Annotated in this window: 221 protein-coding genes and 1 tRNA gene (2 of these 222 only partly in view); 110 read left to right on the top strand and 112 right to left on the bottom strand. The window is 69.2% G+C overall.

Annotated features, from left to right (window positions below):
- From ACZ48X_RS17825 to ACZ48X_RS17815, 3 genes are all read right to left on the bottom strand, one after another.
- Positions 1-3, bottom strand: partial view of a hypothetical protein gene (locus ACZ48X_RS17825; protein WP_336348414.1) — the start only. It extends 840 nt beyond the left edge of the window; the window shows 3 of its 843 coding nt (coding positions 1-3); its start codon is at positions 1-3; its stop codon lies beyond the left edge, outside the window.
- 395 nt (positions 4-398) lie between these two features.
- Positions 399-471 (bottom strand) — tRNA-Gln (locus ACZ48X_RS17820).
- A gap of 47 nt (positions 472-518) precedes the next feature.
- Positions 519-1,661, bottom strand: coding sequence for an acyl-CoA dehydrogenase (locus ACZ48X_RS17815; protein WP_336348415.1), 1,143 nt, complete (start codon positions 1,659-1,661; stop codon positions 519-521).
- 176 nt (positions 1,662-1,837) lie between these two features.
- Here ACZ48X_RS17815 and ACZ48X_RS17810 point away from each other — a divergent pair, with 176 nt between their 5' ends.
- On the top strand, positions 1,838-2,458 hold the full coding sequence (locus ACZ48X_RS17810; RefSeq protein WP_336348416.1) for a GNAT family N-acetyltransferase: 621 nt from the start codon (positions 1,838-1,840) through the stop codon (positions 2,456-2,458).
- Between the two features lie 27 nt (positions 2,459-2,485).
- Here ACZ48X_RS17810 and ACZ48X_RS17805 read toward each other — a convergent pair whose 3' ends face one another.
- On the bottom strand, positions 2,486-2,758 hold the full coding sequence (locus tag ACZ48X_RS17805) for a hypothetical protein (protein ID WP_336348417.1): 273 nt from the start codon (positions 2,756-2,758) through the stop codon (positions 2,486-2,488).
- 170 nt (positions 2,759-2,928) lie between these two features.
- Between ACZ48X_RS17805 and ACZ48X_RS17800 the strand changes: the two genes are divergently transcribed.
- Complete coding sequence (locus ACZ48X_RS17800) at positions 2,929-4,611, top strand: acyl-CoA mutase large subunit family protein (protein ID WP_336348418.1); 1,683 nt, start codon at positions 2,929-2,931, stop codon at positions 4,609-4,611.
- Positions 4,612-4,903: 292 nt separating this feature from the next.
- Here the strand turns inward: ACZ48X_RS17800 and ACZ48X_RS17795 are convergent, their stop codons facing one another.
- The 3 genes from ACZ48X_RS17795 to ACZ48X_RS17785 form a co-directional block, all read right to left on the bottom strand.
- Positions 4,904-5,884, bottom strand: a complete 981-nt coding sequence (locus tag ACZ48X_RS17795) for a hypothetical protein (RefSeq protein WP_336348419.1) — start codon at positions 5,882-5,884, stop codon at positions 4,904-4,906.
- A gap of 2 nt (positions 5,885-5,886) precedes the next feature.
- Entirely contained in the window at positions 5,887-6,864 is a 978-nt protein-coding gene (locus ACZ48X_RS17790) for a hypothetical protein (protein WP_336348420.1), read from the bottom strand.
- Between the two features lie 90 nt (positions 6,865-6,954).
- Complete coding sequence (locus ACZ48X_RS17785) at positions 6,955-8,061, bottom strand: aminotransferase class V-fold PLP-dependent enzyme (protein WP_336348421.1); 1,107 nt, start codon at positions 8,059-8,061, stop codon at positions 6,955-6,957.
- A gap of 131 nt (positions 8,062-8,192) precedes the next feature.
- Between ACZ48X_RS17785 and mce the strand changes: the two genes are divergently transcribed.
- Positions 8,193-8,579, top strand: coding sequence for a methylmalonyl-CoA epimerase (gene mce, locus ACZ48X_RS17780; RefSeq protein ID WP_336348422.1), 387 nt, complete (start codon positions 8,193-8,195; stop codon positions 8,577-8,579).
- Positions 8,580-8,636: 57 nt separating this feature from the next.
- Here mce and ACZ48X_RS17775 read toward each other — a convergent pair whose 3' ends face one another.
- The 3 genes from ACZ48X_RS17775 to ACZ48X_RS17765 form a co-directional block, all read right to left on the bottom strand.
- Positions 8,637-9,116: a hypothetical protein gene (locus ACZ48X_RS17775; RefSeq protein WP_336348423.1), complete on the bottom strand. Its 480-nt coding sequence runs from the start codon at positions 9,114-9,116 to the stop codon at positions 8,637-8,639.
- A 93-nt stretch (positions 9,117-9,209) separates the two neighbouring features.
- On the bottom strand, positions 9,210-9,758 hold the full coding sequence (locus tag ACZ48X_RS17770; protein ID WP_336348424.1) for an NUDIX hydrolase: 549 nt from the start codon (positions 9,756-9,758) through the stop codon (positions 9,210-9,212).
- On the bottom strand, positions 9,751-10,434 hold the full coding sequence (locus ACZ48X_RS17765; RefSeq protein WP_336348425.1) for an NUDIX hydrolase: 684 nt from the start codon (positions 10,432-10,434) through the stop codon (positions 9,751-9,753). The genes ACZ48X_RS17770 and ACZ48X_RS17765 overlap by 8 nt, the downstream gene beginning before the upstream one ends.
- A 177-nt stretch (positions 10,435-10,611) precedes the next feature.
- Between ACZ48X_RS17765 and ACZ48X_RS17760 the strand changes: the two genes are divergently transcribed.
- Positions 10,612-11,064, top strand: coding sequence for a VOC family protein (locus ACZ48X_RS17760; RefSeq protein ID WP_336348426.1), 453 nt, complete (start codon positions 10,612-10,614; stop codon positions 11,062-11,064).
- A gap of 25 nt (positions 11,065-11,089) precedes the next feature.
- Here the strand turns inward: ACZ48X_RS17760 and ACZ48X_RS17755 are convergent, their stop codons facing one another.
- On the bottom strand, positions 11,090-11,737 hold the full coding sequence (locus ACZ48X_RS17755; protein ID WP_336348427.1) for an FAD-dependent oxidoreductase: 648 nt from the start codon (positions 11,735-11,737) through the stop codon (positions 11,090-11,092).
- Between the two features lie 180 nt (positions 11,738-11,917).
- Between ACZ48X_RS17755 and ACZ48X_RS17750 the strand changes: the two genes are divergently transcribed.
- From ACZ48X_RS17750 to ACZ48X_RS17675, 16 genes are all read left to right on the top strand, one after another.
- Complete coding sequence (locus ACZ48X_RS17750) at positions 11,918-13,672, top strand: 2-oxoacid:acceptor oxidoreductase subunit alpha (RefSeq protein WP_336348428.1); 1,755 nt, start codon at positions 11,918-11,920, stop codon at positions 13,670-13,672.
- Complete coding sequence (locus ACZ48X_RS17745; protein WP_336348429.1) at positions 13,669-14,532, top strand: 2-oxoacid:ferredoxin oxidoreductase subunit beta; 864 nt, start codon at positions 13,669-13,671, stop codon at positions 14,530-14,532. Before ACZ48X_RS17750 ends, ACZ48X_RS17745 begins: the two co-directional genes overlap by 4 nt.
- Before the next feature lie 438 nt (positions 14,533-14,970).
- Positions 14,971-16,455 (top strand): Asp-tRNA(Asn)/Glu-tRNA(Gln) amidotransferase subunit GatB, encoded by a 1,485-nt coding sequence (gatB, locus tag ACZ48X_RS17740; RefSeq protein ID WP_336348430.1) that lies wholly within the window; start codon positions 14,971-14,973, stop codon positions 16,453-16,455.
- Between the two features lie 96 nt (positions 16,456-16,551).
- Positions 16,552-18,180: a receiver/sensor box histidine kinase gene (locus tag ACZ48X_RS17735; RefSeq protein WP_336348431.1), complete on the top strand. Its 1,629-nt coding sequence runs from the start codon at positions 16,552-16,554 to the stop codon at positions 18,178-18,180.
- Positions 18,181-18,436: 256 nt separating this feature from the next.
- Positions 18,437-20,929, top strand: a complete 2,493-nt coding sequence (locus tag ACZ48X_RS17730) for a DNA topoisomerase I (RefSeq protein WP_336348432.1) — start codon at positions 18,437-18,439, stop codon at positions 20,927-20,929.
- Positions 20,930-20,995: 66 nt separating this feature from the next.
- Positions 20,996-21,697 (top strand): phosphoglycerol geranylgeranyltransferase, encoded by a 702-nt coding sequence (locus tag ACZ48X_RS17725; protein WP_336348433.1) that lies wholly within the window; start codon positions 20,996-20,998, stop codon positions 21,695-21,697.
- A 164-nt stretch (positions 21,698-21,861) separates the two neighbouring features.
- The gene (locus ACZ48X_RS17720; protein ID WP_336348434.1) at positions 21,862-23,202 is read left to right on the top strand and encodes a hemolysin family protein; all 1,341 of its coding nucleotides are present in this window, start codon (positions 21,862-21,864) and stop codon (positions 23,200-23,202) included.
- Positions 23,203-23,301: 99 nt separating this feature from the next.
- The gene (gene aspS / locus ACZ48X_RS17715; protein WP_336348435.1) at positions 23,302-24,612 is read left to right on the top strand and encodes an aspartate--tRNA(Asn) ligase; all 1,311 of its coding nucleotides are present in this window, start codon (positions 23,302-23,304) and stop codon (positions 24,610-24,612) included.
- Positions 24,613-25,128: 516 nt separating this feature from the next.
- Positions 25,129-25,332, top strand: a complete 204-nt coding sequence (locus tag ACZ48X_RS17710; RefSeq protein WP_336348436.1) for a hypothetical protein — start codon at positions 25,129-25,131, stop codon at positions 25,330-25,332.
- A gap of 31 nt (positions 25,333-25,363) precedes the next feature.
- Complete coding sequence (locus tag ACZ48X_RS17705) at positions 25,364-26,191, top strand: pantoate kinase (protein WP_336348437.1); 828 nt, start codon at positions 25,364-25,366, stop codon at positions 26,189-26,191.
- A gap of 131 nt (positions 26,192-26,322) precedes the next feature.
- Positions 26,323-29,148, top strand: a complete 2,826-nt coding sequence (locus ACZ48X_RS17700; RefSeq protein ID WP_336348438.1) for a DUF1508 domain-containing protein — start codon at positions 26,323-26,325, stop codon at positions 29,146-29,148.
- A gap of 73 nt (positions 29,149-29,221) precedes the next feature.
- Positions 29,222-29,980, top strand: a complete 759-nt coding sequence (locus tag ACZ48X_RS17695) for a 4-phosphopantoate--beta-alanine ligase (RefSeq protein ID WP_336348439.1) — start codon at positions 29,222-29,224, stop codon at positions 29,978-29,980.
- A gap of 159 nt (positions 29,981-30,139) precedes the next feature.
- On the top strand, positions 30,140-32,686 hold the full coding sequence (locus tag ACZ48X_RS17690; protein ID WP_336348440.1) for an ATP-binding protein: 2,547 nt from the start codon (positions 30,140-30,142) through the stop codon (positions 32,684-32,686).
- 114 nt (positions 32,687-32,800) lie between these two features.
- A complete protein-coding gene (locus tag ACZ48X_RS17685; RefSeq protein WP_336348441.1) occupies positions 32,801-33,364 on the top strand; it encodes a DUF6517 family protein in 564 nt (187 codons plus the stop codon).
- A 227-nt stretch (positions 33,365-33,591) separates the two neighbouring features.
- Positions 33,592-34,536, top strand: a complete 945-nt coding sequence (locus ACZ48X_RS17680) for a sulfide-dependent adenosine diphosphate thiazole synthase (RefSeq protein WP_336348442.1) — start codon at positions 33,592-33,594, stop codon at positions 34,534-34,536.
- 466 nt (positions 34,537-35,002) lie between these two features.
- Positions 35,003-36,313 (top strand): aminoacyl--tRNA ligase-related protein, encoded by a 1,311-nt coding sequence (locus ACZ48X_RS17675; RefSeq protein ID WP_336348443.1) that lies wholly within the window; start codon positions 35,003-35,005, stop codon positions 36,311-36,313.
- 9 nt (positions 36,314-36,322) lie between these two features.
- Here ACZ48X_RS17675 and ACZ48X_RS17670 read toward each other — a convergent pair whose 3' ends face one another.
- Genes ACZ48X_RS17670 through dcd form a run of 5 tightly spaced genes read right to left on the bottom strand, consistent with a single transcriptional unit; the run spans position 36,323 to position 40,756 of the window.
- Complete coding sequence (locus ACZ48X_RS17670; protein ID WP_336348444.1) at positions 36,323-36,916, bottom strand: hypothetical protein; 594 nt, start codon at positions 36,914-36,916, stop codon at positions 36,323-36,325.
- 24 nt (positions 36,917-36,940) lie between these two features.
- Positions 36,941-38,242 (bottom strand): hypothetical protein, encoded by a 1,302-nt coding sequence (locus ACZ48X_RS17665; protein ID WP_336348445.1) that lies wholly within the window; start codon positions 38,240-38,242, stop codon positions 36,941-36,943.
- A gap of 50 nt (positions 38,243-38,292) precedes the next feature.
- Positions 38,293-39,192: a class I SAM-dependent methyltransferase gene (locus ACZ48X_RS17660; protein ID WP_336348446.1), complete on the bottom strand. Its 900-nt coding sequence runs from the start codon at positions 39,190-39,192 to the stop codon at positions 38,293-38,295.
- Positions 39,189-40,088 (bottom strand): thiamine-phosphate synthase family protein, encoded by a 900-nt coding sequence (locus ACZ48X_RS17655; protein WP_336348447.1) that lies wholly within the window; start codon positions 40,086-40,088, stop codon positions 39,189-39,191. The genes ACZ48X_RS17660 and ACZ48X_RS17655 overlap by 4 nt, the downstream gene beginning before the upstream one ends.
- Entirely contained in the window at positions 40,085-40,756 is a 672-nt protein-coding gene (gene dcd, locus ACZ48X_RS17650) for a dCTP deaminase (protein WP_336348448.1), read from the bottom strand. The genes ACZ48X_RS17655 and dcd overlap by 4 nt, the downstream gene beginning before the upstream one ends.
- Positions 40,757-40,863: 107 nt before the next feature.
- Between dcd and ACZ48X_RS17645 the strand changes: the two genes are divergently transcribed.
- From ACZ48X_RS17645 to truD, 4 genes are all read left to right on the top strand, one after another.
- The gene (locus tag ACZ48X_RS17645; protein ID WP_336348449.1) at positions 40,864-41,334 is read left to right on the top strand and encodes a hypothetical protein; all 471 of its coding nucleotides are present in this window, start codon (positions 40,864-40,866) and stop codon (positions 41,332-41,334) included.
- A 223-nt stretch (positions 41,335-41,557) separates the two neighbouring features.
- A complete protein-coding gene (gene pth2, locus ACZ48X_RS17640) occupies positions 41,558-41,896 on the top strand; it encodes a peptidyl-tRNA hydrolase Pth2 (RefSeq protein WP_336348450.1) in 339 nt (112 codons plus the stop codon).
- Positions 41,896-43,044 carry a carbohydrate kinase family protein gene (locus tag ACZ48X_RS17635; RefSeq protein ID WP_336348451.1) on the top strand — a complete coding sequence of 383 codons (1,149 nt, stop codon included), beginning with the start codon at positions 41,896-41,898 and terminating at the stop codon, positions 43,042-43,044. The genes pth2 and ACZ48X_RS17635 overlap by 1 nt, the downstream gene beginning before the upstream one ends.
- On the top strand, positions 43,041-44,405 hold the full coding sequence (gene truD, locus ACZ48X_RS17630; RefSeq protein ID WP_336348452.1) for a tRNA pseudouridine(13) synthase TruD: 1,365 nt from the start codon (positions 43,041-43,043) through the stop codon (positions 44,403-44,405). The genes ACZ48X_RS17635 and truD overlap by 4 nt, the downstream gene beginning before the upstream one ends.
- A gap of 98 nt (positions 44,406-44,503) precedes the next feature.
- Here the strand turns inward: truD and ACZ48X_RS17625 are convergent, their stop codons facing one another.
- The 3 genes from ACZ48X_RS17625 to ACZ48X_RS17615 form a co-directional block, all read right to left on the bottom strand.
- Positions 44,504-44,782 (bottom strand): amphi-Trp domain-containing protein, encoded by a 279-nt coding sequence (locus tag ACZ48X_RS17625; RefSeq protein ID WP_336348453.1) that lies wholly within the window; start codon positions 44,780-44,782, stop codon positions 44,504-44,506.
- Between the two features lie 98 nt (positions 44,783-44,880).
- Positions 44,881-45,321, bottom strand: coding sequence for a hypothetical protein (locus tag ACZ48X_RS17620; protein ID WP_336348454.1), 441 nt, complete (start codon positions 45,319-45,321; stop codon positions 44,881-44,883).
- 9 nt (positions 45,322-45,330) lie between these two features.
- Positions 45,331-46,512 carry a redox-regulated ATPase YchF gene (locus ACZ48X_RS17615; RefSeq protein WP_336348455.1) on the bottom strand — a complete coding sequence of 394 codons (1,182 nt, stop codon included), beginning with the start codon at positions 46,510-46,512 and terminating at the stop codon, positions 45,331-45,333.
- 59 nt (positions 46,513-46,571) lie between these two features.
- Between ACZ48X_RS17615 and ACZ48X_RS17610 the strand changes: the two genes are divergently transcribed.
- A complete protein-coding gene (locus tag ACZ48X_RS17610; RefSeq protein ID WP_336348456.1) occupies positions 46,572-47,168 on the top strand; it encodes a cupin domain-containing protein in 597 nt (198 codons plus the stop codon).
- Positions 47,169-47,245: 77 nt separating this feature from the next.
- Positions 47,246-47,611: a carboxymuconolactone decarboxylase family protein gene (locus ACZ48X_RS17605; RefSeq protein WP_336348457.1), complete on the top strand. Its 366-nt coding sequence runs from the start codon at positions 47,246-47,248 to the stop codon at positions 47,609-47,611.
- 31 nt (positions 47,612-47,642) lie between these two features.
- Here the strand turns inward: ACZ48X_RS17605 and ACZ48X_RS17600 are convergent, their stop codons facing one another.
- Positions 47,643-48,497, bottom strand: coding sequence for a polymer-forming cytoskeletal protein (locus tag ACZ48X_RS17600; RefSeq protein ID WP_379761776.1), 855 nt, complete (start codon positions 48,495-48,497; stop codon positions 47,643-47,645).
- 158 nt (positions 48,498-48,655) lie between these two features.
- Between ACZ48X_RS17600 and ACZ48X_RS17595 the strand changes: the two genes are divergently transcribed.
- Positions 48,656-48,856 (top strand): DUF5800 family protein, encoded by a 201-nt coding sequence (locus ACZ48X_RS17595; protein ID WP_336348458.1) that lies wholly within the window; start codon positions 48,656-48,658, stop codon positions 48,854-48,856.
- Positions 48,857-48,893: 37 nt separating this feature from the next.
- On the opposite strand, the gene ACZ48X_RS17590 is transcribed toward ACZ48X_RS17595, so the two are convergent.
- From ACZ48X_RS17590 to ACZ48X_RS17570, 5 genes are all read right to left on the bottom strand, one after another.
- Entirely contained in the window at positions 48,894-49,361 is a 468-nt protein-coding gene (locus tag ACZ48X_RS17590) for a VOC family protein (protein ID WP_336348459.1), read from the bottom strand.
- Between the two features lie 101 nt (positions 49,362-49,462).
- Positions 49,463-50,098 (bottom strand): DUF7097 family protein, encoded by a 636-nt coding sequence (locus ACZ48X_RS17585; protein WP_336348460.1) that lies wholly within the window; start codon positions 50,096-50,098, stop codon positions 49,463-49,465.
- Positions 50,099-50,140: 42 nt separating this feature from the next.
- On the bottom strand, positions 50,141-51,262 hold the full coding sequence (locus tag ACZ48X_RS17580; RefSeq protein WP_336348461.1) for a pyridoxal phosphate-dependent aminotransferase: 1,122 nt from the start codon (positions 51,260-51,262) through the stop codon (positions 50,141-50,143).
- An 87-nt stretch (positions 51,263-51,349) separates the two neighbouring features.
- On the bottom strand, positions 51,350-52,090 hold the full coding sequence (locus tag ACZ48X_RS17575) for a proteasome assembly chaperone family protein (protein ID WP_336348462.1): 741 nt from the start codon (positions 52,088-52,090) through the stop codon (positions 51,350-51,352).
- A gap of 88 nt (positions 52,091-52,178) precedes the next feature.
- Positions 52,179-53,159: a LamG-like jellyroll fold domain-containing protein gene (locus ACZ48X_RS17570; RefSeq protein ID WP_336348463.1), complete on the bottom strand. Its 981-nt coding sequence runs from the start codon at positions 53,157-53,159 to the stop codon at positions 52,179-52,181.
- 146 nt (positions 53,160-53,305) lie between these two features.
- On the opposite strand from ACZ48X_RS17570, the gene ACZ48X_RS17565 reads away from it, so the two are divergent.
- From ACZ48X_RS17565 to ACZ48X_RS17555, 3 genes are all read left to right on the top strand, one after another.
- The gene (locus tag ACZ48X_RS17565; protein WP_336348464.1) at positions 53,306-54,238 is read left to right on the top strand and encodes an RsmB/NOP family class I SAM-dependent RNA methyltransferase; all 933 of its coding nucleotides are present in this window, start codon (positions 53,306-53,308) and stop codon (positions 54,236-54,238) included.
- Positions 54,235-54,813, top strand: coding sequence for a DUF7122 family protein (locus ACZ48X_RS17560; RefSeq protein ID WP_336348465.1), 579 nt, complete (start codon positions 54,235-54,237; stop codon positions 54,811-54,813). The genes ACZ48X_RS17565 and ACZ48X_RS17560 overlap by 4 nt, the downstream gene beginning before the upstream one ends.
- A 107-nt stretch (positions 54,814-54,920) precedes the next feature.
- Positions 54,921-55,349: a CBS domain-containing protein gene (locus ACZ48X_RS17555; RefSeq protein WP_336348466.1), complete on the top strand. Its 429-nt coding sequence runs from the start codon at positions 54,921-54,923 to the stop codon at positions 55,347-55,349.
- A 240-nt stretch (positions 55,350-55,589) separates the two neighbouring features.
- Here ACZ48X_RS17555 and ACZ48X_RS17550 read toward each other — a convergent pair whose 3' ends face one another.
- On the bottom strand, positions 55,590-57,143 hold the full coding sequence (locus ACZ48X_RS17550) for a DUF790 family protein (protein WP_336348467.1): 1,554 nt from the start codon (positions 57,141-57,143) through the stop codon (positions 55,590-55,592).
- Positions 57,144-57,280: 137 nt separating this feature from the next.
- On the opposite strand from ACZ48X_RS17550, the gene ACZ48X_RS17545 reads away from it, so the two are divergent.
- Positions 57,281-57,688: a hypothetical protein gene (locus tag ACZ48X_RS17545; protein ID WP_336348468.1), complete on the top strand. Its 408-nt coding sequence runs from the start codon at positions 57,281-57,283 to the stop codon at positions 57,686-57,688.
- A 50-nt stretch (positions 57,689-57,738) separates the two neighbouring features.
- Here the strand turns inward: ACZ48X_RS17545 and ACZ48X_RS17540 are convergent, their stop codons facing one another.
- Entirely contained in the window at positions 57,739-59,088 is a 1,350-nt protein-coding gene (locus tag ACZ48X_RS17540) for a DEAD/DEAH box helicase family protein (RefSeq protein ID WP_336348469.1), read from the bottom strand.
- 175 nt (positions 59,089-59,263) lie between these two features.
- Between ACZ48X_RS17540 and ACZ48X_RS17535 the strand changes: the two genes are divergently transcribed.
- The 3 genes from ACZ48X_RS17535 to dnaJ all read left to right on the top strand — a co-directional run bounded on the left by ACZ48X_RS17535 (position 59,264) and on the right by dnaJ (position 63,796).
- Positions 59,264-60,292: a nucleotide exchange factor GrpE gene (locus tag ACZ48X_RS17535; protein ID WP_379761777.1), complete on the top strand. Its 1,029-nt coding sequence runs from the start codon at positions 59,264-59,266 to the stop codon at positions 60,290-60,292.
- A gap of 122 nt (positions 60,293-60,414) precedes the next feature.
- Positions 60,415-62,307 (top strand): molecular chaperone DnaK, encoded by a 1,893-nt coding sequence (dnaK, locus tag ACZ48X_RS17530; protein ID WP_336348470.1) that lies wholly within the window; start codon positions 60,415-60,417, stop codon positions 62,305-62,307.
- Between the two features lie 301 nt (positions 62,308-62,608).
- Positions 62,609-63,796 carry a molecular chaperone DnaJ gene (dnaJ, locus tag ACZ48X_RS17525; protein ID WP_336348471.1) on the top strand — a complete coding sequence of 396 codons (1,188 nt, stop codon included), beginning with the start codon at positions 62,609-62,611 and terminating at the stop codon, positions 63,794-63,796.
- A 139-nt stretch (positions 63,797-63,935) separates the two neighbouring features.
- Here dnaJ and ACZ48X_RS17520 read toward each other — a convergent pair whose 3' ends face one another.
- Together ACZ48X_RS17520 and ACZ48X_RS17515 are read right to left on the bottom strand one after the other, a co-directional pair.
- Complete coding sequence (locus ACZ48X_RS17520; RefSeq protein WP_336348472.1) at positions 63,936-64,748, bottom strand: PH domain-containing protein; 813 nt, start codon at positions 64,746-64,748, stop codon at positions 63,936-63,938.
- Positions 64,749-64,751: 3 nt separating this feature from the next.
- Entirely contained in the window at positions 64,752-65,549 is a 798-nt protein-coding gene (locus ACZ48X_RS17515; RefSeq protein ID WP_336348473.1) for a hypothetical protein, read from the bottom strand.
- Between the two features lie 212 nt (positions 65,550-65,761).
- Here ACZ48X_RS17515 and ACZ48X_RS17510 point away from each other — a divergent pair, with 212 nt between their 5' ends.
- Entirely contained in the window at positions 65,762-66,487 is a 726-nt protein-coding gene (locus ACZ48X_RS17510; RefSeq protein ID WP_336348474.1) for a hypothetical protein, read from the top strand.
- A gap of 24 nt (positions 66,488-66,511) precedes the next feature.
- On the opposite strand, the gene ACZ48X_RS17505 is transcribed toward ACZ48X_RS17510, so the two are convergent.
- On the bottom strand, positions 66,512-67,381 hold the full coding sequence (locus ACZ48X_RS17505; protein WP_336348475.1) for an SDR family oxidoreductase: 870 nt from the start codon (positions 67,379-67,381) through the stop codon (positions 66,512-66,514).
- A gap of 162 nt (positions 67,382-67,543) precedes the next feature.
- On the opposite strand from ACZ48X_RS17505, the gene ACZ48X_RS17500 reads away from it, so the two are divergent.
- Positions 67,544-68,257: a helix-turn-helix domain-containing protein gene (locus ACZ48X_RS17500; protein WP_336348476.1), complete on the top strand. Its 714-nt coding sequence runs from the start codon at positions 67,544-67,546 to the stop codon at positions 68,255-68,257.
- 41 nt (positions 68,258-68,298) lie between these two features.
- Here the strand turns inward: ACZ48X_RS17500 and ACZ48X_RS17495 are convergent, their stop codons facing one another.
- The 8 genes from ACZ48X_RS17495 to ACZ48X_RS17460 all read right to left on the bottom strand — a co-directional run bounded on the left by ACZ48X_RS17495 (position 68,299) and on the right by ACZ48X_RS17460 (position 76,246).
- A complete protein-coding gene (locus ACZ48X_RS17495) occupies positions 68,299-69,036 on the bottom strand; it encodes an ABC transporter ATP-binding protein (RefSeq protein WP_336348477.1) in 738 nt (245 codons plus the stop codon).
- Positions 69,033-69,809 (bottom strand): ABC transporter ATP-binding protein, encoded by a 777-nt coding sequence (locus ACZ48X_RS17490; RefSeq protein ID WP_379761971.1) that lies wholly within the window; start codon positions 69,807-69,809, stop codon positions 69,033-69,035. The genes ACZ48X_RS17495 and ACZ48X_RS17490 overlap by 4 nt, the downstream gene beginning before the upstream one ends.
- Positions 69,809-71,026, bottom strand: coding sequence for a branched-chain amino acid ABC transporter permease (locus ACZ48X_RS17485; RefSeq protein WP_336348479.1), 1,218 nt, complete (start codon positions 71,024-71,026; stop codon positions 69,809-69,811). The genes ACZ48X_RS17490 and ACZ48X_RS17485 overlap by 1 nt, the downstream gene beginning before the upstream one ends.
- Entirely contained in the window at positions 71,023-71,964 is a 942-nt protein-coding gene (locus ACZ48X_RS17480; protein ID WP_336348480.1) for a branched-chain amino acid ABC transporter permease, read from the bottom strand. Before ACZ48X_RS17480 ends, ACZ48X_RS17485 begins: the two co-directional genes overlap by 4 nt.
- 57 nt (positions 71,965-72,021) lie before the next feature.
- Positions 72,022-73,353, bottom strand: coding sequence for an ABC transporter substrate-binding protein (locus ACZ48X_RS17475; protein ID WP_336348481.1), 1,332 nt, complete (start codon positions 73,351-73,353; stop codon positions 72,022-72,024).
- Between the two features lie 155 nt (positions 73,354-73,508).
- Positions 73,509-75,512 carry an AMP-binding protein gene (locus tag ACZ48X_RS17470; RefSeq protein WP_336348482.1) on the bottom strand — a complete coding sequence of 668 codons (2,004 nt, stop codon included), beginning with the start codon at positions 75,510-75,512 and terminating at the stop codon, positions 73,509-73,511.
- Positions 75,513-75,596: 84 nt separating this feature from the next.
- Complete coding sequence (locus ACZ48X_RS17465; protein WP_336348483.1) at positions 75,597-75,917, bottom strand: transcription factor S; 321 nt, start codon at positions 75,915-75,917, stop codon at positions 75,597-75,599.
- Between the two features lie 95 nt (positions 75,918-76,012).
- On the bottom strand, positions 76,013-76,246 hold the full coding sequence (locus tag ACZ48X_RS17460; protein WP_336348484.1) for a DUF5789 family protein: 234 nt from the start codon (positions 76,244-76,246) through the stop codon (positions 76,013-76,015).
- A 131-nt stretch (positions 76,247-76,377) separates the two neighbouring features.
- Between ACZ48X_RS17460 and ACZ48X_RS17455 the strand changes: the two genes are divergently transcribed.
- The gene (locus tag ACZ48X_RS17455) at positions 76,378-76,878 is read left to right on the top strand and encodes a DUF5797 family protein (protein WP_227131527.1); all 501 of its coding nucleotides are present in this window, start codon (positions 76,378-76,380) and stop codon (positions 76,876-76,878) included.
- Positions 76,879-76,911: 33 nt separating this feature from the next.
- Here the strand turns inward: ACZ48X_RS17455 and ACZ48X_RS17450 are convergent, their stop codons facing one another.
- Positions 76,912-78,000 carry a DUF5787 family protein gene (locus ACZ48X_RS17450; protein WP_336348485.1) on the bottom strand — a complete coding sequence of 363 codons (1,089 nt, stop codon included), beginning with the start codon at positions 77,998-78,000 and terminating at the stop codon, positions 76,912-76,914.
- A 72-nt stretch (positions 78,001-78,072) separates the two neighbouring features.
- Here ACZ48X_RS17450 and ACZ48X_RS17445 point away from each other — a divergent pair, with 72 nt between their 5' ends.
- Positions 78,073-78,357 carry a hypothetical protein gene (locus ACZ48X_RS17445; protein WP_336348486.1) on the top strand — a complete coding sequence of 95 codons (285 nt, stop codon included), beginning with the start codon at positions 78,073-78,075 and terminating at the stop codon, positions 78,355-78,357.
- Between the two features lie 43 nt (positions 78,358-78,400).
- Here ACZ48X_RS17445 and ACZ48X_RS17440 read toward each other — a convergent pair whose 3' ends face one another.
- The gene (locus tag ACZ48X_RS17440) at positions 78,401-78,838 is read right to left on the bottom strand and encodes a bis(5'-nucleosyl)-tetraphosphatase (RefSeq protein WP_336348487.1); all 438 of its coding nucleotides are present in this window, start codon (positions 78,836-78,838) and stop codon (positions 78,401-78,403) included.
- Between the two features lie 89 nt (positions 78,839-78,927).
- Here ACZ48X_RS17440 and ACZ48X_RS17435 point away from each other — a divergent pair, with 89 nt between their 5' ends.
- Complete coding sequence (locus ACZ48X_RS17435) at positions 78,928-79,260, top strand: uS10/mL48 family ribosomal protein (protein ID WP_336348488.1); 333 nt, start codon at positions 78,928-78,930, stop codon at positions 79,258-79,260.
- A gap of 66 nt (positions 79,261-79,326) precedes the next feature.
- Here the strand turns inward: ACZ48X_RS17435 and ACZ48X_RS17430 are convergent, their stop codons facing one another.
- The 3 genes from ACZ48X_RS17430 to ACZ48X_RS17420 form a co-directional block, all read right to left on the bottom strand.
- Positions 79,327-80,514 (bottom strand): YihY/virulence factor BrkB family protein, encoded by a 1,188-nt coding sequence (locus ACZ48X_RS17430; RefSeq protein WP_336348489.1) that lies wholly within the window; start codon positions 80,512-80,514, stop codon positions 79,327-79,329.
- A gap of 99 nt (positions 80,515-80,613) precedes the next feature.
- On the bottom strand, positions 80,614-81,735 hold the full coding sequence (locus tag ACZ48X_RS17425; protein ID WP_336348490.1) for a YihY/virulence factor BrkB family protein: 1,122 nt from the start codon (positions 81,733-81,735) through the stop codon (positions 80,614-80,616).
- A gap of 78 nt (positions 81,736-81,813) precedes the next feature.
- Entirely contained in the window at positions 81,814-82,293 is a 480-nt protein-coding gene (locus ACZ48X_RS17420; RefSeq protein ID WP_336348491.1) for a pyridoxamine 5'-phosphate oxidase family protein, read from the bottom strand.
- Positions 82,294-82,469: 176 nt separating this feature from the next.
- Here ACZ48X_RS17420 and ACZ48X_RS17415 point away from each other — a divergent pair, with 176 nt between their 5' ends.
- The 3 genes from ACZ48X_RS17415 (at position 82,470) to ACZ48X_RS17405 (ending at position 84,874) form a co-directional block, all read left to right on the top strand.
- A complete protein-coding gene (locus ACZ48X_RS17415; protein ID WP_336348492.1) occupies positions 82,470-83,747 on the top strand; it encodes an amidohydrolase in 1,278 nt (425 codons plus the stop codon).
- Between the two features lie 152 nt (positions 83,748-83,899).
- A complete protein-coding gene (locus ACZ48X_RS17410; protein WP_336348493.1) occupies positions 83,900-84,334 on the top strand; it encodes a hypothetical protein in 435 nt (144 codons plus the stop codon).
- 141 nt (positions 84,335-84,475) lie between these two features.
- Positions 84,476-84,874 (top strand): hypothetical protein, encoded by a 399-nt coding sequence (locus tag ACZ48X_RS17405; protein ID WP_336348494.1) that lies wholly within the window; start codon positions 84,476-84,478, stop codon positions 84,872-84,874.
- 48 nt (positions 84,875-84,922) lie between these two features.
- Here ACZ48X_RS17405 and ACZ48X_RS17400 read toward each other — a convergent pair whose 3' ends face one another.
- Entirely contained in the window at positions 84,923-86,293 is a 1,371-nt protein-coding gene (locus ACZ48X_RS17400) for a geranylgeranyl reductase family protein (RefSeq protein ID WP_336348495.1), read from the bottom strand.
- Between the two features lie 110 nt (positions 86,294-86,403).
- Here ACZ48X_RS17400 and ACZ48X_RS17395 point away from each other — a divergent pair, with 110 nt between their 5' ends.
- Together ACZ48X_RS17395 and ACZ48X_RS17390 are read left to right on the top strand one after the other, a co-directional pair.
- Entirely contained in the window at positions 86,404-86,736 is a 333-nt protein-coding gene (locus tag ACZ48X_RS17395) for a 2Fe-2S iron-sulfur cluster-binding protein (protein ID WP_336348496.1), read from the top strand.
- 89 nt (positions 86,737-86,825) lie between these two features.
- A complete protein-coding gene (locus ACZ48X_RS17390; protein ID WP_336348497.1) occupies positions 86,826-87,065 on the top strand; it encodes a hypothetical protein in 240 nt (79 codons plus the stop codon).
- 97 nt (positions 87,066-87,162) lie between these two features.
- Here ACZ48X_RS17390 and ACZ48X_RS17385 read toward each other — a convergent pair whose 3' ends face one another.
- Positions 87,163-88,326, bottom strand: coding sequence for an MBL fold metallo-hydrolase (locus ACZ48X_RS17385; RefSeq protein WP_336348498.1), 1,164 nt, complete (start codon positions 88,324-88,326; stop codon positions 87,163-87,165).
- Positions 88,327-88,387: 61 nt separating this feature from the next.
- Here ACZ48X_RS17385 and ACZ48X_RS17380 point away from each other — a divergent pair, with 61 nt between their 5' ends.
- On the top strand, positions 88,388-89,020 hold the full coding sequence (locus ACZ48X_RS17380) for a rubrerythrin family protein (protein ID WP_336348499.1): 633 nt from the start codon (positions 88,388-88,390) through the stop codon (positions 89,018-89,020).
- A 93-nt stretch (positions 89,021-89,113) separates the two neighbouring features.
- The gene (locus ACZ48X_RS17375; RefSeq protein ID WP_336348500.1) at positions 89,114-89,317 is read left to right on the top strand and encodes a hypothetical protein; all 204 of its coding nucleotides are present in this window, start codon (positions 89,114-89,116) and stop codon (positions 89,315-89,317) included.
- 40 nt (positions 89,318-89,357) lie between these two features.
- On the opposite strand, the gene ACZ48X_RS17370 is transcribed toward ACZ48X_RS17375, so the two are convergent.
- The 3 genes from ACZ48X_RS17370 to ACZ48X_RS17360 all read right to left on the bottom strand — a co-directional run bounded on the left by ACZ48X_RS17370 (position 89,358) and on the right by ACZ48X_RS17360 (position 92,466).
- On the bottom strand, positions 89,358-90,707 hold the full coding sequence (locus ACZ48X_RS17370; RefSeq protein WP_336348501.1) for an AI-2E family transporter: 1,350 nt from the start codon (positions 90,705-90,707) through the stop codon (positions 89,358-89,360).
- 178 nt (positions 90,708-90,885) lie between these two features.
- Positions 90,886-92,145 carry a mandelate racemase/muconate lactonizing enzyme family protein gene (locus ACZ48X_RS17365; protein ID WP_336348502.1) on the bottom strand — a complete coding sequence of 420 codons (1,260 nt, stop codon included), beginning with the start codon at positions 92,143-92,145 and terminating at the stop codon, positions 90,886-90,888.
- A gap of 60 nt (positions 92,146-92,205) precedes the next feature.
- Positions 92,206-92,466 carry a hypothetical protein gene (locus tag ACZ48X_RS17360; protein WP_336348503.1) on the bottom strand — a complete coding sequence of 87 codons (261 nt, stop codon included), beginning with the start codon at positions 92,464-92,466 and terminating at the stop codon, positions 92,206-92,208.
- Positions 92,467-92,568: 102 nt separating this feature from the next.
- Between ACZ48X_RS17360 and ACZ48X_RS17355 the strand changes: the two genes are divergently transcribed.
- The 3 genes from ACZ48X_RS17355 to ACZ48X_RS17345 all read left to right on the top strand — a co-directional run bounded on the left by ACZ48X_RS17355 (position 92,569) and on the right by ACZ48X_RS17345 (position 94,157).
- Positions 92,569-93,003, top strand: a complete 435-nt coding sequence (locus ACZ48X_RS17355; protein WP_336348504.1) for a hypothetical protein — start codon at positions 92,569-92,571, stop codon at positions 93,001-93,003.
- A 93-nt stretch (positions 93,004-93,096) separates the two neighbouring features.
- Positions 93,097-93,735 (top strand): bifunctional 4-hydroxy-2-oxoglutarate aldolase/2-dehydro-3-deoxy-phosphogluconate aldolase, encoded by a 639-nt coding sequence (locus ACZ48X_RS17350; RefSeq protein ID WP_336348505.1) that lies wholly within the window; start codon positions 93,097-93,099, stop codon positions 93,733-93,735.
- Positions 93,736-93,743: 8 nt separating this feature from the next.
- Positions 93,744-94,157 (top strand): EamA family transporter, encoded by a 414-nt coding sequence (locus tag ACZ48X_RS17345; RefSeq protein ID WP_336348506.1) that lies wholly within the window; start codon positions 93,744-93,746, stop codon positions 94,155-94,157.
- Positions 94,158-94,196: 39 nt separating this feature from the next.
- On the opposite strand, the gene ACZ48X_RS17340 is transcribed toward ACZ48X_RS17345, so the two are convergent.
- Both ACZ48X_RS17340 and ACZ48X_RS17335 read right to left on the bottom strand, forming a co-directional pair.
- The gene (locus tag ACZ48X_RS17340) at positions 94,197-96,113 is read right to left on the bottom strand and encodes a PAS domain-containing protein (RefSeq protein ID WP_336348507.1); all 1,917 of its coding nucleotides are present in this window, start codon (positions 96,111-96,113) and stop codon (positions 94,197-94,199) included.
- Between the two features lie 128 nt (positions 96,114-96,241).
- Complete coding sequence (locus ACZ48X_RS17335; RefSeq protein ID WP_336348508.1) at positions 96,242-97,048, bottom strand: endonuclease III domain-containing protein; 807 nt, start codon at positions 97,046-97,048, stop codon at positions 96,242-96,244.
- 111 nt (positions 97,049-97,159) lie between these two features.
- Between ACZ48X_RS17335 and ACZ48X_RS17330 the strand changes: the two genes are divergently transcribed.
- Positions 97,160-97,750 (top strand): DUF2391 family protein, encoded by a 591-nt coding sequence (locus ACZ48X_RS17330; RefSeq protein ID WP_336348509.1) that lies wholly within the window; start codon positions 97,160-97,162, stop codon positions 97,748-97,750.
- 35 nt (positions 97,751-97,785) lie between these two features.
- Here the strand turns inward: ACZ48X_RS17330 and ACZ48X_RS17325 are convergent, their stop codons facing one another.
- Positions 97,786-98,226, bottom strand: coding sequence for a DUF371 domain-containing protein (locus ACZ48X_RS17325; RefSeq protein ID WP_336348510.1), 441 nt, complete (start codon positions 98,224-98,226; stop codon positions 97,786-97,788).
- 94 nt (positions 98,227-98,320) lie between these two features.
- A complete protein-coding gene (locus ACZ48X_RS17320; RefSeq protein ID WP_336348511.1) occupies positions 98,321-98,473 on the bottom strand; it encodes a hypothetical protein in 153 nt (50 codons plus the stop codon).
- A 110-nt stretch (positions 98,474-98,583) separates the two neighbouring features.
- Here ACZ48X_RS17320 and ACZ48X_RS17315 point away from each other — a divergent pair, with 110 nt between their 5' ends.
- The 5 genes from ACZ48X_RS17315 to ACZ48X_RS17295 all read left to right on the top strand — a co-directional run bounded on the left by ACZ48X_RS17315 (position 98,584) and on the right by ACZ48X_RS17295 (position 104,932).
- On the top strand, positions 98,584-100,569 hold the full coding sequence (locus ACZ48X_RS17315) for a glycoside hydrolase family 2 protein (RefSeq protein WP_336348512.1): 1,986 nt from the start codon (positions 98,584-98,586) through the stop codon (positions 100,567-100,569).
- Between the two features lie 251 nt (positions 100,570-100,820).
- Positions 100,821-101,711 carry a coiled-coil protein gene (locus ACZ48X_RS17310; protein ID WP_336348513.1) on the top strand — a complete coding sequence of 297 codons (891 nt, stop codon included), beginning with the start codon at positions 100,821-100,823 and terminating at the stop codon, positions 101,709-101,711.
- A 140-nt stretch (positions 101,712-101,851) separates the two neighbouring features.
- Positions 101,852-102,841, top strand: a complete 990-nt coding sequence (gene sppA, locus ACZ48X_RS17305) for a signal peptide peptidase SppA (protein WP_336348514.1) — start codon at positions 101,852-101,854, stop codon at positions 102,839-102,841.
- Positions 102,842-102,958: 117 nt separating this feature from the next.
- Complete coding sequence (locus ACZ48X_RS17300; RefSeq protein WP_336348515.1) at positions 102,959-104,131, top strand: DUF373 family protein; 1,173 nt, start codon at positions 102,959-102,961, stop codon at positions 104,129-104,131.
- Positions 104,132-104,209: 78 nt separating this feature from the next.
- A complete protein-coding gene (locus ACZ48X_RS17295; protein WP_336348516.1) occupies positions 104,210-104,932 on the top strand; it encodes a diphthine--ammonia ligase in 723 nt (240 codons plus the stop codon).
- Positions 104,933-105,068: 136 nt separating this feature from the next.
- On the opposite strand, the gene ACZ48X_RS17290 is transcribed toward ACZ48X_RS17295, so the two are convergent.
- Positions 105,069-106,037: an NDP-sugar synthase gene (locus ACZ48X_RS17290; RefSeq protein ID WP_336348517.1), complete on the bottom strand. Its 969-nt coding sequence runs from the start codon at positions 106,035-106,037 to the stop codon at positions 105,069-105,071.
- Positions 106,038-106,119: 82 nt separating this feature from the next.
- The gene (locus ACZ48X_RS17285) at positions 106,120-107,400 is read right to left on the bottom strand and encodes a hypothetical protein (protein WP_336348518.1); all 1,281 of its coding nucleotides are present in this window, start codon (positions 107,398-107,400) and stop codon (positions 106,120-106,122) included.
- Between the two features lie 58 nt (positions 107,401-107,458).
- On the opposite strand from ACZ48X_RS17285, the gene ACZ48X_RS17280 reads away from it, so the two are divergent.
- Positions 107,459-107,764, top strand: a complete 306-nt coding sequence (locus tag ACZ48X_RS17280; RefSeq protein WP_336348519.1) for a transcriptional regulator — start codon at positions 107,459-107,461, stop codon at positions 107,762-107,764.
- 88 nt (positions 107,765-107,852) lie between these two features.
- Entirely contained in the window at positions 107,853-108,272 is a 420-nt protein-coding gene (locus tag ACZ48X_RS17275; RefSeq protein ID WP_336348520.1) for a Rieske (2Fe-2S) protein, read from the top strand.
- Positions 108,273-108,305: 33 nt separating this feature from the next.
- Here ACZ48X_RS17275 and ACZ48X_RS17270 read toward each other — a convergent pair whose 3' ends face one another.
- Positions 108,306-108,743, bottom strand: a complete 438-nt coding sequence (locus tag ACZ48X_RS17270) for a UPF0146 family protein (RefSeq protein ID WP_336348521.1) — start codon at positions 108,741-108,743, stop codon at positions 108,306-108,308.
- A 39-nt stretch (positions 108,744-108,782) separates the two neighbouring features.
- Between ACZ48X_RS17270 and ACZ48X_RS17265 the strand changes: the two genes are divergently transcribed.
- Complete coding sequence (locus tag ACZ48X_RS17265; protein WP_336348522.1) at positions 108,783-109,304, top strand: archaemetzincin family Zn-dependent metalloprotease; 522 nt, start codon at positions 108,783-108,785, stop codon at positions 109,302-109,304.
- 1 nt (position 109,305) lies between these two features.
- Positions 109,306-109,986 (top strand): hypothetical protein, encoded by a 681-nt coding sequence (locus ACZ48X_RS17260; protein ID WP_336348523.1) that lies wholly within the window; start codon positions 109,306-109,308, stop codon positions 109,984-109,986.
- Positions 109,987-110,075: 89 nt separating this feature from the next.
- On the opposite strand, the gene ACZ48X_RS17255 is transcribed toward ACZ48X_RS17260, so the two are convergent.
- Both ACZ48X_RS17255 and ACZ48X_RS17250 read right to left on the bottom strand, forming a co-directional pair.
- Positions 110,076-111,890 (bottom strand): ribosome biogenesis/translation initiation ATPase RLI, encoded by a 1,815-nt coding sequence (locus ACZ48X_RS17255; protein WP_336348524.1) that lies wholly within the window; start codon positions 111,888-111,890, stop codon positions 110,076-110,078.
- A 1-nt stretch (position 111,891) separates the two neighbouring features.
- Positions 111,892-112,275 (bottom strand): EMC6-like membrane protein, encoded by a 384-nt coding sequence (locus ACZ48X_RS17250; RefSeq protein ID WP_336348525.1) that lies wholly within the window; start codon positions 112,273-112,275, stop codon positions 111,892-111,894.
- A gap of 142 nt (positions 112,276-112,417) precedes the next feature.
- Between ACZ48X_RS17250 and ACZ48X_RS17245 the strand changes: the two genes are divergently transcribed.
- Positions 112,418-112,708: a winged helix-turn-helix transcriptional regulator gene (locus ACZ48X_RS17245; RefSeq protein WP_379761778.1), complete on the top strand. Its 291-nt coding sequence runs from the start codon at positions 112,418-112,420 to the stop codon at positions 112,706-112,708.
- Positions 112,709-112,735: 27 nt separating this feature from the next.
- Here ACZ48X_RS17245 and ACZ48X_RS17240 read toward each other — a convergent pair whose 3' ends face one another.
- Complete coding sequence (locus tag ACZ48X_RS17240) at positions 112,736-114,610, bottom strand: PINc/VapC family ATPase (protein WP_336348527.1); 1,875 nt, start codon at positions 114,608-114,610, stop codon at positions 112,736-112,738.
- A gap of 147 nt (positions 114,611-114,757) precedes the next feature.
- Between ACZ48X_RS17240 and ACZ48X_RS17235 the strand changes: the two genes are divergently transcribed.
- A complete protein-coding gene (locus ACZ48X_RS17235) occupies positions 114,758-116,386 on the top strand; it encodes a protoglobin domain-containing protein (RefSeq protein WP_379761974.1) in 1,629 nt (542 codons plus the stop codon).
- A gap of 107 nt (positions 116,387-116,493) precedes the next feature.
- Here the strand turns inward: ACZ48X_RS17235 and ACZ48X_RS17230 are convergent, their stop codons facing one another.
- Positions 116,494-117,480 (bottom strand): DUF368 domain-containing protein, encoded by a 987-nt coding sequence (locus ACZ48X_RS17230; protein ID WP_336348529.1) that lies wholly within the window; start codon positions 117,478-117,480, stop codon positions 116,494-116,496.
- Positions 117,481-117,541: 61 nt separating this feature from the next.
- Here ACZ48X_RS17230 and ACZ48X_RS17225 point away from each other — a divergent pair, with 61 nt between their 5' ends.
- Positions 117,542-118,747, top strand: a complete 1,206-nt coding sequence (locus tag ACZ48X_RS17225; RefSeq protein ID WP_336348530.1) for a M20 family metallopeptidase — start codon at positions 117,542-117,544, stop codon at positions 118,745-118,747.
- On the opposite strand, the gene ACZ48X_RS17220 is transcribed toward ACZ48X_RS17225, so the two are convergent.
- Positions 118,744-119,673 carry a carotenoid biosynthesis protein gene (locus tag ACZ48X_RS17220; RefSeq protein ID WP_336348531.1) on the bottom strand — a complete coding sequence of 310 codons (930 nt, stop codon included), beginning with the start codon at positions 119,671-119,673 and terminating at the stop codon, positions 118,744-118,746. The genes ACZ48X_RS17225 and ACZ48X_RS17220 overlap by 4 nt on opposite strands.
- A 130-nt stretch (positions 119,674-119,803) precedes the next feature.
- Here ACZ48X_RS17220 and ACZ48X_RS17215 point away from each other — a divergent pair, with 130 nt between their 5' ends.
- A complete protein-coding gene (locus tag ACZ48X_RS17215; protein WP_336348532.1) occupies positions 119,804-121,327 on the top strand; it encodes a carboxypeptidase M32 in 1,524 nt (507 codons plus the stop codon).
- Between the two features lie 104 nt (positions 121,328-121,431).
- Here ACZ48X_RS17215 and katG read toward each other — a convergent pair whose 3' ends face one another.
- The gene (gene katG / locus ACZ48X_RS17210; RefSeq protein ID WP_336348533.1) at positions 121,432-123,570 is read right to left on the bottom strand and encodes a catalase/peroxidase HPI; all 2,139 of its coding nucleotides are present in this window, start codon (positions 123,568-123,570) and stop codon (positions 121,432-121,434) included.
- A 236-nt stretch (positions 123,571-123,806) separates the two neighbouring features.
- On the opposite strand from katG, the gene ACZ48X_RS17205 reads away from it, so the two are divergent.
- From ACZ48X_RS17205 to ACZ48X_RS17170, 8 genes are all read left to right on the top strand, one after another.
- Positions 123,807-124,859 carry a saccharopine dehydrogenase family protein gene (locus ACZ48X_RS17205; RefSeq protein WP_336348534.1) on the top strand — a complete coding sequence of 351 codons (1,053 nt, stop codon included), beginning with the start codon at positions 123,807-123,809 and terminating at the stop codon, positions 124,857-124,859.
- A gap of 143 nt (positions 124,860-125,002) precedes the next feature.
- Entirely contained in the window at positions 125,003-125,323 is a 321-nt protein-coding gene (locus ACZ48X_RS17200) for a hypothetical protein (protein ID WP_336348535.1), read from the top strand.
- Positions 125,324-125,576: 253 nt separating this feature from the next.
- Positions 125,577-127,019 (top strand): bifunctional metallophosphatase/5'-nucleotidase, encoded by a 1,443-nt coding sequence (locus ACZ48X_RS17195; RefSeq protein ID WP_336348536.1) that lies wholly within the window; start codon positions 125,577-125,579, stop codon positions 127,017-127,019.
- A gap of 37 nt (positions 127,020-127,056) precedes the next feature.
- Positions 127,057-127,614 carry a hypothetical protein gene (locus ACZ48X_RS17190; RefSeq protein ID WP_336348537.1) on the top strand — a complete coding sequence of 186 codons (558 nt, stop codon included), beginning with the start codon at positions 127,057-127,059 and terminating at the stop codon, positions 127,612-127,614.
- Positions 127,615-127,672: 58 nt separating this feature from the next.
- Positions 127,673-128,554, top strand: a complete 882-nt coding sequence (locus ACZ48X_RS17185) for a hypothetical protein (protein ID WP_336348538.1) — start codon at positions 127,673-127,675, stop codon at positions 128,552-128,554.
- A gap of 77 nt (positions 128,555-128,631) precedes the next feature.
- Complete coding sequence (locus tag ACZ48X_RS17180; protein WP_336348539.1) at positions 128,632-129,186, top strand: hypothetical protein; 555 nt, start codon at positions 128,632-128,634, stop codon at positions 129,184-129,186.
- Positions 129,183-129,959 carry an MFS transporter gene (locus ACZ48X_RS17175; protein WP_336348540.1) on the top strand — a complete coding sequence of 259 codons (777 nt, stop codon included), beginning with the start codon at positions 129,183-129,185 and terminating at the stop codon, positions 129,957-129,959. Before ACZ48X_RS17180 ends, ACZ48X_RS17175 begins: the two co-directional genes overlap by 4 nt.
- Positions 129,960-130,064: 105 nt before the next feature.
- Positions 130,065-131,291, top strand: coding sequence for a 3-dehydroquinate synthase II (locus ACZ48X_RS17170; RefSeq protein WP_336348541.1), 1,227 nt, complete (start codon positions 130,065-130,067; stop codon positions 131,289-131,291).
- A 193-nt stretch (positions 131,292-131,484) separates the two neighbouring features.
- On the opposite strand, the gene ACZ48X_RS17165 is transcribed toward ACZ48X_RS17170, so the two are convergent.
- Together ACZ48X_RS17165 and ACZ48X_RS17160 are read right to left on the bottom strand one after the other, a co-directional pair.
- Positions 131,485-131,892, bottom strand: coding sequence for a DUF7575 domain-containing protein (locus ACZ48X_RS17165; RefSeq protein WP_336348542.1), 408 nt, complete (start codon positions 131,890-131,892; stop codon positions 131,485-131,487).
- A 163-nt stretch (positions 131,893-132,055) separates the two neighbouring features.
- Entirely contained in the window at positions 132,056-132,808 is a 753-nt protein-coding gene (locus tag ACZ48X_RS17160; protein ID WP_336348543.1) for a type I 3-dehydroquinate dehydratase, read from the bottom strand.
- 135 nt (positions 132,809-132,943) lie between these two features.
- Here ACZ48X_RS17160 and ACZ48X_RS17155 point away from each other — a divergent pair, with 135 nt between their 5' ends.
- The gene (locus ACZ48X_RS17155; RefSeq protein WP_336348544.1) at positions 132,944-133,474 is read left to right on the top strand and encodes a GNAT family N-acetyltransferase; all 531 of its coding nucleotides are present in this window, start codon (positions 132,944-132,946) and stop codon (positions 133,472-133,474) included.
- Positions 133,475-133,759: 285 nt separating this feature from the next.
- On the opposite strand, the gene ACZ48X_RS17150 is transcribed toward ACZ48X_RS17155, so the two are convergent.
- Entirely contained in the window at positions 133,760-134,722 is a 963-nt protein-coding gene (locus ACZ48X_RS17150; RefSeq protein ID WP_336348545.1) for a transcription initiation factor IIB, read from the bottom strand.
- Between the two features lie 315 nt (positions 134,723-135,037).
- Here ACZ48X_RS17150 and yjjX point away from each other — a divergent pair, with 315 nt between their 5' ends.
- Complete coding sequence (gene yjjX, locus ACZ48X_RS17145; RefSeq protein ID WP_336348546.1) at positions 135,038-135,553, top strand: inosine/xanthosine triphosphatase; 516 nt, start codon at positions 135,038-135,040, stop codon at positions 135,551-135,553.
- 49 nt (positions 135,554-135,602) lie between these two features.
- Here yjjX and ACZ48X_RS17140 read toward each other — a convergent pair whose 3' ends face one another.
- On the bottom strand, positions 135,603-137,453 hold the full coding sequence (locus ACZ48X_RS17140; RefSeq protein WP_336348547.1) for a flippase-like domain-containing protein: 1,851 nt from the start codon (positions 137,451-137,453) through the stop codon (positions 135,603-135,605).
- Between the two features lie 447 nt (positions 137,454-137,900).
- On the opposite strand from ACZ48X_RS17140, the gene ACZ48X_RS17135 reads away from it, so the two are divergent.
- On the top strand, positions 137,901-138,140 hold the full coding sequence (locus tag ACZ48X_RS17135; RefSeq protein ID WP_227131592.1) for a DUF7123 family protein: 240 nt from the start codon (positions 137,901-137,903) through the stop codon (positions 138,138-138,140).
- 260 nt (positions 138,141-138,400) lie between these two features.
- Positions 138,401-138,850 carry an HTH domain-containing protein gene (locus ACZ48X_RS17130; protein WP_336348548.1) on the top strand — a complete coding sequence of 150 codons (450 nt, stop codon included), beginning with the start codon at positions 138,401-138,403 and terminating at the stop codon, positions 138,848-138,850.
- 59 nt (positions 138,851-138,909) lie between these two features.
- Here the strand turns inward: ACZ48X_RS17130 and ACZ48X_RS17125 are convergent, their stop codons facing one another.
- The 5 genes from ACZ48X_RS17125 to pyk all read right to left on the bottom strand — a co-directional run bounded on the left by ACZ48X_RS17125 (position 138,910) and on the right by pyk (position 143,786).
- Complete coding sequence (locus ACZ48X_RS17125) at positions 138,910-139,530, bottom strand: winged helix-turn-helix transcriptional regulator (protein WP_336348549.1); 621 nt, start codon at positions 139,528-139,530, stop codon at positions 138,910-138,912.
- 76 nt (positions 139,531-139,606) lie between these two features.
- Positions 139,607-140,767: an SPFH domain-containing protein gene (locus ACZ48X_RS17120; protein ID WP_336348550.1), complete on the bottom strand. Its 1,161-nt coding sequence runs from the start codon at positions 140,765-140,767 to the stop codon at positions 139,607-139,609.
- A gap of 69 nt (positions 140,768-140,836) precedes the next feature.
- Complete coding sequence (locus ACZ48X_RS17115) at positions 140,837-141,517, bottom strand: NfeD family protein (protein ID WP_336348551.1); 681 nt, start codon at positions 141,515-141,517, stop codon at positions 140,837-140,839.
- A 64-nt stretch (positions 141,518-141,581) separates the two neighbouring features.
- On the bottom strand, positions 141,582-141,905 hold the full coding sequence (locus ACZ48X_RS17110; protein WP_336348552.1) for a DUF7312 domain-containing protein: 324 nt from the start codon (positions 141,903-141,905) through the stop codon (positions 141,582-141,584).
- Positions 141,906-142,025: 120 nt separating this feature from the next.
- Positions 142,026-143,786 (bottom strand): pyruvate kinase, encoded by a 1,761-nt coding sequence (gene pyk / locus ACZ48X_RS17105; RefSeq protein ID WP_336348553.1) that lies wholly within the window; start codon positions 143,784-143,786, stop codon positions 142,026-142,028.
- Positions 143,787-143,903: 117 nt separating this feature from the next.
- Between pyk and ACZ48X_RS17100 the strand changes: the two genes are divergently transcribed.
- Positions 143,904-145,130: an FAD-dependent oxidoreductase gene (locus ACZ48X_RS17100; RefSeq protein ID WP_336348554.1), complete on the top strand. Its 1,227-nt coding sequence runs from the start codon at positions 143,904-143,906 to the stop codon at positions 145,128-145,130.
- Between the two features lie 31 nt (positions 145,131-145,161).
- On the opposite strand, the gene ACZ48X_RS17095 is transcribed toward ACZ48X_RS17100, so the two are convergent.
- The 6 genes from ACZ48X_RS17095 to ACZ48X_RS17070 all read right to left on the bottom strand — a co-directional run bounded on the left by ACZ48X_RS17095 (position 145,162) and on the right by ACZ48X_RS17070 (position 152,341).
- Entirely contained in the window at positions 145,162-145,593 is a 432-nt protein-coding gene (locus ACZ48X_RS17095) for a universal stress protein (protein ID WP_336348555.1), read from the bottom strand.
- 85 nt (positions 145,594-145,678) lie between these two features.
- Positions 145,679-147,844 (bottom strand): methionine--tRNA ligase, encoded by a 2,166-nt coding sequence (gene metG / locus ACZ48X_RS17090; RefSeq protein ID WP_336348556.1) that lies wholly within the window; start codon positions 147,842-147,844, stop codon positions 145,679-145,681.
- A gap of 352 nt (positions 147,845-148,196) precedes the next feature.
- Positions 148,197-148,871 (bottom strand): LiaF transmembrane domain-containing protein, encoded by a 675-nt coding sequence (locus ACZ48X_RS17085; RefSeq protein ID WP_336348557.1) that lies wholly within the window; start codon positions 148,869-148,871, stop codon positions 148,197-148,199.
- A gap of 138 nt (positions 148,872-149,009) precedes the next feature.
- A complete protein-coding gene (locus tag ACZ48X_RS17080) occupies positions 149,010-149,528 on the bottom strand; it encodes a YqaA family protein (protein ID WP_336349651.1) in 519 nt (172 codons plus the stop codon).
- A 387-nt stretch (positions 149,529-149,915) separates the two neighbouring features.
- Complete coding sequence (mfnA, locus tag ACZ48X_RS17075) at positions 149,916-150,992, bottom strand: tyrosine decarboxylase MfnA (protein WP_336348558.1); 1,077 nt, start codon at positions 150,990-150,992, stop codon at positions 149,916-149,918.
- Positions 150,993-151,147: 155 nt separating this feature from the next.
- Entirely contained in the window at positions 151,148-152,341 is a 1,194-nt protein-coding gene (locus ACZ48X_RS17070) for a DUF7537 family lipoprotein (protein ID WP_336348559.1), read from the bottom strand.
- Positions 152,342-152,537: 196 nt separating this feature from the next.
- Between ACZ48X_RS17070 and ACZ48X_RS17065 the strand changes: the two genes are divergently transcribed.
- Positions 152,538-153,455: a site-2 protease family protein gene (locus ACZ48X_RS17065; protein WP_336348560.1), complete on the top strand. Its 918-nt coding sequence runs from the start codon at positions 152,538-152,540 to the stop codon at positions 153,453-153,455.
- Positions 153,456-153,521: 66 nt separating this feature from the next.
- On the opposite strand, the gene ppsA is transcribed toward ACZ48X_RS17065, so the two are convergent.
- Positions 153,522-155,837 carry a phosphoenolpyruvate synthase gene (ppsA, locus tag ACZ48X_RS17060; RefSeq protein WP_336348561.1) on the bottom strand — a complete coding sequence of 772 codons (2,316 nt, stop codon included), beginning with the start codon at positions 155,835-155,837 and terminating at the stop codon, positions 153,522-153,524.
- 167 nt (positions 155,838-156,004) lie between these two features.
- On the opposite strand from ppsA, the gene ACZ48X_RS17055 reads away from it, so the two are divergent.
- Positions 156,005-156,664, top strand: coding sequence for a hypothetical protein (locus tag ACZ48X_RS17055; RefSeq protein ID WP_336348562.1), 660 nt, complete (start codon positions 156,005-156,007; stop codon positions 156,662-156,664).
- Between the two features lie 75 nt (positions 156,665-156,739).
- On the opposite strand, the gene ACZ48X_RS17050 is transcribed toward ACZ48X_RS17055, so the two are convergent.
- The gene (locus ACZ48X_RS17050; RefSeq protein WP_336348563.1) at positions 156,740-157,666 is read right to left on the bottom strand and encodes a PhzF family phenazine biosynthesis protein; all 927 of its coding nucleotides are present in this window, start codon (positions 157,664-157,666) and stop codon (positions 156,740-156,742) included.
- A gap of 93 nt (positions 157,667-157,759) precedes the next feature.
- Entirely contained in the window at positions 157,760-159,202 is a 1,443-nt protein-coding gene (locus ACZ48X_RS17045; RefSeq protein ID WP_336348564.1) for an alpha/beta hydrolase, read from the bottom strand.
- Positions 159,203-159,345: 143 nt separating this feature from the next.
- Between ACZ48X_RS17045 and ACZ48X_RS17040 the strand changes: the two genes are divergently transcribed.
- Complete coding sequence (locus ACZ48X_RS17040) at positions 159,346-159,930, top strand: NUDIX hydrolase (protein WP_336349652.1); 585 nt, start codon at positions 159,346-159,348, stop codon at positions 159,928-159,930.
- Between the two features lie 64 nt (positions 159,931-159,994).
- Here ACZ48X_RS17040 and ACZ48X_RS17035 read toward each other — a convergent pair whose 3' ends face one another.
- From ACZ48X_RS17035 to ACZ48X_RS17020, 4 genes are all read right to left on the bottom strand, one after another.
- Positions 159,995-162,172 (bottom strand): amino acid permease, encoded by a 2,178-nt coding sequence (locus ACZ48X_RS17035; protein WP_336348565.1) that lies wholly within the window; start codon positions 162,170-162,172, stop codon positions 159,995-159,997.
- Entirely contained in the window at positions 162,169-162,597 is a 429-nt protein-coding gene (locus ACZ48X_RS17030; protein WP_336348566.1) for an NAD(P)-binding protein, read from the bottom strand. The genes ACZ48X_RS17035 and ACZ48X_RS17030 overlap by 4 nt, the downstream gene beginning before the upstream one ends.
- Before the next feature lie 483 nt (positions 162,598-163,080).
- Positions 163,081-163,212: a hypothetical protein gene (locus ACZ48X_RS17025; RefSeq protein ID WP_336348567.1), complete on the bottom strand. Its 132-nt coding sequence runs from the start codon at positions 163,210-163,212 to the stop codon at positions 163,081-163,083.
- Positions 163,213-163,362: 150 nt separating this feature from the next.
- Positions 163,363-164,607 carry an ArsA family ATPase gene (locus ACZ48X_RS17020; protein WP_336348568.1) on the bottom strand — a complete coding sequence of 415 codons (1,245 nt, stop codon included), beginning with the start codon at positions 164,605-164,607 and terminating at the stop codon, positions 163,363-163,365.
- A gap of 119 nt (positions 164,608-164,726) precedes the next feature.
- On the opposite strand from ACZ48X_RS17020, the gene ACZ48X_RS17015 reads away from it, so the two are divergent.
- Positions 164,727-165,353, top strand: coding sequence for a hypothetical protein (locus ACZ48X_RS17015; protein ID WP_336348569.1), 627 nt, complete (start codon positions 164,727-164,729; stop codon positions 165,351-165,353).
- 209 nt (positions 165,354-165,562) lie between these two features.
- The gene (locus ACZ48X_RS17010) at positions 165,563-166,558 is read left to right on the top strand and encodes a hypothetical protein (protein WP_336348570.1); all 996 of its coding nucleotides are present in this window, start codon (positions 165,563-165,565) and stop codon (positions 166,556-166,558) included.
- Positions 166,559-166,626: 68 nt separating this feature from the next.
- Here ACZ48X_RS17010 and ACZ48X_RS17005 read toward each other — a convergent pair whose 3' ends face one another.
- Both ACZ48X_RS17005 and ACZ48X_RS17000 read right to left on the bottom strand, forming a co-directional pair.
- On the bottom strand, positions 166,627-167,883 hold the full coding sequence (locus ACZ48X_RS17005; RefSeq protein WP_336348571.1) for an LVIVD repeat-containing protein: 1,257 nt from the start codon (positions 167,881-167,883) through the stop codon (positions 166,627-166,629).
- Positions 167,884-168,114: 231 nt separating this feature from the next.
- Entirely contained in the window at positions 168,115-169,215 is a 1,101-nt protein-coding gene (locus ACZ48X_RS17000; protein WP_336348572.1) for a pyridoxal phosphate-dependent aminotransferase, read from the bottom strand.
- 147 nt (positions 169,216-169,362) lie between these two features.
- On the opposite strand from ACZ48X_RS17000, the gene ACZ48X_RS16995 reads away from it, so the two are divergent.
- Positions 169,363-169,902 (top strand): CinA family protein, encoded by a 540-nt coding sequence (locus ACZ48X_RS16995; RefSeq protein ID WP_336348573.1) that lies wholly within the window; start codon positions 169,363-169,365, stop codon positions 169,900-169,902.
- A gap of 108 nt (positions 169,903-170,010) precedes the next feature.
- On the top strand, positions 170,011-170,535 hold the full coding sequence (locus ACZ48X_RS16990) for a metal-dependent hydrolase (protein WP_336348574.1): 525 nt from the start codon (positions 170,011-170,013) through the stop codon (positions 170,533-170,535).
- Between the two features lie 31 nt (positions 170,536-170,566).
- On the opposite strand, the gene ACZ48X_RS16985 is transcribed toward ACZ48X_RS16990, so the two are convergent.
- Positions 170,567-171,328, bottom strand: coding sequence for a PHP-associated domain-containing protein (locus ACZ48X_RS16985; RefSeq protein ID WP_336348575.1), 762 nt, complete (start codon positions 171,326-171,328; stop codon positions 170,567-170,569).
- Between the two features lie 96 nt (positions 171,329-171,424).
- Between ACZ48X_RS16985 and ACZ48X_RS16980 the strand changes: the two genes are divergently transcribed.
- Together ACZ48X_RS16980 and ACZ48X_RS16975 are read left to right on the top strand one after the other, a co-directional pair.
- Complete coding sequence (locus ACZ48X_RS16980; protein WP_336348576.1) at positions 171,425-171,844, top strand: hypothetical protein; 420 nt, start codon at positions 171,425-171,427, stop codon at positions 171,842-171,844.
- A gap of 54 nt (positions 171,845-171,898) precedes the next feature.
- The gene (locus ACZ48X_RS16975; RefSeq protein ID WP_336348577.1) at positions 171,899-172,201 is read left to right on the top strand and encodes a DUF7565 family protein; all 303 of its coding nucleotides are present in this window, start codon (positions 171,899-171,901) and stop codon (positions 172,199-172,201) included.
- Between the two features lie 111 nt (positions 172,202-172,312).
- Here the strand turns inward: ACZ48X_RS16975 and ACZ48X_RS16970 are convergent, their stop codons facing one another.
- The 5 genes from ACZ48X_RS16970 to ACZ48X_RS16950 form a co-directional block, all read right to left on the bottom strand.
- On the bottom strand, positions 172,313-172,750 hold the full coding sequence (locus tag ACZ48X_RS16970) for a transcription elongation factor Spt5 (protein ID WP_336348578.1): 438 nt from the start codon (positions 172,748-172,750) through the stop codon (positions 172,313-172,315).
- Between the two features lie 6 nt (positions 172,751-172,756).
- Positions 172,757-172,969, bottom strand: a complete 213-nt coding sequence (locus tag ACZ48X_RS16965; protein ID WP_336348579.1) for a protein translocase SEC61 complex subunit gamma — start codon at positions 172,967-172,969, stop codon at positions 172,757-172,759.
- 202 nt (positions 172,970-173,171) lie between these two features.
- Entirely contained in the window at positions 173,172-174,353 is a 1,182-nt protein-coding gene (gene ftsZ / locus ACZ48X_RS16960; RefSeq protein WP_336348580.1) for a cell division protein FtsZ, read from the bottom strand.
- A gap of 118 nt (positions 174,354-174,471) precedes the next feature.
- The gene (locus ACZ48X_RS16955; RefSeq protein ID WP_336348581.1) at positions 174,472-175,854 is read right to left on the bottom strand and encodes a D-aminoacyl-tRNA deacylase; all 1,383 of its coding nucleotides are present in this window, start codon (positions 175,852-175,854) and stop codon (positions 174,472-174,474) included.
- A gap of 152 nt (positions 175,855-176,006) precedes the next feature.
- On the bottom strand, positions 176,007-177,419 hold the full coding sequence (locus tag ACZ48X_RS16950; protein WP_336348582.1) for a sodium:calcium antiporter: 1,413 nt from the start codon (positions 177,417-177,419) through the stop codon (positions 176,007-176,009).
- A 137-nt stretch (positions 177,420-177,556) separates the two neighbouring features.
- On the opposite strand from ACZ48X_RS16950, the gene ACZ48X_RS16945 reads away from it, so the two are divergent.
- The 8 genes from ACZ48X_RS16945 to ACZ48X_RS16910 all read left to right on the top strand — a co-directional run bounded on the left by ACZ48X_RS16945 (position 177,557) and on the right by ACZ48X_RS16910 (position 184,954).
- The gene (locus ACZ48X_RS16945; RefSeq protein ID WP_336348583.1) at positions 177,557-178,402 is read left to right on the top strand and encodes a universal stress protein; all 846 of its coding nucleotides are present in this window, start codon (positions 177,557-177,559) and stop codon (positions 178,400-178,402) included.
- Positions 178,403-178,499: 97 nt separating this feature from the next.
- On the top strand, positions 178,500-179,333 hold the full coding sequence (locus tag ACZ48X_RS16940; protein ID WP_336348584.1) for a shikimate dehydrogenase: 834 nt from the start codon (positions 178,500-178,502) through the stop codon (positions 179,331-179,333).
- A gap of 62 nt (positions 179,334-179,395) precedes the next feature.
- Positions 179,396-180,271 (top strand): helix-hairpin-helix domain-containing protein, encoded by an 876-nt coding sequence (locus ACZ48X_RS16935; protein ID WP_464379822.1) that lies wholly within the window; start codon positions 179,396-179,398, stop codon positions 180,269-180,271.
- A gap of 58 nt (positions 180,272-180,329) precedes the next feature.
- On the top strand, positions 180,330-181,988 hold the full coding sequence (pabB, locus tag ACZ48X_RS16930) for an aminodeoxychorismate synthase, component I (RefSeq protein WP_336348586.1): 1,659 nt from the start codon (positions 180,330-180,332) through the stop codon (positions 181,986-181,988).
- A complete protein-coding gene (locus ACZ48X_RS16925; protein WP_336348587.1) occupies positions 181,985-182,674 on the top strand; it encodes an anthranilate synthase component II in 690 nt (229 codons plus the stop codon). The genes pabB and ACZ48X_RS16925 overlap by 4 nt, the downstream gene beginning before the upstream one ends.
- On the top strand, positions 182,659-183,615 hold the full coding sequence (locus tag ACZ48X_RS16920) for an aminotransferase class IV (RefSeq protein ID WP_336348588.1): 957 nt from the start codon (positions 182,659-182,661) through the stop codon (positions 183,613-183,615). Before ACZ48X_RS16925 ends, ACZ48X_RS16920 begins: the two co-directional genes overlap by 16 nt.
- Before the next feature lie 23 nt (positions 183,616-183,638).
- Positions 183,639-184,328, top strand: a complete 690-nt coding sequence (locus tag ACZ48X_RS16915; protein WP_336348589.1) for an HAD family hydrolase — start codon at positions 183,639-183,641, stop codon at positions 184,326-184,328.
- Positions 184,329-184,369: 41 nt separating this feature from the next.
- Positions 184,370-184,954 carry a hypothetical protein gene (locus ACZ48X_RS16910; RefSeq protein ID WP_336348590.1) on the top strand — a complete coding sequence of 195 codons (585 nt, stop codon included), beginning with the start codon at positions 184,370-184,372 and terminating at the stop codon, positions 184,952-184,954.
- Positions 184,955-184,981: 27 nt separating this feature from the next.
- Here ACZ48X_RS16910 and ACZ48X_RS16905 read toward each other — a convergent pair whose 3' ends face one another.
- The 6 genes from ACZ48X_RS16905 to trpC all read right to left on the bottom strand — a co-directional run bounded on the left by ACZ48X_RS16905 (position 184,982) and on the right by trpC (position 190,382).
- The gene (locus tag ACZ48X_RS16905; protein WP_336348591.1) at positions 184,982-185,539 is read right to left on the bottom strand and encodes a SprT-like domain-containing protein; all 558 of its coding nucleotides are present in this window, start codon (positions 185,537-185,539) and stop codon (positions 184,982-184,984) included.
- 88 nt (positions 185,540-185,627) lie between these two features.
- The gene (locus ACZ48X_RS16900; RefSeq protein WP_336348592.1) at positions 185,628-186,314 is read right to left on the bottom strand and encodes a LiaF transmembrane domain-containing protein; all 687 of its coding nucleotides are present in this window, start codon (positions 186,312-186,314) and stop codon (positions 185,628-185,630) included.
- Positions 186,315-186,509: 195 nt separating this feature from the next.
- Entirely contained in the window at positions 186,510-187,325 is an 816-nt protein-coding gene (locus tag ACZ48X_RS16895; RefSeq protein WP_336348593.1) for a 2-amino-3,7-dideoxy-D-threo-hept-6-ulosonate synthase, read from the bottom strand.
- A 47-nt stretch (positions 187,326-187,372) separates the two neighbouring features.
- Positions 187,373-188,272 carry a tryptophan synthase subunit alpha gene (trpA, locus tag ACZ48X_RS16890; protein WP_379761779.1) on the bottom strand — a complete coding sequence of 300 codons (900 nt, stop codon included), beginning with the start codon at positions 188,270-188,272 and terminating at the stop codon, positions 187,373-187,375.
- Positions 188,272-189,525 (bottom strand): tryptophan synthase subunit beta, encoded by a 1,254-nt coding sequence (gene trpB / locus ACZ48X_RS16885; RefSeq protein WP_336348594.1) that lies wholly within the window; start codon positions 189,523-189,525, stop codon positions 188,272-188,274. The genes trpA and trpB overlap by 1 nt, the downstream gene beginning before the upstream one ends.
- A complete protein-coding gene (gene trpC / locus ACZ48X_RS16880) occupies positions 189,522-190,382 on the bottom strand; it encodes an indole-3-glycerol phosphate synthase (protein ID WP_336348595.1) in 861 nt (286 codons plus the stop codon). Before trpC ends, trpB begins: the two co-directional genes overlap by 4 nt.
- Before the next feature lie 123 nt (positions 190,383-190,505).
- On the opposite strand from trpC, the gene ACZ48X_RS16875 reads away from it, so the two are divergent.
- A complete protein-coding gene (locus ACZ48X_RS16875) occupies positions 190,506-191,426 on the top strand; it encodes an esterase/lipase family protein (RefSeq protein ID WP_336348596.1) in 921 nt (306 codons plus the stop codon).
- A gap of 112 nt (positions 191,427-191,538) precedes the next feature.
- Complete coding sequence (locus ACZ48X_RS16870) at positions 191,539-192,510, top strand: alpha/beta fold hydrolase (protein WP_336348597.1); 972 nt, start codon at positions 191,539-191,541, stop codon at positions 192,508-192,510.
- Positions 192,511-192,538: 28 nt separating this feature from the next.
- On the opposite strand, the gene ACZ48X_RS16865 is transcribed toward ACZ48X_RS16870, so the two are convergent.
- Complete coding sequence (locus tag ACZ48X_RS16865; protein ID WP_336348598.1) at positions 192,539-193,837, bottom strand: MFS transporter; 1,299 nt, start codon at positions 193,835-193,837, stop codon at positions 192,539-192,541.
- Positions 193,838-193,944: 107 nt separating this feature from the next.
- Here ACZ48X_RS16865 and ACZ48X_RS16860 point away from each other — a divergent pair, with 107 nt between their 5' ends.
- The 3 genes from ACZ48X_RS16860 to ACZ48X_RS16850 all read left to right on the top strand — a co-directional run bounded on the left by ACZ48X_RS16860 (position 193,945) and on the right by ACZ48X_RS16850 (position 196,315).
- A complete protein-coding gene (locus ACZ48X_RS16860) occupies positions 193,945-194,406 on the top strand; it encodes a DUF7347 domain-containing protein (protein WP_336348599.1) in 462 nt (153 codons plus the stop codon).
- Positions 194,407-194,495: 89 nt separating this feature from the next.
- Positions 194,496-194,966 carry an MGMT family protein gene (locus ACZ48X_RS16855; RefSeq protein ID WP_336348600.1) on the top strand — a complete coding sequence of 157 codons (471 nt, stop codon included), beginning with the start codon at positions 194,496-194,498 and terminating at the stop codon, positions 194,964-194,966.
- A gap of 131 nt (positions 194,967-195,097) precedes the next feature.
- A complete protein-coding gene (locus ACZ48X_RS16850) occupies positions 195,098-196,315 on the top strand; it encodes an MFS transporter (protein WP_336348601.1) in 1,218 nt (405 codons plus the stop codon).
- Between the two features lie 55 nt (positions 196,316-196,370).
- Here ACZ48X_RS16850 and ACZ48X_RS16845 read toward each other — a convergent pair whose 3' ends face one another.
- The 3 genes from ACZ48X_RS16845 to lonB all read right to left on the bottom strand — a co-directional run bounded on the left by ACZ48X_RS16845 (position 196,371) and on the right by lonB (position 199,988).
- Positions 196,371-196,781, bottom strand: a complete 411-nt coding sequence (locus ACZ48X_RS16845) for a hypothetical protein (RefSeq protein ID WP_336348602.1) — start codon at positions 196,779-196,781, stop codon at positions 196,371-196,373.
- 84 nt (positions 196,782-196,865) lie between these two features.
- Entirely contained in the window at positions 196,866-197,843 is a 978-nt protein-coding gene (locus ACZ48X_RS16840) for a CPBP family intramembrane glutamic endopeptidase (protein WP_336348603.1), read from the bottom strand.
- Between the two features lie 6 nt (positions 197,844-197,849).
- Positions 197,850-199,988 (bottom strand): ATP-dependent protease LonB, encoded by a 2,139-nt coding sequence (gene lonB, locus ACZ48X_RS16835; protein ID WP_336348604.1) that lies wholly within the window; start codon positions 199,986-199,988, stop codon positions 197,850-197,852.
- Positions 199,989-200,154: 166 nt separating this feature from the next.
- On the opposite strand from lonB, the gene ACZ48X_RS16830 reads away from it, so the two are divergent.
- The 3 genes from ACZ48X_RS16830 (at position 200,155) to ACZ48X_RS16820 (ending at position 202,203) form a co-directional block, all read left to right on the top strand.
- Complete coding sequence (locus tag ACZ48X_RS16830; RefSeq protein ID WP_336348605.1) at positions 200,155-200,697, top strand: nicotinamide-nucleotide adenylyltransferase; 543 nt, start codon at positions 200,155-200,157, stop codon at positions 200,695-200,697.
- Between the two features lie 109 nt (positions 200,698-200,806).
- Positions 200,807-201,574 carry an SAM hydrolase/SAM-dependent halogenase family protein gene (locus tag ACZ48X_RS16825; RefSeq protein WP_336348606.1) on the top strand — a complete coding sequence of 256 codons (768 nt, stop codon included), beginning with the start codon at positions 200,807-200,809 and terminating at the stop codon, positions 201,572-201,574.
- Positions 201,571-202,203: a trimeric intracellular cation channel family protein gene (locus ACZ48X_RS16820; protein WP_336348607.1), complete on the top strand. Its 633-nt coding sequence runs from the start codon at positions 201,571-201,573 to the stop codon at positions 202,201-202,203. Before ACZ48X_RS16825 ends, ACZ48X_RS16820 begins: the two co-directional genes overlap by 4 nt.
- Positions 202,204-202,252: 49 nt before the next feature.
- Here ACZ48X_RS16820 and ACZ48X_RS16815 read toward each other — a convergent pair whose 3' ends face one another.
- Both ACZ48X_RS16815 and ACZ48X_RS16810 read right to left on the bottom strand, forming a co-directional pair.
- The gene (locus ACZ48X_RS16815; protein WP_336348608.1) at positions 202,253-203,641 is read right to left on the bottom strand and encodes an APC family permease; all 1,389 of its coding nucleotides are present in this window, start codon (positions 203,639-203,641) and stop codon (positions 202,253-202,255) included.
- Positions 203,642-203,722: 81 nt separating this feature from the next.
- The gene (locus ACZ48X_RS16810) at positions 203,723-206,116 is read right to left on the bottom strand and encodes a GAF domain-containing protein (protein ID WP_336348609.1); all 2,394 of its coding nucleotides are present in this window, start codon (positions 206,114-206,116) and stop codon (positions 203,723-203,725) included.
- 235 nt (positions 206,117-206,351) lie between these two features.
- Between ACZ48X_RS16810 and ACZ48X_RS16805 the strand changes: the two genes are divergently transcribed.
- Positions 206,352-206,684, top strand: a complete 333-nt coding sequence (locus tag ACZ48X_RS16805; RefSeq protein ID WP_336348610.1) for a DUF7344 domain-containing protein — start codon at positions 206,352-206,354, stop codon at positions 206,682-206,684.
- Between the two features lie 139 nt (positions 206,685-206,823).
- Here ACZ48X_RS16805 and thsA read toward each other — a convergent pair whose 3' ends face one another.
- The gene (gene thsA / locus ACZ48X_RS16800) at positions 206,824-208,416 is read right to left on the bottom strand and encodes a thermosome subunit alpha (RefSeq protein ID WP_336348611.1); all 1,593 of its coding nucleotides are present in this window, start codon (positions 208,414-208,416) and stop codon (positions 206,824-206,826) included.
- Between the two features lie 167 nt (positions 208,417-208,583).
- Between thsA and ACZ48X_RS16795 the strand changes: the two genes are divergently transcribed.
- Positions 208,584-209,408: an amidohydrolase family protein gene (locus ACZ48X_RS16795; protein WP_336348612.1), complete on the top strand. Its 825-nt coding sequence runs from the start codon at positions 208,584-208,586 to the stop codon at positions 209,406-209,408.
- Positions 209,409-209,453: 45 nt separating this feature from the next.
- Here ACZ48X_RS16795 and ACZ48X_RS16790 read toward each other — a convergent pair whose 3' ends face one another.
- Together ACZ48X_RS16790 and ACZ48X_RS16785 are read right to left on the bottom strand one after the other, a co-directional pair.
- Complete coding sequence (locus tag ACZ48X_RS16790; protein ID WP_336348613.1) at positions 209,454-210,356, bottom strand: glycosyltransferase family 2 protein; 903 nt, start codon at positions 210,354-210,356, stop codon at positions 209,454-209,456.
- A 229-nt stretch (positions 210,357-210,585) separates the two neighbouring features.
- The gene (locus ACZ48X_RS16785) at positions 210,586-211,290 is read right to left on the bottom strand and encodes a class I SAM-dependent methyltransferase (RefSeq protein ID WP_336348614.1); all 705 of its coding nucleotides are present in this window, start codon (positions 211,288-211,290) and stop codon (positions 210,586-210,588) included.
- 88 nt (positions 211,291-211,378) lie between these two features.
- Here ACZ48X_RS16785 and ACZ48X_RS16780 point away from each other — a divergent pair, with 88 nt between their 5' ends.
- Positions 211,379-211,525: a hypothetical protein gene (locus ACZ48X_RS16780; protein WP_336348615.1), complete on the top strand. Its 147-nt coding sequence runs from the start codon at positions 211,379-211,381 to the stop codon at positions 211,523-211,525.
- Between the two features lie 40 nt (positions 211,526-211,565).
- Here ACZ48X_RS16780 and ACZ48X_RS16775 read toward each other — a convergent pair whose 3' ends face one another.
- Positions 211,566-211,970, bottom strand: coding sequence for a PPOX class F420-dependent oxidoreductase (locus ACZ48X_RS16775; RefSeq protein WP_336348616.1), 405 nt, complete (start codon positions 211,968-211,970; stop codon positions 211,566-211,568).
- 229 nt (positions 211,971-212,199) lie between these two features.
- On the opposite strand from ACZ48X_RS16775, the gene ACZ48X_RS16770 reads away from it, so the two are divergent.
- The 4 genes from ACZ48X_RS16770 (at position 212,200) to ACZ48X_RS16755 (ending at position 214,564) form a co-directional block, all read left to right on the top strand.
- The gene (locus ACZ48X_RS16770; RefSeq protein ID WP_379761780.1) at positions 212,200-212,478 is read left to right on the top strand and encodes a helix-turn-helix domain-containing protein; all 279 of its coding nucleotides are present in this window, start codon (positions 212,200-212,202) and stop codon (positions 212,476-212,478) included.
- 166 nt (positions 212,479-212,644) lie between these two features.
- Positions 212,645-213,412, top strand: coding sequence for an MBL fold metallo-hydrolase (locus ACZ48X_RS16765; protein WP_336348617.1), 768 nt, complete (start codon positions 212,645-212,647; stop codon positions 213,410-213,412).
- A gap of 216 nt (positions 213,413-213,628) precedes the next feature.
- On the top strand, positions 213,629-214,336 hold the full coding sequence (locus ACZ48X_RS16760) for a YkgJ family cysteine cluster protein (RefSeq protein WP_336348618.1): 708 nt from the start codon (positions 213,629-213,631) through the stop codon (positions 214,334-214,336).
- A gap of 84 nt (positions 214,337-214,420) precedes the next feature.
- Positions 214,421-214,564 carry a DUF7560 family zinc ribbon protein gene (locus tag ACZ48X_RS16755; RefSeq protein WP_227131716.1) on the top strand — a complete coding sequence of 48 codons (144 nt, stop codon included), beginning with the start codon at positions 214,421-214,423 and terminating at the stop codon, positions 214,562-214,564.
- A gap of 45 nt (positions 214,565-214,609) precedes the next feature.
- Here the strand turns inward: ACZ48X_RS16755 and ACZ48X_RS16750 are convergent, their stop codons facing one another.
- Both ACZ48X_RS16750 and ACZ48X_RS16745 read right to left on the bottom strand, forming a co-directional pair.
- The gene (locus ACZ48X_RS16750) at positions 214,610-215,068 is read right to left on the bottom strand and encodes a pyridoxamine 5'-phosphate oxidase family protein (protein WP_336348619.1); all 459 of its coding nucleotides are present in this window, start codon (positions 215,066-215,068) and stop codon (positions 214,610-214,612) included.
- A gap of 63 nt (positions 215,069-215,131) precedes the next feature.
- Positions 215,132-215,878: a helix-turn-helix domain-containing protein gene (locus tag ACZ48X_RS16745; protein ID WP_379761977.1), complete on the bottom strand. Its 747-nt coding sequence runs from the start codon at positions 215,876-215,878 to the stop codon at positions 215,132-215,134.
- A 118-nt stretch (positions 215,879-215,996) separates the two neighbouring features.
- Here ACZ48X_RS16745 and ACZ48X_RS16740 point away from each other — a divergent pair, with 118 nt between their 5' ends.
- Entirely contained in the window at positions 215,997-216,374 is a 378-nt protein-coding gene (locus ACZ48X_RS16740; RefSeq protein ID WP_336348621.1) for a helix-turn-helix domain-containing protein, read from the top strand.
- Positions 216,375-216,435: 61 nt separating this feature from the next.
- Here the strand turns inward: ACZ48X_RS16740 and ACZ48X_RS16735 are convergent, their stop codons facing one another.
- A complete protein-coding gene (locus tag ACZ48X_RS16735) occupies positions 216,436-217,629 on the bottom strand; it encodes a threonine synthase (RefSeq protein ID WP_336348622.1) in 1,194 nt (397 codons plus the stop codon).
- 152 nt (positions 217,630-217,781) lie between these two features.
- Here ACZ48X_RS16735 and ACZ48X_RS16730 point away from each other — a divergent pair, with 152 nt between their 5' ends.
- Complete coding sequence (locus ACZ48X_RS16730; RefSeq protein ID WP_336348623.1) at positions 217,782-219,047, top strand: NAD(P)/FAD-dependent oxidoreductase; 1,266 nt, start codon at positions 217,782-217,784, stop codon at positions 219,045-219,047.
- A gap of 31 nt (positions 219,048-219,078) precedes the next feature.
- Here ACZ48X_RS16730 and ACZ48X_RS16725 read toward each other — a convergent pair whose 3' ends face one another.
- Both ACZ48X_RS16725 and artA read right to left on the bottom strand, forming a co-directional pair.
- Positions 219,079-219,837: a metallophosphoesterase gene (locus ACZ48X_RS16725; protein WP_336348624.1), complete on the bottom strand. Its 759-nt coding sequence runs from the start codon at positions 219,835-219,837 to the stop codon at positions 219,079-219,081.
- A gap of 34 nt (positions 219,838-219,871) precedes the next feature.
- Positions 219,872-220,494, bottom strand: the 3' portion of a protein-coding gene (artA, locus tag ACZ48X_RS16720; protein ID WP_336348625.1) for an archaeosortase A. The gene runs 322 nt beyond the window's last position; 623 of the gene's 945 nt are visible here — the last part of the coding sequence; its start codon lies beyond the right edge, outside the window; its stop codon occupies positions 219,872-219,874.

Below are 220,494 nucleotides of genomic sequence, written 5' to 3'. Positions count from 1 at the left end.
CATAGTAAATTACCAGTGGTCGCTAAATAAAAACCTGTTGTATTGTAAGTTTTTACTATTTCCCATACATACTTAAAACATTTAATGCTGTATTCTGATTCGGAGGGGTCCGAAAGCTAGAAACTGTGATTCCTATCCATTGATGACATTGTAGGCTCTTGGGGTGTCATCACAGCTGTACAAGAAAAAACATCAAAATGCGAGTAGTCCCGAGCGGATACCGAACCACGGTCGCAGCAAGCTGCTCCCTGCTTCGAATCCGCCTGTGGACTATCCGCTGCTCACGTTCGCTCCAGGTGGCAACCTCCCGAGCGGATCCGAACCACGGTCGCAGCAAGCTGCTCCCTGCTTCGAATCACGCGATGGGCGACTCGCTCGTCACCTACGTTCCTCGCGAGTAGTCCCGGGCGGATTCGAACCGCCGTCAATGGCTCCAAAGGCCATTATGATTGGCCACTACACCACGGGACTGCAGTCGGACGTTCCGCGTGGAGTGTAAAGAGGGTTACCTTCCGTCGCTACTGCTGGAGGTGGTCGCCGATGGTGTTCCGGAGGATCTCGCTCGTCCCCTCGTAGATCTCGTTGAGCTTCGCGTCCCGGTAGAAGCGCTCCGCGGGGAAGTCCTTCGTGTACCCGTAGCCGCCGTGAATCTGGATGCCTTCGTTCGCGACCTCGCGGCTGATCTCGCTCCCGTAGAGCTTCGCTTGCGCGGCGTCCTTGATGTAGTCCTCGCCGCGGATCTTCTTGTCCGCGGCCTTGTGCATGAGCATCTTCGCGGCCTGGACCTTCGTGTCCATGTCCGCGAGCTTGTGCTTGATGCTCTGGAACTCGCCGATGGGCTGCTCGAACTGCTCGCGTTCCTGCGCGTAGTCGAGCGCCTCGTCGAGCGCTGCGCGAGCGATACCGACCGAGCGCGCAGCGATCGTGATGCGGCCACCGTTCAGCGTCTTCAGCGCCTGCACGAACCCGCGACCTTCCTCGCCGAGCATGCGGTCCTCGGGCACGTAGCAGTCGTCGAAGCGGAGTTCCGCGGTCGGACAGCCCTTGTCGCCGAGCTTGTCCTCCGTGCCCTCGACGATGAACCCGTCGTCCTCCTCGGGGCGCACGACGAAACTCGAGATGCCCTTGTTCCCCGCGTCGGGGTCGGTCTTCGCGAACACCGTGATGGTGTCCGCGACCGAACCGTTCGAGATCCAGAGTTTCCCGCCGTCGATGACGTACCCGTCACCGTCCTTCTCCGCGGTAGTGTCCATCGCGGGGACGTCACTCCCGGCCTGCGGTTCGCTGAGCGCGAACGCGCCGATGTCGTCGCCTTCCGCGAGCGGCGTCAGGTACTCCTCCTTCTGGGCTTCGTCGCCGAACTCGTAGAGCATGTTCCCGGCGAGACTGATGTGCGCGGCGACGACCGTCCCGAGTCCGCCGCTCCCTCGCGAGATCTCCTCGATACCGATCGCGTAACTGTGGTAGTCGAGGCCGGCCCCGCCGTACTCCTCGGGGAACGGCATCCCCATCAGGCCGAGGTCGCCCATCTCGTCGACGAGGTCGCGCGGGAACTCGTCGCGCTCGTCGATCTCGGCGGCCTGGGGCACGACCTCCTCGTCGACGAACTCCGAGACCATGTCCCGGATCTGTTTCTGTTCCGCGGAGAGACTGAAGTCCATACGCGAACGGTAGGAGGGGCGTTCCTTTACTTTTCCCTTCGCGGACCGCGGAACGCGCGGTCGCCGGAATCGCGCACCAGGATAGGCCTCGCGGCGGACGCGGCGGCGCGTGGGTCGTCGGGGGACGTGCCACGCGTGGGACAACTTCTATTGTCGCCGACAGCGTAGGGACGGGCATGTACGTCCGGGACGCGAAGAACAGGGACGAGGTCTGGTTGCTCGACCGCATCGAGGAGATGGGGCTCGACGACACGGCGTTCCGGTCGCGGGATTACGTCATCGCGGTCGACGAGGGGTCGAACGCGAAGGCGGGGTTCGGTCGCATCCGCGTGCACAAGGCCGCGGAGCGCGAGCGCACGCAGAGCGGGCGGACCGACCGGGCGCCCGAGGACGTCTGCGAGATGACGAGCATCGGCGTGCTCGATGGCTGGCGCGAACAGGGCGTCGGCGCGCACGTCGTGGAGCGTCTCGTGGAGTACGCGAGCGACGAGGGGTTCGAGGTCGTGTACGCGTTGACGGACGAGGCGAGCTACCTCGCGCAGTTCGGGTTCGAGACGATGGCCGCCGAGGAGTTACCGGAGGCGCTCGCGGAGCGTCTCGAGGAGAAGCGCGAGGCGGTGGCGCCGGGCGCGACGCCGATGCGGCTCGCGGTCGAGTCGTTCTCGGTGCCGCCGCGGTTCCGCGAGCGGTTCAAGACCGCGAACGAGGACGAGGAACCACCGGACGCGGAGGATTCCGCGGAGGACTTCGGTATCGACGAGGAGACGGCGACGTACAAGTACGACACGGGCCGGTAGCGGTCGTGGACGGCCGTCGGCATGCGTTCAGAATTGGGTGTCTCTCCGCGGGTCGTCGTCCTCGTCGTCGTAGCGGTCCTCGCCGATGTCGCGGATGAACCCGTGCTTGAAGCCGATGTACCCGAGGAGCGAGATGGCGAGGATCGGGGGCAGGATCAGGAAGCCCCAGAGCGGGTCGAGCCCCCAGAAGAGGAGGAGAACGACGTCGGCGACGCCGATCGCGATGAACGGCGAGATGTAGAGCGCGGCTCGCGCGCGACTGGTGCCGGCGTGGTTCTCGCTCGTCGGGAGCGCGTCCATACTCGACCCTCGGGGGTGGAGTTCCAAAAGTACGCTGGTCGACGCGTCGAACCGCGACGCGGCCGCCGTCGCGGCGACGCGACTGCGCTGCCGTGGGCGTGAACGGTCGGGAACTCGTCGACGTTGCGTTATCGCGGTGATTTATGGCGTGGGTGACCGACGGTTCTGGTATGTTCGACCAGGACGACCTCGAAGCGATACGGGAGGGACGCGAGGACTGGGAAGAGTCCGAAGTTGACCCCGTCCTGGACCGCTTCGGTGAACGAGAGGACGAGTTCACGACGGACACGGGCGGCCACGAGGTGAAACGGCTGTACACGCCGAACGACGTCGCGGACCTCGACTACGACGACGACCTCGGGTTCCCGGGCGAGGAGCCGTACACGCGCGGCGTGTACTCGACGGGGTACCGCGGGCGCCTGTGGACGATGCGCCAGTACGCGGGGATGGGGACCCCGGAGGAGACGAACGAGCGCTTCAACTACCTGATGGACGAGGGCCAGACGGGGCTGTCGATGGCGTTCGACCTGCCGACGCAGATGGGTCGGGACAGCGACCACGCGATGTCCGCGGGCGAGGTCGGGAAGTCCGGGGTCGCTATCGACACGCTCGCGGACATGGAGACGGTGTTCGAGGGCATCCCGCTCGACGAGGTGTCGACGTCGATGACGATCAACGCTCCCGCGAGCGTGCTGCTGGCGATGTACATCGCGGTCGGCGACCAGCAGGGCGTGGATCGCGAGGAGTTGCGGGGCACCATCCAGAACGACGTGCTGAAGGAGTACATCGCGCGCAACACGTACATCTATCCGCCTGAGCCGTCGATGCGCATCATCACGGACATCTTCGAGTTCTGCGCGGAGGAGACGCCGAAGTTCAACACGATATCCATCTCGGGGTACCACATCCGCGAGGCCGGGTCGACGGCGGCCCAGGAGCTCGCGTTCACGCTCGGTGACGGCATCGAGTACGTGAAGGCGGCGCTCGACGCTGGCCTGGACGTCGACGAGTTCGCGCCCCAGCTCTCGTTCTTCTTCAACGGGCACAACAACATCTTCGAGGAGGTCGCGAAGTTCCGCGCCGCGCGTCGGATGTGGGCGACGATCATGGAGGAGCGCTTCGACGCAGAGAGCGAGAAGTCGAAGCAACTGAAGTTCCACACGCAGACGGCGGGGTCGATGCTGACCGCGCAGCAGGTGGAGAACAACGTCGTCCGCGTCGCCTACCAGGCGCTCGCGGCGGTGCTGGGTGGCACGCAGAGCCTGCACACGAACGGGAAGGACGAGGCGCTGTCGCTCCCGACGGAGAAGTCGGTGCGAACCGCCTTGCGGACCCAGCAGATTCTCGCGCACGAGTCGGGTGCGGCGGACACCATCGACCCGCTCGCGGGCAGTTACTACGTCGAGAGCCTGACGGACGAGGTCGAGGCGGACGCGTTCGAGATACTCGACGAGGTCGACGAGCGCGGCGGGATGCGGGAGGCCATCGAGTCCCAGTGGGTGCAGCGCCAGATCCAGGACGTCGCGTTCGACCGCCAGGAGGAGATCGAGGAGAAGGAACGCATCATCGTCGGCGTGAACGAGTTCCAGGTGGACGAGGAGCCCGAGATGGACATCGAGGAGGTCGCGCCCGAGGAGGAGGAGAAGCAGGTCCGGAACCTCGAAGCCGTGAAGGAAGAGCGCGACGACGAGGCCGTCGACGCGGCGCTCGCCGCGCTCGAGGACGCGGCGGCGGGCGACGAGAACGTGATGCCGTACATCGTCGACGCCGTGAAAGCGTACGCGACCGTCGGCGAGATCTGCGACGTCATGCGCGACGTCTTCGGCGAATACCAGCCCGGGAGTGCGCTGTGAACTGACTCCACGAGCATACGGCGACCGCCAGGTCGCCGTTTCCATCACTGACTCCACGAGCATACGGCGACCGCCAGGTCGCCGTTTCCATCACTGACTCCACGAGCATACGGCGACCGCCAGGTCGCCGTTTCCATCACTGACTCCACGAGCATACGGCGACCGCCAGGTCGCCGTTTCCATCACTGACTCCACGAGCATACGGCGACCGCCAGGTCGCCGTTTCCATCACTGACTCCACGAGCATACGGCGACCGCCAGGTCGCCGTTTCTGTGTTCGGGTCTCTGCTTCTCAGCGGCGGTCGTTCCGTGTGGCGGATGCGACGTGTTCGGCGTTGCCGTCGGCGTCGCGGTGGTGGATGGTGACGTGGTCGGGGAGGTCGCGTTCGAAGTCGACGGTTGCGCGGTAGTAGATTGCGCCGACGCAGTCTTGGCACGCTTCCTCGGGGTGGGTGGCGTCTAGGACGACGTGTGTCGTGTTCGTCTCGTCGACGTACGACGCCTCTGCTATCGAGAGTTCGTGGCAGGGGTTGGATGCGACGAACGTGCCGTGCACGCGGACGCGCTCGCCGTCGTACTCGATGGTCGCGTCGCCCCCGGCGTCGTTCGCGCACTCGCGGTCGTCGACGTCGACGCTGGTGCTCGCTATCTTGGGGTCGGTGCACGCGACGAGCGTGCTCGCGGTCCCGTAGTCGACGATATCGGTCTCGCCGAGTGCGTAACTCGTCCCGGAGTGGTTGCAGTCGAACCACTCGCGGCCGACCGCGACGGTGCCGAACGAGTCGCCGTCGACGAACGCGGTGAGCGCGTACCGCGTCGGCACCTGCAGTTCGATCTGGATGGTGTGGTCGGCGGGGACCGTGACGGGCCCGACGAACTCCGCCTCCTCGGTCGCGCCGTCGACGTGCGTGAATCTGACCTCGCGGTCGCGGTCGACGCGATTCCAGAACGTCAGCGAATGCGGCCGGTTCGCGTTCGGGAACGCGACGGATTCGCGGTCGCCGACACGGAACGTCTCGACTGGGTCGCCAGACGGGTCCCACTTCGGGTCCGTCGCGCGCTTGTCGCGTGCGTCGTCGTCGTGCGTCGTCTCCGTGATGGTCGTTCCCGGGGGGTCGTCGGGTTCGTGCGTGGTCAGTCCCGTTTCCGACCCGGTTCCCCGACCGGTCTCGAGGCCCTGGAGACAGCCAGCGGCGGCCGCTGCACCACCGGACGCGGCGAGTGCGGCGAGGAGCGTGCGGCGTTTCGTGCGTTTCTCGGTCATGCGGCTCATTGTTAGATGTCGTCGTTCCAGGCGGCGGCCGCGACGCGGCGGTCCTCGTCCCAGCTGCGGTGGTACACTTCGACGTGGTCGGGGAAGTCGTGCTCGTACCTGATGGTGGCCTCGTAGTCGATGGCGCCGACGCACTGCACGCAGCCGTCGTCGCTCGGGGTCGCCGCGACGACGACGCGCGCGGTCCGGGTCTTCTCGTCGTAGCTGAGGCTGGCGATGGCGAGGTCGTGACAGGGGTCGGGGGCCGGGACGGTGCCTTCGACGCTGACGACCTCTTCGCCGTAGCCTGCGACCGCTTGTTCGTCGTCGCGGTTCCCGCACGCGCCGTCGCCGGCGGTCAGCGACGCCTCGACGACGCTGGGTGCGGGACAGCCGGCGGCCGTGCTGACGACGCCGTAGTCCTCGATGGCGGACTCCCGGAGCGCGTATCGGCCCGCGGACTCGTTGCAGTCGAACGCGTCGCGACCGACGCGTATCTCGCCGAGCCGGCCGTCGTCGACGCTGACGAACACGTCGTACCGCGTCGGCACCTGGAGGTCGACCTGGAGCAGGCCGTCTTCGGGCACGCTCACGGGATGGATGCCTTGGAGCTCTTCGGTGCGGCCGTCCCCCCACTCGATGCGAACGCTGCGCTCGCGGTCGACCGCGTTCCAGAAGACGAGCGAGTGCGGCCGGTTGTTGTCGGGGAACGACAGGCCCTCGCGGTCGTTGATCGCGAGCGTCTCGACGGGCTCGCGCGCCGACGGCCAGTCCTCGCGGTCGTCGGTCGACCCCTGTTCGGTGGTCCGCTCGTCGTCGGTGGTCGCATCCGTGGTGGTGTCGCGGGTGGTCGTGGCGTCGTCGCGGGTCGTCGCAGCGGTCGTCGTCGCGCGAGTGGTCGTCCTCTCGTCGCCGGGCGTCCCGGTGCCCTGGAGGCAGCCGGCGGTGCCGACCGCGCCACCGGCCGCGCCGAGCGAGGCGAGGAGCGTGCGTCGCTTCATGCACGGAACGTCGACGGCCACGGGTGACTTTCTTCGGGTAGCTGAAACCCGCGTTTCACCGGAATCAGGGCGAGAGGCGTCGACGTGCGGCTACAGGACGGCGAGGAGTTCGTCGACGTCCTCGCGGGTGTTGTAGACGTGGAGGCTGGCGCGGACGACGCCGGCGGTCGGGATCGAGCGAATCTGGACGTTCGCGTCGGCGGCGCGTTCGACGGTCGCCTCCGGGTCGGGGTCGCTGAAGGAGACGAGCCCGGAGTGGTACTCGCGGGGCGAGACGAGCCGGTCGTCGCCGAGGTGCTCCTTGAGGTAGTCGGTGAGGTCGGCGTTGTGGGATTCGACGGTGTCCAGGCCGACGGATTCCATCATCTCGATGGCTTCTCGGAGGCCCGCGTAGGGCGCCGGGGCGACGGTCCCGAACTCGAAGCGCTTCGCGCCGCGCTCGTACTCGTAGGGGTCGGCGTAGGGGTCGACGAGGTTCCGGTACCCGAGCTGAGCGGGTTCGAGCGTCTCCGCGAACGCTTCGTCGACGTACATGTAGCCGGCGCCCCACGGGCCGAGGAGCCACTTGTGCGCGCTCCCGGCGACGACGTCCGCGCCCCAGTCGTGGACGGAGAACGCGTGCTGGCCCGTCGATTGAACGGCGTCGACGAGTACCCGTGCGCCGGCGTCCTGTGCGATCTCGGTGAGTTCGCGGACTGGGGCGAGCGCGCCGGTCGTCCAGCAGATGGAGGAGAACGTCGCGAGCGTCGCACCCTGGACGGCGTCGGCCCACTCGTCGGGGTCGATGCGGCCGCGGTCGGTCTCGACGACCCTGACTTCGACGCCGTACTCGTCGCGGAGTCGCCGCCACGGGAGGATGCCGGCGGCGTGCTCGGCGTCGGTGCGGACGACGACGTCGTCGCTATCCCAGTCCATCGCGAGCGGGAGGCGACTGATGCCGTCGGTCGTGCTCCCGGTGAGTGCGACCTCGACGGGGGCCGCGTCGACGTGCCCGGCGACGGTCTCGCGGACGTCCTCGAACAGGCCGAACGCGGGCTCGTACATCCCGGTGGTCGCGGGCGTCTCGTACTCGTGGTGCTCGTACCAGCCCTCGACGGCGTCGACGACGCGTCGCGGGCTGGGGCCGCTCGCGCCCGTGTTGAGGTACGTCGTCTCCCGGAGCACTGGCGTGTCCGCGCGGATGTCGGCGGGGTCCATGCCCGCAGTGTTGCACGCTTCGTACAAATCCCTGTGGGTCGGTTCCCGGGCGCAGGGATTCGGTCTGGACCAGACCCACCCCCGCTCGCGGACCACCCGGACTTAATTCGTCGCCGACCGCACGCTCTCGCATGCACTTCGACCACGCCGGCATCGCCACGACCGACGCGAACGACCTCGCGAGCCTCTACGTCGACCTCCTCGACGCCGAACGCGTCCACCGCGAGGAGTTCGACGGGATGCTCGTCGTCTTCCTCGAAACGGGCGACGGCTACCTCGAACTCCTCGAACCGCTCGACGAGGAGGGCGCCATCGCGCGCTACCTCCAGGACAGAGAGGGCGGCATCCACCACGTCGCGTACGCCACCGACGACGTCGAGGGCGCGCTCGCGAACGCCCGCGACCTCGGCGTCGACCTCATCGACGAGGACCCACGCCCCGGCGCGTGGGGCCACGACGTCGCGTTCTGCCACCCGAAGTCCACTGGCGGTATCCTCGTCGAGTTCGTCGAGCACTGACCGCGAACGAGAACCAGACCGCCGGCCGTCGCTCGACCGGTGACGACCGCGACCCGCTCAGCGCTTGCCGTTGCGCTTCGGGTTCGCCGGGCGCGTATCGAGCGCGTAGTCGTCGGGGTCGACGGGAACGAGACCCGTGTCGCGGTGGAAGTCGGCGTCCTCGGGGTCGACGAGCACGAAATCGGTGGTCTCCGCGTCGTCGGATTCGACGAGCACGAAGTCCGTCTCGACGTCCTCGATGACGGCCGGATAGTTCCGCGTCGGATCACCCGCCGGGACGAGGTCGGTGTCGCGGACGATGACGAACCCCGTCTCCTCGGTCTCGGGGTCCCGGACCACGAACCCCGTCTCGTCGCCGTTGACGACCGCGGGCCGGTCCGCATCGGACTCATCGACCGGCACGAGGTCGGTGTCGCGAACGATGACGAACCCCGTCTCCGCGCTCTCGTCCTCGTCCTCGTCGTCGCCCTCCCGCGTTTCGTCCGGTTCGACGAGCACGAAGTCCACGTCCCGCTCGTCGTCTGCTGCGTCAGGCATACGATAGATTACACCGGGACGGAACTTGAATCGTTCCCCGCTGGTGTTCGACCGCGACCCGCGGGTTCAGTGGTCGGCGACCGACGGCGTCGGTCAGTGCTCGTCGAGTTCGTCGAGCGCGAGCGCGAGCAGGTCGTCGACGTCCGCGGGGCGCTCGGTCCGCCACGCGGTCCGCGCGAGCTCCTCGTGCTGGACGTCGAGGGCGCCGGGGTCGGCGACCGTCGCGAGGAACCTGACCCAGACGCCGGTCGGCGCGCGCTCGCCGTCGTCGAACGTCAGCCGGTAGGCCGCGAGCGCGTCCACGGGGTCGACGGCGAGTCCGACCTCCTCGTGGACCTCGCGGACAGCGGTTGCCTCCGGCGTCTCACCGGGTTCGCGCCCGCCGCCGGGAACGTCCCACTCGGCGACGTCGTGGTCGGCGTCGTCCTCGCGGACGTCCGCGTACAGGACCGCGCCGTCGCGCTCGCGGCGGACGACCACGGCCGCACCGCCGAGCGCGTCCCGCTGCTTCGCCTCGACGAACGCGTTCGCGTCCGCCTGCTCGTACGTCCGGTCGTACACCGACAGTGGGCCGTACGCCGCCCGGAGTGCGTCGAGGTCGTACGCCGACTCCCGCGACGGCGACGGCGAGCCCTCAGGCATCGTCGTGCGTCGGTTCCTCGCGGCTGACGCTCGAATCGTCGCCGAGCGCGTCGGGTGTTCGTCCCTCGGCCGCGCCCTCTTCGGTCACGTCCGCACCGTCGAGCGTCTCCCGGACCCAGTCGCGGCAGTGGTCGTGGAGGTCGTCGGGGTCGGGCGGGGTCTCGAACCAGCGCGCTTCGAGTATCTCGTCGTCGCCGACGTCGAGCGCGGGTTCGGCCGCGTCGATGACGCCCTCGAAGTGGACGGTGAGCATCGTGAACGTCCGCTCGCGGTCGCCCTCGCGGTGGACCTCCGTCCGAACCGCCTCGTGGACGCCCGTCAGTGCGGGGTCGACGCCGGTCTCCTCGCGGACCTCGCGGCGCGCCGTCTCCGCGAAGTCCTCTCCGGCCTCGTGGCCGCCGCCGGGCGTCCCCCAGCGGTCGGGAGCGTCCGCGTGCCGGATGAGGAGCACGCGGTCGTCGACGTCCGTGACGAGCGCGCCCGCGTCGCCGCGCCACCCCGAGAGCGCGCGGTCGACACCCTCCGTGAAGTAGTCGGGCGCGTTCTCGCGGCTCGCCTCCCGGACCGGGAACTCGCCGAAGCGCTCGTGGAGCGCGGCGAGGCGCGTCGCCACGTCCGCCGCAGACACGACGCCGCCGAGGAGTTCGTCGCCACCGACGCCCGTCAACCCGACCACCTCCGCCTCACGCGCTCGCGGACTGCCTCGCGGTTCACGTACTCGGGCGGCATGGGCTTCGAACGGACACGAGGACGGGCCTAAGCCGCTTCGATTTCCGCCGGACGAGCCACGGAACGTCCCGCTCGGAGCGAGCCGACCGGCATCGAGAAGCCACCCGGACGCGTTCCGAGCGGCATGACCGAACCAGCAAGCGGTGGCGTGCGCGGACTCGGCGAGCTCGCGCTCCGCGTCGACGACCTCGACGCGATGACAGCGTTCTACCGCGACGTCGTCGGCCTGTCGGTCCTCCGCGAGTTCGACCACGCGACGTTCTTCGACGTCAGCGAGGGCTACGGCGGGCACACGACCATCGTCGCGCTCTTCGACCGCGCAGGCGAGGAGAGCGCGCTCGACGACCCCGACACCTCGTACACGCCGCCGGACGCCGCGGCGACGACCGTCGACCACTTCGCGTTCACCGTCGCGCGCGAGGACTTCGACGCCGAACGCGAGCGCCTCGAATCTCTCGGCGTCGCCCTCGAGTTCGCCACCCACGAGTGGGTGTCCTGGCGGTCCCTGTACTTCTCGGACCCCGAAGGAAACAGCGTCGAGTTCGTCTGCTACGACCCCGCGGTCGCGGACGACTGAAGCGGGCCGTCCGCTCGCGGCGTCGCTACCCGAAGCTCTCGACGTGGATGCCGTCGTCGTCGAGGCCCGCGTCGCGGAGCGCGTCCCGGACCGTCCCGCAGAAGTCGTTGAACCCGAAGACGAACGCGTCCCCGAGGTCGACGTGTTCGGCGGCCGCGTCCGCGAGCGCGCTCTCGCGGTCCTCGGCCGTCTCGTCGAGAAGTTCGACCGTCGCGCCCGCGTCGGCGAGCGCGTCGAGGCGGTCCTCGTGCGCGAACCCGTCGTCCTCGTAGACGAGCGCGACCTCGTGGCCGTGCTCGACCGCGCGCTCCGCGATGGCGACCGCCGGCCCGATACCCGGGCCGCCCGCGACCGCGAGCACGTCGCCGTCGTCGTCGTAGCACGTCTCCCCGAGCGGCCCCTTCATCGAGAGCTCGTCACCAGCCGCCAGGTCAGCGAGCCACGGCGACACGTCACCGTCCGGGTCGATCTCGACCGTCATCTCGAACGAGCCGTCAGTATTCGGCGACGAGATCGTGTAGTAGCGGTCCACCAGCTCGCCGTCGACCGGCGCCTGCACGACCACGAACTGCCCCGGGAGCGCCGAGAATCCCGCCGGTGTCTCCACGTCTATCGCGATCGTATCCTGCCCGACGTCGCGGACGCCCGCGACGACGACCTCGTACTCGTCCATACCCGAACGTTCCATGGTCGGACCAAAGGCCTTCTCACTCGCGCCCGAACGCCCCCGCTGGCCGCCGTCCCGACGACCTCCCGAGACCACCGACCATCACCGCCAGGCACCGGATTATCCAGCGGGTTGCCGGGTGTTTCAGAAGCCTTTTGCCAACTCCCACGGTAGCCCCACCACAACATGGCTGAGGACTTCAACTGGGCTATCGGAGGCGAGGCCGGCGACGGCATCAACTCCACAGGCAAAATCTTCGCCCAGGCGCTCTCCCGAGCAGGGCGCCACGTATTCACCTCGAAGGACTTCGCGTCGCGCATCCGCGGCGGGTACACCGCGTACAAGGTACGGACGAGCGTCGACGACGTGCAGAGCGTCGTCGACCGACTCGACCTGCTCGTGGCGCTCACGCAGCGGACCATCGACGAGAACCTCGACGAACTGCACGACAGCTCCGCGATCATCTACGACGGCGAACGCTCCTGGGAGGCCGACATCCCCGAGGAGATGTTCGCCATCGACGTTCCCCTGAAGAGCCTCGCCGAAGAGGCCGGCGGCGCCATCATGCGGAACATCGTCGCGCTCGGCGCGGCGTGCGAGCTCGCGGACTTCCCGATCGAGAACCTCGACGAAGCGCTCGAGAAGCGCTTCGGGGGGAAAGGCGAGAAGATCGTCGAGAACAACAAGCAGGCGGCTCGACTCGGCCAGGAGTACGTCCAGGAGGAGTACGGGAACGTCTCCACGGACGACTTCGACTTCTCGCTCGAGACGACGGACGCGGACTACGTCCTCCTGAACGGCGACGAGGCCATCGGGATGGGCGCCATCGCCGCCGGCTGCCGGTTCTACGCCGGGTACCCGATCACGCCCGCGACGGACGTGATGGAGTACCTGAAGGGCCGCATCGAGCACTTCGGCGGGCAGGTCGTGCAGGCCGAGGACGAACTCTCCGCGATCAACATGGCGCTCGGTGCCGCACGCGCCGGTGCGCGGTCGATGACCGCGACGTCCGGTCCCGGTATCGACCTGATGACGGAGACGTTCGGACTGGTCGCGACGAGCGAGACGCCGCTGGTCATCGCGGACGTGATGCGCTCCGGTCCCTCGACGGGGATGCCGACGAAGCAGGAACAGGGCGACCTCAACATGGCGCTGTACGGCGGGCACGGCGAGATCCCGCGGTTCGTCGTCGCGCCGACGACGATCGACGAGTGCTTCTGGAAGACCGTCGAGGCGTTCAACCTCGCGGAGAAGTACCAGGTTCCCGTCTACCTGCTCGCGGACCTCGCGCTCGCGGTCACCGAGCAGACGTTCTCCCCGGAGGCGTTCGACATGGACGCGGTCGAGGTCGACCGCGGTCGGGTCGTCGACGAGGACGACATCGACGAGTGGCTCGACGAGGAAGGCCGCTTCCAGCCCCACGCCGCCACCGAGGACGGCATCAGTCCGCGCGCGTTCCCCGGCACCGAGAAGGGCGCGCACATGAGCACGGGCCTCGAGCACAACGCGCTCGGTCGACGCACCGAGGAGAAGAGCGTCCGCCTGGAGCAGGTCGAGAAACGCCAGCGGAAGGTCGAGACCGCCCAGGAGCGCGAAGACTGGGACGTCCGCGAGTACGGCGACGCGGACGCGGACAACCTCGTCATCTCGTGGGGGTCGAACGAGGGCGCGCTCGTCGAAGCGCTCGACCTCATGGACGACGACCTGGACGTGCGCGTCCTCTCGGTCCCGTACATCTTCCCGCGCCCGGACCTCACCGAGGACGTGCAGGCCGCCGACGAGACGATCGTCGTGGAGTGTAACGCGACCGGGCAGTTCGCGGACCTCATCGAGCACGACGTCCTCGAGCGCGTCAAGCGCGTGAACAAGTACGACGGCGTTCGGTACAAAGCCGACGAGCTGGCTGCGGATATCACGGAGCGACTGGAGGGTCAAGCATGAGTAGCGACGTCAGATTCACTGATTTCAAGTCCGACAAGCAACCGACGTGGTGTCCCGGCTGCGGTGACTTCGGGACGATGAACGGCATGATGAAAGCGCTCGCGGAGACCGGGAACTCGCCCGACGACACGTTCGTCGTCGCCGGCATCGGGTGCTCGGGGAAGATCGGGACGTACATGCACGCGTACGCGCTCCACGGCGTCCACGGTCGCGCACTCCCCGTCGGCACCGGCGTGAAGCTCGCGAACCCCGACCTGGAAGTGATGGTCGCCGGCGGCGACGGCGACGGCTACTCCATCGGCGCCGGGCACTTCGTGCACGCCGTCCGCCGGAACGTCGACATGACGTACGTCGTCATGGACAACCGCATCTACGGCCTCACGAAGGGCCAAGCGTCACCCACGAGCCGCGAGGACTTCGAGACGAGCACCACGCCGGACGGCCCCCAGCAGCCGCCCGTCAACCCGCTCGCGCTCGCGTTCGCATCCGGCGCGTCCTTCATCGCACAGTCCTTCTCCAGCGACGCCCTCCGCCACCAGGAGATCGTCCAGAAAGCCATCGAACACGACGGCTTCGGGTTCGTGAACGTCTTCAGCCCGTGCGTCACGTTCAACGACGTCGACACGTACGACTACTTCCGCGACTCCCTCGTCGACCTCCAAGACGAAGGTCACGACCCCACCGACCGCGACGCCGCGAAACAGAAGATCCTCGAAGCCGACAAAGAATACATGGGCGTCCTCTGGCAGGACGAAACCGCATCCTCCTACGAAGACACCCACGACGTCGACACCAACATGAGCGAAATCCCCGACGGCGCCCCCGAAGACGGCATGGACCTCGTCCGCGAGTTCTACTAACCACCTTTTTCCTGCGGAGGGTGCGCCTGCGGCGCACCCCCGCTTGGAAAAACGTGGGCGAAAAACTCCCGAGCGCTCACTTCGTTCGCGCTCGGTGGGTGCGCTTGACGAAACCGCCCAGCGACCGCACCCGCAACCGCGACCGCACAGCGACCGCGCCCGCAACCGCGACCGCACAGCGACCGCGCCCGCAACCGCGACCGCACAGCGACCGCGACCGCGACCGCGCCGCCGCTACCGCGACCGTGTCGCTGCTGCGACTGAGGGACGGCGAGTTCGTCGGCGGAGGTTTACGTCTGCTGTAAACCTCTGGGTTGTGTGGTGGTCGGCCGCTTGCGTGCGGGGTCGTCGCTTGCCGAGGGGGTCGTGGTTGCGACGCCTGCCGACCATCGGGGGTGTTCGTTAGTCTTTAACCACCGCGAGCCGAATCAGCGCGCAATGAGTGCCCAGAGTGCGGAGAACGCGGACCTGACGACGGTCATCGGGCTGGAGGTCCACGTCCAGCTGGAGACGGACACGAAGATCTTCTGCGGGTGTCCGACGGAGCCGACCGACGACCCGAACACGCAGACGTGCCCGGTGTGTCTCGGACTCCCGGGCGCGCTCCCGGTGCTGAACGAGGCGGCGGTGGAGGCCGCGGTGAAGGTCGGGAAGGCGATCGACGCGGACATCCCGGAGGAGACGCGGTTCCACCGGAAGAACTACTTCTACCCCGACCTCCCGAAGAACTTCCAGATCACGCAGTACGACGAACCCGTGTGCGCTGACGGTGAACTCGAGATCAGCGTCGGCGGGGAGCGCCGCACCGTCGGCATCCGGCGCGCGCACCTCGAGGAGGACCCGGGGAGTCTCCAGCACGTCGGCGGGAACATCGACAACGCCGACTACACGCTCGTGAACTACAACCGCGCCGGCACGCCCCTGATGGAGATCGTGACGAAACCGGACTTCCGCGAGCCCGAGGAGACGCGCGCGTTCCTCGAGAAACTCGAGGAGGTCCTCGAGTACCTCGGCGTGTTCGACGCGAGCCGCGACGGCAGCCTGCGTATCGACGCGAACCTCTCGCTCGTCCCGAGCGACGAGGTCGACGACGACGGCACCATCAGCGAGGACGTGCTGGGCGCGGCGAACCGCACCGAAGTGAAGAACATCTCGAGTCACAAGGGCGCCGAGACCGCGCTCCAGTACGAGGAAGGCCGCCAGAAGGACCTGATGCGGCGCGGGCGCGCCGTCGAGCAGGAGACCCGGCACTTCAACGAGACGCACGGGTCGACGGTGTCGATGCGGTCGAAGGAGGAGGAGAAGGACTACCGGTACTTCGAGGAGGCGGACCTGCCGCCGCTCCAGGTGAGCCACTGGAAGGACGAGATCTCGATCCCGGAGCTCCCGGACGCGCGACGCGAGCGCTTCCAGGACGAGTACGGGTTGAGCGACGAAGCGGCGTCGAAGCTGACGTCGACGAAGCAGGTCGCGGACTTCTACGAGGACGTCGCCGCGGAGTACGACGCGGACCTGGCGGCGACGTGGGTCGCCGACGAACTCCTCGGCGAACTCAACTACCGCGACATGGCGGTGACGGACGTCGACGACCGCCTCGACGAGGTCAAGCGCCTCGTCGAACTGGTTGCCGCGGACGACATCACCGCGAAGAACGCGAAGGAGGTCGTGCTCCGCGGGATGCTCGACGACGGCGACGCACCCGACGACATCGTCGAGCGCGAGGACCTCGGGAAGACCGACGACGACGCGGTCGCGGCGGCAGTTACGGAAGCGATCGAGGAGAACCCCGACGCGGTCGCGGACTACGAGGACGGCGACGACGGCGCGATCAACTTCCTCGTCGGGCAAGTGATGGGGAAGACCGGCGGGAGCGCGGACCCGGGGACGGTGAACCAGAAGCTCCGCGCGGCGCTCGACGAGTAACGACCCGACGCGGTGCGGCAATCGGCTTGCTAGTCCAGGTCGGCGCCGGGGCGGTTGCCAACAACGCTTTCTCATTCGCTCTCGTCGTAGGTACTGATGAACGGGGGGTCCGGGGTCGAGTCTGACGCGGGCGTGGTGGGCGAACCCGTCGCGATACTCGTCGTCGGTGGGGACGACGAGCTCGCGAGGCGTCTCGAGTCACGGCTCGGTTCGGCGACGGAGGCGTCGGTCGAGGTGGCGAGCGACCGGACGGCAGCGCTCGCCGCGCTCGACGACGTCGATTGCGTGGTTCGAACCGGGCCCGTGAACGACGCGGACGCCGGCGAGTTCCTGGCGGCGGTTCGCGTCCGCGACGAGTTACTGCCGTGTCTCGCGTACGGGCCCGTCGAGGAGACGTGCTCGCTCCTGGAAGCGCTCGCGACCGGGTACACGGACGTCGTTCCGGCGACCGACAGCGGCTCGGTCGACGTGCTCTGCGACCGCATCGTGCGTGCGGTGACGGCGGCGCGGACGCGGTCGCGAGCGAACGAGCAGGCGGCGGCGTTGCGCGCGGAACGCGACCGGTTCGCGGCGCTGTTCGAGAACATCCCCGAACCGACCGTATTCTACGAGCTCGACGGCGACGACCCGGTCGCGTTGGACGTGAACCCGGCGTTCGAGGACGTGTTCGGGTACGACGCGCGGACGGTCCGCGGGGACGTCGTCGACGAGTACATCGTCCCCGACGACCTGCGCGACGAGGCCGCGGAGTTGAACGACCGCATCGCGGACGGCGAGCACCTCGACACGGAGGTTCGTCGGTCGACGACCGAAGGCGACCGCGAGTTCCTGCTGCGGGACGTCCCGCTCGTCGAGGGCGACCTGATGCGGGGGTACGCGATATACACCGACATCACGCTTCAGCGCGAGCGCGAAGCGCGACTCCGAGAGGCGACCGACCGCCTGGAAGCGCAGAACGAGCGCCTGGAAGCGTTCACGGGCGTCGTCAGTCACGACCTCCGACATCCGCTCTCGGTCGCGATGACGTACACGGAGCTCCTGGCGGAGCGATACGACGACGAGGACCTGAACGCCGTCGAGAACGCACTGGAGCGGATGGACGACCTCATCCAAGACCTGCTCGCGCTCGCCCAGCAAGGTGCGGCCGCACAGGACCGGGAACTCCTCGACCTGGAGACGGTCGCACGCGAAGCCTGGGCGGGCGTCGACACCGGCAACGCCACGCTCTCGGTCACGACCGGTGGCGCAGCGATCCGCGCAGACGAGAGCCGACTCCGGCAACTGTTCGAGAACCTGTTCGCGAACAGCGTCGAACACGGTTCGACTGGCTCCCGGACGTCGTCCGGGAACAGCGTGGAGCATGGCTCCACGAGCAGTCGGACGCAGTCCGACGACAGCGTCGAACACGGCGACGTCGCGGCTGCCGACGGCGCCGAACCCCTGGAGAGCGCTGACGGGGGCGCTGACGACGGCGAGCTACACGTGCGCGTCGGTACGCTCACCGACGACGACAGGGGGTTCTTCATCGCGGACGACGGCACCGGTATCCCCGCGAGCGAGCGAGGATCGGTGTTCGAGCAGGGATACTCGGGCGACGACGGCACCGGGTTCGGGCTCGCCATCGTGAAGGCGGTCGCGGACGCCCACGACTGGACGGTCACCGTCGAGGAGAGCGACGGCGGCGGCGCGCGGTTCGCGTTCACCGACGTCGACCTCGTCGCGTAAGCCGAGAACCCACCTCGGACACGCCGTGGGAGTCCCCCTCTCAGGCACACACACGCCGTGGGACTTCCCCTCTCACACACGTTGGTGTGCGCGTCCGCTCGCGTGAGCACGCGTCGGCGCGGGCGCAGTCGAGCACGCTCGCACGCCCCCGCCTTGGGTCGTCGCAGTCTGGCGATTTCGTCGCCCCGAAACGTTGAAACGGGCCTCCGCCGTATCCACGCTCAATGACAGCGACCCGGACCTCTGGGGGTGAGGCATGGAGTTAATCGTCACCGAGAAGGACAACGCCGCGAGACGCATCGCGGACATCCTCAGTGGCGAGAGCGCGACCGCCACGCGAGAGAACGACGTGAACGTCTACGAGTGGGGCGGCAAGCGCTGCGTCGGCCTGAGCGGGCACGTCGTCGGCGTGGACTTCCCGCCCGAGTACAGCGACTGGCGGGACGTCGAACCGCACGAGCTCATCGACGCGTCAGTCGAGAAGACGCCGACGAAGCAGAACATCGTCGCGACGCTCCGACTGCTCGCCCGGCGCGCGGACGTCGTCACCATCGCGACCGACTACGACCGCGAGGGCGAGCTCATCGGGAAGGAAGCGTACGAGATCGTGCGGGACGTCAACGACGACGTCCCCATCAAGCGCGTGCGGTTCTCCTCCATCACGGACCGCGAGGTCACCGAGGCGTTCGCCGAACCGGACGACATCGACTTCGACCTCGCCGCCGCGGGCGAAGCCCGCCAGATAATCGACCTCGTCTGGGGGGCGGCGCTCACGCGATTCCTCTCCCTGTCGGCGCGCCAGCTCGGTGACGACTTCATCAGCGTCGGACGCGTGCAGTCGCCGACGCTCCGACTCATCGTCGACCGGGAACGCGAGATCGAGGCGTTCGACCCCGAGGACTACTGGGAGCTGTTCGCGGAGCTCGCGACCGACGACGAGTCCTTCGAAGCGCAGTACTACTACCTGGACGAGGACGGGAACGAGGCCGAGCGCGTCCTCGACGAGGACGAAGCGGACGCGGTCCTGGAGGCGCTCCAGTCGGCGGCGTCGGCGACGGTCACGGACGTCGACCGGCGGACGCGCATCGACGACCCGCCCGCGCCGTTCAACACCACGCAGTTCATCCGTGCCGCCAGCAGCCTCGGGTACGCCGCCAAGCGCGCGATGAGCATCGCCGAGGACCTCTACACCGCGGGGTTCATCACGTATCCCCGCACCGACAACACCGTCTACCCGGAGGACCTCGACCCCGAAGAACTCCTCGACGAGTTCGTCGGGCACAGCGAACTCGGTGAGAGCGCCGAGAACCTGCTCGAAGCCGAGGAGCTCGCGCCGACGGAGGGCGACGAGGAGACGACCGACCACCCGCCCATCCATCCGACCGGCGAGATTCCGGTTCGGGGGAGCGACGTGGACGACGACGAGTGGGAGGTGTACGAGCTCGTCGTCCGCCGGTTCTACGCGACGGTCGCCGAGCCCGCGGAGTGGGAGCACCTCAAGGTCGTCGCGGACGCCGCCGACCACAACCTGAAGGCGAACGGGAAGCGCCTCGTCGAGGCCGGCTACCACGACGTCTATCCGTACTACTCGACGAGCGAGAACTACGTGCCGGACGTGAGCGTCGACGACGAACTCGCGCTCACCGACCCGCGGCTGGAAGCGAAGCAGACCCAGCCGCCGCGGCGCTACGGCCAGTCCCGCCTCATCGAGACGATGGAGGACATGGGTATCGGGACGAAGGCGACGCGCCACGAGACCATCGAGAAGCTCTACGACCGCGGGTACGTCGAGAACGACCCGCCGGTGCCGACCGCGCTCGCGAAGGCCGTGGTGGAGGCCGCGGAGGAGTACGCGGACCGCGTCGTCAGCGAGGAGATGACCGCACAACTCGAGCAGGACATGGACGCCATCGCCGCGGGCGAAGCGACGCTCGAGGACGTCACCGACGAGTCACGCGAGATGCTCGAATCCGTGTTCGAGAACCTCCGCGCGAAACAGGAGGAGATCGGGACGCACCTCCAGGAGTCCCTGAAGGCGGACAAGACCCTCGGCGAGTGCCCGGAGAGCGGGCACGCGCTCCTCCTCCGGCGGTCGCGTCGCGGCAGTTACTTCGTCGGCTGCGACGGCTATCCGGACTGCGAGTACACGCTCCCGCTCCCGAGCCAGGGGAAACCGCTCCTGCTGGACCGCGAGTGCGACGAGCACGGGCTCCGCGAGGTGAAGATGCTCGCGGGCCGCCAGACGTTCGTCCACGGCTGCCCGCTCTGCGCGAGCGAAGCCGCGGGCGAAGGCCCCGTCATCGGCGACTGTCCGGACTGCGGCGACGAACACGGCGGCGAGCTCGCGGTGAAGACGCTCGAAGCGGGCTCGCGGCTCGTCGGCTGCACGCGCTATCCCGAGTGCGAGTACTCGCTCCCGCTGCCGCGCCGCGGCGACGTCGAGATCACCGACGAGCGCTGCGAGGAACACGACCTCCCGCACATCGAGATCCGCGACGGCGAGGACGACGACGACCCCTGGGAGCTCGGGTGCCCGATCTGTAACTACCGCGAGTACCAGGAGCGCGAGTCCGAGTCCGGGACCGGTCTCGAAGCCGTCGACGGTATCGGCGCGAAGACCGCCGAGAAGCTCGCTGCCGCCGGCATCGAGAGCCTGGACGCGCTCGCGGACGCCGACCCCGACCAGGTCGCGGGCAGCGTCGACGGCGTCAGCCCCGACCAGGTCCGGACCTGGCAAGCGAAGGCCTGATTCGCCGGGCAGCCAGTCGTTCGTCGTTCCGAAGGTGCTTTACGCTCGCGCGGGACTTCTGGGGGTATGAGCGAGCCGTGGGCGGACTGGGAGCACGTCCTGAAACTGGACCCGGACAAGGAGTTGTACGAGGACGACACGTTCGCCGACGTGGCGGCGTGTGGGACCGACGCGCTCGAGATCGGTGGGACGCTCGGGATGACCGAGGAGAAGATGGTGTCGTACATCGAGGCGGCCGCGGAGTACGATATCCCGATCTATCAGGAGCCGTCGAATCCGAGCGTCGTGGTGGATACGCCGGCGCTCGACGGCTACCTCGTGCCCGTGGTGTTCAACGCGGGGGACGTGTTCTGGGTGACGGGCGCGCACAAGGAGTGGGTGCGTATCGAGAACGGGATGAACTGGGAGAAGACGACGACGGAGGCGTACATCGTGATGAACCCCGAAGCGAGCGTGGCCGAGTACACGGACGCGGACTGTGACCTCGCCGCGGACGACGTCGCCGCGTACGCGGAGGTCGCCGAGCAGATGTTCGGCCAGGACGTCGTGTACGTCGAGTACTCGGGGACGCTCGGTGATCCCGAGAAGGTTCGGGCGGCCCAGGACGCGCTCGAGGAGTCCACGCTCTTCTACGGCGGCGGTATCCACGACTACGAGTCCGCGAAGACAATGGGCGAACACGCGGACGTCGTCGTCGTCGGCGACCTCGTCCACGACCACGGCGTCGACGCGGTCACGGAGACCGTCAACGGCGCGAAAGACGCCTAAGACGGTCGACGGCACCGAAGACGCCTGGCCGGCAGATAGTCGCCGCGAACTGACAGCACCATCCCTTAATAGGGTGGTATCGTATCGCGGCGCATGATGCGCTCTCCGGTGGAAGCAGTGCAGGTACTGCATCGAACTGCTGCGACGCGGTGTCGGGTGAGTCGATGGTAGAGCTCCTGTTCTCGCTCGGGCGGCTCGCGGCGGCGTTGTTCCTCGTGGTCCTCAACGGGTTCTTCGTGGCGTCGGAGTTCGCGTTCGTCCGCGTGCGGTCGACGTCCGTCGACCAGATGGTCGAGGAGGGACGCGCGGGGGCGGGTGTCCTCCAGGACGCTCTCGAGCACCTCGACGACTACCTCGCGGCGACCCAGCTCGGTATCACGGTCGCGTCCCTGAGCCTCGGGTGGATCGGGGAGCCCGCGGTCGCCGCGCTCCTGGAGCCACTGTTCGGGTCGGTGCTTCCGGCGGAGACGACGCACCTCATCGCGGTCGTCATCGGGTTCAGCGTCGTGACGTTCCTCCACGTCGTCTTCGGCGAGCTCGCACCGAAGACGCTCGCCATCGCGGACGCCGAACGGATCGCGATCCTCTGCGCGCCGCCGATGAAGCTCTTCTACTACGTGTTCCTCCCGGGGCTGTACGTGTTCAACGGGACGGCGAACTGGTTCACGAGCCTCATCGGGGTGCCGCCGGCGTCGGAGACCGAGGAGACGCTCTCCGAAGAGGAGATCCGGATGGTGCTCGCGCGGTCGGGCGACAAGGGCCACGTGGACGCCGGCGAGGTCGAGATGATCGAGCGCGTGTTCGACCTCGACGACGTCACCGCGCGGTCGGTGATGGTGCCGCGCCCGGACGTGGTCTCCGTGCCGGCCGACGCGCCGCTGTCGGCGGTGCGGTCGCTCGTCGTCGAACACGGCCACACGCGGTACCCGGTCGTGGACGCCGAGACGGGCGACGAGACCGTCGGGTACGTCGACGTGAAGGACGTCCTGCGTGCCGGTGACGCCGACGCGAGCGGGTCGGTGACGGTGGGCGAGGTCGCTCGCGAGATGCCCGTGGTCCCGGAGACGATGGGCGTCGACGACCTCCTCGGCGAGTTCCAGTCCCAGCAGCGACAGATGGCCGCGGTCGTCGACGAGTACGGGTCGCTCGCCGGTATCGCGACCGTCGAGGACGCCGTCGAGGTGGTCGTCGGCGAGATACGGGACGACTTCGACGACGAAACCGCCGAGCGGGAGATCCGTCGTCGCGACGACGGCGCGTACGTCGCGGGCGGGTCGGCGCCGATTCCCGAGGTCAACGACGCCCTCGATTCGGAGTTCGAGGTGGGCGCGTACGGAACCATCGGCGGCCTGGTCTTCGACCGGCTCGGTCACCCGCCGGCGGTCGGCGACACCGTCCGGACTGGCGGGTTCGACATCGAGGTGACGGCGGTCGACGGGGCGCGCATCGAGTCGGTCGTCGTCACGGCCGCCCCCGACGACGAGGACGCGGCGAGCGAGGAGTGACCGTCGGACGCTCCCCCGAACGCCCCGGTCGTCGCGTGTGAGCACGGCGCGTACCGACGAAAGACTGTCTTTATTTGCCACCCTCGGGAACGAGTAGGTATGAGTTTCGAGAACCGGACGTACACGGCGGACGTGACACCTGGCGAGTCGGCGACGATTGCGGGCTGGGTGCACGAGGTCCGAGACCTCGGTGGCATCGCGTTCCTGATCGTTCGCGACAAGACGGGGAAGCTCCAGGTGAAGATAGAGAAGGACGAGATGGACGAGGAGCTCGTCGAGAGCGCGCTCGACGTCGCTCGCGAGAGCGTCGTCTCCTTCACGGGTGACGTGAAGGAGGAGCCGCGTGCGCCGACGGACGTGGAGCTCGTCCCCGAGGAGTTCGAGCTCGTCGCACCCGCGGACACGGAACTGCCGCTGGACCCGAGCGGGAAGGTCGACGCGGAGCTTCCGACGCGGCTCGACAACCGAACGCTCGACCTCCGGAAGCCCGAAGTGAAGGCGATCTTCGAGATCCGCGCGGAAGTCCTGCGTGCCGCACGCGAGTACTTCCGCTCGGTCGGTTGCACGGAGATCAACACGCCGAAGATCGTCGCGACGGGGACCGAGGGTGGCACGGAGCTGTTCCCGATCTCGTACTTCGGCGAGGAGGCGTTCATGAACCAGAGCCCGCAGCTGTTCAAGCAGTTGATGGCGGGCAGTGGCCTGGAGCGCGTGTTCGAGATCGGCCCGATCTTCCGTGCTGAGGAGCACAACACGCCCCGGCACCTGAACGAGGCGACCTCCATCGACTTCGAGGGGACGTTCTGCGACCACGAGGACGCGATGGACGTCGTCGAGGGCATCGTCGTCGCCGCGTACGAGGCCGTGAACGAGAACTGCGCCGAGCAGCTCGAAGCGCTCGACATGGCGGACGCGTTCGAGGTACCCGAGGGCGGGTTCCCGCGCTTGACGTACGAGGAGGCGCTCGACCGCATCAACGCGACGGGCGAGCTCGACGAGCGCCTGGTGTACGGCGACGACCTCTCCACCGAAGCGGAGCGCGCGCTCGGCGAGGAGATCGGGAGTCACTACTTCATCATGGATTGGCCGAGCGAGATCAAGCCGTTCTACATCAAGGATTACGACGACGACGCGGAGACGTCGACCGGGTTCGACCTCATGCATCCGTCGATGGAGCTCGTCTCCGGCGGCCAGCGCGAGCACCGCTACGACCCGCTCGTCGAAGGCTTCGAACAGCAGGGCCTGGACCCCGACGAGTTCGAGTACTACACGAAGATGTTCAAGTACGGCATGCCGCCGCACGCCGGCTGGGGCCTGGGCGCGGAGCGCCTCGTCATGACGATGCTCGGCCTCGGGAACATCCGCGAGGCCGTTCTGTTCCCGCGAGACCGTCAGCGGCTCAGCCCATAGGGCGGAGCCGCTGACAGGCGAACGGGAGCAGGGAGCGAATCTTCGATTCGCGACCGCGTTCCCGCGTGATTCCCAGTGGTCGAGCCCGGAGGGCGAGACCCTGGGAGCATGCGAGTGGCGCGTCAGCGCCTCTCGCTCAGTCGACAACGGCTCTCCCCGTAGGGGAGAACGTTGTCGGTCGGCGAGACCGAAGGTCTCGCCGAATCGCCAGCGTCTGAGTCCGTAGGGAGCGAGGTCGCGGAGCGACCTCGGAAACGCGAACGGCGACCGAAGGGAGCCGTGAGCGCGAAGACGTGGCGAGCCAGCGAGACGCTGACGCGTCTCGCGGTGACCGTCAGCGGCTCAGCCCATAGGGCGGCTGACAGGCGAGCGGGACTATCGAGCGGAGCGAGTGGTTCTTTCGGAGGTGTTCGGTGTGTGGGCCGTGGTGGCTGTTGCTTCGGAGTGAACTTGCTTTCACAGCATTCCAGGTTTATTTCACGTGTGTTTTTGTGGAACGACCTCGTGCGTGGCGGTATGGAACTCGTTACCGTGTTGTTCGTGCTGGCGGTGGTCGTCATCGTGGCGTGGTCGGGTGTCGCCGCGTGGGTGGTTCGCGAGGCGTCCGCGGCGGGCCCGGGGTCGGCCGCGAAGTGGGGGATGACGGTGCTGTGTACGGGGCCGGCGGGACTGGTCGCGTACCTGGCGCTCGGCAGTCCGAAGACGGGCGCGAGACGATAGGTCCTTGAACCGCGGGCGAGGTGTCGGTGGTATGGGCGAGGAAGCGACGGCGTTCGTCCCGGGGCACGTCACGGGGTTCTTCAGTTCGCATCCGGACGACGACCCGACGAAGGCCGGGTCGCGTGGTGCGGGGGTGACGCTCGCGGAGGGCGTGGACGTGACGGTACGGCCGGCGTCGGAGACGACCGTGTACCTGAACGACAGCACGATCGACGTCGAGCCGGTCGGGCGCGTACTGGACGCGCTCCAGGTCGAGGCGACGGTGTCCGCGGAGACGGACCTCCCGCTCGGGGCGGGCTTCGGCGTGTCCGGTGCGATGGCGCTCGGCGCGGCGCTGGCGGCGAACCGCGCGTTCGACCGGCGGCTCTCGGAGAACGAGCTCGTGACCATCGCGCACGGCGCGGAGGTCCAGTCGGGGACCGGCCTGGGTGACGTGGTCGCGCAGGCGAAAGGTGGCGTCCCCATCCGCCTGGAGCCGGGCGGGCCACAGCACAACCTCCTGGACGCGATTCCGGCACCGGCGCGCGTCGAGTACGTCTCCTTCGGCGAGGTGTCGACGGAGGAGGTGCTCGCGGGGAACACCGACCAGTTGAGTCAGGCGGGGAAGACGGCGCTGTCGCGAGTCGTCGGCGAGCCGACGCTCCGGTCGTTCGTGTACGCGTCGCGAGCGTTCGCCAGGGAGGCGGGGCTGCTCACGGACCGCGTTCGGGAGGCGATACTGGACGTGAACGACGTCGACGGGGAGGCGTCGATGGCGATGCTCGGCGACACCGTGTTCGCGCTCGGGACGGGACTTTCGGACGCGGGCTACGACCCGGTCGTGACGCGCTCGCATCCGGCGGGCGCGACGCTGCGCTGACGGCCGCTGCAATCGGTTCGGGGTCGATGCACGCACGAACACGAACGTGTTCTCATCGAAGAATAACCACTAGCGATTAGTATCCGAATATTATTACGGTTGATAGTCCTTCTGGCCAAGTGTGTTAGTCAATGTCTGGACTTCAGGGCGTCAATAACAGCCTGTTCCGGTTGTACGAGCAGTACGTGGGTGAGGCGGACTCGGCGAAGGACGTCTACGGGTACTGGGTGTTCATCGTGGGGTACCTCTCTGGGATGCTCGGCGTCCTCATCTACATCCTCGGGCCCGCGCAGGCGTCGGGGCAACAGTTCCTCCTTCGCGAGATATCGATAACCATCGCGTCGACCGGGCTCGCGGTAGCGTTGTTCGGAATCGTGCTCCTGTTGCCGGTGCGACAGCGCGGTATCCAGGCGAGCGTCGTCGGGCTCGCCGTCGCGCTCGGTGGCGTGACGTGGTTCGTGCTCGCGTACCCCGGTAGTTGGGCGCCGAATCAGGGGAATCCCGCGGTGATGGCGGTGTACGCGGTCGGCTGTGGCGCTCTTGCGGGGATCACCGCGCTCGTTCCGGTGTTGACCGGGGAGCGCGCGATGCTCGTGGAGAACGAGGGCATCGACGAGCATCCACCTATCATGCTCGGCGAGGCCGAGGAGGACGCGATGTTCGCGGTGCATCGCGACGACGCCGGCGACTGGACGTGGAACGTCGTGCACGAGGAGGCGATGGCGGCGGCGACCGGGAGCGCGAAGACGCGCCCGGACGCCGAGGACGCGATCGACGCGCTCAAGGAACAGATCGGGAACGCGCGACTGCTGGAGATCACGACCGCTGCGTTCCGGCTGTACGAGAACGCGGCCGAGGGCTGGCGGTGGATGCTGATGCGCGACGACGGGAGCGTCGTCGCGGAGAGTCACGGCGAGTTCGACGCGCGCGACGGCGCGGAGGGCGACGTGAGCTTCCTGAAGGACCGTGCGCCGACCGCGGAGGTCGTCGACATCGAGGGGGCGGCGTTCAACTATCGGCAGGACGACGACGGCTGGCACTGGGAGCTGCTGGACGACGACCGCCGGCCGTTGGCGTCGGGCGTGGCGGCGGCGAACAGTCGGTCGTCGTCGGTCGACGAGGCCGAGCGCGCGGGCGACCTGCTCGCGGCTGGCCGCACCATCGTCGTCGAGTCGTTCGGCGTGGAACTCTACGAGGCCGGTGACGGCTGGCGGTGGCGTATCGTCGACCCCGAGCAGCGCGAACTCGTGACGTCCCGGGATGCGTTCGACGGGCGACGGTCGGCGGAGGCCGCGGCCGAACGCGTGCTCGACGACCTCGGGGACGCGGGGACGACGGTCGCGGGCGACCCGACGTACGAGGTGTACGAGGACGACGACGCGTGGGAGTGGCGGCTGGTCGACGACGCGGACGACGTCATCGCGCGCCACCCGGAGCCGCGCGCGGACCGTGCGAGCGCGGAGGGGGAGGCGCGCGAACTCAAGTCCGGGGCGACGGACGCGGACGTCGTCGACGTGGACGGGGCGGCGTACGAGACGTACCCCGGGGCCGGGTCGACGGCCGAGAGCGAGGAGTGGCACTGGCGGCTCGTCACCGAGGACCGGTCGGTCGTCGCGGACAGCACGGAACCGCACGACTCCGACGAGGCGGCGCGCGAGGGAATCGAGCGCGTTCGAAGCCAGGCCGCGGAGGCGGACCTCATCGAGTTCGACGAGGCGGCGTTCCAGGTGTACGAGGCCGAGACCGGCGAGTGGCGGTGGCGGCTCATCGACGAGGACGGCGCCGTGATGGCGGACTCGGGGGCGGAGCACGACTCGCGCGGCGAGGCGACGGAGGCGATGTTCACGCTGAAGGAGAAGGCGCCGGACGCGGACATCATCGAGATCGACACCGCCGCGTTCGAGTTGTTCCGGGACGACGACCGCGGCGGCTGGGGGTGGCGGCTCATCGACGAGGCCGGGAAGCTCATCGCGGAGGACCCGCACGTGCACGATTCCCGGGCTGGTGCGCGCGAGGCGATGAACGAACTGACGTCGGACCTCCACGCGGACGTTCGGACGATGGACGCGCCGGCGTTCCAGACGTACACGGACGGCGAGGACTGGCGGTGGCGGTTCGTGCTCCCGGAGAACCGGACGGTGGCGGTGTCGGCGACGGCGCATCCGACGCGCGACGACCTCCACCAGTCGGTGTCGGAGCTGCGCGACGACGCGGCGGTCGCGTCGGTGTTCACGGTCGGCGAGCTGTCGGTGCAGCTCCAGGAGACCGACGAGTGGCGGTTCAAGCTCCTGGACCGCGACCGCGACGTGCTCGCGGACGGCGAGCAGTCCTACGAGACCGAGGACGCGGTCCGGGGGGTCGTGGAGGACCTCCGCGTGGACGCGTCGGACGCGCCGGTGTTCGTGCAGGACGCCGCGATGTGGGTGACGCAGGACGACGACGGCTGGCAGTGGGAGTTGCTGTCGGCCGACCGGGAGTCGCTCGCGACCGGTCCCGAAGCCCGGCGGTCGAGCTCGGAGGTCGTCGACCAGCTGGAGCGCGTGCAGCGGCTCGCGCCGGAGGCCGGCGAGGTCGACTTCGGCGTGGCGAGCTTCGAGGTGTACCCCGAGGACGAGGGCGACGCGCCGTCGTGGCGCTGGCGGCTCCTCGACGACGGCCGGACGGTCGTCACGGAGGGCGCGACGTCGTACCCGAGCGAGCGCGCCGCTCGTGAAGCGTTGGACGACGTCCGCGAACTCATCGGCGGTGCGAGCATCCTCGAGATAGATTCCGCGGCGTTCGAGCTGCACGCCGAGGACGACGGCTGGCGGTGGAAGCTCGTCGACGACAACGGCGACCCGATGGCGACGAGCACGCAGGTCTACGAGACGCGCGTCGAGGCGCGCGAGGCGATGAACACGGTGAAGGCCACCGCGCCGGACGGCTGGGTGAACTTCGCCGAACGACAGCGCGTCTGACCGGCTTCGCGGGGTCGACCCGTACTCGCGGCGGTTCCGACATTTTTTCACGCGTTCACCGTCGAGGAGTGGTATGAGCGAGGTGGACGTGCCGGAGGATCATCCGCGGTACGAGTCGTTGTTGACGCGGCACCGCATCGAGGACGGGGTGGCGAAGGGCATCACGAGCCAGCAGGGACTCATCGCGCAGGGGCGCGGCGAGGCGTTCGATTACCTGCTCGGCGAGGAGACGACGCCGAGTGCTGACGAAGCGGAGCGCGTCGCGGCGGCGCACCTCCTGCTCGCCGAGCACGCGGTGCTGTCGGTGAACGGGAACGTCGCCGCGTTGTGTCCGGGCGAACTCGTCGAGCTCGCCGACGTGGTGGGCGCGGACCTGGAGGTGAACCTCTTCAATCGGACCGAGGAGCGGATGCGCGCCATCGTCGAGCACCTGGAGGCCCACGGCGCGACGGACGTGAAGGGGCTGGCGGCGGACGCACGCATCCCGGGGTTGTCCCACGAGCGCGCGAAGGTGGACGCGGACGGCATCTACGACGCGGACGTCGTGCTCGTTCCGCTCGAGGACGGCGACCGCGCGGAGGCGCTGTCGGCGATGGGGAAGACGAACGTCGTCGTGGACCTGAACCCGATGTCTCGCTCGCCACAGACCGCGGCGGTTCCGGTCATCGACAACGTGGTGCGTGCGATACCGAACGTGACGCGGCACGCCCGCGACCTCGCGGACGCGACCGACGACGAGTTGCGCGATATCGTCGACGCGTTCGACGCGGAGGCGGCGCTCGCGGACGCCGAGGCCCGCATCCGCGACGGCGGCGACGGCAGCATCGACTGACGGAGCGGCGCGGTCTCGACGGTGGCGGGTGCGGTCGCGGCCGGCGTGCTGGCGGCCGCGTGCGGGAGGACCATGGAAGCCGAAAGGCGTTAGTTTGTAGACAATAGTTCGGTGGATAGAGATGCATATCGAATCGGGCGAACGGGAGGTGCGGTCGCGGTGACGGACCTGGCGGCGGACGCGGTCGACCGCCGACTCGACGACCCCGGTCGCGCGTACGACGCGCTCACGGGGCTGGATTCGTGGTTCGAGAACAAGCGCGTCCGGCGACTGCGGCGCGTGCTCTATCCCGCGTACCGCGTCGAGTACGCGTACGGGTCCGAGGCGGGGAGCGAGTCCGACGGCGCGGATGGGGACGGCGACCGGCGGACGGCGGTCGCGGTCCTCGACGGCCGCGAGGGCGATAGCGAGCGCGAACTGGCGCGGTACCGAGAGACCGTCCACGAGCCCGAACCGCTGGACGCGTCCCGGCTGGACCTCGGTACCGACGGTCGTGCGGGCACCGCGATGCCGCTGTCCTACCAGGTCGACGACGGGGACGCCGAGCGCGCGTTCCGCGAGCGCGCCGACGAGTGGCAGCGGCGAGCGAGCGCGAGCGACGAGACGAGCGGTCGCGTCGCCGACGCCATCGCGGACCGCCTCGGGTTCCCGAGCGACCTCGACCCCGAGGGCTTCGAGGGCGTCGTGGACGTCTCGCGGGTCTACCTGCCGTTCTGGTGCGTCGAGTACACCGCGAAGGGCGAGGACGAGACGTGGCTGCTCGGCGTGCGCGTCGACGACCGACGCGTCAGCCGACACCCGTGGGTCGCGCACCTCGTCGTCGACGAGCACGGCGACGAGTACCGACGCGTCGACCCGCTCGGTCACGGTGGCGGGGAGGACGCCAGCGTGGACAGCGAGTCGAGCGACGGCTCACTCGGCGACGTCGTCGGTGCTGGCGACCAAACGGCCGAGGGCGACGGCTCGACGTCCGGCGACGGTGCGTCCCAGCCTGGCGACGTTCGGACGCCGGACGGCGTGAGCGACGCGACGGCGTCGGCGTTCGACGCGGCGCCCGACCGGCGCTTCGAGGACGTCGGTGGGATGCACGACCTGAAGGCGGAACTCGAGGAGGGCGTGCTCGCGCCGCTCGCGACCCCGGAGCGCTACGAGGAGTACGGGCTCGGGGCAGTCAACGGCGTGCTCCTGCACGGCCCGCCCGGTTGTGGGAAGACGTACCTCGCGCGAGCGCTCGCCGGCGAGCTCGACCGGGCGTTCGGTGCGGTGACGCCCGCGGACCTCTCCAGCAAGTGGGTCGGGGAGGCCGCGGACAACGTCGCGGACGTGTTCGCGGTCGCGAAGGCGAACAAGCCCTGCGTGGTGTTCGTCGACGAACTGGACGCGGTGGCGGGCGACCGCGATAGGCAGATGACGAACACCGAACAGCAGATGGTAAACCAGTTGCTCGTCGAACTGGAGGACGCGGCCGACGAGGACGTCGTCGTCGTCGCGGCGACGAATCACGTGCAGGACGTCGACGACGCCATCCTCCGGTCGGGGCGGTTCGACAAGCACGTCGAGGTCGGGCCGCCGGACGCTGACGCTCGAAGAGAGATACTCGACGTCCACCTGCGCGGGCGACCGACGAGCGACGACCTCGACCTCGGGCCGGTCGTCCGGCAGTCGGCTGGGTTCGCGGCGAGCGACCTGGAGCTCGCCGTCGAGGAGGCCGCACGCGCCGCGCTCGACGCGGACGCGCCCGTCGGGACCGACCACTTGCTCGCGGCCGTCGACGACCTCGAGACGAGCATCGGCGACTGGCTCGACGAGTACGACGTCGGCACGCCGCCGAGCCGCGCCGGCGACCTCTCGGTGCCCGGTGACGTTGCCCTTCCCGCCACGGACGTCGTCGACACCGAGGTCGCGCGGGACTTCGAGGCGGTCCCGGGGATGACGGGAACGACGCGCGAGCTCGACGACCGCGTCGTCCACCCGGTCGCGAGCGCGGACGTCTACGACCGCCACGGTATCCCGGGGCTCGACGGCGCGCTCCTGTTCGGCCCGCCAGGCTGCGGGAAGACGTACCTCGCTCGCGCGGTCGCCGGCGAGCTCGACGTGCCGTTCCTGTCGGTGACGCCGTCGAAACTCGTCACTGACTGGCCGGGGTCGCCCGCGGAGGACGTCGCGGACGCGTTCGCGCTCGCGAAGGCGAACGCACCGAGCGTGCTCTTCCTCGACGACCTGGACACGCTCGCGGCCGCGGACCGCGGCCGCGGGAGCGCCGCGGAGCGCCGACTGCACGACCAGTTGACGATGGAGCTTCGCACCATCGTCGACCACGACGTGCTCGTCCTCGGCGCGACGCACCTCCTGAGCGACGTCGACGACGCGGTCCTGCACGCCGCGGCGTTCGACGAGCGCGTCGAGGTCCCGCCCCCGGACGCGGAGACGCGCGCCGCGGCGCTCGACGCGGCGGTCGACGACGCGCTCGCCGCGCCGACGCTCGACTGCGAGCGCGTCGCAGCGGCCGCGACCGGGTACGCCATCGCGGACCTCAAACTCGCCGCGGGGAACGCCGCGCGCGCCGCACTCCGCGAGAACGCCGAGGTCACGACGAACCGACTGCAGGCGGCCGTGGAGGCGACGCCGTCGACGCTCGCGAACTGGCCGGACCGCGAACGGTACAGCGAGAGCGAGCACGGGTCCACGCTCCGCTACATCGCCTGACTACCAGTGCGGTCGACGCTCCGCTACATCGCCTGACTACCCCCGCGGCTGGTTGGCCGTCCGTCGGCTCGACGCCGCCGTATCGTTTTCACGGCGGGGCTCGTATCGTGGTGTATGCCCGAGAAGCCGACGCTGTCGCTGCCGGGGAACTGGCGGGAGGTGAACGACGAGGAGTCGGTGGTCTTCTCGCTGCCGACGATGCGCGTCCGCGGGCACACGGTCGTCCACGAGGACGCGGACCTGCGGGACGCGGTCCGCGAGGCGACGGATGGCGCTGTCGACCAGCCGGTTCGGTTCGCGTTCGCGACGCATCTGGCGTTCGAGCCGCCGCTGCCGCCGGGCGCTGGGGTGGCGTCGGTGTTCCCGACGGTCCGAGAGGCTGCGGAGCGCGAGTTCGCGGCGGACCTCCGCGAGCGCGGGTTCGAGACGGTGTCCCGGGGGCGTCGTGACCGGACGCGGACCGACGAGGGCGTTCGCGTGGCGCTCCGGCAGTACGACGCGGCCGTGCCGGTGAACGGGGCGCGCGTGGACTGCGAGGGCTGGCTCGGCGTCTGGCACGACGCGGGCGACGTCTCGCTCGCCGGCGGCGCGTACGTCACGCGCCCCGTCGGCGGCGTCGACGTCGAGCCGGGTCGGTACCGCCGCGAGCTCCTGGAGGCGATCCGGACCGTGGAGTGAATCGACTCGGTTCGCATCCGGCGGCCGTCAGGCCGCCGGTTCCGGGTGGGTTCGGTTGGCATCCGGAGCGTGGAGTGAATCGACTCGGTTAGCATCCGGCGGCCGTCAGGCCGCCGGTTCCGGAGGGTTTCGTTCGGTACCGGCCCGTGGGCCTTTTCGATGTCGTCGATTCGGGAGCCGCGCGTACCGAAACCCATTTCTACCACCCGAGTATATCACTAGGTGGTATGAAGGACTTCGATTCGTTCAGCGACGTCGGCGAAGCACAGGTAACCCAGGCCATCGGCCAGGAATGGAGCGACGAGTTCCTCGACTACTCTGACACCGACGTCATCGTCGTCGGCGGCGGGCCCTCCGGCCTCATGGCCGCGAAAGAACTCGCCGAACGCGACGTCGACGTCATGGTCGTCGAGAAGAACAACTACCTCGGCGGCGGCTTCTGGCTCGGCGGCTTCCTCATGAACAAGGTCACCGTCCGCGACCCCGCCCAGAAGGTCTTCGACGAACTCGACGTCCCCTACGACGCCGCGCGCGACACCGACGACCTCTACGTCGCCAACGGCCCACACGCCGCGTCCTCGCTCATCAAAGCCACGTGCGACGCCGGCGCGAAGATCCAGAACATGACCGAATTCACGGACATCGTCGTCCGCGAAGACCACCGCGTCGCCGGCATCGTCATGAACTACACGCCCGTCCACGCCCTCCCCCGCGAGATCACGTGCGTCGACCCCGTCGCCGTCGAAGCCGACCTCGTCATCGACTCCACCGGCCACGACGCCATGGCCATCAACAAGCTCGACGAACGCGGCGTCCTCGAAGCCCCCGGCATCGAAGCCGCGAACGAACGCGGCCAAGTCATGGACTCCTCGGACGCCGACTCCTACGGCGCCCCCGGCCACGACTCCCCCGGCCACGACTCCATGTGGGTCGGCCAGAGCGAAGACCAAGTCGTCGAACACACCGGCCTCGTCCACGACGGCCTCGTCGCCTCCGGCATGGCCGTCGCCACCGCCTACGGCCTCCCCCGCATGGGCCCCACCTTCGGCGCCATGCTCGTCTCCGGCAAGAAAGCCGCCGAAGTCGCCCTCGACGAACTCGACGTCGACGCCCCCGACATCGAACTGAACAGCAACAACACCACCACCGCGCCCGCAACCGACGACGACTAAGCGACCATCTTTTTCCGGCGTCGGGTGTGCTCGCTGCGCTCACACACCGCTCCTTGGAAAAACATGGGTGAAAAACCTCCCGAGCGCGTCGCTCCCTCCGGTCGCTCGCGCTCGGTATAGGTGCGCTGGCGGCGACCGCGCCGCGACCACAACCGCAACCGCCACCGCGACCGCACAGCAACCGCGACCGCCACCGCACAGCAACCGCCACCGCGGCTGGGTTTACGTCTCGTGTAAACCTCGAGATGGCGTGACATGCCACCGACACCTATTTGATCGGTGGTGTCCTCGTTTCGGGTGCTATGTGTCGAACGCTGAGCGTTCGTGGTGGCAACCGCGAGTCCGGTGTGGCTCGCGGCTGGGTTCCGCGAACGTACTGAGAACCTGCTGTTCTGTGTAGTCGAATCACTCGATAGCGGCCGCGCTGGCCGACGTCGAACGGGTGTCGTTCTCGGAGGTGGTCGGGGTGCGTCGTAGCGACGCGTTCCTGGCGACGAGCCGGGAGGACCGCGGCGAAGAACGCGACGACGTCCGACTCGCGGTTCGGGCGGGGCTCGTCCGCCAGTTCGGGAGCGGCCTCTACGGGTTCGCGCCCACCGGCGAGCGCGTTCGCCAGAAGATAATCGACGTGGTCGCCGCGGAGATGGACGCCATCGGCGGGCAGCGCGTGAGTCTCCCCCAGCTCAACTACCGCGACGTGTGGGAGGAGAGCGGTCGCTGGGGGAGCTTCGAGGGCGAGATGTTCCGCCTGGAGAACCGCGACGGCGTCGAGATGTGTCTCGCGCCCAGTCACGAGGAGGGCGTCGTCCACCTCGTCGACGGCGTCGTCCGGTCGTACGACGACCTCCCCCTGCTCGTCTACCAGATCGAGTCGAAGCACCGCGACGACCACGCGCGAAACGGGCTCTTGCGGACGAAGGAGTTCACGATGAAGGACGCGTACAGCCTGCACGCGACCGAAGCGGGATTGCGGGAGACGTACCGCGAGGTCCGCGCCGCGTACTGTCGCATCTTCGACGCGCTCGGGCTGGACGTGGTCGTCTGCGACGCCGACAACTCCGTGATGGGCGGGAGCGCGAGCGAGGAGTTCGTCGCGCCCGTCGACGAAGACGGGACGCTCGACCTCGTCGCCTGCGAGCGCGACGACTGCCGGTTCGGCGTGACGGACGAACACCCCGAGTTCGGCGCGTACCGGCGCGAAGACGGCGAGGCCGTCGACGGAACCGACCGCGGGGGAACGAGCGGCGTCTGCCCCGACTGCGGCGGCGCGCTCGCCGCGACCGAGGGCGTCGAGGTCGGGCACGTCTTCCAGCTCGGCACGCACTACTCGGACGCGATGAACCTCGCGGTCGACACCGCTGACGGCGACCGCGCTCGCGTCGAGATGGGGAGCTACGGCATCGGCATCACGCGGATCGTGCAGACGCTCTGCCTCCAGCACGCCGACGCGGATGGCTGTCGCTGGCCCGTCACCGACCGCGGGACGGTCGCGCCCTACGAGGTCGCGGTCGTCCCCCTCGCGTACGAGGGCGACGTGAGACGGGCGGCCGACCGCGTGCACGACGAACTCGAGGCCGCGGGCGTCGACTGCCTGCTGTTCGACGACCGCGACCAGACCATCGGCGAGCGGTTCGCGGAGAGCGACCTCCTCGGCGTCCCCACGAAGGTCGTGCTCGGGAACCACTACGCCGACACCGGCGAAGTCGAACTCGAGACCCGGGACGGCGACACCCGCTACCGCGCGCTCGACGCCGCCATCGCGGAACTCGCCGGCTGAACGGCCCCGTCAGTCTTCGTCGTCGACGAGCGTCCACGCGTACTCGTCCTCCGTGACGAGGACGTCCGGCGAGAACGCGACGCGGACGTCGCTCGCGGTGACGTCCGCGTCGACCTGGACGGCGATCCAGCCGGTCGACGTCGCGCCGACGGTGAGTTCGCGGACGCTCCGATAGACGCCGTCCTCGTAGGACGCGGGGAGGCTATCGGGGCCGTCGACGGACTCGTTGAACGGACGCACGCCGGCGGACGGCGTCGCGGTCGCCCCGCCGTCGACGTGCTCGACGCCGACCTTCACGAACAGGAACTGCTCGCCGGCAGGCGCCGTCACGGTCTCCGTCCCGCCGTCGTCGGTCGCGCGCTCGTACGACTCCACGAACTCGTAGTCGACGACCCGGACCTCAACGGTCGCGTTGTCCTGGTCGAGTTCGACGCGCTCGCCGAGCGCGTACGTGTCGTCGCCAGCCGTGGTCGTCGCCGGTGCAGCGGAGTCGGTGGTCGTCGGGGCGAACGTCGGCGTGTCGACGCCCGCGGTCGAACAGCCCGCGAGCGCGACCAGCGCCGCGGCGACCAGCACGCCGACGACGCGTCGATTCGATGACATGGATCTACGACGCGGACGTGCCGCTTAGGCCTTCCCCCGGGTCGACGCGGCCGCGAGTCCGGCAGCGGTGCGATTCCCGGTCGTCGACCGCTCGACGACGACGGTGTTCCCGTCGCCCATCGACACGACCGCCGCGTCGACGAACGCGCGGTCGCCGGCGAGCAGGAGCGTCACCGTCTCGTTCACGCGAACGAGCCGGAAGGAGGCGTTCACGTCCCGCTCGCCCCGCCAGTCGTCGAACGCCGCCGCGAACTCGTCGGCGTCCCCGGTGGTGTCCCAGCGCATCGCCCACGTCAGGTTCCGCGTCTCCCCGCCGGGCCCGGAGACCATCCGGAGTTCGTCGCCGCCCCAGCCGGCGGCCGCGGTCGCGGACGCGTTCGCGTCGAGTTCCCCGCGGAGCGTCGCCCACACGTACGCCTCGCCCAATCGGTCGCCCGCGCTCTCGAACCAGCCCTCGCCCTCGACCGCGACCGCTATCGGCCGCACGGGCTCCTCGCTCGCGGTGAGGTTGTGCATGAGCTGTTCGGTGGTCTCGGGCGGGTTCGCGTACACCCAGGAGACGTTCGCGGGGTCGTCGAGGTGGTGCTCGGTCCAGCGCGCCCCGAAGTAGTACGGTGCGCGGAACACCCGCCAGCCGTCCGGGCCGTCCACGACCGCCTCGCGCACCATCCGCACCTGTCGCTCGACGCCGTCGCGCTGATAGCGCTCCGTGTACTCGCCCGCAATCCACACCGAGGCGCCCTCGACGGCGCCGCCGACGGCGAGCCGGCCGTCGGTCGTGACGGGGCTACTGGGCGCAGTCCACCCCTGCTGGAACTGGACGCTGTGGAACTGCTCGTGCACCACGACCTGTTCGACGACCGCGGGCGACGCACCCGCCGGCTGGACGTAGATGCGACCGTCACCGGTCGCGAGCCCGTGCGGGTCGTCCTCGGGATGCTTCACGAACTCCTCGAGGCCCAGGAGGACCTTCCGCGGGGTGTCTCGCGACCGGAAGTACTGACTGAGGTTCCGCGTGCCGAGCGTCGGCTTGTCGGCGTCCACGCCGAGCATCGCGGTGAGGTTCCGGAACGTCTCGGTGTCGTTCACGGCCAGCGATTCGGGGTCGGGCACGCCATCGCCGTCGTCGGTCGGGTCGGCGCTCGTCGACGTCTCGTCGGCCTGCGAGGGCGCGTCGGTCGTCGACGTGGCGGTCGTCGCGTCGCTATCCGCTTCCGGTTCGGTCGCGTCGTCGGTCGCGGTCGGCGCGTCCGTCGGGGTCGTCGGGCCGGTACACCCGGCGACGACGAGGAGGGCGACGACCGCGAGCACGGGGAGGGCTCGCATGGTTGCAGCTCTCTCGCGATGCACAAAAGGCTCGCGGAGCTATCGCGCTTCTACGCTGATTCGCTCGCACCGGGGATGCGACCGCCGGTGACGCGGACGACGCCGAGGAGGTGCTCGCGGTGGAACGTCGCGCTGGCGCGCTCCCGGAGCGCGTCCCGGGCGGCGGTGACGCGGTCGCGGAGGACGTCGTGTGGTGACGGGTCGTACCGGAACTTGAACGTCGGCGGCGTCGAGACGACCGTGAGCGCGCGGAACGCCGCGTTCAGCGGGCGCGCGACCGCGCGGTCCGAGAGCGCGCCGTCGACGAGGACGACGTGGCCCACGTCCGGAGGGGCTTCCGGGTCGGCGGTCGTCTCGCGGTCGGTCGCGACCACGTCGCACCAGTCCGCGACCGCGCTCGCCGGGTCCTCCAGCATCCCGACGACGAACGACGCGAGCACGCCGTCGACCCGTCCGTCGACGGGTGGTCGCGTCGCATCGCCCTGGACGACGTGGACGTTCCGCCAGCCGTTCGCGGCCACGAGTCGCTGCGCTCGCGCGAGCATCCCGCCCGTGAGGTCGACGCCGACGACGGTCCCGGTCGGGCCGACCGCCTCCCGAAGGTAGGGGAGGTTCGCGCCCGTCCCACAGCCGAGGTCGACGACGGTGTCGCCACGAGAGAGGTCGAGCGCCGCGACGGCCTCCCGACGCAGCCGGCCGATACCGGGCGTGAACCGCGCGAGCCCGTCGTACAGCGTCGCCCAGCGCCCGTAGAACGACTGTACGGACGTCGCACGCTCCGCGCGAGCGTCGGCGCGCGGGCCGCCACCGCCACCGCGCGAGCCGCCGTCGCCGCCGCCACCGCGCGAGCCGCCGTCGCCGCCGTCACCGCGCGGGCCGCCACCGCCGCCGTCACCGCGCGGGCCGCCTCCGCCGCCGCGCGGACCGCCTCCGCCGCCGCGGGTCGTCATCGCACGACGTCCCGCACCGCCTCCGCCGCACTCACCGAATCCTCCGCGAGCACGTACACGATGGGTTCCACGCCGTAACTCCCCGTCTGGTAGAGCACGGTCGCCTCCGGACGCTCACTGAGTGCGTCCGCGACAGCCGTCTCGATGTCGTCCTCGCCCTCGAACTCGACGGTCTCGCGGCCCTGCGCTTCGAGCGCCGCGAGCACGTCCTCGTCGTACCGGACGTTGATCGCCGCCGTCACGTCCGCACCCGCCGCGCGCGCCGCGAGCAGGACGCTCGCGACGTACTCGCTCACGCCGAACTCCGGCTCCGCCGGCACCGTCGCCCGCCCCTTCACGTCCACGATGCGGCCCGGGACGCCCGCGACGTCGTCGATGGAGTCCGCGTCCGGCGTGCACGCGACCAGGTTCGTGCCGACGTTCGGGATGAGGCGCGCGAACCCGCTCGCGTTCTCCAAAACGCGTAGCCCACGACGGAGCGAGGAGAGCACGCGCTCGGCGGTCCGCAGGTCGCTCTCCGGGTCGTGGATCGCGAAGTCGCTCCCGTACTCCGCGAGTTCCGGGACCTCGTCGCGGTGGATGGTCGCGAGCAGGTCACCGCGCTCGAGCCGTCGGATGAGGACCTCCGCCTCGACGAGCGCCTGCACCGGACTCATGTCGCCCGCCGCCAGCCCCTCGCCGACCGTCTCGACGAGCTCCTGCACGCGGTCGTCGTCGAGGATGGCGTCGTTCCGCGCGACGTCACCGTGCGCGTACTTCGACACCGCCGACTGCGAGATACCGAGCGCTTGCGCGACCTCGCTCTGCGTGAACCCGCGGTCGCGGAGGTCCGCGGCGAGCATCGACCGGTACGTCGGCAGGAACTCGTCGACGACGACCTCCTCGATGAACTTCATCGCCCGCCTCCCCCGGCGTCGTCGCCGGCATCGCTCCCGGCGCGACCGGACGCGGCATCCACGCTCCCGTCGTCCCCGGCGAGCTGGTCGCCGCCGAACTCGCTATCGGACCCGATGCGCGACGCCTGCGGGCCGTCCTGGTCCTGGTACTTCGACCCGCGCTCGCTGCCGTAGGGGCGCTCCGCGGGCGTCTTCAGCTCCGTGAAGATGAGCTGACTGATGCGCATCCCCGGTGTGAGCGCCACGGGCGCCGTCCCGAGGTTCGACAGTTCGAGCGTGATCTGCCCGCGGTACCCGGGGTCGACGACGCCCGCGGTCGCGTGCACGACGACCGCGAGCCGCCCCATGCTCGACCGCCCCTGGACGTGCGCGATGAGGTCGTCGGGTATCTCCACGCGCTCGTAGGTCGTCCCGAGCACGAAGTCGCCGGGGTGGAGGATGAACTCCTGGTCGGGGTCGACGACGGTCTCGCTGACGTAGTCGTCGACCTCCTGCTCGGCGTTCGGGTGGATGCAGGGGATGTTCGCGTGCTGGAACTCGAGGAACTGCGCGCCCAGTCGCAGGTCGACGCTCGCCGGCTGTACCTGGAGGTCCGGGTCGTCGAGCGGTTCGACGACGAGGTCGCCGCCGTCGAGGCGCTCGGTGATGTCCGCGTCCGACAGTATCATGCTCGGCACGAGGACGGCGCGCTCCTAAAACCACCCGGTCGTACCAGCGACCACGGGACTCGGACCCACGGTCGTTCTTTATGCCGGAGCGCGCCGAATCCACACCCATGGCACTCGACCTCGAGGTACCCGACCCGCCCGACCTGTCGAACCGCGGGACGCCCCGCGACTTCGAGACGACCGACGCGGACGAACCGCCGGATTTCCACCGCGAGGACCTCGAGACGCTCCTGCACGACGCCGCGTGGACCGTGGGGTTCGAGGAGTGGCTCGACCGGACCGACCTGACCGTCGACCACGTCGAAGCGGTCTCGGCGCTCGGTCTCTTCCAGGCACTCGACTTCTACTGGGACCCGACCGACGACCGGGTTCGCCACGACGTCCCCACGATTCCGGCGGACTGGCGAGAGCGCGCCGAGACCGCAGCCCTGGACTCGTCGGACATCTCGCTCGTCAGGTCGGAACTGGCGGACCTCGGCCGGACCGTCCGCGAAGCGCTCGCCGACGAACTCGAGCGAAGCGACGAGGTGTCCGCGTCGCTCTGGGTGGACGACCCGTACGGCGACCGCGACGAGTAAGCCGACCGAGACCCGTACGGCGACCGCGACGAGTAAGCCGACCGAGACCCGTACGGCGATCGCGACGAGTAAGCCGACCGGGGCCTGGAGGCCCATCGGGACCGTCGCGTCCCGAGAACCGGTCGAGGACGGCCAGGTCCGTCGAACCCTCGAACCAAAACGCCGCTCGTGCTGGTGGACGCGAAGGGGAGTGACTTTGAACGAGGGCCGCCTTCGGCCGGGTATGAAGCAGGTCATCGCCGCACGCACGGACCTCGACATGGGCCGCGGGAAGCTCGCGGCGCAGGTCGCGCACGCGTCGCTGTCGGCGTACGAGGACGCCGACTCGCGGACGCGCAAGGCATGGAAGGGCGAGGGACAGAAGAAGATCGTCGTGAAGGTAAGCGGCGAGGACGAGTTGTTCGACGTGGCGAGTCGCGCGGAACGCGAGGGCCTCCCGCACGCCGTCATCCGCGACGCGGGCCACACCCAGCTGGAGCCGGGGACGCCGACGACGTGCGCGGTCGGCCCCGGTCGGGACGACGTGGTCGACAACGCGACCGGCCATCTCTCGCTGTACTGATGACCGAGACCGATACGCCGGACGTGACCGATTCGCCGGACGTGACCGATACGCCGGACGCGACCGGTTCGCCGGACATGACCGACTCGCCGCGCGTCCTCGTCGCCGGGGAGACGCTCGTCGACCTCGTCGCACCCGACGAACCGATGGTGACCGCGGACGCGTTCGACGCTCGCGTCGGCGGTGCGCCCGCGAACGTCGCCGCCGGGCTCGCGGCGCTCGACGAACCCGCGTGGCTGTGGACGCGAGTCGGCGAGGACGGGTTCGGCGAACGCTGTCGGCGCACGCTCGACGCGCACGGCGTCCCCGACCGGTTCGTCGAGGTCGACGCCGAGCGCGAGACGACGGTCGCGTTCGCCGCACGCGAGACCGCGGGCGACGACGACCTCGCGTTCACGTTCTATCGCGGCGCCGACCGACACCTCGGCGAGTCGGCCGGACCCAGCGAGACCGGAGTTCCAGACGACGAGGGCGCGACCGACCCGGTTGACGCGCTCGACGGCGTCGACGTCGTCGTCGTCGGCGGCATCGCGCTCGCCAGCGAGCCCGCGCGCTCGGCGGTCCTCGACCTGGCCCGAGCGGCCGCGGACGCCGACTGCACGCTCGTCTTCGACCCGAACGCTCGCCCGGCCGCGTGGCCCGACGACGACTTCCAGACCGTCACCGAGCAGGTGCTCGCGCTCGCGGACGTCGTGAAGGCGACCCCGGCGGACCTCGCCGCCGCCGGGTTCGACGTCGCGAGCATCACGCCCGGCGCGGACGACACCGAGCCGAGACCGGCGAGCGCGCCGGCGCTCGCCGAAGCCGTCTGCGAGCGCGGCCCGCACACGACGTTCCTGACGCTCGGGAGCGACGGCGCGGCCGCCGCGAGCACCCACCGGTCGCCGTTCGGCCGCGGCGGCGCCACCCATCACGGGTACGACGTCGACGCAGTCGACCCGACCGGCGCCGGGGACGCGTTCCTCGCCGCGGTCGTCGCCGAACTCGCCACTGGCGCGACCGACCCGTACGCCATCCTGGACGTCGCGACCGCCACCGGCGCGCTCGCGACCACGAACCCCGGGGCGCTGCCGTCCTTGCCCGACCGCGACGCCGTGGACGCGCTCGTCGCCGACGACAGCATCGGCGGCGACGGAGGCGGAGCATGACGCGCGACGCCCACCCTCGCGAGCGAGCGGTCGGCATGGACGTGTACGCGAGCGACGTCGACGGCGTCGGCGGCCGCCTCCGCGACCGCGACGAGCACTTCCGCGTCGTCGAACGCGAGGCGTTCGCGACCGAACCCGTCGACGCCCCCACCGGCGACTACCCCTACCTCGTGTGTCGCGTCACCCTCCACGGGTGGGACACGAACGACTACGCCCGCCGGCTGAGCGACGCGATGGGCATCAGCCGGGAACGCGTCTCCTGGGCGGGCACGAAGGACAAGCACGCCGTCACCACCCAGCTATTCAGCGTGCAGGGCGTCGACCCCGACGACCTCCCCGACGTCGACGGCGCCGACCTCGAGGTGGTCGGGCGCGCCGGGCGCGACATCTACTTCGGGGACCTCGCCGGGAACGAGTTCCAGGTCCGCGTCAGCGACGTCGACCACCCCGAGAACGCGGCCGGGGTCACGGACGCACTCCAGGAGTGGGGTGGCGTCGACGAGACAGGGGACGTGGATGGCGATCGCGAGGTCGCCGTCCCGAACTTCTTCGGCCAGCAGCGATTCGGAAGCCAGCGCCCGGTGACCCACGAGGTCGGCCTCGCCATCGCGCGCGGCGACTGGAAGGGCGCGGTGCTCGCGTACGTCGCGAACCCGAACGACGCCGAACGCGAGGGGACGCGCGAGGCCCGCGAGATAGCCGGCACCGAGGACTGGCAGGCGGCGCTCGACGCGTACCCGCGTCGCCTCCGGTACGAGCGCACGATGCTGCACACGCTCATCGAACGCGACGCGAGCGAGCCCGCGGACTACCGGGCGGCGCTCGAAGCGCTCCCGTCGAACCTCCAGGCGCTGTTCGTGCACGCCGCCCAGTCCTACGTCTTCAACAGGGTCCTCAGCGAGCGCCTCCGCCGAGGCATCCCGTTCCATCGCCCCGTCGCGGGTGACGTCGTCTGCTTCGCCGACGCGGACGCGCCCGACGACCTCCCCGTCCCCGACACCGACCGAGCGCAGCGCGTCAGCGACCGACGCGTCGACACCATCGCCCGCCACTGCGAGCGCGGCCGCGCGTTCGTCACCGCGCCGCTCGTCGGGACCGACACCGACCTCGCCGACGGCGAACCCGGCGAGATAGAACGCGACGTGCTGGAGGACGTCGACCTCGAACCCGGCGACTTCGACCTCCCCGGCGAGTTCGACAGTTCGGGGACGCGCCGCGCCATCCAGATAACGACGCCGATGACGGTCGAGGAACCAGAAGACGGCGACGCGCTCGACTTCTCGTTCGCGCTCCCCTCCGGGAGCTACGCGACGACGGTGCTCCGCGAGTACTGCAAGGTCGACCCGCTCGACCTGACCTGAACGACCGCGCACTCCCGAGTGCGAGGCTACTCGATGGTGAGGTCGCCCGGTCGACTGCGAGCTTACTCGATGGTGAGGTCGCCCGGTCGACTGCGAGCTTACTCGATGGTGAGGTCGCCCCCGTCGGTCGCGTCCTCGTCCCACTCCAGCTCGAACTCGACCTCTATCTCCCCCGAGCCGCCGGACTTCGACGTCTCGCGTTCGACCTCCACCTCGAACTCGACGCGCGCCGGCGGCGCGAGCGTCACCGACTCCCCGCCGGACTCCAGCGTGAACTCCTCGCCGGAGTCGAGGTGGTCCGCGACCGTCCGGAGGTACGCCGCGACCTCGGTCGTCTGCATGTCCCGCTCGAACTCGAACAGCGTCTCCTCGGGCATCCCCCAACGTACGCGGCGAGGCGTAATGGCTGTATCTACGCCTTTCGAGGGCTCGGTTCCGACGGGCGGTGGCGTCCGGTCCCGACGACCAGTGGCGCTCAGCCGCCCCCGAGTTCGCGCTCGCAGCGCCCGAGCCACTCGTCCTCGTAGCGCTCCGCGCTCCAGGTCTCGCCGACGAGGTCCCGCACCGAGTTCACGCCGCGCTCTCTACACCAGTCGCGACAGGTTCGATAGACCGCGAGGTCGACATCGTCGTCGCTCGTCGCGTCACGGACGCGGAGCGACCGCTCGCCCGCGAGGAGCGCGCACACCGCTCTGGTGTGGCCGTCCAGGAGGAGCCACGAGTCGTTCGCGTGCGCCGCCCCCAGTCCCTCGTTCGCGGGGTGTTCGACGCGCGCCACCGGGAGCGCCTCGTACTCGGGGTCGTCGACGTCGAACCACGAGAGGACGCCCCGGAGCTTCGCCGCGCTCAGGCAGTACTGCGTCGGCTCGGGCGTGCCGATGGCGAGCGTGAACGCGTCGTCTCCGTCCCCGACCATCGAACCGGGTCAGGACGCCGTGCTGACTATCTTCACGACGTCGCCCTCCTCGAGTTCGCGGTCCTCGCCGACGTCGCGCCCGCTGCGGGCGTCGACGGCGTGCAGGTAGCCGTCGCCGATGTCCGAGTGCACGGCGTACGCGAGGTCGACGGGCGTCGATTCTCGAGGCAGGAGGAAGGCGTCGGGGAGGACGTTCCCTTTCGCGTCCGTCCACTTGCTCTGGTCCTGCACGGGGAACAGCGTGATGCGGTCCAGCAGGTCGTAGACCGCGTAGTCGATGGCACTCTGGACGCCGGTGCCGCCGTACTCGGTCATCGCGTCCCGGAGCCCCTGGAGGCGCTCGCGCTGCGCGTCGGTGACGTCGCCGAGAATCTCGAAGTCCGCGTCACCGGGGTCGTAGTCGACGACGCCCGCCTCCGCGCCCTTCCGCAGGGCAAGCTCGCCCTCCGCAGTCGCGGGGATGACCGGTTTGTCGAGATCCATGAGCGCCTGGACGTTCTCCTCGGGCGCGACGTCCATCTTGTTCGCGACGACGACGATCGGTTTCGTGCGTTCGCGGACGAGCCGCGCGAGCGTCTCCCGGTCGTCGTCCGTCCAGTTCTTCGGGTCCGCGGGATAGTCCATCTCGCGCAGGACCGCCTGGACGTCCGCTGGCCCGGCACCGAACCCGGTGAGCATGTCGCTGAGGGCGTCGTCCATGTCGAAGTCCGGCGACCGCGACTTCCGCTCGATGCCCTCCCAGTTCCGGTCGACGATGCCCGCGAGCCAGAGGTCCATCTCCTCCTCGATGAAGTCGACGTCCTCGATCGGGTCGTGCGTCCCGATGTCGACGGGTTCGCCCTCGGCGTTCGTGCCGCCGGAGGCGTCGACGACGTTCACGATGACGTCCGCGTTCGTGAGTTCGTCGAGGAACTGGTTCCCGAGGCCCTTCCCCTCGTGCGCGCCGGGAACGAGCCCGGCGACGTCCAGCAGTTCCACGGGGACGTAGCGCTTCCCGTCGTGGCAGTTCTCGTTCCCGCAGCGCTCGTCGCGGTCCAGGCACGGACAGTCGGTGCGAGCGTGCGTGACGCCGCGGTTCGGGTCGATGGTCGTGAACGGATAGTTCCCGACGTCGACGTCGGCCATCGTCGCCGCCTTGTAGAACGTAGACTTGCCCGCGTTCGGCTTGCCAGCGAGCGCGATAGAGAGCATACCACACGATTGCGCCGGCCGGCGAAACACTCTTTCGGTCGGCAATCGCGAACTCGGCCATGAAGCGGGCGACCGTCGACTCCTCGCGCGGCCGCGACGCCGTCGGCGAAGCGCTCGACGCGAACGCGCTCGCCGCCGTCCGCTACCGGCTCGCGCCCGGCGAGGGGTTCCCGAGCGGCCTGCACGCGCACCACGACCAGGAGGAGGTGTTCGTCGTGCTCGAAGGCGAAGCGACCTTCGAGGTCCTCCCGCCCGCGGAATCGTGGGACGACGGCCGCCCGACCGGCCGCGAGGTCACCGTCGCTGCAAGTGAAGCGGTGCGGTTCGCGCCCGGCGAGTTCCAGACCGGCCGGAACCCCGCGACCGCCGACGAGGCCGTCGTCGCGCTCGCACTCGGCGCGCCGAAAGGCACGAGCGACGTCCGCGTCCCCGCCGCGTGTCCGCGAGCCGAGTGCGATGCACTCGCGCTCCGACTCGGCACCGGTGGCGCCACGTTCACGTTCGACTGCCCGGCGTGCGGCGACTCGTTCGCGCCCGCGCCCTGTCCCGCCTGCGAGAGCGGCGACCTCGCCATGCACCTCGACGCGGACGGCCACCCCGTCGCCAGGTGCGCGGACTGCGAGTGCGAGTTCGAACGCCCACCGTTCGAGAAGTGACCGGTTCCAGACGCACCGTTCTCGCCGGCAGAGAATCACGGCCGCGCTATATCGCCCCGACGTGCGTCCGTACTGGTATGTCCACGACACACGACCACTCGAAGACCCAGGAACTCGCCGACTTCAAGAACACGATGAACGACTTCGTCGCGGAAGCCCCCGAGATCAAGGAGTTCTCGGCGTTCGTCGAGGGCGCCGAAGCGACGAACGTCATCGACCACAAGACGAAGGAACTCGTCTCGCTCGCCATCGGCGTCGCCGTCCGCTGCGACCACTGCATCCTCTGGCACACCGACGCCGCGCTCGACGCCGGCGCCACGCACGACGAGATCGTCGACGTCCTCAAGGTCGCGGTCGTCATGGGTGGCGGCCCCGCACTCACGTACGCCGTCGACGCCTACGACACGCTCCGCGCACTCGAGAGCGACCGCGCCGAGAACTGAACTCGCGTCGAACCCAGCGGACAGCGGTCCGCTACTCGACGCTCCGTCCGCTCAACCCGAGCATCTGGACTTCGCCGCGGGCGCGCATCCGGCCGTCGACCTCCGCGTTCTTCGAGAGCTCGAGGTCCTTGCAGCCGATGTCGCCCAGTACCTTCGCGCCGGGCGCTATCTTCACCTTCCCGTTCCGCGTCGTGACGTCGCCGTGGATGCGCGTGCCCTCGCCGACGACGATGTCGCCTTTCGCGCGGAGACTCCCGAAGACGTTGTTGTTCTCGCCGATGTCGATCGATTCCGCGCGGACGTTCCCGTGGATGCGGCAGTCGTCGCCGATGGTCGCAGGCGTCGACACCCGCCACGCGTCGTCGTTCACGGTCGCGCCGCGCGGGACGACGAGCGGGTCCTCCTCGACCGCCTCCGTGTCGAACGCCTCGTCAGCGAACGCCTCGGCGGCCTCGTCCTCGCCCATGAGCACGAGCTGCTTGAGGTACATGAACAGGAAGACGACGGTCGGCATCGGGTTCCGGATGACGATCCAGCCGTTCGCCTCGAACCCCTCCTCGATGTCGACGTCGTCGCCGACGTCCAGGTCGCCAGCGACGCGGAGTTGGCCGCCGACGTGCACGCGCTCGCCGACGTACGCGTCCCGGCCGACGAGGACGTTCCCGGAGACGTCGCTCCACATGTCCAGCCGGAGGTCGCCTTCGGCTTCGACGTTCCCGCCGATGGTCACGCCCTCGCCGCACAGCACGTTGTGCCCACGGAGCCCGAACTCGATGGTCGAGCGCCCGCCGACGACGACGTCGCCGGCTGTGACGAGGTCGTGTTCCTCGACTGTCGTCTCGTCGGGGATCTTGAGCTCGTCGAGCGGGTCCGTGTGCAGTGACACGCGTGTACGTACGTCCCTCGGGGGTCTTAAAGTTCGCGCGAGCGTCAGACGCGAGTCAGACGGGCGGCGTCTCGTGGTTCGAGCACCCAACTCGAGTCGCGAGTTCGAGGGACGCGACAAGCGAGAGAAATAACTGCGTTCGCGGTCAGTTCTCGGGTATGACGACGCTCGCTTTCGACGAGGACGGGGTCGACGTGGTGTACGAGGGGACGGAGTTCCGGATGGAGCGCGACCTCATCGAGGAAGCCACCGACAAGGACTACTACGACGTCACCGACCACGAGGTCATGAAACTCGTCGCCGAGCAACCGAACCTCACCGGCGAACCGCGGCTCGTCCGCGACATCGTCCGGGACTGACGTCGTCGCACCGACGTCAGCGTTCGACGTCGCGAGGTCAGTCGACCCGCAGCGATCGCGGGTCGAACCGCTCGTTGACGCCCTCCCAGTGGTACTGGTCGCGGTCGGCGCGCGTGTCGAGGTACACCTCCACGCCGTTCCCGCCCGGGTCGTCGAAGTACAGCGCCTTGCTGATGCCGTGGTCGACCGGCGACACCGGCACGTCCCGTTCTCGCAGGCGTTCGTAGACCGCGGCGAGCGCGTCGCCGCTCGCGACCTCGAACGCGGTGTGGTAGAGGCCGACGCCGGGTCCGGGTGGGTCGGCGTCCGCGCCGACGCCCTGGAGCGCGACGTCGTGGTGGCGGTCGCCGAAGCTCAGGAACGCGAACGAGCCGTGGCGTTCGGTCACGTCGAGGCCGAGCACGTCGCGGTAGAACTCGACGGCGCGGTCGACGTCGCGGACCTTCAGATGGACGTGCCCCACGAGGTGCGCGCCGTCCTCGCCGCTCGAAGAACTGTCGCTCATGGGGAGTCTACGTCGTTCGTCGACTTAGCGGGCCGGGCGGCGGCGACTTCCTCCGACTCCCAGTCATCGGCCGTCTACTCCAACTCCCAGTCATCGGCCGTCTACTCCGACTCCTCGTCGCCGGGGTCGTAGCGGTCGCTCGCCGCGGTGAACCCGGCCTCGTCGAGTTCGCGACTCCGGCGGTCCTCGGCGACCGCGAGCGCCTCCGCGCTCGGGTTCGCGTCGTCCGTGATGCGCGCCCACGAGTCGTGGACCTTCGAGTGACACCAGCGACAGAGCGCGACCGTTATCTCGTGACTCGGGCCGCCGTCGGTGTCGTCACCGTCCGGAGTGTCGGTTCCGTCGGCGGCTCCGTCGCCGGTTTCGAGCGGTGCACCCGTCGCGTCCGCGGCTCGACGGGCAGCGTCGTCGGCGTACGACAGGTGGTGTTCCTCGATGAGGGGGCGGTCGTCGTCGTGCGCCATCCGGCGCTCCTCGAGCCCGCAGCGCGCGCACCGCTTGCCGCTCGTCGTCGACCTGAAGTGCGGGCAGTCGCGCCACGCCCAGTCCGGGCCGACGTCCGCGACGACCGGGCACGCGAGGTCGTCGCGGCGGCGGTCGCGCGCGAACTCGGGGTCGTGGCGGGGGTGCTCGAACGCGTACCGGCACGTGCCGTCGCTCGTCAGGTGATCGCAGACGTCGACGTGCTCGTAGGGGTCGTCCACGCCAACGCCCGTGCCCTTCGGCGTCTTCTCCATGCGTCGAGAACGGATTCAGTTTCGAGTGGTCGGTCGTCGTCGTTACTGGACGGCTTCGGTCGCCTCGCGCATCGCCGCGAGCGCTTCCTTCAGCGTCTCGACGTCAGTGGCGTACGAGATGCGCGCGTACCCCTCGCCGTGCGACCCGAACGCCTCCCCGGGGACGACGACGACGTCGCGCGCGAGCACCTCGTCCACCCAGCCGTCGGGGACCTTCGGCATCGCGTAGAACGCCCCCGAGGGCGTCGGGACCTCCAGGCCCATGTCCTCGAGGCCGTCGAGGACGACGTCGCGGCGTTCCTCGAACTGCGCGACCATGTCGTCGACGACGTCCTGCGGGCCGCTGAGCGCGGCCTCCGCGGCGTACTGCGCCGGGGCGCTGGCGCACGCCTGGATGTACTGGTGGACGCGGAGCATCCGCTCGATGCGCGGCGTCGCACTCGTCACCCACCCGAGTCGCCAGCCCGTCATCGAGTACGTCTTCGAGCACGCGCTCACGACCGCGACGTTGTCGGACTCGGCGAACGCGAGCGGCGTGTGGTGCTCGCCGTCGAACACGATGTGCTCGTACACCTCGTCGCTGATGCAGAGGACGTCGTGCTCGTCCGCGATGCGCGCGAACTCCATCATGTCCGCCTTCGACTGGACCGCGCCCGTGGGGTTCGCGGGCGAGTTCACGACGAACGCCGCCGTGTCCTCGGTGATGGCGTCCTCGACCGCGCCCGGGTCCATCGTGAGGTCGTCGCGGAGCGGCACCGGCACGGGCTCGCCGCCCGCGATGTGCGTGAGGTTCTCGTACGCGACGAACCCGGGGTCGGGATAGACGACCTCGTCGCCGGGGTCGACGTGCGCTTGCATCGCGAGATGCAGCGCCTCCGACCCGCCCGCGGTCGCGATGACGTCCTCCGGGTCGACGTCCAGATTCTGGTCCTCGCTGTACCGGCCCGCGATGGCTTCGCGGAGCGCCAGCGTCCCCTTGTTCGACGTGTACGCGTCCGCCTGTCCGGACTGGATGGCGTCCACTGCTGCCTGCCGCGCGTGCTCGGGCGTCGGGAAGTCGGGCTGGCCGAGCCCGAGGTTGATGGCGTCCTCGCCGGCCGCCTCGAACACCTCGCGGATGCCGCTAATCGAGACCTTCGTCGCTCGCTCTGCGAACTCCGTCATACCTGAACGCGCGAGCGCCGCCACCGTAATCCTACCGTGAGAACGAGTACCGAACGAGTCGACTCGATGGTCCCTGCGGAACGACCGCTACTGGTACATCCGGAGCGGTTGCGCCTGCGAGGACTCCTCCTCCTGGGCTTGCTGCATCTTCGCGGCGAGCTGCTCCTTCTTCTCGCGGATGTCCTCCGCGTGCTCCACGAGGTCCGAGACGTCCACGTCGACGTTCGCCAGCGGCGAGATGCCGTGCTCGATGAGGACGCGACTCGCCTCCGGGTCCGGGAACTGCGGGTCGCTCTCGACGACCAACGCCACGCTCTCCAGGTCCTGCTCGGCGGCGCGGTTGACGAGCGCGCCCGTCGGCCCGGAGATGACGCCGCTCTCACTCGGCAGGTCAACGTCCAGTTCGTCCAGCAGCGAGCCGCCACCGCCGGTGCCGACGCCGTGCATCGCCGGCGGCGCGTCGTCCTTCTGCGCACCCATCCCGCTCAGATAGATCGGCGTCACGTTCGCGTCGACGAGCCACGTCGTGAAGCAGTCCGCGAACTCGCGGACAGCCTCCTTGTTCACGGGGATGTCGCTCTGGAGGACGAGCAGGTCCGCGTCGGCCGCCGCGTAGATGCGGACCGGCGGCCGGACGTCGCGTTCACCGTCGTGATACACCGCGACCGGCGCGAGCGACTCGCAGTGCACCGTCGCGTACAGGTCCATGTCGAGCGTCTCGACGAGGTGGTCCGCCGCGATCTTCCCGACCAGTCCCACACCCGGAAGACCCTCCACGAGGAAGGGGTCGTCGAGGCTGACGTCCAGTCGTTCCTTGACGTGTGCCATGCGCGAACCCACGCCGGGCGCCCCGATAAAACCGAGGGCGGTTCGGCGTCGTCCATCGCCGCCGCCCACCCGACAGTGCCTCGCCAACTCAGCGCCGCATCTCGTCGTAGAGCGCGTCGGCGCCCGCCGCGTCGACGCTCCCGCGGTAGAACCGGACGTCGTCGAGGCGCCCCTCGAAGTGCCCGTCGTACCCGCCGTCGTCCCCCGACGGCGGGAACCCCATGCGTACCCCGTCGATGCCGGCGGCGCGCCGTGGCTGGTATCCCTGGTCCGCGTCGACAGCGGTCGCCGCGACCTCGGTCCCGTCGACGAACAGCCGCGCCTCGGCGCCGGGTTCGAGCGACGCGACGACGTGGTGCCACGCACCGGCGTCGAGCACGCGGTTCGCGGGAACGGACGCCTCGTAGTCCATCCGGTAGGTCCGCGCGTTGTACCGCGACACCCGGACGTTCCCGTTCCGGAGACTGACCGTGATGCCGCTCCCCGGCGAGACCGCGTACCAGTCGTCGAGCGCCGCCGGCGCCATCCAGAACGCCGTCGTGACGGGGTCACCGACGTCGAAGTGCTCGCCGAGCGCGTCGTACGGCAGGTCGTAGTAGCCCGCCCGCGACCCCGACCCGCGACCGCGGAAATCCAGGACGGTCCCGCGGTCGTCGTCGACGAACGCCAGCCCGCTCGCCGCCGGCTGCCCGTCGACGTCGTTCACCGAGTCCGCGAACGAGCCGTCCAGCGCGTGCCGGACCACCGGTTCGAGGCCCGCAGGCCCATCCCCCGGGGTCGTTTCCGTCTCCGTCTCCGCCTCAGTCTCCGTCTCAGTCTCAGTCTCCGTCTCTGTCGCGGTGTTGGTCTCGGCCTCGGTCGCTGTCTCCGCTTCGGTCGCGGCGTCGGCCTCCGTCGCGGTCGCCGACGCGATGGCCGTCCTCGTCGTTCGTCCGGTCGTGGCCGCACGCGTCGTCGTTCCCTCTCCCCCACTCGTGAGTCTGAGGCACCCACCACTCAGTAGTGGCGCGAGCACGCCACCGACTCGAAGGAGCCGGCGTCGCGTCCGCCCCGAACTATCGTCGGTCACGCCCGACACCTTCGTCGGCGAGTACTTTCCATCATCGCGTGACCGATTCCGTCATCCCGTGAACAGCGCCAACGCAAGCACCCATCGCTCGCGCTCGGCGACCGCGACCCGAAACCGACAAGCGACCGCCCGCGCTACGGCGGGGCATGGAAGTCTTCGAGCGGTACCGGGACGTCGTCGACGACTACGACGCGTTCCTCGCCGCGTGCGAACGCGGTCTGCCGATGGCGGTGCGCGTGAACACGCTCCGCGCGACGCCCGACGAGGTCGTCGACGCGTTCGAGGCCGAGGGCATCGCCGTCGACCGCGTCGACTGGCATCCCCACGTCCTCGTTCCCGACACCGACAAGCCCGGTACGACGTGGCCGGCGTACCACGGCTGGGCGCACGGCCAGGAGGAGGTGTCGGCGATCCCGGCGACCGTCCTCGGCCCCCAGCCCGGCGAGCGCGTCTGGGACGCGTGCGCCGCCCCCGGGAGCAAGACCACGCAGCTGTCCGCGATGATGGACGACGAGGGCACGGTGGTCGCGAACGACAACAACCTCGGCCGGCTCTCCGCGCTCCGGTTCAACACCGAGCGCCTCGGCGTCACGAACACCGTCGTCACGAACCAGGACGCCCGGAACTTCTCCCTGAAACCGTTCCGGGACGAGGACGAGGACGACGAGGACGTCGCGTTCGACCGCGTGCTCGTCGACGCCCCGTGCTCGTGCGAGGGCACCATCCGGAAGAACCCGGACGCGCTCGACAACTGGAACCTCGGACACGTCGAGCAGGTCGCGAGCGTCCAGAAAGGCATCCTCCGGCGGGCCGCGCAGGTGACGCGACCCGGCGGCATCATCGTCTACTCGACGTGCACGTTCGCCCCCGAGGAGAACGAAGCCGTCCTCGACCACGTCCTCGCCGAGGAACCAATCGAAGTCGTCGACTACGACCTCCCCCTCGAGCACGTCGACGGCCTCACCGAGTTCGACGGCGAGGAGTTCGACCCACAGGTACAGAAAGCGAAGCGCGTGTACCCGCATCACAACGACACGGGCGGGTTCTTCACCGCGAAACTCGAGGTGACCGCAGAATGACCGACGAAGCAAGCGCGAACGACGACGCCGACGCGAACGACGACGCGGACGCGAACGACGAGACCGTATTGGACGCCAACGACGGCCAGCAGTTCGACCGACTGCCCGCGACCGCGGCCGACCGGACCGTCGAGGGCCGCGCGACTCGCGAGGGAGTCCTCGACTGGTGGGAGGAGCGGTTCGGCGTCGACCCCGAGGTGTTCGAGGGGCACTCGTTCTGGGAGAAGGGCGCAGGGAAGGTCTGGGTGTTCGCCGGCGACCTCCCGGACCCCGCGCGAGACGTCGAGGCCGCCGGGATGACGTTCCTGCGGACGCGCCAGGAGCACTGGAAGCCCACCACGGACGCCGCACAGCGGTTCGGGCGGCACGCGACGCGGAACACCATCGCGCTCGACGACGACGAAGCGAAGCGGTTCGTCGCCGGCGACGACCAGGACCTCGACTGGGACGGCGACTGGGGGTACGTCATCCCCGTGCACGACGTCGCCGGCCGCCAGGAACCGCTCGGCGTCGGTCTCTACGTGTACGACGAACTGAAGTCGATGGTCCCGAAGGGCCGCCAGCGCGACGTCTAACCCGTCCCCCCATTGGGGACGGTTCCAGGCCGTAGCAACTGGTTACAACCATTCTTGGACGGTTCCGTGGTACTAGGACTCGTGGGTCCAACGACCCGCGTCCACCAATGTCCCTCGACCAGATAGCACGCGACAAGGGAGCGCTCGTGACAGCCACGCCAGACCACTCCATCGAGGACGCCGCGAAACTGATGGCCGAACACGAAGTCGGCTGTATCGTCGTCGAACGCGACGACGAACCGATCGGTATCGTCACCGACCGCGACGTCGCCCTCGGCGTCGTCGCCGCCGAGAAGGACCCCGCGAGCACCACCGTATCGGACGTCATGACTCGCGAGCCCGTCACGGTCCACGTCGACGACGGCGTCTACGAACTCACGGAGGCGATGCGCGACAACAGCATCCGACGGATGCCGGTCGTCGACGACGACGGCACGCTCGCCGGGATCGTCACGCTCGACGACGTGTTCGTGCTCGTCGCCGACGAGATGCACGGCCTCTCCGAGGTCATCCGCGCCGAATCACCACCGTACTGACCGACCGCCGGAACCAGGGCCGCACCGACCGACCCAGGGTTCATCCGCGATGGGGCGGCCACGGTCGACGTGACCTGACCGCCAGCGGGGCGCACCACGCCGTCGCACGATGCCAGTGCGCCCCGACCCCGTCCACCACCCACTCCGAGCCGTGAGAAACGACCAGCGGTGGGCGGTCGCACCAGGCATCGTCAGTAAGCCCCTCACCAGTCGCGACAACGTTCGACCAGAGAGAACCCGTCACTTCTCGCGGACGGTTCCACCCGAAAGTCCAGTCCACTCGACGCGGTACCCGAGCGTCGAGAGCGCCGCGCTCGCGTCGTCGAGCCCGTACTCGTCGAGCACCGCCTCCGCGTCCCCGTACGCCATGCCGTCCGCGAGCTCGCTGGCGGCGTCGTCGAGGACCGCGGGCCGGACGAGCGTCCGCCCCACCAGTTCGTGCTCGGGGAACGCGACGTCCGCGAGCGCGTCCTCGCTGACACCCTTGCGTTCGGCGAGCGCAGCGAGCGTCACCACGTCGTCCGCGGGCGTCAACGACCCGGGGAGCGCCGCCGCCGCGTCCGCGACCAGGTCCCGCTCGTACTCGCGGAGGACGTCCACGACGTCCTTCACGCGCACCGAACCCGAGTACGGCACCACCGCCGCGTCCGTCGACGCCACGTCCTCGCCGACGCCAAGGGACTCGTCGACCGCCACCACCATCTCGACGTCCTCAACGTCCGCGAGCTGGGAGAGCTTCTTCTCCACGTACTCGGGCGTCCAGAACCCCATCACCTCGAAGAACACCCTGAAATCCGGGCCAGCGTCCGAGTCACCGCCGGGCGCGTAATCGAACGCGAAGTCCGGGATCATGACGCGATACCCGGTCGCGAGCGGCTCCGGCTCCCGGGACAGCACCCAGTCGAGGTCGAGCCCTTCGAATCGCGCCGCGAAGTCCGCCTCGACGCCCGAGTCGAAGGAGACCTCCGCAACGGGTTCCGCGTCCGGCACGCGCACCGGGTCGTCGTCCGAGAGGACGAGCTCGCGCTCGGTCCCGTGGTCGTCGACGGTGGCTTCGAGCCGCCACTCCGACGCCTTCGCGACCGTCCGGAGGAGCCGCGCGAACCGCGTCCCGTAGCGACGCGACCGCGAGAACAACGCGTCCGGGCCGGTGACGACGACCTCCCGGACGGTGGGCGAACCGTCGGCCACGCCGTCGTCGTCCGACTTCCGTATCTCGTACATGAGTCGCAGGCGCTTGACCGCGGAGACGAGCGCTTTCGGGTCAGACGAGCGCACGCGGACCTCGACGGCGTCGAACAGCGCCGTCTGCGCGAGCGAGAGGTTGTACTGCGCGAGCAACCCGTCCGGGTCCCAGGGTGCGTCGAACGACGCGAGCACCTGTCGTTCCTCGAGGTCCGCGAACAGCGACGCGTCCACGTCGTCGACGGCGACCGCCAGCGAGTCCGCGGCGCGGTCGAGCGCTCGCTCGCGCTCCGCGGGCGTGACGACGCCGTCGAGTTCCTCGGCGGCGACGAACGCCGCCCGGCGTACACTCGACGGCGTAACCGGCGCTCGCGTCTCGAATCGCGCCGCGTGCTCGCAGCACTTCGCGAGCCCGCGAACGAGCTTGAAGTCCTCGGCGTCCCCCTCGAGCTCTCGGAGCGCGCCGTCGAGGTCACCTCGCGTCTCGTCGACGTGCCCCTGGAACGTCCCGACGACGCGCGCCGCCAACGGACGGTCCTCCCGGTCCGCGAACACCGGCTGGTAGCCACCGCCGCGGCGCGACACCCGGAGGAGGTCCTTCGTCAGCACGTCCACGAGTCCGAGGCGCGGCGACAAGGATGTGACGCCTCACCGTCGACCGACGACGACGGAGGGCCACGCTGGAGGAGCCGAGCGGGCGGTGGAGAGCACAAAGGTTTCATGCGGCGTCGCGGTTACTGGCGAGTATGCGCCGTCGTCGCGTCCTCACCGCGCTGTCGTTCGCCGCCACCGGGCTCGCGGGCTGTACCTCCGGGCCGGCGAAGTCCGGCCCGAAGTGGGGGCCGCCGGAGACCGAACCCGGGACGCCGACCAGGGACGATTCCACGACCCGACCGACGACGAGTCCCGGGTTCGGGCTGCAAGCGAGTTTCGCGTACCAGACGAGTACCGCGACGGACGGGTTCGCCATCACCGTCACCGTCCGGAACACCGTCGACCAATCGCGTCGCGCCATCCTCGTCGTCACCTGGAGCGCGGGCGACGACTCCCGGACGGAGGAACGACGCGTCTCCCTCGACCCCGGCGAGTCGACGAGCTACGAGATGACGTTCCCCGAGGTCGGCGACCTCTCATTCAGTTGGCGCGACGCCTGACGCGTCGACACCCTGTCCATCGAGCACGCCCCACCCGAGACGTCACGGCGTCATCGGCGGCGGCTGGCGACGCGCTCTTCGGCGGTATCCTGACTCACTATCTCGTAGAGTCGCGCGGTCTTCCCGTCCCGTGGCCGGAGGATGCGGCCGAGGCGTTGCGTGAACTCGCGTTCGCTCCCGCTCCCCGAGCAGACGACGCCGACGTTCGCCTCGGGGACGTCCACGCCCTCGTCGAGGACGTTCGAGGACACGATCCGGGAGTACCGGCCGTCGCGGAACCGCTGGAGGACCTCCTTGCGTTCGCTCGCGCTCGTCTGGTGCGTGATGACGGGGACGAGGAAGCGTTCGGCGACGCGGTACGCGAAGTCGTTGTGCGCGGTGAAGACGATGACGCGGTCGTCGCGGTGGCGGTCGAGGACGTCACCGAGTGCGTCGACCTTCGCTTCACTCCCGAGCATGATGCGGCGGGCGCGTTCCTTCGCGAGTAGCGCCTCGCGCGCCGCGGGGTCGTTCCCGGAGCGCTTGACGAGCTCCTGGTAGTCGCTCCCGCTCCGCATCTGGATGCCGGATTGGGCGAGGTAGTCCGTGAACGTCTCCTGGTTCGCCTCGTAGCGTTCGCGTTCGTCGGGCGTGAGGTCCACCTCGACGCGCTTGACGTCGTACGGCGCGAGGTGCTCGCCCGCGAGGTCGTCGACGCTCAAGCGGTGGACGAGCGGCCCGACGAGTTCCGCGACGACCTCGTGGGCGTCGTCCGGGCGCTCGAACGTCGCCGTGAGACCCATCCTGGCGGGTGCGGCGAGGAGTCGCGCGACGTCCCGATAGCCCTCGCCGCCGAGGTGATGGACCTCGTCGAACACCACGAACCCGAACCGGTCGCCGACGTCCTCGGCTTTGAGGTACGCGGAATCGTACGTCGACACCGTGATGGGTTCGAAGCGCTGCTGGCCGCCACCGAACTGGCCGATTGGGACGTCGAACTCGGCGTCGAGTTCTCGACGCCACTGTTCGAGGAGGTCGATGGTCGGGACGACGACGAGCGTCGGCGTCGACAGCGCCGCCATCGCCGCGATGGCGATGACTGTCTTCCCGCTCCCCGTCGGCAATTCGAGGTTCCCGCGGCGGTCGGCGTCCGTCCACGCGTCCAGCGCGTCCTCTTGATACGACCGGAGTTCGTACGTCGTGTCGAGCGCCGGGAGCGAGTCGAGGTCGAGAACGCGGTCGTCCACGTCGACGTCGGCGGCGGCGAGCGCGTCGCGGACGGCAGCGTACGCGACGGCGGGTGTGCGGTAGCCGCCGCTTCGCGGGTCGGCTTCCATCTCCGGGACGGCGTCGAGGACGGCGTCGGGGACGTCGCCGTCGACCCGCACGGACCCGTTCTCGAACCGGAGCACGACGGTCACGCCAAAACGTCCGAGCGCCCGCCAGTTAAGCGAGTCGCTCCCGCGACTCGACCGCTGTCACTGCACCCGATATTCCGGATTCCCTCGCTCGTCGAGGGTACGCGACCGACGGCCGTGCGTTGGCGCGGCCGACGTACCTGAATCCTTTTATCCGAAGGGAGGTTTTGTTTCGACCATGAGCGAAGACGAGGGTTCAGTGGACTCCACGGCGGACGCCGAGGAGGCCGACGACGCGGCATCGGTCGACGATGCCGCGTCGGGGGACGAACAGGCCGCGGCGACCGGTGGGGACGCCAGCGAGGAATCGAACGCGGGGGCCGAGGAGGCGTCGGCGCAGGTGGACGACGACGGGTTCGTCACCGCCGAACCGGAGTCGGTCGAAGCGGACGAGGCCGCCGGCGAGGACGGCGACGGGACCCCCGTGAGCGATGACATCGTGGACCGCGTCGCCGAGTACGACGACGACGCTGCCGCAGAGGTGCGTGCACTCGTCGAACGGGCGTTCGAACTGAAGACCGAAGCGCAACGCGTCCCGGAACTCGAAGCGCGAGTCGACGACCTCGAGGACGACGTCGAGGAACTGCGTGAGGAACGCGAGGACCTCAAGTCGAAGCTCCGCCGGAAGCAAGCGGACTTCAAGAACTACAAGGAGCGACAGAAGCGAAAGCAAGAGCAACTCAAGGAGCGTGCGACCGAGGACCTCGTCGAGCGACTCGTCGGCGTTCGCGACAACTTGAAGCGCGCGCTCGATCAGGACGTCGACGACGACGAGAGCATCCGCGGTGGCGTCGAGATGACGCTCAAGGAGTTCGACCGCGTGCTCGACGAGGAGAACGTCGAGGAGATCGCGCCCGACAGCGGAGACGACGTCGACCCGCAGCGCCACGAGGTGATGGTGCGCGTCGACAGCGACCTCCCCGAAGGGAGCATCGCCGAGGTGTTCAATCCCGGGTACGAGATGGCTGGACGAGTGATTCAGGCCGCGCAGGTGACGGTGAGTAACGGTGCGGAACACGACCCCGAGTCGAGCGACGACGCCGCGGACGAGACTGCCGAGACCGACGGCGCCGGTGACGACGAAGGCGAGGAGGCCGAGGAGGCCGTGGCGCTCGGCGGAGAAGTCGACGACGGCGACGCCGATTCGAACCCTGACGCCGGTCAGGCGAGCGACGAGGACATTAGTGCAGCGCTCGACGACGAGTAGTATCCAGACACCGACCCGTAATTTACCTTTTTCAGACGTTTGAACGCCCCTATGCAATTTTATTCGCGTAGAGGTTCTGTAAAGCAACTTTTAAAACGGTCAGGTGTGTATAGTGGAGTAACATGGCGAGTAACAAGATTCTCGGTATCGACCTCGGTACCACAAACAGCGCGTTCGCGGTGATGGAGGGTGGCGACCCGGAGATCATCGTGAACAACGAAGGCGATCGGACGACGCCGAGCGTCGTCGCGTTCACCGAGGACGGTGAGCGCCTCGTCGGGAAACCCGCGAAGAACCAGGCGATCCAGAACCCCGACCGCACGATCTCCTCCATCAAGCGCCACATGGGCGAGGAGGACTACACGGTCGACATCGACGGCGAGGAGTACACGCCCGAGCAGATCTCGGCGATGACCCTCCAGAAGATCAAGCGAGACGCCGAGGACTACCTCGGCGACGACGTCGAGAAGGCCGTCATCACGGTCCCGGCGTACTTCAGTGACCGACAGCGGCAGGCGACGAAGGACGCCGGCGAGATCGCCGGGTTCGACGTCGAGCGCATCATCAACGAGCCGACCGCGGCCGCGATGGCGTACGGCCTGGACGACGATTCGGACCAGACCGTGCTCGTGTACGACCTCGGTGGCGGGACGTTCGACGTCTCCATCCTCGACCTCGGCGGCGGCGTGTACGAGGTCGTGGCGACGAACGGGGACAACGACCTCGGTGGCGACGACTGGGACCACGCGATCATCGACTGGCTCGCCGCGGAGTTCGAGGACGAGCACGGTATCGACCTGCGCGACGACCGGCAGGCGCTCCAGCGCCTGAAGGACGCAGCGGAGGAGGCGAAGATCGAGCTCTCCAGCCGGAAGGAGACGGAGATCAACCTGCCGTTCATCACGGCGACGGACGACGGCCCGATCCACCTCGAGAAGTCGCTGACGCGTGCGAAGTTCGAGTCCCTGAGCGCGGACCTCATCGAGCGCACGCAGGCGCCGACCGAGCAGGCGCTCGAGGACGCGGACTACTCGAAGGACGACATCGACGACGTCATCCTCGTGGGTGGGTCGACGCGGATGCCCCAGGTCAAGGAGCAGGTCGAGGAGATGCTCGGTATCGACCCGAAGGGGAACGTGAACCCGGACGAGGCCGTTGCGCTCGGTGCGGCGATCCAGGGTGGCGTGCTCGGCGGCGAGGTCGACGACATCGTCCTGCTGGACGTCACGCCGCTCAGTCTCGGTATCGAGGTGAAGGGCGGGCTGTTCGAGCGCCTCATCGAGAAGAACACGACGATTCCGACCGAGGAGTCGAAGATCTTCACGACGGCGGCGGACAACCAGACGACGGTGCAGGTTCGCGTGTTCCAGGGTGAGCGCGAGATCGCGGACGAGAACGAGATGCTCGGCGAGTTCCACCTCACTGGCATCCCGCCGGCACCCGCTGGAACGCCCCAGATCGAGGTTGCGTTCAGTATCGACGAGAACGGTATCGTGAACGTCACCGCGGAGGACAAGGGCAGCGGGAACAAGGAGGACATCACCATCGAGGGTGGCGCTGGTCTGTCGGACGCGGAGATCGACCAGATGCAGGAGGAAGCGAAGGAGCACGCCGAGGAGGACAAGCTCCGCCGCGAGCGCATCGAGGCGCGGAACAACGCCGAGGCGACGCTCCAGCGTGCGGAGAAGCTCCTCGACGAGAACGCCGACGAGGTCGACGACGCGCTCATCGAGGACATCGAAGCGCAGATGGACGAGCTCGAGGCGACGCTCGACGACGACGAGGCGTCGAAGGAGGAGATCGAGGACGCGTCGAAGGCGCTTTCGAACGAACTCCAGGAGATCGGGAAGCAGATGTACGACGGTGCCGCGCAGGGCGGCCCCGAGGGCGGCGCGCAGGCCGGCCCCGGCGGCATGGGCGGCATGGGTGGTGACGGTGCCGCTGCTGCGGAAGGCGACGACGAGGAGTACGTCGACGCCGACTTCGAGGACGTTGAGGAAGACGAAGAAGCGTAAGCGACGAGTCTTCCTCTAACAGTGAGAGCTTCGCTCTCACGGGTTCGAAGAGGACGAAGAGGCCTGACGGCCTCGACGTCCTCTTCTGCCCGCCAGAAATCTTCGATTTCTGGGGACGTCGAGGAAGACGAGGAGGCGTAAGCTGACGCGTCTTCGGTAGTCGGGCGGGTCTTCTCGGTTCTTTTCTGGTGGTCGTGTGTTCGCGAGTGGCGTCGCTGTGGGTGGTTCGAGGGTGATTGGCGGGTGCTCGACCGAACCCGCGCTTTTCAAGTGGTTCAATGGATTAACTGGCTGTAACGAGATGAGTGAGGACTTCTACGACGCGCTCGGTGTGAGTCGAGATGCGTCCGAGGACGAGATCAAGCAGGCCTATCGGAAGAAGGCCGCGGAGTATCATCCGGACGTGTCCGACGCGGAGGACGCTGAGGAGAAGTTCAAGGAGGTCAAGAAGGCGAAGGAGGTGTTGACCGACGAGGAGAAGCGGCAGGCGTACGATCGGATGGGCCACGAGCGGTTCGAGCAGGCGGAGAAGCGCGGTGGGTTCGACCAGGGTGCCGGTGGCGCGGGCGGTGCCGGTGGGCCGTTCGGTGGCGCGGGCGGCGCTGGCGGGCCGTTCGGTGGCGCTGGCGGTGGTGGTGGTATCAACGATATCTTCGAGCAGTTCTTCGGTGGCGGTGGTGCCGGCGGCGGGCAGCGCGGGCCGCGTCCGGGTCGAGACCTCCGGATGGAGCTCGGCCTCGACCTGGAGGAGGCGTTCGAGGGCGTGACGAAGGAGGTCTCTATCACGCGACCGTCGCGGTGTGACGTCTGCGAGGGCGAGGGGCATCCGCCGGAGGCGGACGCGGAGACGTGCCCGGAGTGTAACGGCGAGGGGCGCGTGACGCGCGTCCAGCAGACGCCGTTCGGGCGGATGCAGCAGACGGGCGAGTGCCCGCGCTGTGACGGTGCTGGCGAGCTCTACGACGAGACGTGCGGGGAGTGCCGTGGCGACGGCATCGTCCGGGAGGACGTGACGATGCGCGTCGACATCCCGGAAGGTATCAAGACCGGACAGACGATTCGCCGCGAGGGCGAGGGTGCGCCCGGCGAGCCAGGTGCGAGGAACGGCGACCTCCTCATCGACGTTCGCGTCCGCGACCACGACGAGTTCGAGCGCGACGGCGACGACCTCTACTATCGCCTCCCGATATCGTTCCCGCAGGCGACGTTCGGGGACGAAGTCACCGTGGACGTGTTCGGTGAGGACGTCACCGTCGAGATTCCCGCAGGCACGCAGAGCGGCGAGCAGTTCCGCGAGCGGGGCGCCGGGATGCCCCGCACGCATCGCCGCGGCCGTGGGAGTCTCGTCGTGCAGGTGCAGGTCGTGACGCCGGACCCGGGCGACCTGAACGAGGACCAGCAGGAGGCACTGGAGGCGTTCGCGGAAGCCGGCGGCGAGGAGATCGAGCTCAAAGAGGGGTTCTGGCAGAAGATCAAGAACTCGTTCTGACTGCGACGACCGATACCGAGTCCTTCACCGACGGTTCCTTCGCCGTCGATCGCTTCGCGTACGATTCCTTCACCGCTGATTCCCGCACCGCAGATTCCTTCCTCGCCGACGTTCGCCTGATCTCGTACGGAGTGTGGTGTCAGTCGCGGGCGTCCGGTTCGGCGGGTTCCGGCGAGTTCTCGTTCCCGGAGACGGGTCGCCGGGTCTCGTCGCTCCGGTCGCTGGCGCGGCCTTGTCCGTCCGTACCGGTCGCGTCCGTCGATGATGCGGCTGCGTCGTTCGTTCCCGGCGTGTTCGCGTCCGGTGCCGCCTGTGCGGACTGCGGGTCGTCTCGCTGACGGCCACGGCCACGACCGCGACGCTGCGACGGCTTCGATTCCGTGGGCTCCTGCGCGGACTGGGTCTCCTCGGTCGCTTGCTCGCGCTGCGTCTCGAGCAGTTCGAGGACGGCCTGCTGGAGGCGTTCCGGTTCCGCTGCGTTGTCGAACTCCACGTACCCGATACCGCGGTTGCTCCCGACGGAGAGGAACGAGATGGTCGCGAACCCGAGCATCGACTGCAGGCGGCTCTTCGAGAGTTCGACGCCCCGGATCATGTGGAGCGGGAGTTCGCGGGATTCTTCGCGGTACGCCAGGTGGTACTGCCGGCGGACGCTATCGGTCGTGACGACGTACTTCGTCCGGTAGAGGACGACGTACTTGATCGCGAGCCGGACCGCGCCGATGACGGTCAACCCGAGGACGACGAGGCCGGCGATGCGTGCGTTCTCTCCCTCGCCGAACAGCGTCGGGTTCTGGTAGAGGAACGCGCCGACGAACCCGCCGACGATGATAGTCAGGACGAGGTAGCCGAGCACGAGCTGGGTTGCTGGTGATGCGACGGTGACGATGTCGCCACCGAAAGTGTCTTCGTCTCGATTCGCCACGAACCGTTCGTCTGAGTCTTCAGTCATGGGTTAGCCGACGATGTTCAGCGAGTACGCGAGGATGGTTCCGACGATGTACAGTGCCGGTGCGGCGGCGACCGCGAGGAGTACGAGGAACCCCGTGAATCGCGACGCGCCGTGATTGATGCGGGCACCGAGGTACATCGAGTACAGGTAGTAGAGCACGCACCCGACGAGCGCTGCGAGCACGAACTGGCCCTCCTGGGAGACGGCCGCGACGTTCACGGCGTCGGGGCGGCCGGACGCGAGCGTGAACTCGCTCCCGAGCGCGTCGATGAAGAAGTAGATGAACTCCTTCTGGATGGCGATGACGAACGCCGCCGCGACCTCGGTCGTCGCCGACTGCGAGAGGTACCAGACGAGACTGAACAGGCCCGCGAGGTACGCGCTCGTCGAGTACGTTATCGTGTGCGCGGTCTGCAGGACGCCCTTCGAGTTGAGCGTCAAGAGGACCGCGGCGTGGTAGTTGACGAGCGTGAGGACGGCAGCGACCGTCAGGAACGCGGAGTTCTGGATGAGCGCGGAGAGGAACTGCCAGAGCGCCGTCGGGTCGGCGAGGCCGCCGGCGAGTGCCTCGAACCACGACGGCGCCGCCGCGGTACTCTGCACGCCGATGCCCGCGAGCGTCAGCGGGACGGCGTACAGCGCGAGGTTCACGACGTACACGACCGCGAGCCGGTTCATCTCGAGCGCCGTCCACACCCAGCCTGCGGCGTAGTTATCGGTCCGCGACTGGACGAACCGCCGCGGTTGGAAGACGGCGTTGAACAACCCCCGAACCACCCCTGCAACGTATCCAGTTGCCATCGCGTAACACGCCTACGTTCAGATAGAACCCTCATAACGATTGTGGCACTTTCGAGCGTTGTCGTGCGGATTTCTCGCACGTGACGGTGTCGTCTGTCCGTTTCGCGTCCGACGAGCGACGTGGTGGTCGCGTTCGACGCACGCCGACGTCCTGAATCTTTGACAGGATGAGGACCGTCGGGTCTTTGGCTGCCCGCCGGTTACGGCCGCGTATGGAGACGCTCGTCGACCTCGTCGCGCGCTCGCGACGCTCTGACGCACCCGCGCTCCGCGCTCCCACGCACGACCAGTTCTACGACTACCAGCGCCTCTGTACGACGACGTGGAAGACCGCGAACTTCCTGCACGCTCGCGGCGTCCGCGCACGCTCGACGGTCGGCGTCGGCGACGACCCGCGCGCCCAACCAGTGCTCGCCGTCCTCGCGAGCGCACTCCTCGGCGCGAAAGCGTACGTCGGCGCGCCCAGGGACGTCGACGCCCGCGCCGTCGTCGCGCACGTCGACGACGTCGACGACTACGACCTCGAACCCGGCACGCAACGCGTCGCGTACGGCGGCGACCACGACGACCCCGACGTCTACCACTTCGAAGGCGACGTCTGGAGCGAGAACCCGACGATGCCACCCGAAGCCCAGTCGCGCATGGACGTGAACGTCGCGCTCGTCACCGGCACCGAAGCACTCACGCACGGCGAACTCCTCGCCGCCGCCACCGACGTCGCCGACCGCCTCTCGCTCAGCGACGAGGTCGAAGTTGCCGTCCGCGCCCCGATCTCCGACCCGCGGGCGTTCGCCGCCGGCGTCCTCGCACCGCTCGTCGTCGGCGGGACCGTCGTCTTCCCGGACGACGACACGGTCGCCGACGCCGCCGTCACCGCCCCCGACGCAGACGACGTGCCCGAGAGCCGGACGCTCGGCGTCCGCGACGTGGAGTTCTAGTCCGACGGCGGGGTCGCCGTTCGGTCACTCGTAGGTGAACGTCATCCCGCCGTCGAACGTCAGGTCGCCACCGTTCAGGTGGGTGGCGTGCCCGGAGAACCCGAACACGAACAGGTTCGCGACGTCGACCGGCTCCATCATCTCCTTGACGCGTGATTGGCCGAGCATGACGTCCTCGATGACCTCGTCGACCGAGATTCCGCGTTGGTCGGCGGTGTCGGGTATCTGGTTCGTGACGAGCGGTGTCTTCACGTACCCGGTACTGATGGAGAACGCACGAAGGCCGTCGCCGCCCTCGGCGGCGATCGATTGCGTGAGCCCGCGGAGGCCGAACTTCGAGACGTTGTACGCGACCTTGTCTGCGGTGACGTAGTGCCCGTGGACGGACGCCATGTTCCCGATGGCGCCGACCCCGTCGTCGGTCGCGCGGACGTGCTGGATCGTTCGTTTCGCGAGCGCGAGCGGGGCGCGGAGCATGACGTCGTGCATCTGGTCGTACTTGTCCATCGGGAAGTCCTCGATGGCGTCGATGTGCTGGATGCCAGCGACGTTCGCGAGGTACCGGACGGTCCCGTGCGTGGCCGCGTTCTCGACGATCCGGTCGTGGTCGGCGTCGTCCGTGAGGTCGGCGACCGTGGTCTCGAGGGCGCCGGCGACGTCGAGGTCGTCCGCGTTCTCGCTCGTCTCGGCGAGTCCGTCCTCGTCGATGTCGGTGGCGAGGACGGTGAGGCCGTTCGCGGCGAGCGCGAGTGCGGTCGCTTGCCCGATGCCCGACCCGGCGCCCGTGACGATGCAGACGTTCTCGCGCGAGAAGGTCGGATCGTCGACGAAGAGCACGTCGTCGTCGGTGATCGCGTCGACCGTCAACCGGTCGTGCGTGGGAGTTTCTGCCATCGTCTAGCGGTGGTCCTGCAATCGGTGAAAAACGAGAGGTTGACATGTATACCACGTGCACCGGGTCGTGCGTTCGGGCGAGACGGGGGTCTGGGGGGCTGTCGGCAAGTGAAAGTACATGGATAAAAAGACATAAACTGTCAGGCGTCGACGGTTTGGTAAATGATATCACTCCAGATGGACATGGTCCAGTACGACTGTCCGTACATCGACACGACAGTCGAGAACGACGTGTCCTTCTACGCTCGTCAGTGGGACTTCGACCACGAGCGAGAGGAACTGGAGACCAGGATCGTCGTCGACGGCGACGACCGGGGTACGGTCGACAACGGACTCCGCACCCTGCGCGACCATCCGAACATGCGCGGGTTCGACCTGCTTCGACGAGACGGCGACGTCGCACTCATCCGCTCGCGAATCGAGCAAACGAACGCGATGGCGGTCATCCGGGACCGCGGCGGCTACATCACGGGACCGTTCGAGATTTCGGACGGGAGCGAGATCTGGAACGTCGGCTTCGACCGCGAGGACGTCGCCGAGGGCGCACTCAGTGCACTCGAACGCGACAACGACTTCTCGGTCGAGTCCCGCGAGTCGATGACGCTCGAGGACTACTACGACCTGATGCGGAACGTCGACCCCGCCACGTCCATGCTCGACGGTTGCCGAGAACTCTCCGCGACCGAACGCGCGACCCTTCGAGCAGCCGTCGAGGACGGCTACTTCGAGACGCCGCGAGACGCGACGCTGTCGACGCTCGCGGAGACGTTCGACGTCTCGAAGATGGCGGTCTCGAAGAACCTCCGGCGTGGCGAACGCAAGCTCCTCGGACGCATCATGGAGGCGATCGAGGAGTTGGACGTCGAGGAGACGTAGGAAGAGGGCGAGCGCATCCAGTCGTCTCGCGGTCGCCAGCGTTACTCGACGCCGCTACCCTGCATCAGTCGCTGGATCTCCTCGCGTTCGACGAGTGCCTGCGGGTCGCCGCTGTCGACGATCTCGCCGCGTTCGATGACGTAGAGTTCGTCGACGACGTCCGGCACGTGCGTGACGTTCGACTCCGCGATCAGCACCGCGATCCCCTGATCGTTGATGTCCTCGATGTAGCCCTTGAGTCGCTCGACGATGATCGGCGCGAGCCCTTCCAGTGGTTCGTCGAGGATGAGGAGGTCGGGTTGGAGCGCGAGTGCACGACCGATCGCGACCATCTTGGCTTGCCCGCCACTGAGGTTCTCGACGAGTTGGTCCCGTCGGTCGTCGAGCTCGTCGAGGAGGTCGAAGACGTCCTCGATGACGGCGTCCTCGTCTGTGATTCCGCGAGCGTCGCCGGCACTCCATATCGGGAGTCGGAAGTTCTCCTCTATGGACATCCCCGTGAAGAGCTTGCGGTCCTCGGGTTGGTACCCGATACCGCGCCGTGGGACGACTTCCGCTCTGACGTCCGTCAGTTCCTCGCCCTTGAATCGGACGGATCCACCGCGGACCTCGGTGAGACCCATGATGCCGCGGAACGTACTCGTCTTCCCGGCCCCGTTCCGGCCGACGAGCCCGATCGCCTGCCCCGCCTCGACGTCGAGGTCGACGTCGTCGGTGACCTGGAAGCCGGCGACGGCGGCATCGAGCCCGCGGACGCTGAGGAGTGGCTGGTCGCTCATTCTTCCACCCCCAGGAGGACGCGACGCAGTTCGTCGTCCGTCTCGAGTATCGACGCCTCCCCCTCGCCGAGCACGCTCCCCTGGTGGAGCGCGATGACGCGGTCGGCGTGCTCGGTCACGATGTCCATGTCGTGCTCGATCGCGACGGTCGTCACGTCCTCCGCGCGACTCACGTTCACGATGGTCTCCATGACGTAGTCCGTCTCCTGGGCGGACACCCCAGAGGTGGGTTCGTCGAGGAGGAGGACGTCCGGGTCCAGTCCGAACGACATCGCGACGTCCAGTAGCTTCCGGTCGCCGTGCGGGAGCGTGTCGGCGACGACGTGCTGCTGGTCGTCGAGCCGGAAGCGCTCGAGGAGGTCGTCGACGATCGCCTCGACGCCTTCGTGTTCGTCGCTGAAGCTGAACGCGCTCCCGAGCAAGCCCTGCTCGGAGAGGACCGCCGTCCGCAGGTTCTCCCTGACGGTCATCTCCTCGAAGACGTGGACGACCTGGAAGCTCCGGACGACGCCCGCCTTCACGCGGTCCTCGGGCGCCATGTCCGTGATGTCGAGCGTGGTGTCATCGCCGTCCTCGTCCGTCCGATGGAGGACGACGCTCCCCTCGTCCGGTTCGAGCAGCCCCGTGAGGAGGTTGACGAGCGTGGTCTTGCCGGCGCCGTTCGGCCCGACGATGAACACCATCTCGCCGGGTTCGCGGCCGAACTCGACGTCGACGTGGTCGGTCGCGACGAGCTGCCCGAACGACTTCCGTAGGTTGCGTGCTTCCAGCATCATCGCACCCCGAACACGAGTACCAGCAGGTTGCGTTTCGCGCGCGAGAGCGCGGTGCCGAACGCCTCGGCACCATCTTGCACCCACTCGCGGACGACCGACGGGTTGGCGGCGAGCGCGGCCGTGCGCTCGCGGAAGCCGCTCCCGGACTTGAGCGACCCGACGATGCCGCGCGGGAACCCGAACACGAGCAGCACGAGAACGACGCCGGTAAGCGCGTCGAAGTAGTTCGTGAGGTCGCGGCCGACGTCCTGGAGGAACACGAGCACGACCCCGCCGACGAGCGGGCCGAGCAGGGTCCCGAACCCGCCGAGGATCGCCATGAACAGGATCTCGCCCGAGCGCAAGAAGTACAGCGTCGATTCCGGCCGCACGTGCTGCTGGACGAGCCCGTACATCCCGCCTGCGACGGCGCCGTAGACGCCCGAGAGGACGAACGCTACCAGCACGTATCGCTTGACGGGAATGCCGATGAACTGGGCGCGCGTCCGGTCCTGTCCGATGGCGTCGAGCGCGTTCCCGAACGGCGATTGCACGATCCGCCACATCACGAACAGCGCGAGGACGACCACCAGTACCGTCAGGTAGTACACGACGACGCTGTACACGTCCGCGCCCATCTCCGCGCCGAAAAGCGTCGCCTGGTTCGCATCCCCCGGCCTGACGGGCAAGCCGTCGCTCCCGCCGAGGTAGCTCTGTCCCTGTGCGATCGCGAACAGGAGCTGGCCGAACGCGAGCGTCAGCAGCGAGAAATACAGGCCGGTGTGGCGGAGCGACAGGAAACCGACGACGCCCGCCATCGCCGTCCCGACGAGCGTTGCAGCGGCGAGCAACAGCACCATGCTCGTCACGTCGAACTGCGTCGCGAGCACCGCAGCGGTGTACGCGCCCGTTCCGAAGAACGCCGCGTGCCCGAACGACACGAGCTTCGTGTGTCGCAGCAGGAGGTTCAGACCGACGGCAGCGAGCCCGAACAGCACGCCCTGATGGAGCACGCGGAGCTGGATTCCGGGCGAGAGCGACGCCATATCCGGGACGGCGACGAACAGCACGAACAACGCCAGCCAGCCCACGAGGCGGCGTGGCGTCAGTACCATGCCGCGGGTGACGCGGACGTATCGTTCGCCGTCGCGAGTCGTCGTGGACGGCACGTAGCTGCTGCGCCCCCACGCCTCGAGCGACCGGGAGTCGTCGACGGCGGTGCCACGGTCGCTCACGCGGTCTCACCCCAGGTTCCGAAGAGGCCGTTGGGTTTCACGAGCAGTATCAGCGCCATGATGGCGAACGGTGCGGCGATCTCCGCGGGCGGGTACTGCCAGATCGCCCATCGGCTGAGGACGCCGACGATCATCGCGCCGACGAACGCGCCACGGAGACTCCCGAGGCCGCCGATGACGATGATGACGAACGACAACACGAGCGGGTTCGCGCCCATCGCGAGGTTCGCGTTGCTCTGCGGGAGCGCCATCGCGCCCGCGAACCCGGCGAAGAACGCCCCCATCGCGAACACGAGCGTGAAGGTCCGGTCGGTACTCACACCGATCGCGGTCGCCATCTCGCGGTCGATCGCGGTCGCGCGGATGATTCGACCCGTCTTCGTGCGATTGAAGAAGTAGAACAACCCGACGACGACGGTCGCACCGACGCCGATGATGACGATCTTGAACGTCGGGAACGTCAACCCGACGAACTCGGCGGCCGGGATGGCGTTGATGCCGCTGTAGATGTCCTGTGCGCGAACGGGCCGGGGCCCCCAGACGAGCTTGTTCACGTCCTTCAGGATGAGGAGCAACCCGAACGTGAGTACCAGCTGGTACACCTCGTCTCTCTCGTACAGCGGTCTGAGGAACAACGCCTCGAGGAGGATGCCGAGCGGTATCAGTACCGCGGCCGCCACGACCGCCGCGAGCAGGGAGAGCGCGAGGAACGCGGCGAGCCCCACGACCCCCTCTGGGTTCGCGAACGCGCCGCTCACGTACCCGAACACCGAGAAGGCGACGTACGCGCCGACGGCGTACAGCTCGCCGTGCGCGAGGTTGAGGACGTCGAGGATTCCCAGGATGATCGTGAGGCCGGACGCGATCAGGAACAGGATGAACCCGTACTGGATCCCGTTGAGGGTGTGCGTCGCGAAGTTCGCTAGTTCGCTAACCATGGTACTCGGAGTTTCTGCGGCGGTTTCGCGTCCGTGACCCCCTGTGCAATCGCGAGGTCACCAGCTGTTCACCCACTCTTCGGCGTCCGTTCCGATGGGAGGTGCGACCTCCTGCGGCGTGAATACGTTCACGTCCGCGAGGACGGCTGCGCCGAGGTCCTCGTCCCACTCCATCCGCCCGGAGTACGCGTTCGACTTGCCCTGATGGTCCGACCCCATCACGTGGTATCCCGCAGGCGTGTGGAAGCCGTGGTCTTCGAGCGACCGCGCGATCTGTTCCTGGGACGGCCACTCGCCCGTGATCTCGACGGCCTTCTCGGTCGCGGTCGCCCACGCCGTCACCGCGCCGTAGCCGCTCATGAAGTGCGCGGTCGGGACGACGTCGTACTGGTCGCGGGCCGCTTCGAAGAGTTGCTGGTTCGGACTCCAGCGCGAGCCGTTCGGGAAGTCCCAGTACCAGTTCCGACTGCCCGAGAACGCCTGTGCTTGCTCGACGACGTCGCGACCGAGTTCGTCGACCGCGCTGTAGAGCACGCTGCCGACGAGTTGCGTGTTGTCGAACATGTCGTTCGCCGCCGCCTGATTCATGAGGGTCGTGACGTCGCCGCCCCAGCAACTGGAGAACGTGACGTCCGGTTCGGTGTCGTTGACCTCCGTGATGTGCGTGGACATGTCGTCGGCGAGCAGGTCCGGGAATCCCTCGTGGACGACCTCCACGTCGCCGACGAGCTTCTCGATGGCGAGCTTGAAGAACTTCCACTCGTCCTGCCCGAACGCGTAGTTCGGGTTGATGCCCGCGATGCTGTCGATGTTGTCCGCGCCGAGGCGCGACACCGCCTCACGCGCCGCCGTGACGCACTCCATGACGTCGTAGTTCTGGAACCGGAACGAGTACGTCGGGTCCGACACCGTATCCTCGTACAGCGTCGTGACCGTGCCGTCCGTCCCGACGTTGACGACGCCCTGGGACTCGACCTCGGGGGCGAGCGCGGCGTGCCCACCGCTGGAGATCGGGCCGAACGTCACGTCCTTACCCTCCTCGACGAACTGCGTGTAGTTCTCGACGGCGGCGTCGGCCTCGTGCGCGACGTCGAGTCGCATCTCCCGGCCGGCGATACCGCCGGCGTCGTTGATTCGCTGGATGGCGATCTCGGCGCCGTACTGGGCCTGGAGACCCAGCACCGACGCCGCCCCTTCGGTGAACGTCTGCAGACCGGCCTGTATCGGTTCGTCCGGGACGTCGGCGTCGCCGTTCGTTGCACCATCGCCGTCGTCGCCGAGGAGTGTACTGCAGCCAGCGAGTGCTGCGGCGACCGCGGTCCCGCCAACCATCCCCAGCATCGAACGTCGGTCGATTCCTCCGTCGAAGTCCGTAGTTTCTCTCGTCATGGTCGAATACACGCAGTGGCGCACCATCGGACCGTGCCAATGGTACCCACTGTCACATGTATAGGGTGGAGAGAAACGGCCGAATAACCGAGCGTTTACACGTCAACCCGACGGCCAGCCCGAGCCCACGAAGCCGCGGCAGCGCGACGATGGCGTCAGCGAGCGTTCTCGACCTTCTCTAACGCCTCCGGATTCTCGATGCTGCTCATGTCGCCGAGTTCCTCGCCGGTGTAGACGCCCTCGATGGCGCGCCGGATGATCTTCCCGCTCTGGGTCTTCGGGAACTCGTCGACGAACAGGACCTCCCGCGGGCGGAACGGCTTCCCGAGTTCCTCGCCGACGACCGCGCGGAGTTCCTCGCGGAGGTCGTCGGACTCCTCGACGCCGTCCTCGAGGACGACGTACGTGACGACCGCGGTCCCCGTCGTGTCGTCGGGGGCGCCGACGGCGGCGGCCTGGTTGACGGCGTCGTGCTCCATGAGTGCGCCCTCGACCTCCGCGGGGCCGACCTTCCGACCGGCGACGTTGAGCGCGTCGTCCGCGCGACCGTGGAGGAACCAGAAGCCGTCCGCGTCCATCTGCGCCCAGTCGCCGTGGTCCCAGAGGTCCTCCCAGTTACTCCAGTACTCCTCGAGATAGCGCTCGTCGCCGCTCCAAAGCGACTTCGTCATGCTCGGGCACGAATCGCGGGCGACGAGGAACCCGCGTTCGTTCGTGTCCTTGATGGACTCGCCGTTCTGGTCGACGATGTCGATGTCCATGCCGAGGCCGGGGCCGCCGAGCGTACAGGGTTTGAGGTCGTTTATCGGCATCGGCATCAGGAAGCACCCGCAGATCTCCGTGCCGCCAGAGATGTTGATGATAGGGGCGTCGCCGCCACCGACCTCGTCGAGGAACCACTGCCAGCTCTCGGGGTCCCAGGGCTCCCCGGTGGAGCCGAGCAATCGGAGACTGGAGAGGTCGTGGCCTTCGAGCCACTCGTCGCCGTGCTTGCGGAGCGCGCGGATGGCGGTCGGCGAGATACCGAACTGCGTGAGGGAGTGGCGGTCGATCATCTCCCAGAACCGGTCGGGCTCGGGATGGTCGGGCGCGCCCTCGTACATGAACATCGTGTTCCCGAACGAGTGGTTCCCGATGAGCGTCCACGGCCCCATCATCCACCCGATGTCGCTCACCCAGAAGAAGCGGTCCGAGGGCTTGAGGTCGAACCCGAAGTAGAGCTCCTTCGCGCACTGCAGCTGGACGCCGGCGTGCGTGTGCACGATACCCTTCGGCTTCCCCGTCGTCCCCGAGGAGTACAGGAGCATCGACTCCTGGTCGCTATCCAGGGACTTCGTGTCGTAGTCGTCGTCCTGCGGCTCGACGGCGTCGCTCCACGTCTCGTCGCGGCTCGTCCACGGCACCGACTCGTCGTCGCTGTCGACGAGCCCGAGGCGCTCGAAGACGACGGTGTGCTCGACGTGCCCGGCCTCGTCGATGGCGTCGTCCGCGGCGTCCTTCAGCGTCACCTCGCCGCCGCGACGATAGAACCCGTCGCCCGTGAACAGCACCGAGCACTCCGAGTCCGCGATACGGGTTGCGGTCGCGTCGACGCCGAACCCACTGAAGATGGGGACCGCGATGGCGCCGACCTTGAAGCACCCGTAGAGGATGCTCACGACCTCCGGCACCATCGGCATGTACAGCCCGACGGTGTCGCCGGTCTCGATGCCGACGGACTCGAGGTAGTTCGCGACCTTGTTCGACTGCCGGTGGAGTTCGTGGTAGGTGACCTCGCGGACGTCACCGGGTTCGCCCTCCCAGATGCACGCGACCTTGTTCCGCTGCTCGGCGTCGGGCGCGGCCCACCGGTCGACGGTGTTGTGCGCGATGTTCAACTCGCCGCCGGGATACCAGTCCGTGAACTGCGGGCCGTCGGTGTCGTCTCGAACCGAGTCGTAGTCCTCGTAGAACTCGACGTCGAGGTAGTCGACGAGCTCGTCCCAGAACCAGTCGACGCCGCTCTCGGGCTCCCCGTCGACCTCGGTCGACGTCCGCTCGATCAGTTCGTCGTAGTCGCTCATGCCGTAGGTCTGCATGAACTCGTACACGTTCGTCGATTCGACGAACTCGCGGTCGGGTTCGAACGCGACCTCGGATACGTCTTCGAGGGAATCCATCTCGTTTCGCAAGTCTTGCAGGGACGACAAAGAAGTTTCTCTCCGGCCGGCACTCGAAACGAGGTCAGCGAGAGCGTCGCCGCGCTAGTTGTCGTCCTCGCGCCACTTGTGCTCGCACTCGGTGCAGATGAAGAACCGCGTCTCGGACTCGTCGGCCGCTCGAATCTGCTGCATGTAGTAGTACGCACGGTCGTTGTCGCACTTCGGGCAGTGCGCGGTCGTCCGCGGTAGCCCCTTCTCTTCGGCGCCGCTGATGTCGACGACCTCGGAGTGCTCCTGGCCTTCCGTCGTCACCATCTCCTCCTCTTTCTCCGAGTCACGACCCTGTTCGTGCCCGCAGCTCCCGCACACCCAGTGGTCGCCTTCGGTCTTCATCATCGAACCGCATTCGTCACAGAACTCCATTCTTAGCCCGGGCTACGACCGGCCGTCCTGTTAAGTCGTCCGCTTCCAGACTGCTATCGGTCCCCTCGCACCGATGGACGCGTGCCGGCCGGCGGTCACTGCTCGACGTCGGCGGTGACGACGTCGTCCAGTTCCTCGTGGAGGTCGGCAACGGCGTCGAACGCGTCGCTGTCCGTCTCGGAGACGAGCGCGCCGAGGTTCGCTTCGGTTCCCTCCTCGAACGTGACGGTGACGTCCGCGAGTTCCGCTGCGACGTCGTCCCGCACGATCGGGTACGAGAACTCCGCGAGCGCGGTCTCGACGTGCTCGTACGTCAACGTTCGACCCATGATACTGAGTGACAACCGTCGGGTCCTTAGTGGTACCGCCAAGTCCACCCGGTCCTCGGCCGCTGCGGCGTCGGCCGGTCGTCGCGTGGACTCCAGAAGCGGGAAATACGGGCCGCCTGTACCGGTACGTGATGACGCTCTCGGAGGAGGCACGCGAGCGGCTGGCGGACATCGTCGAACTCCAGCCGACGAAGAACGGGGAGCTACAGGAACGATGGGGGATGGACAGCGGGAGCGACGTCCACGGCTACCTGGAGAACGAACTGAAGGAGTACTACTACCGGGACGACGACAGCCTCATCCGGGCGACCGCGGACGCCGCGGAACTCGTCGACGTGGACCCTGGCGTCGAGTCGAGCGACGACGGAACGACGACCGCGGTCCGCGTGCCGCGCCTCCAGGCGCAGCTCGTGGAGGTCGTGCCGGCGGCGGACGAGGACGGCAAGAGCGTGGTCGGGACCCTGCACGCGCTCCGGGACGCGTACGACGTCGACCCGTCGACGGACGACGTCCGGTCGGCGCTCCAGGCGCTCAAACGCAAGGGCGTCGTCGAGGTCGTGTACACGACCGTGCCGACGTTCCGGCTCGCGGTCGACCGCGACGAACTCGACGTCTCGGTGTCCGAGGACTGACTGCGCACGGCGACGGCGACCCCGACCGAGCGGTCAGTCGTCGTCGGGCGCCGGTCGTCGCCGTTCTTTCCTGCGGTCGAGCACGCGGCGGACGCCTTTCCCGGGGCCGCCGTCGATGGGCCATCCTCGCGTGCGCCACGCGGGCGGTTCGGGCTCGAACTCGTTGCACGCGCCGCGACATTCGGCGCTCGTCTGACAGCGCCCCTTCGCCTCGCACCAGGGGACGAGGCCGTCGCCCGCGGCTTCGAGCGCGAAGTGCCGGCAGTCGGGTCGCATCGCGTCGACGTACGACCGCCAGCCGCGCTCGTACGCGCGCTCGGCGATGGCGAGGCGCTTCCGGCGCTTCCAGTCGACGTCCGCGTACTCGAAGCGCGCCGCGGACGCGTCGTACCCGCTCGCTGAATCCGCGGGATTGGGGTTCTCGAGGATGCGCGTCCCCGGGTCGTCGACGGCGAGCGTTCGCGGATGCCAGAGGACCTCGGCGCTCGTGCGGTCGGCGTCGGTCCCGACGGCGTCAGAGACCGCGAGGATACCGGCTTCGACGGGGAGCCCTTCGAGCAGGAGGCGCTCGTTCACGTCCTCGTTCGCGCGCACCGCGACCCACGCTTCGTCGGCGAGCGCGAGCGCGACGTCCGTCTCGAGCTGGTCCGCGAGTGCACGCGCTGCGGTCTTGTCGAGATCGGGCTTGTTCTCGACGGCGACGATACGCCGCACCCACTCCTCGGGGTACGGGCCGATGCGTCGGATCTCGATGCGCCCGGAGCGCTTCCGGTGCTCGAGCGCGCCGCGCGCGGAGAGCGCGTGGACGCTCTCGCGGACGTACCGCCACGGGTACCCGGGGTCGGGGAGCGCGTCCCGATAGTACTCCCAGTCGGCTGGCGCGTGCCGGACGACGTGCAGCTGGTTCGACGACAACGCGTCCGGCCCGAACGCGGCGCGCGCCGTCAGCCCCGCGAGGTCGCACTCCAGTACGACGGTGTCCCAGCGTCGCGACTGCGTGCCGAGCTGGCGCGCGACGAGGACCGCGCTGTCGCGCTCGCCCGACGGCGGCCACTCGCGCTCCACCCACCGACAGGTCGCCAACTCGAACGGGAACTCCGCATCCGCACCCGGGAGACTCACGCGACCGACTCCGCCCCCGAACGCCGAAGCCGTTTCGGTACCCTTACCCCGAAGAACAGACACGTTCCCGGCGTGTCCACCGCGAAATCCCTCCACTCCATCCGTCGATTGCTGGCGTTCGCGTGCCTGCTGCTATCGCTCCTGCTCGTCGGCGTCGGCGAACTCGTCCTCGATATCGACTACAGCGGCATCGCCGTCTGGCTCGTCCTCGCGGGGTTCGGAGCGACCGTCGTGACGGGCATCTGGTTCGTGCGAACCCTGCTCGCGAAGGCACCCAGCGACGACGCGCCTCGCCGGAACCCCGCTGGCGACGGTGATGAAACCAGTTCGAGCGAACAGGACGACGGACGGCCGTGAGCAGTCGCTCGCGACCCGGACCGCGGCGACCGCCGTCGGCCCGCTATATCTCGTCTTCCTCCTGAAGTTCGTTCAGGTACTCGTGGGCCTGTTCGAGTATCTCGCGCGGACCGTCCTGCGTGACGGTGTTCACGGCCTGCTCGTAGTCGCGCCACTGGAGGTCGCGGTGCTCGGTCGAGAGTTCGGCGCTGGCCTCGTAGGACTTCGCGATGAACAGGTGCACGGTCTTGTGGATGGTCTTCCCGCCGGCCTCGAAGACGTAGTCGTAGTCCTCGCGGAACCCGTCCAGTAGCCGGAAGTCGTGGATGCCGGCTTCCTCCTTTACCTCTCGAATCGCGGTCTGCTGCAGCTCTTCTTCGCCCTCAACGCCGCCCTTCGGGAACTCCCAGTCCCCGGGACGGCTCTTGAGGAGAAGGTACTCGCGCTGGCCCCGCGTATCCCGGAAGAGGATGGCGCCCGCGCTCGTAGCTTCGACTGTCATTGCAGGTACGTAATTCACCCCGATTTAAGAGAATATCGGAGAGCGTTCCGTTGTGCTTTAGGTCGTTGCCCGAGACTGCTCGTACAGGAATGAGTTTCGTCACACGCCTCACGCTCTCGAGCGGGGACCGCGCCGCGCTCGACGGCGTGGTCGCCGACATCAAGCAGACCGCGTCCCGGAAGGGCGCGGAACTGAAGGGACCGCACTCGAATCCACCGACAGAGCTCCGCGTTCCCCTGGAGAAGTCCGTCGCGGGCGACGACTCCTTCGGGAACTGGGAGTACACCGTCTACGAGCGTACCGTCGAGGTCGTCGGGCACGACGGCCTCGCGCGCAGCATCGCGGACTGGGACTTCCCGTCGTCGGTCCACGTCGCGGTCGAGGTCGAGAACGTTCGCTCGCAGGGCCAGCGCCCGCTGTAATCGGGTTCTTCTATTCGGCGTCGCTCGAACTCGCGTTTCGGAGTCTGTTCGCGGGGACCACACCGGTCAGTCGTCGTCGCTCCAGTGGAGTGCCAGGCGACTGCGGGCGCTCGCGCCGGTGCCTCCTGGTCGGTCGTCGTCGGGTCGCTGCGCGTCCGCTGACTCGCTGCTGGCGTCACGACTGTCCTCTGGTTTCCCGGTCCCGTCGCCCGTGACGTGCTCGTGCGTGCCGACGGCGTCGGGGACGGGGAGCGTGACGGTGGTGTCGTCGACGGCGAGCGTCACGTCCGTGTCTCCGTCCGCGTCCGCGACGGCGGCGGCGAGCGCGTTCTTGGCGGCAGTCACGTCCGCGTCGGACTCCCGGGTCGACGATGCGTCCGTCGCGTGGTCCGCGTCGCCAGCCATGCCGTCCGTCGCGGCGCTCGCGCCCGGCGCGCGGTAGGCGTCCCAGTCGATGGGTTCGACGTCCTCGCTCCGCCCGGCGAGGACGGCGTTGAGGATGGCGCCCATGAGGACGACCATCCCCGAGATGTAGAGCCACGTGAGGAGGAGGACGACCACGCCGACGACGCCGTACGTGTCGGATTTCGCGGCGAAGCGCGCGTAGTGCCGGAACGCCGCCTCGGTCGCCACCCACCCGACGGCGGCGAAGACGGTGCCGGGGAGGACCTCGCGGACGGTGACGTCCTCGTCCGGGAACACGTAGTAGATGGGGAAGAACGCGAGCGCGAGTCCCGCGACGACGCCCGCGAGGGCGACGGTCTGCCCGAGCGCGCCGTCCGGGGCGGCCGGGAGAACGCTGTCCACGGTCGCACCGAGCGCGACAGCGGCGAGGAACGCGACGAGCACGAACAGGCCGTCGGTGAGCTGGTCGAGCGTCGTGTTCGCGGCCTCGCTCTCGTAGATGTCCGAGAACGCGACGTCGAGACTCCGGAATATCTTCAGCATCCCCCACGCGAGCGCCCCGAACCCGACGAACGTCAACTGGGAGTTCTTCGAGGCCTCGCGGACGGTCTCGGCGACGAGAGCGCCCGTCTGCGGCGTGAAGTACCCGCCGACGAGTTCGACGACGCGGTCCGCGAGCGCCTCGGTCGCGAACGCGTCCAGCAGCAGGACGAGCACGAGCATGAACGGGAGCAGCGAGAGGAAGGCGTGGTACGCGATCGAGCCGGCGAGGAACGTCACCTTCTCGGCGCGCGCCTCGCGGTACGACCGCACGAGGATGACGCGGAGCAGTCGCGCCCAGCGATGCATACCGGGGCGGTGTCGCTCGCACCGTGAAAAGCCACCGGCTCAGCGTCTGTCGGTCGACAGCTGTCCGATCCGAGGCCGGTCGGTCGGCTTGCGACCGGCTCAGCGCTCGTCGGTCGTCCAGACGAGGCGGAGTTCCGAGCGCGCCTCGGGGCCGCCGAAGATGCCGGGGCGTGCAACGGTTGTCGTCTCCGCGGTCGCGGTCGTCGGTCGCGGGAGCGAGTACTCCGTGCCGTCGACGACGACGGTCGCGCGCTCGGCGGATTCCAGCGCTGACGCGAGCGCCACGAGGTCGGCCGAGGACAGGTCGGTGACGGTGCCCGAGTCCGCGCCGTCAGTGAGCCCCTCGAGGAGTGCCGCGCCGTGGTCGACGGTCGCGGTGCCGCCGTTCGCGAGCGCTGCGGCCGCGGGCGTCCCCGGCCACGGGAGCGGGTCGACGTCCTCGCTCCGCCCGGCGAGCACGGCGTTGATCGCGGCGCCCAGGAGGACGACGAGCCCGGAGACGTACAGCCACGTCACGAGGAGGAGGACGGCACCGAGGAGACCGTAGGCATCGTTCGAGCCCGCGAGAGTGGCGTACGTCTGGAACGCGGATTCGAGCGTCGCCCACCCGACGGCCGCGAAGACGGTGCCGGGGAGGACCTCGCGGACGGTGACGTCCTCGTCCGGGAACACGTAGTAGATGGGGAAGAACGCGAGCGCGAGTCCCGCGACGAACGCGAGCCAGACCACGGCCTGGCCGACGAGCCCGGAGCCGTCGAGCGAGACGACGGTGCCGGCGAGCGCGGCGAGCGCCGCGGCGGTGCCGGCGCCGAGGAGGACGACGACGCCGTCGGAGAGCTGGTCCGAGAGCGGGTTCGCGGCCTCGCTCTCGTAGATGTCCGAGAACGCCTTGTCGAGCGTCCGGAACACCTTCAGCGTCCCCCAGACGAGCGTGACGAGGCCGAGGATGGAGAGACCGGTGCTCGCGCTCGCTTCGACGACCGCGTCGGCGAGGAGCGCGCCGTTGTTCGGGGAGACGTACCCGCCGATGCCCGTGACGACGTCGCGAGCGACAGCGCCGTCGGTCGCGGCCTGCACGGCGACGAGGAGGACGAGGAGGAACGGGAGCAGGGAGACGAACGCGTGGTACGCGACGCTCCCCGCCATGAACGTCAGGTTCTCGGCGCGCGCCTCGCGGTAGACGGAGACGACGATGGCGCGCCCGAGCGCGATTCGTGACATGAATCGCATACGTTGGCGCGAGAGATAAGTGCCGCGTCCCGGTCCCGTCCGCGGAATCGCCGGTCGGGACGCGCTCGCTCAGCGCTCCGGGTGCTCCAGGTCCGGTGGGAGGCCAGTGTGTCGCAGCCCCGACCAGTCCTCGACGTCGAACCGGTAGACGCGAACGCGCTCGGTCTCGAACGCGCGCTCGAACACGTCGGGATGCCACGCGTTGTCCTGCATCGCCTCGTCGTGCGCCTCCCACTCGCCACGCGGGATCTCGTGGATGCGTCCCTCGCAGACGACGCTCCGCCAGTGGAACGGGGATTCGGCGGCGTAGACGAGGTACGTCGCGCGAGACTCGCCGCTGCTCAGGTCCGCCTTCCGGCTGGTGTCGCCGGCGACGAACGTGAAGTAGAGCCCTCGGTCGCCGTCGTACCCGAACGATATCGGGAGGACGTACGGCGCGTCGTCCGTCGAGAGCGCGAGGATACCGACGCCGTGACTCGACAGGAAGTCCCTGATGTCATCCTCGTCCATCCGTTCGATTCCGAGCGTCTCCAGCGTCTCGACAGTCATACGGATATATTGAACGCAAGACCTCTTAAACATCGTCTCGGCACCTCTCTACCGAGTTCTGTTGCGCACATTAGTGTCGGATGGTCGCCCGACGAGCAACCCGCTCGGGTGGTCGACCGACGACGCGGGTCACCGCGTCGGTGCGAGTTAAGTGCGCGGCGGTCCTCGAACCACGCATGTCCCACATCGACCGCGACCGCCTGGTCGGGTTGCGACGCGAGTTCCACCGACACCCCGAGCCCGCGTGGCGCGAGTTCTGGACGACGGCACGGATCGTCGAGGAACTGGAAGCCATCGGCGTCGACGAGCTGTACGTCGGTCGCGACGCGCTCGACGGCGACAGCAGGATGGCCGTCCCCGAGGACGCGGAACTCGCGGACTGGCTCGAACGCGCCCGGGACGCGGGCGTCGACGAGGACACGCTCGCGGCGATGGACGGCGGCTACACCGGCTGCGTCGCCGTCGTCGACTGCGGCCCCGGACCGACGGTCGGTCTCCGCGTCGACATCGACGGGCTGCCACGCGCGGAGTCGACCGACGACGAGCACCTCCCCGCGAAGGAGGGATTCCGCTCGGAGACGGGCGCGATGCACGCCTGCGGGCACGACGGGCACGCGACCATCGGGCTCGGCGTCGTCGAAGCCATCCGCGACAGCGAGTTCTCGGGGACGCTGAAGGTGTTCTTCCAGCCCGCCGAGGAGGTCATCGGCGGCGGGAAGGCGATGGCGGCGAGCGAACACATTGACGACGTCGACTACCTGTACGCGCTCCACCTCGGCCTCGACCACCCCACCGGCGAGGTGGTCGCGGGCATCGACGGGTTCCTCGCGGTCGAGCACCTCGACGTCGACTTCCACGGAGCGCCCGGGCACGCCGGCGCGAAACCCGAGGAGGGCCGGAACGCGATGCAGGCGATGGCGGCCGCCGTGCAGAACATGTACGGCATCAGTCGCCACTCGGACGGGGCGACGCGCGTGAACGCCGGCGTCGTCGAGGGCGGGACGGCGTCGAACATCATCCCGGAGGACGTCCGTGCACAGGTCGAGGTACGCGGTGAGACGACCGAGTTGAAGGACTACATGAGCGACCGCGTCCGCGACGTCGTCGCGGGCGCCGCACGGATGCACGACTGCGAGTTCGACGTGGAACTCGGCGGGCAGGCGCCGAGCGCGACGAGCGACCAGGCGCTCGTCGACTTCGTGATGGACGCCGCCGACGGCGCGGACGGCGTCACGTCGATCGTCGAGCGCGACGCGCTCGGCGGGAGCGAGGACGCGACCTTCCTCATGCAGTCCGTACAGGACCGCGGCGGGCTCGCGTGCTACGTCGGCGTCGGCACCGACCACCCGGGCGGGCACCACACCGCGACGTTCGACGTGGACGAGGACTCGCTCCCCGTCGGCGTCGACGTCCTCGTCGGCGCCATCGAACGCGTCGCCGAACGTCGTCCCTGACACGATCCGACCGACCAGCTTTCCTCCATCCCGACCATCACGTGCCAGTCATCGCATCGTAACCACCGCTGCCGAACACACAACACAGGTTATGGAATAATTCAAAGTTCAACTGCGGAAATTTTATTATAATGTGGCGTATTGATGCGTGTATGGCAAAGCGAAAAGAACGTGCGACTGGTACCGCGGTCGCAGCCGTCTGCGGACTCCTCACGGGCGGATTCGCGCTCTCGGTCGGCCTGCTGGAGTTCCTCATCGGCCTCCACTTCACACCAGGGGGGCTGCTGGCGGTCGTCGGCTACTTCGTCGGCGGATTCCTCGTCGTCGGCGCGTCGACTGGCGTGTTCGTGATGCGGCCGACCGCGCGCAAGCTCGCCGTCCCCATCTACGTCGGGGCGGCAGTCGTGTTCGGCATGATGATAGCGACGAACCTGGACTCCACGCCGACGGCACTCGTGGGCGGCGTCATGGCCGGCATCAACGCCATCGGCGTCGTCGCGCTGCTCGCGTCCGAGGACGTGGAGGTCGGTGGCCGCACGGACACCAGCGACAAGCACGCGACCGACATCGGCACCGGCTTCCGGTGAGCCGCGCTCTCGGTCCGGGGAGAGCCCCGGTTTGTGCCTGCGAGGGCGTCGTCGATGTGGACGTCGGGTGTGATGCCCCGGCGACCCGTCGCTGAACTGTCAGGCCGCCGCTTTTTCTTGCTTCGTTGACTGGTTCGGTGTATGCCACGTCGCCCGCTCGCGCTGACGTTGTTGTCGTGTTGGTCCGTGCTCGGCGCAGCCCTCCTCGTCGCACTCGTCACCGTCCTGACCGACTACGCGAACACCGGTCAGGTCCCGGCAGTCATCGCGGGACTCGGCGTACTGGTCGCGGTCGTCGGCCTCGTCGTCGCCGGCGGCCTCTGGCGGACGAGCACGTGGGCCCGACCACTTGGCGTCCTCACGTACGCGCTCGCAGGACTGGTCGCACTCGCGGTCGCCGCGAGCGTCGACGCGTGGCTACCCGCAGCCCCGGTGCTCGCCGGGAACGCACTCGCCGTGCTCGCGCTCGCCCGCCACACCGCCGGCTTCGAGGACGGCGAGAGACGACCCGACGAGGTCAACGCGCACGTCGGCCGGTGAACCGGTCGCGTATCGAGGACGAACGAGAGACGTTCAGGGTCGGTCCGGTCAGTACTTCGGGTCCGCGCCGGTCGTCGCGTACACGTCCTCCATGATGTCGTCGCGGCGACTCTGCCACATCTCGAACGCGTCCGGCGAACTCGGGTAGTCCTCGTAGTGCGAGAGGAGGTCGTCGGCGACGTTCTTCGTCTTGTAGAAGTTGTAGATCTGCCCCCAGTACCCGAAGCTCTTGATCGCCGCCTTCAGCTTGAGGCGGAGCCCGAAGCTCGTCGACCCTTCGTAGAGCGCCTCCGCGAGGTTCTCCCCCGGGAGCGCCGCCATGAGGCCCATGAGGTCGTCGACGTCGACCGCGGTCGACAGGATGTTGTACACGTCCAGCGCCGCGTACCGGCCGCCGAAGTGCTCCATGACGCGCTCGTTGTACTCCCAGAGCGCCGCCTCGCCGACGTCGCCGTCCTCGATGGCGCCGATCGCTTGCTCGGCCGCGTACTTCCCGGCGTACGCCGCACCCGCGATACCGCCACCCGTCGTCGGGTTCACGTGCCCGGCGGCGTCACCGACCGCGACGAACCCCGGCGCGACCGCCGAGTCGTACGGGCGTCGCGTCGGGAGCGCCGCCCCGAGCTTGTCCGTGACCTCCGCCCCCTGGAACTCCGGGCGACTGCGGAGGTCGCGTTTGAGGTCCTCGACGAGCTGCATCGGCTCCTCCGTCATCTGGAACCCGAGCCCGGCGTTTATCTCCGTCTCCGTCCGCGGGAAGTACCAGAGGTACCCCGCCGCGCGCTCGGTCGGCTTGAACACGAGCGCGTCCGACCACTCCACTGGCTCGTCGACCTCGACGATCTCGCGGTACGCCGAGCAGAACTGCGAGTAGTTCACGTTCGTATCGAACGTCGCACCTTCGAGGTCGGCCTTGTCCTGGAGGATGGAGAGCGACCCGGCGGCGTCCACGACGACGTCCGCGTCGTACGTCACGACGTCACCGCTCCGGTTCCCGCGGACGCCCGCGACCTGGCCGTCGTCGGCCTGCATGACGTCCTGGACGACGGTGTCGTAGTGGAACTCGGCGCCGGCTTCGGTCGCGCCTTCGATGATGAGGCGTCCGTACTCCCAGCGGTCGATGACCGCGAGCTCGCCCGGCACCGGGATGTCGAGCACGGTGTCCTCCTGGGGTATCTCGAAGCGCCCGTGGTCGACGTCCGTGTTCGTGAACGCCGACTGGATCTTCGACTTCGGGATGGCTTCGGGGAACGCGTCCGCGCCCTTCAGGGCGTCGCCGCACGCGATGTGTCCGGCTTCCGCCTCGGTCTTGCGTTCGACGACGACGACGTCGTAGCCCGCGCGGGCGACCGTCGCCGCGGCGTAACAACCGGATGTGCCGGCGCCGACGACGACGACGTCGTACTCGTGCGTGGTCATACGCCCGGAGAATCGCGCCACGATGAAGAAACTTTACGTGCGATTCCGTCGCCAACGGACCGCCAGAATAGGCATAAAGAGTTTTCTTCGCGCTGGCAGAAGACGCCGGTATGACCGACTACACCGTGGAGTTCGTTGGGACGGGCGAGTCCATCACCGTCTCCGACAAGCAGACCATCCTGAAGCGATGCATCGAGGAAGGTATCGCCCAGGAGTACTCGTGTCGCGTCGGGATGTGTCTGGCGTGCTCGGCGGAGATCGTCGAGGGCGAGGTCACCCAGCCCGCTGCCCGCGGCCTCACGGACGAGGAGAAGGAGGCGTACGCGTTGACGTGCATGGCGCGCCCGAACTCGGACCTGAAGCTCGACCGCGGGAAGTACCCGCCGAGCATCGAGGGCGACGTCGAGGCGATGACCGAGGACGCCGCGGCCGCCGACGACTGACCGCGACCGCGCACCGGACGAGCGGGTCGCTGGGCGCACGACGAGGCGACTCCGCACGGCTTTTATAACGAGACGTCGTTCCGTGGCGTATGGCCGGTATCGTCACCACGCTGTTCGCCTCGCTCCTCGCGTTCGCGGCCGGTGGACTGTTCGCCACGCCGTTCACGACGTTCGACGGGGACTCGACCAACCAGGGTCTCGCCGCGGTGAACGGAGTCGTGTTCGTGCTCGTCGCGTTCTACGTCCAGCTGGACGTCCTGCTGCTCATCGGCTCGGTGTTCGCCGGCGTCATCCTCTTCGGCGGCGTGACCGAGTTCCTGCGCGACTGACCAGAGCGAGACGCCGCTGTCGCCGTTTCTCTTCACGTTCCCTGATACGCTCCGCCGAGCAGTGGCGCGGTGACCGACGCCGTCCTCGAGGACGACGTCAGTCCGCTGCGCAGTTGTTCGGGCCGAGTTCGAGTTCGAACGCGGTCTCGTCGTCGATGGTTTCCCGGCCGAGGTTCACGTCGATGATGCGCTCGTAGTTCTGCGGTGGTGGGGACTCGGAGCGGACCGCGTCCACGAACGCGTCGCGGTCCCGACCGATGTCGTCGAGCAGGTCGTGAACGCCCTCGACCGTGATGGCGAACGTCCCGTCGTCGGTGCGCGCGACGCCCGGTTCGTGGTGCCCGGGGAACAGTCGCGTTCCGGGCGAGAGCGAGCCGAGGGTTTCGGTGACGGTCCGGTACAGGCGTTCGGCGAGTTCCTCCGTGGCGGCCTCCGGGTCCGCGGCGAGTTGCGCTTCGAGGTCCGGTCGCGCGACGCTCTCGACGAACACGGAGTCACCGACGAGGACGACGTCCCCGAACTCGATTCCGGTCATCTCCGAGGTGTGCCCCGGGAGGCCGACCGCGCGCAGCTCGGCGTCGCCGAACTGGAGCGTCTCCCCAGTTGCGAGGGGTCGCGCTCCGTACGTGAGGCCGCGTTCGCGAGCGCCCTCTGGGAGCACCGGTTGCGCGTCGGTGCCGCGAGCGACGTTCCGGACGCCGGAGACGTGGTCCGCGTGAACGTGCGTGTCGATGGCGTACACGATGTTCGCGCCGCGGTCGCTGGCGTCGCGCGCGTACCGGTCCGTGAACGCCCGTAGCGGGTCGACGACGACCGCCTCGTCGCCCGCGACGAGGAGGTAGCTCAGACACCCCGAGGACGGCCGGTCGTACTGGACGAGCGTGCCCGCGGTCGTCTCCGTCTCCGTGGCGGTGATGAGTCGCGCCCACCCCTCCATGCCGTCCTCCAGGTGGACCGCGTCGACGCCGTCGTCCGCGAGCGCGTTCGCGACCTCCGCACTCGCCTCGCCGACCGCGCACACGACGACGACCGGCTCGTCGACGTCCGCGACCAGGTCGGCGACGCCGCCGGTCACCTGCGCTTGCACGAACCGCGCGTACGGCACCTGCTCGACGTCGACGTTCGGCCCGGCGATACGCCACGCCTCGACCTCGTCGCGGTTCCTGAGGTCGAGCACGGTGACGTGGTCCCCGCGAGCGACGCGGTCCGCGAGCGCTCGCGGCGTCACCGTCGGCGCGTCAGAGACGTCCTGCGGAGTCATACGTCCCCGTACGGGACGTGGTGAGATAAAGTTCAAGCCCTCGCGCTCGAATCCACCGGGCATGGACGCACCAGCCCTCCGCGAGACCGTCGAGCGCGAGAAGCAGTCGCAACTGGACCGCCTCGGGTCCTCGAAGTACCTCATCGCGCTCACCGACGCGGACCTCTCCGAGTCGACGATACTCGGCGCCGTGGCCGAGAGCGAGTACCTGGCGCGCGAGACGTTCGAGGCGCTCGCGTCGATGGAGGACGACGACCGCGCACGGGTGGCGTTCGAGGCGGTCGCCGACCAGGAAGCCGAGCACTACGACCGCGTCTGCGAGCGTCTCGGTGCGCGACCGGAGCCCGACCACGCCGGTGCGGTCCACGGCTACCTCCGCGAGCGCGACGACGCGGTCTCGCGCGTCGCCGGCGCGCTCGTCGGCCGACCGCTCGTCAGTCTCCGCGCGCACACGCAGGTCGTCGGATTCTACGTGAACGAGGCCGACGAGACCGGCGCGAACCTCTTCCGCGACCTCAAAGCCGACACCGACGCCGAACTGGAACGCGGGCTCGCCGTGCTGGACGACATCTGCGAGACCGACGAGGACTGGGAGCGCGCGCAAGCGACCGCCGAGTACGTCGTCCAGCTCGCGTACGACGAGTACGCCGACTCGCTCACGGAGATGGGCGTCAACCCGAAGTCGACCTGCTGAGCGGTCGGTCGCCGCGCCGTCCAGCCCTCCGTGACCGGTCGTACCGGCGCGCGAACCCGTATTTTCAAGAGACAGACAGGAGTAGTGCCGTGCATGAATCATCGCTGTCCGGACTGCGGCGTCACGCTCGAAGCGGTCGACTTCGGGATGCAGGACGCCTGGAAACCACACGTTCGCACCGGCGAGAAGAAGGAAGGCTTGCTGGGGAAACTCGGGGTGGACGAGACCGTCCCCGTCGACGCCGGGATGTGTCCCGAGTGCGGGCTCGTCAGACTGTACGCGAACGTCGAGGAGTGACGGCGAGCCGGCAATGGGGGACGCGACGCGGACGCGACCACTACTCTGCGGGGTCTTCAGTGCCCGAGGGAGCGTCGACGCTCTCGGTGACGCTGGCGTCCGTCGCCGCCTCCTCGCCGTCCGCGTCGTCGGCGTCGCCCGCGTCGTCCACGTCGTCCGCGTCGTCCCCGGGCGCGAGCGGTTCGGGTTCCGGCGGGGACGCGAACTCGGTCGGGGCGTCGGGGTCGACGAGCCACGGGACGACGATCCGCGCGAACTCGAAGAGGAAGACGAGCACGAGCGGCCCGAGGAAGATGCCGTACCACCCGAAGAGGACGGGGCCGAGCGTGTACGCGAGCATCACGGCGCCGACGTGGAGCGTCCGCCCGCTCACGTATGGGCGGAGCAACTGGTCGGGGATGTAGTCCACGACGACGAAGGAGACGACGAGGAACGTGACCGGGAACCAGAGCCCGGTCGCGCCCTCGAGTGCGACGAGCGCGAACAGGTACGCCGCGAGCGGGAGCGTCACGAGCTTGATGCCGATGACGGGGACGAGGCTCGCGACGCCGACGAGGAGCCCGACGAGCACGGGTTCGGGGATGCTCGCTGACGCCGGCGAGACGACGTTCAGTGCGACGAACGTCACGACCGCGAGGAACCCCGTGAGGAGCGCGTTCAGGATGTTCCCGAAGTACACGTTCTTCAGGTCGCGGTCCACGGCGACGAAGTACGATTCGAGGACGCCGCCTTCGGGGACGAAGGTGGCACGCCCCCACGCCGCCAGCCGGTAGTCGTCCCGCAGGAGGTAGAACGTGATGATGAGGACGATGAACGCGTGCAGGAGGACGTTGAACAGCTGGCCGACGGTTCCCAGCAGGAGGTCGAGGACTTGCGTGAGGCTCGACCCGAGTTCGAGGTTCGCGAGCTGGGTCGGGTCCGAGAGGATCGTCCGCGCGGTCGCGGAAAGTTCGGTGAAGATCTCGTTCAGGTCGGCGTACGGCTCGACGAGCGCTGCCAGTTGCCCGCCGAGGTCGCTGTCGAGGACGTCCGCGAGCGACCGGATCGCGACCAGGACCGTCCACGCGACGAGCGCGAGCACCGGGAGTCCGACCGTGAGGAGCGTCGCTGCAACTGCGAGCGTCCGCGACCGGATTCGCGGGTGAACGAGGCGGTTGAAGACCGGGCGGGAGACGTAGTACGCGAACACGCCGACGACCACCGTCCCGACGTACTGCCAGACGATGAACGCGAACGCGACGGCGAACGCGAACGCGACGACCCAGAGCGCGACGCGGTCGCGACCGAGATTCGATACTCGCGACGCCACGCCTTCTCCCGACGACCCAGGGCGCCCTGGCTCCTCGCGCCGCGCGTCGTCCGCCTCGTCCGCCCGAGCGTCCTCTGTCATACTGGATTCCTGGTCGTCGTCGCACGACGGGGCCCGGGTGAACCGCCAACGCAGTCCGAAGAACACCGTGCCGACGTGTGCTTCGAATGACTAGAGGACCTCGCAGCGAAAAACCATACGTCCACTCTCGCGACCAGTTGCTTGCACTCCACCCACCTTCGCGACCAGTTGCTTGCACTCACTCACCGCCTCCCGATACGACCGCCTCGTCGAACAACGTCTCGCCGTCGACCATGTGTTCCTCGACGGCGTCCATGTCGAGGGTCACGCCGAGGCCCGGCTGCTCGGGGACCGTGATGTAGCCGTCCTCGATGACGTCCTCCTCGACGAGGTCCTCCCACCAGCCGAGCTCGTAGGAGTGGTACTCGACCGCGAGCGAGTTCGGGATGGCGGCGGCGACGTGCGCGCTCGCCATGGTCGCCACCGGCGAGGAGACGTTGTGCATCGCGACCGGGACGTAGTACTGGTTCGCGACGTCCGCGACCTTCCGGGTCTCGCGCATCCCGCCGACCTTCGGGAGGTCGGGTGCGACGATGTCCACCGCCTGGTTCTCGATGAGGCGGCGTTCCTCGGTGACGCGATACCGGTTCTCGCCGACCGTGATCGGCGTCGTCGTCGACTTCGTCACCTCCTCCTGGACCTCGAGGTTCTCCGGCGGGACCGGGTCCTCGAGCCACCAGACGTCGTACTCCTCGATGGCGTCAGCGAGTCGCTTCGCGCTCCCGCCCGAGAACGTCCAGTGACAGTCGAACGCGACGTCGGCGCGGTCCTTCACGCGCTCCGTGACCTTCTCGACGATCTCGGCCTTGTGACGGATCTCGCCGGGGCGGAGGTGACGGTTCGCGCGGTCCTTCTCGAGGCCGCTCGGGACGTCGAGGTCGAACTTGAGGGCGTCGTACCCGAGTTCCTCGACGACGCGCTCGGCCTCGTCAGCGCACGCTTCGGGGTCGGCTTCCGATTCGGTGTGGCAGTCGCAGTAGACGCGGACGTCGTCCCGGTACTTCCCGCCCAGGAGCTGGTAGGCGGGGACGTCCAGTATCTTCCCGGCGAGGTCGTGGAGTGCGACCTCGATACCCGAGATGGCGGTGACGGTGACGCCCTCGACCGACCCTTCGCCGCTCATCTTCTGGACGAGGTGCTCGAAGAGTCGGTCGATGTCGAGGGGGTTCTCGCCGACGATCATCGGCTTCATGCGCTCGATGAGTTCGGGGACGCCAGCGCCCCAGTACGCTTCGCCGGTGCCGGTGACGCCGGCGTCGGTGTAGATGCGGACGAGCGTCCACGGGAAGTTCCCGTCGACCATCGTCGTCTGGACGTCCGTGATCTCGACGTCGCGGCCGCCGCCGCGGTCTCGTGTGACGCCCATCGTCTCGCCCGAGAGTTCGCGCATGGTGTACTCCGCGTTCGGGTCGTGTAGGTCGGCGTAGTCGACTCCCATAACCCATGGTTTACTCGCAATCCAGTAAAGTTTTCGACGGCGCGGTTGGGTCGTGGTCGCTCACTCGTCCTCGACGACGCGGTCGCGTTCCCAGTCCGGCGGCGGCGAGTTCATGTCCGCCACCTGCTTGCGGATCCACCGGACGTACGCCCCGAGGACGCCCATGGCGACGACGGAGAACGCGAGCGTCACGAACGCGAGGAGCGTGCCAGCGTCCCCGAGGTCGAGGAACGCGAGCGCGCTCGCTGCCGCCAGCACGTACAGTCCGAGGACTGCGAACAGCGTCTGCACGGTCAACAACCGCCGAACGAGACCCCACATGGTTCCATCACCGACCGCCAGCGTCTTGGCTATTGTGACGTCCGCCGCCGAGTCCGACGACAACGTTCGATTCAAACCATCGGCGGCCCTCGTCGTCGAGTGATGTACTCGAGTCACCACGCGGCGCTCTCGCTCGTCGCGGGCGCAGCGCTGGTTCCGTTCGTCCCGACGGTCCTCCCGGCCGTGGCCGTCGTGGCGTACGCGGTCGTGCTCGGCGTCGCCATCGACTTCGACCACTTCCTGGTGGCGCGCTACAACGCCGGGAACTGGCGAGCGCTGCGGGCGTGCGCGACCGACCCGCGGCGCGCGTTCCTCGCGCAGGACGAGATATTCGACGCGGACGAGGTGTGGCCGCTCGAACGACTGCTCTCGCACGCCGTCCTCGCGGGCGTGCTCGTCGCCACACTCCTCGCGGCCGGGCTCGTGGGACTGGCCGTGGTGTCGGCGGTGGTGCTGTACGTGCACGTCCTCTCGGACCTCGCGTGGGACGTCGCGCGGCAGGCCGAGTACTTCGAGCGAGTCAGGGAGACCACGTGACCGCCCGCGGCTTCCGCGCAACGGAAGCCAGCGCGGGTCGCGAACGTCGCCGTGGTGCGTGGGTTTATGTCGTCGCCGAGTGGACTGGGCGACATGAACGAGACGGTTTCGCGGATGCGCGAGAGCGGCGTCGTAGCGGTACTTCGAGGGGTCGACGCGTCGGACGTTCGAGCGGTCGGTGACGCGCTCCGCGACGGCGGCGTGACGGCGATGGAGGTGACGATGGGGAGCGACGACTCGCTAGCGGCCATCGAGGCGCTCGCCGATCACTATCGCGGCGACGACGTCGTGGTTGGCGCGGGCACGGTCCTGGACGCGGAGACGGCGCGACAGGTCCAGCTCGCGGGGGCGTCGTTCGTCGTCAGTCCGACGTTCGACGAAGGCGTCGTCGAGACCTGCAACCGGTACGGGATTCCGGTCGCCCCCGGCGTCGCGACGCCAACCGAAGCCCTGAACGCGTACGAGGCGGGCGCGGACCTCTGCAAGGTGTTCCCGGCGTCCTCGTACGGCCCCGGTCATCTGTCGAGCATCAAGGGCCCGCTCCCGCAGATTCCGCTGATGCCGACGGGCGGCGTCGGCCCGGAGAACGCGGCAGCGTACGTCGAGGCCGGCGCGGAGATGGTCGGCGCCGGCGGCTCGCTCGTCCCCGACGACGCACTCGAACGCGAGGACTACGACGAGATCACGGCGCGCGCCGAGGAGCTCGTCGGCGTCGTCGAGGACGCGCGGTAACGTCGTCGATGCTCAGCTCCTCGCTCGCGTACGGACTGCTGGCGATGGTGACGTGGGGCGTCTGGTCGGTGATTGCGGAGATGGCGACCGACCACGTGTCGCCGGAGGTGGCGATGGTGGTGTCGTACGGGACGGGTGCGGCAATCGCGTTCGGGTACGTGCTGTCGCGCCCGGCCTCGATGGAGTTCTCGACGCGCGGGATCGGTATCGCGGCGGTCGCCGGCGTGTTCGCGGGCGTCGGCGCGGTCGCGTTCTACGTCGGTCTGGACCGCGGGAGTACGAGCGTCGTGACGACGGTTTCGGCGCTCTACTTCGTGGTCGCGGCGGTCATCGCGGTGCTCTTCCTGAACGAGTCCGCGTCGCTGCGGACGGTCGCCGGTATCGCGACCGCGGGCGTCGCGGTCTGGTTACTCGCCGGCTAACTCGGTGACTGCGGCGGCCTCGACGGTGGTAGCGGGGAGTCAGCGGTCCGCTTTCGCGAGCTGGAGTTCGACGCGCGTCCCGGCGTCGCCGGTGTCGACGGTGACGTGTCCGCCGCCGGTGCTCGTGATCCAGTTCACGAGCCAGACGCCGAGGCCGCTCCCGTGTTCGAGCGGGGATTCCTCCGCGCCTTCGAGCACGCGTCGGTCCTGCTCGGGGATGCCGTCGCCGTCGTCGACGACCGTGACGGACACGAACGCGTCCCGCTCCTCGACCGTGACGCTTGTGACGTCGCCGCCGTGCTCGATGGCGTTCGCGAGGAGTTCGTGAACGGCGAACTCGAGCTCCCCGCCGACGTTCACCACGGCGGACCCCTCGACCGACAGTATCGCCGGGTCGAGTTCGGCGCGCGCCACGGCACCCCGGACGGCGGTCGCAGCGTCCGCGTCCGTGATACCGTCGCGGTTCCGAGCGGCTCGTCGGAGTCGCGCCGACTTCTCGCCGAGCGCGACGAGGTCGGCGCTCGTCTCCTTGATGACGTCGACGTGCCGCTCGACCGAGGGGTCGAGGGCGGCATCTGCGAGTGCGTCCCCGTGCCCGGTGAGGACGGTCGCGGCGTTCCTGACGTTGTGCCTGAGCACGCGGTTCAGGACGGAGAGCAATCGATCGCGCTGGTATTGGCGAGTGACGTCGCGCGCCGCGCCCTCGAGCCCGCGGACGTCGCCGTCGACGACCACCGGGACGAGGTTCACTTCGATGTGACGGCGGCGCTGGTCGGTGGCGACGACCGTCAGTTGAAGTTCGGAGACGCGGTCCCCGTCGCGAGCGCGAGCGAACGCGTCGAACGCTCGGTCGCCGTCCTCGTCCGCGATGACGGTGGAGAACGGTTCGCCGACGAGCTCCGCGGGCTCGTACCCGAGGACGGCTTCGACGGTCCCGGACACCGACTCGAACACGCCGTCGGCGTCGACGCGGAACACGATGTCGAACGCGGCCTCGGTGACGTTCCGGAGGCGGCGTTCGGTTCGTTCGAGCGCTTCGATGCGTTCGCGTTCGTCGCTGACGTCCCGGAAGACGGCGACGACGAGCGTCCGGCCGTCGACTGTGACGGTGTCGGCGCGGAGGGCGACCGGGACGGTCTCTCCGCGTCGCGTCCGGAACTCGAGGCCGTCGAGCGCGTCGAACCGCGGCTCGCCGACGGCGTCGCGGTCGTCGAGGACGCCGTCGACCTGCGTCGTGAGGTCCGCGGGGTCGCCGGGGTGGAGTTCCGTGACGTGGACGCCGCGGAGCGTCTCGGGCGCGTACCCGAGGACGTCGGCGGCGGCCTGGTTGACGTCCACGACCGTCTGCGTCTGGCGGTCGACGACGAACATCGCGTCCGGTGCGAGCTCGACGAGCCGGTTCGCGACGGGTGCGGCGTCCACGAGTTCGCTCGCTGCCTGCGGGACGCCGGGCCTGTGGTCGAACGGGTCGTCCGCGGCCGGAACCGGGGCCGTGGTCCGGCCGCCGTCAGCTGTCGTGCCGGCATCCTCGCTGCTTCCTGCGTCACCTCGCGCCGCGGCCGCGTCCTCGTCTTCCGGGAGTGACGCCGCGTCGACGAGCGCGTCCGCGAGCGCTTCGGGGGTCTCGTCGACGGTCGCCGCTGGGAGGTACGCGTCGACGCCGCGGGCGACCGCGTCGGTCGCCACGCGCTGGTTCGGGTCGGTCGGCACGAGGACGACCGGGACGTCGGGGCGAACGTCGCGGACCGTCGAGAGCCGGTCGACGGCGTCGACGGTTCCGTCGTCGTCGCCGAGGACGACGCAGTCCACGCCGAGGGCCGCGTCGCGGTCGACGCCGTCGGCGTCGCGGGTACGAACCGTGACGCCGGTTGCCGGGAGCGCGTCGCGAACGGCGGTCGTCGCGCTCGCGGGTAATCCGGCCGCGAGCACGACCGCAGAGCGCCCGACCTTCGTCATTCACCCGTGCTAACCGCTACGTTCGTATCAAAGCACCGCCGACGCAGTCAGCCGCGTTCGAGCCCACGAACGAGCCGTTCGCTGCGTTCTCGCTCGTCCCGGTCGGTCGCTGGCGGTCGCGTTCGCGGCTACGCGTCGCTGGGGTCCTCGACCTCGCCGCTCTCGGGGTACACGCCGACCTGGTCGCAGACGTCGGCGAGCGGGCACGCGTCCGGGTCGTCGAGACACGCGGGCTTGCGCGCCGAACAGTACTCGCGACCGAACTGGATGGTCGCCGTATGGCCGAACCCGCACTTCTCGGCGGGCACGTCGCGTTCCAGGACCTCGCGGACGCCCTCGTGGTCCGCGTCCGGTGGCGCGATACCCATGCGTCGATAGATGCGGTGGACGTGCGTGTCGACGGGGAACACGCCGCCCTGACCGCCCGCGAACAGGAGCACGCAGTCCGCGGTCTTCGGGCCGACGCCCTTCACCTCCAGTAGCGTATCGCGGACCTCGCCCGGGTCGCCGTCGCGGACGAACGCGTCGAACTCCGCGGTCGACCCGAAGGACTCGAGCACCCACGCGGCGGCGCGATGGATGCTCTCGGCCTTCTGGTTGTAGAGGCCAGCCGCGGAGATGGTCTCCGCGAGCTCGTCGTGCGGCGCCGCATCCAGGTGGGTGGCTAACCCCTCGACCGGCCCGTACCGCTCCACGAGCGCGTCGTGCGCGGGCTGGCTCGCGACGTCGCTCGTGTTCTGACTGAGGATGGTGCGGACGAGGCACTCGAAGCCGTCCTGGCCGCCGTAGGCCTTCTGCCAGTACAGCTCGCCGAGTCGGTCGACGACCGCTTCGGCGCGCGTCCCCGCCGTCTCCGGGTCGAACGACGCCTCGACGCCGCCGCCCGCGCTCCCGCCGGAGATGTTCACGTCCGGTTCCGCGTCGTCGTCGCTCATGCCCGGGCGTTACCGTGGGAGCGGCAAGTACGGTTCGCTCGACGAGGCGAGCGCGACGCGGGCCGCGCGTCGGTCCAAGCGGTTACGGTCCCGGGGCGAGTCGGCGCTCCCATGAGCGAGTCGGCAGACGACCGGAGTGCGACCGCGGATCGCGACGACGACCCGCCGGACATGGGCGACCTCTACGACGAACTCGAGGAGCTCGCGGACGTCGTCGACGACCCCGCGGAGCGCGAGCGCGTCGCCGCGGCGATGCGGACCGCCGCCGCGGTCGAACCCGTCGGCGTGTTCGGGCGCGTCGTCAGCGGCTTCGACCGCGGGGACGCCGCCGAAGCGCTGCTCGGGAGCGCGCTGTTCGGCATCCCGATGCTCGTCGAGGGCGGCACGAGCGAGGTCGGCGGGTTCCTCACGACGCACCCCTACTCGGTGGCGGGGACGTACGCGTTCACCGTCGCCGCGGTCGTCGGCATCCTCTACGTGAGCGACATCCAGGACGTCCGCGTCACCCATCGCCTGCTCGGTATCGTGCCGCGGCGGCTCGCGGGCGTCCTCGGCATCTCGCTCGCGTTCGCCGTCGTCTCGATGACCGCGTGGGGGCGCGTGGACTGGGGGACGCCGGTCGTCGCCGTCGCCGCGGTATCGGTCGCGTGGGTTCCCATGGCCATCGGCGCGGCGCTCGGCGACATCCTCCCCGGGACGTGACGCCGAACGCGCGCGAAGTCCTCAGGCGACCAGGGTCACTGCGTGACCTCGAGGACGACGCGAACGTCGGCGCCGTCGGCGAGCGCGTCCACGACCTCGCGGTCGACGGACTCGGCGGCGCCGTCGGCGTCGAGCATGATGGTGCGGTCGTCGACGTGCGTCGACGTCCGGCCGACCATGCTCCGGTCGTCGGTGAGCGCGAGGTCCGGGTGGCCGCGACCCTCGAACGTCGCAGTCAGGTCCGCTACCTCGAGGGTCATCGTGACGGTCGCAGCGGCGTCCTGAACGGCGTCGCGGAACGAGTCGGAGAAGTCGGCCGGAGAGCGGTCGGCGTCGACCGCGAGAATGCAGTCGCCCGCGGGCGTGAGCCAGTCGTCTGTCGTCACCTCGAACGTGCTCGCGTGCTCGGCGGTGACGTGCTCGTGGCCGGTGGCGTGCACGACCTCCCGGTGCGTGCTCGTCGCGTCGTCGGTCATGCCAGCCGGTACCCCGCCAGTGCACTTATCGCCCGCGGACTGCGGCCGCCAGCGGTCGCGGGGGACGGTCGTTCGCGTCGGCGGACTGGGCTCGTTAGCTCTCGCGGACGACGGTCACGGTGACGGTCCCGCACTCGCACTCGTAGAGGCGGCGTTCGCCGTCACCGAGGTCCATCGCCAGCCCGAACGCGGCCTCGTCCAGGTCCGCGTCACAGCCCTCGCACGTCGCGGTCAGTTCTTCCAGCATGGAATCGGCTACGCGCCACACCCACTTGACGGTGAGCCGTACGCGGAGTGAAAGTGAAACGGGGTGATGGACACAACGCCTATGGGTTCGGGCCGCGCCACTTTCACCGAATGAGCGGTGAGTGGCGCGCCGGCGTGGTCGAGGAAACGTCCGGAGCGGGGCCGCCGTCGGTCGCGTCCTGGGAGCCAGTGACCGTTCCCGGACGCCCCGAGCGGTTCGCTGGCGCGGACGCGGTCGCGTACCGCAAGCGCTTCCCGGACCCGCGTCGCGCGCAAAGCCAGCGTGCGGTCCTCGACTGCCGGGGCCTCTACGGCGACGCGACCGTGTACCTCAACGGCGACGTCCTCGGGACGCACGACGCGTACTTCGCCCCTGCTCGCTTCGAGTTCGAGCCCGCCGACGAGAACGACCTCGTCGTCGTCTGTCGACGCCCGACCGACGGGTACGCCGGCGCGTACGCGTCCGACGTCGTCCCCGACGAACTCTCGGTGCCGGGCATCTGGTGGGGCGTCCACCTTCGACTGCGGCCGCAGGCGTACCTCGCGGACGTCGCGGTGAACGCGCGCCGTCCCGACGCCGACCGCGGCGTCGTCGACGTCGCCGTCACTGTCGACGCCGGCGAACCGGTGGACGACACCGTCACGGTGTCCGTTCGCCCCGAGAACTTCCGCGGGAGCGGCGGCTCCATGGAGCGAGTTCCCGTCGAAGCGGACGCGCGCGAGCGCGTGACCGTCACGCACTCCGTCGACGTCCGCGACCCGGCGTCGTGGTGGCCCGCGGACCGCGGCGACCCGAACCGGTACACGGTCCGCGCGCGCTTCGCCGACCACGAACGCACCGTCTCGACGGGGTTCCGGACGGTCGCGTACGACCGCGACGACGGCCTGCGCGTGAACGGCGAACGCGTCCGCGCTCGCGGCGTGAACGTCCTCCCGACGACGGAACCCGAGGCGGACCTGGAGCGCGCTCGCGACCTGAACGCCACGCTCGTCCGCGTTCACGGCCACGTCCTCCCGTCGTCGTTCTACGACGCCGCGGACGACGCCGGCGTGTTCGTCGCCCAGGACCTCCCGCTCTCCGGGCCCGACCCCGACGGCGGCCGGTCCGTGGAGCGCGGGCGGACGCTCGCCCGTCGACTCGCCGCCCACGTCGACCACCACCCGAGCGTCGCGTGCTACGGCGTCCACGACGACCCCGTGGAGCCGTTCGCCGAACGCGTCGGGACGGGTCGCACCAGCCGGTACCGGATCCGGACGCGCGCCGCGCGAACGACCGTCGACCGAGCGCTCGCCGACGCCGTCGCCGACGCGCTCCCACCGGACGCCGTCACGTTCCCCGTCTGCGGTCCGCTCGGCTCGCAGCCCGACGCCGCCCACCTCTACCCGGGGTGGCGGTACGGGCGCGCTGCCGACGTCGACTGGCTCACGGACACGTATCCCGCGGCCGCGAAAGTCGTCACCGAGTTCGGCGCCGGGTCGCTCACTGCCGCGGGCGGCGGCACGGACGCACCGGTCGGCCTGGACAGGGACGTCCACGACGCAGTGCTCTCGGACGTGGACGCCGGCACCTGGGGCGACCTGACCGCGAGCGACCGTGGCGACGGCGCGAGCCCCGACAGCGCCGCAAGCGACGGTGGCGGGGTCGTCGCCGGCAACGACGTCGTCGCTCGCTCCCAGGGCACGCAGGCGCGGGTGCTCTCGCGGGTCGCGAGCGGGTTCCGCCGGCACGGGAGCGACGTGCTCGCGGCGTTCTGTCTCAGGGACGTCGACGCCGGCGGCGGGATGGGCGTGTACGCGGTCGACGGCAGCGAGAAACCCGCCGCGAGCGCACTCGGCGACGCACTCGCCCCCGTCCAGGCGTTCCTCGCCGCCGACCCGCCTGGCACCGTCCCGGTCGCGCTCGTGAACGACGCCCCCGCAGCCGTCTCTGGGACGCTCACCGTCGAAACGGCCGACGTCGACGCCACGTTCCAGGTGGAGGCGCCAGCGCTCGGCACCGCCACCGCCGGCACCGTCGAGGTCCCCGCCACCGCCGACGTCGTCGACCTCGCGTTCGAGACGCCGGCCGGCGAGGTCACCCGAACCATCCATTTATAAACACGAACGGCAGGTATGCGAACCGTTGACGCCCGTCGTGGGGGCGCCCTCGTCCGATTTCGCCGACTCAGCGGACCGGCAGATTTAAATTACATGATGCGGTATGTACTGGTACCAGAACGCCGCCGGGTGTTCCGGTAGCATCGCTCGCAGACCAGAATGACACGGAATCTTATCGCAGTCGCGTCAACCAAGGTCTCGAGCACACGCTATCCCCCCGGCGCGGGACGGAATAGAGGGTTGACTAACCCATGGTAGATTCGATAGACACATCCAAGAACGTAGAGCTTACCGAGGACGACCTCGAGAACAAGAGCAAGGGCCAACTCATCAAACTCGCCGGCCAGCTGCGAGACCGACGCAACGATCTCAACCAGATGGCGAGCGAGCGCGCGTCCTCCCGCGACGACCTGAACGCGGAGACGCGCGAGAAGGTCGACGAAGCCCAAGAGCACCGCGAGAAGCGCGACGAACTCAACGAGCTCGTTCAGGAGCACAAGGAGAAGCGTAACGAGCTCAACGCGGACGCGAACGAGCTTTTCGACAAGGTCGAGCGGATGAAGTCCGACATGGACCTCGACGACGGCAAGGACCTCGAGAAGCTCGAGTCCGAGATCGAGGACCTGGAGTTCAAGCAGCAGACCGAGGTTCTCTCCAGCGAGGAGGAGAAGGAGCTCATCGAGAAGATCGAGTCCAAGCGCGAGGAGTACGCCGAGCGCCAGGAGAAGATGGGCGACAACGAGGACCTCGACGAGCTCGTCGAGGAAGCGGAGGAGGTTCGCTCAGAAGCCTCGAAGCACCACCAGAAGGTGACCGAGCTCGCTGACAAGGCCCAAGAGCACCACAATCAGATGATCGAGGCCTACCGCGAGGCCGACGACATCCGCGACGAGGCCGACGAGATGCACGAGAAGTTCGTGCAGGCTCAGGAGGCGGCGGACCGCCACCACGAGGACTTCGTGCGCGTCCAGAAGCGCCTCCGCGAACTGGACAAGCAGGAGGAGGAAGAGGAGCAGGCCGAGCGCGAGAAGAAGAAGGAAGAGGTTCAGGAGGAAGCCGAGGAGATCTACGAGCGCTTCAAGGACGGCGAGACGCTCGACACCGAGGACCTCATGAAGCTGCAGAAGGCCGGACGCCTCTAAGCGCGGTTCTCTATCCCGTTCTATTGCAGTCGACTGCCGGCGAGCGACGGCGTCGGCGGGCTGGACGGTATCGACGGCGAGGTGCGGTGTGACTCGGTCGGTGGCGGTCGTTTTTTGCGTGGTCGTTCGTAGGGTAGGGTATGGTAGACGCTCGCGGACTCGCTCGGTTGGGTATCGTGTTGGTGGCGGCGGCCGTCGGCGTGGTCGCTGGCTGGTTCCTGTTCGTCGAATGGGGCCCGGACCCGCTCCGAGTAGTGCTCTTGCTCGCGACCGCGGGACTCGTCGTCTACATCGGGGGGAACGTCGCGGGGAACCTCCTCCCCGAGTACAACGTCGCGGAGGTCGAGGTCTCGGGTCCGATAACGCGCGACGGCGGCGGCGGTCGACTCCCGTCGTCGCCGACGTCACCGGGCGCGGACGAGCTCGTCGACCAGATCGAGCGCGCAGACCGTGATTCGAACGTCGACGCGCTCCTCGTGAAACTCAACACGCCCGGCGGCGCCGTCGTCCCGAGCGACGACATCCGGAACGCCGCCATGGCGTTCGACGGCCCCACGGTCGCGTACACGAACGACGTCTGCGCGAGCGGCGGGTACTGGATCGCGTCCGGATGCGACGAACTCTGGGCGCGCGAATCCAGTATCGTCGGCAGCATCGGCGTCATCATGGCGCAACCGAACGCCACCGCGCTCGCCGAGAAGGTCGGCGTCGACGTCGAGTACCTGACCGCCGGCGAGTTCAAGGACGCCGGCCGGCCGTTCACCGAGTTCACCGACGACGCCCGCGAGTACTACCAGTCACTCATCGACGACCAGTACGACTCGTTCGTCGACCGCGTCGCCGACGGCCGCGACCTCGACCCCGACACCATCCGCGACACCGAAGCCCGCGTCTTCCTCGGCGCCGACGCCAACGAGCGCGGGTTCGTCGACCACCTCGGCGACCGCGACGACGTCGAAGAAGCACTCGAGACCGAACTCCTCGAACCAGTCACCGTCCGCGAGTTCACCCCACAGCGCGGCCTCGGCGACCGCCTCCGCGGCGGCGCCGCCACCGTCGCGTACGCCGCCGGCGCCGGCGTCGCCAGCGTCCTCCACGACGACGACACCATCGAACTCGAACTCCGATAACGAACTCGAAATCCGCTACCGGACACCATCGAAACGCCAACCTGGCAGCCGCCGTATGCTCGTTGTGTCGGTTCTTGCACGGCAGATTTATACGGCCGCTCCTGTTCGATTACGCCAGTGGCTACGCTGGTCGTGTGCGTGGACCGCGCGGACGACATCGGCCGGAAGACCGGGTTGGAGACGCCGGTCGTCGGCTGGGAGGCCGTGCGGTCGCTCGTGACGGACGTCGGACTCGCGGACCCGGAGGACTCGAGCGTGAACTCGCTCCTCGAGACGCTCCGGGTCGCCCGTGACCTCCGCGACGACGACGAGGAGGCGGTCGTCGCGGTCGTGTCGGGCGCGAGCGACAGCGTCGTCGGCGCCGACCGCGCCGTCGCACTCCAGCTCGACGACCTCATCGCGGAGTACGACCTCGACCGCGCCGTCGTCGTCATCGACAGCGCCGAAGACGAACGCCTCGTCCCCGTCGTCGAAAGCCGGTTGAACGTCGACAGCGTCGACCGCGTCGTCGTCCGCCAAGCGCGAGACATCGAGTCGACGTACTACCTCCTCAAGCAGTTCCTCGCCGACGAGGAACTCCGCCAGACCATCCTCGTCCCCGTCGGGCTCGCGTTCGTCGCGTTCCCCGTACTCGCGCTCATGTACAGTCCCGCGATCGGCGCGGCGACCATCACCGCCGTCATCGGAACCTTCCTCCTCTACAAGGGCTTCAGTATCGACGACGTCCTCACCGACGCCGCCAGCCAGACCCGGGACGCCCTGTACTCGGGGAACGTCTCCGTCGTCACGTACGCCGTCGCCGTCGGCCTCACGTTCGTCGGTATCTTCGTCGGCGCGCTCGCCGCCAGCGAGTTACAGAACGTCGAAGGCGTCGTCGTCCCAGCGATGCGGTTCGCGTACGAAGCCGTCCCGTGGCTGACGACCGCCGGCGTCACCGCGAGCGTCGGCCGTATCCTCGACGAAGCCCTCACCGACGACCGCACGCTCTCCTCATCTAGCTTGAACATCCCGTTCGTGCTCACGTCCGTCGCGCTCGTCGTCCGCGGATTCAGCGGGTACTTCCTCGAACGCGCCGGCATCTTCAGTAACTTCGAGGTCGGCCCGCTCGAACTCGGCGCGCTCACCGTGGAGGCGTTCACGCTCGGCACCGGCGAGCGCCTCGCCGTGTTCGTCGTCGCCGCCGTCCTCCTCGCCATCGCCGGCGTCCAGGTCGCGGCGTTCCTCACCGAACCAACCATCGACGAAGAGGGGATGGACGAGGACGGCGACGAACTCGAGACCGGGTCCTAGCGCGCCCGACGAGCGGAGTGGTCGACGGCAGTCCGCGAAACCGCGGGAGGTTTGTGCGCGGCCCACCACCGTCTCGGTATGACAGCCGACGGCTCGTGGGTGAGCTTGTTCTCGGGCGGGAAGGACTCCTCGTGGGCGCTCTACCAGGCGCTCGAACGCGACCTCGACGTCTCTCGGCTCGTGACCGTGCACCCCGAGAACGACTCGTACATGTACCACGTTCCCGCGACCCACCTCACCGGCCTCGCCGCCGAAAGCATCGGTATCGAACTCGTGGACGTCCACCCCGCGGACTTCGAAGCCGAGACCGCGACCGACTCCGGCGCGCAAGGCGACGCGGAACTCGAACCGCTCGAAGCCGCGCTCGAAGAACTCGACGCAGCCCTCCCCGGCGGCATCGCCGGCGTCACCGCGGGCGCCGTCGAGAGCGAATACCAGACGAGCCGCATCGAAGCGATGTGCGACCGCCTCGACTGCGAGCTCTTCGCCCCCCTCTGGCAGGAAGACCCCCGCGAACTCGGTGACGCGATGCTCGACGCCGGCTTCGAAATCGTCATCCTCCAAGTCGCCGCCGACGGCCTCGACGAATCCTGGCTCGGCCGCACCCTCGACCACGACGCACTCGACGACCTCGAAGCACTCCACGACGAATACGGCGTCCACATCCTCGGCGAAGGCGGCGAATTCGAGACGTTCGTCGTCGACGGCCCACACATGAACCACCGCATCGACCTCGAATACGACACCGTCTGGGAAGGCACACGCGGCCACGTCGAGATAACGAACACAGAACTCGAATAGGAACGCCGGCCACGTCCCCCCTCACAGGCAAAGACGTCGTTCGACGCAGAAACGACCGCCTGGCGGCCGCCGTATGCTGGGTGAGTCAGACGACGGAAACGGCGGCCTGGCGGCCGCGGTATGCTCGTGCGACCAGTTACTCCCCGTTAGAGATCTGCGTGTGTGCCCCGATGAGTGCGCCGGCGAGGTCGAGGTCGTCGAGGTGCGTGTGCTCGTCGATGATGGAGTTCCGGAGGTCGCACGCGGTGATGGTGGCGTCCGAGAAGACGACGGAGTGGTCGAGGTGGCTGTCGACGACGGTCGCGTCTCCCATGACGTGGACGTTCTCGCCGAGCGTCGTGTTCTTCAGGGTCGCGGTCTCCGAGATGTGGTTGTCGCCGTTCAGATGCCAGGCGACCGCTTCGAGGTACGATTCGGGCGTGCCGATGTCGAACCACGCGCCGTCGAACGTGAACGCGTACGTGTCCTCGCGATCCTGCAGCCACTGCACGAACCACCCGGGCTCGTCGGGGTTGTTGTCGCCGGACAGGTACGTCTCGAGGAGGCCGACGGTCTCCGCGGTGAACGCGTAGCACGCGATGGAGACGAGCGTGCTGTTCGGGTCCTCGGGTTTCTCCTGGAAGTCGACGACCTGGTCGCCGTCGAGTTCGACGAGCCCGTAGGACTTCGCGCGTTCCTTCGACCCGACGTCGTACGCGGCGAGCGACGGCGCGTCCTTCGCCTCGAAGAAGTCGATGAACTCGGAGATGTCGAAACTGATGAGGTTGTCGCCGGCGACGACGACGAGGTCGTCGTCGACGCCTTCGCGGTCGACGAGCTGGGCGAGCGCGCCGATGACGCCGAACTTCTCGTCCTCGCCGGTCGTATCCTCGACGGAGAGCACTGGCTTCTCGAACTCGCTCTCGGCGAGGTACGTCTCGAAGTCGCCCGCGAACCGTTCGTTCGTGGAGACGTAGACGTCCGTGATGCGGTCGTCCTCCTCGAGTTCCGCGAAGATCTGGTCGATGACCGTCGAGTCACCGACCGGGAGGAACATCTTCGGTCGGTGTTTCGTGATCGGCCACATGCGAGTGGCGTAACCACCCGCGAGCACGACTGCTTGCATACCCCCGAGTTCTCCGTCCCCTTTCAAGACCTTTGTCCTTCCCTCTCGGTCGATTGGCATGTAGCGGCGCCATATGCCGTCCTTAGCGCGACCAGACGGTGAGGAGGTCGGTGGTGGTGGCGGCGAGCGTCGTCGTGCCGTCGACGGTGGCGGTGGCGAGGTTCCCCCGGATGGTCGCGGGTGGGTCGAGCACTCCGGAGCGTCGGACGCCGTCGTCGGTCCGGGAGAGGACGGCGAGCGACAGGCGGTCGTCGGTCGGGACGACGAGTTCCGGGGTGCCGTCGCCGTCGACGTCGAACGCGCGAGCGCCGTCGAGGTTCCGCGACCCGAGCGCGTGCGACGAGTAGCCGTCTGCGGTCGCGACGAGCCGGAACGTCTCGCCGTCTCGACGGTAGAACTCGACGGTCCCGCCGATGTGTGGCGTCTTCACGACCGCGACCTCGGGGACGCCGTCGGGATGGAAGGGAGCGACCGCGAGCTGGTGCCGCCAGCGGTACCCCGAACCGACCGCGGGGCCGCGAGCGACCACGCGCCCGTCGTGGTCGTACGCGACGATGCGCGCGCCGGCGTCAGCGTCGCTCTCGGTGACGAGGATCGATTCGGTGCCGTCGCCGGTGACGTCCGCGAGGATGGGGCTGGTGCCTTCGACGACGCCGCGACCGACCGGGAACGTCGAGACGCTGCCGTCTTGGAGCGAGATGGTCGCGATATCGCTCGCTTCGACGCCGTCGCCGAGCGCGCCGTGGTCGTACTGGCGCGTGGCGCCCGCGAGGACGACCGCGTGCTCGTCCCCGACCACCACGCGAGCGTCCGGGAGCGGGTCGACCTCGTGAGTCCGGTCGCCGACCTGAAGGGAGCCGTCGGCCCGGACCGCGACCGTTCCCGCAGGCGTCGGGGTCGGGTGCGTGAGCGTCGACGTCCCCCGCGGTGGGGCGAGGACGCGATTCGCGTGCGCGTCGAACGCCGGCGGGGTGCCCGCGGGGAGTGACGGTGGCGAGACGGCCGCGACCGTGGCGTCCCCGTCGACGACGCGGACCGCTTCGAGCGTCCCGTCCTCGAGTGCGACCACCCACTTCGTGCCGTCGCCGGAGGGGTCGGGAGCGCCGACGAGCCACGCTGGCGTCCCGGAGAGACCCACGGAGACGGGTTCCGTCGCGGTCACGTCCCCGGCGCCGTCGGCGACGCGGTTCCCCGACGGCTGGCCGTACGTGTAGGCGACGTCACCGGTCGAGACGTCCGCCGGGAGGGTCGACGAGCGCGGCGTCGTGGTCGCGTCCTCGGTCGGGAACGCGCCCTGACAGCCCGCGAGCGCGCCGAGGGCCGTGGCGCTCGCGGCGGCAGCGAGGAGACGCCGTCTGTGCATACCGCAGTGTGGGGAGGCCGCAACAAGACGTTTATCCACCGGTCTCGAAACGGGAGGTATGCGCGAGGCCGAGGCGACCACGCGGCAGCGCATGACCGACCGACTCCGCGACGACCCCGCCACGCCGAGTGCGCTGGCGACGGAGTTCGAAGTGACAGCCGGCGCCGCGCTCCGGCACGTCGAGCACATCTCGCAGACGGTCGCGGGAAGCGACGACGACGAGGAGTTACTCGTCGCCCCACCGGAGTGCGTCGAGTGCGGGTTCAGCGACTTCGACGACCTCCTGAACCGACCGTCTCGCTGCCCGGAATGCAAGCACGAGGGCATCGAGGAGCCCGCGTTCGTCATCGACGCCAGTCCCTGAGCGGGTAGCACCGTCAGCCGACCGTACTCGAGTGGCGACCGGGAACGACCGTAAGCCCGATACCCGCGCGCCCCTCTACCTCCGGGCGATGACAGAGGGGACGCGGGTGGCGAGCGTCGAGGAGGTACCCGTCGCGTCGACGCACCTGTTCCGGGTGCGAGACGGCGACGGCGAGGTGGACGAGGCGATGCTCACGAAGGTGAGCGACGGCGTCGTCGCGTACCTGAACCGCTGCATGCACTTCCGGCACATCCGCATCGACAAGGGCGACGGTGCGCCGATGCGCGACGGCGAACTCGTCTGCCAGAACCACGCGGCGATGTTCGAGGCGGACTCCGGCGTCTGCACGTACGGGCCGTGCCAGGGCGCGGTGCTCGACGAGGTCGGTATCGCGGAGCGCGACGGCGACGTCTACCTCGTCGACGACACCTACGAGTACGTCGGCGACGGCCCGCTCGACGACGACGCGGGCCCGAGTGCGTCCGAGTCGAACCCCGAGTGGGGGTAGGACGTCAGTTCGGGAGCGACCGCAGGCAGGCGTTCACGGTCCGGGACCGCCGCGAGCGCTCGCGACGTACAGCGTCTCGCGGACGCCAGGGAGCGCTTCGGCGGCCGCGGGGACGACCGCGGGGTCCGCGCCGAGGGTCGTGAACGCCGCGTCCACGCCGACGTCGCGAGCGACGTCGACGAGCGGCCGCTGGAGTTCCGGCGGACAGTTCAGCGCGTACACGACGTCCGCGTCAGCGTACACCCCGGGGTCGGGGTCGGTGACGTCGTCGCGAACGAACGCGACGCCCTCCGGGAACGACCCGTCCGCGACCCGGCGCGGTTCGGTGACGTCCGTCGCCGTCACCGCCACGCCGCGCTCGGCGAGCGCGGCCGCCACGTCCGGTCGCTCGCCCACGCCGACCTCCACCACCACGTCGTACGATTCCAGGCGGTCCGCGAGCGCCGCGACGACCGCGTCTCGTGTTCCCACGCCGGGATGTTTATACGTGGAGGTATCTAACGGTAGCGCATGCTCGTCGACATCGTCCCTGTCGGGGAGGTGCCGGCGCACGTCAAGCGCGCCGCCTCCGAGGGACTCAGGTCGGTCTACGGCTGCGACGTGAGCGTCCACGAACCCCAGCCGTCACCGAAGGAAGCCTACGACACGCAGCGCAAACAGTACGCCGCCGAGGAGTTCATCCAGCTCGCCGAACGCGAAGGCTCGGGCGACAAGAACATCGCGATCACCGCCGAGGACCTCTTCTATCGCCGGCGGAACTACGTGTTCGGGCTCGCGTACCTCGACGGGAGCGGGAGCGTCGTCTCCACGTACCGCCTGCAGACGTCGAGCGACGGCGGACTCGCGGAGACCGACGACGGCGACGTCTTCCAGAACCGAATCCGGAAGGAGATCGTGCACGAGATCGGGCACACGATGGGGCTCGAGCACTGCGACAACAAACGCTGCGTGATGAACTTCTCGCCGACCGTTCGCGAGGTCGACGTGAAGGAGGAGACGCTCTGCGGGACGTGCCAGCGTCAAGTCCTCTGAGATGGCGTTGCCCGCTGGCTGGCACCGAGAGTACGAGGGACGCCACGGTGCGGAGTACTTCTACGACCGACGGAACCTCACGGTGAGCGTGCTCCCGCGGTACGAGCGCGCGTCCGGTCGAGCGAGCCAGAAGAAGCCCGTGGGGTACGTGGTGCGCGTGCATCGCATCCTCGACCCGGAGCCGTCGGTCCCGATGACGCTCGGGGAAGGCGAGACGTTCGCCGCCGCCAAGGACCTGGCGCAGAAGTACATGCGGCGAGTGGATACGCGGAGTCTGCGCGCGGCGAACGAGGACGCGTTCGCGGCGTTCACGGACGTTGCGAGCTACGACGACGACGTGCTCGTCGACCTCTGTCGGTCGCTCGCCCGGTCACCGGTCGACGCGGTCGTGCACGTCGACGACGGCCGGGTCACCGTCACGCACGCATCGAACGCGTCACCGGCATCGGTCCGCGACCGCCTCACGGCGCGCGTTCGCCAGTTCGGCGAACTCACCGAACCCGGCGATAGCGCGTGTTACCTCGCTCGCGCGACGACCGACCTCGTGTGGGTCTCTCGCGGTGGCGCTGACGGCACGCTCGTCGAGTTCGCGGACGCGCACGACGACGTCGGCGCGTTCCTCGACGAGGTCGGGTCGTTCGTTCGCCGACGCGACGTCGACGACGACGCTCACGAGACGTAACGGAAGCGAGACGTAACGGAAGCGAGACGTAACGGAAGCGAGACGTGACGCGAGCGAGAAACGCCGGGCGAGAAACGCGAGGCGACAGGCTAGTTCGCGTAGTAGTACTCGCCGTCCTTCCGCTGCTGTTTGTCGAGTTGACTCCCGGGCTTGTTGACGCGCGGACGCTTCGTGCGTTCGTCGCGCCGGAACGTCACGCCGAGGTTCGAGAGGAACTCGTTCATCCCCGACCGCATCTCCTGGGGTGGCGTCGCGTGCCCGTGCTTGGCGGGTTCGCCCTCGAAGACCTGCAGGCGGTCCGCGAGCAGGTCGATCATGTAGATGTCGTGGTCGATGACCATCACGGTCGCGTCCTGGCGTTCGGCGTACCGGCGGATGGCTCGCGTCGCCTGCACGCGCTGTTCGACGTCCAGATGCGCCGACGGTTCGTCGAGCAGGTAGAGGTCGGCGTCCTCCGAGAGACACGCGGCGATGGCGACGCGCTGGCGCTCGCCACCGGAGAGGTCCTCGAGGTTCTGCTCCATGATGCGGTTCAACTGCAAGGGTTGGGCGATCTCGGTGTCCCAGTAGCTCGACCCGAACTGGTCGGTGATGGACTGGAGGAACACGTCGACGCGCATCGGTTGCGCGATGTCGATGTACTGGGGCTTGTAGGAGATGTCGAGGTCCACGTCGACGTCGCCGCTCGTCGGTTCGAGGTTCCCCGCGAGCATCTTGGCGAACGTCGACTTCCCGATGCCGTTCGGGCCGACGATACCCAGCACCTCGTTCTCGCGGATGGCGCCGCCGTCGACGGAGAGACTGAACTCGCCTTCGCCGTAGCTCATCTCCATGTCGGGGTACTCCGCGAGCACCTGGCCCTTCTCGACGGGCCGCGGTGCGTGCTCCTCGAACTTGATGGCGTTCGGGCGAACGCGCATGTTCTCGTTCTCGAGGTAGCCCTTGAGGTACTCGTTGATGCCGTTCCGGACGCTCTTCGGGTCCGTGACGACACCGTACGCGCCGGGTTCACCGTACGCGATGTTGAGGTTGTCTGCGAGGAGGTCGAGGATGGCGAGGTCGTGCTCGACGACGAGCATCGACTTCTCGCCCTCGTCCGCGAGCTCGCGGATGATGCGCGCCGCGGTGACGCGCTGCCCGATGTCGAGGTACGGCGTGATCTCGTCGAGGAAGTAGAAGTCAGCGTCGCGAGCGAGACACGCGATGATGGCGACGCGCTGGAGTTCGCCACCGGAGAGGCTGTCGATGGACTGGTCCATCACGGGCCCGATCTCCATCCGTTCGACGAGTTCGTCGAGGACGCCGCGTTCGTCGGTCGCCTCGAGGAGTTCGCGCGTGACGCCGTCGAACTGCGAGGGAATCTCGTCGACGTACTGCGGTTTCCGCGACACCGACAGGTCCCCTTCGTCGAGCCGCTCGAGGTACGTCTGCTTCTCGGTGCCGCGGTACTCGTCGAGCACCGCCTCGAAGTCCGGCGGGTCCGCGTACTCGCCGAGGTTCGGCATGAGTTCGCCCGCGAGGATGCGGACCGCGGTCGTCTTCCCGATGCCGTTCGGGCCGAGGATACCAGTCACCTGTCCCTGCTGGGGCGTCGGCAGCCCGTACAGCGAGAACGCGTTCTCGCCGTACCGATGCGCGGGATGCTCCTCGAGTTCGCTCGGGAGGTTGATGATCTCGATCGCGTCGAACGGACACTTCTCGACGCAGATACCGCAGGTCTCCCCGAGACAGATCTCCTCGCTGATGCGGACCTGGTCGGGTTTCCCGTCCTCGGCGTCCTCGCCGCGGACGGTGATGCACTCCTTGCCCGTGCGGTTCGGCGGACAGAAGTTCTTGCACTCGTAGTTACAGCGGTCGGGCTGGCAGCGTTCCAGGTCCACGACCGCGATGCTATCGTCGGCCATCTTAGGAGAACAGGCCGGGGAGTGCGTGCTTCGCTCCGGACGCGAGCGCCTCGTTGGCGGCCGCCGCGGCGTGCGCGTCGGAGGTGAGGATGACCGTCCACGTCACGAACCACATCGAGAACGTGATGAGGAGGATGAACAGGAAGTCCTTCGCGCCGAAGTCGTCCTTGTAGATACCCATGGCTTGCTGGAGGAGGGGTTGGACGACGACGGCGGCGAGGACGATGAGCTGCGCCGTCTGGTCCTTCGAAGCGGCGGCGGCAGTCATGTCCTGCGTGAGGAACCACGACCCGAACGCGGCCGCGACGCCGAGGCCAGCGGCGATGCCGGTTCGGGTTACGGCAAGGACGTGTGCTTGTCGTTGGCTCTGCGTCTCTGTCGCCATACGGTCCCGTCCGGGACGTCGCCCCAAAAGCCGTTCGCTCTCGGTGCGAGCGCGCTCCCGACGCGGTCGACGGTCAGATTCCAGGGGTGACCCACACGCGGTTCGGGTCAATCTTTAAGAGCGAGGGGCGTTTCGATTCGTAATGATGAGTGATTCAGGGGAGGACCTCGACGAGCTACCGCCGAGCGCGAAACTCGTCTACAAGGTACTCGAGTACGACGGCCCGCTCACCCAGAAACAGATAGTCGAGGAGTCGATGCTGTCGGCGCGAACGGTCCGGTATGCGTTGGAGCGCCTGCAGGACATCGACCTCGTCAGTCAGGACGTCTACTTCGCGGACGCTCGACAGAGCCTCTACGAGTTGACGGGCGAACCCATCGCGGCGGACGGTGGGGAGACCGAGGGCGACGTCGAGACCTGCTGCGCCGAATAAGAGCGGTTCGTCTGGCCTTTTCCGGACTCAGTCCGTGTGCACCGTTATCGGCGCCTTCCGGTCGATGGCGCGCTCTAGCTCCTCCGCGATGGCGCTTCCGCGCGACACCTGGACCTCGCCGCCGCGACCGACCGTCGCCGTGAACAGGTACTCGTCCTCCGCGCGGACCTCGACGGTCTCGCCGACGTGCCCGTCGACGGGCACGACGATGTGCCGGCTCGTTATCTCCGGTTCGGTGAGTTGTCCAGTCGACCCCCCACCGCCACGGCCGCTACTACCGCTGTCACCACTACCACTTGATCCCGTCTCGTAGTGCGGGTTCTCGTCGTGCGTGCGAACGTCGATGTCGATACCGAGGCGGTTCTCGACGTCCTGGATGCGGCCGCCGCCCTTCCCGATGACGCTTGAGATGTCGTCGTCGTCGACGTACACGACCGCCGTGTTCTGGCCCTTCAACTGGACGCTGACGTGGCCGCGAGCGATCGAGCGGATCTCGCGCTCGATCTCCTGTTTCGCGATGCGGTTCACGCCCGTCTCGCTCCCGCCGTCCTCCGCGTCGTCGAGCGGAACCGTGACGACCTGGCGGTTGAACGTGTAGATCTCGTACTTCGGTTCGCCGCTCTCGAAGTCGTTGATCGTGATGACGGGCCGCGCCAGGTCCTCCTCGGTGAGGCCGTGAGGCACCTTCACTTCGGTGTTCACGTCGTACACCGTGTCGACCTCGCCGGCTTCGATGTAGACGACGGTGTCGACCACCTGGGGTATCATCCCGAGTTCCACGCGGCCGACGAGGCGCTGGAGCGCGTCGATGGCGCGCGTCGCGTGGACGACGCCGAGCATCCCGACGCCAGCGAGCCGCATGTCCGCGAACACCTCGAAGTCGTCGGTCTTCCGGACTTCGTCGTAGATCGTGTAGTCCGGACGCACCATCAGGAGCGAGTCCGCGGTGTTCGCCATCGACCCGTCGAGTTCGGTGTACTGCGTGATGTCCGCGTCCACCTGGAGGTCCCGTGGTTTCTCCATGGTCTTCACGGAGAAGTCGTGGTCGTTCAGGTAGTTCGCGACCGCTTGCGCGAACGTCGACTTCCCCGCGCCCGGACTCCCGGAGATGAGGACGCCGCGCTGGCGTTCCAGAAGGCGCTCTTTGAGTTCCTCGGCGAAGTCGTAGTCGTCGATGTCGGTGAGCGCGATCGGGCGGACCGCGGTTATCTCGATGCCGTCACTGAACGGTGGGCGGGCAACCGCGATGCGGTAGTCGCGGAACTGGACGATGTCCATCCCGGTCTTCGAGAGTTCGAGGAACCCGTCGGATTCCTCCTTGGCGGCGTTGAGTATCTCGGTCGCGTACTCGTCCATCGTCGCCTCGTCGAGCGGGTCGTCGGCGATCTGGACGTAATGCATGTCGCCGATCTCGCCGCGTTTGGCCTTCGGGACCGCGCCCGCCTTGAGGTGGACGCTCATCGTGTCCTCGGTGAAGTACGTCTCGACGTTGAGCGTCCCGAGTTCCTCGACCTCGGGGGAGACGACGTCGACGTCGATGCCTTTCGCCTTCGCGACCTCGCCCTGGACGACGTCGCTCGTCAGGAAGACGGCGTCGCGGTCCTCGGCGAGTTCGCGGATGAGCGCGTCGATCTCGCCTTCGCTCGCCGCGTCGATCGCGACGTCGTCGGGGCGCTCGCCGATGTAGGATAGTTCGATGACGCCGTCGTCGGCGCGTTCGGCGAGTCGCTGCAGTTCCTCCAGGCCCGCCCAGCCGGTGTCGTGGCCTGCGTTGGCCTGCGCTTCGAGTTCGGCGACGACGGCCTCGGGCACCATGATGGTCGCACCCTGGTACGTGCCGTCGTCGATCTTCGCGGACACGCGGCCGTCGACGACCACGCTCGTGTCCGGGACTACGTTCATGCTCGACCCTACGGGCCTCGCTGTTTAAAAGGGTGGTCCGTTGGTCGGTGCCACGGAGTCTCGGGGTCGCGGGCGGCTGTCCGCGTGGATTCCAGCGACGTGGGAACGAGCGGGGGACTGTCGTTCGTCGACGACGTGACCTCGCGCATGGACCCGTCGATGGAGTTCGGCCTGGGTGGGTTGAATCGGTTCGTCGAGGCGGACTCGCTCACAGACCAGATAGGGTTGGACGACGAGGAGATCGCGTGGCGGAAGACGTTCATCGGGTTCGACGACGAGGACGAACGTCGGCTCGAGGACCTGGAACCGCTGCTGCGCGAGAACCAGGACGCTATCGCGGACGCGTTCTACGACAACCTCACGGCGCACGAGCAGACGACGCGCATCATCGAGCGGTCGCCGAAGGGCGTCGAGGACCTGAAGCGCACGCAGAAGGCGTACCTGGTGTCGCTCGCGACCGGCGACTACGACGACGAGTACTTCACGAACCGGGCGCGCATCGGGAAGCTCCACGAGATCCTGGACATGCCCCTGAAGCAGTACGTCGGCCAGTACGGCCTGTACTACGACCTCATCCTGTCGCGAGTGGACGAGCGCGTGCAGGGCCAGGTCGTCGACGCCATCGAGGAGTGGGTCGAGGAGCGCGAGGCGGCCGAGGGCGGCCTGGAGCGCGTCGTGGGCGCGCTCCGCGGGCTCGGCGGCGACGACGACCACGAGGGGCTCGACGAGTCCCTGGAGGCGACGGTCCGTGACGCGATCCACGACGGGATGCAGGACGTGCTCGCGGTGCTTCGCATCCTGAACCTCGACCTCCAGGTGGCGAGCGACACGTACGTCGACTCGTACAGTCGCCGCCTGGAGCGCGCCATCGACCGCCAGCAGGCGCTCGCCGCGGAGGTCGAGGAGGCGGTGCAGCCGCCCGTCGAGCAACTTGAGGCGTCGTCGGCGTCGGTCGCTGACAGCGCGACGACCATCCAGGAGCACACGGAGACGCAGGCTGACGGGGTGGCGGACGCGGCGGCGGACCTGGAGGAGGTGAGTGCGGCCGCGGAGGAGGTCGCGTCGGTCGCGGCGGACGTCCGGGAGACGAGCGAGCGCGCGTCCGGCGTCGCCGAGGACGGCGTGGACGCGGCGGCGAGCGCGATGACGGCGCTCGAGGCGGTCGCGGACGCGACGGACCGGCTCCACGACGCCGCGGAGACCGTCGAGTCGCGCGCGGCGGACATCGAGGAGGTCGTCGACCGCGTCGACGGCGTCGTGGACCGGACGGCGGTGCTCGCGACGAACGCGAAGGTGGAGGCCGAGCGCGAGCGCGGGAGCGGGCCGGTCGCGACCATCGCGTCCGAACTGGAGTCGTTCGTCTCGCAGACGCGCGGCGACCTGGCGGACGTCGACGAGGCGGCGACGGCGGTCCGCGAGGAGGCGGCGGCGACCCGTCGCGTGGTCGAGACGGCGAGCGACCAGGTCGACGAGAGCCACGACCAGGTCGCGGCGGCGCTGGATTCGCTCGAGGACGTGGAGGGCGCAGTCGCGGAGTCGGCGTCGGGCATGCAGGAGGTCGCGGCGGCGGCGGACCAGCAGGCGCGGTCGGTGACGGCGGTGTCGGAGACGGTCGAGGACCTCGCGGACGCTGCGGACGCGGTCGCCGCGGAGGCGGCGTCGGTGGCGGCGGCGAGCGAGCAGCAGGCCGAGAGCGCGCGCCACGTCGCGTCGGCTGTCGAGAAGCTGTCGACGGATGCGGTCGGCGAGGAGGAGCGCGTCTACGAGCGCGTCTGACTGGCTGCGTGAAACTGGGTTCGGTGGTGCGTGAAACTGGGTTCGGTGGTGCGTGAAACTGGGTTCGGTGGTGCGTGAAACTGGGTTCGGTGGTTCGTCTGTGGCGGTCAGCGGGCGTCGTCGACGGCGACGTCGACGTCCGCGCCGTCGTCGAGGTCGAGGTCGACGGCGTATCGGTCGAGCGCGAACAGGAGGACGGCGCCGATGGCGGCGACGACCGCGAACTGGACGAGGACGTCGTTCGTCCACGCGAGACCGTCGCGCGTCGACACCTCGTTGACGGGGGCGCGGAGCGCGCCGGCGACGAGCGCGACGAGGAAGGCCATCGTCGTCTGGCGGTCGGCTTCGAGCGCGCGGTCGACGAGGCGAGCGACGGTGAAGAGGCCGACGGCGGCGCCGACGAGGAACACGCCGACGACCGTCCCGAGGTCGACGACGCGCGCGAGCCCGCCGCCGGTGACGAGCGCGAGGAGGGCGTCGGTGAACGTCGACAGCGTCTCCGTGAGGTACGTGTACTGACCGAGGACGACGAGGATGAGTGCGCCCGAGATGCCGGGGAGGATCATCGCGCTGATGGCGACGGTCCCCGCTACGAAGGTGAGGAGGAGGCCCTGTCCGGCGAGCAGTTCGACGTTCCCGGAGAGCGCGAACGCGACGACGAACCCGGCTGCGGCGGCGGTGGCGTGCCGGGTGGTGTCGAGACTGATCTGGCGAGAGAGGACGATCGCGCTCGCGAGGATGAGCCCGAAGAAGAACCCGAAGAGTGCGACGGGGTAGTTGATCTCGGCGAAGTGGACGGCTCGGGAGACGAGGACGAGCGCGCCGGCGATGCCGACGCCGAGCGTCCCGAGGAACAGCGCGTCGGTCTCCTCGACGACCGCCCAGACGCCGCTCGCGTCGAGGGAGACGGTGGCGCGGAGCGCGCGAACGCCGGCGTCGGGCGTCACGTTCGTGATGCCGTCGATGAGTCGGTCGTAGATGCCGGCCAGCAGCGCGATGGTGCCGCCGGAGACGCCGGGAACGGCGTCGGCGGTTCCCATGCAGAGGCCGATGAGGAGCACGCGGATGGAGAGTCCGTCAGCGTCGTCGGTCATTCGAACGGTGGTTACGAGAGCGCGGAGAAACCTCTTGTGGAGTCACCGCACAGTCAACGGCATGGACGACGCGAACGGCGCTGGCAGTACGGCGGACGGCGAGTCGCTCCCCGAGGTCGTCGAGTTGACCAGGGAATTAGTCTCGGTGCCGGTCGCGGACGCGGAGTCGGTCGCGGGCGACCGCGTCGAGGCCTGGCTACGTGAGCACGCACCCGGAACGGTGCTGCGAGACGAGCACGGGAACGTGTTCGCGTGCCGGACGCCCGGTGACGCACCGCATCTCGACGACCTGGTCGACGCGGGCGACGTGACGGCTGGTGACCGGGAGACGCTCGCGTTCGTCGGCCACCACGACGTCGTCGACCCCGCGGACGCGCAGGTCGACGACGACGGGACGATGACGTGCGAGGTCGTGGACGGCGACCGTCGAGTTCGCGGTCGCGGGACGGCGGACATGAAGGGCGCGGTCGCGGCGGCGATGCTCGCGTTCCGCGACGCCGACCTCACGGGCGAGGACGCACCCGACCGCGACCTGGTGTTCGCGTCGTTCGTCGGCGAGGAGGTCGGCGGCGAGGGCTGTCGTGCGGCCATCGCGGACGGGTTCGCGCCGACGTGGTCGGTCGTCGGCGAGGGGTCGACGGGGTACTCCGCGCCGGGCGTGACGGACGTCGCGGTCGCGCACAAGGGCCGGCGGGCAGTGACCGTCGAGGCGACGGGTGCGGCGGCGCACGCGAGCGAGCCGGACGCGGGCGAGAACGCCATCTATCGGGCGACGGACGCGGTCGACGTCCTCCGGGACCTCGCGTGGCCGACCGTCGACGTCGCCGGTGAGACGCTCTCGGGGAGCGTCGTCGTCACGGAGATAGCGGGCGGGAGCGCGTGGAACGTCGTCCCCGATAGTTGCGAGGTGACGGTCGACGAACGCACGGTGCCGGGCGAGCGCGCCGACGTCGGGCGCGTCGAGGCCGTCGACGGCGTCTCCGTGCGCGTCGACCAGGACCTCCCGCCGATGCGGTGTGGCGACGACGCGTTCGCGGACGCCGTGCTCGCGGCCGCCGACGCCGTCCAGGACGACTCCCCCGAGCACGTCTCGAAGCCGCACGCGACCGACGCCGGCTGGCTCGACGACCGCGCCGGCACGGAGTGCGTGGTCTGTGGCGTCGCCGAACCCGGCGAAGCGCACACCGACGGCGAGAGCGCGAGCGTCGCTGTCCTCGAGCGCTGCCGGCGCATCTACGAGCGCGTCGCCGGAACGCGGTTCGCCTAGCGCGACGGTCGCGTCGCCGCGTCCTCGCCGGCCTGTCCCGCGTCCCCGTCCGCGCGGCCGTCCGGGTCGTCGACGATGGCAGGGACGACGTGGAGCGCGGCGGCGACGGCGAGCATCGCGAGACTCATCGCGAGCAGGAACGGCTGTCTCCCGTGGACGCCCAACCAGAGCAGTGCCGCGAGGAAGTAGCCGTGCGTCAGGAACACCGCGAACGACGGGAGCGCCGCTGGCTGGCGGAGCGACGCACCCGAGCGCACGACCGCGACCGCCGCCGCGACCATGCACGCGCCGAGAACGACCGCCTTCCGCACCGTCGATTCGACCGTCACGACGTCCCACGCGAGCATCGCCGCGTAGATGAGCGCGGACGCGGCGACGAGCGTCACCGCTGCCGCGACGGTGCGCGTCCGGACCGCGTCCACGCCCTCGGTCCAATCGGCGTCGCCGGCGCGAGCGAGCGCGACGTCGTACACCGCGACGAACAGGAACCCGACCGCGAACCACCCGAAGAAGTTCCCGAGCGGCACGCCGAAGTACTCGCCGGCGGGCGTCCACGTCCAGAAGCCGACGGGCTGGAAGCGGATGGCGACAGCGTCCAGCGCCAGGTCGACGTGGAGCACGAACAGCGCGACGAACGCCGCACGAGCCGGCGGCGATATCTCCCAGCGTCTCGCGGTCTCGTAGCCCGCGTACAGGACGACGCTCCACCCGAGCCCGATGGCGACTGGGATGCCGAGGACGTCGACGAACCGCGCGGCGGGGTACGTGTAGTCCTCGAACCCGACGACGACGAGTTTCTCCAGGACGAGCCCGTAGACGACCGACGTGGCGAAGAACGGGAGGTCGTTGGTCCGGTACGCGTGCACGCCACAGAGGCTGGCGGTGACGAGCGCGAGCACCTCGAAGCTCGCGTACGGCGAGAGCATACCGGCAACCACGACGGAGTGGTTCATAAGTCACCGGGTCGGCGGCCCCAGTGGCGTCGCCACCGCCGCGACTGGGATGGTCGCTCCGGAAACCATGGTTTCTTGACCTGACGACGGCAACTATTGCCCGATGGCTACAGACGCTTCTGCGGCGACGGAGACGCCGGCGGCGTACGACGAGTTCCGCTCGACGGTCGAACGATACAAGAACCTCGGGTACGCGCAAGGCGTGCTGTCCTGGGACCAGGAGGTCATGATGCCGGAGGCAGGGACGCCCGCTCGCTCCCGGCAGACCGCGGCGCTGTCGGCGGTGAGCCACGAGATACTGACGAGCGACGAGCTCGGCGAGCAGCTCGACGCTCTCGAGGACGTCGACCTGACCGCCGAACAGCAGGCGGTCGTCCGCGAGGTATCGCGGGAACGAGAGCGCGCGACGAGCGTCCCGACCGAGCTCGTCGAGGAGATATCCCAGAAGACGAGCGAAGCGCATCCGACGTGGAAGGAGGCCAAGGAAGCGGACGACTTCTCCACGTTCGCGCCCGCGCTCGAAGAGCTCGTCGAGCTGAAGCGCGAGTACGCCGAGCACATCGCGCCCGACCAGGACCCCTACGAGACGCTGTTCGAGGAGTACGAGCCCTACCTGGGCCTCGACACCGCAGAGCGCGTCCTGGAGCGCCTCAAGGAGGAGCTCCCGCCGCTCATCGAGCAGGTCCGAGAAAGCGACGCCGACCTCGCACTCGATTCGTTCGACGGGACCTTCGACGCCGACGACCAGATGGAGTGGGTGCGCGCGGTGCTCGACGAACTCGGGTACGACTGGGAGCGCGGTCGACTCGACGAGGCACCGCATCCGTTCTCGTCGGGCACGCAGTACGACGCGCGCGTCACCACGCGCTTCGACGAGGAGGACCCGCTCGGCGCGACGTACTCGACCGTCCACGAGTTCGGGCACGCGACGTACACGCTCGGCCTCCCCGACGAGCACTACGGGACGCCGCTCGGCGAGGCGCGTGACCTGACCGTCCACGAGTCCCAGAGTCGCCTCTGGGAGAACCACGTCGGGCGCTCGAAGGCGTTCTGGCAGTACTTCCTCCCCGAACTCAAGGCGCACTTCGACGGCCTGGAGGACGTCACGGTCGAGGACGCCTACGAGGCGGCGAACCAGGTGTACGAGGACAACCTCATCCGCGTCGAGGCGGACGAGCTCACGTACCACATGCACATCGTGGTGCGGTTCGAGATCGAGCGCGACCTCATCAGCGGCGACCTCGACGTCGCGGACGTCCCGGAGGCGTGGAACGACAAGTACGAGCAGTACCTCGGCATCCGCCCCGACACCGACGCCGAAGGGTGCCTGCAGGACATCCACTGGAGTCACGGCAGCTTCGGGTACTTTTCCACGTACTCCCTGGGGAGCGTCCTCGCCAGCCAGCTGTACGCCGCCGCCGAGGACGACGTCGACGACCTGGACGCGAAGCTCCGCGAGGGCGAGTTCGACCCGCTCATGGACTGGCTGAACGAGCACGTCCACGGGCACGGGAAGCGCTACGAGACCGACGACCTCGTCCGCGAGGCGACCGGCGAACCGTACACCGCGGACTACTTCCTCGACTACGTCACCGAGAAGTACGGCGCCCTCTACGACCTCGACTGACGACGCCGCCCGCGCCAGCGGCCTTGTAGGCGCTCACGATTCGTCGCTTCGAAGAAAAAACCGCGAGCGGCGCGCCGGGAACCGCAATCGGGAGTCGACTGCCGTTATTCGAGGTCGAAGCGGTCGTTCGTCATGACCTTGTGCCAGGCGTCGACGAAGTCCTGGACGAGCTTCTCCTCGCCGTCGTCGGCCGCGTAGACCTCTGCGACCGTGCGGAGCCGCGAGTTCGACCCGAAGACGAGGTCGAAGCGCGTCGCCTCGTACTCGAGGTCGCCGGTCTCGCGGTCGTAGCCCTCGAAGACCTCCTTCGCGTCCGAGGTCGGCTCCCACTCGAGGTCCATCCCGAGCAGGGTCTCGAAGAAGTCGTTCGTGAGCGCGCCCGGGTCGTCCGTGAACACGCCGCGGTCGGTGTCGTCGTAGGTCGCGCCGAGCGCGCGCAGGCCGCCGACGAGCACCGTCATCTCGGGCGCGGTGAGGTTCAGGAGCTCCGCCTTGTCCACGAGGACTTCCTCGTGGCGTCGGTCGAGGTCCTCGCCGAGGTAGTTCCGGAACCCGTCGGCCTTCGGTTCCAGCGCCTCGAAGGACTCGACGTCGGTCTGCTCCTGGGAGGCGTCGGTGCGACCCGGTTCGAACGGCACCTCGACGTCGTAGCCGGCGTCAGCGGCCGCCTGCTCGATGGCCGCGTTCCCGCCGAGCACGACGAGGTCGGCGAGCGACACGCGCACGCCGTCCGACCGCGATTCGTTGAACGCCGTCTGGATGCCTTCGAGGGTCTCGAGGGCGCGGTCGAGCGCCGCGGGCTCGTTGACGTCCCAGCTCCGCTGGGGTTCAAGTCGAACGCGAGCGCCGTTCGCGCCACCGCGCTTGTCGCTGTCGCGGTACGTGGACGCCGCCGCCCACGCCGTCTTCACGAGCTCGGTCCGCGTGAGGTCCGACTCGAGGAGGTCCGTCTTCAGTTCCGCGACCGCCTCGTCGTCGACGAGCTCGTAGTCGCGGTCCGGGAGCGGGTCCTGCCAGAGCATCTCCTCGTCCGGAACTTCCGGCCCGAGGAATCGCTCCGGCGGCCCCATGTCGCGGTGCGTGAGTTTGTACCACGCCTTCGCGAACGCCATCCCGAACGCCATCGGGTTGTCCTGGAACTCCTCGAGGATCTCGCGGTAGTCGGGGTCGCGCTTCAGCGCGATGTCCGTCGTCAGCATCATCGGCGACTCCGATTCGTCGCCGTGCGCGGGCTCCGCGGAGTCGCGGAGCTCCTCGTCCACCGGGAGCCACTGCCAGGCGCCGCCCGGGCCCTTCTGGGCCGCCCACTCGTGGTCGAGGAGGTTGTCGATGTACCCGAGGTCCCAGTCGATCGGCGACTGCGTCCACGGCCCCTCGATACCGCTCGTGATGGTGTCCTTGCCCTTCCCGGATTCGTAGTCGCTCTCCCAGCCGAGACCCTGCTGCTCGATGGGTGCGGCCTCGGGCTCCGGCCCGACGTGCTCGTCGGGGTCGGCCGCGCCGTGGACCTTCCCGAACGTGTGCCCGCCAGCGATGAGCGCCGCCGTCTCCTCGTCGTTCATCGCCATCCGACTGAACGACTCGCGGATGTTCTTCGCGGACAGTTCCGGGTCCGGGTTCCCGTCGGGGCCCTCGGGGTTCACGTAGATGAGGCCCATCACGGTCGCACCCAGGTCGCCCGTGATCTGGCCGGGTTCGGGGACGCGCTCGGACGCCTCCATCTCCGTCTCCGGCCCCCAGTCGACGGACTCGTCCGGCGCGAACGCGTCCTCGCGACCGCCAGCGAACCCGAACGTCTTCGCGCCCATCGACTCGATGGCGACGTTCCCCGCGAGGATCATGAGGTCCGCCCACGACAGACTCCGGCCGTACTTCTTCTTCACGGGCCAGAGCAGGCGTCGGGCCTTGTCGAGGTTCGCGTTGTCCGGCCACGAGTTCAGCGGCGGCAGTCGCTGCATGCCCTCGGCCGCGCCACCGCGACCGTCGCTCGTCCGGTATGTCCCGGCGCTATGCCACGCCATCCGGATGAACAGCGGCCCGTAATGACCGTAGTCCGCCGGCCACCAGTCCTGCGAGGTCGTCATGACGTCCTCGATGTCGTCCTTGACGGCGTCGAGGTCGAGCGACTGGAAGGCCTCGGCGTAGTCGAAGTCCTCGCCCATCGGGTCGACGTCGCGCGCGTTCTGGTCGAGGATGTCGACTTCCAACTGCTCGGGCCACCAATCGCGGTTTCTGAATCTCATCGTCTCGACGTTACCGCTTTACCGTATTAACAGTGTTCAACGCGGGCAGGAATCTTCGCGGCAACCGAATCGAGCGCGCGGATTCGGGAACTTTTGTTCCGGAAGCAGGTGTGCGTGGTCGAACCGACGACGTGGATGCGGCGGCGGTCCCGTCGCAACCGCGGGCGGATAAATCCGAGTTCGCGCGTTCGCGAGTTCACGTAGGCTTATCCGAGCGGAGTGCGCAGGGGCGTGACATGACGGAGAACGTCCTCATCTACGGGTCTTACGGGTATACTGGTGCGTTGATCGCGAAGCAGGCGGCGGCGTCGGCGGACCTCGACCCCGTGGTGGCGGGGCGGAACGGGGAGAAGGTCCGCGAGCAGGCCGCGGCGTTGGCGTTGGAGAGCGAGACCTTCAGCGTCGACGACGACGTGGCGAGCGTCGTCGAGGACTTCGACGTGGTATTGAACTGCGCAGGGCCGTTCTCGGCGACGGCGGACCCGATGGTGGACGCGTGCATCGAGACGGAGACGCACTATCTGGACATCACGGGCGAGTGGCAGGTGTTCGACGCGCTCGCGAAGCGAAGCGACGAAGCCGAGGATGCGGGCATCATGCTTCTCCCCGGGACGGGGTTCGACGTGGTGCCGTCGGACTGTCTCGCCGCACACCTCGACGACCGTCTGCCGGACGCGGAGTCGCTCACGCTCGCACTCGGCGGGATGGGGGGGCTCTCGCGCGGGACGGCGATGACGATGGTGGAGAACTTCGGCGACGACGGCGTCGTCCGCGAGAACGGCGAGTTGAAGCGCGTCCCGCAGGCGTTCGACGACCGCGAGTTCGAGTTCTCGCACGGCACCCGGAGCGGGATGACCATCCCGTGGGGGGACGTGGTGACGGCGTACCACTCGACGGGCATCGGGAACGTCCGCGTGTACTCGGAGACGCACCCGGACACCATCGAGCGCATCCGCCAGTTCCGGAAGCTCGCGCCCGTCATCCAGTCCGGGCCCGCGCAGTCGCTCCTGAAGTGGCTCGTCGACCGCCGCATCGACGGCCCGGACGACGAGGCGCTCCGAGAGGGCAGCGGCGAGATCTACGGGGAAGCCGAAAACGCAGACGGCGACACCGTCGTGTCGCGCCTCGAGACCCCGAACGGGTACGCGCTCACTCGCGACACCGCACTGCTGTGCACGCGGAAGGTCCTCGACGGCGACGCCCCCGTCGGCTACCAGACGCCCTCGTCCGCGTACGGGAAGGACCTCGTCCTCGAAGTGGACGGCGTCGAACGAATCGACGTGAACTGACTCGTCCAGCATACGGCGGCCCCCAGGCCGCCGTTTCCGGTATCAGTGGTTCGTCATACGATTTCATCATTCAGCATCGCTCGTGGAACGCAGGTCCAGTATAACGCTTACATGTCTCGCATTTGGATAATCAAAGGAAACAGATGACAGACTCAGCGAACGATTCAGACCCCAAAGCCATCAACGTCGGCCTCCTCTACGTGACTGGCTTCTTCCTCATCTGTACACTTTCCTTGTTCATCTATCACGTCACCACCACGTCCGTGTCAGCGCTCTCCAGTATCTCCCTTCTCTCTAGCTCGAACTGTTCACCCAGCACCGTCTACGCTGGACTCTCCTGTTGGTCGCGCTCAGCGCTCGTGATCGCTGCCGTGACGATCGGACTCCCACTCTTCGCTCTCTGGCATCGCCTCTTCTACGGCCCCATCTATACACTCCTCCAGACCTACGGCATCTTCCCCTGACAGACTCGAATTAACTGGGTCAGTTTCAGGCAGGATTCCGGATACCGAAATCGTGCGACTATCCACTGTTCCTGACTCAGCGAGCAGACGGCGGCCCCCAGGCCGCCGTTTCCGTTCCTGACTCAGCGAGTATACGGCGACCGCCGGGTCGGCGTTTCTTCGCGGTGTCGGGAGCCTGCGTGAACCAGTTGGCGTGTGGTGTATTGTCGTGGGTTCGGTGTGGTGAAGTGGGTGGGTGGTGTGGGGTGTGGGTATGGCGTTGCATCTCTTGCAGTACTCTGACGTTGAGAACGCGTTCGACGACCCGGTGCGGGTGGGGCGGTTGGCTGGTGGGTTGGTGTCGCGTCGGGCGGCGTTGTCGGACGACGGCGAGCCGGTGCTGGTGGTCGGGACGGGAGATTCGTTCGGGCCGGGGTTGTTGGCGTTGTCGACGAAGGGGGAGCACGCGCTGTCGTTCTTCGAGGCGGTGGCGCCGGTGGCGGAGACGCTCGGGAATCACGACTTCGACCACGGGCCGGCGCGCGCTCGCGAGCTGGTGGCGGCGGCGCCCCAGGAGTACGTGGTCGCGAACGCGTTCGACGGGGAGGGGTCGGACGCGCAGCGGTTCGCGGCCGCGGAGACGGTGCCGTGGACGACCGTGGAGGCGGGCGAGTGGACGGTCGGTGTCGTCGGTGTTGCGAGTCCGATGACGGGGACGATGGCGCCCGCAGCGTCTGGACTCGACTTCCGCGAGCCGCTGGCGGCGGCTCGTGCGGGGTTGGCGGCGGTCCGCGAGCGTGGCGTGGACGCGACGGTGGTGCTCGCGCACGTCGGCGAGCCGCTCGGCGCGGAGCTGGCGGCGGAACTGGACGTCGACGCCGTGCTCGACGGGCACACGCACGAGCCGTGCGTGGACGTCGTGGACGGAACCGCGTACGCGCGACCCGGGAACGCCGCTGGGCACTTCGTGCACGCGACCGTCCCGATAGGCGAGGCGGCTGCTGGGCAAGGAAGCGACGTGCCGGAGCCGGAGTTGGTCGCGACCGCGGACCAGCCGGTGCACGAGTCGCTCCGGGAGACGGTCGCGGACGCGTACGCCGACGCGGGCCTGGACGAGGTGGTCGCGACCGTCGACGACCCCATCGATTGCTCGAAACCGGCGACCGACCGGGCGGAGAGCCGCGTCGGGAACCTCGTCACGGACGCGTACCGGTGGGCGGCGGACGCGGACGTCGCCGTGATGACGCCCGGCGGCATCCGGACGCGGGACGCGCTCGCGGGCGAGGTCACGGTCGGCGACCTCGTCGGGCTCGTGCCGTTCGAGGGCGACCTCGTGACGTGCGAGGTCGACGGCGCGACGCTACGGGCGGTGCTCGAGCGGACGACGCTCCACGACGCGTTCGAGGAGCATCGGAAGTTCGGGCACGTCTCTGGTGCGCGCGTCGTCTGGGACGACGTCGAGCGCGAGTTCCGCGCGATACGCGTCGACGGCGAGCCCCTGGAGGACGCGGCGTCGTATCGCGTCGCGGCGACCGAGTACTTCGTCGTCACCGACCACCTCTACCCGGAGCTCGCCCGCGAGCAGGTCGTCGCCGAGCACGGCGTCCAGTACGACGCCATCGTCGCGTACGCTCGCGAGGTCGGCGTCGACCCGTCGCTCGACGGACGGGTCGAACGGCCGACGATGGGCGACGCGGCGCACGTCCCCGTGGAGTAGCGAGCGGCTTAGGGTCGTCCCGGCCCGAACGTGCGGTATGTGGGAACGAACGGCGTGGCGGCGGTGGCGCCGATGGCGGGGATTGCCGCGGTGGCGGCCCGCGCTCGCGGTCGCGCTCGTCGTCGCGGGCGCGTGGCTGGCGGTGGCGTTCGTTCCGCACGCGGTCGGTGGGTTCGGCGACGACCCGGTGGTGACGGACCCGGGGCCGCCGCCGTCCGTGGAGGCATTCCAGGAGGAGCCACGCAAGCGGTACCGGAACCGGGTCGCGAACCGCGTGGTGGCGTTCGCGCCGGTGGTGATTCCCGCCGTCGGGGCGTTCGCGGCGTTCGCGGCTGTCGGTCGGCGAGAGCGGTCGTCGTGGGTGGTGGCTCCCAGTGTGGCGGTCGGTGCGTTCGTCGGTTGCGTCGTCGGGTACGGTGCGTTCGTCGCCGTCGTCGCGCAGGCGTACGCCGCGATTCCGGGCGGGTATCTCGTGGCGTCGTATCCGCCGACGGTATCGGTCGCTGGCGTCCTCGCGAACGCGCTCGGCGTCGGGGTGGCGACGGCTGTCGGGGCGTTCATCGCGGGGGTCGCCGCGACGTCCGACCGCTGGTAGTGCGACGCGAGCGACGGCACGGAGAAAGCTTTTGCCGGGGGCACCGTAGCACTCGGACATGAGCGGACGCGACGACGAGGACCTGTTCGACGTCGACGACCTCCGAGCCGCCAGCGGCCGTGCCGCGCGCGGCCTCCGCGCCCAGCCCGTGGTCGTCGGTGTGGCGCTCGCGGTCGTGGCGGTCGCCGTGGCGCTCGCGCTCGTCCCGCACGCGCTCGGAACGGTCGGTGCGGACGCCGTCGACACCGGCAGTGGGCCGACGCCGGACCCCGAGTCGGCGGACGGAGCCCAACAGCGATACCAGAACTACCTGACGAACCTCACGTTCCTGTTCGCGCCGACGCTCCTGCCGGTGGTCGCCGTGGGCGTCGCGTTCGCGGGCGCGGTCCGCGCTCGCGGCACCCGACTGACCCGGGTCGGGTCGGTCGTCGTCGGGTCGGCGGTCGGTATCCTGGTGGGGTACGTCGCGTTCGTCGGCGTCGGGCACCTCGCGTACAGCGAGGCGGCGGAGGGCTACATCGTCGAGCAGTTCCCCGTGACGCTCCGGTTCGGTGCCATCGCGACGAACGCCCTCGCGCTCGCCGCGGTCACCGCGGTGGGGAGCGCGCTCGCGGGCGTCGCCGGGACGCTCGTCGAACCGGACCCCAGCGGCGGGGTCGCCGGGGACGACGGAATCGACGTCGCCGAGGACGCCGACGTCGCATCCGGTGGCGAGGACGACGGCGACGACGACGACGCGACCGGGGCCAGTCGCGACGACGACGGGAGCCGGGGGCGCGAGCGTCCCGAGCGCGTCCACGCCGACGACGCGACCGCGGACGGGAGCGGGCCGGCGAGCGACTACCGCGACACCGGATCGCAGCGCACCAGCGGGTCGCACACGCCGACGTACGACCCCGACGGACGGAACTGGGACGGGACCGGCGACGACGGCGACTGACCGACGGAGACCGGCGTGCGACGACGGCTATCGAGGGACGCGGAACGCTTTTACCGGTAGCTGTCGCGTTCACTGACATGTCCACAGGGCCGGACGACGAGACGCTGGTCGGCCGCCACGACCTCGTCGGCGACCCACCCGCGGTCGCCACCGCGACGGTTGCCGCCGGCGTCGCAGTCTTCCTCGTACCATTCACGTACGCCGTCGCGTACGCGCCGCCGGTCGAGAGCCCCGGAATCCTCGGTTCGACCGTGCCGAACAGCGACCCCTGGGCGCGCACCCGCTTCTTCATGCACGCGTTCGCCCACGACGGCGTCGAACTGGCAGCACTCTTCCTGCCGGCGTTCGCGCTGGTCGCCGCCGCCCGCGTCCGCGGCAGCGACGGTCGCCGCGAGGCCTTCGCGCTCGCGCTCGCCGCAGGCGGCGCCGTCGCGGTCGGGTACGCGCTCGTCAGCACGGCCGGCATCTCGGCGCTCCCGTCCCTGGACTCCGACGTCATCGCGCTCGGCGGACTTCAGAGCAACCTGCCCGCCGTGGCGACGAACGCGCTCGTGCTCGCGGTCGTCGCCGCCGCCGGCACCGGTCTCGCCCTGGTCGCCGTCGACGCGACGACCGGAGGTGCGTCCCGATGACGGACGACCCGCCGGGCCGATGGCTGGGTCGCGCCATCGAGACGGTCGACGACGTCGTCGCGTGGCGGCTCTCGGCCCGCCTGGTCGCGGCCCTCCTCGTCACGGCGCTCGTCGTCGCCGCACTCCCGCACACGCTCGGCGCGGTCGGCACCGACGCCGTCGGCACGGGCGACGAACCAGCCCAACAGGACGTCGAGGACCCGCGACAGCGCCATCAGAACGTGGTCGCGTCCGACGCCATCCACGTCGGTCCCTGGATGCTGTTGTTCGTCGCACTCGCCGCGAGCTTCGTCGCCGCGACCCGGTCGCGCGAGCCACGTCGGCGACTGGTCGCGTCCGCGTCGCTCGGCGTCGCCGTCGGCACCGTCGTCGGCTACGTCGCGCTCGTCGCCCTCGCGCACCTCGCGTACGCGCCGACGGCGAACGGCTACATCGTCCGGTCCGGCCCGGTCGTCTTCCGGACGTGGGCGACCGCGGGGAACGCGCTCGGCATCGCCGTCCCGGCGACGGTCGGAAGCGCGCTCGTCGCGGCCTCGGGGACCCTCGCCGGACCGACCACGGACGAGCGCGCGGGGACCGACGACCGCTCCGACGAGCACGACCCCGGAGCGGACGCGAGTGCGGCGGACGAGACCGAGGAGACCGACGGCGCGGACCCCTCGACGGACGCCGACCGCCCGGACACGGTCGCGATCGACGGAACCGGCCCGACCGGCGCGCCGGCGTACGACCCGAGCGAGCGCGACTGGGAGGGAACCGAGGACGAGCGCTGAGGGGTCGCGGAGCGGCCGCCGGAAGCCGAGCGAAAGCGACTCCGCGCCCGCAGTCGCGTTGACGCATCCGCCACGTTCAAGCGACCGCCCCGAGGAGAGTCGGACATGACACGCGAAGTCTGGCTGAAGGCCGACGACGAGGTCGGCGACTGGGACGCGCGACGGCGTCGCATCACCGCCGGCCTGGAAGCCGGCGTCGACTGGGTGGTCGTCGACGAAGCGGACGTCGAGCGCGTCCGCGAACTCGGCGAAGTGAACGTCGCGGCGTTCAGCGCCGCGGGCGACAGCACGCTCGTCGACGACGCGGAGGACAACGGCGTCGACCGCATCGAGGACGCGGAGGGAGACGACGACGAGGAGGGCACCGACGAGATCGGCGTCGAGCCAGCAGACGCGTACCTCGTCGGGAAAGGCGGTGAAGGGGACGGCACCGTGTCGCTCCCGCCGGACCTCTCCGGGTCCGCGGACCTGTCGACGGTGCGTCGCGGCGCGGCCGACGGCTCGTACGTCGAGATACGCGGGAAGGAGTACGAGGCGTTCGCCGAAGCCGCCGCCGACGCCGGCGAGTACACCATCGTCGTCGGCGAGGACTGGACGATCATTCCCCTCGAGAACCTCATCGCGCGCATCAGCGACGAGACCACGCTCATCGCAGGCGTCGAAACGGCCGAAGACGCCCGGACCGCGTTCGAGACGCTCGAACTCGGCGCGGACGCGGTCCTCCTGGATTCGGACGACCCGGACGTCATCCGCGAGACCGTCGAGGAGCGCGACGCGACCGAACGCGAGAGCCTCGACCTCTCGTGGGCGGAAGTGACGAGCATCGAGCAGACGGGGAGCGCGGACCGCGTGTGCGTCGACACCGCGTCGCTGATGGACGACGACGAGGGGATGCTCGTCGGGTCGATGAGCCGTGGGCTCGTGTTCGTGCACGCCGAGACCGCGGAGTCGCCGTACGTCGCGAGCCGACCGTTCCGCGTGAACGCCGGCGCGGTGCACGCGTACGTTCGGACGCCCGACGGCGGCACGAAGTACCTGAGTGAACTCGGCTCCGGCGACGAGGTCCAGCTCGTGGACGCGAACGGCGACACGCGCGAAGCGGTCGTCGGCCGCGCGAAGATCGAGCGCCGCCCGATGTTCCGCGTGGAACTCGAACGCGACGGCGACCGCTTCGAGACGCTCCTCCAGAACGCCGAGACCATCAAGGTCCATACGCGCGAGGGCCGGACCGCGGTCACGGACCTCGAACCCGGCGACGAACTGCTCGTCTACTACGAGGACACCGCGCGCCACTTCGGCGAGGCGGTCGACGAACGCATCATCGAGAAGTAGCGAGGCGCCACGCGCCTCGATTCAGCGAGGCGGCGCGGCCGCCGAGCAGGGCGCTCCTACGGAGCGCCGGAAACCGAGCCGGCGCTTGCGCCGGTGAGGAAACGTGGCGCCACGCGCCTCGATTCAGCGAGACGGCGAAGCCGTCGAGCCGGGCGTTCGTCGCCGCCGTCTCGGCGGTCGCCTGGCGGTCCGCTCAGTTGTCCGCTGGTTCCTCGAACTCGTACGTGCACCACTGACAGAAACCGTGCGTGGGTTCGACCTCGCGCCCGCAACGCGGGCACGTCGGGCCCTCGGTGGTCTGCGTTGGCCGCTGGAGTGCCTGCACGTACGCGTCCATCATCGCGCCGAACTGGACGACGGTGATGGCGATGGTCCCCCAGTCGGACATGTTCTGGCTGACGTCCTGGGCGTGCGCGAAGAGGCCGTCGAGCGGGACGTCGGCGGTGAGCGCGGACTCCGGGACGAACACCGCGACTGTAGTGATGAAGAGGCCGACGAAGAAGAGGGCGCGCACCCACCGGCGGATGAGGGCCTGACCGAGCCCCGGGAGGAGCAGCGAGCAGATGCCGACGACGACGGCGCGCACCCGAGTACCGAGCATGCGCCGGCGTTTTCCCGCCGGGGACTTTACCGTTCGGTTTCGCGGACACGGCCGGGTCCGGACGGTCGCCGCGGCCAGAGTCGCCGACAGCGCCGCGTCGCTCTCGTCTCACGGTGCGAGACGCCGCTCGCATCGACGTCCCGCGAACGCCGTGGCGGAGCCGTCAGGAGAGCGATTCGACGAGGTCCGCGAGCGTCGCGAGGTCGTACTGGCCGGGCGCCGTCGCGTCCGCGGCGTCGACGGGTGCGTACCCGATCTTCGAGCCGTAGACGGGAGCCACCGCACGGGTGTGTCGCCCGACCGCGCCCATCGCCATCGTCGCGACCGGCTCGTCGCGCGCCGCGAACTCCCTGGTGACCGCGAGCAGGTCGAGCGCGTCCTTCCGCGTCTCCGCGGTGACCGCGAGCTTCGCGACGTCCCCGTGCGCGAGACCCGACTCCAGGGCGTCCCGCATCGCGTCCCGCGACGGCGTCCGCTCGAAGTCGTGACTGGACGCGACCACCGCGACGTCGTTCGCCGCGGCCTCGGCGAGCACGGTCTCGACGCCCGGCGCGTCCGCGGCCAGGCTCGCCAGCTCGACGTCCACCGCCTCAACGGTGTCGACGCTCGCCGCCGCCGCGAGCGACTCCACTCGGTTCCGGGCCGCTTCCGCCTGCACGGCGTCCTGGTCGCTCGGCGGGACGGCAGGCCCCGCCGCGCCGCCCTCCCACGCCGCACGGTTCGTCGCGATGACGGGGAGGTCGCCGTCGTACTCGGCAAGCGCCGTCACCGACGGCGACACCGCCCCCGGCTCCGCCGCCGCGTCCACCGCATCCATCCGATACTCCACCGCGTCCGCGTACTCCCGCGCTACCGTCGTCGCCGCGTCCGCGAGGTCGTCTGTCGCGGCCGCCAGCACGAACGACTCGAAGTCCATGCCTCGCCTTCGCCGCCACCGGGGAAAAACGTGCGCGAAGCGACAGCGTTTGACTGCGCTCGCCCGACCCCAAACCATCATCACGCAGCGAGCGTCCGGAACCGTTACGGCGCCCGTCGGCGTCCTCGCGACGTGATGCAGTTCCGCCCCGAGACCGCCGCCGACCACGACGCGGTGGGCGCGCTCCACCGTGCCGCGTTCCCGACCGACGACGAAGCCCGACTCGTCGACGCACTCCGCGAGCGCGACGCGTTCGTCCCCGCGCTCTCCATCGTCGCGGCCCCCGGCGACGCGTCCGCCGAGAGCGCCACGCTCGACCGCATCCTCGGACACGTGCTCCTCACCGAGGTCGACGTCGCCGGGACCGACGACGCACTCACGCTCGCGCCCGTCGCCGTCCACCCGGCACGCCAGAACGACGGCATCGGGACCGCGCTCGTCGAACACGCGCTCGACCGCTGCCGCGACCTCGACTACGAGGTCGTCGTCCTCCACGGCGACCCCGCGTACTACTCGCGCTTCGGGTTCGAACCCGCGACGTCGTGGGGGCTCGAGAACCCGTTCGACCTCCCGGACGACGACTTCCAGGTGCTCGCACTCGTCGACGGCATCGAGGACGACGTCGCGGGAGCCGTCGGCTACGACGACGCGTTCGACGCGCTCTGAGAAGGAACCGGTCAGTCTCGCAGTCGACGAGGTCGACCGAAACACCTCGAAACGGCGTCCTGGCGGACGCCGTATGCTCGTGTGGGCAGTAATCACGGAAACGGCGTCCTGGCGGACGCCGTATGCTCGTGTGGGCAGTAATCACGGAAACGGCCGCCTGGCGGCGGCCGGATGCTCGTGCAGGCAGAACGACCGGAAACGGCGTCCGAGAGGACGCCGTATGCTGGTGCGGGCAGTGAATCCAGAAACGGCCGCCTGGCGGCGGCCGTATGCTTGGACAGTCAGTTACGCCAGTCCGAGCGTATCCTCGGCTTCGAGGAGTTCGTGGTAGCGGTTGCGGATCGTGACCTCGCTGATGTCCGCGACCTCGCTGACCGCGGCCTGCGTCGTCTTCTCGTTCGTGAGGAGACTCGCCGCGTAGACGGCGGCGGCGGCGAGCCCGACGGGGGACTTCCCGGAGTGAACGCCCTTCTCCTTCGCGGTCTTCAGGAGCGAGCGAGCGCGGTGCTCGGCCTCGTCGCTGAGTTCCAGGCCGCTCGCGAACCGCGGCACGTAGCTCTCGGGGTCCGCGGGCTTGACCTGCAGCCCGAGTTCGCGGACGACGTACCGGTACGTGCGAGCGACCTCGTTCTTCTCGACGCGCGAGACCTCGCTGATCTCGTCGAGACTGCGCGGGACGCCAGCCTGCCGCGCGGCGGCGTACACGGAGGAGGTCGCGACACCCTCGATGGAGCGACCGGGGAGGAGGTCCTCGTCGAGCGCGCGCCGGTAGATGACCGACGCCGTCTCGCGGACGTTGTCCGGGAGGCCAAGGGCGGAGGCCATCCGGTCGATCTCGCCGAGGGCCTGCTTGAGGTTGCGCTCCTTGCTGTCGCGGGTGCGGAAGCGCTCGTTCCACTTGCGGAGGCGCTGCATCTTCTCGCGCTGGCGGGAGTCCAGCGAGTTGCCGTAGGCGTCCTTGTCGCGCCAGTCGATGTTCGTCGACAGGCCCTTATCGTGCATCGTGTTCGTCGTCGGCGCGCCGACGCGGGACTTCTCGTTCTTCTCCTGGGCGTCGAACGCGCGCCACTCGGGGCCGCGGTCGACCTCGTCGGTGTCGACGACGAGCCCGCACATGTTACAGACGGTCTCCTGACCGTCCTGGACGACGTCACCGTTGCATTCGGGGCAGGTTACCTCGTCGCCCTCCTGTTTCTCGTCCTCTGTGCTCGCGACTCGCGTTCGGGTTCGTGTTCGTGCGTCGGTCATGGTTGGTGCGAAGGCGGGGGCTACCGGGGTGGAGCGGCCGAAGGTGAAAACCCGGGCGCCCGCAGTTCCGTAACACCTTGATGCCACACGCCAGTACAAAAGGGTTTCGGAATTTTGTTCCAGAACCGGAGTAATCACGAACGAGACCGGTGCGTGTGAACGAACAACAAAACAACTAAATACCACGACGTGGTCGCCAGTTCGTCCGTATACGAGCACCGGCGACCGGGAGCGACCCGCGCGAATCCCGCACCCAGCGTCGACCCGCACATGGGTCAGTAACGCCTATACGGGCGGCGGCCCCTCTCATCTCGTATGTTCGTCGGCGTCGGCTCCACGAATCCCGTGAAGCGTTCCGCGACAGAATCCGCCATCGGTGGGATGCCCGGCCTCAACGTCGAGGCCGTCGACGTCGACAGCGGCGTCCCCGAGCAACCACGCGGCCACGCCCAGACGCTCGAAGGCGCCGTCACGCGAGCACGTCGCGCCTACGAGGGCGGCGGGTTCGACCTCGGCGTCGGCATCGAAGGCGGCGTCGCCGACTTCGAGGGCACCGACGGCCTCTACCTCGTGATGTGGGCCGCGGTCACCGACGGCGACCGCGTCGAGACCGCGAGCGGGCCCGCACTCAGACTCCCCGACGACGTCGCCGCCCGCGTCGACGCCGGCGAGGAACTCGGGCCCGTCATGGACGACGTCTACGGCCGCGAGAGCGTCGCCACCCAGGAAGGCGCCGCCGGCGTCCTCACCGGGAACGCCGTCACGCGAACGACAGCGCTCGAGACCGCGGTCGCCGGCGCACTCGGCCCGTTCGTCACCGACGCGTACTGACCCACGCGAGCGGCCGCTCGCCCCCAACCGACCTCGACGCGCCGACGCGCTACTGGTTCACCATCTCCGATTCGGCCGTCTCCGGGGACTCCGCGCTCTCCGCGACCGCCTCCGTGAGCGAGACGTTCAGCACGAGCATCGACCCGAGCCCGCCGAGGACCGTGACCACGTTCTTCACGAAGTGGTCGACGACCGCCACCGCGAGCGCGACCTCGCCCGTGATCGGCGCGGGCGTCAACCCGACGACGAGGAGCGTGAACGCACCCTCGTAGAGCCCGACGCCACCAGGCGTGAGCGGGAGGACCTTCGCGAGGTTCCCGACGCTCACCGCGAAGAACGCGACGCCGAGGAGCGTCGGGAGCGCGAGCACGTCGAACGCGCCGAACGCACGCATCACGACGACCGCCGTCACGACGTCGAGCGACCAGATGACGACCGAGCTCGCCGCGATACTCGCGAACGCCCGCTCGTCGTTCGCGACGCGCTGGATGTCGCCGACGAACTGCTCGAGGACGCCCGCGACCATCGACACGTACGAGTCCGACGACACCCGCGAGAGCGCCGCCTCGATGCGGTTCCCGTCGCTGCGTGCGGACGCGAAGATGGCGAGGACGCTCCCGATGGCGAGCGCGCCGACGACCCCGGCGAGGTACACCGCCGTCCGGCCCGCCTGCCCCGCGTCCCCGGCGCCCGTCCCGCCGTCGCCGACGACGACCGAGAGCAGTTCCGTTGCGTTCCCGGTCGCGACGAGCGCGACGAGGACGCTCCCGGCGAGCATCGTGATGGTGAGGAGGTCGAACACGCGCTCCACGGCGAGCGACGCGAACCCCGACGGATACGGCACCTTCCGACGCGCCTTCACGACGTACGCGCGGACCGCGTCGCCGGCGCGAGCGGGGAACACGAGGTTCCCGGTCTGACTGATGAATATCGCGCCCGTCAGGAACCCGACGTCGCTATCGTACCCAATCTCCGCGAGGATGTCGCGGTACCGGATACCCCGTAGCGGCCAGGAGAGCACGTACACGACCGCGGAGGCGGCGACGAGCGTCGCGTTCGCGTTCGCCATCTTCGCGACGACCTCCGACGGGTCGAGGTACAGCGGCATCAGGAGGACGGCGACGAGCGTCAGGAGCGTGCCGGCGACGATACCGACGCGGCGGTTCACTCGCGGCGACACCGACAACTCCCACCACGTCCGCAGTATCTGGCTGCCCATCCCGAAGACGTCCCGGACGAGGTCGACCTTCGTGTCGCCCTTGGGCTCCCAGTCCACCGCGAACTCCTTGACGCGCAGCCCGCGGCGCTGCGCCTTCACGAGGACTTCGGTGTCCCAGAACCAGTGCTGGTCCTGAACCGCCGGCATGAGCTCCTGGAGCGCGTCCCGGTCGAACGCCTTGAACCCGCACTGGTGGTCGCGCACGTCCGAGCGCAGGAACAGTCGGGCGAGCCCGTTGAATACGCGACTCGGAACGCCGCGTTTCGCGGGTCTGTCTGCTTCGCGACCGCTCATCCAGCGCGAGCCGGTCGCGACGTCGTACCCCTCGGTTCGGATGGACTCGACGAGTTCCTCGAGGTGCCGCATGTCCGTGGCGAGGTCCGTGTCGAAGTACACGAGCGTGTCGCCGTCGGCGGCCTGGAAGGCGCGTTCGAGTGCGCCGCCGCGACCGAGTCGCTCGTCGGAGTGGAAGTGCCGGACGCGGTCGTCCGCGGCCGCCATCTCGTCCGCGATCTCGGGCGTGGCGTCGTCGCAGCCGTCTTCGGCGACGATGACCTCGAAGGCGTCGGCGGGGAGGAACTCGGCGAGCGTTGCGAGCGTCGTCTCCACCGTGTTCCGGATGGTGGATGCTTCGTTGTACGCGGGGAGGACGACGCTCACCTCGACCGACCTGCTGCTCATTGACTACGTCTCCATTCCCCGCCGGTAAGAAGGTTCTCCCAAGTCCTGCGACCTGCCAGCGAATGTCGAATTTCGTCGCGCTGTCACGCCGAGTGCGGTGGCCTGCGTTCACCGACGCCCGTCGACGGGACGCCGCGTCAGGGAGCGGCGAGCGACCGAGGGCACGCCTCGATGATCGACGTCCCGGTAGGGTCGACGAGCGACACCGCGGACGCGTCGGCGATCGCCTCGTCGTCGCGCTGGTACGGAGAGGGGCGTAAATCGAGCGTTACTCGCCGCCGGTCCCGACTCGCACCGACGCGAGCGGCGGGTGCCGTTAACCGGCTGTACCAACCCCGGGGGTCGAGACGCAGCGCCACGCCAGTTGCGCCCCAGGAATCGCAAGCAGGCGCCGGATTAACTCCCCGTACCAAACCCCCTAAGGGTGAACGGCGCTTCGATGGAGGTATGAGCACGAGTGCCGCGGCGACGACCGACCTCTCGGACAAGCAATGCCGGATCCTCGAGTACCTCCGCGAGAAGGCGGAGATGAAGACGTACTTCAAGTCCCGCCTCATCGGGCAGGACCTCGACATGACCGCGAAGGAGGTGGGAACGAACATGACCGCCATCGCCGGCGGTGACTTCGACGTGGACGTCGAGAAGTGGGGGTACTCCTCGTCGACGACGTGGAAGGTGACCGTCTGAGGCGGTCGGTCGTCCGTTCGGGTCGACGACCTCGACCCCTGTCGTCATCGACCTGTCATCCGCTGTGACCTCGTCGGGCCGTGACACCCCGACGGGGTCGTCCGGGCCGCTCGCGCCCGCTTGCGACTCGTTTTCGCCCCTTCATCGGGGTCTTCGCTGTCCTTCGCACTCTCGAGTTCGTATTTCAGCGCACCGAATCGTGCCAAACGTTGCCACGTACCGAACAGTTTATGATGAACGTTGATTATAGATTACTCGTTATGACCGCGACCCTCCGGGTGTACCACAGAGCGTACACGCCCATCTCCAAACCACTCGACGAGATCGTCGCCGCGGCACGCACGCTCGACACGACCGGGAACGTCGACGCCTGCACGTTCACCGAATGGCCAACCACCGTCGCCCTCGACAGCGACTGCGAACCAGTCACCCTCTACGAGACCCTCACCGACTGGGCAGAAACCGAACACGTCGACCCCACCACACCGTTCCGCATCCACACCCGAACCAACCCCGTCACGAACGCCGAACAGCACGTCCTCCACACCCCAGTCGTCTACCTCACGCTCGAACGCGACGGCGAACTCGTCGGCGCCGCCCCCTGCACGCTCGACGACGGCACCCACGTCACCGCCCGGGACTTCCTCGACGCCATCCAGGACGGCGACGACCCACTCGACGGCCGCAGCCTCGACGCCATCGCAGCCTGAATCGAACCACAGCAGTCGCTCACCCGTGTACGAATCACGACAGCCAGCGAGAACCCGCCTCAGCCGTCGAACGTCACCAGGTCCGCCGCGTCGCGCGCCAACTGGACCGCGCGCTCGTCGAAACTGTCCGCGTACCCGACGACGAGCATCAGCACCGTCTCCGGCGCCGCAACAGCGTACCCGTCCTCGCGCGACAACAACCCCGCCGCCTCCAACTCGCCCGCGTACTTGCTGACCGTCGGCCGCGACACCCCGAGCTCGGTCGCCAGGTCCGACGCCGACGCCGACGGGTCCGCGAGCAACGTCACGAGCATCCCGCGCGGCGTCTCCCGACGCAGATACCCGAGTGCCGTCATCTCGAACTCCGAGAACTGCCCACCGGGATACAGGCGTTTGTAATCACCATCCCGGTACACCGTCACTCGCCCCTCGTCGACGAGCTGGCGGACGTGATGCTGGGTCTCGCCCGTCCCCAACTGGAGGTCGTCCCGGACCTTCGAGAAGTGCGCGCCCGGCGTCGTCGACAGGTAGCCCGTGATGGCATCGCGAACGTCGCTCTCCGAGGCGTCCGCCGCCGAATCCGCGTCGGAGAACTTCGCGAGTGGACTGGCCGCCCCGAGCGCAGCGAACCGCTTGAGGGTCGCGCGCTTGCGCTCGTCGACGCCATCCTGATCAGTCATCTATCGGATGCACGTATCACGCCGAAGAATAAAACCGCTTCGCCTGGAGGAGCCGACGGTCGCGCCGACCGCGCCGTCAGTTCGACTTCGAGTCGTCCCCGCCCTCCATCTGCTCGTCGGCGGGATTGAACTCGTCCTCCATCTCCGCGATGACGTCGTCGGGGTCGGAGATCTGCGCGGTGTCCTCGCCCTCCTTGATGGCTTGCGCCTGCTCCTCCATCGCTTCGACGTCGGGCTCGCTCTCCTCCTCGATCTGCCCGAGGATCTCGTCGATGTCGTCGAGTCCGAGGATCTCGCGAGTCTCCTCGTCGAAGTCCTTCGTCTCCAGCTCGCCGTCGCCGGTCTTCACGTCGCTCCCGGTGAGGTGCTTGCCGTAGCGACCGAGCATGCTCGACAGCTCCTGCGGGAGGATGAACGTCGTCGACTCGCTCTGCCCGATGTTCTCCAGGCTCTCGAGGCCCTTGTCGATGATGGCGCGCTCGCCCATCGCCTCCGCGGACTTCGCGCGGAGTACGGTCGAGATCGCGTCACCCTGCGCCTCGAGGATCTGGCTCTGCTTCTCACCTTGCGCGCGGATGATGTTGGACTGCTTCTCACCCTGCGCTTCCTCGATCGCACTGCGCCGTTCACCCTGCGCTTCGAGAATCATCGCACGGCGACGACGCTCGGCGGACGTCTGCTGCTCCATCGCCTGCTGGACGTCCTTCGAGGGGTTGACCTCGCGGACCTCGACGGACTCGACGCGGACACCCCACTCGTCGGTGGGTTCGTCGAGCTCCTTCCGGATGCGCGCGTTGATCTCCTGTCGCTTGTTGAGCGTGTCGTCGAGCTCCATGTCGCCGATGACGGCGCGGAGCGTGGTCTGCGCGAGGTTCGAGACGGCGCGCTTGTAGTCGTCGACCTCGAGGAACGCCTTCTTCGCGTCCATGACCTTGATGTAGACGACGGCGTCCGCGGTCACGGGCGAGTTGTCGCGCGTGATGGCCTCCTGGCGCGGGACGTCGAGCGTCTCCGTCCGCATGTCGAACGTGTACGTCTTCGACACGAACGGCGTGACGAAGTTGACACCCGGGTCCAGGAGCTTCTGGTACTTCCCGAATCGGGTGTACGCTCGCTTCTCGTACGCGTTGACGATCTGGACGGAACTGGCGAGCGCGGCGATCGCGAGGACCAGTACGATGACGACGAGCAGCAGCACTATCGTGCCGCCGACACCCTGCAGTGGTATCAGTACCATAGTTCGACGTTAGATGGACGAGCAAAAAGCCTTCCTGTTTGTTCACTAACTAAACGAGGTTGATACTGGCTACGCGCGCTCCGTCTCTGTCTCCGTCTCGGACTCGTCGCGGTCGCGAGACGACTCCGACCGCGCACCCTCGCTCGACGACGACTCCGGTTCGTCGCTCGCCTCGTCACCCGCTTCCTCACGCGACGTCTCCTCCGATTCGTCGTTCGACCGAGCCGCTTCCTCGCGACCGCGAGCGAGCTCGCGGTCGATGCTGTCCTCCCGGACGACGTCCAGAGACTCCACCGTCAGGACGTTCCCACCGCCGGGATCCGTGACGATGACCTCGGTGCCCTCCTCGATGTCGCCGTGCTCCGAGCGCGCCCGATAGTTCGGGTCGAACCCACCACCCTCCGAGAGCCGCACTGCACCGCCACGCGCCGTGATCTTCTCCGTGACGATTGCCGTGACCCCCGACAGGTCGTCCGAGTCGGTCGTCTGCCCGCGGTCCGGGCCATTGTAGAGGTCCATCTCGCGGAACGCGAAGTACGCGAACACCCCGAACGCGACCGTCATCAAGCTCAGTGCGACGACGCTCGTGAACGCACCACCCAAGAGGATACCGACGAGTCCCGCGAGGAACAGCGCGACGCCGACGACGACGAACTGCGCACCCGGAATCACCGCCTCGGCGAGCATCAGTCCCGCACCCGCGAGTACCAACAAAAGCGGTAATCCCACTCCAAGCAGAGGGTCAGCCATACCCGGACGTTGGCAGGCACGCCGATTAAACCTTGTGCGCTCCCGTGGAACGCGCTCTCGCCGGTCAGACGCTGAGCACGAGCACGGCGACGAGTGCGAGCACCGAAACGACGCCGAGGACGACGAACGCGGCGTGCTCGACGTCCACGCGCTGCGGCTCGATGGGGTCGTCGCCCGACGGATAGTCGGGTTCGTCGTCCTCGAGGTCCGCGAGGTCGTCCGCGACCGCCTCCCGGAGCTCGTCGTCGACGCCGTCGCGCTCGGGCGCGTCCGGCGGCACGGGCTCGTTCAGGTCGCGGGTCGCGTCGACCGACCCGTCGCCGCGCTCCTCCCGGGGGCCACCCCAGGCGTCGGCGTCGCGGTCGGTCGAGGAGGTCTCGTCAGTCATGGTGTACAGTTACGCGCCGAGGTGCAAAAGCCGACGGGTCCACCTGCGCGCCCCCGAGCACTCGATTCGATCCACCCGCACGTCGGTCGCGGCCCGGGCGGTCGTCGCCTTCCGCGTCGGTCAGCTCTCGGGGAGGTCGCGTCGCTCGCGGCGTATCTCGCCCTCGTAGACGACGCCGCGTTCGGCGTCGAGCGTGACCGTCTCGCCCTCGTAGTCGCGGCCGACCGGCGCGCCGCTTATCATCGGGATGCCGACCTCTCGAGCGACCATCGCAGGGTAGCCCGTCATCCCCGAGCGCGCGTCGACGATGCCCGCGAGCTTCGAGACGTCGCCGTCGAACTCGTCGTCGAAGTCCGCGTCGAGCGCGACGATGGCGCCCGCCGGAACGGCCGCGAGGTCGCCGTCGTCGACGTGATGGAGCGGCCCGACGCCGTACCCGGAGACGACGCCGCGACCGGCTGCGAGCGTCTCCGCGGCGATGTGGACCTTCAGGACGTTCGTCGTCCCCATCCCCTCTATCTCGGTCATCATCCCGGAGAGGACGACGACGGTGTCGCCGCTCTCCGCGACGCCGGCGTCGAGCGCCGCCTGCACGGCGTTCTCGATGACGTCGTCCGCGCCCTTCACGCCGAGCGGTGCGTACTCGGCGTGCACGCCCCAGGAGAGCGCGAGCTGGCGTCGGATACCGTCCGTCGTCGTCGCCGCAACGATGGGGACGTTCGGGCGGTACTTCGCGGTCTTCAACGCCGTGTACCCGGACTCGGTTCCGGCGACGATGGCGGTCGCCCCGAGGTCTCGCGCGAGGTAGCGTGCGGACCGCGCGAGCGCGTCGGTCCTGGATTCCTCGGCGCCCGGGACGCGGCGTTCGTTCGTCTCGTCGTACTCCGCGTCGCCCTCGACCTGCCGGATGATGCTGTCCATCGCCGACACCACCTCGACGGGGTGGTCGCCGATGGCGGTCTCCGCGGAGAGCATGACGGCGTCGGTCCCGTCGAGCACGGCGTTCGCGACGTCGCTCGCCTCGGCGCGCGTCGGCCGGCGCTCGTGCACCATCGAGTCCAGCATCTCCGTGGCGGTGATGACGGGCGTCCCCGTGCTCTGGCAGCGGCGGATGATGCGTTTCTGTATCATCGGGACCTCCTCCATCGGGAGTTCCACGCCGAGGTCGCCGCGCGCGACCATGATGCCGTACGCGGTGTCGATTATCTCCTCGAGGTTGTCGACCGCGCCGGCGCGTTCGATCTTCGCGACGATGGGGATGTCCGCGCCGAACTCCTCTAGGACCTGCGAGACCTCGAGGACGTCCGCGGCGTCGCGGACGAACGACGCGGCGACGAAGTCGACGTCGTGCTCGGCCGCCAGTCGGAGGTCCTCGCGGTCCTTCTCGGTGACGACGTCGAGGTCGAGGTCGACGCCGGGCGTGTTCACGCCCTTCCGGCCCGCGAGCTCGCCGCCGTCGTCGACGTGCGCGTGCACGCCGTCGGCGTCGACTCCCGTGACGGTCGTCTCGATGCGGCCGTCGTCGAGGAGTACCTTGTCGCCGACCGCCAGCCCGTCGAGGTCGTAGGAGAGGCCGACGACGTCGGGCGTGGCGGTGTCGCCTTCGACGAACGTGACGTCGCTGCCGTCCTCGATGTGGATGGGGTCGTCCAGTGGCGCGGTCCGTACTTCCGGGCCCTGCATGTCGACCATCGTCGCGAGCGGGACGTCGGTCTCCTCGTCGACCGACCGGACCGTCTCGACGATGTCCGCGCGCGACTCCAGCGTGCCGTGACTGGAGTTGACGCGCGCGACCGACATGCCGGCCTCGCAGAGGTCGCGTATCGTCCGCCGGTCGGCCGACGCCGGGCCGAGCGTGCAGACGATCTTGGCTCTTCGCATACCTGCCGATTCTGTGGCGCCGTCCAAAAGCCTTCGCGATTAACTAAGTTTCGAGTAGTCTCGTTCGCGGTCGCCCGAACCCGGGGCCTCGTAAGGCTCCAGCCCCCTGCTTCGAGCATGACGCGTTCACCGACCGTCCTCGTCGTCGGCGGCGGCGCGACCGGCGCCGGCGTCGCACGCGACCTCGCACGCCGCGGTATCGACGTCGCGCTCGTCGATCGCGGTGGCCTCGGGAGTGGGACGTCCGGCCGTTCGCACGGCCTCCTGCACAGCGGCGCGCGGTACGCCGAATCCGACCCGGTCGGCGCCGAGGAGTGTATCGAGGAGAACCACGTCATCCGCGAGATAGCGGGCGAGTGCGTGCGCGACACCGGTGGACTGTTCGTCGAGCTCGCCGCCGACGACCCCGCGTACTTCGACGCGAAGCGCGCGGCCTGCGAGGACGTCGGCATCCCCACGACCGTCCTCGACGCGGCGGCGGTCCGCGAGCGCGTACCCGACATCGCCCCGGACGTCGAGCGCGCGATGGCGGTCCCCGACGGCGTCGTCTATCCCTCGCGGCTCGTCGCGGCGAACGCCGCGGCCGTCGAGGCGAACGGCGGCACCGTCCACCCGCACGCGCCTCTGGAAGCCCTCACCGTCGAGGACGGTCGCGTCCTCGCGGCGACCATCGGCGGGCGCGTGGACGCGACGTTCGAGCCGGCGTTCGTCGTGAACGCCGCCGGCGCGTGGGCGGGCGACGTCGCCGCGATGGCCGGCGTCGACGTCGAGATGGCGCCCGCGCGCGGTGCGATGGTCGCCGTCGACCACGGCGCGCTCGGCCCCGTCCTGAACCGCTGCCGGGAACCCGAAGACGGCGACATCGTGCTCCCGCACGCCGACGAGGTCGTGCTCGGGACGACGAGCGTCCCCGTCGACGACCCCGACGAGTACGAGCGCGCCGACTGGGAGCGAGCGCGCTGCGTCGAGGAGTGCGCGGCGATGCTACCGGCCGTCGCCGACGCCGAGGTGACTCGCACCTGGTGGGGCGTCCGCCCGCTGTACGCGCCCGACGAGGCCGACACCGACCGACGCGGCATCTCGAGGGGGTTCTTCGCGCTCGACCACGCCGACGACGGCGTCGCGAACCTCGCGAGCGTCGTCGGCGGGAAGCTCACGACGTACCGGCGGATGGCCGAAGCGACCGCGGACCTCGTCGCCGACCACCTCGGCGTCGACGAGCCGTCGACGACCGCCGACGCCACGCTCCCCGGCGCGGACGACCCCGACCGCCTGGACGCGTTCGCCGACCGGTACGACGCCCGGAACCCGTCGGACGCGAACCTTTACGACGCCGCTCGCTGACGGCGACGGCGGACCGCGCGACCGTTCGGCGCTACTCGCGTACCACGAGGACGTCCACGGGCGACTCGTGGACGACGCGGTCGCTCGTGCTCCCGAGGAGCCGGGACCCGAGCCCGGACTGTCCGCTCGCGCCGACCACAGCGACGTCCGCGTCCACCTCCTCGCCGTACGACACGATGACCTCGTACGGCAGTCCTTCGACGACCGCGCGCTCGTGGTCGACGCCCGCCTCCTCGGCGACCGCCTCCGCGTCGTCGAGCGCGGCAGTCGCCATCGTCTGCAGGCTCTCGGTCAACTCCTCGGCGACGGTCCCGACGCCCGACGCCGCCATCGACACGCCGACGTCGACGACGTACAGGCAGTGCACGGTCGCGTCCGTCGCCGCCGCCAGCGACACCGCTCGCTCGACCGCTTCATGGCCGCCATCGCTCCCGTCGGTCGCCACGAGTACGACGTCGTACATGCCTCGACAGACGACGACGAGCCGCAAAAAACCAGGGTCGAACTATCGAACGGGCGCCCCGAATCCGTCCAGGCGACTCGTGGGACTACCGGACCTTCGTACCCGGCTCGCTGTCGCCGTGGGTCGTGAGGAGGTCCGCGTCCTCGCCCGCGGCGAGCACCATCCCGTTGGATTCGACGCCGAACAGCTCGTTCTTCTCCATGTTCGCCACGACCACGACCTTCGTGCCCGGGAGCTCGTCGAGGTCGTGGAGTTGCTTGATGCCCGCGACGACGGTGCGCGTCTCCGCGCCCAGGTCGACGTCGAGCTTCGCGAGCTTGTCCGCGCCCTCGATGCCCTCGGCGGCCTCGACGCGCCCGACGCGCAAGTCCATCGTCTGGAAGTCGTCGAAACTGATGCGGTCCTCGCTGAGAGGTTCGATGTCGTCGCTCACGCTCTCACTGTCGTCCTCGGCGGAGTCGTCGCTTTCGGTCTCGGTCGCGGCAGCGTCCCCCGCGTCGTCGGTGTCGTCGCCGTCGTGCCCGTCCGCTTCGGCGTCCGCGACCTTCTCCGCGAGTTTCGCCTCGAGCTCCTCGACGCGCTCGTCCTCGACCTGCTCGAAGAGCTCGTCGGGCTCGCCGAACGCCCCCGGTGACTCGTGGGCGGCGTCGAGCGTGACCGCGTGGACGTCCGCGTCCGCGCCGAGCTGGGAGAACGCGCGCTCGGCCTTCTCGGGCATGAACGGCTCCATGAGGACCGCGACCGCCTTCGCGACCTGCACGCAGTCCCGGATGACCTTCGCTTGCTCGTCGCCGCCGTCCTCGAGCTTCCAGGGTTCGTGCCCCTGGATGTACTCGTTCCCGAACCGCGCCAGGCGGACGCCCGCCTCGCTCGCCCCGCGGAGGTCGTACTCGTTCACCGCCACCTGGAACTCCTCGACGGCCTCGTCGATGCGCGCCGCGACGTCGTCGCTGACGTCGACAGCGGGCGTGCCGTCGAAGTTCCGCGCGGCGAACAGCAGGCTCCGATAGAAGAAGTTCCCGACCGTCCCGACGAGCTCGCCGTTCACGCGCTCGGCGAACCGCTCCCAGGAGAAGTCGAGGTCCTGCTGGAACCCGCCCATCGTCGTCAGATAGTACCGCAGGAGGTCCGGGTGGAAGCCCTCGTCGAGGTACTCGTGGGCCCAGATTGCGCGATTCCGGCTCGTCGACAGGCCCTTCCCGTTGATGGTGACGAACCCGGTCGCACACACTGCTCGGGGAGCCGTATAGCCCGCGACCTCGAGCATCGCCGGCCAGAAGATGGTGTGATGCTGGATGATGTCCCGGCCGATGACGTGGATGATCTCGCCGTTCCCCGCCGCTCCAGCGCCAGCGTCCGGTTCCCCGTCCTCGCCCTCGGCTTGGGGCTTCCAGACCTGCTCCCAGTCGTACGCGTCCGCGCCGACGCGCTCCGTGTACTGCTTCGTCGACGAGATGTACTCGATGGGGGCGTCCACCCACACGTACAGCACGAGTTCGTCCTCCGCGCCCGGGTAGTCGATACCCCAGTCCATGTCGCGCGTGATACACCAGTCCTGGAGACCGTTCTCGATCCACTCGCGGGGCTGGTTGCGGGCGTTACTCGTGCCTTCGAGGCCGTCGAGGAACTCGGTGAGGTACTCGGAGAGTTCGCTCACCGCGAAGAACTTGTGCTCGCGGTCGCGGTACTCTGCCGCGTTCCCCGTGATGGTGCTCTGGGGGTTCTCTATCTCGCCGGGCTCGAGGTGGCGGCCGCAGCCGTCGTCGCACTCGTCACCGCGCGCGGTCTCCCCGCAGTACGGGCACGTCCCGCGGACGTACCGGTCCGGGAGCGGCTGGTCCTCCTCGGGGTCCCACGCGACCTTGATCTCCTTCTCGTAGACGTACCCCTCGTCCTCCAGCGTCGCGACGATGTCCCGCGTCAGCTCGGTGTTCGTCGCGTCGTGCGTGTGCCCGTAGTTGTCGAAGTCGACGTTGAACTTCGGGAACGTCTCCTCGTACTGCTCGTGGTACGCCATCGCGAAGTCCTCGGGGTCGACGCCGTCCTGTTCGGCGCCCACCGCGATGGGCGTCCCGTGCATGTCGCTCCCGCAGACGTACGCGGTCTGCTGGCCGAGCTTGCGGAGCGCTCGATTATACGCGTCCGCGGCTGTGTACCCTCGGAGGTGACCGATGTGGAGGTCGCCGTTCGCGTACGGCAACCCGCACGTCACCACCGCGGGCTCGTCTGTCGGATACTCGTCGCTGCTCATGCCTGTTCCTCCGGTCGGTGCGGGCCTAAAACCCGCCGGTTCGTGCCTGGATCCATGATCCCTGGTCGCGACTGCACGTCGCTGGTCGCGGCTGATCGCTGGCGACGCGAGCGGGCCGCAGCTGCTCACTGGCGATGCGAGAACGGGAGACCGGGTTTCGCGGCCGCGGTCGCGGCCCCCATGACGGGGCGTCGCGGCCGTCCCCACCGGGCGCTATCGGTGCGAGCGCATACGGCGATTCGTGGGGACGACGACCTGCACGCTCGCTCGTAACGTGGTCGCGAACAAAAGCGATGCGGTGGCGTGCGACCGGCTACCACGCCGAGGCGCGGTGCGCGGTCGCGTCGCGGGACTACTTGATGCTGATGCCGCCGAACGCGACCGCGCCCGTCACGACGAGGTCGGGCGTCTCCCCGTCCTTCGCGAGCGGTGCGCGCGGCCGTTCGTCGGTGACCGCACCGAACAGCGGGAGGGCGTCCACCTCGACGACCCAGTCCTCGGGGACGTACACCTCGGCGCCGCCGAACACGACGAGCGCGTCCACCTCGCTCGGCTTCGCGCTCGCGGCGTCCCGGAGGTCGAGTTCCGCGCCGCCGAACGCGACCGCGAGGTCCGCGGACCGGAACAGTTCGCCGACCGGCCGGCGTTCGACGCCACCGAAGACCGCGACGAGGTCGAGGTCCTCCTTCAACACGGTCGGATCGGACCGACGCGACCGCGAGAGGAGGATGGTGAGCCCGGCGACCACGACGAGCACGGGCCAGTACGTCTCCGCGAACGCGTCCGTGACGACGTCGAGGACGAGCAACTGGACGCTCCCCGCGACGAGTATCAGGAGGACGGGCCCGGTGAGGTTCCGGAACCCGCTCTGGACGACGGCGTAGACGCCGACGAGGACGAACAGCGACGGCACGAACTGCACGAGCGACTCGGTCTCGAACATCCCTGTGGTCCCGAGGAGCAGGAGGACACCGAGGACGACGACGACGCCACCGAGGACTGACCGGTTGGTTACGCGGAGGTTCATGCTAGATATACGACGACAACGAATATAAAGCGCGCTCGCGGTCACCAGCCCGCGAGAATCGATACCCGGCAGCCACTCGAGCGCACGAAGAACCGACGAGCGGACCGGGCGAACTGCAGTCGGACGACGCGCCGACCGTCAGATGACCGCGAGAATCGCTTCCGCACCGGCCGCCCACAGCACCAGGCGGCCGGCGCTACCGACGAACGTCGCGAGCGCGAACTTCACGTAATCCTCCTCGAGCACCGAGAACGCGTAGATGGAGAGCGTGTCCGGGAACCCCGGCACGCACAGCGCCATCGCCAGTCCGACGTACCCGTACTTGCGGGCGATCTCGACGGTCTTGTTCTCGCTCCACTCCACGACGTCGAACCGCGACCGACGGAGGAACGAGATGATCGGCCCCGACTCCTTGGCCTCCTGCCCGAGGTGGAACGCGAACACGCTCCCGGCGGCCTTCCCGAGCCCGCTCACGAGGATGATCGCGGAGAGCTCGCCCCAGTACCCGACGCCGAGCTGGAGCGGTGCCGCGAGCACGACCTCGCTCGGCAGCGGAAGGACGAACGCGATGAGGAAGGAGTACACCGCGATGATACCGAGACCCGCCCAGCCCGTCGCCGTCTCCACGAGCACCTTCAGCCAGTGGAAGTCGAGCAAGCCACCCGAACCGTCTCCGTCCGAGTTCGAGCCTGCGGTCGTCGCGTTCGTCGCGTTCGTCGTCCCCTCCTGACCACCCAGGGACCCGAACGCGTCCGACCCGACCGACCCGACCGCGTCCACGCCGGGCGAACCCCCCGCGTTCGCTGCCGTCTCGGCCAGCGCCTCGACGCCCGTGCCCGCGGCGCTCGCCGGCAGCGACGCTATCGACGGAATCGCATGGAGGGTGCGAGCGGCGTGAATCGACGCGTCGGCGACTGCAAGCGCGGGGTCTACCACGACTTGTCTCGACCGTCAGCCGGCACGAAACCTAAGCCTTGTCCTCTGGACCGACGACCCCCGAACGCCGACGACCGCCGGTCGCCGAGACACCGGACGCCGTCGGTCTCAGCCGCCGTCCGCTGCGACCGTCGCCGTCACCGTCTCGACGTCCGCGACGAACGACTCCAGCATCTCGCGCGTGACGTGGGGCATGCAGACGACGCGGAGTTCGTCGTTCCCCGTCCGGGAGAGCCGCCAGCCGGCGTCCCGGAGCGATTCGAACGCGACGTCGTCGATGCTCGCGGCGACGAGCGGAAGTTCCGGCTCGACGACGTCGAGGCCGGCGTCCGCGAGCGCGTCCGCGAGCCAGTCGGCGTTCGCCTGCTGGCGCTCGTACTCCTCGCGGTAGCCGTCCGGCCAGAGTTCCGTCATCGCCGCGTGCGCGCTCGCCACGCCAGCACCGGAGCGCGTGCCAGTGAGCGTCGCCTGCGACGTCGACTCCAGGTACGGCGTATCTACCGCGAGCGCGTCGAACAGCGCCGGGTCGCGAGCGAGCAACCCGCCAGCCGGAATCGCCGCCTGCCCCATCTTGTGCGGGTCGATCGTCATCGTGTCCAGGGACGCGTCCGCGAAACTCCACTCGTGCCCCGAGAACGGCAGTACGAACCCGCCCCAGGCAGCGTCGACGTGCATGAGTGCGCCGTACTCCGACGCGACCGCCGCCAGTTCCGGGATGGGGTCGACGCGCCCGTACTCAGTCGACCCCGCAACGCCGACGACGAGCACGGTATCCTCGTCGCAGAACCGCTCGACAGCACCGACGTTCGCGCGTCGGTCGTCCCGTAGCGGCGTCACGCGTAACTCGACGCCGAGGACGTCAGCCGCCTTCTTGAACGAGAAGTGCGCGCTCTCGGGCACGACCACGTTCGGCGTGTGCGTCACGCAGCGGTTCCGCGCCATCCGCACCGCCTGGATGTTCGCCTCCGTCCCGCCGGACGCGACGTACCCCGCGGGGTCGTCGACGCCGGCGACCTCGCCCAGCATCGCAACGACCTCGTCCTCGAGGTCGGAGACGGTCTGGTACGTCGCCGGGTCACCGGGATTCGTCGCCAGGAACTCGCCGGCGGCCTCGCGAGCGACCGGGTGCGGTTCCGTACACATCGACGAGAGCACCCGGTCGAAGTCCTGTGGCTGGCCGCGCATACCAACACGTTCGTCGTGGAGAGTTTATCAGTTTTGTTTCGGGAACTCTCGACCACGAGCGCCGGACTCCACCCGGAAGGCACCGAGCGCTAGAAGCACAATATCGCGAGAAGGGATCATCCGCATTCGGGCGTTTGAGCCGGTGAGTCGAGGGTCTATGCGATTGGGGCGCCCGTGTCCCCGACGATACCGGGTTCACCGACCGGCGCGACCACGCCGGTGCTCGCGTTCGCCGTCGGTCCGACTCCCGTCCGCATCACGACCTCGCCGTTCGAGCCGTACATCGCGAGGTTGATCGCGCCGCCGATACCGGTCTCCGGCTTCGGAACGGGCTCGAAAGAGACGTTGAGTTGTCGACCGCCGGCCGCGGTGACGTAGATGGTCTCGCCCGCACTGAAGTTCGCCGGGAGCGTCGTGTACGCGACACCACGACCGACCTGCGGCGTGATGACGACCTGCGTCCCGGCCGCGACCGTGTCACCGCCCTCGTGCGTGATCTTCAGCACGCTCCCGTTGTACTCGTAGTCGAAGTCGACGGTCGTCGCCTGCTGTCGGGCGGTCGACACCCACGCTGGCGTGGACGCGTCGACGCCGCCGACCTTCGCGAGCTCGAACTCGAACTCGGTGGTCGCGTTCCCGTACTGGGCCTCCTGGACCGCGGCGACGGAGAGCTCGTAGAGGCGACCGTCCGGGTTCACGACGAACCGACCGTCGAAGGACGTGATGGCCTGCGCGCCCTGGACGCTGGACGGACCGGACGCGACGTACTCGATGCGCGTCTCGCCGTCGACCTGATAGGTCCGGTTGACGGTGAAGTTCCCGAGGCGGACGTACTGGACGAGTTGCTCGGTGTAGTTCAGCGACTGGATGCTTCCGTCGACGCGGTAGTCGCTGTAGACGGTCCGCGTGTCGTTCGCGGTCTCCGTGAGCACCCACGTGTCGTTGACGAACGCGCGCGTCGTCGAGTTCCCGCGACTCGTTCGCGTATCGTACTCGTAGATGGTGTCGCCGTTCTCGGCGACGCGCTGCACGCCGTCGCGCTGGAGCGACAGCAGTCCAGAGGAGTTCTGCGCGGTCTCGACGCGGTAGCTCGTCCCCGAGAGGGATCCGAAGTGCGCCGACAGCAGTCGGGTGCCGTTGACGCCGTTCCCGGTCATCCACGGGGCCGTGTCGATGCCTTCGAGCGGGTTCCCGTCGCTGCCGTCACCGCCGTCGGTCCCGGTGGTCGTCCCCGGGTCGGTCGTCCCGTTCGCCGTCGGCGCCGTCGACGTGGTCTGCCCGCCGCTGCATCCGGCGAGCGCGACCATCGCGACGACCGCGACGACGAGGAGGGTTCTCGATGTGTCCATGTATCGTCTGCACCCGTCCGCGCCTAAGTATCTCTTGGTTCGAGGGACGCTTCTCGCGGACGGTACCGCGGGTGATTCGAGCGGCGAAGTCGTGCGTCGAGCTGTGAGGTGCGACGTCGTGGTCGCGTCGTCGACCGGCCGGACGGTCGAACGACCGGTGAACTGAATTGATACAAGCGAGTACGGTATCGGAAGGATGGAGGCGTTCGAGCGCGCGAAGCGAGGGTTCGAGGCCGTGGAGTCGCGAGTGAACGACAGGCTTCCGGGGTGCCTGAAGGTCGGGTTCCTGACGCTCTACCTGTATTCGGACCGCGGGAACGGGGTCGTGGACGCGGTCGCCGACCGCGGGCCGTGGCGACGCTGGCACGACGTCGGCGTCGCGATACTCGCGGTCGTGATGGCGAGCGGGCTCGCGGCCGTCGGCTGGGTCGCGGTTGCGGTGGCGACGCGGGACGTCGAGGCGACGGCGGCGAATCAGGCGAACAACGTCCTCGCGATCCCGGGCGTGAACGACTTCATGCCGCTCGCGGCGACCGGGTACGTCGTGCTCGCGCTGCTGGTCGCGACCGTCGTCCACGAGGGCGGGCACGCCATCGGGTTCCGTATCGAGGGCGTCGACCTCGACGAGCTCGGCGTCGCACTCCTGTTCGGCGTGCTCCCCATCGCGGCGTACGCCAAGCCCGCCGAATCGCTCGACGCCGTCCCGGCACGCGGCCGGCTGCGAGTGTTCGCCGCGGGCGTCGCGAACAACGTCGCCGTCACCGCGCTCGTCGGCGTCGGCTTCCTCGTCGTCGGCGTCGGCGCCGTCACCGACGCGTACCTCGCGTACTTCGGGTGGCTGTACACGACCGCGGCCGCGCCGACGGCGGCCGACGTCGCGGGACTCGGCGTCGCCGTGAACGCGCTCTTCTGGACGGGGTTCCTGAACGCGAACCTCGCCGTCCTGAACGCGCTCCCCATCTGGCCGTTCGACGGCGGGAAGGCGACGCGCGTCGTCCTCGAACTCGCCGGTGACGCCGTCGGCATCCGCGACACTCGCGCCGTCTGGGTGGCCGCGAGCGCGCTCACCGCGGGTATCGTCGCGTTCGTCGTCGTCGGCCCGACCGTGCTCTGAGAGCGACTCGCCCGCTCGTTGCCGAATCGCGCCACCGGCGTCGACGGGAGAAGAACCGGTCTGCGGTCAGCGGACGTCGTCGAGGATGAGCTTCTGCTCGACGCGCTTGACCTCGTGCTGGACGTCCCGGACCGCGTCGATGTTCGCGGAGATGCTCGACACGCCCTCGTTCACGAGGAACTGCACCATCTCCGGTTTCGAACCGGCCTGCCCGCAGATGGAGGTCTTGACGTCGTGCTCGCGGCACGTCTCTATCGTCGACCCGATGAGCTCCAGGACCGCGGGGTGGAGTTCGTCGAAGCGACTGGCGACGCGACCGTTGTTCCGGTCGACCGCGAGCGTGTACTGCGTGAGGTCGTTCGTCCCGAAGCTCGCGAAGTCGATGCCCTGTTCGGCCATCTCCTCGACGCACAGCGCGGAACTCGGCGTCTCGATCATCACGCCCCACTTGCGCTTCGCGGGGTCGATACCGGCTTCGACCATGAGCTGTTTCGCGCGAACGACGTCCTCGGCGTCGTTCACCAGCGGGAGCATGAGTTCGACGTTGTCGTACCCCATCGACCAGAGCCGCCGGAACGCTTCGAGCTCGTGCTTGAACGTCTCCGGGTTCTCGATGCTCCGCCGGATGCCGCGGTAGCCGAGCATCGGGTTGTGCTCTTCGGGTTCGTCACCGCCGCCCTGGAGTTGGCGGAACTCGTCGGTCGGCGCGTCCAGGGTGCGGACGCGGACCGGCCGCGGGTAGAACTCCTCGGCGACGCGCTGGATGCCGTCGATGATCTCGTCGACGTACGCTTCGACGCCGTGATCGGCCACGTATCGCTCAGGCGTCTTGTTCGTCGACATGATCATGTGCTCCATGCGGAGGAGGCCGACGCCGTCCGCGCCCGTCGCGGCGGCGCGCTCCGCCGCTTCCGGGATCGAGACGTTCACCTTCACTTCGGTCGCGGTCATCGGCTTCACGGGCGACTGCGGGCGGACCTCCTCGACGGGTTCGCGCTGCTCGTCGTCGGTCTCGACCGCGCCGGCGCGGATGGTGCCCTTGTCGCCGTCGATGGTGACGACCTGGCCGTCGGTCAGCGTCGTCGACGCGTCGCCCGCGCCGACGACCGCGGGAACGCCGAGTTCGCGCGAGACGATGGCGGCGTGACTCGTCATCCCGCCCTCGTCGGTGACGATACCGGCGGCGCGCTTCATCGCGGGCACCATGTCCGGCGTCGTCATCTCCGTGACGATGATGTCGCCTTCCTCGACCTTGTCGAGCTGGTCGAGCTTCTTCACGATGCGCGCCGCACCGCTCGCGATACCGGGACTGGAGCCGAGGCCGGAGACGAGGACGTCCCCTTTCCCGCCGTCGGTCGTCGTCCCGCTCGTGGTGCCGTCGTCGTTACTCACGCCGACGTCCGCGTCGACGCGCGTGTCGCCAGCGTCCTCCGTCTCCTCGGCGATGGTCGTGATGGGGCGGGACTGCAGCATGTAGACGTCGTCCCCGACGATCGCCCATTCGACGTCCTGTGGCGTGTCGTAGTGCGATTCGACGGTCTCGCCGAGGTCGCGGAGCGCGTCGAGTTCCTCGTCGGTGAGGACGCGCCGTTCGCGGTCGCCCTCGGGGACCTCGCGTTCGACGGTCTCGCCGGTCGCCTCGTCCTTCTCCATCATCACCTTCTTGTCCGCGACCGTCACCTCCTCGACGGTCCCGGTCTGGCGGTCCAGGACGTAGTTGTCCGGTGACACGGACCCGGAGACGACCGCTTCGCCGAGCCCCCACGCGGACTCGACGATCATCTTCGGTTCGCCCGTCGAGGGATGGCTGGTGAACATCACGCCGGACTTCTCCGCGTCGACCATCTGCTGGACGACGACGGCGATGTTGACGTCCGAGTGCTCGAACCCCTGCTGTTTCCGGTAGTAGATCGCGCGTTGCGTGAACAGGCTCGCCCAGCACTCTCGCACCCGCTCCAGGAGGTCCTCGGCGGTGATGTTGAGGAACGTCTCCTGTTGGCCCGCGAACGACGCGTCCGGGAGGTCCTCCGCGGTCGCGGACGAGCGGACGGCGACGAACTCCTCGCCGTCGCCGAGGTCGGCGTACGCGCCGAGGATCTCCTCGCGGAGCTCGTCGGGGAACGGCGAGTTCAGGATGAGTTCGCTCGCGCGCTCCTGGGCGGCGGCGAGTGCTTTGGTGTCGTCGACGTCGACGTCCACCGCTTCGAAGAGGTCCTCGGCGATGCCGGCCTCCTCGATGAACCGTCGGTACGTGCCCGCGGTCACGACGAACCCTGGAGGGACGGGGAGTCCGGCGCCGGTCAGTTCACCGAGTGAGGCGCCTTTCCCGCCGACGCGTTCGAGGTCGCTGGCTCTGATGTCGTCCAGCCACAGTACTGCCATCTGTGTCCGGTCCTGCGCCGGAGACGACCAAGAAGGTTCCGACACCAGCGAATGTAATTTCACTCGCGGACGCGTTAATGCGCGCCAGCGGCGGCGCGAGACGGCCGGTAAGTTCGCTGTCACCTCGGGCCCCAGAGTTAATACGACTGTCCCGCGAGCGTTCTCGCATGGACGCAAAGCAGACCGTCAAGTACGTCGCGTTCCATCAGGTGCTCGCGACGCTCGCGGCCGTGGTGGGCCTGGGAATCGTCGGCGTCGGTGCGTGGCTCGGATTCGGCGACGCGGCCCAGATAGTGTTGAGCGACGCCCCGCAGAACTGGGGTGATGCGGTGGCGGCGGCGAACCCGACGACGTTCGTCGCGCTCGCGGTCGTCGGCGTGATAGTCTGGCAGGTCGGGAAGACCGTCGCGCTCGTCGTGACCATCGGGAAGGTCGCCGACGCCGTCGGTGGTGGCGGCGGTGGCGCGGACGCGGAGGCCGTGAAGCGCGCGGTGTTGAGCGACGTCGACGACCGCATCTCGAGCGTCGAGTCGGACGTGAAACGTCACGAGCAGGCGCTCTCGGACGCCGAGCGTGCGTCGAGCGGCGCAGGCGCGGGTCGGGCGTCGGGCCAGAGCGCGTCCGCGAGTGGCGAGAGCGGCGGCCGACGGTCGCGCCGTCGCGGGTCGAAGAGCGAGGACGCGAGCACGGGCGACGGCGCGAGTTCGTCGGGCGGAGCGTCCACGGACGCGGCTGGCGGCCGGGAGTCGAACCGGAAGAGCAACCGGCGCGCGTCCCGGTCGAGCGAGAGCGGGTCGACCGACGGCGGCGACGGCAGCGCGAACTGACCGCGGTGGGCGCCGCCGTGGCGCTCGGTTAGACGCCAGGCGGTCATTCTCGCGGGGGTCGAGCGTTCGAGGAGTTTACGCTTCGAGGATGTCGTCGGTCTCGTACTCTGGGACGCGAAGGTCGCCGTCGAGTGCGACGGTCGCCTCCCCGCCGACGCGGACCTCGCCGCCGTCGACGCGGACGCGGACCGTCCCCGGCCGGTCCAGGTAGTGACCTTGCTCGCAGACGAGTTCGTCCGGGAAGTCCGTGAACGCGCCAGCCTGCCGGAGGTACGCGCCAACGGCGCCGCTCGCCGTACCGGTGACGGGGTCCTCGCTGATACCGAGGCTCGGACAGAACGCGCGAGCGTGCAGCGTGCTGTCGGCGTCGAGCGCGTCGAACGTGAACAGGTACACGCCCGCGGCGTCGTACTCGTCCGCGAGCGCTTCGACCGCGTCGTCGTCCGGCGTGGCGTCGCCGACGTGCTCGAGGAAGTTCACGGGAATCACGAGGAACGGGAGGCCCGTCGACGCGACCGCGGCGGAGAGGTCCGCGCCGACGTCCTGGAACGCGGCCGGGTCCACGCCGAGTGCCTCGCCGACGCGCTCGTAGTCGACGTCCACGGGCTGGACCGACGAGGTGTCCTGGGTCATCCACACCATTCCGTCGTCGGTGACGTCGACGTCGAGCACGCCGACGTTCGTCTCGACGGTGTGCGTGCCCGCGTCGAGTTCGTCGTCCTCGCGGAGGAACCCGTGCGCGGCGATGGTCGCGTGCCCGCAGAGGTCGACCTCCTGCGTCGGCGAGTAGTACGTCAGTCGACGGTCCGCGTCGTCGCTCCCCGCGAGGAACGCGGTCTCGCTCACCGAGAGTTCGCGCGCCACCGCCTGCATCTGTTCGGCGTCGAGGTCGTCGGCGTCCGGGACGACGCCGGCGGCGTTCCCCGCGAGCGGTTCGGTCGTGAACGCGTCGACGAGCGCCACCCGTCGCGTGTCGTGATCGGGCGTGTCGTGGTCGGTCACGACTACGCGGAGGGACGGCCGCCTCAAGAAGCTACAGGTCCGCGGGCCACGCGGCGAGGTCGTCACAGTCGACCGGTCCACGCGGCGAGGTCGTCACAGTCGACCGGTCCACGCGGCGAGGTCGTCGACGAGCGCTTCGAGGACGTTCCCGGGCTGGAGGTACTCGCTCGGCGTCGACGGCCCCTCGCCCGGCAGGAACAGGTGGTTCGCGGTCGCGTACGTCCGGAACGTCGCGTTCCCGGCGTCCGCGAGTGCGTCCGCCCACGGCTGGCGTTCGCGCTCGACCGGGACCTGGTAGTCCCGGCCGGCGAACGCGAGGAATCGCGGGACGTCGAGGTCGGCGGCGACGGCGGTCTGGTCGTACGCGGCGAGCTGCCGCCAGAAGTTCGCGTGGTACCCGAGGACGACCTCGTCGTCGCCGAGGTCGCCCGCCTGGATGCGGTCGACCGCGGCGTCGACCGCCTCGATGCGGTCGCGTTCGGCGTCGCTCACCGCGCCGTCGACGTTCGCGAGGTACTCGATCTGCACCTCGATGAGCGCCGCGAGCGACCCGGCCGGGCCGGCGAGCGACGCCATCCCCGCGGTCTCCGCCGCAGTCGCGATGCGGGGCGCAGCCATCCCGCCGAGGCTGTGCCCGACGACCGCGACCGGCCCGACCGCGTCCTCGCCGCGGAGGACGTCGACCGCGGCGACGGCGTCGTCGACCGTGAGGTCGTCGAGGTCGAGGCCGTCCGAGCGAGCGACGTCGCACGCGAACGTCCGCTTGTCGTACCGGAGAACGGCGACGCCACGGGACGCGAGCCCCCACGCGAGGTCCTGGAACGGCCGGTTCGGGCCGAACGACTGGTTCCGGTCGTTCGGCCCGGAGCCGTGAACGAGCACGACGCCGGGGACGGTCTCGCCGTCGTCGACCGCGGCGTCCGGGAGCGAGAGCGTCGCATCGAGGTCGCACGCGGGCGACGGCACGGTGCGCTCGCGTTCGACGAACGCCTCGCTGTCGACGTACGCGGGCGGTTCGTACGCGGCGTCGGTCGGCCGGAAGTTCAGGCCGGCGAGGTCGCGGCCGGTGAACGTCACGACGACGAGGAGGACGCCGCGCTCGAACGTCGCGCGCAACGCCACGAACGGGTACCCCTGGCTCGACCCCTGCTGGGCGACTGTCGCCCCGCGGTACGCGCCGAGGTCGCCCGCGAACTGTCGCCACGGGTCCGCGATGGCGCTCGCGGACACCTGGCCCTCGAACTGGTCGGCGAACCGGCCGACGACCGCGTGGAACTCGCCGCCGGCGAGTTCTTCGGTCACGCGTTTCGCGATGGCGACGCGCTCCGCGTCCGTCACCGGCTCCGCGGTCGTCTCCTCCGCGGTCGGTTCGGTCGCGGTCGCTGCCTCGGTCGTCGCGACGGTGGTTGGGGCCGTCGTCGCGTCGGTGCTCGTCTCGGTCGGCTGGCCGTCGCCGGCGCAGCCGGCGAGCGCAGTCGCTGCGACGCTGGCAGCGCCAGCGAGCACGCGCCGCCGCGGGAGGTCGGACGGGGACATACACGGGAGTTCGTCGAATCGCCGCTTTGCGTTTTCGGTGCCGGCGGTCGCCGCCGTCGCTCGACGGGCGTCGAACCCGCAGCGTGGTTGCGCGAGGAGTGAACGCTATACGGGTCGCGCTCGTAGCACGACCCGAACTCCCGATGGACCTCGCTCGCGTTCGCGCGTTCGACCCGATAACGGTCACCGACCAGCCGCGGGACGCTGGCGTCCTCATCCCGGTCGTCGAGCGCGCCGACGGCGACTACCTCCTGTTCACGAAGCGCAGCGACGAGCTCGGCAAGCACCCCGGCCAGATGAGCTTCCCCGGCGGCGGCCGCGAGCCCGAGGACGAGGACATCGAGGCGACCGCGCTCCGCGAGGCGTTCGAGGAGATCGGGCTCGCGCCCGAGGAGACCGAGGTCGTCGCGCGCATCGATGACATCCGCACCATCACCGAGTACGCGGTGACGCCCGTGGTCGCACGCATCCCCGACCGGACGTACCGGCCGGACGAGCGCGAGGTCGCCGAGGTCGTCGTCGTCGCCGTCGACGACTTGCTGGACCCGGAGAACTACGAGGTCGAGCGCCGCGACCACCCGGAGTACGGCGAGGTCGTCGTCCACTACTTCCACGTCGACGACTACACCATCTGGGGCGCGACCGCGCGCATCCTCGTGCAGTTCCTCGAACTCACGACGGACTGGCGCGCGCCCGACAAGATGGACCGCGAGAACCGGTTGGCGTAGGAACGCGAGACCACAAGAACCGGCTCGCGTAGGCGCCATCCGGAACCGCTCGTGCGGCCGGTGGTCAGAAGACGACGCGTTCGAGCGCGCGCCGGACGAACCCGGGACGGCGCTCCGAGCGCGGGAACACCGTCACCGTCGTGCAGTTCGTCGCGGGGACCGCCGGCCGGTCCTCGAACAGCGCCGCACGGACCCGGTGGTCGGCGCCGCGACGGACGACGACGTCGCCCTGGGGCAGTTGCCCGCCGTCCGGCCGGTACGTCCCGGGCGACACCGACGCGGGGAGCATCGACGATAGCTCGGACTCGTACGCGACGCCGGCGCCCGCGCCGTCCTCGGTCGCCGCCGTCTCGCCGGTCGGCCGCCACAGCGAGAGCCGGGCGTCGTTCGCGACCGCGACCGCGTTCCCGACGGTCACCGCGGTGGGCTCGTACGGGCCGCCCTCGCCGACGACGACGACGTCCGCGGGGCGGTCGTACCCGAGGTTGTCGACGAGCAGGACGTCGCAGCCCGCGTGCCGGACGACCCAGTCGACGGGGTCGCCGAGGAGTCGCGACCGGAGCCGGAGCGGCTCGTGCTCGGCGAGGATCGAGTCCACGCCGCGCTTCGCGGCGAAGTTCACGATGGCGTGCTTCGTGTCGTGACTCACGATCTCGTCGGCCTCCACGTCGACGTCGAGTTCCGCGCCGAGCGCGTCGACGCGCGCCTCGAACGACCGGTCCTCGGTGGACTGGACGGTCGCGTGCTCGGTGAGCGGCGCCTGGTCGGGGATCTCCTGGAACCGGACCGCGACGACGCGACCGTCGTCCTCGCGGACGAGGTCCGCGGCGAGCGAGAGCAGTGCGCGCTCTCGGTCCGCACCGACGGGCTTCGTGAACGCGACGAGGACGTCGCTGGCCTCGCCTTCGGTCGCGGCGACGTCCGTCAGCGCGTGCTCGCCGAGTTGCTGCCGGACCGCCTTCCGCGCCTCGCCCTCGCGGGAGACGCGCGGCCGGACGTACACGAGGTACCAGCCGACGCTCCCGACGACGATGACGACCGCGCCGACGAGCGCTATCGTCCCCATCTGCGTGAGCAGCAGTGCGCCCGTGACCACGCCGAACACCTGCATCCACGGGTACAGCGGCGACTCGAACTCGGGCTCGTACGCGGTCGAGCCGTTCCGGAACGCGAGGACGGCGAGGTTCACGAGCGCGAACACCATGATCTGGAACGCGCTCGCGAGCTTCGCGATCTCGAGGATGGGGACGAACGCGATGAGCGCGAGCAGGACGGCACCCGTGACGGTGATGGACGTGACGGGCGTCCCGAACCGCTCGCTGATGGCTGAGAGCGAGGGCGGCGCGAGCGAGTCGCGACTCATCGCGAACGGGTAGCGCGACGACGAGAGGATACCGGCGTTCGCCGTGGAGACGAGCGCGAGGACGGCCGCGACGACGACCGCGAGCACGCCGACGTTCCCGAGGGTCTGCTCGGCGGCGACCGCGACGGGCGTGAGCGACCCGGCGACGCTCCCCGGGTCGGTGACGCCGACGAGGACGGCGACGATGCCGACGTACAGGAGCGTCGTGAACGCGAGCGACCCGAGGATGCCCAGCGGGATGTTGCGCCCGGGGTTCTCGACCTCCTCGGCGACGCTCGCTACCTTCGTCACGCCCGCGTACGAGACGAACACGAGGCCGGTCGCGGCGAGCAGACCGCCGATACCGTCACCCCAGAAGTTCGCGTAGTTCCCCGCCTGCACGCTCGGCGCGCTCCCGGCGGCGAACCAGCCGAGCGCGGCGAGCATCACGACGACGATGACGGTCTGGAGGCGGCCGGTCTGCTTCGCGCCGACGACGTTCACGAGCACGAGCACTGCCGCGAGCGCGAGCGCCACGGGCTTGAGCGGCAGGTCGAACAGCAGCAGCAGGTACGGGACGCCGCCGACGAGCGCGAGCGCGCCCTTGAACGACAGCGAGAACCACGTCCCGACGCCCGCGATGGTGCCCAGCAGCGGCCCCATGCCGCGCTCGATGTAGATGTACGTGCCGCCGGCTTCCGGCATCGCGGTCGCCATCTCGGACTTCGAGAGCGCCGCCGGGATGACGAGCAGGCCGGCGAGCAGGTACGCGACGATGACGGCCGGCCCGGCTATCTCGAGCGCGAGCGCCGGCAGGATGAAGATGCCGCTCCCGATCATCGCGCCGATACTGATGGCGAGCACCGAGGGGAGCCCGAGGTCGCGTTCGAGGCCCTTCATGCGGTCCTCGCGACGGCGTCCGCGACGGCGGTCGTGACGCAGACGGGTTCGTGGCCCGCCGCGGCCATCGACGTCACTCGCTCCGGGTGGTGAGTCAGGACGACGACGCGCTCGACGTCGAAGTGCGCGCGCACCTGCTGGGCGACGAGCAGGTTGCGGGCGTCGGACCCGGTGGCGACGACGACGGCGTCGGCGTCGGTCAATTCGGCGGTCGAGAGCGTCGCGGCGTCCGCTGGGTCGCCGCGAACGCTACTGCCGTCGGTCGTGACCGCGGCCTCGTCGACGCGAGCGACGACCTGGCCGTCGGTCCGTAGCCGGTCGGCGATGGCGTCCCCGACGTGACCGCCGCCGAGAACGTGGTGGTCTGGATGCGGTTCCTCCTGTCTGACCCCGTTGAACGGGAGCGTGGGTCGTTCGAGTGACATCGTTGCTGTGGTCGCTCCCGAGGGGAACCGCGAGCGCCACCAGTCACTATCGGACGAGAGAGCATAAACCCGCGCATTTTTCTGAAAGACCGAGAATAAAGTCCGTTATAATCCTTATTCCGGAGTTAATTAAGAGCATAATACCAAGTCTTCAATTTCGCTGTGGCGCGACGGTGCGCCTTCGTTTCGTTCCTCGAACGCAGGACTATCCGGGTTACACCCTACGGACCGACCACGAGAACAGGCTGGCGTCGTCGCCTCGCACGCTCGGTCGCGTCGTCGCTTCAGATACTCGTTCGCGGGACGCTCCCGAACGCCGGCGTCCGCACGCACTCGAATCCCCCTCCGCGTCGCACTCCCTCGCGTCTCGTTCCCCCGAATCGCGCTGGCGGTCGCATCGGTCGCCCGATGCCAGGAGCGGGCGGCAGCGACCGTCAGATGGACTGACTCACAGAGACTTCGACCGAAAGCTTCGCGGCCGGGTCAGGTCATCACCCCAGCGACTGCCGGTAGTTCGCCGGTGGTCGGCCCCACCGAGCGCGTCGTCGCGGCCAGGTCCGTGCCGGCGTCGACCCCGTCGAAGGGCGTCGACGACTCGCCTGTCGTCCGTGTCATGCGTTCACATCACTTGCGAGACGAACGGATAAGTTTGGTGGACAAACACCCCACCAGTCCTAGAAGCTCGTTAAACACTAGTCGTGTTGAACGAATACGGTAAACGTACGACCAACCAATCCGGGTTTCTCCGTCTGGAACGGGCGTTCGTCAGTCGAGGCAGTGCGCGACGACGCGGAGCATCCGGTCGCCGTGGACCTCGTCGGCGAACAGCGGCACGCGCTTGACGTCGTGGCCGCGGAAGACGTCCTGGGCGCGAGCGAGCGCGCCCTGCTGGACCGACCACCGCTGCTGGCAGAACTCGCAGTCGTCGAGGTCCGGCGTGACGAACTCGGTCGCGTCCACGTCGTCCGTGACGTCCGCGAGGTCCTCCATCACCTTGTTCACGACGACGGTGTCGTTCGGAATCGAGTAGTCCTCGAGCTGGCGGATGAGCCGCTCGCTCTCGATGACGCTCATCTCCTCGGGGATCATGACGACGCGGAAGTCGGTCTGGGCGGGGTCCTGGAGGACCGCACGGAGCTCCTCGATGCGGTCCGCGAGCTCGCGGAGGTCGCCCATCGCCGCCTCGCTCTCGTCGTCGTCCCCGAACATCCCCATCATGCCGTCCATGAGCCCGCTGAGGCGTTCGCGGAGCGAGAGCATCCGGCCGACCATCGAGTCCATGACCTCCGGGAGTTCGAGCAGGCGGAGCGTGTGTCCAGTCGGTGCGGTGTCGACGACGACGCGCTCGAACCGCGGGTCGTCGATGTACTCCAGGAGCAGTTGCAGTGCCGCCGCCTCGTCCGCGCCCGGCATCGCGCCACCCATCAGCGACCCCATCGGGTCGTCGCCACCGAGCAGTTCGCCGAGACCACCCATCGGGCCGGCGCCGCCGCTCGCGTCCCCGAACGGGCCCCCCGCGTTCGCACCGCCGGCGCCGCCGGTGCCCGCGCCACCTGCGCCCGTCCCGGCGTCGTCACCGAACGGGTCCGACCCGCCGTCGCCGCCCGCGAACCCGAGCGCGTCCACGCCCTCCTCCGCGGCGACCTCCGGGTCTATCTCCGCGCCCCACAGCGGGACGTCCTCGCGGACGCGCCCGGGCTTGGCGGGGACGTCCACGCCGAGCGTGTCCGACAGCGAGTGCGCGGGGTCAGTGGAGACGACGAGCGTCTTCGTGCCGTCGCTCGCGCTCGCGAGCGCCGTCGCCGCCGCCATCGTCGTCTTCCCGACACCGCCCTTCCCGCCGTACAGGACGTACTCGGGCGCGTCCACGCCGTCGAGCGCGACGTCCTCGGTCGTGCGCGTCCCCGGTTCGTTCCCTGCGTCGTCGACGACGTCCACGTCGATGCTCGACGACCCGTCACCGTCCTCGTCCTCGACCTCGTCGACCGGCGAGACGTCGATGTCACTCATACAGGCGGGTTGGCCGCTCGCACTTGTGTACTTCCCGGTCCGGACCGAGCACGGATACCCCTCGAGGGCGTGCAGGCACCCCAAGGCCCTTTAGGTCGGTGGACGCACCCGTGGAACGAATGTCGCGCGTCCCCCGCCGCCGTCTCCTCGCCCGCGCCGCCGCCGGCACCGCCGCCGCCCTGGGCGTTGCCGGAACCACGACCGCCCTCATCGACGACGACCGCACCCCTGCCGAGCAGTTCAACGCCGCCATCGAACCGTGCCCGGGCGACGCCGAGAAAGCCGACCCGTACTTCGTCGTCCGCGGCTCCGGCCCGATGGACGGGATGGTCCTCCAGAGCGACGACGTCGTCGCCATCGGGGACTCCCTCACGGTCTCGCTCGTGAACGAGTCAACCGAATCCAGAACCACTGGCCTACGGTGGAAGCGCGACATCCACCATCGCGTCGGCGACCGCTGGCATACCGTTCTCGGCAACGAGTGGGGTGGTTACGGCGGCCCGCAACCCGGCCACGAACACGCCCCTGGCGAGGGCTTCCGGTGGACGTTCCCGTTCGACCGCGAGGGCATCGAGACGTCGCTCCTCGGCGATAGCGTGCGGGTCTGCGGCCCCGTCGAACCCGGCCGCTACCGCTTCGTCTTCTGGGGTATCAACCCGGTGGACGCCAGCTCGAACGGGGTCGAGCACGACCTCGTCATCGGCACCGAGTTCGACGTCGTCGAGCCACCAGACGCCAGTCGATAGCCGCCCGTGACCGTCGGTGGCGGCCGACAGCAGCCAGTGGCGGTCGGTAGAGGAGGTAAGCGAGTGTTTCGGACCGGCTGGCAGTCTGAGCGGTGGAGCGAAGCGACGTGTGGTCGTCGCTACGTCCGTTGGCGGTACGCGAGCGTTCACCGAGGTTACGGACGATTAACGAAGAGGGTCGAGTGCGTGGGCTCCGAGCAGTCTCGACCATGTCACGAGGAGATTCGGGAACGGACGACGGCGGGTCGCGAACGACCAGCAAACGCGGGGTGTCGAGGCGTCGACTGCTGCAGGTCGCCGGCACGAGCGTCGGAGCAGCGAGCGTCGTCGCGAGTTCCTCCGGGAGCGCGCGACGGGATGCAGCCGGGACGACTGCGCCGACCGCCAGCGACTCGACGGCTCCGCGCTCGCTCGACGTGGACTGTCCGGACGCGACGGTCGAACCGAGCGTCACGCACTACGACCACTCGCTCCACGACGTCTGCAGCGACGGACACCCGGAGACGCGGAAGCTCCAGTATCGCGTTCGGACGGCGCTCGAATCCCAGTATCCGACGGTCGGCGCGCTCATCGACGACGGCTTCGTCCCGTACTTCGACTTCTTCGTCGAGGACGTCGTCTACTCGCACTGGCTGAAGCCCGCGTACGTCGCCGACGACGGTGTCGTCGACCCGTCCCGTCCCGAATCCGTGCTCGTCGACCACGAGTACTGGCGGCCGATGGGCGTGATGTTCGTCGCGACACCCGACGGCGAGCGCCTCGACCCGCCGCCGTCGACGTACGAGACCAGCGACGGTTCGTGCACGCCGTGGCACGCGCACGTCGGCGTCCCCGGCCGGTACGCGTGGGCGAAGTTCCGCGCGGCGGACGGCCTGGCGTTCGAGTGGCCGTGTCGCACGCCCTGGATGCTGCACGTCTGGAGTTACGCCGACGAAGCCGTGTACGGGCACGGCGCGCCAGCCGACCGCGGCGGCGCGCCCGCCGAACCCGCCGGGTTCGAGACCGACGCGGACCCGGAGACGGACCGACTGGCGCCCGAGCACCTCCCGGACGCGCTCCGCGAACGCTGCCGCGAACGCTGGGGCGGCGTCGCGGAGAAGTGGGGCGACACCTGGGCGGACGCCTGGGACGATGCGACCGAGGACGACGACGATGCCGGTGACGACAGCGGCTGGGGCTGGGAGTGGAACGTTGACGACTGGTAGCTCCAACGCCCCTGCGCTCGCGGTGAAACGGGAACCGAACGAACTGCGAGGGGCGTCGACGCCGTCTATCAGTACGCGTCGGCGCCCATCCCGAGCATGGGGGTGTCGGGGCTTCCGGTCCCCTCGAAGCCGGGCGCGGACTGTCGGCCGCGGTCCTCGTGGAGGACGACGAGCCCGCCGCCGATGTCGCTCGCGACCGTGAACCCGCGCTCGGCGACGGCGCCCCAGAACGACGTGTCCTCGGTCCGGTAGCGCATGCGGGTCTCCGGGTTCGTCGGGTCGCTGACGTCGTGGACGGTCACGCCGCCGTCGTACCAGGACGCGTGGACGCGGTTCGCCGTGACGTCGAAGTTGTGGGACGTCCGGAACGCGTCGACGCTCGGCGGCCGGATCTCGCCGACCTGACGCGGGTCGTCGCCGTCCGAGACGTCGAAGATGCGGATGCCGCCGTAGTCCTCGTCCTCGGGGTTCGTCACGACGTTGCCGGGGAACGTCTCGGCCCCGACGTACACGAGGTCGCCGTCAGGGGACGGCTGGACGTAGTGCGCGTTCCCCGGTCGCGTGAGGTAGCCGGCGCCGTCGAACCCGGGGTCGTCCGCGTCGGGGGCGTTCCCGAACTGAGCGAGCAACTCGGGGTCGCTGGGGTCGCTGACGTCGGCGACGACGACGCCCGCGTCCCAGAACGCCTGGTAGAGGACGTCGTCCTGCACGTAGACGTCGTGGCAGGCGGCCTGTCCGCCGAGCGCGAACGCCGGGAAGTCGTCCTTCAGTCGGTACTCGCCGACGACCGCGGCGTCGGTCGGGTCGCTCACGTCGACGATGGTCGTCCGCGACTCGCTGAACGCGGCGTCGCCGGACTCGTTGACCGTGAGGTATGCGTACCCGTCGTCGAGGAAACAGTTGTGGATGTGGTGCCCGACGTCCACGAACGCCAGTTCGGTCGGGTCGGTGGGGTCGCTCACGTCGACGAGCGTGATGCCGGGACCGCCGTTGCTCGCGAGCGCGGCCAGGTCGCCGTCGACCTTCACGTCGAGAATGCCGCCCGCGGGGGCGGACGCGGTCATGCCGCCGACGACCGCCGGTCGGTTCGGGTTGTGCCAGTCGACGACTGCGAGCCCGTCGCCGACGGCGACGTACGCGAGCGTTCCCTGCGTACTGACCTCGAGGGCACCAGGGACGGCCGCTTCGGAGAACAGGCGGAGCGTGTCGTCTCGCCGCCCGTTCCCCGGCGGGTCCGCGGACGCGGTGCTGCCGAGGGCGGTAGCGGCGAGCAATCCGCTCGTTTTGATTGCAGTACGGCGCGTGAGGCGTGCGTGGTCTGTCATGGCGTATTCTGGAGCGTCGATCGAAACACGATGCGGCCACTATCGGTGATGGGTATCGGTATCCGTCCGATGGGTCGACCGCGTCGCTCGTAAGCATTCGGTTGTCATATAAAGCAGCGTGATACGTTCGACGGTTCGTCCGGCTGTGGGCACTTGACGGCCGGGGATGCTCGGGCTCTCAGTTACTCTCCCGCCGCGGCCACGAACGACGTGCGGCCAGCCAGCAGGGACTCAATCGAAGTAGGCGGCGAGCCGGTCGGCCGCTTCCTCGACGCGGGGCGTGACGAGCGCGAACCGGAGCCAGTCGTCGTACGCGGTCCCGAACGCCTCGCCGGGCATCCCGGCGACGCCGGCCTCGTCGACGAGGCGCTCGACGTTCCCCAGGGTTCCCGGGAACCCATCGAAGCGCGCGAGGACGTAGAACGCGCCGTCGGGGACCGTGTACTCGGCGCCCGCGTCGTCGAGGGCGCTCGTGAACGCGTCGACGCGCTCGCGGAGCAACTCGCGGTTCGCCTCGTGGTACGCGGGGTCGGTCTCGCGGAGCGCGCGGTACGCGGCGTGCTGGCCGGGGCGCGTGGTCGCGACGTTCACGAGCATGTGTCGGCTCTTCGCGTCCTCGACGAGGTCGTGCGGGAACACCGCGTACCCGACGCGGAGCCCGGTCGCGGCGAACGTCTTCGAGAACGAGTTCGTCACGACGCGGTGGTCGCTGTCGACGGAGAGCGCGCTCACGAACGACCCCGAGAGGTCGTAGTGGTCGTACACCTCGTCGCTCACCAGGATGGCGTCGTGTGCTTCCGCGATTGCAGCGAGTTCCTCGACGGTCTCGCGCGGATAGACTGCGCCCGTCGGGTTGTTCGGCGAGTTCACGACGATGGCCGCGAGGTCGTCGCTCGCCGCCTCGCGGACGCGCTCGGGGTCGAGCTGGCCGTCTGCTTCCGCGGGCACGAAGGTCTGCTCGCCGCCGAGCATCGTCGTCTTCCCCGGATAGTACGGGTAGACGGGGTCGGTGAGTATCACCTCTCCGCCGGGTTGGCGTTCGAGCGCTCGCGCCATCGCCAGGTAGTTCGCCTCGCCGCCGCCGTTCGTCACGACGACCTGCCCGGGGTCGACGCCGCGCCTGTCCGCGATCTCCTCGCGGAGGTGCGCGAGGCCCTCGCTCGGCGCGTACTGGAACCGGTCAGCGTCGAAGTCCGCGTACTCGCGGAGGCCGTCGCGGAGCGCCTCAGGCGGCTCCCAGTCGGGGTTCCCGCTCACCATGTCCACGACGTCGCGGTCGGCGTCACTCGCGTACGACATGACGTGGAAGAAAAGCGGCGTCTCGTACTCCATACGTCGACTCCGCGCGCCCGCCGCCTGTAGCTTTCGGCGCCAGCAAGCGCCCGCCGCGAGCGCCAGGACCCCTCGTCGCCGTCTCCCGTGGGTCCGCGCTCGCTCGCGGTGCGAGCGTTCAAATCCCTCCCGAGCGAACGCGGACGCATGAACGAGGACGACGATGGAGGGACGGCGTCGGCAGAGTATCCACGGTCCCAGCGCGTCGGCACGGCGTTACGCGAGCGCGACGCGACGGTCGCGGTCGCGGAGTCCTGCACGGGCGGCCTCGTCGGCGCGCGCGTGACCGCGGTTCCGGGGGCGTCCGATTACTTCGAGCAGGGCGTCGTCGCGTACGCGTACGGCGCGAAGGAGCAACGCCTCGGCGTCAGCCGGGAGGCGCTCGACGAGCACGGCGCGGTGAGCGCGCCCGTCGCCCGGGAGATGGCTCAGGGCGTCCGCGACACCGCCGACGCGACGTGGGGCGTCGCCACCACCGGCGTCGCCGGCCCGAGCGGCGGCACCCCCGAGACGCCAGTGGGCACCGTCTACGTCGGCGTCGCGTACGCCGCGCCGTGGGGGAGCGGCGAGTCGTTCGCGACCGCCGACCGCTACCAGTTCGACGGCGACCGCACCACAGTCCGCGAGCGAACCGTCGACGCCGCCCTCGACGCGCTCCTGGACGCCGTCACCGCCACCGAAGACTGACCGATATCCGACCGCGTCGGTCGCAGGCAGCGTCAGACGCACGTCGGACTCCGACGGCACCGAGGACGTACACTTAAGCCACAGTAGTCGACACTCAACGCGTACCGAATGAACAAGAAGGGTCACCTCATCAACGGCGCACTCCTCGGAATCGGACTGCCGTTCATCACCGCGCCACTCGGCGACCAGGCCAGCGTGCAAGCTGACCTCCTCACGCTCGTCATCGAGATCGCGAAGTTCTTCCCACCCATCGTCCTCGGGGCACTGCTCCCCGACATCGACACCGAGTTCGGCAAGCACCGGAAGACGCTTCACAACCTCCCGCTGCTCGCAGTCGCCATCCTGTACGCCAACCAGTTCGGGAACCTCGAGTACGTCTGGATCGGCATCGCCACCCACTACGTCCTCGACGTCCTCGGGAGCAAGCGCGGCATCGCACTGTTCTATCCGCTCTCCTCCAACGAGACCGGTTTCCCCATCGGCGTGAAGACGTCGAGCAAATGGGCGAACCTCATGACCGTCGCCATCACCGCGTTCGAGCTCGCCGTGTTCGCGCTGTTCGCGCTCGTGCTCTTCCCGAACTTCGACTTCCAGCTCTCCGCGGTCGAACAGGCCATCGGCGGCATCCAGTGACGCCGACGCCCGCGACCTCGCCGCCAGCGAGTCAGTAGACCGCTGCGTCGTCGAACCGGCCGTCGTACAGGAGGTGGCGCGGGTGCGTCGGCTCGGTGCCCTGCAGGAAGATGCGGTCGACCTTCTCCCACGTGTTCTCGACGCCGAGGTGCGCGAACTCCGCGGCCTTCCGCGCGCGATGCGAGAGCGACGACCGACGCCCGACGCGCCGCGGCGCGTCCGCGGCGAACGCCGCCACCACTTCGCTCGCGTTCGAGAGCTCGCGGTCGAACGCCGTCCACGCCTCGCCGACGCTCCCCGTGAGGTGCGCGTACGACGACCCGAACGGCGCCACGTCGAAGTCCGCGACGAGGCGCTTCGCGCGGTCGGCCCATCCGCCGACGAGCTTCGGGTTGTACGCCTCCACGGCCGCGATCTGGTCGCTGTACCGCTGTATCTCCTCGTAGCCGAGGCTCACGTTCAGGAATCGCGGGTGCGGGACGAGCACCGTCGCGTTCTGCCGGGCGAACTCCGCCATCGCCGCCTCCAGCGTTATGAAGTCCGGGACCGGGTCGGTGAGGCCGAGCGCGAGCACGTGCCGGCGGTTCCGCCACGTCCCCGTAAAGACCTCGCGAGCCGGGACGACGACGAGGTCGTCGTCGCTGTACCGTCGAGCAGTCTCCCGGATCGTCGGGAGTTGCTCGAAGTGCGGCGCGTAGACGAGCGCGTCCAGCCCGCGGCGCTTCGCGCGCTCGACCACGCCCTCGTCGAGCACCTTCACGTGCGCGTCCACCCGGAACTCGTCGACCCCCATGTTACTCGGTCGAATCCACGCGGCAAGCATAAGCGCGACGAAACCGCGACCGGGGTTCGCCGGAGTTTTTTCAGCGCACGACGAACCGGGAAGTAGATGACATCCGACTCTCCGTCGCCGCTCGGTCTCGCCGCCCTCTGGCTCGCCGCGACCGCGGCGCTGTGCGCGCCGCTCGCGCTCGCCGCGACCGCCCCACCGACGGACGCCATCTCGCTGCCGTTCGAATCGCTCACCACGCCAGCACTTGCCGTCCTCGCCGCAACCGTCGGCGTCGTGACGCTCGCGGTCGTCATCGGCGTCGCACGCGCCGGTACGTCCACCGACCGCTGGGGCAACCGCGTCGCCACGGCCGCTGTCGTCGCCGTCGTTTCCTCCTTCCTCGCCGCCGCCACGCTCACCCCACCCGACCCGCTCACGCAACTGGTCGTTGGCGTCCCACTCGTCGGCGTTGCCCTCCTCGCCGCCCACGCCGCCGTCGCGTTCGGCGTCGACGAACGCGTCCGCGCGCTCACCTGACGACGACGCTCGGACAACCTTCAAGACGACCACCGTCCAAGAGAGCACCAACGAATGGCCTGGGAATGCGGAATCGAAGACTGTGGTGCCGTCTACGACACGCCCGAGGACGCCATCGTCCACCAGACCAACGAGCACGAACGCCGCGAGTGCAAGGTGTGCGGGACCGTCGTCCCCGACGGCTACCTCGCCATCCGGCACGCGTTCAGCGAACACACGCGCGCCGAGTACGTCCGCGCCTACGGCGCCAGCGCACAGGAAGTACGGGACCGCGAGGAGGTCCGCGACGCCATCGAGGCCGAAGCCGACCTGAACGCCGTCGTCGAACGCCTCAACGGCGACGCACACCCGTCGTAGTCATAGCGCCGCCGACCGCGCCTCGCCGCGTCGACGGTCAGAAGAGCTGGTCGCGACGCTCACCGCTCGAAGTCGAACGACGAGAACGCGAACGAACTCCGAGGAAACCGACTACCGTTCTTCGCTGTCGAGCACGCGGATCTGGTCGCCGCGGACCGTGACCGGAATCGGGACCGTCGCCTCGTACAGCTCGACGGTGACCTGGTCCTTGCCCTCGTCGATGCGCTGCACCTGCGCCTTCTCGCCCTTGAACGGCCCCGCGATGAGCTCCACGATGTCGCTCTCCGCGATGCCCTCGACGTCCGGCGTCGGCGAGAGGAAGTGCTCGACCTCGCTGATGTCGGACTCCCCGGGGATGATACCTCGCGCGTGCGGGATCTCCTCGAGCACGCGCTCGATGATACCGGAGTCGTCCGCCTCCACCATCACGTAACTCGTCAGCGAATCCGGCGCGAGCGCCGCGTGGATGTCCTCCATCTCGCGGTTCATGATCATGTCAGCGACCGTTCGTTCCTGGCTCGCCGTGGTCTTGACAGCGTATATCGGCATGCGAGATCACCAGGGAGCGAGTGCGGCACCGGTCGCGGCGTCTTGGATGAACGAGACGACGAGGAAACCCATGAGCTGTGCGATGATGAACCCGAGGATGCCGACGATGACGATGCCGGCGCCCGCGATCTTCGCGATCTGGGAGAACTCGGTGTAGGACGGGGTGCTCGCCAACTTGAGCACGCGAACGTACGACGAGAGCTCCGTCGGTAATTCCATGCGGGTCGGTTCGACGCGCTCGCTTTTCTATCTATTGCATTGCCACGGCGCGGCCGCCCCCACGGGCGGTCCGCGCGCACGAACCCGAATCGACGAAGCCGTCGTGGTCGGCGACCGAGCCGTCGCGCTCGTCACCCGAGCCGTCGCTCCGAGCGCGGTCGTCGAGGAGGAATGGAGTCGTCGACGCGGTCCGTCGAACCGATTACTCGATGAAGTCGATGTCGCTGCCGCCCTGCTGCATCTGCTCGCGTTGCGCCTGGGGCTGCGAGGACACCTGCGTCTCGCCGTCGTCGCCGTTCCCGTAGATCTGCGGGGAGTCGACGCCCGTGACGACGATCATCGTCCGCATCCGGCCTTCGAGGGATTCGTCGACGCTCGTCCCCCAGATGATGCGTGCGTCGGGGTCGATGCGGTCGTATATCTCCTCGACGACGCCCTCGGCCTCTTCGATGCTCATGTCGTTCCCGCCGGTGACGTTCACGAGCGCGCTCGACGCTCCGGAGATGTCGACGTCGAGCAGCGGCGAGCGGAGTGCGGACGTGACGGAGTCCTTGGACTTCGCGTCGGAGTCGGACTCGCCGAGCCCGATCATCGCGACGCCGCCGCGTTCCATGACGGTGCGGACGTCGGCGAAGTCGAGGTTCACGAGGCCGGGCTTCGTGATGAGTTCCGTGATGCCCTTCACGGAACGCATGAGGACCTCGTCGCTGACCTTGAACGCTTGCTTGACGGGGAGCTTCCCGACGGAGTCGAGCAGGCGGTCGTTCGGGACGACGATGACGGTGTCGGAGACGTCACGCAGGCGCTCCAAGCCGGCTTCGGCGTTCGTCCGTCGCACCTCGCCTTCGGCAGTGAACGGCGTCGTGACGATGCTGATCGTGAGCGCGCCCGCTTCGCGAGCGGCCTTCGCGACCACCGGCGCGGAGCCGGTACCGGTGCCGCCGCCGAGCCCGGCGGTGACGAACACCATGTCCGAGCCCTCGATGGACTCGTAGATCTCGCTCTGGGATTCGAGCGCCGCCTCCTCGCCGACCTGCGGGAGCGAACCCGCGCCACGCCCACCGGTCTTGTCCTCGCCCATGAGGATCTTCGTGTCCGCCTCTATCTCGTAGAGGTGCTGGACGTCGGTGTTCGCGGCGACGAGCTTCGCGCCCGTGATGCCCTCCTCGTGGATGCGGTTGATGGTGTTCCCACCGGCCCCACCGCAGCCGACGACGGTGATGTTCGTCTGCAGGTCCTTGAGAACGTCCTCGAGTTGGTCGTCAGTCATCGTCCCCGACTCCCGTGACGGGGTTGGGTCAGGGGCGTCGTCCCCTCCCTGTCGACGCCCGGGGTCCTCCCCGCCTTCGGCCTCGTCTATCGCGTCTTCGACGATCGAATCCATCCTTGACCCTCATTATTCTATGGAGGGTAATTACGTTTCCCCTCTCTGTCAGACGCCCGCATGACGGAAAATTCGCGGGCGACACGAGCGCGGTAATCACCGCTTACCGAGAAAGTAGTTAGAGCTCGAACACGTCCTCCTGGTGGGTGGTGACGTCGTCGGGGTCGATGCGCTCCCCGTCGACCTCGACGGCGTCGCCGCTCGCGAGCCGCCCGAACTTCGGGCCTTCGGGCACGCCTTCCTGGTGTGCGCGTCGCGGGTCGAACGCGTCCTTCGACGCGACCACGCGGTCGTCCTCCCGCCGGACGTCGTCGTAGTCCGCGTCGAGCACGCCGGCGAGTCCGTCGACGAGCGCGTCGTACGCGTCGTCGTCCGGGAACGCGGCGCGACCACGGACCTGCGACCCGCTGTTGCGCGTCTGGAACGCCACGGTCTCGCGGTCGACGAGCGACCGCGTGCGGTCGGCGTCGACCGCTCGCGCGGCCGCCAGAAGGTCGTCCGGGAGCGACCGGGTGACCCAGCCCTCGGCGTCGTCGAGTCGACGGTCACCGAACCGGACGCCGTCCGCGACCGCACCGAGTTCCCCTTCGACCGCGGCGACGACGTCCAGGTCGCGGTCGCCGACCTCCCGCAGCCACGTCTCGCTCACCACGCGATACCCGAGGTCCGCGACGACCGCCTCGAGCGCCGGCCGCGACCCCTCGACGAGCGCGTGCTCCGCGCCACTCGCCGCGAACGCCGCCTCGATGACGTCGCGATGGTCGCCCGGGTCGCCCATCGCGTCCAACCCCCAGTCCGCGGCGACGTGCCCGACCGTCCACGCCGTCTCGCGGACCACGCGCTCGAACCGCGGCACGTAATGCCCGCCACCGAACCCGACGACCGTCCGCTCGCCCATCACCGACCGCTCGCCGTCGGTCGCGCGCTCACCGCTCGACTCCGCACTCCCGTCGCCGTCGAACGCGGAGAGGTCGAGGATGGCTCGCGCCACCGCCTCCGCACCCGCCGGGTCCCGCCACTCGTCCTCGCCGCTCCCGAGTTCGACGAACAACGACGGACAGCCGACGGCGGTCGGCCCGTGATGCGTGCACTCCATCCCGACCTCGTACCCCTCGGGCGCGTACTCGTCGAACGACTCGACGAGCGCCGCCTGCGCGCCCGGCGCCGCCGCCGCGACCGCGTTCGGCTCCCCACCGTACTCCGCCGGCCCGAAGTTCCCCGTGAAGTGCGCCGTGAGGAGCGGCCCCGTCTCGCCCGAATGCCGGGACGCGAACGCCACCAGCGACGGCCGCTCCGAGAACGCACCCGCGACGCCATCCAATTCCAGATGCAGCGCGTCGAACTCCCGAAGCTCGAACGCACCATGACGATAGACGACCCCACCGCCCGCCGCGTCCGGCCGCGAATCGTCCATCGACTCCGTCCAGTCCACGAGGCCCAGCAAGTGCTCGGCGACGTGCGTCGACGCCTCGTCCGCACGACTGACGACGATCCCAATCACGACCCATCGTAACGCCGACGCAGCCAAGAAAGAGTCGATTCCCGCACGACCAACAGCAACGGACCACCAGAACCCTCGCGGCCGCCGAATGGGTGAAGAATCAGTTTACCAGAAACGGCCGCCTGGAGGCGGCCGTATGCCAGACGAGTCAGTCAGTCGGCTCCTTCGGCTGGAGCGCTCTTCGAGCTGAACGCGTCCCGGGCGGTGGTCGCGCTCTGCGCGAAGATACTCTGGACGTCGCCGCGGCGACCCCAGAACAGCCCCAGCGCGAGCACGAGATAGACGACCGTGTACGCGTAGAGGATGAGCATACTGAGTTCCGTCTCGGCGGCGTGACTCGTGGTCGTGAGGATGACCGCGTACTCGGCGACGACCTGCGAGACGAACAGCACGAGCAGCACCACCGCCTCCCGGACCGAGATCTCGAAGTTCGTGATGATGGCGATGGCGAACAGGCTCTGGGCGGCCGTGATCCAGATCTCCGCAGTCTGCTTGTCGTCGAACGGAAGCGTCCCGACGTCACCGTACGCGATGGAGTACACGACCGAGAGCGTCCCGATGAGGAGCGTCCACTGGTTGAGCTTCGAGGAGATGAGCGCGTTGAACCCCGCAGTGGAGCGAGCCTTGTTCACGAGGTACGCGACGACGATGAGTTCCGGACTCTCGGAAGCGAGCGGCGCCACCCACTGGATCATGAAGAACTTCGGGATGCCGTAGTCGACGCCGATGAGCTCCAGGCCGTGCGCGAACGGATGCACGGCGGTGTAGATCATGAGGCCGGAGTAGAGGAACAGCGTGATCGAGGAGGCGGTGCGGACGGGGAACGACCGCTTCTGGAGGTACGCGGGCACGCCGACCTGTTCCTCGTGGTCCTCGACGTCGCCGCGGACGATGATGGCGATGTACGCGATGTAGAGCCCGACGAGGACGAGCGTGTCGACGACGTCGATGCCGCCGAACAGCGGGACGGCGAACGCGAACGCGGTGGCGAGCAGGAGGAAGACGATCTCGAGGCCGAGGTCGCGGTCCAGGTGGACCTTGTTCGCGAGGAAGCCGTCGGCGTCCTCCACGGCAGGGTCCTTCGCGCTGCCGGCGCGGTAGACGGTGAACAGCGCGATACCGGACCAGCCGAGGCCGATGAGGATGCGGTTCGCGCCCGTCATGTTCGCGACCGCGAGGTTCGCGTCGTTACACGCGGCGGCGAGGCCGGTCTCGGCGTTCGAGATGGTCTCGGCGCTGAACTGCGCGCACGCGTCGGCAGTCGCGCCGCCCGAGCCGGCGCCCCACGCGTAGAGCGCGTCGACGGCGTACTCGGGCGCGACTGCGAGCACGGCGAGCACGGCGATGGCGAACGCTCGCGGAACGTCCTTCTCGGCGGTCTCGGCGCCCCACGCGAGCATAAACGACGCGCCGAGGACGGCGACACCGCTCACCGCGACTGTCGTGAGGTTGCCGAGGCCGAACGCCTCGGGGCCACCCAGGAGCTCCACGCTCACCCAGGGTGCGGTGAGGAGCGCGGCGAAGACGAGGGCGACCAGCGGATGACGAAGCCGGTCTTTGAGCATACCTGAACGTCCGTGAAAGTACAAGTAACCCTTGCGATTTACGGAGGCGACGCGCGAGAGGTTCGCAGGCACGCGACCGTTCGGTGACGGTGCGGCGGCGCGTTTTTGTGGTGGGTGCGCGAACGCTCCCGTAAGGCATGTTCGAGCACGTACTCATCGCGACGGACGGGAGCGACTGCGGGACGCGAGCGGCGCGCGCCGGCGTGGAGCTGGCGGCGACGTACGACGCGACGGCGACGGTGGTCGTCGCGGCGGCCGGCGAGCTGTCGACCGCGGACGCGGAGGCGGTCGTGGAGGACGTCGCCGAGATCGGCGCGTCGTCGCGAGTGACGGTGCAGACGCGCGTGGCGACCGAGCAGCCGCGTGTCGCTATCATGGAGGCCGCCGAGGACGTCGACGCGGACGTCATCGCGATGGGACGGCACGGGCACACGAACCTCGAGGAGCGGTTCCTTGGGAGCGTCACGGAGCGCGTGCTCCGGGCGACAGACCGCGCCGTCCTCACCGTCCCCGGTCGGGGGAGTGGACTCGGGGAGTACGACGACGTCCTGGTGACGTCCGACGGGAGCGACGCTGCTCGCGCCGCCGTCCGGCCGGGCGTGAACCTCGCGTCGACGTACGACGCGGTTCTGCACCTGCTTTCGGTCGTCGACGTCGCGTACGAGGCGGGGCCGTTCAACGCTGGTGGCGTCGACGACGCGTACGTCGACCGGCTCGTCGCGGACGCCGAACACGAACTGGACGTGTTCGCGGCGGCGTGCGAGGAGTCCGCTCGCGACGATTCGCTCGCCATCGAGCAGGCGGTTCGGACGGGCACGCCGTCCGCGGAGATCGCGGCGTACGTCGAGGACGCGGGCGTGGACCTGGTCGCGATGGCGTCCACGGGCGAGGGGTCGTTCGCGGGCCAGCTGCTCGGGAGTACGACCGACCGCGTCCTCCGGACCGTCGACGTCCCGGTGCTCGTGGTTCCCGGCGGGGACTGACCGAGCGCGGTGACGGCCAGGTCCAGACCGCCAGTTGGTCGCGTCGGTTCTCGCCGCGCCCGCATCGCTTTTGGTCGGCGGTCGCGACGCTCTCGCTATGGACGTGTACGGCCTGATCGGGAATCCCGTCGGGCATTCGCTGTCGCCACCGATGCACGAGGCGGCGTACGACACACTGGGGTTGAACGCGCGCTATGTGACGTTCGAACCCGCGGAGGATGCGGTCGCGGCGGCCGTCGAGGGCGCTGGGGCGCTCGGGGTCGCTGGGTTGAACGTGACGGTGCCGTTCAAGCAGGACGTGGCTGCGCTGCCGTCGGTGGCGACGGACGACCTGGCGTCGGCGGTCGGCGCGGTGAATACGCTCGACTTCTCGGGGGAACAGGTGACGGGCCACAACACGGACGTCGAGGGCGCGGTTCGCGCGCTCCGCGAGCAGGGCGACGCCTCGCTATCGGGCGCGACGGCGGTGGTCGTCGGCGCTGGCGGCGCTGGCCGGGCGGTCGCGTTCGGGCTGGCGGACGCGGGCGCGTCGGTCCGGGTCGCGAACCGGACGGCGAGTCGCGCGACCGACCTCGCCGCGGCGGTGGAACGCGAAGTCGGGGGCGCGACCGCGACCGGCGGCGGCCTCGACGCGCTCGACGGGTGGCTGGCGGACGCGGACGTCCTCGTGAACGCGACGAGCGTCGGGATGGAGTCGGACGAGACGCCCGTCCCCGCAAGCGCGCTCCACGAGGGTCTCGTGGTGCTCGACGCCGTCTACGCGCCTCTGGAGACGCGCCTGCTCCGGGACGCGGCGGCGGCGGGTGCGACGACCGTCGACGGCGCGTGGATGCTCCTCCACCAGGGCGCGGCAGCGTTCGAGCACTGGACCGGCGAGGACGCGCCCGTCGACGCGATGAACGCCGCGCTCCGCGCGCACCTCGACGCGTAGCATCCCACGGCCGCGGCTCGCTGCCGGTAACGTGGCCTTACCGCAGCCGGCCGAAGGGGCGTGTGCCGCAAGCTGGTCGCCGTGAGTCGCTTTTAAGTCCGGTGGGGTTCCAGTGTCCCCCAATGGGACTGCTATCGAAACTGAAGTCTGTATTGGGTCTCGGCGACGACGACGACCGCGCCAGTCAGCGGTCCGGGGACGTCGGCGTCACGGTCGAACGAGAGCGAGAGGAAGCCGATGCCGCGAACGAAGCCGCCGTCAAAGGCGTCGACGGCGAAGACGAAGAAACGGACGAGGAAGCCGACGAAGACGACGTCGACGATGAACCCGACGAAGAAGCAGTCGAAGACGACGTCGAGGAAGCCGACGAAGACGACGTCGACGATGAACCCGACGAAGAAGCAGTCGAAGACGACGTCGAGGAAGCCGACGAAGACGACGTCGCCGATGAACCCGACGAAGAAGCAGTCGAAGACGACGTCGAGGAAGCCGACGAAGACGACGTCGACGATGAACCCGACGAAGAAGCAGTCGAAGACGAGGAAGCGGAGGAACACGATGAGGACGACGTCGAAGAAGCGGACGACGTCGAGGACGAAGACGAGGACACCGACGAGGAGGTAGCGGATGACGTCGACGAGGACGACGCCGTCGATGCTGAAGACGAGGACGACGCCGACAGCGAGAGCGACGACGGCGAAGGCGCTGAAGACGCCGCTGAAGAGGACGCTGAAGACGCCGCTGACGACGAGGCGGCGGTCGAGGAACTCCAGGACATCAAGGGTATCGGGCCGGCGTACGCGGAGCGCCTGGTCGACGTCGGTGTCACGTCGATCGCCGAACTGGCGGACGCGGACCACGAGGCGGTCGCGGAGGCGGCGGACCTGGCTCCCGGCCGGGTCGAGCAGTGGGTGGACCGCGCGAACGCCCGCCAGTAAGGCGGTTCGCTTCCCCGACACCGTAACACCGTTTAGCGGCGGTGCCGTCGGTCCAGGTATGGATTCGTATCGGGTCGCGACCGACGCGGCCGCGTTCCGCGAGACCGCTCGGGGCGCGCCGCCGGGCGCTCGCGTCCCCGTGGAGGTGCGTGCGTCGGTCGCGGACCCCTGGACCGCGTATCGGTGCGCGCGCCGCGGTGACGGCCGGTGGGGCGTCTTCTTCGAGACGACCGGCGTCGACGCGACTGGCGCGGATGCGAGTGCGACGAGCGTCGACGGGACCGGAGCGGACGCGAACGCGACTGGCGGGGAGGACGACGCGGACGGCGGCTGGGGGTACTTCGCGGTCGACCCCGTGGAGCGCTTCTCGGCGCGACCGGGTGCGGTACTGCGCGAGGACCCGCCCGCGGACGCGCATCCCGGGTCGGGGTCGCCGTCGCTGCGGGCGCTCGAGGGCGTGCTCGACGGGGAGACGCTCGCGCGCGGCGACTGCGAGGTACCGTATCCCTGTGGCGCGTTCGGGTGGGTGTCGTACGACCTGGCGCGGGAACTGGAGTCGCTGCCGAGCGACGCGGCCGACGACCGCGACCTGCCGCACGTCCAGGTCGGGGTGTACGATGCCGTCGTCGCGTGGCGTGCCGCCGACGCCGCGAGCGACGGTGAGACGACGCTCCGCGTGACCGTCTGTCCCGAGGTTCCTGCTTCGGGAGCCGATCGTGACCGAGCGCTCGACGACGTGCACGCGGCAGCGGTCGAGCGCGCCGCGGCGCTCGTGGAGCGAGCGACGACCGGCGACCCCGGGCACGGGCCAGCGCCGGCCGCCGATACCGAGGCGGCGGCGTTCGAGAGCGACGCGGGCCGCGAGGCGTACGCCGACCGCGTTCGCGCCGTGAAGGACTACGTCCGCGAGGGCGACACGTTCCAGGCGAACGTCTCGCATCGCCTGCGAGCGCCGGCGGCGGTGCATCCGGTGGCGGCGTACGACGCGCTCCGGCGCGTCAACCCGGCGCCGTACTCGGGGCTCGTCGAGTTCCCCGGCGTCGACCTCGTGTCAGCGAGCCCCGAGCTCCTCCTGGAGCGCGACGGCGACTTCGTGCGCACCGAGCCCATCGCGGGGACGCGACCTCGCGGGAGCGACACGGCCGAGGACGACGCGCTCGAAGCGGAGCTGTCGAGCGACGAGAAGGAGCGCGCGGAGCACGCGATGCTCGTCGACCTGGAGCGCAACGACCTCGGGAAGGTCTCCGAGTACGGGTCGGTCGACGTCGCCGAGTACCGGCGCGTCGACCGCTACAGCGAGGTGATGCACCTCGTCTCGGACGTGACGGGGCGGCTTCGCGACGGCGTCGGGCTCGCGGACGCAGTCGGAGCGATGTTCCCGGGCGGCACCATCACGGGCGCGCCGAAGCCGCGGACGATGGAGATAATCGAGGAACTGGAGTCGACCCGTCGTGGGCCGTACACGGGCGCGATGGCGGCGTTCGGGTTCGACGACCGCGCGACGCTGAACATCGTCATCCGGACGCTCGTCCGCTGGAGCGACGAGTACCACCTCCGCGTCGGCGCGGGCGTCGTCCACGACTCCGACCCCGAGCGCGAGTACGACGAGACGCTCGCGAAGGCGCGAGCGCTCCTGCACGCGGTCGACGACGCGGTCGCCGCGGACGCCGACCTCACCGTCTCGGAGCGCCCCACGACGACGGAGGGCGAGCCATGACGGCGAGGGACTCGGCCGCGGGGTCGCTCCCGCCGGTTCCGGGCGAACCACGCGTCCTCGTCGTCGACAACTACGACTCGTTCGCGTACAACCTCGTGCAGTACGTCGGCGAGTTCGCGGGCGACGTCGTCGTCCGCCGGAACGACGCGGTCGACGTCGCTGGCGTCCGCGCGCTCGACCCGGACGGCATCGTCGTGTCGCCGGGGCCGGGCACGCCCGAGGACGCGGGCGTGTCGACGCCGATATTCTCGGAGCTGTCGATTCCGACGCTCGGCGTGTGCCTCGGGCATCAGGCGCTCTGCGCGGCCAACGGTGCGCCGGTCGGGCACGCACCCGAGGTCGTTCACGGGAAGCCGTCGGTCGTCTCCCACGACGGTCGCGGCGTCTTCGAGGGCCTCCCGGAGCGCCTGCGCGTCGGGCGGTATCACTCGCTCGCGGTCAGGCGCGAGGACCTCCCCGGGACGCTCGTGGAGACGGCTTCGACGAGCGACGACCGCGCGACCCTGATGGCGGTGCGGCATCGCGAGAAACCCCACGTCGGCGTGCAGTTCCACCCGGAGAGCATCCTGACCGGGGACGCGGACGACGCGACCGAATCGAGCGCCGAGAACACTCCAGCCGGCGCGCGCCCGAGCCTGCGCGTCGGCAAGCAACTCGTGAGGAACTTCCTGTGCAGTACCACGTAGACGGCGAGCTGGTCGACCGGAGCGAGGCGTCGGTGAGCGTCGACGACCGCGGGTTCCAGTACGGCGACGGCGTCTTCGAGACGATGCGAGCCTACGGGGGGACGCTGTTCGCGCTCGACGCGCACTTGGATCGCCTGGAGCGCTCGTGCGACGCGCTCGGCCTGGACCACGGTCTCGACCGTCGGGACCTCGCGACGCGCGTCCACGAGACGCTCGCCGCGAACGACCTGCGGGACGCGTACGCGAAGCTCTCCATCACGCGCGGCAGCCAGCCGGGAACGGTCACCCCGCACCCGGACGTGGACCCGACGGTCGTCGTGTACGTCAAACCGCTCCCGCGCGGCGGCCTAGAGGGTGACGACGTCTGGGACGAACCCGCCACGCTCCAGACGGTCCCGACGCGCAAGCCGCCGCGGAGCGCGCTCCCGCCGGGGGCGAAGACGCACAACTACCTGAACTCCATCCTCGCCCGCGAGGAACTCGTCGCGGGCGCCGACGAGGCGCTCCTGCGCGACCAGGCGGGGAACGTCGCCGAAGGTGCCGCGTCGAACGTCTTCTGGGTGGACGACGACGGCCTCCACACGCCCGCCGCGGACCTCGACCTCCTCCCCGGCATCACGCGAGCGTACGTCCTCGACCTCGCCCGCGAACAGGCTGGCGTCCCCGTTCACACCGGCGAGTACGCGCCGGAAGCGGTTCGGAGCGCGGACGAGTGCTTCCTCACGAACTCGACGTGGGAGCTCCGGCCGGTCGCGACCGTCGACGGCATCGACGTCGGCGGCGGCCCCGTCACCGACCTCCTCTCGCGCCTGTTCGACCGCCTCGTCGAGACGCGGCACTACGGCGGAATCGACGCCGACGCCAGTGGCGGCGACCCGCCCGCCGATGTCGGCGAGGCGGGACGCGACGCCGTCGAGTCGAGCGACGCCGAAGACACTTGACGCGTGGTGCCCTGCGAGCAGGCATGCGCGGGGATTCGCCGGCGGCGGTGCTGTTCGACCTCGACCTGACGCTGTGCGTCTCCACGCAGGCGCCCGAGGATCTGCTCTCGGCGACGTTCGAGCGCGCTGGCGTCCAGCCGTTCTGCGAGGTCGTGGACCTCGCCGCGGTCGCCTCGGAGACGCCCGAGTGCGAGAGCGACCGCGAGTTCTTCGCGGCGCTGTTCGACCTCGCCGCCGAGCGCGTCGACGGCGTCGACCCCGCGACCGTGCCGTCGTGGGACCTCGCGGACGCGCACGACGCGCTCGTCGACCACTCGGCGGTCCGGTTCCGCGACGGTGCTCGCGACGCGCTCGACGCGGCGCTCGCGCACGGCCCCGTCGGTCTCGTCACGAACGGCGGCCGCGACACCCAGTCGACGAAGCTCGACGCGCTCGGTATCGCGGACGCGTTCGGCGCGACCGTCTTCTGCGACCCGACCGCTGGGATGCCACCGAAGCCCGACCCGAAACCCGTCCGCGCCGCGGTCGACGAACTCGGCGTCACGCCCGACGAAGCCGTCCTCGTCGGCGACTCGAAGGCGTCGGACGTCGCCGGCGCGCACGCCGCCGGCGCGCGGTCGGCGTGGGTTCCCTACGACGACGCGAGCAACGACGGCGACCACGACCCCCACCACACGCTCGACGCCCCGGAGGACCTCCGTGACATCCTCTAGCCAGGAGAAAGCATTTACTTCGACCGACAGAGCGTGCACGTATGACGCGCTCCCGCGGCCAGTTCGACACGCGCCACGACGACGAGCGCGACGACGGTCCCGGCAGCGGCGGTGACGGTGGCCGGGGGCGCGCCCGCGACGGCGGCGCGGTCGACGGCGTGCGCTCGTGGCTCTCCTTCCATCGCGTCGAGTTCCTGCTCGTCTGCTGGCTCGCCGTCGGCGTCGTCGGGCTCGCGCTCGCGTTCGGCCTCCCCGGACTCGCGATGGCGAACGGGGAGTCGGCACCCGAGGTCGTCCGCACCGTCTTCTGGACGACCGGGCTCGTCGCCATCCCGCTGCTGGCCGCGTCGCTGCTCGTGCACGCCGTCGTGGACGCCTACCGCGTCGCGCTCGCCGACGGCGACGTCACCTCCGTCGGGCGCGCCGTCGTCCGCGTCCTCCAGTCCGCGAGCGCCGCGACGTTCGCCGTCGGCGTGACGGTCCTGTTCCAGGACACGGCACCGGCGAACGCCGAGTTCGACCCGGCGGCGCTCGTCTCCGCGTTCCTCCTCCTCGCCGGGTTCGCGGGCATGGTCGCGTTCGTCGTCGGCGACGGCCTCGTCCGCCTCGCCAGGGGCACCTGGTAGTGCGGGGTCACCGGTCGAGTCGGGCGGTCACCAGTCGTCGACGACGGCGCGCGCTCGCTCGTAGCCCGCGGCGTCCGTCCACGTCACGCCCGACGCGAGGTGCTCGACCCTGACGTCCGCGCCGCAGTCCGGGCACCGGTAGCCGCCGGGCTGCTTGACGGGTTTCGAGGCGCGATGTCGACCCGCGCGCCACTCGCAGCTCGCGGTGCACGCGAGCGCCAGTCGCGGGTCGGTGAAGGACTCGCAGTGTCGTGGCGCGTCGACCGCCGCCGCCTTCTCGCGGAACCGCTCGCCGTGCCCCGCCTCGCCGAACCGCTGGAACTCCCAGGCGTGCACGAGCTCGTGGCGGATGGTGGCCGTGAACTGCCGCCAGCCGTACTGCTCGTAGGCGTCCCACGTCAACCGGATCGTGACCGTCCCCGAGTCCGCGTCGTACGAGCACGCACCCGCTCGGCGACGCGCTCGCTTCGACACCTCCCACTCGATGGCGTCGTGGTCGACGTCGACGTCGACGCTCTCGGCGTAGAGGCGAGCGTACGACAGGAGGTCGCGCGGCGTGTCCGGGTCGGGCGTCCCACTCTGCACGCGACGACGGAGGGAATCGGTCGCAAAAAACGAACTGGTTCCGGAGACGCGACCGCTGGTCGTGGCCCGCCGTCCACGGGGTCGACCGTCAGTCCATGACGGTGACGTCGCCGAAGATGGCGGCGCCGTCGACGACGAGGTCGGGCGACCCGCTGGGGTTGCTGCGGCGGCGGTCGCGGACCTCGCCGAAGACCGCGGTCGTGTCGATACCGACGACCCAATTCTCGGGGACGCGAACGGTCGCGTCACCGAAGATGGCGGTGACGTCGACGGCCAGCGGCGGGTCGTCGGGGTCGCGCTCGACCGCGCGGAGGTCGACGTCGGCGTCCTCGAACACCGCGGTCACGCTCCGCGCGCCGTCGCGGTCGACGTCGTCGACGTTCCCGACGACGACGTGACTACCGCCCATGCGGACGAGGCGGTTCTTGCGGTTGCGGCCGAGGACGAGCGTCGCACCGTAGAGGACGACGAGGAGCGGCCAGAACTGGCCGGCTTCCGCGCCCGTGAGGACGCTGAACTCGACGAGCAGCCAGCCCGAGCCGACGAGCACGAACGTGATCGGCCAGAACAGGTGCGTGAACCGCGTGGTGACGAGGCGGTACGCGCCGTAGACGACGAACGCGCTCGCGAGCAGGACGTCGAACCCGTCGAAGGGGACGGTGTCGGTGGTGTCGAGCAGGAGGAGGACGCCGAAGAGGACGACGAACCCACCGATGAGCCAGCGGCCGTTGCTTCGGGTGCCGGTACTGACGACGACGGAATCTGAATTGGACATGATGGGGGCTCCGGACCGCGCGTCGGTGATGGCGGGACTGGTCGTCGAATCGAGCGACGGAAGTTCGATGCGGCGCGAGTCGTCGGTGCTGGACCGAGGCGCAATATCCAATTGTAGATACGTCGAGAACGAATATAAAGCTACGCTGACGGGTGCTATCTCCTCGCAGCGAATCGAGCGAAGAGCGCGTTACCGTTACGCTTCGACGAGGAGGCCGGCGCGTTCGAGTGCGTCGTCGACGGCGGCGTCGTCGTGGATGACGGCGCTGATGGCGGTGGCGATGGCTTCGGGGTCGTCGTGCTGGAAGATGCTGCGGCCCATGGAGACGCCGGCGCCGCCGGCGTCCATCACGCCGCGGACCGCTTCGACGGTCTCGCGGTCCGTACCCTTCGCGCCGCCGGCGATGACGACGGGGAGGCGCGTGGATTCGACGACGTGCTGGAAGCTCTCGGCGTCACCGGAGTACCCGGTCTTGACGACGTCCGCGCCGAGTTCCTCCGCGAGGCGGACGGCGTGCCCGAGCGCTTCCGGGTCCGTGGAGTCGACGCCCTCGCCGCGAGCGTACGCCATCGCGAGCACGGGCATCCCGAGGCGGTCGGCGTCGCGCGTGAGTTCGGCGAGGTCCTCTATCTGGTTCGGTTCGTGCTCGCCGCCGACGTTGATGTGGAAGGACACGGCGTCGGCGCCGGCGCGAACGGCTTCCTCGACGGTGCCGGTGACGCGCTTGTCGGCCTCGTCCGGGCCGATGGTCGTCGAGCCGTTCAGGTGGACGACGAAGCCCGCGCCGTTCTTGTTGTCGTGGACGCGCGGCGCGATGCCCTTCTGCGTGAGGACGGCGTCCGCGCCGCCGCGCGTGACCCCGTCGATGGTCGCCTCGATGTCCTTCAGGCCCTTGACGGCGCCCATGGTGATGCCGTGGTCCATCGGGACGACGAGGTAGTTCCCGTCGGTCGAGATGCGGTCCAGTCGTGCGTGTTTCCCCGGGCTTACGTGTGGTGTGTCGCGTGTCATGTGCGTGAATCGAACTGCGTTAGTGTGTCATCGTGTGCCACGTCGGGTTATGTCGGTTCCGATTCCGCCAAACTTTCGTCGTCGGGGTCGCCGCCCGCTTCCTCGGCGTCCGCGGCCGCTGCGTCCCCGTCCGACGCACCCGCGAGCGCGCCCTCCTTGAGTTCTCGCGCCTTCGACTCCAGACGTCCCGCGGTCTCCGCGACCGGCGTGTCATCCTCGTGGCCCTCGGCGACGATGTCGACGAGTGCACTCCCGACGATGACGCCGTCCGCACCGGCGGCCACGACCTCCCGCGCGTGCTCGCCGGACTTGATACCGAACCCGACCGCCTTCGGGACGTCCCACTCGCGTAGCCGCGAGAGGCTCGCGCCCGTCTGGTCGCTCACGTCGTCCTTCGCGCCCGTCACGCCCAGTCTCGCCTGCACGTAGACGTACCCGGAGACCTGATTCATGATGCGTTCAAGCCGGTCGCCCGCGGTCGTCGGCGCGACGATGAACACGAGGTCCAGTCCGAACTCGTCGCACGCCGCCCGGAGCGGCCCGGCCTCCTCCGCGGGCAGGTCCGGGACGACGAACCCGGAGAGGCCCAGTGACGCCGCCTTCTCGACGAACGGCCGTGGTCCTTCCTCGTCGCCGTACTGATAGATGAGGTTGTAGTACGTCATACAGACGAGCGGCACGTCGACGTCGAGGTCCTCGACGAACTCGAAGAACCGCTCTGGCGTCATCCCGCCCTGGAGCGACCGCACCACGGCCTCCTGGATGGTCGGCCCCTCCGCGATCGGCTCCGAGAACGGCAGGCCGAGTTCGATGACGTCCGCGCCGCCGCGTTCGAGCGCCTCCACGTACTCCAGGCTCGCCTCGTAGCTCGGGTCGCCCGCCGCGAGGTACGGGACGAACGCCGGCTCGTCCGCGAAGGCATCTTTCAGTGCTGCATTCTCACCCATCAGTGGAACACCTCCCCCATGTCGACCGCGCCCTCGACGTCGCGCTCCTCGGTCTCCTGCACGACCGACTCCAGGTCCTTGTCGCCGCGCCCGGAGACGTTGATCACAGTTATCTCACCGAGTTCGTCGCGGTTCTCGTCCGCCCACGCGAACGCGTGCGCCGTCTCCAGCGCCGGGATGACGCCCTCCAACCGGGAGAGCCGGTGGAACGCGGCCAGCGCGGCGTCGTCGTCGACGTTCGCCGCCCGCACGCGCCCCTCGTCGACGAGGTACGCGAGCTCCGGGCCGACGCCCGCGTAGTCCAGTCCCGAGGAGACGCTGTGGGACTCCAGGATCTGGCCGTCGCGGTCCTGAAGGAGCTTCGTCCGCGCGCCGTGCAGCACGCCCTCGTCGCCCGTCGACAGCGACGCGGAGTTCGGCGCCACGCCCGCCTCCTCGTCGACCGAGAGCGACGATCCGCCCGCCTCGACCGCGACGAGGTCCGTTCGCGTCCCGCCGTCGCTCCCGTCGTCGTCGACGAAGTTCGCGAACGTTCCCATCGTGTTCGACCCACCGCCGGCGCACGCCACGACCGTATCGGGCACCCCGCCGGTCTGCTCGATGGCCTGCTCGCGGGCCTCCTCGCTGATGACCGCCTGGAAGTCCCGCACCATCGCCGGGAACGGCGCCGGGCCGACGACGCTCCCGATGACGTAGTGCGTGTCCTCGACGTTCGTCGCCCAGTCCCGCATCGTCTCCGAGATCGCCTCCTTCAGCGTCCCGCGACCGGTCGTGACGGGGTTGACCTCGCTCCCGTTGAGCTTCATCCGGAAGACGTTCGGGCGCTGGCGGTTGATGTCGCGCTTCCCCATGTAGATCTCGCAGGGGAGCCCGAGGTGCGCGGCCGCCATCGCGGTCGCGGTGCCGTGCTGGCCCGCGCCCGTCTCCGCGACGATGCGCTCCTTCCCCATGTACTTCGCGAGCAGGACCTGCCCGAGCGCGTTGTTGAGCTTGTGCGCCCCACCGTGCAGGAGGTCCTCGCGCTTCAGGTAGACCTCGCTGTCGTAGCGCTCGCTCAGGTGCTCGGCGTACTGGAGGGGCGTCGGGCGCCCACCGAAGTCCCGCAGTCGCTCGCGGAACTCGTCCATGAAGCCGTCCTCGTTCTCGAGCACGTACCGCTCGTAGGCGTCCGTGAGCTCCTCGATCGCCGGCATGAGCGCCTCCGGCACGTACTGTCCACCGTACTCGCCGAACTTGACGTCCGTCGCTGTCATTGTGTTGTCTCCGTGGTATCGCTCGAATCGACTGCGTCCGCCGCACTCTCTTCCGCGAGCCGTCGCGTGTTCTCGCGGACGTCGCCGTCCATGATGGCGCTCCCGACGAGGAGCGCGTCGGCGCCCGCGGCTCGCATCCGCGCGACGTCGTCGGTCGTCGCTACGCCGCTCTCCGCAATGAGGGTGACGTCCCCCCGAGCGTCCGCCGGAACCGCGTCGGCGACGCGCTCGAACGTCCCGAGGTCGACCTCGAGCTTCGCGAGGTCGCGGTTGTTCACGCCGACGATGCGAGCGCCGGCGGCGAGTGCGCGTTCGAGTTCCGCTTCGGTGTGCACCTCGACGAGCGCCTGGAACCCGCGGTCGCGGGCCGCTGCGAGCATCGATTCGAGCGTGTCGGCGCCCTCGACGCCCGCGTCGGGGTCGTCCTCGCTGCCGAGGAATCGCGCGATGAGGAGGACGACGTCGCTCTCGACGGCGTCCAGTTGGCGTTCGCGCAGGAGGAAGTCCTTCCGGAGGACGGGGACGTCGACGGCGTCGCGGACGCGTTCGAGCGAGTCGGTGCTGCCGCCGAAGTGCTCGGGTTCGGTGAGGACGCTGAGCGCGGCGGCGCCGCCGTCGACCATCTCGGTCGCCAACTCGACGGGGTCGTCGTCGCGCGTGCCGTCGGTGGTGGGACTGGTCGGTTTGACCTCCGCGATGAGCGGTGTTCGCCCGGCGGCGGTTGCTGTCTCGAACGCGGCGGGGAGGTCGCGCGCGTCGACGGCGACGCGGTCGCCGGCCGGCGAGTCGCGGGTGCGTGCGGCGTCGAGGATGCGCTCGACGGCCGGCGCGAGCCCCTGCCCAGAGCTAGTGTTCATCCTTGTACATTGTCCGACTGATTCGTACATAAGACTTGCGTCCGCGCCCATCGAGAAACCGTTTGTACCACCACAGTCCGTTTAAAAATTTACGTTCAACCCGCGAGTGCGGCCCGTGTGCACATGGCACGTACTCACACAGCCACCGTCGCCATCGTCGCCGCACTGCTCGTTCTCGCCCCCACGGGCGCAGCCACCCTCGCTGCCGCCAGCACGGCCAACGCGCCCGGGTCGACACCAGCGACGACCCTCGACTCGCCCGCACTCGACGTCGCACCAATCGACCCCGAACCCACCAGCGTCCACCCCACTGACGCCGACCAGCGCCACCTCGGACAGCGCGGCACGGTCCACCGCAACGTCGACCAGCGCAACGTCGACCAGACCGACAGCGACGCGGCGGACGCCGAGCCACCGGGCGACGAACCCGTCCTCCTCGTGCACGGGTTCGCCGACACCGGCTACACGCCGTGGTGGGAGGAGATGACCGACAACCTCGCCGACGCCGGCTACGAGCACGGCGAGGTGTTCGTCCTGAACCTCGGCGCCGTCCCCGGCTCCACCGTCGACTCGCCCGAGGACTACGCCGCCCACGTCTGCGACGCCATCCAGACCGTCCACGAGCGAACCGACAGCGACGAGGTCGACGTCGTCGCGCACAGCATGGGCGGCCTCGACGCCCGCTACTGCATCGAGAAACTCGACGGCGCGAGCGACGTGGACGACCTCGTCACCCTCGGCACCCCCCACCAGGGGACGTACGTCGCGTACCTCGCGTACATCACGCCCGGCGGCCGCGACATGGTCCCCGGCAGCGACTTCCTCCAAGACCTGAACGACGGCCAGCTCGCAGCGAGCGTCGAGTACACCGCCGTCTGGAGCGACTGGGACGAACTCATCAACCACGACGAGTACGCGAAACTCCCCACCGAGGAACGCGCGAGCGTCCCGAACGCGAAGAACGTCTTCGTGAACAACAAGTTCCACGCACAGCTGGTGTGGGACGACGACGTCTTCGACGCCTGGATCGACCGACTCGACTGACCGCCAGACGGCGTCGTCGACCTTCCCGGTAACGATCGGGCACCGCCCGGGCCTCTCCCGAGCGTCCGCCCGAACCGCAGTTTTCATTCGACCGACTCGAAAAAGGTCGACTATGACACCGCCAGACGCGGACCAGACGCGCGACGCCGTCGACGCGGACCCGACCCCGGACCCGTTCCGCGGCGAGGACGGCGCTCCCGTCGTTCCCGACGGCTGGACGCACGGCGTCGTCGACGCGAACGGCATCACGGTCTCGTACTACCGCGTCGGCCCCGCGCCCGAGGACGCCAGTGCGACGGTCGTCGTCGCGCACGGGTTCTTCGAGGACGCGCGCTGCAAGCGCCGGCTCGTGAACGCGCTCGCCGACGAGTACGACGTCGTCGCGTACGACGCTCGCGGGCACGGCCACACCGACGCCACAGAGACGGGGTACGCACCGGCCGACCGCGTCGCCGACCTCGTCGGCGTCCTCGACGCGCTCGACCTCGACGACCCCGTGCTCTACGGGCACTCGATGGGCGGGTCGACCGTCGCGAAGACCGCCGCCGACCACCCCGACCGCGTCGCCGGCGTCGTCATGGAAGATCCCGCTGGCACGCGCTCGATGGCGGACCTCGACGTCGACGAGATCGCCGACGGCATCGTCGAGGACGTCCGCGAGGAGCTCGCGATGTCCTTCGACGAACTGCTCGCCACGTACGAGGACCCCGACGACGAGGACGCCGCGTCCGCGGTCGACGAGATCCCGCCGGAGCTGTACGCGACGTTCGCGCGCTCGGACCAGCGCCAGAGCGAGCACGTCGCCGAGATTCCGCGCCAGGGCTACCCCGCGCTCGCGGAGGTCTTCCCCGAGGTGGCGGTTCCGGCGCTCGTCCTCCGGCGCGACCACGCGACGGTCCCCGACCCGATACGGGACGGCTCGCCGACCGACGAGCGCGTCCGCGACCTCGACCTCGCCGACTCGCTCCCCGACGGTCGACTCGTGCACGTCCCCGGCGCCGGCCATCACGTCGTCCTCACCGCCGAGGACGCCGCGCTCGCCGAGGTCCGCGCGTTCCTCGCGCGCCTCGACGACGGCGAGTGAACGCGACCTGTTCCGCCGACGGTAGCGGTCACTCGGCGACCGCGAACGCGCCGCTCTCGACGCTCGTCGGCGCGCCGAACCGGCGGAGCGTCGGCGATGCGAGCCAGTACGCGGCCGTGAGCGCGAACCCGGCGCCGCTCGCGTACAGGACGAACGTCGGCGAGACCGCTTCGCCGACCGCACCGCCGGCGAGCATCCCGAGCGGCGCGACGACGGCGCTCGCGGTGCCGATGGTCGCCGTCGCCCGACCGAGGTGGTCGTTCGGGACGCCCGTCTGGAGGACGGCCTTCACGTTCACGTTGTAGACGCCGACGGGGACGCGCGACGCGCCGAACAGCGCGCCAGTCGCAGCCACTCCGGCAGCGAAGACGCCGGCAACCCACGCGACGGCCGCGGCCGCGAACCCGAGGACGCTCGTCGCCGCGAACGCGCGGTCCTCGAACGCGGGCGCTGCGATCGACCCGAGGACGCGCCCCGCCGACATCGCCGCCAGCAGCGTCCCGTACGCCGCCGCGTCCGAGAGGCCGTCCGCGTACGCCGGGAGCACGGCCGAGGCCGCGCCGAACAGGAGGTTCGCGAACAGGCTCGCGGCGAGCAGTGGCGCGAGCGCCGACCCGGCGACCACGTCGACGCCGGCGCGGACGTCCGCGGCGTACTCGCGGAGCCGGCTCCCGACCTCGGGCGCGTCCGTGTCGTCGGCGTCCGCGCCCGCGTCGGCGTTCGCGTCGTCGTCCGGGACGGCGAGACCGAGGAACGCGAGCGCGGCGACGAGGAACGTCGCGACGTCCGCGACGTAGAGCGCGACGGCGCTGGTCGCGGCGACGAGCGCGCCGGCGACGAGACGGGAGGCGGCGTCGGTCGCCTGATGGACGACGGTCGCCAGCGAGTTCGCGCGAACCAGATTGTCGTCGTCGTGGACGACGCGGGGGACCGTCGCGCTCTGTGCGGGGCCGGCGAACTGGCCCGCGAGCGCGGCGAGGAACATCGTCGCGAGGACGACGGCGACGGACTCGCCCATCAGCCAGAACCAGAGCGGGACGACGAGCACGAACGCGGCCTGTGCGAGTTCCGAGGCGACGAGGACGCGCCCGAGCGGTCGGTCGTCCACGACGGGCCCGACGAGGACGCGACAGACGCCGGGGATGCCGACGAGGAACCCGGCGACGCCGGCGACGGCGGAGGAGTCGGTGAGGCTGTACGCGAGCCACATCGCGGCGACGGCGTAGAGGCCGTCGCCGAACTGGCTGACCGCGGTCCCGCCGAGCAGCCGGCGGAACGCGGGAACGCGGAGGACCGAGAGATGCGACCGGAGCGCGCGTGCGACCATCGACGGAATCGACACCCGGAGGCCCCTTGGGCGTTCCGCGAAACGCGTTTCTGTGCGTTCGTTGACTGGAAAAAGGTCGAAGTGCGAGCGGCCACAACACGTCGCTCGTGTCCCGCAACGACGACTGCGACGTCGGCTCGTCGGTCGACGACGCCGCGGACGACGCGAGTACGGCAAGCGCCGAGGCGCCCGCGCGGAACGACGACGACCCGGTCGACCCGCTCGCAGTGCTCGGGAACGAGGTCCGCGTGCGCGCGCTCCGTGCGCTCGCGGACGCCGACCGCCCGCTCGCGTTCTCCGAGTTACGGCGGCGGAGCGACGTCCGCGACACCGGACGGTTCAATTACCACCTCGACCGGCTCACCGACTACTTCGTCGAGCGGACCGACGACGGCTACGCGCTCGCCCCCGAGGGCGCCCGGGTGGTCGACCTCGCGAACGCCGCACGCGTCGACGTCGAGACGCCCGCCGCCGTCGACGTCGGCGCCGGGGACGACGCCTGTCCGGTCTGTGGCGACGACGACTGCGACCGCCTCTACCACGTCCACCTCGGGCCGACCGGGCGCTGACCGGGCCGGCGGACGCGTCCACGCATCCGGGGGTCGTCCCGGTCGGGCGACGAGGAACCTTCAAGGGTGTGGTGGGCGACGGTTCGGGCATGGACGCGGCCGACACAGCCGGCATCTACGCGCGAGAGATCGAGTACCTGGAGCGGTACGTCCAGTTCGGTGTCGCGAGCGGACGGGTCATCTCGGTGTCGTTCCCGGAGTTCCCGGACGACCACGCGAGCGACGACTACGAACTCCTCGACCGGTTCGAGCGGTACTGCGAGGGTATCAGCGAGGACGACTTCGCTGACGTCGAGGTCGGCCTGACGGTGCCGACGGGCGAACGGAAGGTCCTGGAGGCGCTCCGACAGGTGGGGTACGGTGAACAGGTGAGCGTCGAGCAGCTCGCGAAGATGACGCCGACGCTGTCGGCGGACGACGACGAGGACGTCATCGTGGTCCGCGAGGCGCTCGCGGAGAACCCGCTCCCGGTCATCTTCCCCGACCATCGCGTACGGGACGGTCCGAGCGCGCTCCCGCCGCAGGTCGAGCAGAAGCTCCGGTCGCTCGAGGATCTCTGACGCGGCGACGGGGACGTCGAGGCGGGAAGCCAGAGGATGACAGTCCTTCTACAATAACGCAATCACGGAAGCTCGCTTACAAAAGTCAATTTCCGGGAACGTTCACGTTGCTGTCGGTTCGATAGCTAGGTATGAGCCGACCGAACTCGCTCGTGGCGCGGTTCTACGCGTTCAAGCTCACGAACGCGTCCGGGTTCTACCTCCCCATCTACTTCGCGTTCCTCCAGGACAAGGGATTCGACCTGGCGTTCCTCGGACTGCTGTCGGCGACGTTCTCGTTCTCGCTCGTCGCCGTCGAGATACCCACCGGGTACCTCGGCGACCTCGTCGGCCGACGCGGGAGCCTCGCCATCGGCGCCGCCGTCCGCGCCGCCATCATGGTCGCGTTCCCGTTCGTTCCCTCGAAGGCCGGCTACCTCGTCCTGTTCGGCGTCTGGGCGACCGGGTGGGCGTTCCGCTCGGGCACCCAGGACGCGTGGCTGTACGAGGTCCTCCAGTCGACGTGCGACGAGGACGAGTACGCTCGCGTCGACGGTCGCGCGAACGCCATCGTCCTCGGGACGAGCGCCGTCGCCGCCGTCCTCGGCGGCGTCCTCTACACCGTCGAACCCGCGGCGCCGTTCCTCGCGAACGCCGCCCTCGCGCTCGCAGGACTCCCCATCCTGTACTCGTTCCCCGCCGTCGAGACCGCCGGCGACGACGAGCGCTTCGGCGTCCGCGACGCCGTCGCACTCCTGCGCGCCCAGGCGCACCGCCCGGAGGTCCGCTGGTTCGTCGCGTACGCCGCCGTGTTCGCGACCGCGTTCGCCGCCACCCGTCCCTTCGAGCAACCGATGCTGCGCGCCGTCGGCGTCCCAGTCGCCGGCCTCGGCGTCCTCTACGCCGGCTTCAAGCTCGTGTCCGCCGGCGCCGCGTCGCTCTCGGGGACCGTCGAGGACCGACTCGGCGTCGGCGGTGCGTTCGCCGCCCTCCCCGCCATCTACGGCGTGGCGTTCGCGGCCATCGCGGTCGTCCCGCTCGCCGCCGTCCCAGTCGTCTTCCTGAACCGCGCGATCAGGACGCTGACGCGCCCGATACAGAACCAGTACCTGAACGACCGCCTCGACGACGTCGGCCGCGCGACCGTCCTCTCGGGCGCGTCGATGGCGCTCTCGCTCGTCTCCGGCACCGGGAAGATAGTCGCCGGTCGCGTCACCGACGTCGCGGGCGCCGTCGACGGCGTCGCCAGCTTCGGCGTGGCGCTCGCCGCGCTCGGCGCCGGCATCTGGCTCGCCGTCGACCCGGTCCGCTCCAGCTCGACGCCCGAGGCAAGCGGCGACGCCGTCGACGCGACCGCGACCTCCGACTGACCGCGCAGCGACGCGACGCCCGTCGGTCCCGCCGCTCCTCTCGTCGGTCCTTCCGCTACTCTCGTCGGTCGCGGGCGACGACGAGCATCGCGCTCGCGCCGACGACGAGCCCGAGGAGACTCACGGCCTCGAGGAGCGTGCTCGGGAACAGGAGCGCGACGAACCGCGAGATCGCCGCACCGACGAACGCCACCGACCCGACGAGACGCACCGTCGGCCGGCCCTCCATCCGGAAGCCGACGTACGCCGCGGCGAGCAACCACGCGAACCCGATACCGAGGTCCGTCGTCTCCGTCGCCACCGGCGCCTCCAGGAGCGCGCCCACGAGCAGCATCGTGAGCACGCCCGTGACGAGTACCGCGAGCAACAGCCACCCGCCGGTCGGCTCCTCGGCACTCGACGCCTCGGCGACGCTCGACTCGTCGACGCTCGCGTCGTCGTCCCGCCCGTCGTCTCCGTCACTCATGCCACTCACTCCACCCGGTAGACGCCTGAAAGCGTCGATTCTGCCGGCGCGGCGCCGACCGACGTCACGGCTCGGAGACCGACGTCACTCCCCGGCGAGGACGCCCTCGTGGACGACGAACTCGAGCGCGTTCACGAGGTAGTGCGCGACCACGACCACGAGGAGGCTGCCCGAGAGCACGAACGCTGCCGCGAGGACGACGCCGAGAGCGCCCGTGACGAGGACGCCCAGTCGCCCCTGCGCGCCGTGCCCGAGTCCGAACAGGACCGAGGACGCGACCGCGAGCAGCCACGGCGACACGCCGAACCCGGTCGAGAGCGCGCCGACGAGCACCCCGCGGAACAGGAGTTCCTCGAACGCGGCGACGATCGGGAGGACGCCACCGAGGAGGACGACCCAGCCGGCTCGCGACGTCGGCGCGAGCAACTCCCGCAACTCCTCGCTCCGCCCGAAGCCCGCCGCGTCCGCGAGCGAACTTCCCGCCTCGTTCACCGCGTACAACGCCACGCCGAGCGCGACACCGACCACCAGCAACCCGCCGGAGAGGTCGGCGTCCCCGACTCCGAGCGCGCCACGCGGAACCTCCGCGAGCACCGCCGCAGCGACGAGAACGACCGCGAACACGCCCTGCGAGAACGCCACGTTCAACAACAACATCGGTTGCGAGAGCGCCGGCTCCCCGGACCGCGCTAGCACTCGCTCGCGGACGCCCGGTACCGCGACCGCGTCCTCGACCTCGACGTCCGCCCCGAACTCGCGGGGCGCGACCGCCGCGACCGCATCCGGATCGACCTCGGTCGTCTCCACCGTCTCGCTATCGACCGCGTCGACCCCAGTCGTCTCCACCGTCTCGCTATCGACCGCGTCGACCCCAGTTGTCTCCACCGTCTCGCTATCGACCGGTTCCTCGCCGGTTCCCGCCTCGACGCCGACCCGCTCGTAGCCGGTTCCCGCCTCGACGTCGTCCGAGTCACCGAAGCGCTGGCTGGTCGTATGCGACGCAAGCAACAAGAGAACGGTGACGACGCCCGCGACCGACGCGAACGCCGTCCACGCCGTCACGGCGCGTTACTGCGGGCTCGGCGACCCGCTCCCGGTCCGGCCGACCTTCTGTTCGAGGGCCTTCCCGGTGATGTTCTTCAGGCGGTCGACGAGCGAGTCCTTCTCCGTCTCACCCGTCAGCGCGATCTCGAGGACCTCGCTGATGTGGTTCACGGGGATGACCTCGATCATCTCCTCGTACTCGTCCTCGATCATCACGTCCTGCAGGTTCGCAGCCGGGATGATGACCGTGTCGAGGCCCGCCTTCGCCGCAGCCTCGATCTTGTGCGTGACGCCACCGACGGGGAGGACGTCACCGCGCACCGAGAGCGACCCCGTCATCGCGAGACTCTGGTCCACGGGGACCTCCTCGAGTGCGGAGATGACGGCGGTCGCGACCGTGATGGACGCGGAGTCGCCGTCCACACCCTGCTGGCCCGCCTGCACGAACTGGATGTGGATGTCCTTCTCGCTGATGTCCTCGTCGCTGAACTTCTTGATGATCGCGGAGACGTTCTGCACTGCCTCCTCCGCCATCTCCTGCAGTTTCCCGGTGGCGATGACCTGCCCGGGGCCCTGCGAGGGCGCGACCTCGGCCATCACGGGGAGGACGATACCGGAGTCCTCGCCCATGACCGCGAGACCGTTCACGCGACCGACCACGTCGCCCTCCGAAACGGTGAGCTCGTAGTCCTTGCGGCGCTCGATGTAGTCGTCCGCGAGCTGCTGCTCGATGGAGCGACTCCGGCGCTTCGCACGCAGGACGTCCTCCCGCGTCGTGTGCTCGCGGTCCTCCGCGCGAGCGATGTCACCGCTCACGCGAACGAGTCCGCCGAGGTCGCGCAGTTTGAGGGTGAGGTGCTCCTTGCGGCCCGCGCGACGCCGGGCTTCGAGGATGATCTCCTCGACCGCCGAACGCGTGAAGTGCGGGAGCCGCCCGTCCTTCTCGACCTCCTGCGCAATGAAGCGCGCGTACTTCCGGCGCGTCTCCGGGGTGTCCTCGATGGTGTCGTCCATGTACACCTCGTACCCGTACCCCTTGATGCGGGAGCGGAGCGCCGGGTGCATGTTCTCCATCGCGTCGAGGTTCCCCGCCGCGACCATGATGAAGTCGCAGGGAACGGGTTCGGTCTGCACCATCGCACCAGACGACCGCTCAGACTGGCCCGTGATGGAGAACTTCCCCTCCTGGATGGCCGTCATGAGCTTCTGCTGGCTGCGGATGTCGAGCGTGTTGATCTCGTCGACGAACAGCACGCCCTTGTTCGCCTTGTGGATGGCGCCGGGTTCGACGCGGTCGTGACTCGGCGTCTCCATCCCACCGCTCTGGAACGGGTCGTGGCGGACGTCACCGAGGAGCGCACCGGCGTGCGCACCGGTCGCGTCCTCGAACGGCGCCGTCTGCTGGTCGGAGTTGTTCACCACGAGGTTCGGGATCATCGAGTCCGTCGACCGGCTCGAGTACCGGAATGCGAGGAACACGACCCCAGCCGCGAGGATACCCAGCAGGAGGCTGCCCTGGATGAGCGCGTACCCCAGCACGACCGCGACGATGATGTACATGAGGAACTGCCGCATCTGGTTGCGCTTGCGGGCGTCCTCCTTGTGCGCCTCGATGATCTGGTCGCCCTTCCCCGCGGGAACCGTTCGGACCTTCGGCGCGTTCCCGTCGTCGGGGTTGTGGTAGACGAGGATGTCCTGGAGGTCCTCCTTCGGGAGGAGTTGACTCATCGCCTTCGCGAGCATCGACTTCCCCGTCCCCGGGGAGCCGATCATCATCACGTGGCGGCGCTGCTTCGCGGCCTTCTTGACGATGTCGCGCGCCTCGTCCTGGCCGATGACCTGATCCACGAGTCGTTCGGGGACCTCGATCTCGTCGGTGCTCTCGATCTGGAGGCCACCGAGGAGGTCGTCGTCGGCGACCTCCTCGTCTATCTCTGCGTCGACTTCGACGTCGCTCCCGAGCCGGTCGATGTCCGGGCCGGTCGGTTCGTCGGAGCCAGCGTCGGACTCGCCGGAGTCGTCGACTCCGGTTTCGGGGCCGCCGGGGACGCCCAGGTCCGGGTGCTCGTCCCGGGGGACGTCCGTGTCCGGCTGACCGCTCCCCTCCTCGACCTCGTCGGTCGATTCGGGGCGTCCGTCGGTGGTGTCGCTGTCTTTGCTCATAGAAGTGATTCGCTAATCGAACGGAAGGGATTCGGACTGATATACTTTCCTCCTACCCATCGCGCCACCCGCATGGACTTTTCGCCGTCGAGACGCCTCCTACGTCCGGTTCACGCGTCGAGCGTCTTCCAGCACCGTTATAAATCAGCGTCGTGCAGGGTGAGACATGACGCGGGGTTTCTACATCGGTCGCTTCCAGCCCTACCACAACGGGCACCATAGCATGGTCGCCGAGATCGCGGAGGACGTCGACGAGCTCGTTCTCGGCATCGGGAGCGCCGGTGATTCCCACACGACCCACGACCCGTTCACCGCCGGGGAGCGCATCATGATGCTCACGAAGTCCCTGCGCGAGTTCGACATGACGACGTACGCGGTCCCCATCGAGGACCTCGACCGGAACTCGGTGTGGGTGAGTCACGTCCAGTCGATGTCCCCGGCGTTCGACGTCGCGTACTCGAACAACCCGCTCGTCATCCGGTTGTTCTCGGAGGCGGGTATCGAGGTCCGGCAGTCGCCGATGTTCAACCGCGACGTCCTCGAGGGCACGGAGGTCCGCGACCGCATGATAGCGGGCGAGGACTGGCGGTCGCTCGTCCCGGACGCGGCCGCGGACGTCATCGACGAGATCGAGGGCGTGGACCGCATCCAGCAGGTCGCGGAGACGGACTCGAACGGGTCGAGCGGCGGGAAGGGCGACCGGGACTGACCGGCGGCGTTCGTCGACCGCCGGCGGGAGCGGTGTCGGGCGTTCGGCGAGCGTAGGGTGCCGTGGTCGATGAGCAATCGATAAGCGACCGGTGCGTGAACGCTCGTGTATGATAACGCTCTCTTCTGACTTCGGGTCGCCGTATCCGGCGGCGATGCGGGGGGTCCTGCTGCGGCGGGACCCGGACGCGCGACTGGTGGACGTGAGTCACGAGTTCCCGCGGCAGGACGTGCGCGCGGCGGCGTTCTGGCTGCGCGAGCTCCTCCCGTACTTCCCGCCGGCCGTGCATCTCGTGGTGGTCGACCCGGGTGTGGGAACGGACCGTGCGGCGCTGGCGGTGAAGGCGGGCGAGCACGCGTTCGTCGCGCCCGACAACGGCGTGGTGGTGCCGGCGGCACGGGAACTGCTCGACGACGGCGAGTCGCTGCGCGCGTGGCGTCTCGACGACGCGGACGCGGCGTCGTCGACGTTCCACGGCCGGGACGTGTTCGCGCCGGCGGCCGGGGAACTGCATCGGCTCGGGTTCGGCGAGTTCACGGACCGCGTGGGCGCGGAACGCGTCGAGGAGTTCGAGGACCTCAGACTCCCCGAGGCGTCGGCGACGGAGTCGGGCGCGGTCGGCGAGGTGCTGACGGTGGACGACTTCGGGAACGTCATCACGAACGTCCCCGGACGCGTGCTCGACGGCGTGGAGACGGTGCGCGTGAACGACCGCGAGGTGCCCGCGGTGGAGACGTTCGCGGGAGTTCCGACGGGCCAGTGGCTCGCGACCGTCGGGAGTCACGGCTACGTCGAATGCGACGTCAACCAGGGGCGAGGCGACCGCGCGTTCGACCTCGAACCCGGAGACGACGTGCGCGTGGACCGCGTCGAATGACCGGCGTTCCGTGGATGCCGGTCAGCGCGTTCGACGCCCTGAACTGGCTGGGGTTGCTCGCGTTCGCGCTCGCCGGGGCGCTCGACGGCGCGGACAACGACCTGGACGTGCTCGGCGTCGCCGTCCTCGGTGTCGTCACCGCGCTCGGCGGCGGCATCACGCGCGACCTCCTCGTCGACCGGACGCCGGTCGCGCTCACCGCGACCGCGGACGTCCTCGTCGTCCTCGCGGGCGTCCTCGTCGCGGTCTTCCTCGTCCGGAACGGCCGCCGCATCTCGACGGACTCGCTCGCCGTCCAGATTCCGGACGCCGTCGGGCTGTCGGCGTTCGCCGCGACGGGCGCCATCGTCGCGTGGGATAGCGGACTGTCTGCGTTCGGCGTGCTCGTGTGCGCGATGCTCACCGGGACCGGCGGCGGCGCGATACGGGACCTCCTCGTCGGCCGCACTCCCGGAATCCTCGTCGAGGACTTCTACGCGACGTGCGCGCTCGCCGGCGCCACCGCGTTCTGGCTGCTGCGCTCCGCGGGTGCGCCGCGACCGACGGGCGTCGCCGCGTGCGTCGGTATCGCGTTCGTCCTGCGCGCGCTCGCCATCCGCTACGACTGGCACCTCCCGACCGTCGGGTGAGACGGGCGAGCACGTCCGGCGGCGGGAACGGATGGCGGAAGGACCGCCGTCAGTCGCCGGTGACGCCGTCCTCGACGCGCTCGACGACGTCCTCGGCCTCCGACTCGAGCGCGTCGCGCTCGAAGTACAGGAGTTCCGCGCCGACGACGACGGCGGCGATGACGAGCACGAGCCAGAACGTCTCGCGTTCGGCGACGTAGAGGTGCGCGAACATCAGCGGGAAGAACGCGAGCGCGCCGACGGCGCCGACCGCGGGCGGCACCGGGTGGACGTCGTCGTGGTCGCGCCGGGAGAACGCGAGCGCGCTCGTCCCGCCGAACACGAGGATGAACGCGAGCGACGCGAACGACGTGATGGCGTCGAGCGACCCCCAGGCCGCGAGCGTCGCCGTGACCGCACCGAGGACGAGGACGGTCCGGGTCGGGATGCCGTCCGCGTCGCCGTCACCAACCCGGTCCGGGAGGAGGTCCGCCGAGAGGAGGCCCTTTGCGAAGTGCGCGCTCGAGAACAGCGTCGCGTTGATCGCGCTCCCCGTGGAGAACAGCGCGGACGCGGAGACGACGAGCGCGGCGACGCCGCCGAGCGCCCACGGCGACACCATCATCTCCGCGGCGTCGACGAGCGCCGTGTGCGGGTGCCGTTCGAGCGCTCGCGGGACGAGGTTCGTCGTCACGACCGCGACGAGGACGTAGATGCCGACCGCGACCGGGATGGACGCGTAGACGGCGCGCCGGATGGTGTCGACGGGGTCCGTGATGCTGTCCTGGTCGTAGAAGAGGAGTTGCCAGCCCTGGAACGCGACGAACGAGATGGCGGCCGCCATGAGCGGCGTCACGGTACCGAGACTCGTCGTGCCGTACGAGAGGGAGACGTCCGGCGAGTACGACCACGCGAACGCGACGCCGACGACGCCGAACGCGACGAGGATGCCGACCTTCGCCGCGACGAGGACCGCCTCCGCGACGCCGGTCGTTCGCGCGCCGAGGAGGTTCAGCGCGACGAAGCCCGCGACCGCGAGCACGGAGACGACGGGGCGGAGCGGGACGCCCATCGCCGCCTCGGGGACGGCGTCGAACCAGAGCGTGAACTCGGCGAACGCGAACGCGTACATCGCCATCGACCCGACGTACCCGACGAGGAGCGTCCATCCGACCATGCCCGCGAGCGTCCCCGTCCCGAGTCGCTTCGAGAGCGGGCCGTCGTCAGCGAACGACTGCACGAACGTCACGCTGCCGCCCGCGCGGTCGCTCGCGGCGTTGAGCGCGTTGTACGAGTATGCGGCCGCGAGTGCGACGACGCCGGCGAGGACGAACGCGACCCACGTCGCCGTCCCGGAGATGCCCGCGACGACGCCGAGCACCGCGTAGATGCCGCCGCCGATCATCCCGCCGAGCGCCATCGACACGGCTCCCGCGAGTCCGAGGTTCTCGGAACTCATCGGTTGTCGATGCTACTGGCGCAGGCCAGGTATGCGTCCGTTCAAAACGCCTAGGTCGTCGACGTCCAGGCCTCGGCGGACTCAGGAGAACAGCACGTCGAAGACGCCCTTCTCGGCCTTCCGGAGGTGCTGGTGGAACGTCGGCGGTGCGATACCGAGCGACCCGGCGACGGCCTCCGCGTTCGCGTCCCGCGGCCACTCGAAGTATCCCGCGTAGTACGCCGCTTCGAGCGCGTGCTGCTGGCGGTCAGTGAGTTCGGTCTCGAGCACCCGGCTGACCGCCGTCACGTCCTCGCGCGACCGCGTCACCTGGACGTGCCGGAGCATCTGCACGTCGGGGTGCACCGCCTCGACCTCGTCGATGACGCGGCGCGCGTCGACCGACGGCGACAGATGCAGCGTCAGTCGGAGGTCGCCGTCCTCGAGGACCGCCTCGGCGACGTCGCCCCCGACCGCCGCGACCGCCGACAGCACCGGCGGGTTCGCGACCCGCAACTCGAACACCACGCTCTCCGTTCGCTCGCGCACCGTCAACGAGCTCTCGTTCGAGTACCCGTCCGCGAGCGCCGCTATCGCCTCGTGCGTCCCCGGCATCCCGCGACCGTAGAGGAGGAACTCGTCGTCGTCCATCGGAACGACGCCCTCGAAGACGACCGACGCGTCCGCGGGCGCCGCCCACTCGTCGGCGGGCACGAAGTCGCGTATCTGGAACTCGAGTTCGACGACGTCGTCGCTCATGAGCGCGCGCTTGCGTTCGGTCGCCGCGATGGCGTGCCCGACGATCTCGCCGAGTCGCCCGAGGACCTCGCGCTCCCGTTCGCCGAACGCATACGGACGCTCGCTGTACACGTTCAGCACGCCGTACGTGGCGTCCTCGTGAACGACCGGGATGGCGGCCGACGACCGGAACCCGGCCTCGTCGGTCGCGTCGCGCCACGGTTCGTGCCGCGAGTCCGACCGGATGTCCCGCGAGATGTGGACGGTCTCGGTGCGGAACGCGCGCCCCGTCGGGCCGTCGCTGCGCTCGTCGTCCGGGTCGACGGTTATCGTCACCGCGTCCAGGTAGTCGTCGACGCCGGCCGACGCGCGGACGTTCACGGTCTGGGACGCGCCGTCGGCGTCGCCGAACCACGCGAACGCGTACGAGTCCGCGGCGGCGAGGTGCTCGCAGACCGCCGCCTCGATGGCGTCGCGCGTGGACTGGTCGACGACGGCGTCGGTGACCTCGGCGACGACCTCGTGCAGTGCGTTCAGCGCGTCGACGTCCTTCCGGTTCCTGACGAGTTCGGTCTCGTACTCGGCGCGCTCGATGGCGCTGGCGAGCGTGTTCGCGATGGACTGGACGAACGTGACGTCGTGCTCGGTGAACTCGCGCCGGTCGGTCGCGTGCGTCCCGAGGATGCCCCACGGGTCGTCGTAGGGCCCGAGGACGGTGCTGATGCCGCTCGCGACGTCGTGGCTCGTCAGGAGCTCCGGGCCCGATATCGCCTCGTGCGCGTCGAGGTCCTCGACGACGACGGGGCGTTCCGTCGAGAGCGTGTGCGCGGCCTGCGATGCGTTCTCGACCGCCGAGACCGTCGCCGTTCCGACGACGCCGTCGTCCCACCCGACGCCCTCCCGTAGTCGGAGCGAGTCCCCGGCGTCGTCGAGTTCAAGCACCTTGCAGTAGTCGGTGCCGAGCGTCTCCGCGACCACCTTCGTCGCGTCGCGGAGCAGGTCGTCGAGCGACTCGGACGCGAGCGCGCGCTGGCCGAGGTCCGCGACGATGGACTGCTGCTGCATCCGTACCTCGAGTTCGCGCTCGCGTTCCCTGCGCTCGGTGACGTCCCGAACCGCACCGATGCGTTCGTACCCGCCGTTCACGTCCATCAGCGCGAACGTCGCCTCCCCGACCCACGTCTCGCCGTCTGGGCACTCGAGTTCGGTCTCGAGGACGGCCGTCGACCGGTCGGCGGCGACGAGCTCGGCCTCCAGGCGCTTCGCGCGGTCGGCCGTGCGGTCGTTCACGACCGAGGCGACGTCCGTACCGATGATGTCCTCGCGCGGGACCCCTATCATCTCGGCGTACGCCTCGTTCGCGTGCGTGAACGTCCCGGCCTCGTCGACGACGTAGATGCCCTCGTCGACGGTCTCGAGGATGGTCTCGTACCGGTCGACGGCGCGGTCGCGGTCCGCCGGCGCGCCGACCGTCGGAGCCGTTCCGTTGCGGTCGTCGGTCTCGCCTGACGCGTCGGTCGCTGGCGCGCTCGCGTCGCACGGAGTCGCGGTATCGGGCGGCTGCCACCAGACGCGAGCGTTCGCGCCGACCTTCTTCGTCTCGAGATGACCGCTCTCGACGAGTCGCTGCAATCGCGTGTACGTGCTCCGTCGACCGACGTCGAGGGCGTCCGTCACCTCCGCTGTCGTCTGCGGCACGCCGGGGTCGAAGACCGACACGGTCTCGCAGAGCGCGTCGGACAGTGTCGCGTTCGTCATTCGACGGTGTCCTCGCGCCACAGCCGTCTAACTCCATCGACGGAGGTCACCACCTCGGTAGTACGTGAGTGAAGCTATCGGTAACTGGGGGGGAGAGTGCGACCACGCCACCGCAACTCGTGTTCATCTCGTCGGTACTCCCGTGCACGCGGACCGAAGTAGTTCTAGGCGGGGATTTCCTCTGTCGAGGGGTTCGACTACAGTGTCCGCGGTCACACGCGGTCACCCCAAACGCATGATCCACACGAAAACGGACCAGACGACCGAGCAGTCGTCGGGACTGGTGTTCGACGAGAACACCCGCCATCACGTGCTCGCCGACGAGCGCCGGCGAACGGCGTGCAACGTTCTCGCCGAGTGCGAGCAATACGTCCAGCTCAGCGACCTGGCGCACGCGGTCGCCGGGAGCGAGGCGACCGACCGCGAACCCGCGTCCACGGGACGAGTTGGCGTGACCCTCCACCACGTCCACCTGCCGCTCCTGGACGACGTCGGCGCCGTCGACTACGAACCGAGCACCCACCGCGTGACGCCCAACGACGCGGCCCTCGACGAACTCGCCCACTGACACGGACGCCCACCCGCTGACGCCGAGTCGGTCGACCGCGCTCGGACGTATTTTCCGGACGGTTCGCACGACGAGCGGTCGCTTCCTACTGGTACTGTCGGCGAAAGAACGAGTGGTCGGGAGTGAGTGTTCGGGAGTCTCAGTTCGCGGCGATGATGTCGTCGATGCGGACGATCATCGTCGCAGCCTCGGTCGCGGCCGAAACGGCCTCCGCCTTCACCGCAGCGGGGTCGACGACGCCGTACTCGAGGGGGTCAGCGACCGTCGCGGACTCGCCGTCGACGACGACGCCGAGGACGTCGCCGTGCTCGTGGAACGCGCGGAGGTCGACGAGGACGTCGATCGGGTCCATGCCGGCGTTCTCCGCGAGCGTCCGCGGGAGCACCTCGACCGCGTCGGCGAACGCTTCGGCGGCGAGCTGCTGGCGGCCCGTGATGCGCGCGCTGGCGTCGCGGATCGCGTCCGCGATGGCGACCTCGGTCGCGCCCGCGCCGGGGACGACCGCACCGGTCTCCGCGGCGACCGCGACGACGTCGAGCGCGTCGTCGAGCGCACGTTCGAGTTCGTCGACGACGTGCTCGGTGCCGCCGCGGACGAACAGCGTCACGGCGTCGGCGGCCGCGCCGCCCTCGACGAACGCGAGCTCGTCGTCGCCGAACGTCCGAACGCTGATGCGGTCGACGTGCCCGAAGTCGTCGGCGTCGAGGTCGTCGATGCTGCCGAGACGCTTCGAGCCGGTGGCGCGAGCGACCGCTCGCGCGTCGTCGCTCGACAGCTTCTCGAACACGAGGACGCCCTCGTCCGCGAGGAGCGCCGCGACCTGGTCGTCGACGTCGTCCGTGCAGACGACGACGTCGATGCCGGCGTCGACGATGGTCTTCGCGACCGCGCGTCGCTCGGAGTCCTCCGCGTCCATGACCTTCTGGAGCGCCTCCGGCGAGTCGATGCGGTACTCGACGTCGCCGCTCGCCTCCTTCGCGTCGAGGTCGACGTCGAGGATGGCGACGGACGCGTCAGTGACCTCGCGAGGCATCTCGTCGTGCACGCGCTCCTCGTCGAGGACGATACCGGGGACGAGCTCGGTGTCGCTCGCGCTCCCGCCGACCTTCGTGAACACGTGGACGTCGTCTCGCTCGACTGCGTTCTCGTCGGTGGTGACGTGCCCGATGGCGTCGACGACGAGCGCCGCGAGCGCGTCCACGGTGATGCCACCGGTGCCCTTCCCGGTCATCGAGGACGTCGCGACCGCGCGAAGGAGGTCGTCGTCGACGTCGTCGTCGAGTTCGAGCGACTCGATGGTCTCGAGCGCGATGTCGGCGGCGGCGCGGTAGCCCTCGACGATCGCGGTCGGGTGAATGTCGTCGTCGAGGAGCGACTCGGCCTTCGCGAGGAGCTGGCCGCCGAGGACCGCCGCGGTGGTCGTCCCGTCACCGACCTCCTCCTCCTGGGCTTGCGCGAGGTCGACGAGCATCTCCGCCGCAGGGTGCTCGATGTCCATCTCCGAGAGGATGGTCGCGCCGTCGTTCGTGATGACGACGTTCCCCGAAGAGTCGACGAGGAGCTTGTCCATCCCGCGCGGCCCGAGCGTCGTGCGTACCGCTTCCGCGATGGCGCGACCGGCGGCGATGTTCGAGCCCTGCGCGTCGCTGCCGCGTGTTCGCGTGCTGTCCTCCGCGAGGATGAAGAGTGGCTGTCCGCCCGTGCTGCGTCGTGCGTAGGATGCCTGAGACATGTGTAATACTCACTACTTATTGGTTCGATGTCGTATATCTACTTTTCCCCAGAATCCCGACGCTTGCATGCGATTCGCACGCCAGCTTCGTGGCCGCACCGAGACCTGTCGCATCGCCAGGCCGTGGCCGGTAACGACTTACGGACGGCCGGGGAACTCCGGAGCAGATGCTGGAGTTGGAACACCGGTTCCGCGTGGTCGACGTCCACGCCACGCTCGCACCGGACCGAGACGACGGCGACCGCGCACGCGCCGTCGACCCGGACCGACTGGAACGCGAGATGCGTCAAGCCGGAATCGTCCGGACCGTCGTCTTCCCCGAGACGCGCAACGCGGACACCGACTACCTCACCGCGAACAACGGCGTCGCACGACGAAGCGTCGAACGACCGTTCGTCGCGTTCGCACGCCTCACCGGCCCCCGGGACCCCGGGACGGCCGCGACGAGTCGCCTGAAGAACCTCGCCGCGCGCCGCCGCGACCACCACACCGACCCCGAGACCGTCGAACAGTACGCGTACGACGACCGCTTCCACGGGTTCGTCCTCGACCCCGCGACCGACGGCCTCCCCGACGACGCCGTCCTCGACGCCCTCGAGGACGTCGACCTCCCCGTCATCGTCCAGGGCGGCAGCGACTTCCCACCGACGGACGTCGCCGACACCCTCCTCTCGCGGTCGTTCACCGTCGTCCTCGCCGGCTTCGGCGGATACCCGCTCCAGGCGGACCTGATGCACGACGCCATCTCCCTCCTGGACCGCTACGACGACTGCTACCTCGACACCAGCCACGTCCGGTTCCGCGACCCCCTCGAACGCGCGCTCATGGAGCACCCCGACCGCGTCCTGTTCGGGAGCGGCGTCCCCGACGCGCACCCGAACGTCGCCATCATGGAGGTGCTGACGCTCGACGTCAGCGAGGACAAGATGCGTCGCGCGTTCTCGAAGAACGCCACCAGGATCGTCCCGGAACTCGCGTCCGACGGCAGCTGAGCTCGCCAGCGACGCGACCCTCGGACGTCAGCGACGGACAGTCCCTCAGAGTTCGTAGCGAGTGACCGCGCGGTCCGCGCGCGAAGAGATACCGTTCGGGTTCCGCGAATCCGCGGGCATCCGCTTTCGCGCGGCGAGCCCGTCCTTCGTGCCGACGGCGATGCCCTCGAAGACGCCCTTCCCGTTCGCGAGCCACGCCGACGGCGTGCTCCCACCACCGAGGACGTCCCGGAGCGCGCGCGCACCATCGAACGCCGCGGTCTTCGCGGTATGCGCGAGCGCACCGGGATGGACGCCGTAGTTCTTCGCGAGCCGGTACGCGAGCGACCGGTACTTCGTCCCCCAGTCAGCCGGCTCGCGACCGCCGTCCGTCTGGAACTCACCGCGCACGCACACGTCGGCGTTCCACGCGACGTCGAAGTCGAGCGCCGCGATGCGATGCGAGACGTCCCGCGACCCACCCGTCTCCAGGTACTCGTCGAACCCGTCCACGGCGTCCAGCGCCTCGCGCGTGAACGCGCCGTTGTCGCCGTTGACGAACGTCACGTCCCGTCCTGCGACCGTCCACGTCTCCCGTGATTCCGTCGTCACGCCCGCGCGGACCGTGCGATGCGTCGGGCCCGTGACGACGTCCGCGCCCGCCTCGACGCTCTCCAGGATAGCGTCCGCCCAGCCGTCCTCAACCGCGAGGTCGTACCGCAGGAACGCGACGACGTCACCGCCTGCCGCCTGGACGCCCGCGTTCCGCGCGACGTTCAGGTTCCGCTCCGAGATCTCCACGAGGACGTCGACGTCGTCGCGGTCGCGGACCATCCCCGTCGTGCCGTCCGAGGACGGGCCGTTCACGACCACGACCTCGGCGTCCGGGGCGTCCGCCGCGAGCGCGTCGAGCGCTCGCACGAGTTGCTCCCGGCCGTTCAGCGTCGACACGACAACCGAGAGGTGCATAGCGCATCGAAGGACGGACTCGTATAAAAATCGTCTCCTCTCGACCAGACGACCACGAAACCCGAGAGAATCACCCCGCAAATACCCAGATTGTGAACTGAAACCCGATTCCCGGGCGTGATTTCAGAAGGGAAACGGCCAGAGAGTACGAGAGCGATGCACCGTAGACCGGGCATGTGGCGCTGGAGAACGGGCGCGTTCCGCTGGAGAGCAGTAGCCGAGGAGTCGGCTAGACGCGCGTGTCCCAGTACGAGACCGACGCGAGCCGGTCGAGCCCGGGGACGGACAGGAGCTTCGTGTCGAGCGACCGGAACGCGCTCGCGACGTCGTCCGGTATCTGCCGGTAGAAGCCGTAGGGGAACACGAAGTCGTGCTCGGCGTTCACGAGTTCGAGGTTCGACTTCTCCAGCAGCGAGTCGACCTCGTAGCGCGAGTAGAGCCGCGACCCCATCGGGAGCGCCCAGTTGTAGATCGAGCGCGTCGAGAACCGGTTGAACGTGTCGAAGAACACCTGGTCGTTCGAGACGCGCCGGAGCTCCGCGAGGAACGACTTCGGGGTGTCCGCGAGATGGAAGAACCGCATGGCGACGACGCTATCGAAGTGGTCGTCGGGGAACGGCAGACGCGCAGCGTCCCCGCGCATGAACTCGAGCGTGTCCGATACGCCCGCTGCCTGTGCCTTCTGACGGCCCTCCTCGAGCATCGCGGCGGAGATGTCCATGCCGACGATGTCCGCGCCACGTTCGGCGAGCATCACGGTGAAGCGGCCGGTCCCGCACGCGACCTCCAGCACGCGCTTGTCCTCGAGCGGACCGAGCGCGTCCAGTACCGCCTCCTTCTCGCGGCGGTCGATGAGGCGACCGCCTCGCGAGAAGCGCTTGTCGTCGTACTCCGCGGCCACGTCGTCGGCCTGGTACCACTCCTGTCCCTTCACTGTATCCCTCGGTAGGCCACTGCGGGGATAAAACGGTACTGAACTTTCGCCACGCACGTATTTGTGCCGCGGTACCGTACCGCACAGTATGGCGCACTGTAGACACTGCGACTCCGACGTCGACGTGGAAGCGCTCGTCCGCCACGAGCGAGACGGCCTCCTGCGCGTTCACTGCCCCGACTGCAACGGGATGCTCGGCGCGTACCGCGACCCGTCGACGCCGCGGTCGCGGTAAGCGAAGCCAGCCACGGAGCGCGGCCTCGACCGACAGGTCGTCACCCGCTGGTGACGACGCGGTCCGGCTCGATCCGGATGACGACCCGCGGCCCGCGCTCCTCGCCCTTGTGCGGGTACTCCTCGCGCTCGAAGTACCGCCGGGTGAGCGAGTCGATGTGCTCGTACGAGTCGTCGTCATCCACGGCGACGACCTCACCCCGCACGGACACGTACCGGTAGGGATCCTCGGGGTCGCTCACCTCGATACCGACCTTCGGGTCGCGCTCGACGTTCCGTTCCTTCTGACGGCCACGGGCGGTGTTCACGAGCACGTGCCCGCGTTCGTCGTCGTAATCCACCCAGACCGGCGTCACCTGGGGCGTCCCGTCCGGCATCAGCGTCGCGAAGTGCGCGAACGACTTGCGCTCGAACAGGTCGTGGAACTCGGGCGGGATCTCGGCCATGCTCGACGCCTCGCGCGCCGTCGACAAAAGCCGTCGCCCCCGGGCAACGCCGACCGGCTCGCGCCGCACCGAACGACGTCCTTCGCACGCGCCGAACCAACTCTTACTCCGAGCGACGAACCCACTTAAACACCCCTCCTTCCTTGGTAATAATACACCTTATATTGTTCGTACAGTTTGTATCCCACTGTAGCCAACCTTTAACACTGACCTTCGCTGTCACGGTGGTATGAGCATGAGTGCCGCGGACGACCGCTCGCAGAACGACGACGTACTCTCAGACGCCGAATACCGCGACCGCCTGCGCGAACTCCCCCCGAGCGCGAAGCTCGTCTCGAAGGTCCTCGAGAGCGACTCCCCGCTCTCCCAGGGCCAGCTCGCCGAGGAGTCGCTCCTCCCCGACCGCACCGTCCGGTACGCCCTCAACCGCCTCGAGGACGAGGACCTCGTGAACTCGCGGTACTCCTTCCAGGACGCCCGCAAGCAGGTCTACTACCTCAACGTCTAAGCGGATACCAAACACCCTCAGAGCGAAACCGACGCACCGACGACCGACCACAGCCACCCTCGCCGCCGACCACTCCCTCTCCACTCCGTTGACGTCGAGTGCCCGCTATCGATTCCGTCGACGTCGACCGCCAGCACTTATCAACGACCGCTCCTTGCGCACTCGCATGAAGGTCACGCGCGTTCCCGTCGAGGTCGCGACGCGAGCCCCGACCGGGTCGACGAACGCGTACGTCGTCGGCGAGGACCCAGCGGTCCTCGTCGACCCGGCAGCGCGCACCGACGCGCTCGACGACGCCGTCGCCGGGCGGGGCGTCGAGCACGTCGCCGTCACCCATACGCACCCCGACCACGTCGGCGCGGTCGCGCACTACGCGGACGCTCTGGATGCGACGACGCACGCTCGCTACGGCCGCACCGAACTCTTCGCGGCCGCGACCGGCGTCGACGCCGACGAGACGTTCCGCGAAGGCACCACGTTCGCGGGCGTGACCGTCCTGGACACGCCCGGGCACGCCGTCGACCACGTCGCGTTCGCGGCGGACGACGCGGTCCTCTGCGGTGACCTCGCGGTCGCCGCCGGGAGCGTCGTCGTCGGCCACCCCGAGGGCGACCTCCGCGCGTACCTCACCGCGCTCCGCCGCCTGCACGCGATGGCGCCCGACGTCCTCCATCCCGGGCACGGCCCGACCATCGAGAACCCGCGCGAGACGTGCGAGCGACTGCTCGCGCATCGCCTCGACCGCGAGCGCGCCGTGCTCGACGCCATCCGGAACGGCGCCGGCACCGTTCCCGCAATCACCGACGCCGCGTACGAGAAGGACGTCAGCGACGTCCGCGACCTCGCCGAAGCCACCGTGCACGCGCACGTCCAGAAGCTCGTCCACGAGGGCCGCGCCCGCTGGGAGGGCGGCCGCGTTCGACCCGGCACCTGACTGACGCCCACCACCAGTTCAAGTGAGATGCCGCGGCGAACGGCGGCGTGACGTGACGGTCGACCCGAGCGCGGACGAGACGGGAGCGCGGACCACCCGCTCGGGAGACCCCGATACCCCCCAGCGGTCCGCCTGTTCGCCAACGAATCCCGCAGTGGCCACCGTCGCGACCGCGACGACGAGCGGCTTTTGTTCGTGCGCGCCGTCGGCGACGACGTGGACTCCCTGGAGACCGAACTCGGCCGCGCTCGCGACCTCGACACCGCCGAGCTCGCCGACGCCATCGAGACCATCGGGTTCGAGTGCACGCGCTGTGGCGCGTGCTGCAAGAGCGAGGCCGACGACCCCCACACTGCGACCGTGTTCCCGGAGGAGGTCCGGACGCTCCAGGGGGTAAACGACGATGCAGACGCCGGTTCGGACGAGGCCTACGACTGGCGCGACGTCGCCCGCCCGATGCCGTACGGCCTGGAGGAGACACAGGACGGCACCGTCAGTGGCGAGACGTTCGAGTGGGCGCTCCAGACGGACGCCTGCGGCGACTGCACGTTCTACGAGGAGGACGCCGACGGGACCGGCGCGTGCACCGTCCACGAGGACCGACCGCTCATCTGCGAGACGTATCCCTTCAGCGTCGCGCTCGGCGGCACCTCCCAGCCGATGGGTGACGCCGTCGACGAAGCCGGGATGGTTCGCGCTCACGAATGCGAGGGCCTCGGTCGCGACATCGCGCGCGAGGACGCGGAAGCACTCGCTGCGGCACTCAAGGAGCGCGCCGTCCGCGAACTCGAGGAAGCGATCGGCGTCCGCGACAACTACGAGCCAGTCGACGCCGGCGACGGCGTCGTCGTCCACGACTCAGAGGGCGCGAAACGCGAGGACGGCACGCCACTCGACGACGAGACACCCGGCGAGGACACCTGAACGTCGACCGCAACGGAGCGTTCTCACGCACCCTCAAATGATGGGTGTCTTTTATTGTGGCGTGGCAGTGTACGTTCAGACGAGATGAGTCAGTCAGTCGAGTACCGGTTCGAGTGCCCGGAATGCGCCGAATCCATCGACGTCAACGAGTCGATGAAGGAGGCCATCCAGGCGCACGGCTGCGTCGTCTGCGGCACGCCCGCGCCCGACGGCGCGTTCCAGCCGTGACCACTCGAACCAACGCCCTCGTCCGAACACCCGCCGGTGGCCTCGTCACTCGGAGACGTTCCGTCGACCCGTGACCGAGTCCGGAACGAGCTTGTTCACCGTGAACTCGATGTCCTCCTTCGCTTGCTCCCACACCTCGAACTCCGGCGTCCGCGCCTTCCCGAGTCGTTCCACGTCCGTCGGCGTCAACTCGTCCTTCGGGATGCGGACGAGTTCACCAGACACGACGACGCTCTTGATGTCGATAGACCCGTCGTCGGCCGCGCGTTCCTCGTACACGACGAGCTGTGCGGGACACGGTTCGTCGACGTACTCGGCCTTCGTGCTGTCGTCGTCGTACCCGAGGCGCAGGTAGAACTCGCCGTCGTCGGTCGCGAACCCGTACGAGACCGGGAACGAGTACGGGACGTCACCGCGAGCGAGTGAGAGCACGCCAGTCCCGCCGTCGCCGAGGAACGCCTCGATCTCCGTCGTCGTCAGCGATACGCTACGTACGTCGGCCATCACGAGATACTCCGGACGTGGCGCACGTAAAACCCGTGGGGTTGCGGTGACCGCACTCGGTGGTCATTCGAGGATGGCGTCGAGGAGCTTGCTCTGTGCGGCGGCGAGGTGCTCGCTGAACGTCGACCGCGTGATGTCGAGTTCGGTCGCGACCTCGCCGGCGTTCGCGCCCTTCGGGTGCCGGAAGTATCCCATCCGGTGTGCGGTCTGGAGGACCTCGAGCTGGCGGTCGGTGAGGCGACCGCGGTCGACGAACACGAGGTTGTGCGCGCCGGCGTCGCCCGTCGACCGGAGGAGGCGTTTGACGTCGAGCGACGGGAACTGCTCGCGGAGGTCGCCGACGAGCGCCTGCAGGTCGGTCATGTCGGGGACGTGGAAGGTGACGTGGACGCCGTCGTCGCGGATGGCGACGTCGACGGTCGGGCAGTCGTGGGCTTCGACGACCTCGCACGGGCAGGCGACGTCGCGCTCCCGTTCGAACCGGTAGGTGGCGTGGTCGCCGTAGTCGAACACGAGCGTCGGGGTGACGTCCGCAGTGGCGCCGGTGTCGCCAGCGCGGGCGTCTGGCGGGCCGGTGGGTTTGTCCGCGCTGTCGGTGGTCTCGGCGTCGTCGCCGTCGACTGCCGGGGTGCCGCCGACGTCGATACCGACGGGGTCGGCGAGGAGGAACTCCTCGACGACGCGGTCGCCGTCGCCGGAGACCGCGCGGGTGACGTCCTCGGCCGTCGTGCCGGTCTCGTCGACGACGCGCGTCGCCGGACAGCCCGTGGGGCCGTCGACGCGTATCTCGGCGCGGATGCCGTCGCTCATGTCCGTGCCGTCTCGACGCATCCTCCTAATTCCTTCCCCGGTGGTATTTAAACCCCCATCGTTCTATGGGTGTCAAGACGAGAGGCGCCCGTCAGTATGTTGTAGTAAGAACGACCCCATGTCCGCACAGCGCGCTCCCGAACAGATTGGTATCGAGCAGACGACCGAAGTCGACACGGACGCCCTCCTCACGGCACTCCAGGACGAGGACTGTCGTGCCATCGTCGAGGCGGTCGAGGACGAGGCGCTCTCGGCGAGCGAACTCGCGGAGGAATGCGACCTCCCGACGTCGACGACGTACCGCAAACTCGACACGCTCACGGACGCCGCGTTGCTCGACGAACGCCTCCGGCTGTCGTCGTCGGGCTCGCACGAACGCGAGTACGTCGCGGGCCACGTCGACCTCACCATCTCCGTCGGCTCCGGCGCGACCGTCGACGTGGAGGCGGAGACGAACGCCGCGGACCAGCTCCGCGCACACTCGATGGCGGACTGACCACCGCCGTTCCGCACGCTCAACCAGTCCTCTGCGACGGACCGCCGCCGGGGCGTGACCTCTAGATTCCTTTGCCCATGAGGTGACTGCGGAGGACGTCAGCCTCCTTGTTCCCGGTGCCGGTGTTGACGATGACGACGGTGTCGTCCTCGTCGAACGCGTCGTCCTCGGCGAGCGCCCACGCGCCCGACGCGGCGGCGGCGCACGTCGGCGCCATCTCGAGGCCTTCGTTCTGCGCGACGGAGATGGCGGCGTCGAGTATCTCGTCGTCGCTCGTCGCGACCGCGCGCCCACCGGACTCGCGGACGGCATCGAGGACGAGGTGGCTCGCGCCCGGGTCCGGGATCTCGATGCCGCCACAGATGGTGTCCGGGACGTCCCACGGTTCGTGGCGGTCCTTGCCCTCCTCGAACGCCTTCACGATGGGCGCACAGCCGTCGGCTTGCGCGACGTGGAACGCAGGTTCGTCGTCGACGAGGTCGAGGTCGCGGAACTCGCGGGCGGCCTTGTGCATGCCGACGAGTCCGACGCCACCGCCCGTCGGGTAGACGACGTGGTCGGGCGCCTCGAAGTCGAGTTGCTCGGCGACCTCGCAGTACATCGTCTTCTTGCCCTCGTGGCGGTACGGCGTGACGAACGTCTTCACGCTATACCAGTCGTCGTGCTCGTCCATCGCCTCGGCGTACGCCTCACCGGCGTCCGTGATGCGGCCGCCGACGACGGTCATGTCGCCGCCGTGGACGTTCACCATCGCCTTGTTCGTGAACCCGGAGCGCGCGGGGAGGAAGACGTGCGACTCCAGGCCGGCCCGGCCCGCGTACGCGCTCGCGGCCTGTCCGGCGTTCCCGGCCGACGCGAGCGCGACGTCGGTTGCATCGTGCTGGACGGCCGCTGTCACCGCGGGCGACTGCCCGCGGTCCTTGAACGTCCCCGTCGGATTCCGGCCCTCGTCCTTGATGTACACCGACTCGACGCCGAGTTCGTCCGCGAGGCTCGGACACTCGACGAGCGGCGTCGCACCCTCGTCCATCGACACCGCCGCGGCTCGGGTGAACGGGAGCAGTTCCTCGTAGCGCCACATCGAGTCGAACGGGCGCTCGCGGAGGTCCTCGCGCGTCAGGTCGACGGCGTCGTAGTCGTACGCCGGGTCGAGGATGCCGTCGCACTCCGGGCAGCGATGCGTCGCGGTCTCGGCGTCGAAGCGGTCGCCGCAGTCGACGCACTCCAGGCCGACGAAGGCGTCCGTCGTGTCCATACGCGAGCGTTCGAACGGCCCCGACTAATCCCTGTCCATCGCGGGCCCCGCCCGTGCGAGACGAGTCCCTGTGCATCGCCCCGGCCGCGACGCCAACCATCGACGCGTCACTTCCCCTGGTCGTTATGCCGCCGACGGTCCAACGGCTCGGTATGGACGACGCAGACGTGGTCGTGGTCGGGAGCGGACTGGCCGGACTGGTCGCCGCGCGGCGGCTCGCGGCACGCGGCGCGGACGTCACCGTGTTCGAGCGCGAGCACGACGTCGGCGGGCGGGTTCGCTCCCGTCGCGAGGACGGGTACACGTTCGACCGTGGCTTCCAGGTGCTGTTCACGGCGTACCCCGCGGTCCGTCGGGAGCTGGACCTGGACGCGCTCGACCTCCGGGACTTCCGGCCGGGCGCCATCATCGCTCGCGACGGCCAGCGGTCGGTGCTCGCGGACCCGTTCGGGGACCCCGAAGCCATCGTCGAGTCCGCGCTGAACCGCGAGGTGACGCTCGGGGACAAGGTCCGGACGCTCGCGCTCCGCCGGGACCTCTCGGGCGCGGACCCGGCGACGCTCATCGCGGACGGCGACCGGACGACCCGCGAGTACCTCCGCGACCGCGGGTTCAGCGACCGGTTCGTCGAGCACTTCGCCGCGCCGTTCTACGGCGGTATCACGCTCGACCGGTCGCTGTCGACGAGCTGTGGCGTGTTCGAGTACACGTTCGCGATGCTCTCGCGCGGCCGGACCGTCGTCCCCGCCGACGGGATGGGCGCCATCACCGCCCAGCTCGCCGAGCGCGCCGAGTCCGCGGGCGTGGACGTGGTTCGCGACACGCCGGTCGAGTCCGTGGACGGTCGTCGGGACGGTGCGAGCGTCTCCGTCGACGGGGAGACCGTGAGCGCGGACGCGGTCGTCGTCGCGACCGACCCGGTCGCGGCGCACGCACTGACGGACGTTCACGTCCCGACGGAGGGGAAGGCGTGCGTGACGCTGTGGTTCGCCGCTCCGGACGGCCTCGACCTGGGGACGAAGGGCCGCATCCTCCTGAACGCCGACGACGACCGCCCGAATCAGGTCGTTCACCACACCGAGGTGGCGCCCGAGTACGCGCCCGACGGCGCGGACGTCCTCTCGGCGACGTTCCTCGGCGAGCAGGACGCGAGCGACGACGCGCTCGCCGACGAGGTCCGGTCGACGCTCTCGTCGTGGTATCCGGAACGGCACGTCGAGGGACTGGAGTGCCGGCACGTCGACCGCATCTCGTTCGCGCAGTTCGCGCAACCGCCGGGGTTCCAGGCCGACCTCCCGGGCGTCCGCGACCCGGACGGCCGCGTCTACCTCGCCGGCGACTACACGCGCTGGTCGAGCATCCAGGGCGCCCTGGAGAGCGGGCGCGTCGCCGCGGAGGCCGTGGCCGCCGACACCTGACTGGGCCGCCCGAGCGTCCGATATCGGCTTCTCAGAGGTACGCGCGGAGCGCTCGGAGCGGCGGGAACCACAGCGCCTCGTCGGTGTCGGCGTCGTAGACGACCGGCCGCAACGCGTTCGCGTTCGTGACGAGTGGCGACGAGAAGTCGTCGGTCCACATCCCGTTCACCTCGACGCCTGCGGCGAGTTCCGTGAAACTGGGGAGCATCAGGACGTCGCTCCCGCGGTACGTCCCCGGCCCGTAGAGGTACGTCGGACGACGCTGCCCTTCGATGTCGATCGTCGGATGGTCGTGTCCGACGACGAAGAGCGAGGCGTCGGTCGTGGACGCGTCCCCGGCATCGGATCCGGCGGCCTCGCCGGGTGGTTCGTGGCCGTGACAGACGACGACGTCGTCGAACCGGAAGCACGCCGGCGTGGGCGCATCGAGAACGCCGGGGAGTTGCGGGTCGTGATTCCCCGGGGTCGCGACGAGGTCCGCGCCCGCAGCGGCGACGACGTCGACGAGTTCGTCGAGCGTCTCCCGGACGACCGCGGGAACGTACTCGAAGCGATGGAGGACGTCGCCCGCGAACACCACGGTCTCGGGCGCGAACGCGTCGAGGAGCGCGACGAGACGGTCCCGGAGGTGCGCTCGCTCCCCGACCGGGAAGTCGACGTCGCTCGCGTCCGCTCGCCCGACGTGGAGGTCCGCGAGCACGAGCACGTCGCTCCGCGAGAAGAACACGGCACGGTCACGGAACGCGACGTCGTCGCGGCCGGTCGACGCGGACGACTCGCTCGCGGTCATCGACCGGCGAACGCACCCGGCGCGACCGCGACGGTCATTCCCCGCCGTCGGCGCGCACCGCCGGGTCCTCGACGTCGAGCGCGCTCTCCAGGTCGTACTCGCTCCCGGTCGCGACGAACAGGACCTCCTCGAGGACGCCCAGCATCTCCGGGAGCTCCCGGACGACGATCCACGTGATGCCGACGAGCGCGAACACCGACCCGGTCTGCGAGAGGACGTTGTGCGCGAACCAGAACGACGCGTGCGTCGCCTCCACGCCCGCCAGCGCCGCCAGGTCCACGACGGGGTCCTGGAGGAACCAGCCCTTCCCAGCAGCGATGGCGACGAACACGTTCCGAACCCAGTTCAGCACCCAGATGATGCCGACGGCGAGCGCGAACGACTTCAGTTTCCGCCGAATCGGCGCCTCGACCGCGGCGATGAGACCCGCGAAGATCGCGATCGAGCCGATGCCCGTGCAGGCGTACACGATGTACGTCGCGAACTCACTGAACACGAACATGTTGTGGTAGCCGAACTCGGGACCGGTCGTGTACTCGGGATTGTACCCGAGCAACTGGATGCCCCAGTACGTCTGGTCGGCGACGAGCTCGATGAGGAACTCCCGGACCGCAGGTATCGCCTGCGTCGGATAGTAGATGACGCCCATCAGGAGCA

Source organism: Halorubellus litoreus, from assembly GCF_055378595.1.
This window is presented reverse-complemented; position numbering and strand designations above follow the sequence as displayed.

What these genes read in the sequence shown, in the direction of transcription:
- ACZ48X_RS17815 (WP_336348415.1), bottom strand. Translation starts at nt 1,661, where the DNA reads ATGGACTTCAGTCTCTCCGCGGAACAGAAACAGATCCGGGACATGGTC.
- ACZ48X_RS17810 (WP_336348416.1), top strand. Translation starts at nt 1,838, where the DNA reads ATGTACGTCCGGGACGCGAAGAACAGGGACGAGGTCTGGTTGCTCGAC.
- ACZ48X_RS17805 (WP_336348417.1), bottom strand. Translation starts at nt 2,758, where the DNA reads ATGGACGCGCTCCCGACGAGCGAGAACCACGCCGGCACCAGTCGCGCG.
- ACZ48X_RS17800 (WP_336348418.1), top strand. Translation starts at nt 2,929, where the DNA reads ATGTTCGACCAGGACGACCTCGAAGCGATACGGGAGGGACGCGAGGAC.
- ACZ48X_RS17795 (WP_336348419.1), bottom strand. Translation starts at nt 5,884, where the DNA reads ATGAGCCGCATGACCGAGAAACGCACGAAACGCCGCACGCTCCTCGCC.
- ACZ48X_RS17790 (WP_336348420.1), bottom strand. Translation starts at nt 6,864, where the DNA reads ATGAAGCGACGCACGCTCCTCGCCTCGCTCGGCGCGGCCGGTGGCGCG.
- ACZ48X_RS17785 (WP_336348421.1), bottom strand. Translation starts at nt 8,061, where the DNA reads ATGGACCCCGCCGACATCCGCGCGGACACGCCAGTGCTCCGGGAGACG.
- mce (WP_336348422.1), top strand. Translation starts at nt 8,193, where the DNA reads ATGCACTTCGACCACGCCGGCATCGCCACGACCGACGCGAACGACCTC.
- ACZ48X_RS17775 (WP_336348423.1), bottom strand. Translation starts at nt 9,116, where the DNA reads ATGCCTGACGCAGCAGACGACGAGCGGGACGTGGACTTCGTGCTCGTC.
- ACZ48X_RS17770 (WP_336348424.1), bottom strand. Translation starts at nt 9,758, where the DNA reads ATGCCTGAGGGCTCGCCGTCGCCGTCGCGGGAGTCGGCGTACGACCTC.
- ACZ48X_RS17760 (WP_336348426.1), top strand. Translation starts at nt 10,612, where the DNA reads ATGACCGAACCAGCAAGCGGTGGCGTGCGCGGACTCGGCGAGCTCGCG.
- ACZ48X_RS17755 (WP_336348427.1), bottom strand. Translation starts at nt 11,737, where the DNA reads ATGGACGAGTACGAGGTCGTCGTCGCGGGCGTCCGCGACGTCGGGCAG.
- ACZ48X_RS17750 (WP_336348428.1), top strand. Translation starts at nt 11,918, where the DNA reads ATGGCTGAGGACTTCAACTGGGCTATCGGAGGCGAGGCCGGCGACGGC.
- ACZ48X_RS17745 (WP_336348429.1), top strand. Translation starts at nt 13,669, where the DNA reads ATGAGTAGCGACGTCAGATTCACTGATTTCAAGTCCGACAAGCAACCG.
- gatB (WP_336348430.1), top strand. Translation starts at nt 14,971, where the DNA reads ATGAGTGCCCAGAGTGCGGAGAACGCGGACCTGACGACGGTCATCGGG.
- ACZ48X_RS17735 (WP_336348431.1), top strand. Translation starts at nt 16,552, where the DNA reads ATGAACGGGGGGTCCGGGGTCGAGTCTGACGCGGGCGTGGTGGGCGAA.
- ACZ48X_RS17730 (WP_336348432.1), top strand. Translation starts at nt 18,437, where the DNA reads ATGGAGTTAATCGTCACCGAGAAGGACAACGCCGCGAGACGCATCGCG.
- ACZ48X_RS17725 (WP_336348433.1), top strand. Translation starts at nt 20,996, where the DNA reads ATGAGCGAGCCGTGGGCGGACTGGGAGCACGTCCTGAAACTGGACCCG.
- ACZ48X_RS17720 (WP_336348434.1), top strand. Translation starts at nt 21,862, where the DNA reads ATGGTAGAGCTCCTGTTCTCGCTCGGGCGGCTCGCGGCGGCGTTGTTC.
- aspS (WP_336348435.1), top strand. Translation starts at nt 23,302, where the DNA reads ATGAGTTTCGAGAACCGGACGTACACGGCGGACGTGACACCTGGCGAG.
- ACZ48X_RS17710 (WP_336348436.1), top strand. Translation starts at nt 25,129, where the DNA reads ATGGAACTCGTTACCGTGTTGTTCGTGCTGGCGGTGGTCGTCATCGTG.
- ACZ48X_RS17705 (WP_336348437.1), top strand. Translation starts at nt 25,364, where the DNA reads ATGGGCGAGGAAGCGACGGCGTTCGTCCCGGGGCACGTCACGGGGTTC.
- ACZ48X_RS17700 (WP_336348438.1), top strand. Translation starts at nt 26,323, where the DNA reads ATGTCTGGACTTCAGGGCGTCAATAACAGCCTGTTCCGGTTGTACGAG.
- ACZ48X_RS17695 (WP_336348439.1), top strand. Translation starts at nt 29,222, where the DNA reads ATGAGCGAGGTGGACGTGCCGGAGGATCATCCGCGGTACGAGTCGTTG.
- ACZ48X_RS17685 (WP_336348441.1), top strand. Translation starts at nt 32,801, where the DNA reads ATGCCCGAGAAGCCGACGCTGTCGCTGCCGGGGAACTGGCGGGAGGTG.
- ACZ48X_RS17680 (WP_336348442.1), top strand. Translation starts at nt 33,592, where the DNA reads ATGAAGGACTTCGATTCGTTCAGCGACGTCGGCGAAGCACAGGTAACC.
- ACZ48X_RS17670 (WP_336348444.1), bottom strand. Translation starts at nt 36,916, where the DNA reads ATGTCATCGAATCGACGCGTCGTCGGCGTGCTGGTCGCCGCGGCGCTG.
- ACZ48X_RS17665 (WP_336348445.1), bottom strand. Translation starts at nt 38,242, where the DNA reads ATGCGAGCCCTCCCCGTGCTCGCGGTCGTCGCCCTCCTCGTCGTCGCC.
- ACZ48X_RS17660 (WP_336348446.1), bottom strand. Translation starts at nt 39,192, where the DNA reads ATGACGACCCGCGGCGGCGGAGGCGGTCCGCGCGGCGGCGGAGGCGGC.
- ACZ48X_RS17655 (WP_336348447.1), bottom strand. Translation starts at nt 40,088, where the DNA reads ATGAAGTTCATCGAGGAGGTCGTCGTCGACGAGTTCCTGCCGACGTAC.
- dcd (WP_336348448.1), bottom strand. Translation starts at nt 40,756, where the DNA reads ATGATACTGTCGGACGCGGACATCACCGAGCGCCTCGACGGCGGCGAC.
- ACZ48X_RS17645 (WP_336348449.1), top strand. Translation starts at nt 40,864, where the DNA reads ATGGCACTCGACCTCGAGGTACCCGACCCGCCCGACCTGTCGAACCGC.
- pth2 (WP_336348450.1), top strand. Translation starts at nt 41,558, where the DNA reads ATGAAGCAGGTCATCGCCGCACGCACGGACCTCGACATGGGCCGCGGG.
- ACZ48X_RS17635 (WP_336348451.1), top strand. Translation starts at nt 41,896, where the DNA reads ATGACCGAGACCGATACGCCGGACGTGACCGATTCGCCGGACGTGACC.
- truD (WP_336348452.1), top strand. Translation starts at nt 43,041, where the DNA reads ATGACGCGCGACGCCCACCCTCGCGAGCGAGCGGTCGGCATGGACGTG.
- ACZ48X_RS17625 (WP_336348453.1), bottom strand. Translation starts at nt 44,782, where the DNA reads ATGCCCGAGGAGACGCTGTTCGAGTTCGAGCGGGACATGCAGACGACC.
- ACZ48X_RS17620 (WP_336348454.1), bottom strand. Translation starts at nt 45,321, where the DNA reads ATGGTCGGGGACGGAGACGACGCGTTCACGCTCGCCATCGGCACGCCC.
- ACZ48X_RS17615 (WP_336348455.1), bottom strand. Translation starts at nt 46,512, where the DNA reads ATGCTCTCTATCGCGCTCGCTGGCAAGCCGAACGCGGGCAAGTCTACG.
- ACZ48X_RS17610 (WP_336348456.1), top strand. Translation starts at nt 46,572, where the DNA reads ATGAAGCGGGCGACCGTCGACTCCTCGCGCGGCCGCGACGCCGTCGGC.
- ACZ48X_RS17605 (WP_336348457.1), top strand. Translation starts at nt 47,246, where the DNA reads ATGTCCACGACACACGACCACTCGAAGACCCAGGAACTCGCCGACTTC.
- ACZ48X_RS17595 (WP_336348458.1), top strand. Translation starts at nt 48,656, where the DNA reads ATGACGACGCTCGCTTTCGACGAGGACGGGGTCGACGTGGTGTACGAG.
- ACZ48X_RS17590 (WP_336348459.1), bottom strand. Translation starts at nt 49,361, where the DNA reads ATGAGCGACAGTTCTTCGAGCGGCGAGGACGGCGCGCACCTCGTGGGG.
- ACZ48X_RS17585 (WP_336348460.1), bottom strand. Translation starts at nt 50,098, where the DNA reads ATGGAGAAGACGCCGAAGGGCACGGGCGTTGGCGTGGACGACCCCTAC.
- ACZ48X_RS17580 (WP_336348461.1), bottom strand. Translation starts at nt 51,262, where the DNA reads ATGACGGAGTTCGCAGAGCGAGCGACGAAGGTCTCGATTAGCGGCATC.
- ACZ48X_RS17575 (WP_336348462.1), bottom strand. Translation starts at nt 52,090, where the DNA reads ATGGCACACGTCAAGGAACGACTGGACGTCAGCCTCGACGACCCCTTC.
- ACZ48X_RS17565 (WP_336348464.1), top strand. Translation starts at nt 53,306, where the DNA reads ATGGAAGTCTTCGAGCGGTACCGGGACGTCGTCGACGACTACGACGCG.
- ACZ48X_RS17560 (WP_336348465.1), top strand. Translation starts at nt 54,235, where the DNA reads ATGACCGACGAAGCAAGCGCGAACGACGACGCCGACGCGAACGACGAC.
- ACZ48X_RS17555 (WP_336348466.1), top strand. Translation starts at nt 54,921, where the DNA reads ATGTCCCTCGACCAGATAGCACGCGACAAGGGAGCGCTCGTGACAGCC.
- ACZ48X_RS17545 (WP_336348468.1), top strand. Translation starts at nt 57,281, where the DNA reads ATGCGCCGTCGTCGCGTCCTCACCGCGCTGTCGTTCGCCGCCACCGGG.
- ACZ48X_RS17535 (WP_379761777.1), top strand. Translation starts at nt 59,264, where the DNA reads ATGAGCGAAGACGAGGGTTCAGTGGACTCCACGGCGGACGCCGAGGAG.
- dnaK (WP_336348470.1), top strand. Translation starts at nt 60,415, where the DNA reads ATGGCGAGTAACAAGATTCTCGGTATCGACCTCGGTACCACAAACAGC.
- dnaJ (WP_336348471.1), top strand. Translation starts at nt 62,609, where the DNA reads ATGAGTGAGGACTTCTACGACGCGCTCGGTGTGAGTCGAGATGCGTCC.
- ACZ48X_RS17520 (WP_336348472.1), bottom strand. Translation starts at nt 64,748, where the DNA reads ATGACTGAAGACTCAGACGAACGGTTCGTGGCGAATCGAGACGAAGAC.
- ACZ48X_RS17515 (WP_336348473.1), bottom strand. Translation starts at nt 65,549, where the DNA reads ATGGCAACTGGATACGTTGCAGGGGTGGTTCGGGGGTTGTTCAACGCC.
- ACZ48X_RS17510 (WP_336348474.1), top strand. Translation starts at nt 65,762, where the DNA reads ATGGAGACGCTCGTCGACCTCGTCGCGCGCTCGCGACGCTCTGACGCA.
- ACZ48X_RS17505 (WP_336348475.1), bottom strand. Translation starts at nt 67,381, where the DNA reads ATGGCAGAAACTCCCACGCACGACCGGTTGACGGTCGACGCGATCACC.
- ACZ48X_RS17500 (WP_336348476.1), top strand. Translation starts at nt 67,544, where the DNA reads ATGATATCACTCCAGATGGACATGGTCCAGTACGACTGTCCGTACATC.
- ACZ48X_RS17495 (WP_336348477.1), bottom strand. Translation starts at nt 69,036, where the DNA reads ATGAGCGACCAGCCACTCCTCAGCGTCCGCGGGCTCGATGCCGCCGTC.
- ACZ48X_RS17490 (WP_379761971.1), bottom strand. Translation starts at nt 69,809, where the DNA reads ATGCTGGAAGCACGCAACCTACGGAAGTCGTTCGGGCAGCTCGTCGCG.
- ACZ48X_RS17480 (WP_336348480.1), bottom strand. Translation starts at nt 71,964, where the DNA reads ATGGTTAGCGAACTAGCGAACTTCGCGACGCACACCCTCAACGGGATC.
- ACZ48X_RS17475 (WP_336348481.1), bottom strand. Translation starts at nt 73,353, where the DNA reads ATGACGAGAGAAACTACGGACTTCGACGGAGGAATCGACCGACGTTCG.
- ACZ48X_RS17470 (WP_336348482.1), bottom strand. Translation starts at nt 75,512, where the DNA reads ATGGATTCCCTCGAAGACGTATCCGAGGTCGCGTTCGAACCCGACCGC.
- ACZ48X_RS17465 (WP_336348483.1), bottom strand. Translation starts at nt 75,917, where the DNA reads ATGGAGTTCTGTGACGAATGCGGTTCGATGATGAAGACCGAAGGCGAC.
- ACZ48X_RS17460 (WP_336348484.1), bottom strand. Translation starts at nt 76,246, where the DNA reads ATGGGTCGAACGTTGACGTACGAGCACGTCGAGACCGCGCTCGCGGAG.
- ACZ48X_RS17455 (WP_227131527.1), top strand. Translation starts at nt 76,378, where the DNA reads ATGACGCTCTCGGAGGAGGCACGCGAGCGGCTGGCGGACATCGTCGAA.
- ACZ48X_RS17440 (WP_336348487.1), bottom strand. Translation starts at nt 78,838, where the DNA reads ATGACAGTCGAAGCTACGAGCGCGGGCGCCATCCTCTTCCGGGATACG.
- ACZ48X_RS17435 (WP_336348488.1), top strand. Translation starts at nt 78,928, where the DNA reads ATGAGTTTCGTCACACGCCTCACGCTCTCGAGCGGGGACCGCGCCGCG.
- ACZ48X_RS17430 (WP_336348489.1), bottom strand. Translation starts at nt 80,514, where the DNA reads ATGCATCGCTGGGCGCGACTGCTCCGCGTCATCCTCGTGCGGTCGTAC.
- ACZ48X_RS17425 (WP_336348490.1), bottom strand. Translation starts at nt 81,735, where the DNA reads ATGTCACGAATCGCGCTCGGGCGCGCCATCGTCGTCTCCGTCTACCGC.
- ACZ48X_RS17420 (WP_336348491.1), bottom strand. Translation starts at nt 82,293, where the DNA reads ATGACTGTCGAGACGCTGGAGACGCTCGGAATCGAACGGATGGACGAG.
- ACZ48X_RS17415 (WP_336348492.1), top strand. Translation starts at nt 82,470, where the DNA reads ATGTCCCACATCGACCGCGACCGCCTGGTCGGGTTGCGACGCGAGTTC.
- ACZ48X_RS17410 (WP_336348493.1), top strand. Translation starts at nt 83,900, where the DNA reads ATGGCAAAGCGAAAAGAACGTGCGACTGGTACCGCGGTCGCAGCCGTC.
- ACZ48X_RS17405 (WP_336348494.1), top strand. Translation starts at nt 84,476, where the DNA reads ATGCCACGTCGCCCGCTCGCGCTGACGTTGTTGTCGTGTTGGTCCGTG.
- ACZ48X_RS17400 (WP_336348495.1), bottom strand. Translation starts at nt 86,293, where the DNA reads ATGACCACGCACGAGTACGACGTCGTCGTCGTCGGCGCCGGCACATCC.
- ACZ48X_RS17395 (WP_336348496.1), top strand. Translation starts at nt 86,404, where the DNA reads ATGACCGACTACACCGTGGAGTTCGTTGGGACGGGCGAGTCCATCACC.
- ACZ48X_RS17390 (WP_336348497.1), top strand. Translation starts at nt 86,826, where the DNA reads ATGGCCGGTATCGTCACCACGCTGTTCGCCTCGCTCCTCGCGTTCGCG.
- ACZ48X_RS17385 (WP_336348498.1), bottom strand. Translation starts at nt 88,326, where the DNA reads ATGACTCCGCAGGACGTCTCTGACGCGCCGACGGTGACGCCGCGAGCG.
- ACZ48X_RS17380 (WP_336348499.1), top strand. Translation starts at nt 88,388, where the DNA reads ATGGACGCACCAGCCCTCCGCGAGACCGTCGAGCGCGAGAAGCAGTCG.
- ACZ48X_RS17375 (WP_336348500.1), top strand. Translation starts at nt 89,114, where the DNA reads ATGAATCATCGCTGTCCGGACTGCGGCGTCACGCTCGAAGCGGTCGAC.
- ACZ48X_RS17370 (WP_336348501.1), bottom strand. Translation starts at nt 90,707, where the DNA reads ATGACAGAGGACGCTCGGGCGGACGAGGCGGACGACGCGCGGCGCGAG.
- ACZ48X_RS17365 (WP_336348502.1), bottom strand. Translation starts at nt 92,145, where the DNA reads ATGGGAGTCGACTACGCCGACCTACACGACCCGAACGCGGAGTACACC.
- ACZ48X_RS17360 (WP_336348503.1), bottom strand. Translation starts at nt 92,466, where the DNA reads ATGTGGGGTCTCGTTCGGCGGTTGTTGACCGTGCAGACGCTGTTCGCA.
- ACZ48X_RS17355 (WP_336348504.1), top strand. Translation starts at nt 92,569, where the DNA reads ATGTACTCGAGTCACCACGCGGCGCTCTCGCTCGTCGCGGGCGCAGCG.
- ACZ48X_RS17350 (WP_336348505.1), top strand. Translation starts at nt 93,097, where the DNA reads ATGAACGAGACGGTTTCGCGGATGCGCGAGAGCGGCGTCGTAGCGGTA.
- ACZ48X_RS17345 (WP_336348506.1), top strand. Translation starts at nt 93,744, where the DNA reads ATGCTCAGCTCCTCGCTCGCGTACGGACTGCTGGCGATGGTGACGTGG.
- ACZ48X_RS17340 (WP_336348507.1), bottom strand. Translation starts at nt 96,113, where the DNA reads ATGACGAAGGTCGGGCGCTCTGCGGTCGTGCTCGCGGCCGGATTACCC.
- ACZ48X_RS17335 (WP_336348508.1), bottom strand. Translation starts at nt 97,048, where the DNA reads ATGAGCGACGACGACGCGGAACCGGACGTGAACATCTCCGGCGGGAGC.
- ACZ48X_RS17330 (WP_336348509.1), top strand. Translation starts at nt 97,160, where the DNA reads ATGAGCGAGTCGGCAGACGACCGGAGTGCGACCGCGGATCGCGACGAC.
- ACZ48X_RS17325 (WP_336348510.1), bottom strand. Translation starts at nt 98,226, where the DNA reads ATGACCGACGACGCGACGAGCACGCACCGGGAGGTCGTGCACGCCACC.
- ACZ48X_RS17320 (WP_336348511.1), bottom strand. Translation starts at nt 98,473, where the DNA reads ATGCTGGAAGAACTGACCGCGACGTGCGAGGGCTGTGACGCGGACCTG.
- ACZ48X_RS17315 (WP_336348512.1), top strand. Translation starts at nt 98,584, where the DNA reads ATGAGCGGTGAGTGGCGCGCCGGCGTGGTCGAGGAAACGTCCGGAGCG.
- ACZ48X_RS17310 (WP_336348513.1), top strand. Translation starts at nt 100,821, where the DNA reads ATGGTAGATTCGATAGACACATCCAAGAACGTAGAGCTTACCGAGGAC.
- sppA (WP_336348514.1), top strand. Translation starts at nt 101,852, where the DNA reads ATGGTAGACGCTCGCGGACTCGCTCGGTTGGGTATCGTGTTGGTGGCG.
- ACZ48X_RS17295 (WP_336348516.1), top strand. Translation starts at nt 104,210, where the DNA reads ATGACAGCCGACGGCTCGTGGGTGAGCTTGTTCTCGGGCGGGAAGGAC.
- ACZ48X_RS17290 (WP_336348517.1), bottom strand. Translation starts at nt 106,037, where the DNA reads ATGCAAGCAGTCGTGCTCGCGGGTGGTTACGCCACTCGCATGTGGCCG.
- ACZ48X_RS17285 (WP_336348518.1), bottom strand. Translation starts at nt 107,400, where the DNA reads ATGCACAGACGGCGTCTCCTCGCTGCCGCCGCGAGCGCCACGGCCCTC.
- ACZ48X_RS17280 (WP_336348519.1), top strand. Translation starts at nt 107,459, where the DNA reads ATGCGCGAGGCCGAGGCGACCACGCGGCAGCGCATGACCGACCGACTC.
- ACZ48X_RS17275 (WP_336348520.1), top strand. Translation starts at nt 107,853, where the DNA reads ATGACAGAGGGGACGCGGGTGGCGAGCGTCGAGGAGGTACCCGTCGCG.
- ACZ48X_RS17265 (WP_336348522.1), top strand. Translation starts at nt 108,783, where the DNA reads ATGCTCGTCGACATCGTCCCTGTCGGGGAGGTGCCGGCGCACGTCAAG.
- ACZ48X_RS17260 (WP_336348523.1), top strand. Translation starts at nt 109,306, where the DNA reads ATGGCGTTGCCCGCTGGCTGGCACCGAGAGTACGAGGGACGCCACGGT.
- ACZ48X_RS17255 (WP_336348524.1), bottom strand. Translation starts at nt 111,890, where the DNA reads ATGGCCGACGATAGCATCGCGGTCGTGGACCTGGAACGCTGCCAGCCC.
- ACZ48X_RS17250 (WP_336348525.1), bottom strand. Translation starts at nt 112,275, where the DNA reads ATGGCGACAGAGACGCAGAGCCAACGACAAGCACACGTCCTTGCCGTA.
- ACZ48X_RS17245 (WP_379761778.1), top strand. Translation starts at nt 112,418, where the DNA reads ATGATGAGTGATTCAGGGGAGGACCTCGACGAGCTACCGCCGAGCGCG.
- ACZ48X_RS17240 (WP_336348527.1), bottom strand. Translation starts at nt 114,610, where the DNA reads ATGAACGTAGTCCCGGACACGAGCGTGGTCGTCGACGGCCGCGTGTCC.
- ACZ48X_RS17235 (WP_379761974.1), top strand. Translation starts at nt 114,758, where the DNA reads ATGGACCCGTCGATGGAGTTCGGCCTGGGTGGGTTGAATCGGTTCGTC.
- ACZ48X_RS17230 (WP_336348529.1), bottom strand. Translation starts at nt 117,480, where the DNA reads ATGACCGACGACGCTGACGGACTCTCCATCCGCGTGCTCCTCATCGGC.
- ACZ48X_RS17225 (WP_336348530.1), top strand. Translation starts at nt 117,542, where the DNA reads ATGGACGACGCGAACGGCGCTGGCAGTACGGCGGACGGCGAGTCGCTC.
- ACZ48X_RS17220 (WP_336348531.1), bottom strand. Translation starts at nt 119,673, where the DNA reads ATGCTCTCGCCGTACGCGAGCTTCGAGGTGCTCGCGCTCGTCACCGCC.
- ACZ48X_RS17215 (WP_336348532.1), top strand. Translation starts at nt 119,804, where the DNA reads ATGGCTACAGACGCTTCTGCGGCGACGGAGACGCCGGCGGCGTACGAC.
- katG (WP_336348533.1), bottom strand. Translation starts at nt 123,570, where the DNA reads ATGAGATTCAGAAACCGCGATTGGTGGCCCGAGCAGTTGGAAGTCGAC.
- ACZ48X_RS17205 (WP_336348534.1), top strand. Translation starts at nt 123,807, where the DNA reads ATGACGGAGAACGTCCTCATCTACGGGTCTTACGGGTATACTGGTGCG.
- ACZ48X_RS17200 (WP_336348535.1), top strand. Translation starts at nt 125,003, where the DNA reads ATGACAGACTCAGCGAACGATTCAGACCCCAAAGCCATCAACGTCGGC.
- ACZ48X_RS17195 (WP_336348536.1), top strand. Translation starts at nt 125,577, where the DNA reads ATGGCGTTGCATCTCTTGCAGTACTCTGACGTTGAGAACGCGTTCGAC.
- ACZ48X_RS17190 (WP_336348537.1), top strand. Translation starts at nt 127,057, where the DNA reads ATGTGGGAACGAACGGCGTGGCGGCGGTGGCGCCGATGGCGGGGATTG.
- ACZ48X_RS17185 (WP_336348538.1), top strand. Translation starts at nt 127,673, where the DNA reads ATGAGCGGACGCGACGACGAGGACCTGTTCGACGTCGACGACCTCCGA.
- ACZ48X_RS17180 (WP_336348539.1), top strand. Translation starts at nt 128,632, where the DNA reads ATGTCCACAGGGCCGGACGACGAGACGCTGGTCGGCCGCCACGACCTC.
- ACZ48X_RS17175 (WP_336348540.1), top strand. Translation starts at nt 129,183, where the DNA reads ATGACGGACGACCCGCCGGGCCGATGGCTGGGTCGCGCCATCGAGACG.
- ACZ48X_RS17170 (WP_336348541.1), top strand. Translation starts at nt 130,065, where the DNA reads ATGACACGCGAAGTCTGGCTGAAGGCCGACGACGAGGTCGGCGACTGG.
- ACZ48X_RS17165 (WP_336348542.1), bottom strand. Translation starts at nt 131,892, where the DNA reads ATGCTCGGTACTCGGGTGCGCGCCGTCGTCGTCGGCATCTGCTCGCTG.
- ACZ48X_RS17160 (WP_336348543.1), bottom strand. Translation starts at nt 132,808, where the DNA reads ATGGACTTCGAGTCGTTCGTGCTGGCGGCCGCGACAGACGACCTCGCG.
- ACZ48X_RS17155 (WP_336348544.1), top strand. Translation starts at nt 132,944, where the DNA reads ATGCAGTTCCGCCCCGAGACCGCCGCCGACCACGACGCGGTGGGCGCG.
- ACZ48X_RS17150 (WP_336348545.1), bottom strand. Translation starts at nt 134,722, where the DNA reads ATGACCGACGCACGAACACGAACCCGAACGCGAGTCGCGAGCACAGAG.
- yjjX (WP_336348546.1), top strand. Translation starts at nt 135,038, where the DNA reads ATGTTCGTCGGCGTCGGCTCCACGAATCCCGTGAAGCGTTCCGCGACA.
- ACZ48X_RS17140 (WP_336348547.1), bottom strand. Translation starts at nt 137,453, where the DNA reads ATGAGCAGCAGGTCGGTCGAGGTGAGCGTCGTCCTCCCCGCGTACAAC.
- ACZ48X_RS17135 (WP_227131592.1), top strand. Translation starts at nt 137,901, where the DNA reads ATGAGCACGAGTGCCGCGGCGACGACCGACCTCTCGGACAAGCAATGC.
- ACZ48X_RS17130 (WP_336348548.1), top strand. Translation starts at nt 138,401, where the DNA reads ATGACCGCGACCCTCCGGGTGTACCACAGAGCGTACACGCCCATCTCC.
- ACZ48X_RS17125 (WP_336348549.1), bottom strand. Translation starts at nt 139,530, where the DNA reads ATGACTGATCAGGATGGCGTCGACGAGCGCAAGCGCGCGACCCTCAAG.
- ACZ48X_RS17120 (WP_336348550.1), bottom strand. Translation starts at nt 140,767, where the DNA reads ATGGTACTGATACCACTGCAGGGTGTCGGCGGCACGATAGTGCTGCTG.
- ACZ48X_RS17115 (WP_336348551.1), bottom strand. Translation starts at nt 141,517, where the DNA reads ATGGCTGACCCTCTGCTTGGAGTGGGATTACCGCTTTTGTTGGTACTC.
- ACZ48X_RS17110 (WP_336348552.1), bottom strand. Translation starts at nt 141,905, where the DNA reads ATGACTGACGAGACCTCCTCGACCGACCGCGACGCCGACGCCTGGGGT.
- pyk (WP_336348553.1), bottom strand. Translation starts at nt 143,786, where the DNA reads ATGCGAAGAGCCAAGATCGTCTGCACGCTCGGCCCGGCGTCGGCCGAC.
- ACZ48X_RS17100 (WP_336348554.1), top strand. Translation starts at nt 143,904, where the DNA reads ATGACGCGTTCACCGACCGTCCTCGTCGTCGGCGGCGGCGCGACCGGC.
- ACZ48X_RS17095 (WP_336348555.1), bottom strand. Translation starts at nt 145,593, where the DNA reads ATGTACGACGTCGTACTCGTGGCGACCGACGGGAGCGATGGCGGCCAT.
- metG (WP_336348556.1), bottom strand. Translation starts at nt 147,844, where the DNA reads ATGAGCAGCGACGAGTATCCGACAGACGAGCCCGCGGTGGTGACGTGC.
- ACZ48X_RS17085 (WP_336348557.1), bottom strand. Translation starts at nt 148,871, where the DNA reads ATGAACCTCCGCGTAACCAACCGGTCAGTCCTCGGTGGCGTCGTCGTC.
- mfnA (WP_336348558.1), bottom strand. Translation starts at nt 150,992, where the DNA reads ATGCGCGGCCAGCCACAGGACTTCGACCGGGTGCTCTCGTCGATGTGT.
- ACZ48X_RS17070 (WP_336348559.1), bottom strand. Translation starts at nt 152,341, where the DNA reads ATGGACACATCGAGAACCCTCCTCGTCGTCGCGGTCGTCGCGATGGTC.
- ACZ48X_RS17065 (WP_336348560.1), top strand. Translation starts at nt 152,538, where the DNA reads ATGGAGGCGTTCGAGCGCGCGAAGCGAGGGTTCGAGGCCGTGGAGTCG.
- ppsA (WP_336348561.1), bottom strand. Translation starts at nt 155,837, where the DNA reads ATGGCAGTACTGTGGCTGGACGACATCAGAGCCAGCGACCTCGAACGC.
- ACZ48X_RS17055 (WP_336348562.1), top strand. Translation starts at nt 156,005, where the DNA reads ATGGACGCAAAGCAGACCGTCAAGTACGTCGCGTTCCATCAGGTGCTC.
- ACZ48X_RS17045 (WP_336348564.1), bottom strand. Translation starts at nt 159,202, where the DNA reads ATGTCCCCGTCCGACCTCCCGCGGCGGCGCGTGCTCGCTGGCGCTGCC.
- ACZ48X_RS17040 (WP_336349652.1), top strand. Translation starts at nt 159,346, where the DNA reads ATGGACCTCGCTCGCGTTCGCGCGTTCGACCCGATAACGGTCACCGAC.
- ACZ48X_RS17035 (WP_336348565.1), bottom strand. Translation starts at nt 162,172, where the DNA reads ATGAAGGGCCTCGAACGCGACCTCGGGCTCCCCTCGGTGCTCGCCATC.
- ACZ48X_RS17030 (WP_336348566.1), bottom strand. Translation starts at nt 162,597, where the DNA reads ATGTCACTCGAACGACCCACGCTCCCGTTCAACGGGGTCAGACAGGAG.
- ACZ48X_RS17025 (WP_336348567.1), bottom strand. Translation starts at nt 163,212, where the DNA reads ATGACACGGACGACAGGCGAGTCGTCGACGCCCTTCGACGGGGTCGAC.
- ACZ48X_RS17020 (WP_336348568.1), bottom strand. Translation starts at nt 164,607, where the DNA reads ATGAGTGACATCGACGTCTCGCCGGTCGACGAGGTCGAGGACGAGGAC.
- ACZ48X_RS17015 (WP_336348569.1), top strand. Translation starts at nt 164,727, where the DNA reads ATGTCGCGCGTCCCCCGCCGCCGTCTCCTCGCCCGCGCCGCCGCCGGC.
- ACZ48X_RS17010 (WP_336348570.1), top strand. Translation starts at nt 165,563, where the DNA reads ATGTCACGAGGAGATTCGGGAACGGACGACGGCGGGTCGCGAACGACC.
- ACZ48X_RS17005 (WP_336348571.1), bottom strand. Translation starts at nt 167,883, where the DNA reads ATGACAGACCACGCACGCCTCACGCGCCGTACTGCAATCAAAACGAGC.
- ACZ48X_RS17000 (WP_336348572.1), bottom strand. Translation starts at nt 169,215, where the DNA reads ATGGAGTACGAGACGCCGCTTTTCTTCCACGTCATGTCGTACGCGAGT.
- ACZ48X_RS16995 (WP_336348573.1), top strand. Translation starts at nt 169,363, where the DNA reads ATGAACGAGGACGACGATGGAGGGACGGCGTCGGCAGAGTATCCACGG.
- ACZ48X_RS16990 (WP_336348574.1), top strand. Translation starts at nt 170,011, where the DNA reads ATGAACAAGAAGGGTCACCTCATCAACGGCGCACTCCTCGGAATCGGA.
- ACZ48X_RS16985 (WP_336348575.1), bottom strand. Translation starts at nt 171,328, where the DNA reads ATGGGGGTCGACGAGTTCCGGGTGGACGCGCACGTGAAGGTGCTCGAC.
- ACZ48X_RS16980 (WP_336348576.1), top strand. Translation starts at nt 171,425, where the DNA reads ATGACATCCGACTCTCCGTCGCCGCTCGGTCTCGCCGCCCTCTGGCTC.
- ACZ48X_RS16975 (WP_336348577.1), top strand. Translation starts at nt 171,899, where the DNA reads ATGGCCTGGGAATGCGGAATCGAAGACTGTGGTGCCGTCTACGACACG.
- ACZ48X_RS16970 (WP_336348578.1), bottom strand. Translation starts at nt 172,750, where the DNA reads ATGCCGATATACGCTGTCAAGACCACGGCGAGCCAGGAACGAACGGTC.
- ACZ48X_RS16965 (WP_336348579.1), bottom strand. Translation starts at nt 172,969, where the DNA reads ATGGAATTACCGACGGAGCTCTCGTCGTACGTTCGCGTGCTCAAGTTG.
- ftsZ (WP_336348580.1), bottom strand. Translation starts at nt 174,353, where the DNA reads ATGGATTCGATCGTCGAAGACGCGATAGACGAGGCCGAAGGCGGGGAG.
- ACZ48X_RS16950 (WP_336348582.1), bottom strand. Translation starts at nt 177,419, where the DNA reads ATGCTCAAAGACCGGCTTCGTCATCCGCTGGTCGCCCTCGTCTTCGCC.
- ACZ48X_RS16945 (WP_336348583.1), top strand. Translation starts at nt 177,557, where the DNA reads ATGTTCGAGCACGTACTCATCGCGACGGACGGGAGCGACTGCGGGACG.
- ACZ48X_RS16940 (WP_336348584.1), top strand. Translation starts at nt 178,500, where the DNA reads ATGGACGTGTACGGCCTGATCGGGAATCCCGTCGGGCATTCGCTGTCG.
- pabB (WP_336348586.1), top strand. Translation starts at nt 180,330, where the DNA reads ATGGATTCGTATCGGGTCGCGACCGACGCGGCCGCGTTCCGCGAGACC.
- ACZ48X_RS16925 (WP_336348587.1), top strand. Translation starts at nt 181,985, where the DNA reads ATGACGGCGAGGGACTCGGCCGCGGGGTCGCTCCCGCCGGTTCCGGGC.
- ACZ48X_RS16915 (WP_336348589.1), top strand. Translation starts at nt 183,639, where the DNA reads ATGCGCGGGGATTCGCCGGCGGCGGTGCTGTTCGACCTCGACCTGACG.
- ACZ48X_RS16910 (WP_336348590.1), top strand. Translation starts at nt 184,370, where the DNA reads ATGACGCGCTCCCGCGGCCAGTTCGACACGCGCCACGACGACGAGCGC.
- ACZ48X_RS16900 (WP_336348592.1), bottom strand. Translation starts at nt 186,314, where the DNA reads ATGTCCAATTCAGATTCCGTCGTCGTCAGTACCGGCACCCGAAGCAAC.
- ACZ48X_RS16895 (WP_336348593.1), bottom strand. Translation starts at nt 187,325, where the DNA reads ATGACACGCGACACACCACACGTAAGCCCGGGGAAACACGCACGACTG.
- trpA (WP_379761779.1), bottom strand. Translation starts at nt 188,272, where the DNA reads ATGGGTGAGAATGCAGCACTGAAAGATGCCTTCGCGGACGAGCCGGCG.
- trpB (WP_336348594.1), bottom strand. Translation starts at nt 189,525, where the DNA reads ATGACAGCGACGGACGTCAAGTTCGGCGAGTACGGTGGACAGTACGTG.
- trpC (WP_336348595.1), bottom strand. Translation starts at nt 190,382, where the DNA reads ATGAACACTAGCTCTGGGCAGGGGCTCGCGCCGGCCGTCGAGCGCATC.
- ACZ48X_RS16875 (WP_336348596.1), top strand. Translation starts at nt 190,506, where the DNA reads ATGGCACGTACTCACACAGCCACCGTCGCCATCGTCGCCGCACTGCTC.
- ACZ48X_RS16870 (WP_336348597.1), top strand. Translation starts at nt 191,539, where the DNA reads ATGACACCGCCAGACGCGGACCAGACGCGCGACGCCGTCGACGCGGAC.
- ACZ48X_RS16865 (WP_336348598.1), bottom strand. Translation starts at nt 193,837, where the DNA reads ATGGTCGCACGCGCGCTCCGGTCGCATCTCTCGGTCCTCCGCGTTCCC.
- ACZ48X_RS16855 (WP_336348600.1), top strand. Translation starts at nt 194,496, where the DNA reads ATGGACGCGGCCGACACAGCCGGCATCTACGCGCGAGAGATCGAGTAC.
- ACZ48X_RS16850 (WP_336348601.1), top strand. Translation starts at nt 195,098, where the DNA reads ATGAGCCGACCGAACTCGCTCGTGGCGCGGTTCTACGCGTTCAAGCTC.
- ACZ48X_RS16845 (WP_336348602.1), bottom strand. Translation starts at nt 196,781, where the DNA reads ATGAGTGACGGAGACGACGGGCGGGACGACGACGCGAGCGTCGACGAG.
- lonB (WP_336348604.1), bottom strand. Translation starts at nt 199,988, where the DNA reads ATGAGCAAAGACAGCGACACCACCGACGGACGCCCCGAATCGACCGAC.
- ACZ48X_RS16830 (WP_336348605.1), top strand. Translation starts at nt 200,155, where the DNA reads ATGACGCGGGGTTTCTACATCGGTCGCTTCCAGCCCTACCACAACGGG.
- ACZ48X_RS16825 (WP_336348606.1), top strand. Translation starts at nt 200,807, where the DNA reads ATGATAACGCTCTCTTCTGACTTCGGGTCGCCGTATCCGGCGGCGATG.
- ACZ48X_RS16820 (WP_336348607.1), top strand. Translation starts at nt 201,571, where the DNA reads ATGACCGGCGTTCCGTGGATGCCGGTCAGCGCGTTCGACGCCCTGAAC.
- ACZ48X_RS16815 (WP_336348608.1), bottom strand. Translation starts at nt 203,641, where the DNA reads ATGAGTTCCGAGAACCTCGGACTCGCGGGAGCCGTGTCGATGGCGCTC.
- ACZ48X_RS16810 (WP_336348609.1), bottom strand. Translation starts at nt 206,116, where the DNA reads ATGACGAACGCGACACTGTCCGACGCGCTCTGCGAGACCGTGTCGGTC.
- ACZ48X_RS16805 (WP_336348610.1), top strand. Translation starts at nt 206,352, where the DNA reads ATGATCCACACGAAAACGGACCAGACGACCGAGCAGTCGTCGGGACTG.
- thsA (WP_336348611.1), bottom strand. Translation starts at nt 208,416, where the DNA reads ATGTCTCAGGCATCCTACGCACGACGCAGCACGGGCGGACAGCCACTC.
- ACZ48X_RS16795 (WP_336348612.1), top strand. Translation starts at nt 208,584, where the DNA reads ATGCTGGAGTTGGAACACCGGTTCCGCGTGGTCGACGTCCACGCCACG.
- ACZ48X_RS16790 (WP_336348613.1), bottom strand. Translation starts at nt 210,356, where the DNA reads ATGCACCTCTCGGTTGTCGTGTCGACGCTGAACGGCCGGGAGCAACTC.
- ACZ48X_RS16780 (WP_336348615.1), top strand. Translation starts at nt 211,379, where the DNA reads ATGGCGCACTGTAGACACTGCGACTCCGACGTCGACGTGGAAGCGCTC.
- ACZ48X_RS16775 (WP_336348616.1), bottom strand. Translation starts at nt 211,970, where the DNA reads ATGGCCGAGATCCCGCCCGAGTTCCACGACCTGTTCGAGCGCAAGTCG.
- ACZ48X_RS16770 (WP_379761780.1), top strand. Translation starts at nt 212,200, where the DNA reads ATGAGCATGAGTGCCGCGGACGACCGCTCGCAGAACGACGACGTACTC.
- ACZ48X_RS16765 (WP_336348617.1), top strand. Translation starts at nt 212,645, where the DNA reads ATGAAGGTCACGCGCGTTCCCGTCGAGGTCGCGACGCGAGCCCCGACC.
- ACZ48X_RS16755 (WP_227131716.1), top strand. Translation starts at nt 214,421, where the DNA reads ATGAGTCAGTCAGTCGAGTACCGGTTCGAGTGCCCGGAATGCGCCGAA.
- ACZ48X_RS16750 (WP_336348619.1), bottom strand. Translation starts at nt 215,068, where the DNA reads ATGGCCGACGTACGTAGCGTATCGCTGACGACGACGGAGATCGAGGCG.
- ACZ48X_RS16745 (WP_379761977.1), bottom strand. Translation starts at nt 215,878, where the DNA reads ATGAGCGACGGCATCCGCGCCGAGATACGCGTCGACGGCCCCACGGGC.
- ACZ48X_RS16740 (WP_336348621.1), top strand. Translation starts at nt 215,997, where the DNA reads ATGTCCGCACAGCGCGCTCCCGAACAGATTGGTATCGAGCAGACGACC.
- ACZ48X_RS16735 (WP_336348622.1), bottom strand. Translation starts at nt 217,629, where the DNA reads ATGGACACGACGGACGCCTTCGTCGGCCTGGAGTGCGTCGACTGCGGC.
- ACZ48X_RS16730 (WP_336348623.1), top strand. Translation starts at nt 217,782, where the DNA reads ATGGACGACGCAGACGTGGTCGTGGTCGGGAGCGGACTGGCCGGACTG.
- ACZ48X_RS16725 (WP_336348624.1), bottom strand. Translation starts at nt 219,837, where the DNA reads ATGACCGCGAGCGAGTCGTCCGCGTCGACCGGCCGCGACGACGTCGCG.